Annotated in this window: 202 protein-coding genes, 9 tRNA genes, 1 riboswitch and 1 other annotated feature (2 of these 213 only partly in view); of the genes, 76 read left to right on the top strand and 135 right to left on the bottom strand. The window is 51.0% G+C overall.

Annotation, left to right across the window (positions count from 1 at the left end):
• A protein-coding gene (locus KGA69_RS15185; protein ID WP_045390297.1) for an MFS transporter crosses the window boundary here: on the bottom strand, positions 1-1,225 show its 5' portion. It extends 359 nt beyond the left edge of the window; 1,225 of the gene's 1,584 nt are visible here — the first part of the coding sequence; the start codon lies at positions 1,223-1,225; its stop codon lies beyond the left edge, outside the window.
• A gap of 356 nt (positions 1,226-1,581) precedes the next feature.
• On the opposite strand from KGA69_RS15185, the gene uspC reads away from it, so the two are divergent.
• Positions 1,582-2,004 (top strand): universal stress protein UspC, encoded by a 423-nt coding sequence (gene uspC / locus KGA69_RS15180; protein WP_045376202.1) that lies wholly within the window; start codon positions 1,582-1,584, stop codon positions 2,002-2,004.
• 28 nt (positions 2,005-2,032) lie between these two features.
• On the opposite strand, the gene otsA is transcribed toward uspC, so the two are convergent.
• From otsA to KGA69_RS15155, 5 genes are all read right to left on the bottom strand, one after another.
• Complete coding sequence (gene otsA / locus KGA69_RS15175; protein ID WP_045390293.1) at positions 2,033-3,448, bottom strand: alpha,alpha-trehalose-phosphate synthase; 1,416 nt, start codon at positions 3,446-3,448, stop codon at positions 2,033-2,035.
• Positions 3,423-4,226, bottom strand: a complete 804-nt coding sequence (otsB, locus tag KGA69_RS15170) for a trehalose-phosphatase (protein WP_045390291.1) — start codon at positions 4,224-4,226, stop codon at positions 3,423-3,425. The genes otsA and otsB overlap by 26 nt, the downstream gene beginning before the upstream one ends.
• 161 nt (positions 4,227-4,387) lie before the next feature.
• Entirely contained in the window at positions 4,388-5,368 is a 981-nt protein-coding gene (araH, locus tag KGA69_RS15165) for an L-arabinose ABC transporter permease AraH (RefSeq protein WP_045390289.1), read from the bottom strand.
• Between the two features lie 14 nt (positions 5,369-5,382).
• Positions 5,383-6,897: an L-arabinose ABC transporter ATP-binding protein AraG gene (gene araG / locus KGA69_RS15160; RefSeq protein ID WP_045390287.1), complete on the bottom strand. Its 1,515-nt coding sequence runs from the start codon at positions 6,895-6,897 to the stop codon at positions 5,383-5,385.
• 61 nt (positions 6,898-6,958) lie between these two features.
• Positions 6,959-7,939 carry an arabinose ABC transporter substrate-binding protein gene (locus KGA69_RS15155; protein ID WP_045390492.1) on the bottom strand — a complete coding sequence of 327 codons (981 nt, stop codon included), beginning with the start codon at positions 7,937-7,939 and terminating at the stop codon, positions 6,959-6,961.
• Positions 7,940-8,715: 776 nt separating this feature from the next.
• On the opposite strand from KGA69_RS15155, the gene KGA69_RS15150 reads away from it, so the two are divergent.
• A complete protein-coding gene (locus KGA69_RS15150; protein ID WP_045390285.1) occupies positions 8,716-9,219 on the top strand; it encodes a non-heme ferritin-like protein in 504 nt (167 codons plus the stop codon).
• 57 nt (positions 9,220-9,276) lie between these two features.
• Here the strand turns inward: KGA69_RS15150 and KGA69_RS15145 are convergent, their stop codons facing one another.
• Positions 9,277-9,528, bottom strand: a complete 252-nt coding sequence (locus tag KGA69_RS15145; protein ID WP_045390283.1) for a DUF2766 family protein — start codon at positions 9,526-9,528, stop codon at positions 9,277-9,279.
• 127 nt (positions 9,529-9,655) lie between these two features.
• Here KGA69_RS15145 and KGA69_RS15140 point away from each other — a divergent pair, with 127 nt between their 5' ends.
• Positions 9,656-11,080 carry an MFS transporter gene (locus KGA69_RS15140; RefSeq protein ID WP_045390281.1) on the top strand — a complete coding sequence of 475 codons (1,425 nt, stop codon included), beginning with the start codon at positions 9,656-9,658 and terminating at the stop codon, positions 11,078-11,080.
• A 44-nt stretch (positions 11,081-11,124) separates the two neighbouring features.
• On the opposite strand, the gene KGA69_RS15135 is transcribed toward KGA69_RS15140, so the two are convergent.
• Entirely contained in the window at positions 11,125-11,763 is a 639-nt protein-coding gene (locus KGA69_RS15135; RefSeq protein ID WP_045390278.1) for an RpiB/LacA/LacB family sugar-phosphate isomerase, read from the bottom strand.
• Between the two features lie 383 nt (positions 11,764-12,146).
• Between KGA69_RS15135 and ftnA the strand changes: the two genes are divergently transcribed.
• Positions 12,147-12,644 carry a non-heme ferritin gene (gene ftnA, locus KGA69_RS15130; RefSeq protein ID WP_047045539.1) on the top strand — a complete coding sequence of 166 codons (498 nt, stop codon included), beginning with the start codon at positions 12,147-12,149 and terminating at the stop codon, positions 12,642-12,644.
• Positions 12,645-12,677: 33 nt separating this feature from the next.
• On the opposite strand, the gene KGA69_RS15125 is transcribed toward ftnA, so the two are convergent.
• Entirely contained in the window at positions 12,678-12,917 is a 240-nt protein-coding gene (locus tag KGA69_RS15125; protein ID WP_047045536.1) for a YecH family metal-binding protein, read from the bottom strand.
• A 193-nt stretch (positions 12,918-13,110) separates the two neighbouring features.
• Between KGA69_RS15125 and tyrP the strand changes: the two genes are divergently transcribed.
• Entirely contained in the window at positions 13,111-14,322 is a 1,212-nt protein-coding gene (gene tyrP, locus KGA69_RS15120) for a tyrosine transporter TyrP (protein ID WP_047045532.1), read from the top strand.
• Positions 14,323-14,349: 27 nt separating this feature from the next.
• On the opposite strand, the gene KGA69_RS15115 is transcribed toward tyrP, so the two are convergent.
• The 9 genes from KGA69_RS15115 to uvrY form a co-directional block, all read right to left on the bottom strand.
• A complete protein-coding gene (locus KGA69_RS15115; RefSeq protein ID WP_213292430.1) occupies positions 14,350-15,018 on the bottom strand; it encodes a YecA/YgfB family protein in 669 nt (222 codons plus the stop codon).
• A gap of 121 nt (positions 15,019-15,139) precedes the next feature.
• The gene (locus tag KGA69_RS15110; RefSeq protein ID WP_266098908.1) at positions 15,140-15,625 is read right to left on the bottom strand and encodes a DUF805 domain-containing protein; all 486 of its coding nucleotides are present in this window, start codon (positions 15,623-15,625) and stop codon (positions 15,140-15,142) included.
• Between the two features lie 230 nt (positions 15,626-15,855).
• On the bottom strand, positions 15,856-16,740 hold the full coding sequence (locus KGA69_RS15105) for a dihydrodipicolinate synthase family protein (protein ID WP_047045526.1): 885 nt from the start codon (positions 16,738-16,740) through the stop codon (positions 15,856-15,858).
• 224 nt (positions 16,741-16,964) lie between these two features.
• Positions 16,965-17,051: transfer RNA gene (locus KGA69_RS15100), tRNA-Leu, on the bottom strand.
• 13 nt (positions 17,052-17,064) lie between these two features.
• A tRNA-Cys gene (locus KGA69_RS15095) sits at positions 17,065-17,138 on the bottom strand.
• A 40-nt stretch (positions 17,139-17,178) separates the two neighbouring features.
• Positions 17,179-17,254 (bottom strand) — tRNA-Gly (locus tag KGA69_RS15090).
• A gap of 151 nt (positions 17,255-17,405) precedes the next feature.
• Positions 17,406-17,954: a CDP-diacylglycerol--glycerol-3-phosphate 3-phosphatidyltransferase gene (gene pgsA / locus KGA69_RS15085; protein WP_045390257.1), complete on the bottom strand. Its 549-nt coding sequence runs from the start codon at positions 17,952-17,954 to the stop codon at positions 17,406-17,408.
• A 57-nt stretch (positions 17,955-18,011) separates the two neighbouring features.
• Positions 18,012-19,844 carry an excinuclease ABC subunit UvrC gene (gene uvrC / locus KGA69_RS15080; protein ID WP_047045524.1) on the bottom strand — a complete coding sequence of 611 codons (1,833 nt, stop codon included), beginning with the start codon at positions 19,842-19,844 and terminating at the stop codon, positions 18,012-18,014.
• Positions 19,841-20,497 carry a UvrY/SirA/GacA family response regulator transcription factor gene (uvrY, locus tag KGA69_RS15075; RefSeq protein WP_015705978.1) on the bottom strand — a complete coding sequence of 219 codons (657 nt, stop codon included), beginning with the start codon at positions 20,495-20,497 and terminating at the stop codon, positions 19,841-19,843. Before uvrY ends, uvrC begins: the two co-directional genes overlap by 4 nt.
• A 465-nt stretch (positions 20,498-20,962) precedes the next feature.
• Between uvrY and KGA69_RS15070 the strand changes: the two genes are divergently transcribed.
• Entirely contained in the window at positions 20,963-21,187 is a 225-nt protein-coding gene (locus KGA69_RS15070) for a DUF2594 family protein (protein ID WP_015365908.1), read from the top strand.
• Positions 21,188-21,255: 68 nt separating this feature from the next.
• Here KGA69_RS15070 and sdiA read toward each other — a convergent pair whose 3' ends face one another.
• Complete coding sequence (gene sdiA / locus KGA69_RS15065) at positions 21,256-21,978, bottom strand: transcriptional regulator SdiA (protein WP_045390253.1); 723 nt, start codon at positions 21,976-21,978, stop codon at positions 21,256-21,258.
• A gap of 145 nt (positions 21,979-22,123) precedes the next feature.
• Between sdiA and KGA69_RS15060 the strand changes: the two genes are divergently transcribed.
• The gene (locus KGA69_RS15060; protein WP_049060157.1) at positions 22,124-23,482 is read left to right on the top strand and encodes a CoA transferase; all 1,359 of its coding nucleotides are present in this window, start codon (positions 22,124-22,126) and stop codon (positions 23,480-23,482) included.
• Between the two features lie 3 nt (positions 23,483-23,485).
• Here the strand turns inward: KGA69_RS15060 and tcyN are convergent, their stop codons facing one another.
• From tcyN to tcyJ, 4 genes are all read right to left on the bottom strand, one after another.
• Entirely contained in the window at positions 23,486-24,238 is a 753-nt protein-coding gene (gene tcyN, locus KGA69_RS15055; RefSeq protein WP_213292429.1) for an L-cystine ABC transporter ATP-binding protein TcyN, read from the bottom strand.
• Complete coding sequence (tcyL, locus tag KGA69_RS15050; RefSeq protein WP_020078444.1) at positions 24,235-24,903, bottom strand: cystine ABC transporter permease; 669 nt, start codon at positions 24,901-24,903, stop codon at positions 24,235-24,237. Before tcyL ends, tcyN begins: the two co-directional genes overlap by 4 nt.
• Before the next feature lie 15 nt (positions 24,904-24,918).
• Positions 24,919-25,905, bottom strand: coding sequence for a D-cysteine desulfhydrase (gene dcyD / locus KGA69_RS15045; RefSeq protein WP_213292428.1), 987 nt, complete (start codon positions 25,903-25,905; stop codon positions 24,919-24,921).
• Positions 25,906-25,999: 94 nt separating this feature from the next.
• Entirely contained in the window at positions 26,000-26,800 is an 801-nt protein-coding gene (tcyJ, locus tag KGA69_RS15040) for a cystine ABC transporter substrate-binding protein (protein ID WP_045376245.1), read from the bottom strand.
• A gap of 201 nt (positions 26,801-27,001) precedes the next feature.
• On the opposite strand from tcyJ, the gene amyA reads away from it, so the two are divergent.
• Positions 27,002-28,489, top strand: a complete 1,488-nt coding sequence (gene amyA / locus KGA69_RS15035) for an alpha-amylase (protein ID WP_045390244.1) — start codon at positions 27,002-27,004, stop codon at positions 28,487-28,489.
• Positions 28,490-28,528: 39 nt separating this feature from the next.
• Here the strand turns inward: amyA and yedD are convergent, their stop codons facing one another.
• Positions 28,529-28,948, bottom strand: a complete 420-nt coding sequence (gene yedD, locus KGA69_RS15030; protein ID WP_161801938.1) for a lipoprotein YedD — start codon at positions 28,946-28,948, stop codon at positions 28,529-28,531.
• 455 nt (positions 28,949-29,403) lie between these two features.
• Here yedD and rcsA point away from each other — a divergent pair, with 455 nt between their 5' ends.
• The gene (gene rcsA / locus KGA69_RS15025; RefSeq protein WP_045390238.1) at positions 29,404-30,036 is read left to right on the top strand and encodes a transcriptional regulator RcsA; all 633 of its coding nucleotides are present in this window, start codon (positions 29,404-29,406) and stop codon (positions 30,034-30,036) included.
• A gap of 41 nt (positions 30,037-30,077) precedes the next feature.
• On the opposite strand, the gene dsrB is transcribed toward rcsA, so the two are convergent.
• Positions 30,078-30,266: a protein DsrB gene (gene dsrB, locus KGA69_RS15020; RefSeq protein WP_015365898.1), complete on the bottom strand. Its 189-nt coding sequence runs from the start codon at positions 30,264-30,266 to the stop codon at positions 30,078-30,080.
• Between the two features lie 134 nt (positions 30,267-30,400).
• Here dsrB and yodD point away from each other — a divergent pair, with 134 nt between their 5' ends.
• Positions 30,401-30,628, top strand: a complete 228-nt coding sequence (yodD, locus tag KGA69_RS15015) for a YodD family peroxide/acid resistance protein (protein WP_045390235.1) — start codon at positions 30,401-30,403, stop codon at positions 30,626-30,628.
• A gap of 326 nt (positions 30,629-30,954) precedes the next feature.
• On the opposite strand, the gene dgcQ is transcribed toward yodD, so the two are convergent.
• From dgcQ to KGA69_RS15000, 3 genes are all read right to left on the bottom strand, one after another.
• On the bottom strand, positions 30,955-32,622 hold the full coding sequence (gene dgcQ, locus KGA69_RS15010) for a cellulose biosynthesis regulator diguanylate cyclase DgcQ (RefSeq protein WP_045390232.1): 1,668 nt from the start codon (positions 32,620-32,622) through the stop codon (positions 30,955-30,957).
• Between the two features lie 99 nt (positions 32,623-32,721).
• A complete protein-coding gene (locus KGA69_RS15005) occupies positions 32,722-32,901 on the bottom strand; it encodes a YodC family protein (protein WP_045390229.1) in 180 nt (59 codons plus the stop codon).
• Positions 32,902-32,977: 76 nt separating this feature from the next.
• Entirely contained in the window at positions 32,978-33,889 is a 912-nt protein-coding gene (locus KGA69_RS15000) for a DUF808 family protein (protein WP_045390227.1), read from the bottom strand.
• 182 nt (positions 33,890-34,071) lie between these two features.
• Here KGA69_RS15000 and yedA point away from each other — a divergent pair, with 182 nt between their 5' ends.
• A complete protein-coding gene (gene yedA / locus KGA69_RS14995; protein ID WP_045390224.1) occupies positions 34,072-34,983 on the top strand; it encodes a drug/metabolite exporter YedA in 912 nt (303 codons plus the stop codon).
• Here yedA and KGA69_RS14990 read toward each other — a convergent pair.
• The 4 genes from KGA69_RS14990 to drpB are packed head-to-tail and all read right to left on the bottom strand — an operon-like array spanning position 34,958 to position 37,925.
• Positions 34,958-35,443 carry a very short patch repair endonuclease gene (locus KGA69_RS14990; protein ID WP_045390221.1) on the bottom strand — a complete coding sequence of 162 codons (486 nt, stop codon included), beginning with the start codon at positions 35,441-35,443 and terminating at the stop codon, positions 34,958-34,960. The genes yedA and KGA69_RS14990 overlap by 26 nt on opposite strands.
• The gene (locus tag KGA69_RS14985; RefSeq protein ID WP_213292427.1) at positions 35,424-36,848 is read right to left on the bottom strand and encodes a DNA cytosine methyltransferase; all 1,425 of its coding nucleotides are present in this window, start codon (positions 36,846-36,848) and stop codon (positions 35,424-35,426) included. Before KGA69_RS14985 ends, KGA69_RS14990 begins: the two co-directional genes overlap by 20 nt.
• A gap of 57 nt (positions 36,849-36,905) precedes the next feature.
• The gene (locus tag KGA69_RS14980; RefSeq protein WP_049060586.1) at positions 36,906-37,601 is read right to left on the bottom strand and encodes a phosphohydrolase; all 696 of its coding nucleotides are present in this window, start codon (positions 37,599-37,601) and stop codon (positions 36,906-36,908) included.
• A gap of 42 nt (positions 37,602-37,643) precedes the next feature.
• On the bottom strand, positions 37,644-37,925 hold the full coding sequence (drpB, locus tag KGA69_RS14975; protein WP_213293140.1) for a cell division protein DrpB: 282 nt from the start codon (positions 37,923-37,925) through the stop codon (positions 37,644-37,646).
• Between the two features lie 545 nt (positions 37,926-38,470).
• On the opposite strand from drpB, the gene ompC reads away from it, so the two are divergent.
• Both ompC and KGA69_RS14965 read left to right on the top strand, forming a co-directional pair.
• Positions 38,471-39,613, top strand: coding sequence for a porin OmpC (gene ompC, locus KGA69_RS14970; RefSeq protein WP_213292426.1), 1,143 nt, complete (start codon positions 38,471-38,473; stop codon positions 39,611-39,613).
• Positions 39,614-40,275: 662 nt separating this feature from the next.
• On the top strand, positions 40,276-42,024 hold the full coding sequence (locus KGA69_RS14965; RefSeq protein WP_213292425.1) for a glycosyltransferase family 2 protein: 1,749 nt from the start codon (positions 40,276-40,278) through the stop codon (positions 42,022-42,024).
• Between the two features lie 648 nt (positions 42,025-42,672).
• Here KGA69_RS14965 and KGA69_RS14960 read toward each other — a convergent pair.
• Positions 42,673-42,762 (bottom strand) — tRNA-Ser (locus tag KGA69_RS14960).
• Positions 42,763-42,852: 90 nt separating this feature from the next.
• Between KGA69_RS14960 and mtfA the strand changes: the two genes are divergently transcribed.
• Positions 42,853-43,653, top strand: a complete 801-nt coding sequence (gene mtfA / locus KGA69_RS14955; protein WP_161801904.1) for a DgsA anti-repressor MtfA — start codon at positions 42,853-42,855, stop codon at positions 43,651-43,653.
• Between the two features lie 100 nt (positions 43,654-43,753).
• Positions 43,754-43,829: transfer RNA gene (locus tag KGA69_RS14950), tRNA-Asn, on the top strand.
• Positions 43,830-43,881: 52 nt separating this feature from the next.
• Here KGA69_RS14950 and ldtA read toward each other — a convergent pair.
• The 3 genes from ldtA to nac all read right to left on the bottom strand — a co-directional run bounded on the left by ldtA (position 43,882) and on the right by nac (position 46,874).
• The gene (gene ldtA, locus KGA69_RS14945; RefSeq protein WP_047066788.1) at positions 43,882-44,823 is read right to left on the bottom strand and encodes a L,D-transpeptidase; all 942 of its coding nucleotides are present in this window, start codon (positions 44,821-44,823) and stop codon (positions 43,882-43,884) included.
• Positions 44,824-44,899: 76 nt separating this feature from the next.
• Complete coding sequence (gene cbl, locus KGA69_RS14940; RefSeq protein WP_045390486.1) at positions 44,900-45,850, bottom strand: HTH-type transcriptional regulator Cbl; 951 nt, start codon at positions 45,848-45,850, stop codon at positions 44,900-44,902.
• A 106-nt stretch (positions 45,851-45,956) separates the two neighbouring features.
• A complete protein-coding gene (gene nac, locus KGA69_RS14935) occupies positions 45,957-46,874 on the bottom strand; it encodes a nitrogen assimilation transcriptional regulator NAC (protein WP_045390201.1) in 918 nt (305 codons plus the stop codon).
• Positions 46,875-47,188: 314 nt separating this feature from the next.
• On the opposite strand from nac, the gene KGA69_RS14930 reads away from it, so the two are divergent.
• From KGA69_RS14930 to KGA69_RS14920, 3 genes are all read left to right on the top strand, one after another.
• A tRNA-Asn gene (locus KGA69_RS14930) sits at positions 47,189-47,264 on the top strand.
• A 117-nt stretch (positions 47,265-47,381) separates the two neighbouring features.
• The gene (locus KGA69_RS14925) at positions 47,382-48,095 is read left to right on the top strand and encodes a 4'-phosphopantetheinyl transferase family protein (RefSeq protein WP_213292424.1); all 714 of its coding nucleotides are present in this window, start codon (positions 47,382-47,384) and stop codon (positions 48,093-48,095) included.
• Positions 48,096-48,173: 78 nt separating this feature from the next.
• Positions 48,174-49,106, top strand: coding sequence for a nucleoside recognition domain-containing protein (locus tag KGA69_RS14920; protein ID WP_047050690.1), 933 nt, complete (start codon positions 48,174-48,176; stop codon positions 49,104-49,106).
• Here KGA69_RS14920 and KGA69_RS14915 read toward each other — a convergent pair.
• Positions 49,017-50,594 (bottom strand): alpha/beta hydrolase, encoded by a 1,578-nt coding sequence (locus KGA69_RS14915; protein ID WP_049060177.1) that lies wholly within the window; start codon positions 50,592-50,594, stop codon positions 49,017-49,019. The two genes, KGA69_RS14920 and KGA69_RS14915, sit on opposite strands and share 90 nt — an antisense overlap.
• A 148-nt stretch (positions 50,595-50,742) precedes the next feature.
• Here KGA69_RS14915 and KGA69_RS14910 point away from each other — a divergent pair, with 148 nt between their 5' ends.
• Both KGA69_RS14910 and KGA69_RS14905 read left to right on the top strand, forming a co-directional pair.
• On the top strand, positions 50,743-50,982 hold the full coding sequence (locus KGA69_RS14910) for a histidine kinase (protein WP_045390193.1): 240 nt from the start codon (positions 50,743-50,745) through the stop codon (positions 50,980-50,982).
• Positions 50,983-51,110: 128 nt separating this feature from the next.
• Positions 51,111-52,565, top strand: coding sequence for an AMP nucleosidase (locus KGA69_RS14905; RefSeq protein ID WP_213293139.1), 1,455 nt, complete (start codon positions 51,111-51,113; stop codon positions 52,563-52,565).
• Between the two features lie 92 nt (positions 52,566-52,657).
• On the opposite strand, the gene KGA69_RS14900 is transcribed toward KGA69_RS14905, so the two are convergent.
• The 3 genes from KGA69_RS14900 to KGA69_RS24340 form a co-directional block, all read right to left on the bottom strand.
• Positions 52,658-52,733, bottom strand: a tRNA-Asn gene (locus KGA69_RS14900).
• A 123-nt stretch (positions 52,734-52,856) separates the two neighbouring features.
• Positions 52,857-54,296, bottom strand: coding sequence for an EmmdR/YeeO family multidrug/toxin efflux MATE transporter (locus tag KGA69_RS14895; protein WP_045390189.1), 1,440 nt, complete (start codon positions 54,294-54,296; stop codon positions 52,857-52,859).
• Between the two features lie 95 nt (positions 54,297-54,391).
• Entirely contained in the window at positions 54,392-54,484 is a 93-nt protein-coding gene (locus KGA69_RS24340) for a DUF5951 family protein (RefSeq protein WP_221694692.1), read from the bottom strand.
• Positions 54,485-54,489: 5 nt separating this feature from the next.
• Here KGA69_RS24340 and KGA69_RS14890 point away from each other — a divergent pair.
• The 3 genes from KGA69_RS14890 to KGA69_RS14880 all read left to right on the top strand — a co-directional run bounded on the left by KGA69_RS14890 (position 54,490) and on the right by KGA69_RS14880 (position 55,817).
• A tRNA-Asn gene (locus KGA69_RS14890) sits at positions 54,490-54,565 on the top strand.
• Positions 54,566-54,824: 259 nt separating this feature from the next.
• On the top strand, positions 54,825-55,466 hold the full coding sequence (locus KGA69_RS14885) for a hypothetical protein (protein WP_045390187.1): 642 nt from the start codon (positions 54,825-54,827) through the stop codon (positions 55,464-55,466).
• 275 nt (positions 55,467-55,741) lie between these two features.
• Positions 55,742-55,817 (top strand) — tRNA-Asn (locus KGA69_RS14880).
• Between the two features lie 43 nt (positions 55,818-55,860).
• On the opposite strand, the gene KGA69_RS14875 is transcribed toward KGA69_RS14880, so the two are convergent.
• From KGA69_RS14875 to KGA69_RS14860, 4 genes are all read right to left on the bottom strand, one after another.
• Positions 55,861-57,216 carry a right-handed parallel beta-helix repeat-containing protein gene (locus tag KGA69_RS14875; RefSeq protein WP_045391617.1) on the bottom strand — a complete coding sequence of 452 codons (1,356 nt, stop codon included), beginning with the start codon at positions 57,214-57,216 and terminating at the stop codon, positions 55,861-55,863.
• A 109-nt stretch (positions 57,217-57,325) separates the two neighbouring features.
• Positions 57,326-58,759: a glycoside-pentoside-hexuronide (GPH):cation symporter gene (locus KGA69_RS14870; RefSeq protein WP_047050692.1), complete on the bottom strand. Its 1,434-nt coding sequence runs from the start codon at positions 58,757-58,759 to the stop codon at positions 57,326-57,328.
• A gap of 94 nt (positions 58,760-58,853) precedes the next feature.
• Entirely contained in the window at positions 58,854-59,864 is a 1,011-nt protein-coding gene (locus KGA69_RS14865; protein ID WP_045391623.1) for a LacI family DNA-binding transcriptional regulator, read from the bottom strand.
• Positions 59,865-60,134: 270 nt separating this feature from the next.
• Positions 60,135-60,707: a hypothetical protein gene (locus KGA69_RS14860; protein ID WP_045391626.1), complete on the bottom strand. Its 573-nt coding sequence runs from the start codon at positions 60,705-60,707 to the stop codon at positions 60,135-60,137.
• A gap of 131 nt (positions 60,708-60,838) precedes the next feature.
• On the opposite strand from KGA69_RS14860, the gene KGA69_RS14855 reads away from it, so the two are divergent.
• Positions 60,839-61,729 carry a LysR substrate-binding domain-containing protein gene (locus tag KGA69_RS14855; protein WP_045391629.1) on the top strand — a complete coding sequence of 297 codons (891 nt, stop codon included), beginning with the start codon at positions 60,839-60,841 and terminating at the stop codon, positions 61,727-61,729.
• A gap of 46 nt (positions 61,730-61,775) precedes the next feature.
• Here the strand turns inward: KGA69_RS14855 and KGA69_RS14850 are convergent, their stop codons facing one another.
• From KGA69_RS14850 to KGA69_RS14835, 4 genes are all read right to left on the bottom strand, one after another.
• Positions 61,776-62,114 carry a DUF1869 domain-containing protein gene (locus tag KGA69_RS14850; protein ID WP_045391899.1) on the bottom strand — a complete coding sequence of 113 codons (339 nt, stop codon included), beginning with the start codon at positions 62,112-62,114 and terminating at the stop codon, positions 61,776-61,778.
• Between the two features lie 9 nt (positions 62,115-62,123).
• Complete coding sequence (locus KGA69_RS14845; protein WP_045391632.1) at positions 62,124-62,456, bottom strand: TehB family protein; 333 nt, start codon at positions 62,454-62,456, stop codon at positions 62,124-62,126.
• A gap of 214 nt (positions 62,457-62,670) precedes the next feature.
• The gene (locus KGA69_RS14840; protein ID WP_045391635.1) at positions 62,671-64,587 is read right to left on the bottom strand and encodes a putative bifunctional diguanylate cyclase/phosphodiesterase; all 1,917 of its coding nucleotides are present in this window, start codon (positions 64,585-64,587) and stop codon (positions 62,671-62,673) included.
• A 10-nt stretch (positions 64,588-64,597) separates the two neighbouring features.
• Complete coding sequence (locus KGA69_RS14835; RefSeq protein WP_045391638.1) at positions 64,598-65,095, bottom strand: putative pterin-binding protein; 498 nt, start codon at positions 65,093-65,095, stop codon at positions 64,598-64,600.
• Positions 65,096-65,382: 287 nt separating this feature from the next.
• Between KGA69_RS14835 and shiA the strand changes: the two genes are divergently transcribed.
• Positions 65,383-66,702 carry a shikimate transporter gene (shiA, locus tag KGA69_RS14830; protein ID WP_045391641.1) on the top strand — a complete coding sequence of 440 codons (1,320 nt, stop codon included), beginning with the start codon at positions 65,383-65,385 and terminating at the stop codon, positions 66,700-66,702.
• Positions 66,703-66,714: 12 nt separating this feature from the next.
• A complete protein-coding gene (locus KGA69_RS14825) occupies positions 66,715-67,455 on the top strand; it encodes a lipoyl protein ligase domain-containing protein (RefSeq protein WP_074165846.1) in 741 nt (246 codons plus the stop codon).
• Positions 67,456-67,463: 8 nt separating this feature from the next.
• Here the strand turns inward: KGA69_RS14825 and KGA69_RS14820 are convergent, their stop codons facing one another.
• Complete coding sequence (locus tag KGA69_RS14820; protein ID WP_045391644.1) at positions 67,464-68,198, bottom strand: HPP family protein; 735 nt, start codon at positions 68,196-68,198, stop codon at positions 67,464-67,466.
• A 199-nt stretch (positions 68,199-68,397) separates the two neighbouring features.
• Here KGA69_RS14820 and KGA69_RS14815 point away from each other — a divergent pair, with 199 nt between their 5' ends.
• The gene (locus KGA69_RS14815) at positions 68,398-69,507 is read left to right on the top strand and encodes an adenosylhomocysteinase (protein WP_047050694.1); all 1,110 of its coding nucleotides are present in this window, start codon (positions 68,398-68,400) and stop codon (positions 69,505-69,507) included.
• 38 nt (positions 69,508-69,545) lie between these two features.
• Here KGA69_RS14815 and cobT read toward each other — a convergent pair whose 3' ends face one another.
• The 7 genes from cobT to dacD all read right to left on the bottom strand — a co-directional run bounded on the left by cobT (position 69,546) and on the right by dacD (position 75,524).
• The gene (cobT, locus tag KGA69_RS14810) at positions 69,546-70,604 is read right to left on the bottom strand and encodes a nicotinate-nucleotide--dimethylbenzimidazole phosphoribosyltransferase (protein WP_045391648.1); all 1,059 of its coding nucleotides are present in this window, start codon (positions 70,602-70,604) and stop codon (positions 69,546-69,548) included.
• A 27-nt stretch (positions 70,605-70,631) separates the two neighbouring features.
• Positions 70,632-71,372 carry an adenosylcobinamide-GDP ribazoletransferase gene (gene cobS, locus KGA69_RS14805; RefSeq protein WP_045391650.1) on the bottom strand — a complete coding sequence of 247 codons (741 nt, stop codon included), beginning with the start codon at positions 71,370-71,372 and terminating at the stop codon, positions 70,632-70,634.
• Positions 71,369-71,911 carry a bifunctional adenosylcobinamide kinase/adenosylcobinamide-phosphate guanylyltransferase gene (cobU, locus tag KGA69_RS14800; RefSeq protein WP_045391652.1) on the bottom strand — a complete coding sequence of 181 codons (543 nt, stop codon included), beginning with the start codon at positions 71,909-71,911 and terminating at the stop codon, positions 71,369-71,371. Before cobU ends, cobS begins: the two co-directional genes overlap by 4 nt.
• 172 nt (positions 71,912-72,083) lie before the next feature.
• Positions 72,084-72,407 carry a DUF496 family protein gene (locus KGA69_RS14795; RefSeq protein ID WP_015365834.1) on the bottom strand — a complete coding sequence of 108 codons (324 nt, stop codon included), beginning with the start codon at positions 72,405-72,407 and terminating at the stop codon, positions 72,084-72,086.
• A gap of 168 nt (positions 72,408-72,575) precedes the next feature.
• Positions 72,576-73,634: an FUSC family protein gene (locus tag KGA69_RS14790; RefSeq protein WP_045391654.1), complete on the bottom strand. Its 1,059-nt coding sequence runs from the start codon at positions 73,632-73,634 to the stop codon at positions 72,576-72,578.
• Between the two features lie 101 nt (positions 73,635-73,735).
• Positions 73,736-74,206 carry a DNA gyrase inhibitor SbmC gene (sbmC, locus tag KGA69_RS14785; RefSeq protein ID WP_045391656.1) on the bottom strand — a complete coding sequence of 157 codons (471 nt, stop codon included), beginning with the start codon at positions 74,204-74,206 and terminating at the stop codon, positions 73,736-73,738.
• 151 nt (positions 74,207-74,357) lie between these two features.
• Positions 74,358-75,524, bottom strand: a complete 1,167-nt coding sequence (gene dacD, locus KGA69_RS14780) for a serine-type D-Ala-D-Ala carboxypeptidase DacD (protein WP_015365831.1) — start codon at positions 75,522-75,524, stop codon at positions 74,358-74,360.
• A 386-nt stretch (positions 75,525-75,910) separates the two neighbouring features.
• Between dacD and KGA69_RS14775 the strand changes: the two genes are divergently transcribed.
• Together KGA69_RS14775 and sbcB are read left to right on the top strand one after the other, a co-directional pair.
• On the top strand, positions 75,911-77,059 hold the full coding sequence (locus KGA69_RS14775; RefSeq protein WP_213292423.1) for an acyltransferase family protein: 1,149 nt from the start codon (positions 75,911-75,913) through the stop codon (positions 77,057-77,059).
• Between the two features lie 155 nt (positions 77,060-77,214).
• Positions 77,215-78,636, top strand: a complete 1,422-nt coding sequence (gene sbcB / locus KGA69_RS14770; protein ID WP_213292422.1) for an exodeoxyribonuclease I — start codon at positions 77,215-77,217, stop codon at positions 78,634-78,636.
• Positions 78,637-78,674: 38 nt separating this feature from the next.
• Here the strand turns inward: sbcB and fusA are convergent, their stop codons facing one another.
• Complete coding sequence (fusA, locus tag KGA69_RS14765) at positions 78,675-80,777, bottom strand: elongation factor G (protein WP_045391746.1); 2,103 nt, start codon at positions 80,775-80,777, stop codon at positions 78,675-78,677.
• A gap of 238 nt (positions 80,778-81,015) precedes the next feature.
• On the opposite strand from fusA, the gene KGA69_RS14760 reads away from it, so the two are divergent.
• Entirely contained in the window at positions 81,016-81,327 is a 312-nt protein-coding gene (locus tag KGA69_RS14760; protein WP_015365828.1) for an ArsR/SmtB family transcription factor, read from the top strand.
• A gap of 104 nt (positions 81,328-81,431) precedes the next feature.
• Here the strand turns inward: KGA69_RS14760 and plaP are convergent, their stop codons facing one another.
• The 4 genes from plaP to KGA69_RS14740 all read right to left on the bottom strand — a co-directional run bounded on the left by plaP (position 81,432) and on the right by KGA69_RS14740 (position 84,822).
• Positions 81,432-82,790 (bottom strand): putrescine/proton symporter PlaP, encoded by a 1,359-nt coding sequence (gene plaP / locus KGA69_RS14755; RefSeq protein WP_015365827.1) that lies wholly within the window; start codon positions 82,788-82,790, stop codon positions 81,432-81,434.
• Positions 82,780-82,842 carry a membrane protein YoeI gene (gene yoeI, locus KGA69_RS24335; RefSeq protein ID WP_098949253.1) on the bottom strand — a complete coding sequence of 21 codons (63 nt, stop codon included), beginning with the start codon at positions 82,840-82,842 and terminating at the stop codon, positions 82,780-82,782. The genes plaP and yoeI overlap by 11 nt, the downstream gene beginning before the upstream one ends.
• Positions 82,843-83,078: 236 nt before the next feature.
• The gene (locus tag KGA69_RS14745) at positions 83,079-83,960 is read right to left on the bottom strand and encodes a LysR family transcriptional regulator (RefSeq protein WP_045391749.1); all 882 of its coding nucleotides are present in this window, start codon (positions 83,958-83,960) and stop codon (positions 83,079-83,081) included.
• A 37-nt stretch (positions 83,961-83,997) separates the two neighbouring features.
• Positions 83,998-84,822 (bottom strand): SDR family oxidoreductase, encoded by an 825-nt coding sequence (locus KGA69_RS14740; RefSeq protein ID WP_045391752.1) that lies wholly within the window; start codon positions 84,820-84,822, stop codon positions 83,998-84,000.
• A gap of 176 nt (positions 84,823-84,998) precedes the next feature.
• Here KGA69_RS14740 and hisL point away from each other — a divergent pair, with 176 nt between their 5' ends.
• The 9 genes from hisL (at position 84,999) to hisIE (ending at position 92,238) form a co-directional block, all read left to right on the top strand.
• Complete coding sequence (gene hisL, locus KGA69_RS14735) at positions 84,999-85,049, top strand: his operon leader peptide (RefSeq protein ID WP_009654477.1); 51 nt, start codon at positions 84,999-85,001, stop codon at positions 85,047-85,049.
• Positions 85,025-85,147: a sequence feature (His leader region), on the top strand. It overlaps the preceding gene by 25 nt.
• A gap of 47 nt (positions 85,148-85,194) precedes the next feature.
• A complete protein-coding gene (gene hisG, locus KGA69_RS14730) occupies positions 85,195-86,094 on the top strand; it encodes an ATP phosphoribosyltransferase (protein ID WP_045379285.1) in 900 nt (299 codons plus the stop codon).
• A 39-nt stretch (positions 86,095-86,133) separates the two neighbouring features.
• A complete protein-coding gene (gene hisD, locus KGA69_RS14725; RefSeq protein ID WP_045391758.1) occupies positions 86,134-87,438 on the top strand; it encodes a histidinol dehydrogenase in 1,305 nt (434 codons plus the stop codon).
• Entirely contained in the window at positions 87,435-88,496 is a 1,062-nt protein-coding gene (hisC, locus tag KGA69_RS14720) for a histidinol-phosphate transaminase (protein WP_045391761.1), read from the top strand. Before hisD ends, hisC begins: the two co-directional genes overlap by 4 nt.
• The gene (hisB, locus tag KGA69_RS14715; RefSeq protein WP_045391764.1) at positions 88,493-89,560 is read left to right on the top strand and encodes a bifunctional histidinol-phosphatase/imidazoleglycerol-phosphate dehydratase HisB; all 1,068 of its coding nucleotides are present in this window, start codon (positions 88,493-88,495) and stop codon (positions 89,558-89,560) included. The genes hisC and hisB overlap by 4 nt, the downstream gene beginning before the upstream one ends.
• Complete coding sequence (hisH, locus tag KGA69_RS14710; RefSeq protein ID WP_045391767.1) at positions 89,560-90,150, top strand: imidazole glycerol phosphate synthase subunit HisH; 591 nt, start codon at positions 89,560-89,562, stop codon at positions 90,148-90,150. Before hisB ends, hisH begins: the two co-directional genes overlap by 1 nt.
• The gene (hisA, locus tag KGA69_RS14705) at positions 90,150-90,887 is read left to right on the top strand and encodes a 1-(5-phosphoribosyl)-5-[(5-phosphoribosylamino)methylideneamino]imidazole-4-carboxamide isomerase (protein ID WP_045391770.1); all 738 of its coding nucleotides are present in this window, start codon (positions 90,150-90,152) and stop codon (positions 90,885-90,887) included. Before hisH ends, hisA begins: the two co-directional genes overlap by 1 nt.
• Entirely contained in the window at positions 90,869-91,645 is a 777-nt protein-coding gene (hisF, locus tag KGA69_RS14700) for an imidazole glycerol phosphate synthase subunit HisF (protein WP_045391773.1), read from the top strand. Before hisA ends, hisF begins: the two co-directional genes overlap by 19 nt.
• Positions 91,639-92,238 (top strand): bifunctional phosphoribosyl-AMP cyclohydrolase/phosphoribosyl-ATP diphosphatase HisIE, encoded by a 600-nt coding sequence (hisIE, locus tag KGA69_RS14695; RefSeq protein WP_045391776.1) that lies wholly within the window; start codon positions 91,639-91,641, stop codon positions 92,236-92,238. Before hisF ends, hisIE begins: the two co-directional genes overlap by 7 nt.
• 75 nt (positions 92,239-92,313) lie before the next feature.
• On the opposite strand, the gene KGA69_RS14690 is transcribed toward hisIE, so the two are convergent.
• A complete protein-coding gene (locus KGA69_RS14690; RefSeq protein WP_045391779.1) occupies positions 92,314-93,918 on the bottom strand; it encodes a phosphoethanolamine transferase in 1,605 nt (534 codons plus the stop codon).
• Positions 93,919-94,213: 295 nt separating this feature from the next.
• Here KGA69_RS14690 and KGA69_RS14685 point away from each other — a divergent pair, with 295 nt between their 5' ends.
• A complete protein-coding gene (locus tag KGA69_RS14685) occupies positions 94,214-95,392 on the top strand; it encodes an acyltransferase family protein (RefSeq protein ID WP_072047966.1) in 1,179 nt (392 codons plus the stop codon).
• A gap of 49 nt (positions 95,393-95,441) precedes the next feature.
• Here KGA69_RS14685 and KGA69_RS14680 read toward each other — a convergent pair whose 3' ends face one another.
• The 8 genes from KGA69_RS14680 to KGA69_RS14645 form a co-directional block, all read right to left on the bottom strand.
• A complete protein-coding gene (locus KGA69_RS14680) occupies positions 95,442-96,926 on the bottom strand; it encodes a glycosyltransferase (RefSeq protein ID WP_049061320.1) in 1,485 nt (494 codons plus the stop codon).
• A 4-nt stretch (positions 96,927-96,930) separates the two neighbouring features.
• The gene (locus KGA69_RS14675; RefSeq protein WP_063447762.1) at positions 96,931-98,100 is read right to left on the bottom strand and encodes a glycosyltransferase family 2 protein; all 1,170 of its coding nucleotides are present in this window, start codon (positions 98,098-98,100) and stop codon (positions 96,931-96,933) included.
• 166 nt (positions 98,101-98,266) lie between these two features.
• The gene (locus tag KGA69_RS14670; protein ID WP_213292421.1) at positions 98,267-100,021 is read right to left on the bottom strand and encodes a glycosyltransferase family 2 protein; all 1,755 of its coding nucleotides are present in this window, start codon (positions 100,019-100,021) and stop codon (positions 98,267-98,269) included.
• A 22-nt stretch (positions 100,022-100,043) separates the two neighbouring features.
• The gene (locus KGA69_RS14665) at positions 100,044-101,180 is read right to left on the bottom strand and encodes a glycosyltransferase family 4 protein (protein ID WP_045391794.1); all 1,137 of its coding nucleotides are present in this window, start codon (positions 101,178-101,180) and stop codon (positions 100,044-100,046) included.
• 6 nt (positions 101,181-101,186) lie between these two features.
• Entirely contained in the window at positions 101,187-102,077 is an 891-nt protein-coding gene (locus KGA69_RS14660) for a glycosyltransferase (RefSeq protein ID WP_213292420.1), read from the bottom strand.
• Positions 102,074-103,225, bottom strand: coding sequence for a UDP-galactopyranose mutase (gene glf, locus KGA69_RS14655; protein WP_047045968.1), 1,152 nt, complete (start codon positions 103,223-103,225; stop codon positions 102,074-102,076). The genes KGA69_RS14660 and glf overlap by 4 nt, the downstream gene beginning before the upstream one ends.
• A gap of 11 nt (positions 103,226-103,236) precedes the next feature.
• Positions 103,237-103,977 carry an ABC transporter ATP-binding protein gene (locus KGA69_RS14650; protein ID WP_045391802.1) on the bottom strand — a complete coding sequence of 247 codons (741 nt, stop codon included), beginning with the start codon at positions 103,975-103,977 and terminating at the stop codon, positions 103,237-103,239.
• Positions 103,977-104,744, bottom strand: coding sequence for an ABC transporter permease (locus tag KGA69_RS14645; RefSeq protein ID WP_045391805.1), 768 nt, complete (start codon positions 104,742-104,744; stop codon positions 103,977-103,979). Before KGA69_RS14645 ends, KGA69_RS14650 begins: the two co-directional genes overlap by 1 nt.
• Positions 104,745-105,695: 951 nt before the next feature.
• Between KGA69_RS14645 and KGA69_RS14640 the strand changes: the two genes are divergently transcribed.
• Positions 105,696-106,700: an NAD-dependent epimerase gene (locus KGA69_RS14640; protein ID WP_045391808.1), complete on the top strand. Its 1,005-nt coding sequence runs from the start codon at positions 105,696-105,698 to the stop codon at positions 106,698-106,700.
• Between the two features lie 256 nt (positions 106,701-106,956).
• On the opposite strand, the gene ugd is transcribed toward KGA69_RS14640, so the two are convergent.
• The 23 genes from ugd to galF all read right to left on the bottom strand — a co-directional run bounded on the left by ugd (position 106,957) and on the right by galF (position 140,160).
• Positions 106,957-108,123, bottom strand: a complete 1,167-nt coding sequence (ugd, locus tag KGA69_RS14635; RefSeq protein ID WP_045391811.1) for a UDP-glucose 6-dehydrogenase — start codon at positions 108,121-108,123, stop codon at positions 106,957-106,959.
• 223 nt (positions 108,124-108,346) lie between these two features.
• Entirely contained in the window at positions 108,347-109,711 is a 1,365-nt protein-coding gene (locus KGA69_RS14630; RefSeq protein WP_228339515.1) for a TolC family outer membrane protein, read from the bottom strand.
• Positions 109,712-109,722: 11 nt separating this feature from the next.
• Positions 109,723-111,054, bottom strand: a complete 1,332-nt coding sequence (locus KGA69_RS14625) for an HlyD family type I secretion periplasmic adaptor subunit (RefSeq protein WP_045391817.1) — start codon at positions 111,052-111,054, stop codon at positions 109,723-109,725.
• A 52-nt stretch (positions 111,055-111,106) separates the two neighbouring features.
• Complete coding sequence (locus KGA69_RS14620; RefSeq protein ID WP_045391820.1) at positions 111,107-112,882, bottom strand: type I secretion system permease/ATPase; 1,776 nt, start codon at positions 112,880-112,882, stop codon at positions 111,107-111,109.
• Between the two features lie 249 nt (positions 112,883-113,131).
• Complete coding sequence (locus KGA69_RS14615; protein ID WP_049061323.1) at positions 113,132-115,723, bottom strand: beta strand repeat-containing protein; 2,592 nt, start codon at positions 115,721-115,723, stop codon at positions 113,132-113,134.
• 507 nt (positions 115,724-116,230) lie between these two features.
• Positions 116,231-117,292, bottom strand: a complete 1,062-nt coding sequence (locus tag KGA69_RS14610) for a glycosyltransferase family 4 protein (protein WP_047068973.1) — start codon at positions 117,290-117,292, stop codon at positions 116,231-116,233.
• Positions 117,293-117,447: 155 nt separating this feature from the next.
• Complete coding sequence (gene gndA / locus KGA69_RS14605; protein WP_049061325.1) at positions 117,448-118,854, bottom strand: NADP-dependent phosphogluconate dehydrogenase; 1,407 nt, start codon at positions 118,852-118,854, stop codon at positions 117,448-117,450.
• 219 nt (positions 118,855-119,073) lie between these two features.
• On the bottom strand, positions 119,074-120,225 hold the full coding sequence (locus tag KGA69_RS14600) for a glycosyltransferase family 4 protein (RefSeq protein ID WP_045391832.1): 1,152 nt from the start codon (positions 120,223-120,225) through the stop codon (positions 119,074-119,076).
• Positions 120,226-120,307: 82 nt separating this feature from the next.
• Positions 120,308-121,681 (bottom strand): phosphomannomutase CpsG, encoded by a 1,374-nt coding sequence (gene cpsG, locus KGA69_RS14595; protein ID WP_152691906.1) that lies wholly within the window; start codon positions 121,679-121,681, stop codon positions 120,308-120,310.
• A 16-nt stretch (positions 121,682-121,697) separates the two neighbouring features.
• Positions 121,698-123,119, bottom strand: coding sequence for a mannose-1-phosphate guanylyltransferase/mannose-6-phosphate isomerase (locus KGA69_RS14590; RefSeq protein ID WP_047046485.1), 1,422 nt, complete (start codon positions 123,117-123,119; stop codon positions 121,698-121,700).
• Positions 123,120-123,174: 55 nt separating this feature from the next.
• Positions 123,175-124,164, bottom strand: coding sequence for a polysaccharide pyruvyl transferase family protein (locus KGA69_RS14585; RefSeq protein ID WP_213292419.1), 990 nt, complete (start codon positions 124,162-124,164; stop codon positions 123,175-123,177).
• A 1-nt stretch (position 124,165) separates the two neighbouring features.
• The gene (locus KGA69_RS14580) at positions 124,166-125,707 is read right to left on the bottom strand and encodes an MATE family efflux transporter (protein WP_213292418.1); all 1,542 of its coding nucleotides are present in this window, start codon (positions 125,705-125,707) and stop codon (positions 124,166-124,168) included.
• A 61-nt stretch (positions 125,708-125,768) separates the two neighbouring features.
• Positions 125,769-126,752, bottom strand: coding sequence for a glycosyltransferase family 4 protein (locus KGA69_RS14575; protein ID WP_059342077.1), 984 nt, complete (start codon positions 126,750-126,752; stop codon positions 125,769-125,771).
• Between the two features lie 13 nt (positions 126,753-126,765).
• On the bottom strand, positions 126,766-127,812 hold the full coding sequence (locus KGA69_RS14570) for a glycosyltransferase family 4 protein (RefSeq protein ID WP_213292417.1): 1,047 nt from the start codon (positions 127,810-127,812) through the stop codon (positions 126,766-126,768).
• Positions 127,805-129,031, bottom strand: coding sequence for an O-antigen ligase family protein (locus tag KGA69_RS14565; protein WP_047056462.1), 1,227 nt, complete (start codon positions 129,029-129,031; stop codon positions 127,805-127,807). The genes KGA69_RS14570 and KGA69_RS14565 overlap by 8 nt, the downstream gene beginning before the upstream one ends.
• Positions 129,032-129,068: 37 nt before the next feature.
• Positions 129,069-130,433, bottom strand: coding sequence for a right-handed parallel beta-helix repeat-containing protein (locus KGA69_RS14560; RefSeq protein WP_213292416.1), 1,365 nt, complete (start codon positions 130,431-130,433; stop codon positions 129,069-129,071).
• 20 nt (positions 130,434-130,453) lie between these two features.
• A complete protein-coding gene (gene wbaP / locus KGA69_RS14555; protein ID WP_047056460.1) occupies positions 130,454-131,884 on the bottom strand; it encodes an undecaprenyl-phosphate galactose phosphotransferase WbaP in 1,431 nt (476 codons plus the stop codon).
• A 92-nt stretch (positions 131,885-131,976) separates the two neighbouring features.
• Positions 131,977-134,130, bottom strand: a complete 2,154-nt coding sequence (locus tag KGA69_RS14550) for a polysaccharide biosynthesis tyrosine autokinase (protein ID WP_047046468.1) — start codon at positions 134,128-134,130, stop codon at positions 131,977-131,979.
• A 16-nt stretch (positions 134,131-134,146) separates the two neighbouring features.
• On the bottom strand, positions 134,147-134,581 hold the full coding sequence (locus KGA69_RS14545) for an arsenate reductase/protein-tyrosine-phosphatase family protein (RefSeq protein ID WP_072057560.1): 435 nt from the start codon (positions 134,579-134,581) through the stop codon (positions 134,147-134,149).
• A gap of 2 nt (positions 134,582-134,583) precedes the next feature.
• Complete coding sequence (locus KGA69_RS14540; RefSeq protein ID WP_047046465.1) at positions 134,584-135,720, bottom strand: polysaccharide export protein; 1,137 nt, start codon at positions 135,718-135,720, stop codon at positions 134,584-134,586.
• 110 nt (positions 135,721-135,830) lie between these two features.
• A complete protein-coding gene (locus KGA69_RS14535) occupies positions 135,831-137,270 on the bottom strand; it encodes a capsule assembly Wzi family protein (RefSeq protein ID WP_045391859.1) in 1,440 nt (479 codons plus the stop codon).
• Positions 137,271-138,191: 921 nt separating this feature from the next.
• On the bottom strand, positions 138,192-138,821 hold the full coding sequence (locus tag KGA69_RS14530; RefSeq protein ID WP_049061330.1) for a phosphatase PAP2 family protein: 630 nt from the start codon (positions 138,819-138,821) through the stop codon (positions 138,192-138,194).
• 448 nt (positions 138,822-139,269) lie between these two features.
• Positions 139,270-140,160, bottom strand: a complete 891-nt coding sequence (galF, locus tag KGA69_RS14525) for a UTP--glucose-1-phosphate uridylyltransferase GalF (protein WP_015706060.1) — start codon at positions 140,158-140,160, stop codon at positions 139,270-139,272.
• 855 nt (positions 140,161-141,015) lie between these two features.
• On the opposite strand from galF, the gene KGA69_RS14520 reads away from it, so the two are divergent.
• Positions 141,016-142,602, top strand: coding sequence for a TerC family protein (locus KGA69_RS14520; RefSeq protein ID WP_045391864.1), 1,587 nt, complete (start codon positions 141,016-141,018; stop codon positions 142,600-142,602).
• Positions 142,603-142,649: 47 nt separating this feature from the next.
• On the opposite strand, the gene asmA is transcribed toward KGA69_RS14520, so the two are convergent.
• The 4 genes from asmA to alkA all read right to left on the bottom strand — a co-directional run bounded on the left by asmA (position 142,650) and on the right by alkA (position 146,801).
• Positions 142,650-144,497 carry an outer membrane assembly protein AsmA gene (gene asmA, locus KGA69_RS14515; protein WP_045391866.1) on the bottom strand — a complete coding sequence of 616 codons (1,848 nt, stop codon included), beginning with the start codon at positions 144,495-144,497 and terminating at the stop codon, positions 142,650-142,652.
• A gap of 27 nt (positions 144,498-144,524) precedes the next feature.
• Positions 144,525-145,106, bottom strand: coding sequence for a dCTP deaminase (gene dcd, locus KGA69_RS14510; RefSeq protein ID WP_015365790.1), 582 nt, complete (start codon positions 145,104-145,106; stop codon positions 144,525-144,527).
• A gap of 90 nt (positions 145,107-145,196) precedes the next feature.
• Positions 145,197-145,838, bottom strand: coding sequence for a uridine kinase (udk, locus tag KGA69_RS14505; protein WP_015365789.1), 642 nt, complete (start codon positions 145,836-145,838; stop codon positions 145,197-145,199).
• 114 nt (positions 145,839-145,952) lie between these two features.
• Entirely contained in the window at positions 145,953-146,801 is an 849-nt protein-coding gene (gene alkA / locus KGA69_RS14500; protein ID WP_213292415.1) for a DNA-3-methyladenine glycosylase 2, read from the bottom strand.
• Positions 146,802-146,937: 136 nt separating this feature from the next.
• Between alkA and yegD the strand changes: the two genes are divergently transcribed.
• Positions 146,938-148,290, top strand: a complete 1,353-nt coding sequence (gene yegD, locus KGA69_RS14495; RefSeq protein ID WP_045391919.1) for a molecular chaperone — start codon at positions 146,938-146,940, stop codon at positions 148,288-148,290.
• 99 nt (positions 148,291-148,389) lie between these two features.
• Here the strand turns inward: yegD and KGA69_RS24330 are convergent, their stop codons facing one another.
• Positions 148,390-148,449 (bottom strand): type I toxin-antitoxin system Ibs family toxin, encoded by a 60-nt coding sequence (locus KGA69_RS24330; RefSeq protein ID WP_108418926.1) that lies wholly within the window; start codon positions 148,447-148,449, stop codon positions 148,390-148,392.
• Positions 148,450-148,702: 253 nt separating this feature from the next.
• On the opposite strand from KGA69_RS24330, the gene KGA69_RS14485 reads away from it, so the two are divergent.
• The 8 genes from KGA69_RS14485 to yegS all read left to right on the top strand — a co-directional run bounded on the left by KGA69_RS14485 (position 148,703) and on the right by yegS (position 162,392).
• Positions 148,703-149,947 carry an MdtA/MuxA family multidrug efflux RND transporter periplasmic adaptor subunit gene (locus tag KGA69_RS14485; RefSeq protein ID WP_213292414.1) on the top strand — a complete coding sequence of 415 codons (1,245 nt, stop codon included), beginning with the start codon at positions 148,703-148,705 and terminating at the stop codon, positions 149,945-149,947.
• Positions 149,947-153,069 carry an MdtB/MuxB family multidrug efflux RND transporter permease subunit gene (locus KGA69_RS14480; protein ID WP_045391878.1) on the top strand — a complete coding sequence of 1,041 codons (3,123 nt, stop codon included), beginning with the start codon at positions 149,947-149,949 and terminating at the stop codon, positions 153,067-153,069. The genes KGA69_RS14485 and KGA69_RS14480 overlap by 1 nt, the downstream gene beginning before the upstream one ends.
• Positions 153,070-156,147 (top strand): multidrug efflux RND transporter permease subunit MdtC, encoded by a 3,078-nt coding sequence (gene mdtC / locus KGA69_RS14475; RefSeq protein WP_049059860.1) that lies wholly within the window; start codon positions 153,070-153,072, stop codon positions 156,145-156,147. It begins immediately after the preceding gene.
• A 1-nt stretch (position 156,148) separates the two neighbouring features.
• The gene (locus KGA69_RS14470) at positions 156,149-157,564 is read left to right on the top strand and encodes an MFS transporter (protein ID WP_047078107.1); all 1,416 of its coding nucleotides are present in this window, start codon (positions 156,149-156,151) and stop codon (positions 157,562-157,564) included.
• Positions 157,561-159,015, top strand: a complete 1,455-nt coding sequence (gene baeS / locus KGA69_RS14465; protein ID WP_213292413.1) for an envelope stress sensor histidine kinase BaeS — start codon at positions 157,561-157,563, stop codon at positions 159,013-159,015. Before KGA69_RS14470 ends, baeS begins: the two co-directional genes overlap by 4 nt.
• A complete protein-coding gene (gene baeR, locus KGA69_RS14460; RefSeq protein WP_045391890.1) occupies positions 159,012-159,734 on the top strand; it encodes an envelope stress response regulator BaeR in 723 nt (240 codons plus the stop codon). Before baeS ends, baeR begins: the two co-directional genes overlap by 4 nt.
• Before the next feature lie 145 nt (positions 159,735-159,879).
• Complete coding sequence (gene yegQ / locus KGA69_RS14455) at positions 159,880-161,241, top strand: prephenate-dependent tRNA uridine(34) hydroxylase TrhP (protein ID WP_032714942.1); 1,362 nt, start codon at positions 159,880-159,882, stop codon at positions 161,239-161,241.
• Between the two features lie 257 nt (positions 161,242-161,498).
• Entirely contained in the window at positions 161,499-162,392 is an 894-nt protein-coding gene (gene yegS, locus KGA69_RS14450) for a lipid kinase YegS (protein ID WP_045398058.1), read from the top strand.
• 34 nt (positions 162,393-162,426) lie between these two features.
• Here yegS and KGA69_RS14445 read toward each other — a convergent pair whose 3' ends face one another.
• The 3 genes from KGA69_RS14445 to dalD all read right to left on the bottom strand — a co-directional run bounded on the left by KGA69_RS14445 (position 162,427) and on the right by dalD (position 166,609).
• Positions 162,427-163,704 (bottom strand): RbtT/DalT/CsbX family MFS transporter, encoded by a 1,278-nt coding sequence (locus tag KGA69_RS14445; protein WP_163310952.1) that lies wholly within the window; start codon positions 163,702-163,704, stop codon positions 162,427-162,429.
• Positions 163,705-163,769: 65 nt separating this feature from the next.
• The gene (gene xylB / locus KGA69_RS14440; protein WP_063447953.1) at positions 163,770-165,233 is read right to left on the bottom strand and encodes a xylulokinase; all 1,464 of its coding nucleotides are present in this window, start codon (positions 165,231-165,233) and stop codon (positions 163,770-163,772) included.
• Positions 165,224-166,609 (bottom strand): D-arabinitol 4-dehydrogenase, encoded by a 1,386-nt coding sequence (gene dalD / locus KGA69_RS14435; protein WP_045398221.1) that lies wholly within the window; start codon positions 166,607-166,609, stop codon positions 165,224-165,226. Before dalD ends, xylB begins: the two co-directional genes overlap by 10 nt.
• Positions 166,610-166,805: 196 nt before the next feature.
• Here dalD and KGA69_RS14430 point away from each other — a divergent pair, with 196 nt between their 5' ends.
• A complete protein-coding gene (locus KGA69_RS14430; RefSeq protein WP_049061588.1) occupies positions 166,806-167,747 on the top strand; it encodes a sugar-binding transcriptional regulator in 942 nt (313 codons plus the stop codon).
• A 12-nt stretch (positions 167,748-167,759) separates the two neighbouring features.
• Here KGA69_RS14430 and KGA69_RS14425 read toward each other — a convergent pair whose 3' ends face one another.
• Positions 167,760-168,773, bottom strand: a complete 1,014-nt coding sequence (locus KGA69_RS14425) for a LacI family DNA-binding transcriptional regulator (protein ID WP_045398223.1) — start codon at positions 168,771-168,773, stop codon at positions 167,760-167,762.
• Between the two features lie 288 nt (positions 168,774-169,061).
• Between KGA69_RS14425 and KGA69_RS14420 the strand changes: the two genes are divergently transcribed.
• From KGA69_RS14420 to KGA69_RS14410, 3 genes are all read left to right on the top strand, one after another.
• On the top strand, positions 169,062-169,811 hold the full coding sequence (locus tag KGA69_RS14420; protein WP_045398225.1) for an SDR family oxidoreductase: 750 nt from the start codon (positions 169,062-169,064) through the stop codon (positions 169,809-169,811).
• A gap of 32 nt (positions 169,812-169,843) precedes the next feature.
• Entirely contained in the window at positions 169,844-171,451 is a 1,608-nt protein-coding gene (locus KGA69_RS14415; protein WP_063447952.1) for an FGGY-family carbohydrate kinase, read from the top strand.
• 82 nt (positions 171,452-171,533) lie between these two features.
• Positions 171,534-172,817, top strand: a complete 1,284-nt coding sequence (locus KGA69_RS14410; protein WP_163310953.1) for an RbtT/DalT/CsbX family MFS transporter — start codon at positions 171,534-171,536, stop codon at positions 172,815-172,817.
• 62 nt (positions 172,818-172,879) lie between these two features.
• Here the strand turns inward: KGA69_RS14410 and fbaB are convergent, their stop codons facing one another.
• The 5 genes from fbaB to KGA69_RS14385 all read right to left on the bottom strand — a co-directional run bounded on the left by fbaB (position 172,880) and on the right by KGA69_RS14385 (position 176,664).
• A complete protein-coding gene (gene fbaB, locus KGA69_RS14405; protein ID WP_213292412.1) occupies positions 172,880-173,932 on the bottom strand; it encodes a class I fructose-bisphosphate aldolase in 1,053 nt (350 codons plus the stop codon).
• A 148-nt stretch (positions 173,933-174,080) separates the two neighbouring features.
• Positions 174,081-174,881, bottom strand: a complete 801-nt coding sequence (gene thiD, locus KGA69_RS14400) for a bifunctional hydroxymethylpyrimidine kinase/phosphomethylpyrimidine kinase (protein ID WP_015706078.1) — start codon at positions 174,879-174,881, stop codon at positions 174,081-174,083.
• Entirely contained in the window at positions 174,878-175,651 is a 774-nt protein-coding gene (thiM, locus tag KGA69_RS14395; RefSeq protein ID WP_063447989.1) for a hydroxyethylthiazole kinase, read from the bottom strand. Before thiM ends, thiD begins: the two co-directional genes overlap by 4 nt.
• A gap of 34 nt (positions 175,652-175,685) precedes the next feature.
• A riboswitch (TPP riboswitch) is annotated at positions 175,686-175,782 on the bottom strand.
• A 103-nt stretch (positions 175,783-175,885) separates the two neighbouring features.
• A complete protein-coding gene (locus KGA69_RS14390) occupies positions 175,886-176,203 on the bottom strand; it encodes a DUF1493 family protein (protein WP_045391193.1) in 318 nt (105 codons plus the stop codon).
• Positions 176,203-176,664, bottom strand: a complete 462-nt coding sequence (locus KGA69_RS14385) for an STM2901 family protein (protein ID WP_213292411.1) — start codon at positions 176,662-176,664, stop codon at positions 176,203-176,205. Before KGA69_RS14385 ends, KGA69_RS14390 begins: the two co-directional genes overlap by 1 nt.
• A 307-nt stretch (positions 176,665-176,971) precedes the next feature.
• On the opposite strand from KGA69_RS14385, the gene KGA69_RS14380 reads away from it, so the two are divergent.
• Both KGA69_RS14380 and KGA69_RS14375 read left to right on the top strand, forming a co-directional pair.
• Positions 176,972-177,397, top strand: a complete 426-nt coding sequence (locus KGA69_RS14380; protein WP_045391196.1) for a hypothetical protein — start codon at positions 176,972-176,974, stop codon at positions 177,395-177,397.
• Positions 177,398-177,681: 284 nt separating this feature from the next.
• The gene (locus KGA69_RS14375) at positions 177,682-179,658 is read left to right on the top strand and encodes an alkyl/aryl-sulfatase (RefSeq protein ID WP_045391199.1); all 1,977 of its coding nucleotides are present in this window, start codon (positions 177,682-177,684) and stop codon (positions 179,656-179,658) included.
• 43 nt (positions 179,659-179,701) lie between these two features.
• Here KGA69_RS14375 and KGA69_RS14370 read toward each other — a convergent pair whose 3' ends face one another.
• Entirely contained in the window at positions 179,702-180,337 is a 636-nt protein-coding gene (locus tag KGA69_RS14370) for a helix-turn-helix domain-containing protein (protein ID WP_049059780.1), read from the bottom strand.
• A 214-nt stretch (positions 180,338-180,551) separates the two neighbouring features.
• Here KGA69_RS14370 and KGA69_RS14365 point away from each other — a divergent pair, with 214 nt between their 5' ends.
• The gene (locus KGA69_RS14365) at positions 180,552-182,528 is read left to right on the top strand and encodes an alkyl/aryl-sulfatase (protein WP_213292410.1); all 1,977 of its coding nucleotides are present in this window, start codon (positions 180,552-180,554) and stop codon (positions 182,526-182,528) included.
• 51 nt (positions 182,529-182,579) lie between these two features.
• Here the strand turns inward: KGA69_RS14365 and KGA69_RS14360 are convergent, their stop codons facing one another.
• Positions 182,580-183,503 (bottom strand): LysR family transcriptional regulator, encoded by a 924-nt coding sequence (locus tag KGA69_RS14360; protein ID WP_213292409.1) that lies wholly within the window; start codon positions 183,501-183,503, stop codon positions 182,580-182,582.
• A 124-nt stretch (positions 183,504-183,627) separates the two neighbouring features.
• On the opposite strand from KGA69_RS14360, the gene KGA69_RS14355 reads away from it, so the two are divergent.
• Together KGA69_RS14355 and KGA69_RS14350 are read left to right on the top strand one after the other, a co-directional pair.
• Positions 183,628-185,439 carry an adenine deaminase gene (locus KGA69_RS14355; protein ID WP_045391211.1) on the top strand — a complete coding sequence of 604 codons (1,812 nt, stop codon included), beginning with the start codon at positions 183,628-183,630 and terminating at the stop codon, positions 185,437-185,439.
• Positions 185,440-185,441: 2 nt separating this feature from the next.
• On the top strand, positions 185,442-186,785 hold the full coding sequence (locus tag KGA69_RS14350; protein ID WP_045391214.1) for an NCS2 family permease: 1,344 nt from the start codon (positions 185,442-185,444) through the stop codon (positions 186,783-186,785).
• Here the strand turns inward: KGA69_RS14350 and KGA69_RS14345 are convergent.
• Complete coding sequence (locus KGA69_RS14345) at positions 186,775-187,674, bottom strand: LysR family transcriptional regulator (RefSeq protein ID WP_045391217.1); 900 nt, start codon at positions 187,672-187,674, stop codon at positions 186,775-186,777. The genes KGA69_RS14350 and KGA69_RS14345 overlap by 11 nt on opposite strands.
• 183 nt (positions 187,675-187,857) lie before the next feature.
• On the opposite strand from KGA69_RS14345, the gene KGA69_RS14340 reads away from it, so the two are divergent.
• Entirely contained in the window at positions 187,858-188,175 is a 318-nt protein-coding gene (locus tag KGA69_RS14340; RefSeq protein ID WP_015365753.1) for an RcnB family protein, read from the top strand.
• The gene (locus tag KGA69_RS14335) at positions 188,147-188,620 is read left to right on the top strand and encodes a GNAT family N-acetyltransferase (protein ID WP_047051024.1); all 474 of its coding nucleotides are present in this window, start codon (positions 188,147-188,149) and stop codon (positions 188,618-188,620) included. The genes KGA69_RS14340 and KGA69_RS14335 overlap by 29 nt, the downstream gene beginning before the upstream one ends.
• On the opposite strand, the gene apbC is transcribed toward KGA69_RS14335, so the two are convergent.
• A complete protein-coding gene (gene apbC / locus KGA69_RS14330; RefSeq protein ID WP_015365751.1) occupies positions 188,617-189,726 on the bottom strand; it encodes an iron-sulfur cluster carrier protein ApbC in 1,110 nt (369 codons plus the stop codon). The two genes, KGA69_RS14335 and apbC, sit on opposite strands and share 4 nt — an antisense overlap.
• A 151-nt stretch (positions 189,727-189,877) precedes the next feature.
• On the opposite strand from apbC, the gene metG reads away from it, so the two are divergent.
• Together metG and KGA69_RS14320 are read left to right on the top strand one after the other, a co-directional pair.
• Positions 189,878-191,911, top strand: a complete 2,034-nt coding sequence (metG, locus tag KGA69_RS14325) for a methionine--tRNA ligase (RefSeq protein WP_045377042.1) — start codon at positions 189,878-189,880, stop codon at positions 191,909-191,911.
• A gap of 140 nt (positions 191,912-192,051) precedes the next feature.
• Entirely contained in the window at positions 192,052-192,516 is a 465-nt protein-coding gene (locus tag KGA69_RS14320) for a YehR family lipoprotein (protein ID WP_045391226.1), read from the top strand.
• 43 nt (positions 192,517-192,559) lie between these two features.
• Here the strand turns inward: KGA69_RS14320 and KGA69_RS14315 are convergent, their stop codons facing one another.
• The 3 genes from KGA69_RS14315 to KGA69_RS14305 are packed head-to-tail and all read right to left on the bottom strand — an operon-like array spanning position 192,560 to position 195,482.
• Positions 192,560-193,027, bottom strand: coding sequence for a YehS family protein (locus tag KGA69_RS14315; RefSeq protein ID WP_015706088.1), 468 nt, complete (start codon positions 193,025-193,027; stop codon positions 192,560-192,562).
• A gap of 53 nt (positions 193,028-193,080) precedes the next feature.
• Positions 193,081-193,800 carry a two-component system response regulator BtsR gene (gene btsR / locus KGA69_RS14310; protein WP_045391229.1) on the bottom strand — a complete coding sequence of 240 codons (720 nt, stop codon included), beginning with the start codon at positions 193,798-193,800 and terminating at the stop codon, positions 193,081-193,083.
• Positions 193,794-195,482 carry a sensor histidine kinase gene (locus tag KGA69_RS14305; protein WP_045391232.1) on the bottom strand — a complete coding sequence of 563 codons (1,689 nt, stop codon included), beginning with the start codon at positions 195,480-195,482 and terminating at the stop codon, positions 193,794-193,796. The genes btsR and KGA69_RS14305 overlap by 7 nt, the downstream gene beginning before the upstream one ends.
• A gap of 199 nt (positions 195,483-195,681) precedes the next feature.
• On the opposite strand from KGA69_RS14305, the gene KGA69_RS14300 reads away from it, so the two are divergent.
• Positions 195,682-196,413, top strand: a complete 732-nt coding sequence (locus KGA69_RS14300; protein ID WP_049061006.1) for a MerR family transcriptional regulator — start codon at positions 195,682-195,684, stop codon at positions 196,411-196,413.
• A 59-nt stretch (positions 196,414-196,472) separates the two neighbouring features.
• On the top strand, positions 196,473-196,586 hold the full coding sequence (locus tag KGA69_RS14295) for a protein YohO (RefSeq protein ID WP_015365743.1): 114 nt from the start codon (positions 196,473-196,475) through the stop codon (positions 196,584-196,586).
• Here the strand turns inward: KGA69_RS14295 and KGA69_RS14290 are convergent.
• The 5 genes from KGA69_RS14290 to bglX form a co-directional block, all read right to left on the bottom strand.
• Positions 196,561-197,298: an ABC transporter permease gene (locus KGA69_RS14290; protein ID WP_047044871.1), complete on the bottom strand. Its 738-nt coding sequence runs from the start codon at positions 197,296-197,298 to the stop codon at positions 196,561-196,563. The genes KGA69_RS14295 and KGA69_RS14290 overlap by 26 nt on opposite strands.
• The gene (locus KGA69_RS14285; RefSeq protein WP_163351305.1) at positions 197,295-198,230 is read right to left on the bottom strand and encodes an ABC transporter ATP-binding protein; all 936 of its coding nucleotides are present in this window, start codon (positions 198,228-198,230) and stop codon (positions 197,295-197,297) included. Before KGA69_RS14285 ends, KGA69_RS14290 begins: the two co-directional genes overlap by 4 nt.
• On the bottom strand, positions 198,223-199,380 hold the full coding sequence (locus KGA69_RS14280; protein WP_213292408.1) for an ABC transporter permease: 1,158 nt from the start codon (positions 199,378-199,380) through the stop codon (positions 198,223-198,225). Before KGA69_RS14280 ends, KGA69_RS14285 begins: the two co-directional genes overlap by 8 nt.
• A 6-nt stretch (positions 199,381-199,386) precedes the next feature.
• Entirely contained in the window at positions 199,387-200,304 is a 918-nt protein-coding gene (locus KGA69_RS14275; RefSeq protein ID WP_045391246.1) for a glycine betaine ABC transporter substrate-binding protein OsmF, read from the bottom strand.
• Between the two features lie 146 nt (positions 200,305-200,450).
• Positions 200,451-202,748, bottom strand: coding sequence for a beta-glucosidase BglX (gene bglX / locus KGA69_RS14270; protein WP_015706093.1), 2,298 nt, complete (start codon positions 202,746-202,748; stop codon positions 200,451-200,453).
• 201 nt (positions 202,749-202,949) lie between these two features.
• On the opposite strand from bglX, the gene dld reads away from it, so the two are divergent.
• Positions 202,950-204,683 carry a D-lactate dehydrogenase gene (gene dld / locus KGA69_RS14265; RefSeq protein ID WP_213292407.1) on the top strand — a complete coding sequence of 578 codons (1,734 nt, stop codon included), beginning with the start codon at positions 202,950-202,952 and terminating at the stop codon, positions 204,681-204,683.
• Positions 204,684-204,796: 113 nt separating this feature from the next.
• Here the strand turns inward: dld and KGA69_RS14260 are convergent, their stop codons facing one another.
• From KGA69_RS14260 to KGA69_RS14250, 3 genes are all read right to left on the bottom strand, one after another.
• Positions 204,797-205,573 carry an IclR family transcriptional regulator gene (locus KGA69_RS14260; RefSeq protein WP_213292406.1) on the bottom strand — a complete coding sequence of 259 codons (777 nt, stop codon included), beginning with the start codon at positions 205,571-205,573 and terminating at the stop codon, positions 204,797-204,799.
• A 127-nt stretch (positions 205,574-205,700) separates the two neighbouring features.
• On the bottom strand, positions 205,701-206,903 hold the full coding sequence (locus KGA69_RS14255; RefSeq protein ID WP_213292405.1) for a CaiB/BaiF CoA transferase family protein: 1,203 nt from the start codon (positions 206,901-206,903) through the stop codon (positions 205,701-205,703).
• Positions 206,903-207,838, bottom strand: coding sequence for a hydroxymethylglutaryl-CoA lyase (locus KGA69_RS14250; RefSeq protein WP_213292404.1), 936 nt, complete (start codon positions 207,836-207,838; stop codon positions 206,903-206,905). The genes KGA69_RS14255 and KGA69_RS14250 overlap by 1 nt, the downstream gene beginning before the upstream one ends.
• A 379-nt stretch (positions 207,839-208,217) precedes the next feature.
• Here KGA69_RS14250 and KGA69_RS14245 point away from each other — a divergent pair, with 379 nt between their 5' ends.
• Positions 208,218-209,495 (top strand): CitMHS family transporter, encoded by a 1,278-nt coding sequence (locus tag KGA69_RS14245; protein WP_213292403.1) that lies wholly within the window; start codon positions 208,218-208,220, stop codon positions 209,493-209,495.
• Positions 209,496-209,645: 150 nt separating this feature from the next.
• Entirely contained in the window at positions 209,646-210,200 is a 555-nt protein-coding gene (locus KGA69_RS14240; protein WP_015365736.1) for a GNAT family N-acetyltransferase, read from the top strand.
• A gap of 43 nt (positions 210,201-210,243) precedes the next feature.
• On the opposite strand, the gene pbpG is transcribed toward KGA69_RS14240, so the two are convergent.
• Together pbpG and KGA69_RS14230 are read right to left on the bottom strand one after the other, a co-directional pair.
• Positions 210,244-211,194 (bottom strand): D-alanyl-D-alanine endopeptidase, encoded by a 951-nt coding sequence (pbpG, locus tag KGA69_RS14235; RefSeq protein ID WP_161798740.1) that lies wholly within the window; start codon positions 211,192-211,194, stop codon positions 210,244-210,246.
• Positions 211,195-211,368: 174 nt separating this feature from the next.
• The gene (locus KGA69_RS14230) at positions 211,369-211,956 is read right to left on the bottom strand and encodes a Yip1 family protein (protein WP_213292402.1); all 588 of its coding nucleotides are present in this window, start codon (positions 211,954-211,956) and stop codon (positions 211,369-211,371) included.
• A gap of 154 nt (positions 211,957-212,110) precedes the next feature.
• On the opposite strand from KGA69_RS14230, the gene KGA69_RS14225 reads away from it, so the two are divergent.
• On the top strand, positions 212,111-212,704 hold the full coding sequence (locus tag KGA69_RS14225) for a DedA family protein (protein WP_045391255.1): 594 nt from the start codon (positions 212,111-212,113) through the stop codon (positions 212,702-212,704).
• A gap of 27 nt (positions 212,705-212,731) precedes the next feature.
• On the opposite strand, the gene mdtQ is transcribed toward KGA69_RS14225, so the two are convergent.
• Positions 212,732-214,171 carry a multidrug resistance outer membrane protein MdtQ gene (gene mdtQ / locus KGA69_RS14220; RefSeq protein WP_045391258.1) on the bottom strand — a complete coding sequence of 480 codons (1,440 nt, stop codon included), beginning with the start codon at positions 214,169-214,171 and terminating at the stop codon, positions 212,732-212,734.
• A gap of 124 nt (positions 214,172-214,295) precedes the next feature.
• Here mdtQ and KGA69_RS14215 point away from each other — a divergent pair, with 124 nt between their 5' ends.
• On the top strand, positions 214,296-215,030 hold the full coding sequence (locus tag KGA69_RS14215; protein ID WP_045391261.1) for a class I SAM-dependent methyltransferase: 735 nt from the start codon (positions 214,296-214,298) through the stop codon (positions 215,028-215,030).
• A gap of 39 nt (positions 215,031-215,069) precedes the next feature.
• Here KGA69_RS14215 and KGA69_RS14210 read toward each other — a convergent pair whose 3' ends face one another.
• The 9 genes from KGA69_RS14210 to KGA69_RS14170 form a co-directional block, all read right to left on the bottom strand.
• On the bottom strand, positions 215,070-216,464 hold the full coding sequence (locus KGA69_RS14210; protein ID WP_045391264.1) for a glycoside hydrolase family 1 protein: 1,395 nt from the start codon (positions 216,462-216,464) through the stop codon (positions 215,070-215,072).
• 15 nt (positions 216,465-216,479) lie between these two features.
• Complete coding sequence (bglF, locus tag KGA69_RS14205) at positions 216,480-218,447, bottom strand: PTS beta-glucoside transporter subunit IIABC (RefSeq protein ID WP_162184052.1); 1,968 nt, start codon at positions 218,445-218,447, stop codon at positions 216,480-216,482.
• A 28-nt stretch (positions 218,448-218,475) separates the two neighbouring features.
• Positions 218,476-219,309: a transcriptional antiterminator BglG gene (gene bglG / locus KGA69_RS14200; protein WP_045391270.1), complete on the bottom strand. Its 834-nt coding sequence runs from the start codon at positions 219,307-219,309 to the stop codon at positions 218,476-218,478.
• 210 nt (positions 219,310-219,519) lie between these two features.
• Positions 219,520-220,452, bottom strand: coding sequence for a tRNA dihydrouridine(16) synthase DusC (gene dusC / locus KGA69_RS14195; RefSeq protein WP_045391272.1), 933 nt, complete (start codon positions 220,450-220,452; stop codon positions 219,520-219,522).
• Between the two features lie 74 nt (positions 220,453-220,526).
• Complete coding sequence (locus KGA69_RS14190) at positions 220,527-221,720, bottom strand: 3-hydroxybenzoate 6-monooxygenase (protein WP_045391274.1); 1,194 nt, start codon at positions 221,718-221,720, stop codon at positions 220,527-220,529.
• 12 nt (positions 221,721-221,732) lie between these two features.
• The gene (maiA, locus tag KGA69_RS14185) at positions 221,733-222,377 is read right to left on the bottom strand and encodes a maleylacetoacetate isomerase (RefSeq protein WP_015706104.1); all 645 of its coding nucleotides are present in this window, start codon (positions 222,375-222,377) and stop codon (positions 221,733-221,735) included.
• 8 nt (positions 222,378-222,385) lie between these two features.
• Positions 222,386-223,087, bottom strand: a complete 702-nt coding sequence (locus KGA69_RS14180; protein ID WP_045391276.1) for a fumarylacetoacetate hydrolase family protein — start codon at positions 223,085-223,087, stop codon at positions 222,386-222,388.
• Positions 223,088-223,104: 17 nt separating this feature from the next.
• Positions 223,105-224,142 (bottom strand): gentisate 1,2-dioxygenase, encoded by a 1,038-nt coding sequence (gene gtdA / locus KGA69_RS14175; protein WP_045391279.1) that lies wholly within the window; start codon positions 224,140-224,142, stop codon positions 223,105-223,107.
• A gap of 11 nt (positions 224,143-224,153) precedes the next feature.
• On the bottom strand, positions 224,154-225,512 hold the full coding sequence (locus KGA69_RS14170) for a 3-hydroxybenzoate transporter MhbT (protein WP_045391282.1): 1,359 nt from the start codon (positions 225,510-225,512) through the stop codon (positions 224,154-224,156).
• 127 nt (positions 225,513-225,639) lie between these two features.
• Between KGA69_RS14170 and KGA69_RS14165 the strand changes: the two genes are divergently transcribed.
• From KGA69_RS14165 to sanA, 5 genes are all read left to right on the top strand, one after another.
• Positions 225,640-226,545: a LysR substrate-binding domain-containing protein gene (locus tag KGA69_RS14165; RefSeq protein ID WP_213292401.1), complete on the top strand. Its 906-nt coding sequence runs from the start codon at positions 225,640-225,642 to the stop codon at positions 226,543-226,545.
• A gap of 112 nt (positions 226,546-226,657) precedes the next feature.
• Positions 226,658-227,056, top strand: coding sequence for a CidA/LrgA family protein (locus KGA69_RS14160; protein ID WP_045376759.1), 399 nt, complete (start codon positions 226,658-226,660; stop codon positions 227,054-227,056).
• Entirely contained in the window at positions 227,053-227,748 is a 696-nt protein-coding gene (locus tag KGA69_RS14155; RefSeq protein WP_015365717.1) for a CidB/LrgB family autolysis modulator, read from the top strand. Before KGA69_RS14160 ends, KGA69_RS14155 begins: the two co-directional genes overlap by 4 nt.
• A 127-nt stretch (positions 227,749-227,875) precedes the next feature.
• Positions 227,876-228,760, top strand: coding sequence for a cytidine deaminase (gene cdd, locus KGA69_RS14150; protein ID WP_045391286.1), 885 nt, complete (start codon positions 227,876-227,878; stop codon positions 228,758-228,760).
• Positions 228,761-228,929: 169 nt separating this feature from the next.
• Entirely contained in the window at positions 228,930-229,646 is a 717-nt protein-coding gene (gene sanA, locus KGA69_RS14145; RefSeq protein WP_015365714.1) for an outer membrane permeability protein SanA, read from the top strand.
• Between the two features lie 70 nt (positions 229,647-229,716).
• On the opposite strand, the gene mglC is transcribed toward sanA, so the two are convergent.
• Positions 229,717-230,686, bottom strand: partial view of a galactose/methyl galactoside ABC transporter permease MglC gene (gene mglC / locus KGA69_RS14140; protein WP_015365713.1) — the 3' portion only. Its footprint extends 41 nt past the window's final position; the window shows 970 of its 1,011 coding nt (coding positions 42-1,011); its start codon lies off the right edge, out of view; the stop codon is at positions 229,717-229,719.

The following is a 230,686-nucleotide window of genomic DNA, read 5'->3' as shown; positions in this document are numbered from 1 at the left end:
ATAGTTGCATGATGATGCCAACCAGCATCACCGCCCCCGCCTGCGACGCTTTGCGGGTCAGCGTCATGATACCGGCGAAAATGCCCTCCCGACGCTGGCCGGTAATGACTTCGTCGACGTCGGCAATATAGGTGTAGGTATTCCACGGCACGTAATTAATGCCGCCGCGCCCCAGACCCGCGATAGCAGAAATGAGCAGTAATAATGAATAGACGTCGCTCAGCCCCGCGTAATAGAGCACGGCATATGAGAGTGAGCTCAAACCGAACAGCACCACTACCATGCGGTATGAAGGCGCCGGGCCAAAGCGGATGCAGAGCGGGATCATGGCGATGACCGCGATAAACTGGAAGATAGCCATCGTGCCGAGTAAGTTAGAGGCGACGGAGGCATCCTGCATCAGCACAAAGACCACATAATAGGTAAACACCGCATTGAAAACGTCCTGCGCGATGTAACCGCCCAGATACATACCAAGATGCTGGCGGAAGATTTTAATGCGCAGCGTAGAGCTAAGCTCAATAAACAGCCGGTTAAGACTCTGCGCGAGGGTTAAATTGCGTTTTTCTTCTTCTGCGCGCAGCGCCGCTTCAGACCACGCTTCCCGAGGGCGCTCCCAGGTAAAAAACCAGACGAAGGTCAGCATCAGGGCGCACAGCACCGAAAAGACCAGGCTTGCGTAAAAAAATGAGCTGGCGTTGTCTTTACCCAGTTGGGTGAGCAGAATCCCCGGTAAAAACGAGGCTAATATCGCCGACATTTGCGCCATGGAAATACGCGCGCCTGAAAATTTGGTCTTCTGTTTGAAATCATCGGTCATCTCCGGCACCAGCGTCTCGTAGGGCACCAGAATCATGGTATAGACAATATCAAACAGCAGATAAGTCGCGAGGTAATACCAGAACCCCATATCGCCTACCCACATCATTGAGTAGCTAAAGACACAGGGAATACCGAGCAAAATAAAAAATTTGCGTCTGCCGAATCGCTTACCCAGCCAGGTAGAGCCAAAGTTATCGGTTAAGAAGCCCATCAGGGGGCTAACGACTGCGTCGAGTACGCGCGCGGTGGCGAAAATGAGCGTCGCCTCAATGGGGGATAGCCCGCAGAAAGTGGTGTAAAAATAGAGTAGCCATGCTGCGGTAAGCGCGGTAGTTCCCGCGCCGAGAAAATCGCCGGAACCATAGGCGAGATAATTAGCCAAACCGATTTTTCGTGTTTTCATCGCCGTAAATCCTGTCTCTTTTTTATTAGATAACTTCGGCCTTACCAGGCTATACCGAAGTTTTGCGGATACATGGCTACAGTAAGATCATGAAAACCGGCTTACCTTTGCATTTTTGCCAGTACTAATCATTCAGTGGCAAAAAAACAAAGGGCCGGGCAACATGCGTCACCGATTTATAAAACAGCGTTTCTTTTAAAGCAAAAGAGAGAATCATTTTTGCGAGTCGGCTGCCAGAATCTGATATTACACGGTTGGAGAAAGGCGTTTTTAACCGCGCGAATACCCCTTGTGGAAAGATGGAATTAGGAGTAAAGAAAGTAGAAAGATCCCGTTGCGTATCTCAAGGAGGCTAGATGCCCTACTCTCATCTGTTAGTCGCCGTCGCCCCAACGCCGGAAAGCCGCATGTTGGTCAATAAAGCGGTGTCTATCGCACGTCCGCTTAATGCGCAGGTTAGCCTGATCACGCTGGCGACAGATCCGGAAATGTATAATCAGTTCGCCGCGCCGATGATGGAGAATTTGCGTGAGATTATGCAGGAGGAGACACGTAGCTTTCTTAATGAACTCGCCGCCCAGGCGGACTATCCCATCAGCAAAATGACCATCGCCAGCGGCGAACTTTGTCATCACGTGAAGGATTTTTGCCGTCAGCATCACGTCGACCTGGTGATCTGCGGCAACCATAACCAGAGCCTGTTTTCCCGCGCAACCTGTTCAGCGAAGAATATCGTCGGCAGCAGCGGAGTCGATGTGCTGTTGGTTTCCCTGGAATAAGCTGATGCCGAAGCATCAGCCATTTTGACTACGCGGAGGGAGTAACTACGGTTGGCTGCTGGCAGCTATCCTCATGCGACTTTACGCGCTTTAGATCGGCAACGAACTGCGCCTGCCAGTTATCAATATCATTATTCTCGATCGCCTTGAGCATTTTGCCATGGCGAATAATTCGCTCCGCAAGCGGCATAGTCAGAGCGCGGTCCAGCGCCGCCGCCACTTCATCGCGATCGTAAGGGTTGACGATGAGCGCGGAAGTCAGTTCATTCGCCGCGCCAGCGAACTGCGATAGCACCAACACCCCAGGGTTTTCAGGGTCCTGCGCGGCGACAAACTCCTTGGCCACGAGGTTCATGCCATCGCGTAGCGGCGTGACCAGCCCCACATCCGAATAACGAAATACCTTCATGAGTAGTTTGCGATCGAAGTGCTGATTCAAATAATACAGCGGCGTCCACCCCAGTTGACCATAGTGGCCGTTGATTCGCCCGGCGGCCGTTTCCAGTTGATGGCGGATATCCTGATAAGCCTGAACATCGCCCCGCGAAGTGGGCGCTATCTGGGTATAGCGAATTTTTCCACGATGCTGCGGGTAGTTTTCCAGCAGCGCCTCGTAAGCCTGAAAACGCTCCGGCAGCCCCTTGGAGTAATCCAGGCGCTCAACGGAAAAAATATTCTTAACTCCTTTTAGTTCAGCTTTCAATTGAGCCAACTTCGGCGGCAGCGGCCCGCTGGCGCTGCGCGCGACTTCCTGAGGTTCGATGCTTATCGGATAGACGGCAGTACGGAACGTCTTACCCCAGGCACGGTATTGCTGGTGACCCACTTCGCACAAGGTCGTTTGTTGGGCGACGCAATCAACAAATGCCTGCCGGTCGTTTTCGGTCTGAAAGCCGAGTAAATCATAATCACAAAGCTGTTCAAGAAGCTCCGCATGTGGAGGTAAAGCGTTGAATATTTCAGGCGTCGGAAACGGAATATGCAGGAAGAAACCGATGCGGTTTTTGACGCCGTTTTTGCGTAATTCACTGGCAAATGGCAATAGGTGATAATCATGAACCCAAATCATATCGTCGTCGGCTAGCAGCGGCAGCAGTTTTTGCGCCACGGCGGCGTTAACGCGCAGATACCCCTCCCACGCCGGACGCTGAAAATTGACTAAGTCGAGACGATAGTGAAACGCGGGCCATAGCACCGCATTGGAAAACTGATTGTAGTAGAGCTCGTGATCTTCTTCGCTAAGGTTGAATGAGGCCCAGGAAATATCCCCTTTACTCACCTTCTTCAACGGCTGGCTATCATCGCCGATCTCCCCACTCCAGCCAAACCACGTGCCGCCGCTCGCCTTCAGCGCACCTAAAATACCCACCGCCAGGCCGCCAGCGCTGGCCTTTTTATCATTCGGCGTTGCAATACGGTTAGATACTACGACTAAACGACCCATGGTCATCCCTCCCGTTAGTGAATACATCCAGGCATTGCGTATTGTCGACGACGTGACGTAACCACTGATGTACGGCGGCAACATTTGCCAGCCGCCAGCGCGCCTGTGTGTCGCCTTGTCCAACTTTTATCGATACTCCGCCTAATTGATTAACCATAGTAAAACCCGCCTCATCAGTCAGGTCATCGCCGATAAATACCGGCTTTCGTCCCGCAAAAGGCGCTTCCCGCATAAACGCGGCAATCGCTTCACCTTTGTTAATCCCGCGCGGTTTGATCTCAACGACACACTTCCCTTGCTGAATGGCCAGAATCGGATAACGCTGCACGATATCCTGCGCCAATGCCAGGATGGCGCTCTGGTGTTGTGGCGCCTGGCGATAGTGCAGCGCAAAAGCGATGCCTTTATCTTCCAGTTCACTGCCAGGCAGCGCCTGTAGCGCCGAAGTTAATGCTTCGCCGACCTCACGGCTCAGCGCCGGCGGTAGTGATACATCATGTCTTTTTCCATTGATATCGCGGCGTTCAGCCCCGTGGACGCCGGCAAGCGGCAATCGCCAGTGACGGGTAAGTGCGTCGAGCTCTGCGAGTGAGCGCCCTGAAATCAATGCCACAGCATCATGTTGCTGCTGTGCCAGTAATCGCAACATCTGAAGGACGTCTTCGGGGATAACAACCTGATCGGGATGAGGTTTGATATCGGCAAGCGTGCCGTCAAGATCCAGAAAAAATGCGTGGTTTCCGGTTAGCTCAGGCGGTACAGATATCTGGTCAGCCACCCTGTATTCCTCCTTATCATGGCCAGCATTACGCTGGTTGTTAACTAATTGTTAGCCATGTAAGTATAGACAGTGTGACCAGCCTCGCCATTTTTGATAGTCACCGCCAGCGCAGCGGGCGCTGGCGGGACATTATGAGTAGACTTAAAAGTTGCGCTCAATTAATGCGAACGTTTCGCTTTTTGCTTGTAACGGTCGAAGATAACCGCCGCCAACAATATCACCCCGCGGACCACATATTGCGAGAATGGCGAGATGTTCAGCAGGTTCATCGCATTCTCTACGGTACCCAGAATCAGGATCCCGGCCACCACATAAGAGATCTTACCGATCCCGCCTTTTAGCGATACGCCACCCAGTACACATGCCGAGATCACAATCAGTTCATAACCAATTGAGGTCATAGGCTGACCACTGGTCATGCGCGAAGCCAAAATGATCCCCGCAGCCGCCGATACCAGACCTGAAAGAACGAAGATGATAATCTTGGTACGAACCACCGGTACCCCTGCCAGACGCGCAGCCTCCTCATTGCCTCCTATTGCCAGAGTATTGCGGCCAAAGGTGGTTTTATTCAGCAGCAGTCCAAAGACGATCAGGCAGGCAACCGTCAGCCAGATAGGCGCCGGCAAACCTAACCAGTTGGCATAGCCCAGGGTGAAGAAACGTTCATCCTCAATGCCAACCGCTTTACCATCGGAAATAATATAGGCTAGCCCGCGGACAATTTGCATGGTGGCCAGGGTCGTGATTAGCGCGTTGATCTTCAAACGTGCAATAACAAAACCATTCACCAGCCCGCTGACCGCCCCTAATAGTAATCCTGCGGCAATACCAATCCACAGGCTTTCGGTGAGATTAATCACCACCGCTGTTGTCACACCGGCGCAGGCAATCACAGAAGCAACTGACAAATCAAAATCGCCTGAAGCCAGGCAGAACAGCATTCCGCAGGCGACCATTCCCGACATGGAAATCGCCAGCCCCAACCCTTTCATGTTGACGAAAGAAGCAAAATTGGGAACAAAGATCACGCAGCCGATGAATAACACGGCGAAGACCACCAGCATACCAAACTGATCCCAGATTCGGCCGAAACTGAAAGAGGATCGGGCAGCGCTGGGTGTAGTTACAGATGACATCATTCACTCCTTACTCAGGCTACGGCCTGGCTGACTTTAGGCATTGCAAGGCTCAGCGCCTGCTGTTCATTCGCGTCTTCATGCAGCAATTCACCGGCCACTTCACCTTCGCGCATGACGACGATGCGGTCGGCGACGCCGAGCACTTCTGGCAGGTCGCTGGAGGCAAAAACGACCGCCACGCCAGAAGCCGCCAGCGCATAGATAACGTTGTAGATTTCATGCTTTGCGCCAACATCAATGCCGCGGGTCGGTTCATCAAGCAGGATGACCTTCATCTCTTCCGACAACCAGCGACCAAGAATAGCCTTCTGCTGATTACCACCGGAGAGATTCATAATTAACTGCTCAGCTCCTGGGGTTTTGATATTGAGCGATTTGATATGTTGTTCGGCATTACTCGCTTCCCAGGCATTGTTAATCAGGCAGCCGGCATGAATATGCTTACGCCGGGCGCTGATATTGATGTTGTCGCGCACCGAATGTACCGGAATGATGCCCTCGGCTTTGCGATCCTCCGGACACAGCATCATTCCCGCCTGAATCGCCTGCGCGGGTTTGCGAATATTTATCGCCTGACCATCGATATAGACCTGACCGCCGGTAATTCTGCTGCCGCCAAACAGCCCCTTCATTAATTCGCTGCGTCCGGCGCCGACCAGACCAAACAGGCCGACAATTTCACCGCTGCGTACCGATAAACTGATTGGCATTCTGACGCCCGGCGCTTTAACCTCTTCGAGCCGCAACCGCTCACTGCCATATTCACGCGCTTTCCAGCCGTAGATATCGCCAAGATTACGACCCACCATCGCTTGCACGAGCGCGTCGTGGTCCACCAGCCGCATGTCATCGAAGGTACGCACGTAGCGGCCATCTTTAAACACGGTAATGGCATCGCTGAGAGCGAAAATTTCCTCCATACGGTGTGAGACATAAATAATCACTCGCCCTTCTTCACGTAGCTCGCGAATGACGCGAAAAAGGTTGTCGATTTCCCGTGCGGAGAGTGAACTGGTAGGCTCATCAAACGCGATGATCTTCGCGTTACGCGCCAGCGCCTTGGCAATTTCCACCATCTGCCACTGGCCGATCGACAAATACTTCAGCGGCGTTTCCGGGTCGATATCCAACCCCAGATGTTCTAACTGCAGCCGCGCTTCATAATTCAATAAAGACCGGTTCACAATGCCGCCTTTATGCGGCAACTGACCAAGATAGATATTTTCGGCAACGGTCATTTCCGGGATAAGATGCAGTTCCTGATAAATAATCGCCACGCCGGCATTTAGCGCCGCGGTGGTATTACTAAATGCCATCTGCTGACCATCAATTTGCAGATACCCGGCAGTCGGAATGTAGTTACCGCTGAGAATTTTTAAGAGGGTGGACTTCCCGGCGCCGTTTTCACCCATCAGCGCGTGGATCTGCCCGCGATAGCAGTCAAAGCTGATATCAGACAGCGCTTTAACGCCCGGGAACGTCATGGTGATGCCGCGAAATGAGAGATAAGGGGTAGATTGTTGCATAACGACTCCGCTCTACTACGCATAACCTCCCGCCAGGGCGGGAGGCGGAATGAACCCGGCCTTACAGCCCTTTCTTCGCCAATTCTTGCTTAAAGTTATCGCGGGTAATCAGCACCACGTCGGTCACGGCGGTAAATTTCGGCGGCTCGGTCCCTTTGGTCACCCAGTTGTAGAGCATCTCACTGGTTTTATAGCCATGAATGTCCGGGCTTGGCAGCAAAGAGCCATAGAACCCCGTCGGCTGGGCTTTCGAAAGTTCGTTCACCGCGTCAACGCCGTTAATGCCGATACCGATAACATCCGGCGCTTTAAAGCCCTGGCCTTCAGTCGCACGTACGCCACCCAACACGGTGTTATCGTTCATGCCAACAATTAACCAGTGTTTGACCTGAGGGTGCTGAACCAACATGGAGTTGCCCGCATCGAAAGCCCCTGGGATATCATTAGATTTGGTTGGCACGCGATAGATCTGTTTTTCCGGGAAACCCGCAGCTTTCAGCGCGTCGATCGAACCGGTAGTACGGCGGCGGGCGGTATCCAGTTCATCGGCGGTAATCGCCATCACGCCGGTATCTTTCACGTCCCAGCCGCGTTTTTGCATCTCTTTATACAATTCCTGCCCCTGACGAGCGCCGATTTCGCTGGCGGCCATCATGACCAGCGGCACGCTCTCCATCGGCTTACCTTTGGCATTAACAAACTGATCGTCGACGGTGATAACTTTCATGTCATAGCCGCGCGCCTTGGCAACAATCGCCGACCCCAGTTTTGGGTCCGGCGTGCAGATGACAAATCCCTTCGCGCCGCTGGCGGCGAGGCTGTCGATCGCATTAAGCGTTTTTTCGCCATCCGGTACCGCGATTTTAATGACATCAAAGCCCAGGTCCTTGCCGGCTTTATCAGCAAATTTCCACTCGGTCTGGAACCAGGGTTCCTCTGGTTGCTTCACCAGAAAACCGAGCTTGAGGTTTTCAGCCATAGCTGATTGTGACATAACCGCCGCGAGGCCAATGGCCGCCAGCGCTTTAGTAAATTTGTGCATGGTAAACTCCAGCTTTATTTCGCTTTTCTGTAGGGAAAAATCGGACTTAAATTTTTTATCGGTCTTAAAACAAGGCATTAGAAAAAACGCAATCAACATTGCCGTTGTTAAAATAGTTTTAACTGGAAATTATTTATCCATACGAGAGCGTCATCACACCGCAGAATTACAGTAATTGCGTACATAAATTCAGCAAAAAATGACATAAAAAAAACGCTAATTGTCAGACAATTAGCGTCATGCGTGACATAATAATCCATATCATCAGCAGACTTATCCTTGTGGCTGCGTCGACGCTATCCCAGGCGACTCTGGCCTTCTATTCTCAGCCAGCATAGACGTTATTCTTCTACCCCTTACAAAAACGATCTATCACAAATTCATTCTCATCTCGCTATTTTCGAATAATGAATAAGCTATGATCGATATATGAAATTATCGTTAAATCAACTTTATTAATACAAATTAACTAGCTCTACGAACAATTAAACATAAGCATTTAAATTCAGATGGTTACAATACAATAATTACAAAAAACCAATTTAAACAATCGCTAAGCTGATGTTGTAACAAATCGTAAATTACCTGTATTGAGAGTTTCCTTATTCAATATACAAGGGTATTCTTAATGTGTCGGCAGAAACAAATAAATGGTTAAGTGCAAATGGAAAGCACCGTATTTATTTCCTGCCCATTGCATTGCGCCTGCTGTATTCGCCTGTGCAAGGCGATGGTAGCGCGTCATACTTCCCTTGCGGATAAATAAGGATATTGTTATGGCAGTTCCAGGAATGGTTCAGAAATTAAATACCCAGATTAATCTTGAGTTTCACGCCTCAAATGTTTATCTACATTTAGGCGAATGGTGCGCGCAGCAGCGCCTGAACGGTACCGCAACCTTCTTACGTACCCGTGCGCAATCCAGCGTGACGTTAATGATGCAGGTTTTTGACTATATGAAAAAGGCCGGGGCCTGGCCAATAGTGAAAGCCGATGAAAGCTATCCCCCACAATGCTCAACGCTTGAAGAAGTGTTTGCCAAAACCCTTGAAGAGTATCAGCAACGTAGCAACATGCTGTCCGGTCTGGCGCAGGAAGCAAAAGCGCAGCACGATGACACAACGTGGCGTTTTTTGACGCTGCTGGAGAAAGAACAGCAGCGAGATGGACTTTTATTGCAAACCGTCCTTGATGAAATACGGACTGCAGATAAAGCCGGGCTCGGTATGGAGCAAACGGACCGTCGACTTCTCAATCTCATCTCGCCTCAACACCACTAATTGAATCCGGCCGTTCCTGACTGGAACGGCCGGGCAATCAACTGCGCAGTGATAAATCTAGTGCGCTTCACCCTGCGGGGTAAACTTCAGCTCAATCAATGCAATTGCTTTTTGTACTGCGCGCAGCGTAACCGGATCCGCCGAAGCAGGGTTGCTCGCAAAATCAATCGCCTTTAACTGGGCCGCCATTTTTTCGCGCACTTCGACCGGGGCGATAACGTCAATCACATCGAGGATTTGTTTGATGACCAGCTGGCATGCAACGACATCAGATACCAGCTCATCTTGTTCAGTGAAAGGTTGAGACATTTTTTACTCCTATTTTCAGGAGCGTAATAGTAACCTAAATCGCACCAGATAAAAAAACATGTGCGGGAGCGGCGAAAAGAAAACGTACCGCAAAGATACTTATTCACTTTGCTATGGCAACGACTCAATGGGTACAACAACAATTACGCCGAAAGCAGGCGCTTTTTCCGCCCCGGCATTATTGGTGGCTGGCGCTTTCTTTATGGAGTTTCTCGATGGCACGGTCATCGCTACCGCCCTGCCTGATATGGCGAAGGATTTTGGCGTAGCGGCGGTCGCGCTCAATATCGGCATCAGCGCCTACCTGATCACCCTCGCGGTGCTGATCCCCGCCAGCGGCTGGATTGCCGACCGCTTCGGCGCGCGAAAAGTGTTTACGCTGGCACTAGCCATTTTTACCCTCGCCTCCGTTTTCTGCGGTTTATCGCGCAACATCGAAAGCTTTGTGACAATGCGCATTCTACAGGGTATCGGCGGCGCGCTAATGGTCCCCGTCGGGCGACTGGCGGTGTTGCGCGCCACGCCCAAAGATCAGCTCATCAAGGCAATAGCCACGCTGACCTGGCCGGCATTGGTCGCACCGATAATCGGCCCGCCGCTCGGGGGCTTTATTACCAGTTACGCCAGCTGGCACTGGATCTTTTTTATAAACGTGCCGCTTGGGCTACTGGCGATGGCGCTCTCGCTACGCATCATTCCCAACATCCGTGAAGAAGAACGCCGCCCCTTCGACCTCCCCGGTTTTGTGGCGACGTCATTGGCAATGATAAGTCTGGTGGCAGCGATGGAACGGCTCGGCGACCAGCAGCCACAAAGTTGGCAAACGCCGGCGCTCCTGGCGACGGGTATGGGATGTATGGCTTTTGCGCTACGTCATTTCCGCCGCGCCGCCTGGCCAATGGTACGGTTGGACGCTCTGCAGGTTCCGACTTTCCGGATAACCATGTACGGCGGTTCACTGTTTCGCGCCTCGATAAGCGCAGTCCCGTTTCTGCTTCCGCTATTATTCCAGGTAGGGTTCGGTATGGATGCTTTTCATTCCGGGCTACTGGTGCTGGCCGTTTTCGTCGGCAATCTCACTATCAAGCCCGCAACCACGCCGCTCATCCGCTGGTTGGGTTTTCGCCGCTTATTGCTGATTAACGGTGCGCTGAATGTCGCCTCGCTACTTGCCTACGCGCTGTTAACGCCGCAAACGCCAGTATGGCTGATAATGTTGATCCTCTATCTTGGCGGGGTGTTCCGTTCCATCCAATTTACCGGCGTCAGTACGCTCGCTTTTGCCGACGTTCCTTCCGCTCAGATGAGTTATGCCAATACGCTGTTCAGCACCGCTTCACAGCTGGCGGTTGGGCTAGGTATCACTCTCGGCGCCATCGGCATCCGCATCGGTGAACAGTTGAGCGAGTGGTTTAACCTGACGACTCTACCGGGAATTGATTTCCGTATGGCGTTTGTCTTTATTGCGCTGATTTGTTTGGTAGGGATGGTTGATACGTTGCACCTTACGCGAGATGCTGGCAGCACGGTATCCAGCAAAGAAAAACCATAGCAAACAGACCTGCACATGGATGCAGGCCTGTTTGAAAAGCCCTATCAACCAATAATCTGGCGGACAAAAGCTTCGATTTCTTTATCCTGGCAGTTTTCGAAGAAGCATTGCTGGAACCGCGGCCCGGAAACGGCGGTTTTTACCAGTTCCGGATCGATCGCCCGCAGGGTATCAAGATAATTTTCTTTCACCACCGCCGCTTTCACTGTGTTGAGGATGCCCGCGTTGCGTACCTGCGGTTCTTTGCGCTCAGGCGGATAACCTTCGCCATTGCGGCCCGTAAAGGCCTTCTCGAAGATAAAGCGCACGTTCAACTCCGCCCCCCAGCCAAAGCCTTTAGCAAAAGGCAGCGACAACGCGTTACCGTTGTTGATTTGGGCAAACAGGAAGGCATCCGCAGGGTCAATACAATAACCACAGACCACCCCTGGATGAATATTCAATGACATCAACGCGCCCTGGCCTGTGCCGCAACCGGTCACCACGAAATCGACCGCTTTAGCGTTCAGCAGGATGCTGGCCATGATCCCCAGATGAATGTAGGTCAGATGATGGTCCTGTTCATCACTCATTCCCACGTTGTAAACCGGAAAGCCTTTCTCATCAGCAACGGTTTTCAACTCCTTGAGAATGATGGCGTTTTTGCTGGCCTGGCTGTTTTCCATCATCAGTGCGATTTTCATGCTTCACTCTCCTGAAAGCTGTGCGGGAGCGGCCCGCGAGTTCGTTAGCGTTATCAGGACTCTACTACTTCATAAATGCATTTTCAAACTATATGAAAAGCCGTTTTATAAATTACGTAGCGCTTCACACTTTAAGATCCGAGGCCCACGTACCGCCACCTTTGCCTCTGCGCCTAACGATGAGTATGTTGTCGTTGGGCTATCACTGACGGAATAATTATTAAATTAAAAGCATTCTCATCCTTTAATATATTGCCAATGCGTTTTATTCCCATTTGCATTTTTAATAATTAAATTTTTTAATTTACTTTTTGCAAATAAATAACTAACAAATTATAGTGGCGCCACACTATGTTTTATTCTTTATTTCCGGAGTGGACGCCATGCTGAAAGCAGAAATGATCGAAAAACTTAATGAGCAAATGAATCTTGAGCTTTATTCTTCTTTGCTTTATCAGCAGATGAGCGCATGGTGCAGCTACCATAGCTTTGAAGGCGCCGCCGCGTTTCTCCGCCGCCACGCGCAGGAAGAAATGACGCACATGCAGCGCCTGTTTGACTATTTGACCGATACCGGTAGCCTGCCGCGCATTAATGCCATTAGCTCGCCGTTTGCCGAATATACTTCACTGGATGAACTCTTCCGCCAGACCTATGAACATGAACAGTTAATTACGCAAAAAATTAATGAACTGGCGCATGCGGCGATGACCAATCAGGATTACCCGACCTTTAATTTCCTGCAATGGTATGTTGCTGAGCAGCATGAAGAAGAGAAATTATTCAAATCTGTTATTGATAAACTGACTCTTGTCGGTAAGAGCGGTGAAGGCTTGTACTTTATCGATAAAGAACTGGCAACCCTCGATACACAAAACTAATTCCCGCTGCGGCGGCTGCTGGCCGCCGCGTGTTCAATGACGGCAGATTTTACTTTCGCTGGTATTGAAGCCCTCTTCCACCGCAATAAATTTACCTTTCCGCTGCAAAAAAGCCACCAGTTGCGCCGCATCCAGACCCTGCGCCGAACAGGTGTGAAAGCGCGCATCAATACCAAATTGCGTCTTAATTGCCGCTTCGAGACTGGCAACGCTGTACGATTCGCCCGATGCGATCATCATCTGTAATACTTCATGACCGTGAATAGATGACATAGCTCCTCCTGTAAAAACGTGCAGCATATATGAGTCTGCGGCTGGCGGCTTTGCGCCAGCGCAGTGTTTTCTGCCCGCCAGAAGTGTAAATTTTTAATTACACACAATGTAACCTTCATTTGACGAAATCACTCATTTCACATACTCTGCGCGGCATAATTATTTGTCCATTCATTCACAGATAGAGAAAAGCGTGAAGAACCGCACTCTGGGTAGTATTTTAATCGTTGCAGGCACCACAATTGGTGCCGGTATGTTGGCGATGCCGCTCGCTTCGGCGGGAGTGGGTTTTGGCGTCACCCTGGTATTACTGATCGCGCTGTGGGCGCTGATGTGCTATACCGCCCTGCTGCTGCTGGAAGTCTATCAACATGTCCCTGCGGATATGGGGTTAGGCTCACTGGCGGCGCGCTATCTCGGCCGCTACGGCCAATGGGTCACCGGTTTCTGTATGCTATTTCTGATGTATGCGCTAACAGCGGCCTACATCAGCGGCGCCGGGGAACTACTGGCCTCTAGTCTGAATCAGTGGCTAAACTGGAGCCTGCCGCCTTCTGCTGGCGTATTGCTCTTTACCGGCATTGGCGGCGCGGTGGTGTGCATCGGGACCTCGCTGGTCGATCTGTTTAACCGCTTTTTATTTAGCGCCAAAATTATCTTCCTTGCGGTGATGCTGGTGCTGCTGCTGCCGCATATTCACCAGATAAATCTCCTGACCCTGCCGTTACAGCAAGGCCTGGCGCTGTCCGCTATTCCGGTGATTTTCACCTCGTTTGGTTTTCATGGCAGTATTCCAAGCATCGTTAGCTATCTGAATGGCGATATTCGTAAGCTGCGCCGCGTCTTTATCATCGGTAGCTTTATTCCGCTGGTCGCCTATATTTTCTGGCAACTCGCCACGCTTGGCAGCATCGACTCTCCGGCCTTTACCGCCGTGCTGGCGAAGAATTCCGGCCTGAACGGCCTGCTGGCAGCAATCCGCGATGTTGTCGCCTCGCCGCATGTAGAAGTGGCGGTACATCTGTTTGCCGACTTCGCGTTGGCCACGTCTTTCCTCGGCGTCGCATTGGGTTTGTTTGATTACCTGGCAGATTTGTTCCAGCGTAAAAACACGCCTGCAGGACGTATTCAGAGCGGCATCATCACTTTTCTGCCGCCGCTGGCGTTCGCCCTGTTTTATCCGCAAGGTTTCGTGATGGCGCTGGGATACGCCGGCGTGGCGCTCGCCGTACTGGCGCTGATGCTGCCATCATTGCTGGTGATGAAGAGCCGTAGACTGCACCCGAAGGCGACATGGCGTGTACCCGGCGGCTCGATAGCGCTGTGGCTGGTGTTGAGCTGTGGAGTGGCGATTGTGGTCATTCAATTCTGTATTGTGGCGGGATTATTACCCGCAGTCGGATAAACAACAGGGGCCATTTGGCCCCTGTTGTTATTTAGCTAAGCAACACTGCTTATACTTTTTGCCGCTACCGCAGGGACAAGGATCATTACGCCCCACCTTGGTCTCATTTCTTACCGGTTGCTGCACGGCCGTCGGCTGAGCGTTTTCCATCCAGTAATTATATAAAGCCAGCGCCGCGGGCTTAATACTATCAATGCTTTCGACAAATTCGTCAGCCGTCAGCGTATCGAGCGCTTCGAAGCGTTCTTCCGTTCCGTGTAGCGCAATGGTATCAAGCTGCGGCTGCAGTTCAGCGGGTAACGTCGACCAATCACTGAGAGCAACGCCACGCATGTAGCCGAAGCACCACTCTTCAACAATAGTCAGCTCCTGCCCTACAAACTCACGGGTGCCGAACAGGGGATCAAACTGCTCCGGATAGTCAGCCAGGCGTTCGGCGATGTCGCTCATATGCTGCAGGGTCAGGTTGACGAAACGGTCGCGCTCGCGATCGTTAGCCCAGCGCGGTACGTTATCCGCTCCGCCCCAGATAGCCAGCAGCCACTGCGCTGGTTCAATTTCGCTCGGTCCGGATAAGATAGCCGTCAGCAGACCATCAAGTTCAGAGACATCAAGGATGGCGCCTTCGGTGGCATATTTCGACAGGATCTCATCCAGCCACTCGAGTTCGCTTTCGTTCAGGGGTCCGGTTTTCATTAACAGGCTCATGATGGTAGAAAAATGGCGCTTACAGTAGCGAAAACGGGAGGAGAAAACCACCCGCTCTCACTATCACAGGTGAATTTATTAACGCCGGGCAGGCCCGGCGGAGAATCAGTTACATATCTTTAATGATATTAGCACGCATCACTTCGTATTCACTTGCGCTAATGACGCCGTCATCAAGCATTTTCTTAGCTTGCGCCAGCCGATCTCTAACATCATCCGCGGCAGAACTCTTACCCATCGTGTTACCACCGACATTGTCGTCGTTCTGTTCATCGCCAAAGCGGTTGCTGCCAATGGTGCCACGGGTGAAAATCATCCAAATCGACATCACCAATGCGGCCAGGCCGCCCAGCGCAATCACCCATACCCATACTGCGGCTCTACCCTCTTCGACGGTGGCGGCAATACCAATCAGGCCGATTAGCATAATGCCGTACGGCGCCAGCAACCACCAACCGGACTTATTGAGATCGTGCAGACGGCGCACCGCAACCGCGATCCCCGGAATGATAATGATTAACCCGAAGATACCGCCAACGACAGGAATCAATCCCAGGATCGCGGACAAAATAAAGTTAGCAATGGTAAAAACCACATATTCCTGGCGCGCGGAGCGGCCGCGGAACGTAGCGTATTTTCGAAAACAGTTCCCGTAGCTTTCAAGCAACGTGGCCATAAGATCCCTCATATATAATTATCATTGCCATTAAGGCTTCACATACCCAAAAGATATCAATACAGCGTTAACATTAACGCCAGTGATATATTACCTTAAATAGTTTGTGAATTTCCTGATAAAAATAGGTAAGGGAAACGCGGTTAACTTCAGCGTAGACCCAGCTTATCCATAACCGATTTAACTTCGTTAATGGCCTCCGCGGAGAGTGAGACCAAAGGTCGTGGTAAACACTCTACTTCGGTCAGTTCGAGAATAGAGGCGGCGGCGGCAATCACTTTCAGACTGCCGTGCAGTCTAAACAATGCCCATAATGGCTCCAGACGCTCGCTTAATACCGATGCCAGCTGCCGATCGCCGCTCAGCGCTGCCGCGGTAATATTTTGGGCAATTTCCGGGAACAGGCCACCGCAAACTGAATACCACAAGTTACAGCCGGCGTTTAACCCTGCAGCGGCAAAAGCGTCGCCGCTGACGCCAATACTGACTCGCTGCGGCACGAGCTGACGAAGCGTAGCGACTCTGACACCAACCTGATCATCCGGCAAACCGGGGATCTTTATTGATGCAATATTAGCTAACGAGGCAATACGCTCAACAAGCGCATCAGAAAAGATCCTGTGGGTGGTACGCGGGTTATCATAAATGCAAATGGGTACCGACACATGGCGATCAACCGTCTGGAACAGGGTGAACACCTCGTCATCCGCCAGAGGCTGGTAATTCAACACCGGTAGCAGCAACGCGTCCGCCCCCGCCTGCTGAGCATCCTCTGCAAGACGTAAAATAGTATCCGTCGCCATCGCACCTATCCCGACCATCATCGGGATCCCTTGCGTATGCTGCTTTGCCGCCAACACAACCGTTTTGCGCTGCTCGCGGTTCAAATAGGCATAGCTGCCGGTCGAGCCCAGGATGCCCAGAGAATCAACTCGCGCCGAAACCAGACGATCGATAATTTTTATCAGCGCGCGGCTATCTACTTCATTGTCGCGCAGCGGCGTCAGTGGAAAAGCACACAATCCGGTAAACATATTTCCCCTACTCCTGTTGCCTGGTTCGAAAATCCCATTAAGCGTAGCAAGCACCGCAGGTTTTGTCATAGGACAAATAACGCTATAGCGCTGTGAGTCTATCTCAGCGGGTGGGGGAGGATGTCAGAAATGATGTCAGGAAATGACGCTTCAGAAATGAAAAAACCACCCGGAGGTGGTTTCACGACACTGCTTATTGCTTTGATTATTCTACTTTATCCCAATGGTACCCGGAGTGGGACTTGAACCCACACAGCGCGAACGCCGAGGGATTTTAAATCCCTTGTGTCTACCGATTCCACCATCCGGGCTCGGGATATAAAGTGGAGGCGCGTTCCGGAGTCGAACCGGACTAGACGGATTTGCAATCCGCTACATAACCGCTTTGCTAACGCGCCTTTAATACTTAAACACCCGCTACTGCCGATGCTTTTAATTTGGAGCGGGAAACGAGACTCGAACTCGCGACCCCGACCTTGGCAAGGTCGTGCTCTACCAACTGAGCTATTCCCGCATCATCAAGTAGATTAGCTAATCACTTGATTTTGTTATCGTCTGGAAGACTGTGCCGCCGTTCGATGCGTTGCATTCTACTTATCTCACGCGGTGAGTCAACGGTATTTTTCGCAACTTCGTCTCGTTTGCTGAAATTTGCGTCGAAACGATCACTGTTCAAGCAAATCGCCGCGCGCAGCGTTCAAATATTGTAACATTGACCACAGCGTCAACACCGCAGCAACCATGAACAGAACGATACCAGCCCATTCCACCCACATATTCGGCCGCCACAGCATCCAGACCAGCGCCGCCATCTGGGCTGTCGTTTTCACTTTACCAATCCATGATACGGCTACGCTGCTGCGTTTACCCAGCTCTGCCATCCACTCACGAAGTGCAGAAATAATAATTTCACGTGCGATCATCGTCGCTGCCGGCAATGTCACCCACCAGGTATGATAGTGCTCGGCGACCAGCACCATGGCAATCGCCACCATCACTTTATCCGCGACTGGATCAAGGAAGGCGCCAAAACGCGTGCTTTGGTTCCAGCGACGCGCCAGATAACCATCGAACCAGTCGGTAACGGCAGCAACAAAGAAAATTAACGCGCAGACGAAAGGCGCCCAGCTAAAAGGCAGATAGAACGCCAGCACGAAAAACGGTATCAAAATAACGCGAAACAGAGTGAGCAACGTAGGAATATTAAATTGCATGGTAACAGGTAACTATATGTTGTAAGTGTAAATTAGCCCTATGGTGCTACAGAGCCCCTAATGTTTCAACGAGTAGAAGATCTTTTCTGCCAGTCCGTGAGATATCCCCGGTACTTGCGCAATTTCTTCTACACTGGCTTTCTGCAAACCCTGCAGACCACCCATATATTTCAACAACATCTGTCGGCGTTTCGGACCAACGCCGTCGATCGTTTCAAGAGTACTGGTACTTTTCACTTTTGCCCGTTTTTTGCGGTGCCCAGAGATAGCATGATCGTGCGACTCATCGCGAATGTGCTGGATAACATGTAAAGCAGGAGAATCCGGCGGCAAACTAAACCCCTCGCCTTCAGGTTCAAAGAATAATGTCTCCAGTCCGGCTTTACGATCGCTCCCCTTCGCTACTCCCAGCAGCAGCGGATGATTTTTGTCCCACGGTACATCCAGTTCGGCAAATACGGTTTTGGCCTGGCCAAGCTGGCCTTTACCGCCGTCGATCAGGATGACGTCCGGGATTTTGCTCTCTTCAATGGCTTTACCATAGCGGCGACGCAATACCTGATTCATTGCCGCGTAATCATCGCCAGGCGTAATACCGGTAATATTGTAGCGGCGGTATTCCGCCCGCAGCGGACCATTGCTATCAAACACCACGCAGGAAGCGACGGTTTGCTCCCCCATGGTATGGCTGATATCAAAACACTCCATCCGCTTCACCGCAGGCAGTTTCAGTAACGTCGCCAGGGCCTGCAGACGCTGGCTGACCGTTGATTGCTGCGACAGTCTGGTGGTAAGCGCGACAGCGGCGTTGGTACGCGCCAGCTTCAAATAGCGCGCGCGATCGCCGCGGGGTTTGGTCTGCACATTCACCCGACGACCGGCAAGCTCGGAAAGCGAATCGGCAAGCAGGGTTTTATCGCCAAGGTTGAAATCGAGCAATATTTCCCCCGGCAGTGTTCGCATCTGGCTACCCTGCAGGTAGAACTGGCCTACGAAGGTTTCCACTACCTCCCCCAACTCAGTGCCACCCGGAACTTTCGGGAAATAACTGCGGCTACCGAGTACCTTACCCTGACGAATAAAAAGCACATGCACACAGGCCATTCCGGCATCAAACGCCACGCCAATCACATCCAGGTCGTCGCCAGTATTGGAAACAAACTGTTTCTCCGTCACCCGACGTACCGCCTGAATCTGATCGCGGATACGGGCGGCTTCTTCAAATTCAAGCGCCTGACTGGCCTTTTCCATACGGGCAATTAGCTGGGTCAATACCTGATCGTCCTTGCCAGCAAGGAACAGGCGCACATATTCCACCTGCTGTTCGTACTCTTCTTCACTCACCAACCCGGCGACGCATGGCCCTAAACAACGACCAATTTGATATTGCAGACAGGGACGCGAACGGTTGCGATAGACGCTGTTTTCACACTGGCGAATGGGGAAGATTTTTTGCAGCAGCGCGAGCGTCTCGCGGACGGCATAACCGTTAGGGAACGGGCCAAAATATTCGCCTTTGGCGTGTTTAGCGCCGCGGTGCATCGCCAGTCGTGGATGGGTGTCGCCGCTGAGAAAAATAAAAGGATAGGATTTATCGTCGCGCAACAGCACGTTGTAACGTGGCTGGTACAGCTTAATATAGTTATGCTCAAGCAGTAGCGCTTCCGTTTCGGTATGAGTAACGGTTACGTCAATTTGCGCGATCAACGCCACCAGAGCCTCGGTTTTACGCGAAGCCAGGTTGCTGCGAAAATAGCTGCTAAGCCGCTTTTTCAGATCTTTGGCTTTACCAACATAAATGACGGTACCGCCGGCATCATACATACGATAAACGCCCGGTTGGCTGGTAACCGTCTTGAGGAAAGCTTTTGCGTCAAAAACATCACTCACTGACTTGCTAACGACTCCGCATTGCACAGGCCATGGCGAATTGCCAGGTGAGTAAGCTCCACGTCGCCATGAATGTTTAGTTTACTGAACATTCGGTAACGATAGCTATTCACCGTCTTGGGACTCAGGTTTAACTGTTCTGAGATCTCATTGACCTTTTGGCCCTTGGTGATCATCAGCATAATCTGCAATTCGCGTTCAGACAAACTGGCAAACGGCGATTCCGTTTTTTCCGGTTCAATCTGACTGAGCGCCATCTGTTGGGCAATATCGGAAGCGATATAACGCTGACCCGAAGCAACGCACCGAATCGCATTTACCACTTCCTGCGGAGCTGCGCCTTTGCTTAAGTAACCGGCGGCGCCAGCTTGCATAACCTTCGCAGGCAGCGGATTCTCAGTATGCACGGTCAACATGATCACTTTGGTATCGACAATAGAGCGCGCAATTTTACGCGTCGCTTCAAGCCCCCCGATACCCGGCATGTTCATATCCATCAGGACGACGTCCACAGGATTCGCACGGCACCACTTCACGGCATCCTCGCCGCAGCAGGCCTCACCGACAACTTTAATCCCTTTTATATCTTCCAGAATGCGTCGTATCCCTGCGCGCACTAGTTCGTGGTCATCAACAAGAAGTACGTTGATCAAAGGAATAATCTCCAGAATTAGGGATAACGCTACTGATAGTTTATCTCACATATATTACCGGGTTTTATCGTAACTTTAAAAGCCCAAAAAGTGTCCTGGAGAAGATTTCTATCCCATTTATGGCAATTTGTCTCCACACCAGGTGGAAACCTATACAGAACATATAGTTGGATTATGTTTCTTTTTTAACATTCCCCCTACAGAAGGAGCAAAAAAAGCAACAGAACAGCTCGCGGATAAATACGGTTCGAAGAATGTAACAATAATTAACTTCTCCCAAAAACAGCGGCAAAAATTAACGACGCCCGTTAAGATGAACAGATATTATTCAGTAAATTTAACCGCTCAGCGCCCGAAACCTGGAACACAAATCACGCGCTCCTTTTTTTTCTACTGCTTGTGGTATACTGCGCCGCCTTAACATTTAGTATTGCGCAACAGCGCCGATAGCAAACGAGGATATCGATGAGCACACCAGATTTTTCCACTGCAGAAAATAATCAACAACTGGCGCAGGAAGTCTCCTGCCTGAAAGCGCTACTGACGCTAATGCTTCAGGCTATGGGCCAAGCGGACGCAGGCCGCGTGATTATTAAAATGGAAAAACAAATCGCGCAGATGGAAGATGAGGCTCAGGCTGCCGTATTCTCCAGCACCGTTAAGCAAATTAAACAAGCTTACCGTCAGTAAGAAAGGACCGGCTGAAAGTTATCACTGACAGCCGGTTTCACGTCTGACACGCAGAACGAACGATTCGCTCAAATTAATCCTGTTGCGACGGCATAACAGGCGATTTGCGTTTTGTTGGGCGCGTTAAATTTGCGCTGCATATTCTTCTGATGAAAATTGACCGTATTTTCTGAAATAGACAATATCATCGCCACCTCGGCGGAAGTTTTCCCTTCTGCGGTCCATTTGAGAATCTCCAGTTCGCGTCGGCTAAACTTCATCTCCGGCGGCATTACCATCTCATCCTCCAGCCGCAACAGCGCCAGCAGGCTGAGTTCGGTGAGCGTTCTCAGGCGCAATTCTAATTCGTCCTCCTGATAAGAACCCGGTTGCGCATTTTTCGCGGAAACCGATAAGAAGCCCAACGCATGATTTGGCAAAGTAAGACACTGCGTCACACCTTTATTTAAACCATGATCGCGCGCGCCATTCCATAATTCCGGCGTATCGCAAAAGAGCTGGTCATTCCACGGCAAATGCCCACGGAGAAAATTTTCTCTGCGCAATACCGGGTCAACAGCAAAATAATTCTCTGCCTGATAATGAGACATCCAGGCCTGAGGATAAGTTGATTGCAGCGTGAGTTTCGGACGCGTAAAAGGCACCGGATGGCGCACACAAAGTGCGTAGTAGTCGTATTCCAGCGCCTCTGTTTGCTGCTGGAGCAGGTTATAAACCGAATCCCCATCATGAGTTGACTGGAATTGTTGCAGCATTTCCCGCCGCCAGCTGAAAAAATCAATGTCCCTCATAACCTACCAAATAACCCCTGATTGATAATCATTATTATAAATACATAAAACTAACACATAAATCTTATTTATATGTATAAAATAACGTAGCCATCGCATTATTCGATTTTCGCTGACGATTATTTATCGAACTCTGGAGGAAAATATGCTCTCGCCGTCCTCGTCTATGCAGCTCTTTTCCCGGATGTGGCAAGACTTTAGCGCAAGCCCTGTCCCGCCAATCGAGTTCCGCCACCCAGGGGCTTTATCTTCTTGTTTTGCAGTCAGTGATTTTGCTGCCGCCTCAATGGGGATCGCCGCCGCTTACCTTGCCCGCTTGTGCTCATCATCCGCCACGCCAATAGTGGATCGCCGGCTCGCGTCATATTGGTTTTCAGCCAGCGCCAAGCCGCACAATCGCCCAATACAGCAGCTTTGGGATCCATTAGCGGGAGATTATCAAACGGAAGATGGATGGATCCGACTGCATACGAATGCCGCCCATCACAGAATCGCCGTGGCGCAGATTCTGGGGCAACATGCGACGCGGCAAATGTTGGCTCAACAAGTTCGTCAATGGCGCTCGCATGTGTTGGAACAAGCTGTGGTGGAAAATGGCGGTTGCGCGGCGGCGATGCGCAGCGCGGAAGAGTGGCGAGCCCATCCGCAAGGCATCGCCGTCAGCCGGCAGCCGCTGCTGATAGAAGCAGATTTACCGCCGGGACCGTCGGTTGTTTGGCCTCTCTCCTCCTCCCGTCCTTTGTCAGGAATCAGGATACTGGATTTAACCCGGATTATTGCTGGCCCAGTCGCAACACGTTTTCTCGCGGGATTAGGCGCTGATGTATTACGTATCGATCCGTTCGACTGGCAAGAACCCACGCTCGAAGAAGAGATTACGCTCGGTAAGCGCTGCGCCCGATTGAATATAAAAAAACAAATCGATAAGCAACATTTAATCACGTTACTCTCGCAAGCCGACGTCATTGTTCACGGTTACCGCGCTGACGCGTTGGATGCGCTAGGCCTGGATTGTCATACCAGAGCCGCTTTATCGCCGGGAATTGTTGATGTTTCATTGAATGCCTGGGGATGGGAGGGTCCATGGAGAAACCGACGTGGTTTCGACAGTCTGGTGCAAATGGCCTGTGGTATCGCTCATGCCGGTCAACGCTGGCGCGACGCGGATAAACCAATCCCGCTTCCGGTACAAGCCTTAGACCACGCGACGGGGTATCTGATGGCTGCTGCGGTATTAAAAGGGATAGGACAACGCATAGAGAGCGGCAAAGGTTATCGTGCGCGGCTGTCATTGGCGCGTGTCGCCGCCACCCTGATGGAGTGGCCAGGCGCACGGCATGAGATGCCTTTCGCGCCGCTGCAACGTCGTGATTTTCAACCTGCGATGGAATGGTCGACATTTGGTCTGGCTGAACGGCTCACATTTCCCATCCGCCTGTCGGGTACGCCCATTATCTGGTCACGACCGCCCTGCCGTTTAGGGTCGGCCGCGCCAGAATGGTAACATTTACTGCATTAAAAATTTCTCAAGGAACTGACGCGTCCGCGGCTGCTGAGGATTAGCAAATAGCTCTCTGGCCTTACCTTGTTCGACGATACGTCCCTGATCCATGAAAATGGCGCGGTCGGCGACATCACGAGCGAAGCTCATCTCATGGGTCACAATAACCATGGTACGTTTCTCCTGCGCCAGCTGGCGTATGGTGTTGAGCACCTCGCCCACCAACTCAGGATCCAATGCAGAAGTCGGCTCATCAAAAAGGATAACGTCCGGGCGCATTGCTAACGCGCGGGCAATTGCCACACGCTGCTGCTGCCCGCCGGATAAACGACGCGGATAGCTATTCTCTTTTCCCGACAACCCCACCTTTGCCAGCAGCTCACGCGCCAGAGAAATGGCCTCGTTCTTATCTTCGCCTTTTACGATAACCGGCCCTTCAATAATATTTTCCAGCACCGTACGATGCGGAAACAGATTGAAGTTCTGAAACACAAAGCCAACATGCTGACGCAGGCGGCGGATCACCCCTTTTTGCTGGCTAATACTACGCGACGTATCGATAGTCACATCACCCACGCGAATGGTACCGCTTTCGGGGTGCTCAAGCAGGTTAATGCTGCGCAACAGCGTGGTTTTACCGGAGCCGCTAGGGCCGATAATTGCCACCACTTCCCCTTCCTGAACCTCGAGATCGATACCGTGCAGCACGGTCTGCCCGTGGAATTTCTTCACCAGTTTTTTGACTTCAATCGCACTCATTTTGGATCACGCTCCTGGCGATTCAGCTGATTTTCAAAATAATTCTGCAAGGTTGAGAGTACGGTTGCCATCACCCAATAGATCAGCGAGGCGGCCAGATACATCGTAAAGACCTCCAGCGTACGCGAGGTAATTAACTGCGCCTGACGGAACAGTTCCGGTACCTGAATCGTCGCCGCCAGCGAAGTATCTTTGACGAGGCTGATAAAGCTGTTAGAGAGCGGCGGCAGCGCCACGCGGGCAGCCTGGGGTAAAATAGCCCGTCGTAAGGTCTGCCACGGCGTCATACCGATACTCGCTGCCGCTTCCCACTGCCCTTTATCTATAGAGGCAATTGCCGCTCGCAACGTTTCCGCCGCATAGGCCGCGGTATTCAACGACAGGCCAATCATCGCCGCCGGAATAGGATCCAACTCAATGCCGAACTGCGGCAGGCCGTAATAGATCATAAACAGTTGAGCAATCAACGGAGTTCCGCGGAAAATGGAGATATACATCCGCGCCAGCCATCTGATCGGCCAGATGGACGACATGCGCATCAGTGCGAGGATAAAGCCCAGCAGCAGACCAAAGAACATGCCGCCGATGCTCAGTTGTAACGTAAAAACCGCGCCCTTTAACAGGTATGGTGCGGAATCAATGACCAGTTGGATACTTTCGTGCATTCTATTAATTCTGCATTAGACGTGCGGATGATAAGCAAACAGCGCTGGTGCGCCGCCAGTATGGATAAACAGAATCGGCCCCTCATCCTTAAAGCGATTCTGATTAATGCCGTCAATCAGACCGGCCATGGCCTTTCCGGTGTAGATGGGATCCAGCAGGATACCTTCCAGCTGCGCCAGTAGTTTCACCGCTTCCAGGCCTTCTTCATTGGGCGTACCGTATCCGGGAGCGAAATAATCATCCCACAAGGTAATTTCCGCTTTGGCCTGTAATTCAAGGCTATTCGCAACGGCTTGCTGCAGCGCAACCACTTTCGGCAACTGGTCGGCAACGCTACGTGACACGGTCACCCCAATTAATTCTGCGTTCGGCATTAGCTGTTCCAGGCCAACGGCTAGCCCTGCGTGAGTACCCGCGCTACCGGAGGCGACCACTACCGAGGAGATCTCCACCGCCCCTTCACACTGCTGGGCGATTTCCAGCGCGCTTTCGACATACCCCAACGCGCCAAGGGCGTTAGAACCGCCAACCGGAATGACATAAGGGCGATATCCCTGCGCTTCAATACGAGTCGCCAGCTCCTCAAGCTGCGCGTTAGGATCGGTCAATGCATCGCACATCTCGACCTGAGTATTGAACAGATCCAGCAGCAGGCGGTTACCGTTGGTCAGATAATTTTCAGCACGAGTACCTATCGGATTTTCCAACAGCGCGACGCAGTGCAGTCCCAGTTTCGCGGCGACGGCCGCCGTCTGACGCACATGGTTGGACTGAATGGCTCCAGCGGTAATCAGCGTATCAGCGCCCTCGCGCAGCGCATCAGCGGCAAGAAATTCCAGCTTGCGCAGTTTATTTCCGCCCATCGCCATGGGGGTAACATCATCACGTTTAATAAATATATCCCGCCCGAGATGATCGGACAGGCGCGGTAGATATTCGAGCGGCGTCGGCGCGCCAATAAATTCCAGGCGCGGAAAACGCGTTAAATTTTGTAGTGACATGGCACCTCCAGACTCAGTTATCCTTATTATGCACGCAGTTGCGTGCGAAATAAAAAAAGGCGCCATTATCAGCGCCTTTTTTCATCTGCAGACGTTACTTAGTGACGTCAGCACCAAACCATTTTTCTGAAAGCGCCTTCAGGCTGCCATCTTTCTGCATATCGGCAATGGCGGTGTCCACCGCTTTCAGCAGATCTTCATTACCTTTACGCAGCGCCACGCCGGATTCCTGACGGGAGAATGCTTCACCGGTTACGGCCAGGGTATTGTTGGTTTTCTTCACTAAATCCAACGCTGCCAGGCGATCGACCAGAATAGCGTCAATACGGCCTACGCGCAGGTCCTGATATTTTGTCGGGTCATCATCGTAGGTACGAATATCAACGCCCTGTACATTCTGGCGCAGCCACTCTTCATAATTGGTGCCCAGGCCAACGCCGACTTTTTTGCCTTTCAGGTCCGCTGCGGTTTTAATCACGCCTTCGTTACCCTTTTTCACCAGCGCCTGAATACCAGAAATAGTATACGGGGTGGAGAAGTCGTATTTTTTCTTACGCTGGTCGGAAATAGTGACCTGGTTAATCACCACATCAATTCGTTTGGAATCAAGTGAAGCCAGCATACCGTCCCATTTAGTAGGTTTGAGGTCCGCTTTCACACCGATGTGTTTCGCCAGCTCATTGGCAAACTCAACTTCAAAACCGGTCAGTTTGCCATCATCACCTTGATAACTAAATGGCGGGTATGTGCCCTCCAGGCCAACGCGCAGCGTGCCGCGCTCTTTGACCTGATTAAGCAGATTTTCAGCGGCGAAAGTTTTCACGCTCACACCAGCCATCAATGCTACGGCCATTGCGCCCATCAGCGCCTGACGACCCAGAAGTGCTAGTTTCATAGATACCCCGAATATGATGAGATTTTCGTGTAGTGTAAGGCGTTTAGCAGTAGCCTACCAACATCTATCCGCTACATCTTATGCCAATTTATTATATATGCAGCCATTTAGGGTATAGCGAAAAAGCAACGAAATTATTCATATTTGCCAGTTATCTCCCATACTGCAAAGGTCAGCTTGATGACGCCAGGAGCATGGAAGATGAAAAATCCCACGTTGTTGCAATGTTTTCATTGGTATTACCCGGAAGGTGGCGAGCTATGGCGGGAAGTAGAAGCCCTTGCGCCAAATCTTAACGAAATTGGCATTAATATGATTTGGTTGCCGCCCGCCTATAAGGGTGCCTCCGGCGGTTATTCGGTTGGCTATGATAGCTACGATCTTTTCGACCTCGGGGAATTCGATCAGAAAGGATCGGTTGCCACCAAATATGGCGATAAGGCCCAGTTATTGGCGGCAATTAAGGCGCTAAAAGAGCATCAAATTGCCGTCCTACTTGATGTCGTCGTTAATCATAAGATGGGCGCCGATGAGAAAGAACGCATTCGCGTACAACGCGTTGATGAACAGGACCGCACGCAAATTTCGGAAGAAATCATCGAATGTGAAGCCTGGACTCGCTATACCTTCCCTGCCCGCGGTGGACAATATTCACAATTCATCTGGGACTATAAATGTTTTAGCGGTATCGACCATATCGAAAATCCCGATGAAGATGGCGTATTCAAGGTGGTTAATGACTACACCGGCGACGGCTGGAACGATCAGGTCGACGATGAAATGGGCAACTTCGATTATCTCATGGGCGAAAATATCGATTTCCGCAACCATGCCGTCACCGAGGAGATAAAATACTGGGCCCGCTGGGTCATTGAACAGACTGGCTGCGATGGTTTTCGCCTTGATGCCGTCAAACATATTCCGGCATGGTTTTATAAAGAGTGGATTGAGCACGTACAGAGTTCCAGCGAAAAACCACTCTTTATTGTTGCCGAATACTGGTCGCATGAGGTGGATAAACTACAGCAGTATATCGATCTTGTAGACGGTAATACCATGCTGTTTGATGCACCACTGCAGATGAAATTCCATGAAGCCTCACGTCAGGGGCGCGATTACGACATGAGTCAAATCTTTACCGGCACGCTGGTTGAAGCCGATCCCTTCCATGCGGTTACGTTGGTGACGAATCATGACACTCAACCGCTTCAGGCGTTGGAAGCGCCGGTCGAAGCCTGGTTTAAGCCGCTAGCCTATGCGCTGATTTTACTGCGTGAAAACGGTGTTCCCTCGGTATTTTACGCCGACCTGTTCGGCGCAAGCTATGAAGATACCGGCGGAGATGGCCAGACTTACGCCATCGAGATGCCGGTTATCGAGCAACTTCATGAGCTCATCGACGCCCGTCAGCGTTTCGCCCACGGCGTACAAACGCTGTGGTTCGATCACCCTAACTGTATTGCCTTTAGCCGCAGCGGTACCGATGAGCACCCGGGCTGCGTGGTGGTGCTTTCTAACGGCGATGATGGCGAGAAAACGCTGCCGCTTGGCGAGAATTACGCCAATAAACGCTGGAAGGATTTTCTTAATAATCGCCAGGAGATGATTGAAACCGACGACGAGGGCAATGCCGTATTTACCTGTAACGCTGGTAGCGTCAGCGTCTGGGTCATTGAAGAGGTGCTTTAAAGCGCACGGGCCGGCTTAAGCCGGCCCGCCAAAAATCGATTATGGCGCGGTTTTACTCGCCGCCAGGTTCTTTTTCCAGGCCTCTTCGCACTCCGGCGTTAAGCGCTCGACGCGGGTTAACGTCATTCGGTCATATTCCAGCGTATTTCCATTACGTTCAATAGGATAAATATCAAGGCTGCTGGTCACATTGTAGACCTGGTCATCGCGGTTCATTAATTTACCCGGCTCAGCAATCACCCGCTGCCACTGACGGCAATCGAGGGTATCCCCGTCTTTAGTGACGATAAACGTCGCAATCGCCTCAGGGCTTACCATCGCGCTTTGCGGTCCCTTCGATTGCCAGAACCCTTCCAACCCTGCAGGCGCTGGCGCTTTAACCACTGCCTGATAGGTATCAACCTGTACGCATCCGGCCAAAGCAAGCAGCGCGCCAGCCATAACAATCTTTTTCATCATCCATCCCACAAACCGATAAAAAAGTATTGTGGCATTAAAGCGTTAAGGCCGCCACCCCTGCACGATGTGCCCGTTGCTTAACCTCACCGCCAATCCCGGCATTTACTCTTACCGATTATTATTAGTTGTATGAAACATGAATGAAAAATGCATTTTTTGAATACAACACCGATAACATCCATTTAATTGACTGCCGCCTCATAAGGATAATCCGAAAATAAATTGAAATAGTCGCGACGCCATGCCCCAGCGCCGGGCATTATTACTGTCAGGAACTGATTATTCTTTTTCTATGGCTTTACTTTAAGAATATTCCTGGCAAATTATGAGTATTATTAGCAAATAGTTTAGTCTGGCTAATGCTTTCCGCATAAAGTCAGGCGTTATAAAAATGGACTTCATCACACGGCCAGGCGCCAGATGAATTATCGTTACGTGTTGATTGAGGATGGGTCATGTCAACGATTATCATGGATTTGTGCAGCTATACCCGGCTAGGTTTAACCGGATATCTGGCAAGCCGGGGAATAAAGAAGCGCGATATCATTGAGGTGCGTAGTGCACTAAGTTTGAAGGAGCGCTGCGAATCACTGCGTCCGGCGGTTGTGTTTCTCAACGAGGACTGTTTTATACATCACGAAGAGAGCAACCAACTTATCCGCGACATCATTACCACCAACCCCGATACCTTATTTGTTATTTTTATGTCCCTGGCAAACATCCATTTTGACCACTATTTACTTGTGCGCAAGAATCTACTTATCAGTTCAAAATCGTTAACGCCGAAAGACCTTGATAACATTCTGGGTAATTATCTACAAACCGATACCGCCAATCATCTAAACCAATTACGCACCCGCATTCCTACTTTATCACTCAGTCAGGCAGAATCGAATATGCTGCAGATGTGGATGGCCGGGCACGCGACTTCACATATTTCAAGACAGATGAATATCAAAGCAAAAACCGTCTCGTCACATAAAGGTAATATTAAGAAAAAGATCCAGACGCATAATAAACAGGTGATTTATCATATTGTTCGATTGGCTGAAAACATTACTTCCGGCATTTACGTCAATATGCGCTGATGGCAAACTGGCGGGTATCGCCGCCAGTTTCTGAATCGGGCCTACTCAGCTTTCTCAACAAAAATGCCGTCCGGGTGCCCCACTTCATTGAAAAACCAGATCCCCAGCGGGTAGTCTTCCAGCGCCACAAGATACATGGTTCCTTCACTAAACGACTCAATTGCCAGTACTACCCCCGAACGACGTGGGCCACCGTCGGTCTTTACCGTGACACGATCGTTTACCTGCATAACTCGCCTCCTCTCGTTTTGAGCCAGTGTAGAACAAAACCTGCCTTCACGCAGCGTTCAGCCAGCGCAACTGGCGTTTTTATAGACCGTCTATACTTAAAGAGGCCCTGTCAGAGCCGAGCGAGGTAGTGATGATGAAATCCGCTAAAGACCGCGGTGTGACGAATACAGACGGGATTGACGTTAATGTCGATGCCCTGCTGGCGGCGATCAATGAGATAAGCGAAAGCGAAGTACATCGTAGTGAAGATGATCCGCACCATGTCAGTATCGATGGTCGTAACGAACACACCTGGCGCGAGCTGGCTGAAGCTTTTGAGCTTGATATTCATGACTTTAGCGTGACTGAAGCCAATCGCTAAGCACAGGTGAAAAAAATCCCGACTCGCAGGAGTCGGGATCAAACTTGCTAATGCAAGAAGCACTTGAAAATTCGTTACACCGGGAAATCCGATGCATGGAAGACATTATCCTCAATTATTTTGCATGACAAGAAGTATTGATGATGAGAATTATTGAGAAATGCGGCTTATATGTACATCCAATTTAATAACCCAGGCGTGACAAGGCTTGCCCCTTATCGTTCTGTTACGAACGGTGCGCCGAAGCGGTGAGTTTTTTAGGAATTTTCCTATACCGAAGAATATCAACGCGGCAGAAAAGGTGAGCAATTTCACATTATCGAGTCCTATCCAGCCGAACAAACCCGGTTACGTCCATTCTGCTTTGCCAGATACAGGCGATGATCGGCAATCGACTGCAGCTCCTCAAAGTTAAACTCCTCTGATATCTCGCTACTACTAACCCCCAGCGAGGCGCTGATCCGCAGACTAACGCTGTTGTGCAATAATATCTCCCGGCTATGGATACGCAGACGAATACGCTCAGCAATCGCGCGTGCTTGCGACAGTTGCGTGTTGGGTAGAACGATACAGAACTCTTCGCCGCCAACGCGACCGGCAATATCCTCCTCGCGGATCTGCCCCATAATGGTGCTTCCCACCAGCGTTAAAACGCGGTCTCCGGCCTGGTGTCCGTGTTTATCATTAATACCTTTAAAATAATCCAGATCCAGCTGAATGACGGATATGGGCTGATTATTCCGCTGGCAGTTTCGGGCCGCCGCAATCGCCCTCTCAAACAGGGCGCCGCGATTTAACAGCCGTGTTAAAGCATCATGCCAGGCCTGCCATTCAAGCGACGCCTGTAACACGCTCATATTGATGACCATACGGCGGATAACCAACCAGGACACGATCAGCATGAGGGTAAACATTAACCACATCAGGGTCAGGGCGATGGAAATCGTCCCGAAATCACCACGCACGCCCTCCTTCAGGGTATGAATATGCAATAGTAGGCCGTCAAAGTTACGGATCTTTTCCCAACTGATATAGCGGGTTAACTGGCGTATGCCACCATGGTTATCATTGGCCAACGCATAGCGCAGTTTTTCTTGTTCCTCGGGCGAGAGCGGCGTCAGCACATCATCCGGCGCCGAAGAGGCCAGCAAGTTGAGCTGCTTGTCATACAGCTGATACTCGCCCATCTGGCCTCCTTTTACCGCACTGACGAGAAAATTCTGCAGGTCGCGGATGGAAAAATCCATCGCCAGCACGCCCAGCCAGTAGTGCTCATAATCCAGAGGAATCGAGGCCGTAACCACCTGCGGTTGCGTATACCCATCTTCCTGCTGGGTGGTTTGCCAGAGGATCCCTCGCCCCGGATTATCACGCTGGGTTTGCCGCATAAACCATGCTGACCCCGTATCTCGCGAAAACTGCGCCAGCACCTGGCTTGAACTGCGCGGAGCATCGGTGGTGGTGTAAAAGCCGCTGCGAGAAACGTAGGACATGCGCTCGCTGAAGATTCGGTTATTGTTGGTCAAACGCAGAAGATAGCCAAGCTCAAGGGTAGCCATCAATTCATTGCTGGCCTGAGGATTGTTACGCGACAACAGGTCATCTGCGTCGACAAAAGAATCGGAGACTCCGTATACCGTCAGGGTACGCCGGTTATTTAGCTCGACTGACCAGATAGGATCGTGACGTTTACTGATGTACTCCTGCTCGGCCCGGCGCAGAATGGCGAAATCCAGCGGGTTCTCCAGCGCCGATTGCATGCTGTTGCGGAAAAAGAGCAGCCGATTAAGATTAAATTGCAACAGCCCATCCATTTCATGGGCCACGTTCTCAAGATTATTACGTTGATTGGCGACGTAGGCCTCTTCCAGTACCCGGATTTCTCGCCAGATGAGTAACGTAGAAAAGAACAGCACCACGATGAAACAGATATTAACCACACGCCCTGGATTGAAGAGGCGACGGAACTTTTTTGGCCACAGCGGCTTATCCATTATTTACTCGCAGTACGGTCAAAGAAACCAACGACATCAACGCTCCTTGTCCGAACGTAATCAATATAAAAAGCGCCCGCACCAGCGGGCGCTGCACATCTAATTATGCTGCGAACGTTGCCCTTCGCCGCGGACCAGCTCATCTTCACGGAAGGCTTCACGCTGTACGACGTGACCGTCATACCACCGGCACTCCACCATGTCGCCGGCGATGCCGGTGACGACCATTCGCGGCCCGCCGCTTTTCCGTCTGACTTCATCACTGACCAACAAGACCATTTTTGCCTCCGGTATCAGGGAGAAACAGTTTCACCTTAGACGACGCCGGCCCATCTTGCGTAACCGGCGCTGGGATTTATTTCGCGTTACCGCGCAATGCGGTTATCGCTTTTACGACGCCAAAGACGATAGCGCCAATGATAAATCCTAGCACCAGATTAGCGACCACAGGCATTATGGATGCCAGTATTCCGCTCAGCCCATGGGCAAGATTTTCGATGAAATGATGCAGCGGCGCTACGCCGTGAACCACGATACCGCCGCCAACCAGAAACATCGCCAGGGTACCGACGAAAGTCAGAATTTTCATCAACCGCGGCGCGATGGCCAGGAGAGCTTTTCCTATCCATTGTGCCAGTACGCTTTTTTTCTCTACCAGCCAATAGCCCATGTCATCCAGCTTGACGATGACGCCCACCAGGCCGTAAACCCCAACGGTCACGAGGATGGCGATACCGGATAAAATCAGGATCTGATTAAGCAATGGCGCATCAGCAACAATACCCAGGGTTATCGCGACGATTTCGGCTGATAAGATAAAATCGGTACGGATCGCTCCTTTTACTTTATCGCGTTCAAAGGCCTGCGGATCCTGGGCTGCGAGCGTTTCCAGGCGCTGCTGACGCAGTTTCGGGTCTTCCTTATTCTTACGCGCATGCAGGTTATGCAGCACTTTTTCAAAGCCTTCAAAACAGAGAAAAGCGCCGCCGAGCATCAAAAGCGGCGTAATAGCCCAGGGAATAAATGCGCTGATGAGTAACGCCAGCGGCACCAGAATCACTTTATTCAGAAACGAGCCTTTTGCTACCCCCCATACTACCGGGAGCTCGCGGTTGGCCCTTACGCCAGTGACCTGCTGCGCATTGAGAGAAAGATCATCGCCCAGTACGCCAGCCGTTTTCTTGGCCGCCAGTTTTCCCATGACGGAGATATCGTCCAGCAGCGTGGCAATATCGTCCAATAAGGTTAAAAGACTACTTCCTGCCAAAATGTACTTCCTTCAATTTCTGTTTATGAAACATAGAGTATGAGGCAAAAGCGCCCTCTCGCCCAGAGATGTCACTAGTCAACAAAAAAATAACAAAAAAATCACATTGAAAGCGCTCGCCAGCACGTTAGTTTTCACGTTAACTATATGTCCCCTTTCTATCTTTTTCGTCGTGAGGAAGTATGTCTACCCGTCAACTGTTACCCCTAATCGGCGCGCTGTTTGCGCTGTATATCATTTGGGGTTCAACCTATTTTGCTATCGCGATTGGCGTCGCCAGTTGGCCGCCGTTGATGATGGCCGGGATCCGCTTTCTCTCTGCCGGGGGCGTGTTGCTCATCTATTTGTTGGCCACCGGCCATAAACTCCCGGCCCGCCGGCCGCTACTTAATGCTGCACTGATAGGCATCCTGTTGCTCGCTGTCGGTAATGGCTTCGTCACCCTTGCAGAACATCAGCATGTACCATCAGGTATCGCTGCGGTAATGGTCGCCACCGTACCGCTGTTTACGCTCTGTTTCAGCCGTTTTTTTGGCATTGCCACACGCAAGCTGGAATGGTTCGGTATCGCGATCGGCCTGGCGGGAATTGTGATGCTCAATAGCGGCGGCAACCTCAGCGGCAACCCCTGGGGCGCATTGCTGATTCTGATTGGTTCCCTGAGCTGGGCGTTTGGCTCGGTTTACGGTTCGCGTATTGAATTACCAACCGGGATGATGGCTGGAGCGATTGAAATGCTGGCGGCAGGGATTGTGCTGTCTGCAGCATCGGGGCTCTCGGGGGAGAAACTCACTCAAATGCCGTCCTGGTCCGGTATTTTTGCTGTTGCTTATCTGGCCATTTTTGGCTCGCTTATTGCCATTAACGCCTATATGTATCTGATACGTAACGTAACGCCGGCGGTTGCTACCAGCTATGCCTATGTAAACCCGGTTGTCGCCGTGCTACTGGGAACCGGGTTTGGCGGCGAAAGTCTCTCCTTGATCGAATGGCTGGCGCTGGCGGTGATTATTTTCGCGGTCGTGTTGGTGACGCTGGGTAAATATCTCTTCCCTGCCCGTTCAACCGTTACGCCTTGTCAATCGGATCGATAATACCGATGCCGTGAGTGTCGATCTGCGCGCAATCCCCGCCGCCGCAGATCCACTCCTCCAGACGCTCGTTTAGGGCTTCATCGCTTAATTTCAGCCTCCCGCGGAGCGCGCACTCCCAGACAATAAGCACCCGCCAACCTTGTTCTACCAACAGCGCCAGGTCGCGGCGATCGCGCTGCACGTTAGCACCAATCTTTTTTAGCCAAAAATCGGTGCGCGTCGCCGGTACTTTAAACAGATAGCAGTGGTGATGATGCCAAAAGCAGCCGTGGGTGAAGATAACACAGCGGTAGTCAGGCAGCAGAAAATCAGGCCGCCCAGGAAGCGATGCCGCCTGAACGCTAAAAGTGAACCCGGCCTGCGTCAGTAGCGCCGCCAGCCGCTTCTCAATTGCCGTATCGCGGGTAGCGATAGCGCGCATATTTTTACTACGCGTGGCCTTATCGTGAACGTCCGCCATCGCTCTCTCCGGCAACACGTTGCTTTACCGCGACGGCAATTCGCGGCGCCAGCAGCTTCGCCACCGCGGCAAACACCGGAACAATCACCGAGTTGCCAAACTGGCGATAGGCCTGAGTATCGGAAACCGGAATACGAAAACGGTGCTCTCCCGGCGCTTCGAATCCCATCAACCTTGCGCATTCACGCGGCGTTAAGCGCCGCGGGCGACGCAGTTGATTCTGAGGATCGTCAAAATGCTTTTCGCCTAATGCCTTATCCCAACCGCGATCCACCAGGATCTCAGCGCCATCTTTGTAGTAGCGAGCAGAGAGCGTTCGCGCGACGCTGCCTGGATGAGTCGGGTCGACCAGACCGTAGCCAAAACCGTTGCCACGCGCCTGATGTTTACGCGCGTACCGGTAAAGATACTTCCACAGAACCGGCGTCAGGATGAATTTAGCATCGACGGTCGGATCTAATAACTCACCGAAGGTTGGCCGCTGCGGCGGATACAAACTGGCGATATCGCGCAGCGTAAATCCTTCATGCAACTGTAAGTCACGACGGAAACCCACCAGCACAATACGCTCGCGGTGCTGCGGCAGGAAATGACGCCCATCGATAACTTTGGGATCCTCGGCGCCCGCATGATCGGCATCCGCCACCTCATAGCCAAGCTCATCCAGCGTTTGCATGATAATGCGGAAGGTTCTTCCTTGATCGTGACTCTTCAGATTCTTGACGTTTTCCAGCACGAAGATCGGCGGACGGCGGGCGGCAATAATTCTGACGACATCAAAAAACAGTGTTCCCTGAGTTTCACAGGCAAAACCATGGGCGCGTCCCATGGCATTTTTCTTTGATACCCCGGCGAGGGAAAAGGGCTGGCAAGGGAAGCCCGCCAGCAGCACATCATGTTGCGGGATCGCCTCGCGGATAGACTTCGCCGCCTCTTCATCACTGATATCGCTGCGCTGGCTGAGAGTGATTTCGCGGATATCGGCGTTAAAGCTGTGCTCCTGTGGATCGCAATACCAGTTAGCTTTATAGGTACGTACAGCGTGTTTATTCCACTCGCTGGTAAATACGCACTGCCCGCCAATAGCTTCAAAGCCGTGGCGAATGCCGCCGATGCCGGCGAAGAGATCGATAAAACGAAACGCATAGTCGGGATGATGGCGCGGCGGAATCGGTAAAAGGCTCGCCAGATGCGCGCACTCCGCGTTCGTCAACCTGCTCGCCGCACGGCTCACCGTCGCCACCCGTTTGAGTATCGCCGGGCTCCAGTGCTGATCGCCAACAGCAACCAGCTGTGCAACCAGGGTTTTGACATCATATATCGTCATCAGCTGGCGCAATAACGCCTGCGCGTGTTCCCCTGCCGGCTCAGACAGGAGCTTTTCTTTTGGTAAATTTTGCGGCATAACCTCAACCAGCACGGACAATTTTTGCAGAGAGTACCACAAATAGTCGCAACGGATTTAAACCGCAGGCGCAAAGCGGCGCAAAACCGCCTCATCCAACGACAGAGGGTTGCCGCGCAGTTCGGCGCTCAGCTTCGCCATAAATTGCACCAGAAATTGGGCATTATGCACCGCCAGCGCTCTCCCCTGCTCCGTTTGCATGGTCTCAGGCAGGCGTAGCAATTTACTCTGAAAATGGTCGAGGGCATATTTCTTGTCATCAAGATCGCGCTGGTCAGCAAAGGGGTCGTCAGCATCAAACAAAATAGTGTTCAGCGCGCCGGAAACGGCAAAGACACGAGCCAGGCCAATCGCCCCCAGAGCCTCCAGACGATCTGCATCTTGCACAATTTTCGCCTCTACGCTTTGCGGTAATATAGCCGCACTAAAGCTATGCGCTTCAATGGCATGCATAACCGCAGGATAACGGTCGGCGGGAAAGTCGGGGAAAGCGCTTTGCAGGATAGACCGCGTTTTTTCTGCCGCCATCCGTGAGGACTGATGACGTTGAGGGTGATTTTTAGCCAGGCTGACAATATCGTGAAAGTAGCAGGCCGTCAGCATAACCAACTGGTCAGCGTCGCTATCGCCGACCAATTGCTGCGCGGTACTCCAGACACGGCGAAAGTGAGATATATCATGAGCCGCATCTTCCTGCGCATGATGCGCATTTAACCAGTTTTCAAATCGTTGTTGCCATTCAGCTAATAACATGAGCTTTTCCTGATGCCTGGACCCGCTGTGAGCATAGCAACTTTAATCGCGCTGTTCATGTCCCTGAATTTGGGGACGCGTGTACCAGGCTATCGCCCCAAGGATGGAACCCACACCTCCCAGCACCAAGAAACCCAGTAGCGCGCCAATCCATTTGCCTGCCGTTGAACCCAATTCACCATCAATGCTGGCGCCGGGAATGCTTTGAATACGCCCCACTATCCACCAGTACCGCACCATCGCCCATACAAAGTAACCGCAAAAGGCGTAAAAAGCCCATAACGCCAGCTTTCCACCGGGGCTCCGTTTCGCTTTAGTGCCCATTAAATCCTTCTCCATACTTCAACTACTGCGCATGATCTCCAATCACACAATTGTGATGTGCGTCACATTATACAATTATCGTGCTTATCTGGAAGCATGAGTATGGTGTGAGCGCTTTCGGCCACCCGCGAACGCAGGATTGGGGCGCTCTCTATATACTACGGATGTGGTCATGCTTTTAAATAAGACTATTTGATGAAATGTAGCGCCATTAATTATAAAATAACATTATTCCAAATGGAATTTATCACTTTATAACCTGTCATATTTTATGTTATTTACGGTACAAATATCATTTCAAAGGATAATTTAAAAAACATTAATATTCACAAAAAAAATAAAACACCAATAAACCACATGAATATTAACCACCAAAAGAATAAAAAACACATATATTAAATATAAAATACATACTTTGAAATATTTTAATATACTTTTATTACATTTTTTATTTAATTAAAAATGAACTTAAGCGGCTAGTATCAATTCGTCATTCCACAGGGAATTAGACAATTCATATTAATTATGATTAAAGGGAATACATAATGAAAAGAAAAGTATTGGCTATTATGCTGCCAGCGTTATTAGCAGCAGGCGCGGCGCACTCTGCGGAAATTTATAACAAAAACGGCAACAAACTTGACCTCTACGGAAAAATTGACGGTCTGCACTATTTCTCTGACGATGCTTCTGAAGATGGCGACCAAACCTACGCGCGTTTAGGCGTGAAAGGCGAAACGCAGATCAACGATCAGCTGACCGGCTACGGCCAGTGGGAATACAATATTCAGGCGAACACCACTGAAGGTGAAGGCGCTAACTCCTGGACCCGTCTGGGCTTCGCGGGTCTGAAATTTGCTGACTACGGTTCTCTGGACTACGGCCGTAACTACGGCGTTATCTATGATGTCGAAGCGTGGACCGACGTACTGCCGGAATTCGGCGGCGACAGCTACACCCAAACTGACGTCTTCATGCTTGGCCGTACCAACGGCGTGGCGACCTACCGTAACAGCGATTTCTTCGGCCTGGTTGATGGCCTGAGCTTTGCCCTGCAGTATCAGGGTAATAACGAAAACGCTGGCTCCGGCGAAGGCACCAATAACGGCGGCGGCCGTAAACTGGCCCGTGAAAATGGCGACGGTTTCGGTATCTCCTCTTCCTACGACCTCGGCATGGGCATCAGTTTCGGCGCGGCGTATGCTTCTTCTGACCGTACCAACAATCAGGTGGCCGCAGCGGCCAACAGCGCTTACGCCGGCGGCGATAAAGCTGATGCCTGGACCGTGGGCGCGAAATACGATGCTAACAACATCTACCTGGCCGCAATGTATGCGGAAACCCGCAACATGACTTCCTTCGGTAAATCCACCAGCTATCTTGGCGGCGGTATTGCCAACAAGACGCAGAACGTCGAAGTTGTTGCCCAGTATCAGTTCGACGATTTCGGTTTACCGTTGCGTCCATCTGTCGCTTATCTGCAATCTAAAGGTAAAGACCTGTACAACAGCGGCGACAAAGACCTGGTTAAATACGTTGATGTTGGTATGACTTACTACTTCAACAAAAATATGTCCACCTACGTTGATTACAAAATCAACCTGCTGGACGAAGACGACTACTTCTATCGCGCTAACGGCATCGCGACGGATGACGTAGTCGCACTGGGCCTGGTCTACCAGTTCTAAGAGTCACCGTTTTACCAAAGCCTGCCACGGCAGGCTTTTTTTTGTTAATACGCCTTTAAAATATCCCCTTCACAGGGAAGAACATTTTGTGACACTTAAACAGGTAAGAACTGGGTTGGTTTACAGCATGGGAGTTATGTCGTGCCGCATCACAACACGTTAAACCTGTTATGAAGAGCATAACTACAGCAGACTTAGCTGTCTGATATGCATTGATTGAAAAAACGACAAATTGGTATAATTGCAAAGTGAAATTATTTAAATGTAAACACTGCATGCGCTGCGGTAAAAAGCTAGGGTTCTTCGAAAGATTAATGGCTGAGAAAGATCATCTCTGTGATGAGTGTTGTTCTAAAGTAAGCAAATACATGTATGACAAGAGACAATAAGTTTCCAACCGCAAGGCAGGAAAACGACTCAAATTCGCATGGATAAGTCTTATGATATGTAAAATCTCATGACCCGTGAACAAGGTAATGGGGTTCGTTTTCTCTTACAATTGCGACATCAATAGCGACCAATACGGATGGTCAATAATATTGATCAGGTTTGCCATTTGGTTGCGATAGCCAGGTACTAGTATTGTAAACAATCATCTCGGTTAGTTGTTAACCGTCCATTTCAATTTTTTATCGCGCTTTAAATAATCAAAAAGAGGAATAATGGAAACAGCAAAATGCTTACAGCGGTTGGTTATGCCAAACGCCAGGTTTGGGGCTTCTGAAAGCATGTACATCAGAGGGAGCCTTTTTTCATTTTCGGGAAATATCATTACCATATTTCCCGGAGGGAAAATTTCTTTTGATACCTATTACAATGGTTTTTCCACTATTCTCTGGAAAGAAAAATGCGGAATACACGATCTCGCGTTCAATGCATCAGGCACTGGGTTAGCCAAAATCAGCGCGATGCTCATTACAGAAGAAAATTCAAAATATGAGCTAGCATCGGCGACCGTGGCACTGGATAACCTCACTCGAGAAATATTCACCCTGGATTTGGGCAACACTCTCAATCGAGGCATTATATATATTGAAATAATTCCGATAGATGGAATTGTCTCCCTTAATAGCGGGGAATGGTTTACCAAACAGTCTCCCCGCAGAGAGGTTAAGCTTGGGATATCAATTACACATTTTGATAGAAAAAAATACGTTATCCCATCAATGATGAGAATAAAGCGAGAAATATTAGAAGATGATAACTATCGCGGACTAATTGATTTTACTGTTATTGATAACTCCAATAATATAACAGCTAATGAGGCTAATGGAATTAAGATCATTCCAAATAAAAATACCGGAGGTGCGGGTGGATTTATGAGAGGCCTACTTCATTACATTGATGAAGGTGATTTCACCCATACATTATTCATGGATGATGATGCAAGTTGTGAAGCTGAATGCATTAAAAAGACATACTCGATATTGAGTTATGCGTTAAACGACAATGCTGCAGTTTCTGGTTCGTTATTCGCAGGTGCGCGCCCCGACTCTTTAGTTGAGAAGGGAGCATTTTTTGATAGGGTATGTCATCCTATTTACTCAGGGTGGCGATTAAATGATGTGGAATCCCTGGTAAAAACAGAAACTCTAATACAATTCCCTAATTATGGCGCGTGGTGGTTCTTTGCATTCCCGATAAATCACGTCAAGAGTTTTGCATTTCCTTTTTTTGTTCGCGGTGATGATATCTTATTCGGCATGATGAACGATTTTGATATATTAACAACAAATGGCATTGCTTGTTACGCGGAGGAAGATTTCTCCTCTAAGACCTCACCGTTGACCGCCTACCTTGATACGCGAAATCATCTCGTGAATATGTTATATTTTGGCCGACCAGTTAAAGACATAATTGGTACATATATTTCATTTCATCTAAAAAGCCTGCTTGCTCATCAATATGATAGTGCAGCCGCCATCAACCTGGCTTTCAAACATGTTTATGGCGCTCCCGATTTTTGGGAAAATAATGCAGACATGAAGGATGTACGAGAAGAATTAAACTCTATTACTTTTAATGAAAAAATGAAACCGATATCTCCTCCAGATAACAGTGTAGAGTTTAAGTGTAATTTCGAGACAAAATCACGGCGACTTTTCAGAATTATTACGTTAAATGGATTCCTGGCGCCTTTAAAAAACAAAATTATTTATCAGGAAAAAACATCAGGCGTGTCGCTGAGACAGATTTTTAGGTACAAGAAGATCTTTTATTACGATCGAAGCACTAAAAATGGTTATATTGCTGAAGCATCAAAAAAACAGCAGGCCTTAGGGTTTATCAAGATACTCTTTAATACCTTAAAGATAATTATTACATCAAAAGCACAGCGAAAAAAATACTCAGAAGTGACTTGCAAGCTCACAACAGAAGGATTCTGGAGAAAGATACTTCTTCGCCAATAAATACTCTTTATCTCTTAATCGAGTGAATCATATCCCGTAAGAAAAGAGTTTTTATTCTTACTGGCTATCAACGCATCAGATCTTTTATAGTTGCAGGAGTTGAAGCATCAACAAACTGCAACTTTTTTATGTAATCCATTCACCCCGTCAAGCTGACTATACACGCTAGCATGTTTACGATGATTAATTCATTGAATCGATTTTATGCAGAACAATCATCACTGCACTACACATGAAGAGGCTCCGCTACGTGAACTATCGCTCAAGTCGTGTTGTGGCAACATGAGTTCATGACCACGTTTTTACCGGTGGGTGGCTGACAACTTACCGGCCCTGACTGACTTTTATGAGCCTGCGGGCGAACCAGCTCCCTATTCTGAAGCCTTTTAGGGTTGCCTGGTCGCGATACTTCTTACACCTGCTATTTGTGTGAAATTCACGCGAAATTAAACAACTTTCTGCGGCGATAAAACAGAGCGTCAGGTACGTATTTATGACCGCAAATTGACCGTTTCGCCGACACTGGAGCAACCGATTTTAGAGGATTCAGAAGATGATGATTGATAAAAATATAGCGACGGAATATACCAACAGTATACCAAGTGTGATGGATGTCGTTGAAGGGATTTGGCGTAAGTGATTGAATAGTGGCGGAGAGAGGGGGATTTGAACCCCCGGTAGAGTTGCCCCTACTCCGGTTTTCGAGACCGGTCCGTTCAGCCGCTCCGGCATCTCTCCGCTGTTGAGGTTGCTATAATGCCAGGTTCTTTGGCATTTTAATAGCTCCAGTCCCTTAAATTGAGTTCAAGTGACGACTTTGCGAGCGATATGATGTTTAAATGGCCGTGGAAAGCAGAAGAACAGACAGGCAATGGCGAAATCCCATGGGAACAAGCGGTTGCCATTCCGGTTTTAGCGAACCTCACTCAACAGGAACAGCAGCAGCTGTGCCAAATGGCGGCACGTTTTTTACAGCAAAAACGTCTGGTGCCGTTACAGGGATTTGAGTTAACCCCCCTGCACAGCGCGCGTATCGCACTACTCTTTTGCCTGCCTGTACTGGAACTTGGCCTTGAATGGTTAGATGGCTTCCATGAAGTCTTGATCTACCCTGCCCCCTTTGTCGTCGATGACGAATGGGAAGATGACATCGGCCTGGTACATAATCAACGCGTTGTCCAATCCGGCCAAAGCTGGCAACAGGGCCCCATTATCCTTAACTGGTTAGATATTCAGGACTCTTTCGACGCCTCCGGCTTTAATCTGGTGGTACATGAGGTCGCGCACAAACTGGATTCACGCAACGGCGACCGCGCCAGCGGCGTTCCTTTTATCCCTCTGCGAGAAGTGGCTGGCTGGGAACACGATCTGCATGCGGCGATGAACAACATTCAGGATGAGATCGATTTGGTCGGCGAAAGCGCCGCCAGCATTGATGCTTATGCGGCAACCGATCCGGCTGAGTGCTTTGCAGTGCTATCTGAATATTTCTTTAGCGCCCCAGAGCTTTTCGCCCCCCGTTTCCCGGCGCTATGGCAGCGGTTCTGTCAGTTCTATCGTCAGGATCCGCTACAGCGTTTACGGGAAAACGATCTGCTGGATGAAGACGACGTGCGGATTGTTCATTAAAAGCTCGCTTTGAATTAAACTTAGCCATTCGAATCAGTTGCTTAAATTTAGCGTTGACACAAAAATGCGAGGCCAGTAGTATGCGCCTCGTTCACACGATTCCTCTGTAGTTCAGTCGGTAGAACGGCGGACTGTTAATCCGTATGTCACTGGTTCGAGTCCAGTCAGAGGAGCCAAATTTAAAAAGCCTGCTTTCGAGCAGGCTTTTTGCTTTTTAACGTTCATGGCTTAAAAACTGGCTTCCCCCGCTGAACTGCTAATATTCACCGGCATCCCGGATCGCCGCTGTAGTGCATAATCCGCACGACCGACGTTTACGCCCGCTCCCTGCACAAACTCGCGTATTGCCGGGGTATACGGTAGCGGCACTTTGCGGTCTGACTCAAATTCCGAACGATTACGCGACAATGGTTCATGAACTTCCAGCCAGCGGCTGCCGTCCGGCTCGGTAGTGTACTTCACCGGCTGATCGATTATCTGTACTCGCGTGCCGACCGGCACATTATCGAACAGGTATTTAATGTCATCGTTGCGCAGGCGAATACAGCCCTGGCTCACCCGCAGGCCAATGCCAAAATTGGCGTTGGTACCATGAATGGCATACAGCCTGCCGATATAGATAGCATATAGCCCCATCGGATTATCTGGCCCAGGGGGCACCATCGCCGGCAGGGTTTTACCTTCTTTGGCGTACTCACGACGGGTATTCGCCGTCGGTACCCAGGTAGGTCCTTCCTGTTTACGTTCCACCGCCGTCACCCAGTTGCGCGGCGTTTCACGCCCCGCCTGGCCAATACCGATCGGCAGCACCTCGACGGTAGTGCCCTCAGGCGGATAATAATAAAGCCGCATCTCGGCGACGTTGATTACGATACCGCTCCGTACGGTGGCAGGCAGGATCAATTGCTGCGGGATAATCAACGAACTACCGGATTTAGGCAAATAGACATCGACGCCGGGGTTAGCCTCCAGCATGTTGCTGAGCCCCTGCCCGTACTGCGCGGCAAAGGTTTCCAGCGGCTGGGTATTACGCTCGGGCACGCTAATTTTAATCGGGCTGCCAACCAGACGACTCCCTTCCGGCGGTAACGGATAACTTACCGCCAACGCGCTGTAGCTGGCCAACATCATCACCAGAGAGCAAAGCAACTTCATACGCCGCACCATCATTTTCCCTTCCTCAGTCGCGACTCACGTGAATGAATTATAGCTGCTTTGGCGCCTCCCGCTGACCTGCTGTCCGCACTCAGATTTGATAATCGATAGCCACTTCCTCCGGCTCCATCGCCTGGCGTTTAATCTCATCCAATGACAACCCGGCATTGCACAGTTCAATGAAACGCCAGACATAGTTACGCTGTAACTGACCGCGTTTTAACCCCAACCAAACGGTATTAGCATCAAAGAGATGGCGTGTTTCCAGACGGGTAAAGGTATCCGCTTCGCGAGCATCGCCGGATTGCTCCGCCACCAGCCCCACGCCCAAGCCCAGCTCCACGTATGTTTTAATGACATCGGAATCCTGAGCGCTGAGAACGATATCCGGCATCAGCCCTTTACGGGTGAAGGCTTCATCAATACGCGAACGTCCGGTGATCCCCTGCCGATAGGTAATTAACGGCCAGCGTGCAATAGCCTCAAGCGTCAGCGGCGTAACCTCAATCAGCGGATGATCTTTTGGCACTAACAAACTGTGGTGCCAGCGGAACCAGGGGAATGCCACCAGCGTCGGATCGTTACTTAAGCGCTCGCTGGCGATACCAATATCCGCCCCGCCGTTGTGCAGTAGCGCTTCGATTTCCTGCGGCGTCCCTTGCACTAACTCCAGCCGCACGTCGGGGAACAGTTCGCGAAAAGCTTTAATCACCGGAGGCAGGCTATAGCGTGCCTGAGTATGCGTGGTGGCAATGGTTAATACGCCTGAAGCGTCGTTGGTAAAAAGGTCGGCCAGTCGGCGGACATTGCTGGCTTCGTTGAGGATCCTTTCGGCAATAGAGAGCAGCGCTTTGCCAGGTTCGGTCATCCCCAGCAGACGCTTACCACGGCGGATAAAGATTTCTATCCCCAACTCTTCTTCCAGCTCACGAATATGGCGGCTGACGCCAGATTGCGAGGTGTACAGCATGTTAGCAACCTCCGTCAGGTTGTAATCCCGACGGGCCGCCTCACGAATAATTTTAAGTTGCTGGAAATTCACCTTTTCCCCCAGGTCTTCAGACATAACATGATGTCTATTGTTAAAGTCTGTTTACCCGGCAAACAAATAATAAAAACCAGCAACTTATTCCTTAAAAGAATATAACCTAACTGACCAGCTGTAATTCACGATTCTCCAGGGACGGACGACTAACCAGCGACAGCAGGATATCTTTGACGGCCTGTGCTTGAGGAGATAAGCCGCCACGTGCCGAGGTATTCAGTGATAACGACAGACTCATCGACGGCGTGCTGATGCGCGCCATCCAGCCATTAGCCGTAGCACACAGCGCGCGCGCCGCCGATTCCGGCAATACGGTAACGCCCATTCCACTGGCGATTGCCGCAGTTAATGTGGTGATGGATTCGATCTCGCCAATTACTTTTGCCGACAGGCGGCGTAAAGTGAAAGCTTCGGTGACCCGGGCGCAAACGGCGCTATAGTCGCGCGGTAAAAACAGGCTCATTTCCGCGACGGCTGAAAGGTCAACGCTTTGCCCCGGACAGTTTTGCGTACCGACCAGATACAAATCCTCTTTCAGCAGCGGCTGGCTGACCACTCCCGCCACTGGCGAACGCTCATACAGCACCGCCATGTCCAGCTGACCGCCAAGCAGCTTGTCATTCAATACGCTGCCGCTGCACTCCTGCAGATATACGTTAACCTCAGGAAGTTCATTACGCACCGTTTGCAACAGCGGCATGGTGATCGCCGAAGCCGCAGTTCCCGGCGCAAGGCCAATTGCCACCTGCCCGCTCAGCGTCTGGCCAACGTTATGTACCGCCAGATGCGCCTGTTCACACTGACGTAAAATGGTCCGCGCGTGGGTATAGAGAATCTTCCCCGCTTCCGTTGGCGTGACGCCTCGCTTGGTGCGGATCAACAGTTTCTGCTCCAGTTCACCTTCCAGGGTCGCTACCTGCTGGCTCAGCGCCGGTTGTGCGATGTGCAAGACTTCAGCGGCCTGGGTCAGACTGCCGATATCGACGATTTTCACAAAATACTTCAGTCGTCTTAAGTTCATTTTGCCTCCTGTAAGGGAATGCCACTACTGGCCATTAAGTTACAGGTATTTTGCAAGATGCTTGCCAGGTTTTACGTCGCGACATCATCACCCTGCTGGTGCGGCAAAATAAGGGTTTGTGATAATACTGGTGGCTTCCATGAGCGCATGATATGCCCCATTAGGGGTATAAATGCACCATCACGGTGCATTTCGGTATGATTTATCATAAAAGGCTTTTGATTGTTGAAATTGTCAGCAGTCGCACGCTTTATGGCGATTCAGCCTTTGACAACACCGTCAGTCATCGATAATATGCGCCCCGTTCACACGATTCCTCTGTAGTTCAGTCGGTAGAACGGCGGACTGTTAATCCGTATGTCACTGGTTCGAGTCCAGTCAGAGGAGCCAAATTTAGAAAAGCCTGCCTTCGAGCAGGCTTTTTGTTTTATATTTCACACAACTCTTCTGCTTCGTTCATCACCTGCGCTATGGTAGCGCCATACTGGTTTTTCCTGATGAGTCTGCATGTTTATCGTTACCAACAGCTTTCACGATCTCCCCTTTATTCAGCACGCCGAATGCGGCTATCTTCGTGCTGACCCGGCGTTGACATTTTGTCGGGTACGTTTCGCCAGATCGCAACTACAGGACGCTCTTTTTAGCCAGTACGCCATCCCGCTCCCTCCTTCTCTTACTGGCGCCGTCGCAAAACGGAAAGCCGAATATCTGGCCGGGCGCTACTGCGCGCGCTATTTGCTGCAACAATCAGGTTGTTTCGAACCGGTGTTAACCGCTACGGATCGTGCGCCAATTTGGCCGGCAGGCTGGCGAGGAAGCGTCTCGCACAGCGAAGATATTGCCATCGCGGTGGTTAGCGCCGAGGACGACGGTTTGTATCCCGGGGTCGATATCGAGCATCTGCAACCGGGGATCATGCTGGAAAGCGCCGATATGTTTGTCTCGAGACCGGAACAGACGCTGCTTTCCTGTTGTGGTCTGGATAAGGAGTGGGCGCTGCTGCTGGCTTTCTCGGCCAAAGAAAGCCTGTTCAAAGCGCTTTATCCGCGCGTACAGCAGATGTTTGATTTTGATGCCGCCGCTATGGTCGCACTCGACCCGGTAAATCAGCGTTTCACGTTGCGCCTTAATAAAACCCTCAGCGACGAGTTGCCCGCAGGTAGCCAGTTCAGCGGCGAATACCACTTCCGTGAAGGCACCGTTCTTACCTGTCTACGCTAACACACGAAAGCATGTTCATTTTGCCCCTTCGGGATTATGATGGCGCTAACTATTTGACCTGCATACAGTGATAGATAAATGGATGTCATCGGCATCATTATGTCAGCGGGGAAATCCTCCGTCGACGTAGCGCTTTATACCTTATTACCCATTATGGTCGTCATGCTGATCATAATGAAATATCTCGAAGTCCGCGGAATTCTCGACATCATCGTGCGCTGGCTGGCGCCGCTGCTTAAGCCCTTTGGGTTGACCGGCATGAGCGCCTTCGCGCTGATTCAGATAAATTTTGTGAGTTTTGCCGCCCCGCTCGCCACGCTGGCGATTATGGATAAACGTGGTGTTTCCGACCGACAAATGGCCGCCACCCTGGCGATGGTCTTCGCCATGGGCCAAGGCAATGTATTCTATCCCTTAACGCCGTTCGGCCTGCACTGGCTGGCCGCGATCGCCATTTCTATTATCGGCGGACTCTGCGCCGCAGCGGTTTGCTGGTACGCAACCGGGCGTAAGTTGTCAATTGTCGAGAGCAGCCGGGCAGAAGCGCTCCCGGAAAGCGAACAAAATAATCACGGGCTGATCGCGGTCATCAATAGCGCCGGCGCCGACGCTATCCGCCTGGCGCTTGGCGCCGTGCCGATGCTAATTTTATCATTGACTATCGTCGGACTGATGCAGGCGGCTGGCGTCATCGAGATGCTGCAGCGCGTACTGATGCCGCTGCTGCTATGGCTACATATCCCTGAAAACTTCGTCCTACCCGCGCTGGTGAAATGCGTGGCGGGCGGTACCGCCTATTTTGGGGTTATCTCCGAGCTGGCGCAGCAGGGTAAAGTGACGCTCAGCCAGATTAACGCCTCCGCAGGGCTCCTCATCCAGACCTTCGACCTACCCGGCATCGGCATTTTCCTTGGCGTCAGCTCAAGATTTGTGCGTCTTTTCCGCTTCGTCGCCCCTGCCGCCCTCATCGGTATTGCGCTGCGGACGGTACTGCACATCCTGTGGTTCTGAGAACGATGGCAGACGCTGATTGATCCGCTGCAGCAGATAGGGGAAAAACGGGTTAGAAGTAGCGCGCATTAACGTATCAAGGCCGACGCTCAGCGTCGCGGTCTCGCCGCGTAGCGAAATGGTGCCAAGGCTAATACCGCTAAGGTTTTTCTCCGTCGGCTCGCGGCCATACAGCGAATCGGTGATGGGGAATGGCACCGCAATATGCGAAAGCGAGTACATATCCTGCGGCCAGGCCAGATGCAGCGCCTGCGTTCTCTCTGCGGTTTGCCCCGCCAGCGTCAGTCGCGCGACGGTATCGAGGGTGTGCTCAGTCGCGTTCGTCACGATAGTCGTAGAGTACGGACGCGGCGCCGGAGGTAACAAGGTATTCACCGCTGAGTAGGTCGCCGGGCGAAACAGCGCCCGCAAGTTCGCCGCCTGATTAATATCGAAAATCACCAGTTCGCTGCCGTTGTCCGGCAAATAGCGGTACAACGAATCAACCACCGCCCGGGTGCTGACTGTAGAATCAATCACCGATTGAAAGGTTAACACCGGGGCGAGAGAGGTTAAGCGTTGGCTCTGCGCCGCCGCAAGAATCTGTTTTTGCAAGGCCTGGGTCAGCAACCACGACTGGCGCGCCGCCTTAACCGGAAAGGAATTGTACTTATAGGGGTTAAACTCCGGAACGACATTTAGCCACGCCGCACGCGCAAAGGCGGGAAACACCGAGGGTAGCCCGGCAAGTCCTGCGAAACGGGCAAAAGCGGTTACGCCAATCATCGGCGATAACAGTATTATCTGCTGCGGCCTGACCAGCGATTTATCGGTCAGTTCATCGAGCGCATACTTCAGCGCCAACGCGCCGCCGTTAGAATATCCCACCAGATGCAGCGGCACATCCCCACCGGCAAGTCGCGTCGCTTCCCGAACCGCCAGGCGCGTTGTCGCCAGCCACTGTTGCCAATCAACGTGGGTTAATGCGCCCGGGGCGGTACCGTGGCCGGGTAAGCGCGGCGCCACTGCAATAAACCCCTGCCGTTGATACTCTTCCGCCAGATAGCGCACGCTGTAGGGGGAGTCGGTTAAACCATGCAGTAGCACCACCGCACCACGCGGTTTGCCGGATGGCAATAGTATAAAGGAGCGATTCCAGTCAGGCTTAAAGCGTGGTGGATAGACCAGGCTGTCGCGATAAAAGCGGTTTATCGGCGTTTTGTCAGCGGCAGGCAGTTGGTCACTGACCTCACGCCGCAAATCGGCGAAAATCTCATCTTCCCGTTTGAGATAGCTGGCAAAACTGGCGCGGTCGATTTCATCAGCGGTCATCTCATCGCCAGACCAGGTATGCCAGCGCTGCAATGCAGGTCCACGTTCCGATTCATATATTCGTCCGATGAAAAATACCACCACCACAATAACCGCCGCTGCCAGCGTTTTTTTCGCTAGCGAGACTATTCTTAATCCAGAATGATTCAGAAACTTGTTAAGCCGCATCAAAGCCATAAGCGTTATTTGCCTGTCCCGCTGCATCGCAGAGTTAAGATTTAACAACGTGAGCTAAACGTAAATTAAACCAATGGGTAGTTTCAGTTGTCTTTAAAGCGATAACACGTCAATTATCATGCCGAGTGTATCAAGCCAGGGTGAAAAAATGGAATGGTGGGTAAAAAAAGTACGGAAAAATTCATCTCCAGCAAGAACTTGCGTAGTTCTACAGAGCGGTCAGATCGTGGTGATTGCTGAAATCGAAAGCCGATGCAAACTGCAGGAAGGCGATAAGTTAACGCCTGGTCCTAATGCGCTTTATTACATCAACAATAACAGCGCGGCGACATTAAGAGTGATAAGCGCAAGTAATTTTAGCGCCGAACGCTGGGCACAGACTGCCTGACCCTGAGCGGCTAAGCTTTTATTATCAACGCGTTTGAATATTTCCCCGGGACAGTAATTTTTCTTCGCCATTTTCACGCTGTAGCATACTATCGACAGTATCAGCAGACCTGAAACAAGGAGCGAATGATGAACAAGAAGGCCGTCAGTCTGACCCCGGAGCAGGCGCTTTCCCAGCTGGAAGCGCAGTATGAAAGAGCGGTTAACGCGTTGCGTAAGGCCATTGGCGAGTACATTCATCACAATATCCTTCCTGATGAAATAGCCCGTGCTGAAGGCTTATTCGTCTATCCTCAACTGTCTGTTTCATGGGATGGCGCCGAGCACAAAGCCTTAAAAACCCGTGCCTGGGGGCGATTCACCCATTCGGGCTGCTACACCACCACCATTACTAACCCAAAACTCTTTCGCGCTTACCTGCTGGAACAATTAACTCTGCTGTATCAGGATTACGGCGCGCATATTAGCGTTGGCCATTCGCAGCACGAAATTCCCTTTCCTTACGTGATTGATGGCTCAGCCCTGACGCTGGATCGCTCAATGAGCGCTGGATTAACACGTTATTTTCCAACCACCGAACTGTCGCAGATTGGCGATGAAACCGCCGATGGTCTGTTCCACGCTACCGAGTATTATCCGCTGTCGCATTTTGACGCCCGCCGCGTCGATTTTTCGCTGGCACGTCTGAAGCATTATACCGGCACGCCGGTTGAGCACTTCCAGCCGTATGTATTGTTTACCAACTACACTCGTTACGTCGATGAGTTCGTCAGCTGGGGCTGTAGCCAGATCCTCGATCCGGATAGCCCGTACATTGCCCTCTCCTGTGCAGGCGGGATTTGGATCACCGCCGACACGGAGGCCCCGGAAGAGGCGATTTCCGATCTGGCGTGGAAAAAGCACCAGATGCCGGCCTGGCACCTGATCACTAACGACGGTCAGGGCATTACGTTGATCAACATCGGCGTCGGCCCGGCGAATGCTAAAAATATTTGCGATCACCTCGCGGTGTTGCGTCCTGACGTCTGGCTGATGATTGGCCACTGTGGCGGCCTGCGTGAGAGCCAGTCGATAGGCGACTACGTGCTGGCGCACGCCTATTTACGTGATGACCACGTGCTGGATGCGGTGCTACCGCCGGATATTCCCATCCCGAGCATCGCCGAAGTGCAGCGCGCGCTGTATGACGCCACTAAACAGGTTAGCGGCATGCCGGGCGAAGAGGTCAAACAGCGTCTGCGTACCGGTACGGTGGTGACGACCGATGACCGCAACTGGGAGTTACGTTATTCCGCCTCGGCGCTGCGCTTTAATCTCAGTCGGGCGGTGGCTATTGATATGGAAAGCGCCACTATTGCCGCACAGGGCTACCGTTTCCGCGTTCCTTACGGCACGCTGCTGTGCGTCTCCGATAAACCGCTGCACGGTGAAATCAAACTGCCGGGACAAGCGAACCGCTTTTACGAAGGGGCGATTTCCGAGCATCTGCAGATAGGGATCCGCGCCATCGATCTGCTGCGCGCCGAGGGCGACCACATGCACTCCCGCAAGCTGCGTACCTTCAACGAACCGCCGTTCCGTTAATCCCAGGCGAGCCCTGCGCGCTATGTGCGCAGGGAAAAATTGTATGGATGCAGAAAAGCAAAAAGCCTGCTCGAAAGCAGGCTTTTTAAATTTGGCTCCTCTGACTGGACTCGAACCAGTGACATACGGATTAACAGTCCGCCGTTCTACCGACTGAACTACAGAGGAATCGTGTGAACGGGGCGAATATTAGCGAGCACGCTCAGCCATGTCAAAGATGTTTTTTATAATGGCGATCGTTTGCCTATTTATTCCTCACTTCGTCTAAAAAGTAACGCTTTTTCAGTATATTCATGACTTTTCTTCCAGCCGAGCCTTTAATCGCGGGTACTTCCACAACCAACGCCCGGTGATCATCCGACGATAGAACAACAGGCCGCGCACCGCCCAGTCAAGCACCATACCCAGCCAGACGCCGATAACGCCCATGCCCAGCATGATCCCCAGCGTATAGCCAGCAACCACCCGGCAGCCCCACATACCCAGCATCGACACCCACATGGTGTAACGCACGTCGCGTGCGCCTTTAAAGGCACAGGGCAAGGTCCACGAAAGCGACCAAATTGGCATAAATAGGGCATTGAGCCACAATAGTTCTTTAACCACTACTTTTACATCTTCTTCGCTGGTATAGAACGAAGCGATCAGGCCGGCGAAAGGTGCGGTGCCCCAGGCGATAAGCGTCAGGATAATGGTCGACAGCCAGAACACGAACCAGGCCTGACGTTCCGCCTGGCCGACTTGCCCTTTGCCCAGACGTTTACCGGTAATAATGGTGGAGGCCGATCCCAGCGCGTTACCCGGCAAGTTAATTAACGAAGCCACCGAGAAGGCAATAAAGTTTCCGGCGATGACGTTGGTCCCCATACCGGCAACAAACATTTGCGTCAGCAGCTTGCCGCCGTTAAACAGTACCGATTCGATGCTCGCCGGGATACCAATACCCATCACTTCCCAGATAATGGCAAAGTTAAACGGCTTAAAGTAACTCTTCAGCGAAATGCGCAGCGCCGGGTTAAAACCGGTCATCAGTACCCAGATTGTTGCCAACGCACCAATATAGCGGGCAATAGTCAGCCCCAGCCCAGCGCCGACAAAGCCGAGCCCCGGCCAGGAGAAGAGGCCGTAAATCAGGATACTGCTGATAATAATATTGAGAATATTCATCCCGCCGTTAATTAGCAGCGGTATTTTGGTGGTTCCCGCGCCGCGAAGCGCGCCGCTACCAATTAAAGCAATGGCCGCCGCCGGATAGCTCAGCACGGTCAGTTCGAGATAGGTTAGGGCCAGCGCTTTAACCTGAACCGTAGCGTCTCCAGCAACGATATCGATAATCTGCTGACCAAAAGCGTGAATAACCGCCGCCAGCACAATCGAGAACAAGGTCATGATCGCCAGCGACTGCCGCGCAGCCGCCCTCGCCCGCTTTCTATCGCGCTTGCCGAGGCTGAAGGCCACCACCACGGTAGTGCCAAGGTCAATCGCGGCAAAGAACGACATAATCACCATATTAAAGCTATCGGCTAAGCCCACCCCGGCCATCGCTTCTTTGCCGAGCCAGCTAACAAGGAAAGTACTCAGCACGCCCATCAATAACACGCAGGCATTTTCCAACAGGATCGGTACGGCAAGGGGACTGATTTCACGCCAGTAGAGCACCCGATAGCTCTTGCGTTTTTTAAACCAGGACGTGCGCGCTACGGCCTGGCGTACTGCTGAAGTGACGTTCAAGGGAGACCTTAGTGAGAAGAGTTGAAACAACATTTCAAATGATGATTGAGAACTGCTAATCCTGCAAAGTATTTTTCCTGATAATTTGTTGGCAATTACGACAATTTGTTGAGAGATGCAGCAAGCGAAGCCCCACCACTGAATTGATATTTGACAAATTTTTTTTCGCCGCTAAGATACCACTCCACACGATTCCTCTGTAGTTCAGTCGGTAGAACGGCGGACTGTTAATCCGTATGTCACTGGTTCGAGTCCAGTCAGAGGAGCCAATTTTAAGAAAAGCAGACGTTCAGCGACGTCTGCTTTTTTGCTTTCCACTCTCTTCTGTTCGTTCGCTTCATCCACAGACATCAAACATAACGACTAAACCTGCTGAGCACCGTCGAAATGACTATTCCTTCCAGCGTTTACGCGCCAACAGGAATAGCAAGGTTTACTGTCTTCGTGGTAGCATAGAATCAAGTTAGTCTGAAATATTTAGATACTTTGAGAAAATATTTTTAACACACATATACCAGGATTAAATACATGGATAGATCATTATTATTTTTTTATTGCCTGTGTGGGTTTTTCCTGACTTACTTTTTATTTAAATTTGCAAAAGAAAAATATAAATTACAAAGCTTAACATTTATCTTTTCGTTAATAATAAGTTTAGTTGTCGCATCTTCTTTTTCGGTTTTATCAACAGGAGAATGGTTTTTAGTAGTAATAGCATCAACGGTTACCCTTTTATTTTTATTAGGATTCTTCACGGCTCTACTAAAACAATTTGTAATGTACCGATACATTCTTCGTTGTGTTGATAATTTGAAACGTCTATCCCCTGCCGAAATGGTTGAATCTTTAATTAACAACCATAATAAAAAACAGTGGTACGTTTTATATTTTCCTGTAGAAGGCGTCATTGAGATTGGCGTTAATTTATTCGCTGAAAACCCTATTGTTGGCAGAAGATTATACATTAGAACTATGACAAACCGCCAAATGTACATTATTCCTGAGAACATCTCCAGCACTATAGATTTACAATCTAATATAGCTTGTACGTTACATGAATTTTACACCCTCGCCCCGCAAACTAAGAGTTTAATTGAAGATTATTTAACCAGAATTAAAAATGGTCATTTGCAGCCATGGCGGCTAAATGCAGAACCCGATGAAAAATAATCCATTCACGTCTCAAGTTACACCTGTATTGTAGGCTGGTGTATCCGAATGACGATTGTACTCTCATCGTCTAAATGACTCTTTAATGCAACTGCGGAATAGAGTGTTTTCCGGATCCACTTGTGAGTCTTCCCGCTTTTTTACTGCTTAAATCTTCGCTTAAGTGCTGAAAAAATCGCTGCCATTGATGATTTTACCAGCGAACAATCGCAAATGACGCAATCTCCTTTGACAACCCGTCACTCACTCGTTAACATGCGCCTCGTTCACACGATTCCTCTGTAGTTCAGTCGGTAGAACGGCGGACTGTTAATCCGTATGTCACTGGTTCGAGTCCAGTCAGAGGAGCCAAATTCAGAAAAGCCTGCTTTCGAGCAGGCTTTTTGCTTTTCTATTATGACAAGCCGGGTACCGGCGTTGCTCTAAACGCATTGACCGCTTTATCAAGCACAACCTGATCGTCACTTCCGGAATCAAGTATGGTATTACGTTGAGATGCTGCGTCGACCTGTACGGTCGTCACGTCGAGAACTTCCAACCCCTTTAATGCCAGCAGCGCTCTAACTTGTGTAGAGAAACAAGATTCTGCATGACCTTTTAACGATGATGTATCGGTGGTAGCAACAATATGATTGTCAGAAATATAGTTACTATCTCCTGATGCCAACCGTATTATCACAGGTGTAGCGCCAACGGGAACGATATACTGTTTATCAATCGATTCAGAAATATGGTTAGCAATGATCGAATTATTCTCACCCTCTATATATAGCAACCCATACAAGTCATCTAAACCATTACTATACGCCTGCATAGGTTCCCAAGGTTCATGTTCACGGAAAAAGTGGTTTGCCGTCACCAGGTTTTCTGAACAGCTTTTCTCAAAAACCAGCATCCCTGGATAGAATGAATGAAACCTGTTGCTGCTAACTGCAGAACGGACGACACCAGAAAAATGAATACTGCTTTTACCGCGGGGAAAAATGTTGTTTGCTGTAACCAGAAGGCCACCAAAGTTCTCTGCATAAATAGAATATCCTCTATAACCGGCACCTATCAAATTATCAGTTACTTTTGAAGCCTGTCCCGACCCGCGGAGTTCTATACAATTACCGCACTCGGCAATAAAGTTATTATGTATCGCCAATGCATCGGCATTATATATAGTGATGCCGTGTTCAAGATATACGAACCCCATTCCACTAATACGGAATGAGTCCTGCGCACTGGCAATATAAATACCCGTTTTACCATTGAGGTAGGTGTTTTCAGGGTCGTTATTTCCCGAACCATCATCTACAAAATGTAACCCATCAATGCAAAAATCAGCAAACTCAACTGAGCTTATTCTTGGGTCACCGCCACGCTCAATATAAAAAGCCGCCCCTTCCGCTTCCGGAGTCGTAGCTGATGGCGTTATATCAACAAGTATACGGCTACCGCCTGGCCACAATTCATGCCAGCTTGCCCACTCATTTTCCGGGGTATTAAAACGGATACTTGAAGAGGTAAACCCATGTCCGTCCCCTTTAATTTTCAAATAACTGACGTCTATTACTACCTGAGTGAGCAAATGATAGTCTCCAGGTGGAATAAAGATCACGGCCCCCGGCTTCCCGCCATCATTAACATCTGTGTCAGTCTGCCGTTTTTTAATATCAGCAATAATACTATTAATCACAAAACCGATATCTTCAAAAGGGTTACCTTCACTCCACTCTGTTACATCATAATAATTATTACTCGACATGCGTTATTTCTCCCTACATTATTAGGATAGGTAGATATTATGGTTCTAGTGACCGTCTGGACATTATAATAAGTAACACCTCCCCTGATTTCTTTCAGAAAAATTTTAACTAATGATTAACCACTGTGGTCGTATCTCGCCCGATGTCATGATGCGGTGAAGAACCGTTATTAAGTTCACGCTTAGCGAGTTCCACTTTAATTTGCTCAAGAAAGTGGTTATTCAATTTAAAGTATCTAACTACAAATGCACTAAGAAAATAGGTAATCATTGGCAGTAAAGAAAACATAATAATGATACCTTCGATAGTCTCTGTGTTTTGTTGAGGTTTATTAGCGATGTAACCCGTTAATGATAATATCCACGCAACAATCGCACCAGCAACTGCCAGGCCCATTTTTAACATAAATAAATTACCGGCAAATGAAATACCGGTAAGGCGTTTACCGTATTTCCAGTCACCGTAGTCATCAACGTCGGACATCATAGCCCATAATATTGGGCCTGATTGAATTAAATGCAGGATGTTAATGATGATAAAGAGTGTAAGTAGTGGCAGCAAAGACCTGGGATCGACAAACCATAGAGCTAAAGAAAGGAAGCCAAGAACGATATTAATCGAACGGAACAGCTTAATTTTATCAAAACGATCGGTGAGTGGTTTCGCTATAACACTACCTAGCATGTTACATGCAACACCAAGAGCCAAAAAAAACGTAGTAAATCCGACGGAGGCTTGCATAACATAGGTAGCATAATAAATAGTCACTGCACCACGAATAAATGCCGGAAAAACATTAAGGAAAGTAATACATATCATCAATAACCATTGATCGTTTTTGATGATATCTTTTAGATCATTTATTAAAGAGTCATTAACTTTAATTGCAGTAACACGTTCTTTGATACTGGCAAAACAAAAGAAGAACATTAGTGTCGCAGCGCCTCCCATGATTACCATAGTCAACTGAAAACCAGCCGCTCTGTTACCGTTACCTAACCAGTCTGTTAAGGGTAAAATTGAAGAAGAGACAATTAGCGTCGCCAATCCATTGAGGAAAAATCGCCATGACAAACAGCCTAAACGCTCTTTCTGGTTTAGCGTGATCACACCAGCTACTGAGCAATATGGAATATTGATAGCAGTATAAATCAATGACATCACAAGATATGTCACCCAGGCATAAACAATTTTTCCATTCATACTTAAATCGGGCGTTGTGAACATCAGTACTGCTCCCAAACCAAATGGCAATGCCATCCATAATAACCATGGTCGGAATTTACCCCATCGGCTACGAGTACGATCGCAAATCGCCCCCATAACCGGATCGCTAAAGGCATCAAAAATACGAATGACCAGAAACAAGGTACCGACAACACCGGGAGCTAAGCCATAAACATCTGTGTAGAACCATGTTAGATATAACGCCAGTACACTCCAAATCATACAAGAACCAGCATCTCCCATTCCATAACCAATTTTTTCTTTTAAATGCAGTTTGCCGTAAACACCTTGCCTTTCGATTGAGTTTGCAGACATAGAAAACCTCTAGAGTATACAGTCATAAGTGTTCAACAGAGGTTAGTAAACCAATGTTAGTTTATATTTATAAGTTAATAATGGCGTATATAGATTAAAACAAAGTAATATTAATACTCACACTACTCTCCCGAATAATTAACCGAGAGACAATTTCGTGCATTTCAATACTGCCTTGCTTCGTTTCGTTGTTAATCATTTGAAATGCCAGATGGGCGATTTCACTTATCGGTTGCGCCACACTGGTAATTTTTTTAGTTTGTGCCAGTAAAGTATTATCAAAACTAGCGATGGCAATATCTTTAGGCACAGATATTCCTTTTTCTTTTAACCCATCAATAATATAACTAGCAGCCACATCGTTATAAACCCAGAGAGATGAGCAATGATTTATTCTCGCGGCTAGCCTGACAATAATATCATCGAGTATACTAATATGCCCTGACGTTTTCTCACCCTCACCTTTCGCTATCCAAAACTGATTTTCTTTATCTATAGACAATCCCTGGCCGGTAATTCGTTTTGCCCATGAAAAAACCTTTCGGTTATCTGCGCCTTCCTGCGCTACAAATCCAAACGTGGTATGACCGGTCTGAATAAAATGCTCAGCTATAACTTCCGCCCCTTTACTTTGATCGATAGAAACAGAATTGAAAAATCGCGATACCAGCGTAACCACGGCAACGGGGATATTAGTTGCGATGAGCCATTCTGCAAGTTCGCTTTCGGCTTCTGTTGGTACCCATAGCAAACTGTCAATACCCATACTAATAAGCGTATATATTATTTGCTTATCTAGCTGCGGTTGATTCTGATGAGTTTTGACGATAACCGTTTTACCGATGTATCTTGCCTCTTCTTCAAATGTCGCCAGCAGTTCACAAAAATGTGGGTTGACAAGGTTTGGCAGAACAACAGCAATCAGCCCAGAACATTTCCCACTCAATTGAAACGCACTCTTGCTGGGCACATAGCATAAGAAATCCATTGCCTCACGAACTGCTTTGCGAGTTTCTGGAGCCACGCTGGGATGATTATTCAGCACGCGTGAGACCGTAGCGGTGGATACTCCAGCTTTTATTGCTACGTCTTTAATGGATGCCATAGTAAATAACTGCGTCGACCAAGAATGACGTAACTATAAAGTGTGATGAAAGTCAAAAATGTAAGCCACTTCACATGTTGTCACGTTACATAAAACAGCGATTTTTCTCTCAATTCTGCTGTCACAAAATGACTAAGCGTTCACGACTTATATTTAATGGATTCACTGACAAATAGAGGAGTATGGGCACCACGCCAAAACCAAAGTCGTCGTGGTGTTACGCTTGCGTAGATGATAGGTAGGGTTTGCCATGGTCAATAACAGGCCGATTTACGACATTTCCTGCTGCCTAATTTTCACCAGCACCGCTCCCAGCAATGCCAGATCCACCAGGACCGCCAGTGCGTAGACAAAACCTCCCTTTCCCGAATCCGCATAGTGATTGGTTAGCAGAGTCGCCAGGATAATAATAACGATACCTGCTATCATCGGGATGTTCGCCATCATTCCCGACGAATATCTTGCTGTAGCATTGTTTTGCCAGACGATGCCCAGACCTAATCCACCAAAGGCGATCCCCGGCATTTGAGATAGCCAACCGTGTCCGCTATTCCACAGCACCAGTAACATTAACCAGCCCATAGCGGACAGCACAAAGGCGTAGCACGATACCCTAACGCTAAAACGTGCTGGCCACGGCTGCCAACGCGCGATTGCATAGCCAACGGCAAAAGCTCCCACCAGCGTCAGCAGAGACGACAGAGTACCGATAGCGCCAATCATGGAGGAAACGCTCAATAGCAGCGCCCCCGCCGCGAATACGCCACTTAGCGCGATAGCTTGCGTGAACGGGACTACGCAAATTGTTGCCCCACCGGCGTGCTGATTAGAATAGATACTCATTATTCACTCCTGATAATGGCAAACGCTGATGAATTAAACTCAGCGTCTATTTCACATATCAGTAGGCTACCGCCTGTATAATGAGTACAGCAAACGCATAGATTTCAGCCATAGATGAGAAAAATTCAGCCATGAGAAAAACCCGCCTTCCTCCGCTGGGCGCGCTGCGCGCCTTTCATGCCGTGGCCCGCTGCCGCAGTTTTAAACGCGCCGCCGATATGCTCGGAGTGAGCGCTACTGCGGTAAGTCATCAGATAAAACTTCTGGAATCTGTGCTGGAGTGCCGGGTCTGTGAACGCAACGCCATGGGCGTCAGCCTGACCGACAGCGGCGAAATCCTCTACGCAGGCACGCAACGCGCCTTTAGCGCGCTGGAAGAAGCGACTACGCAAATTGTTCGCTCACACCAGCCGCCGTCGCTCACCGTCACCACCACCTCCAACTTTTTGACCCACTGGCTGGTACCGCGGCTGGCAGCATTTAAAGCGGAATTTCCCGCCATCGACCTGCGGCTCCATACCAGCGTCGAGCGTGTGGATCTCAACTTGCGCAGCGTCGACGTCGCGATTCGCTATCGTGAAACGCCGGAGCGCAAACTGCACTGCACCTTGCTACATGAAGACCGCTTTATCGTCGTCGCCAGCCCAGCGCTGGGTATTACACGGCTGGAGGATTTGCGTCACGCTACCCTGTTCCACGTTGAACATCGTCACGTTCCGGCAGATTCGCCAGACTGGGAGAACTGGCTGCGCCACTACGGGCCATCACAACTGAATACCGGCGCAGGGTTAACCTTCAGCGACGAGACGCATGCGCTCCAGGCGGCTGTGGCGGGACAAGGCGTGGTTATTGCCAGCGAACTGCTGGCGCGCGATCTGCTGCAACGCCGGGTTCTGGTAGCGCCATTTGAGATGTCCTTACCCGGAGCGAACTATTATCTGGTGGCGACACCAGAGATAGCCCAGCGCGGCGATATCAACGCGTTGCGGAACTGGCTACTGCGGCAGATCGCGCTTAGTTGAAGCCTGTGAAAAGGCAGATATCGGGCGATATCTGCCAGACGGCGTATTACCAGCCGCAGACGTTAGTCTCTTCGTCAGACTCATAGCCGCGCACAATATTGATGAGCTCTTTCACCGCGTCAGCGGCGATCTGCGGGTCCTGTAAGGAGTCAAGCGAGTCAAAGTCTTTATCCACCGACACGCCATTATTATTATTCGTTACCGTCAGACTAACCCCTTTACCCTGTAAATTATCGCTCGAAATCCCAGAGAGTAATTCTGCTACGGCCTGAGCCGCGATATCAGGAACATAGAGCGCCATCGGCTTTAAATAAACTTTCTCATATTTTTCGTGATTGTTGCCATTGACTATCGCTAATGAATAACCTTTATTTTCACTGTTCATAGACATAGCTTATCCCTCAATCAGAATTTTAGGGTCAACGTAAAAATCGACATTAAATACGGTATCGTCAGATAATGCCTCAATGCAGTGCCACTTTTCCGCAGGGAAGACACCAAACTGCCCCGCTTCGATAGTCATCGTTTCAACAGGGTCTGGGCTCGTTTCATCGGCATAACCATAATAGCGTATTGCACCCTGCATCACCGACAGACGCGGATAGACGCCCTGTCGCGTGCCGGCATCAAGATGGCGTTTCCAGATAGACGCGGGTGCGGTCTCTTTGGTCCACATAGGGGTGGAACGGGTCTGAACATAATGGGTAGGTATAATGATTCGCTGCATGATTTGCCTCTCTTTCCGCGCCGTGAAATAACGCCGCGAATGGAACGATATATTGCATATCATATACCTCTTTTAATTGCTAAGGGTATTATTTTTTCGAATCTATTGCTTCTACCCCTATTTATACCCATTACGGATTAGCGTTATTTAAAATATAAAAAAGCGCCTGCGATAGTTCACAGGCGCCATTTTAAAGAGCGAGGGAAATCTTCTTTCAGTTGTTATTTAACAGCCCCGGCTTCCCGATCAAATATCCCTGGACGAGATCGCAACCTAATTGTTGCAGCGAAGTTAACTGTTCCTCGGTTTCAACGCCTTCGGCGACGATGCGCATATGCAAGCTTTTCCCCATACTGATGATCAGGCGCACAATATCAAGGTCGTCTTTTTGCATAGGTATATTGACCACAAACGAGCGATCAATTTTGATCTTATCGAAAGGGAAATAACTCAGCCGCGACAATGACGAATAGCCGGTACCAAAATCGTCAATAGAGATCTGAATCCCCTGCTCGCGCAACTGGCTGAGGATCTCCAGCGAGCGTGTATTTTCGTTAAACACATCAGATTCCGTAATCTCAAGATCAAGGCGTCGCGGGTCGAGTCCGGTCTTCTTTAGCACCGCTGCCACCGTCTCGGTAAGCGAAGTATTAATAAGTTGAATCGGTGAGACGTTAACCGAAACCTTCAGCGGCTGTTCCCAGCGGGCAGCCTCCTCACAGGCAGTTTTCAGCACCCACTCGCCAAGTTGGTTTATCAGGCCGGTTTTCTCCGCCACCGGAATAAACTCAACGGGCGGTACCATACCGCGTAGCGGATGGAACCAGCGTACCAGCGCCTCGTAGCCGTAGATTTCACGCGACACCGTGTCGGCGATTGGCTGGTAGTAAACCTTGAACTGGTCATTTTCCAGCGCATGCAGCAGATCGTCCTCAAAGGATTTGTTTTCCTGTAAACGTTGCAACATGCCAGGACGGAAAATCTCCACGTGGCCCGCGCCAGACTTTTTCGCTTCATACAGCGCCAGATCGGCACATTTGTATAAGTAATCGGTACGACTTTCACCATCGGAGATAACGATGCCGATGCAAGCGCCGATGTTAATCAATGAATCGTAGATATAGTAGGGCTGGCTGATTTTCTCGCGGATCACATCCGCCCGCTCCAGCGCCATTTCTTCGCTCAGATCCTGCGATACAAGGGCAAATTCGTCGCCGCCAAGCCGGTACAGCGTCTCTGATGTTTTACGGAAGAACGACAGGCGGCTGGCGAGCTCCTGCAGCAGTTTGTCACCCGCATCATGTCCCAGGGTATCGTTAACATCTTTAAAATTATCCAGGTCGAACAACATAACCACAGCGCAACCATTATAAGGTTTTACGTGATTAACCACTTCCTGCAGCCTCTGCCAGAAAGAGAGGCGGTTAGGCATGCCTGTTAACGAATCGTGATAAGCGTCATATTGCAAACGGCGGTTTTGTACCTGCAGTTTCTCTTTCGACAGCTGCAAATCGTTAGCTAACAACTTCATGCGCACATGCGCTCGACGCAAGTTATTATTTTGCCGAAGCATCAATAAACCCAGAGAAATACACATCGTAATCAGCAAGATTGAAATCACCGAATAGATGTAATAAAGATGCTGAATCTTATCGTGCGTAAGATTAACGACATCAAAGTCCTGCGCCAGGGTCATGGAGGCCAGTGAGGTCATCGGGCCATCCAACTTACTCATGGTATGCAACAGAGTCACCATCTGCTCAGGCGTCATGGTGTCCAGTTGCCGATCGAGTTGATCGAGGATCTGAATCAGACTGGTAACCGTGGCCTGCCGCTGCTCGCTTTTTCTGATGAACTGGCCCAGATCGCCCTGCTGTAGCAGCTCGATCTGGCTCATCATTATTTCCAGGCGCAGGCGTACCTCATCGCGGTCGGTCCCCTTCACGTTCAGCGCCAGGGCGCTTAAACGAGCCTCAAGACGCATATATTCAGAGACCATCTGGGATACGGACCACGAGTCGGTGTAACGTGTTAATTTTTGCAGCTCACTCTGCCGCTCATGCACCAGATAGGTAATGTATCCGGTGACGATAAAAAGCGACAAAATAATGGCAGTGAGTATTCGATTCAAGATCAGAGCCTTACTCAATTATAATCTTTGAAACCTGCCATGCCGAGCGGGAATAATAGATTTGGTTCTGTAACTCCGCGCTACTATCGTAGGGATAAACAATAAAAAGCGGCCCTTTGTCACGAATGCGCATATATTCGCCATTCATCTTCAGCGCGAGGATCACCGGGAATTTATGAAAATCCTCCACCGGCACCTCGGTTGTATAATCATTCAGAGCCATCACTTTCGCCGTCTTACCTTGCGCACCCACTAAGTCCATAAGTTTGCTAAGTGAAATACCGTCAAAGCGCACTTTTCCTGAATACCAGGGTGTGGTTGTGATCACTGTCTCATTGCCCAATTTTTCTAACGCGGCAACGTCAAATACGGCGGTATCGCCTTCGTTTGTATTGGTAATCTTTCCTGAAATGGTTAAAACGGGTTTGCCCGTTGGCGCAGGCAGTTTTTCTGCGAAAGCATTAGGTAAAACTAAAACATAAAATAAAACTGCAAAAATTAGACGCATATCACCCACCATATCCAGCGTTGGAGATAGTAATTGTAAACCATTTACGTGAATTCTTAAAAGCTGTCCCAGTGGGGCGACAAAAATAAAATAGCAGTCATGGTCAACAGTTAACCCGCGCCAGCGGTGGAAATTAAATGTTCGATTTAGACATTTTTTACTTTATTGTCTTTCCTGCAGGTAAAAAACTTTTCAGTTGAACTTGTGCGCGGTAATCTCCCTAACGGCGCGAAGATAAGAAAACGTCTCATTCAAATAATAACAAATTAGCAACAAACAGGACAGACATGGACTCAACGCTTATTTCACCCGACTCCGGCAAGGGGGTTGGTTCTCTTAATCGCGCTCGTCGCGCGGCATGGGGCAGCTTTGCCGGCGCCGTCGTCGACTGGTACGATTTTCTGTTGTACGGCATCACCGCCGCACTGGTGTTCAACCGCGAATTTTTCCCACAAATTGGCCCGGCGATGGGCACGCTGGCAGCCTTCGCGACTTTCGGTGTCGGCTTCCTCTTCCGCCCGCTCGGCGGCATTATCTTCGGCCATTTTGGCGACCGTTTAGGCCGTAAGCGCATGCTAATGATGACCGTGTGGATGATGGGGATCGCCACCGCCTGTATCGGCCTACTGCCTTCCTTTAACCAGATTGGCTGGTGGGCGCCGGTTTTGCTGGTGATTTTGCGCGCGGTGCAGGGCTTCGCCGTCGGGGGCGAATGGGGCGGCGCGGCGTTGCTGTCGGTTGAAAGCGCGCCGAAAAACAAAAAAGCGTTCTATAGCAGCGGCGTGCAGGTGGGTTACGGCGTCGGTCTGCTGCTCTCTACTGGGCTGGTATCGCTTGTCAGCAGTTTCACCACCGATGAGCAGTTCCTGAGCTGGGGCTGGCGCCTGCCGTTCCTGTTTAGCGTAGTGCTGGTACTGGCGGCACTGTGGATCCGCAACGGCATGGCCGAGTCGGCGGAGTTTGAACAGCAGTTGCAGAAAACGCCCGCCGCGAAGAAAAAACGCCTGCCGGTACTGGAAGCGTTGGTACGCCATCCGGGTGCCTTCTTATTAATCATCGCCCTGCGCCTGTGTGAACTGTTAACGATGTATATCGTGACCGCATTCGCCCTCAACTACTCGACGCAAAACCTCGGCCTGCCGCGTGAACTGTTCCTCAATATTGGGTTGCTGGTGGGCGGTATTAGCTGTTTTACCATTCCCTGCTTTGCGTGGCTGGCGGATAGGTTTGGCCGCCGTCGGATCTATATTACCGGGGCGCTGATCGGGACATTAAGCGGCTTCCCCTTCTTTATGGCGCTGGAGCAGCACTCATTGTTCTGGATCCTGTTTTTTGCCCTGATGCTGGCCAACATCGCCCATGATATGGTGGTCTGCGTGCAGCAACCGATGTTTACCGAAATGTTTGGCGCCAGCTATCGCTATAGCGGCGCAGGCGTCGGATACCAGGTGGCCAGCGTGGTCGGCGGCGGTTTCACGCCCTTCATCGCCGCCGCGCTGGTCACTTTCTCTGGCGGCTCGTGGCACAGCGTGGCGATTTATCTGACGGTCGGCTGCCTGATCTCTGCCGTCACGGCGATGTTGATGAAAAATCGCCATCCGGCATAAAAAAGGGGCTTCGTGATAACACCACAGAATACGGACTGCTGGCCTGACGGGTTCAACGCCGACGAATTGCCCATTGTCCGCTGCAATGATCCAACGCTCGCCGAACAGCCTTTGTTCGAGCGCGCACGCCGCGGTGAAGCCGTCGCTCAGCTCTGGCAGGCGCCGCAGGGGTTCGTAGTACCCGGCAGTTACCGGAAATTCGCCAATCTGCCCGCGGTCAGCGAAGCCTTTGCCGCCCGCGGCTGGCCGGTATGGATCCGTCGCTCCGGCGGCGGGCTGGTGCCGCAGGGGCCGGGGATCCTCAACCTGAGTCTTGCCTGGCCGGTAACCCAGCCGTTAGGCGAAGCCGCCGAACCTATTTATCTGTTGTTGTGTGGAATATTGCAACGCACGCTGGCGACCTTTGGCGTCGAAAGCCAATTTCAGGCCGTCAGCGGTTCCTTCTGCGACGGGCGCTATAACCTTGCCTGCGGCGAGGGAGAGAACGCGCGCAAGATTGCCGGTACCGCTCAGTACTGGCGGCCCGTAGCCGAAAGCCAGGGGCACATCGTTCTGGCCCATGCGGTGATATTACTGGATACCGACCTGCAGGCAGCGCATCAGGCGGCCAACAGTATTGAGGCGCAGCTCGGTAGCGGCAAGGTCTATGGCGCGGACAAAACGATTACCCTCGCCGAATTATTGCCGGGTGAAACCGACCTCATCGAGCGATTCAGGCTGTCGCTAGCTAAGACGCTGCAACGAGTGGGTTAACAGCGTCACTAGCGCGCTTTTTGATCGGCGGCAAGACGCAACCGAGCCTGCTGTTCGATATTCTCCAGTAGCTCCTGAACATCGTCCTCATCGATATCGAGGAATTGCCCCTCCAGCAGCGCGGCATGAATATCTGCACGAGTGACTGTAATCCCCATCGGTACCGCATTCGGCTTCACTTCTTCCGCAGCCAGCGGATGCGGGTAGCGGCGACCGACCAGGTTATTGAAGACAATCGCCAGCAGCGCCAGCATCATGGAGTTCAGGAGCACCGGCGTCAGTACAAACTGGTAGCCTTCACTGTGTACGCCGGCGCCGCCAAGAATAGCCGTGAGCGCCACCGCGCCGCCAGGTGGATGCAGGCAACGCAAAAAGCACATCCCGGCGATCGCCAGCGCCGCAGCCAGGCCGCAGGCGATCGCTGTATCCGGCACTAACAGCCCCACCGTGACGCCGATCAGCGCCGAAAGCACGTTGCCGCCGACGATAGACCAGGGCTGAGCAAGCGGGCTGCTGGGCGCGCCAAATAGCAATACCGCCGAGGCGCCCATCGGCGCAATAAACCACAGATTCACCTCGCCAAGCAGCCAGTGGCTGAACATGCTGGTGACGGCAAGACCCGTTCCGGCACCGATTGAGCCCAATAAAATATGCTTTTTCGCAACGGGTAAAGCGTGGGGTTTTAAACGGCCGAGGAAAATACGCGCGCGGGAAAATAGCGGGCGCTGTAAAACGCGTAACATCGAACGAATCGCTCACATCATAGGAAGAAATTATATTTCATTGTCTTAATTTAACTCTTCATTAACAACCATGTATTTATGATGCCTATTATTTGCAACTTTATCGGGCAGTGCGGGTTATGTGATTTTTACATGCTGCGTTAGAATCATCTTCCCCACCGGGGTTAAACCCACTCTACGGATTAAAGGTCACAATACGGTGAATAATAAGACAAATTTAACGAAAGAAGTGGCATGGGCCAGCCAGAATATGCCGCGTACCCTGCGCCAGGTGGCGGCCCTTCCCGACCTCAGCCATGTACGCCTGGCCTGCTGTATGCATCTGGATATGAAAATGATCCCGCTGGTGCAGGGGCTCCTGGAGAAAGGGGCGAAAGTCTTTTTGACCACCTGTAACCCAACCACCGTGCAGGATGAGGTCGTCGCCTGGCTAGTAGAACGCGGCGCGGAAGCTTGCGCCTGGCGCAATATGAGCGATACCGACTGGCAGCAATCATGGGAAAAAGCCATCGCCTGGGGGCCAACTCACCTTTGTGAGATGGGCGCAGATATTACCACCCTGCTCCACCAGCGCGGCGAGTTCGGCAATGTCGTCGCCGGCCTTGAAGCCACCGGCTCCGGCGTCAATCGTCTCGGTGATATCCGCCCCGGCTACCCTATCTTTAACTGGGATGATCTGCCGGTCAAAGAAGGGCTACATAACCGCCATATGGTTGGCCTGACGGCCTGGCACACCTTCTTCCAGACCACTCACCTTACCCTACATGAGAAAAAAGTGCTGGTGATCGGCTACGGCCTGGTCGGGCAAGGCGTCGCGGCGGCGGCAAAAGCCTTCGGCGGCCAGGTCATGGTGGCGGAAATCGATCCGGCGCGCCGTTTACAGGCCGCTTATGACGGCTGGCATGTCGTGGATTTACAGGATGCAATCGCATCAGCCGACGTCGTAGCCACCGCCACCGGCGGCAAGAAAGTGGTCAACAGCCTGGCGCTGGACAGCGCTAAAGATGGCGTGTTTATTCTCAACGTCGGCCACGTGGCGGAAGAGATTGACTGCGAACACCTGCGCCAGTTCCCGCATGAAGAGGTTATGCCCTATATCAACGCTTATCGGCTGCCGGAGAAAACAATCTATCTGATGGCCGATGGCTCAATGCTCAACCTTACCGCCGGTTTTGGCGATAGCCTGAATGCGTTTGATGTCACCCTTGCAGTGATGGCCAGCGGCATTCGTCATATCGTCACCGACGGCATGCAAGCAGAAGCGGATGTTTATCTGCTGCCGCAAAGCGTGTGGCAGCAGGCGCTGTAAGCACTATTTCGGGGGGCCGGTCGGCGCCCCGAAGCCGGTTAACGGGTTTCCGGCAGCACGATATTGCTCTCCGCCAGCGTCCCCATATCGTTGAACATTGCCCCTGCCGCCTCGACCAGATGCATCGCTAACGCCGCGCCGCTGCCTTCGCCTAAGCGCATCCCCATATCCAGATAAGGCTTCAACTGCAGATGCTCCAGCGCAATATGAGCCCCCTTCTCCGCCGACAGATGCGACGGAATCAGATACGGATGCAACTGTGGGGCAATCCGGCAGGCCGCCAGTGCCGACGCGTATGATAAGAAACCATCAAGTATCACCGGCAATCCGCAGGAAGCGGCGCCCAGCATGACCCCGGCCATCCCGAGCAAGTCAAAACCGCCCACTTTTGCCAGCACGTCGAGGCCATCGCCCGCTGAAGGCTGGTTGACCGCTATCGCCCGGCGTACGACTTCCGCCTTGTGCGCCAGCTGCGATACTGGAAGGTTCGCGCCGATGCCTACAACATCGCCGGCATCATGATCGGTCAGCACGCTGACTACTGCCGCAGCGGGGGTCGTGTTAGCCATTCCTAATTCGCCCACGCCGAACAGACGCACGCCCTGCTCCGCAAGCTGACGGGTGTAGCGCATGCTCGCCAGCAGCAGCGTTTCGGCCTGCTCCCGGCTCATCGCCGCGGTGCAGGCAATATTGCCGCTACCGCGCGCCACTTTCATATTCACCAGACCAGGGATGGGTTCGGCGTCAATCCCGACGTCAATCACCTGAACATCAGCCCCCGCCTGCGCTGCCAGCACGCAAACGCCGGTATTCTTACGGGTCATATTGACCGCCTGAATCGCGGTCACCGCCTGTGGCGAGACGGTAACGCCTTCATGCCAGACGCCGTGGTCGGCGCACATGACCACAATAGTTTTACGTGGAAAACGTAACGCGCCCTGTAGACCCGGCATGCCTGCCAACTGAATCGCCAGCGATTCCAGACGCCCCAGGCTGCCAGGCGGTTTCAACAACCCGTCAATATGCTCACCAGCGCGCGACATCGCGCTTTCGTCCAGTCGCGGGATGGCTGCTAACCATTCAGTTAATGTATTCATATGCTTCCTGTCAGCGCGATATATGCTCTATAGCAACGCCAGTAAAAAGATAACTTCGCCCAGTTCAATGGCCGCCCCAAGCGTATCGCCGGTTTGCCCGCCCAGCGTGCGCTTCAGCGCCTGACCAAGCGCCGATATCACCAGCAGCGTTATAACCGCAGCCAGCAGGCCATGCAGGCCCAGCAGCAGCGTTGCCAGCGCCAATGATAGCGCCAGGGTAATGACGGTCTGTCGGAAAGTCACCTTGCCAATAAATACGTTACCAAGCCCCTGCTCCCGGGCATAGCGCTGGCGGTACATCAACAGCACCGACATCCCTCGCGCCACGGCACAAGATGCAGCCAACGCGGCCAGCATCGAGGTGCCGCGCAGCGCCAGTTCGCTAATGACGAGAACCTTCGCCACCAGCACAAAGATCAGCGCCAGTCCGCCGTGCGTCCCCAACCGGCTATCGCGCATGATCTCCAGCATCCGTTCGCGGCGGCGGGCGGAAAAGATCCCATCGCAGGTATCCGCCAGGCCATCAAGATGAAAACCGCCGGTCAGCAGCGCCAGCGCCAGTACGGCAAACAGCGCGGCCAACGGCAGGCCGCACCAGGCATGAAGCGCCAGCATCACCAGCCCGGCAATCGCGCCAAGTAGTAACCCCACCAGTGGGAAAGTGACGATCCCGCGCTCATATTGATCGATTTCCAGCCCCTGTGACCAGCGGGCCGGAACCGGCAAGCGGCTCATAAAAGAAAGCGTGGCGAAGAACGATTTAATCATTTGATTTTGACTCCTATCCCTGAAACAACCAGCCACACCTCATCGGCGGCCGCGGCCAGCATCTGATTCACGCGCCCGGCAATATCGCGAAAATGCCGCGCCAGCCGGTTATCCGGCACTATTCCCAACCCCACTTCATTGGTGACCAACAGCACCGGCGCCGGGCAGGCGCGGCAGGCAGCAATCAGTTGAGTGATTTCTTGCATGACTATCCTTTCCAGCGCTGCATAATCCCATTCATCAGGATCCGTTTCCCCACCTTCAGCGAACAGAATATTGGTGACCAGTGTAGTGACGCACTCAAGCAAAATGGCTTCATCGGGTGCATAATCGGGGGTAATGAGTGGCGCCAGGTCACGGCTGCGCTCTGCAGTACGCCAGTGCGCCGGACGGCTATTACGGTGATGTTGAATGCGTGCGGCCATTTCATCGTCAATAACGGCTGAAGTGGCGATATAGAGCACCGACGCGCAGGATTGGAGTAAAGATTCGGCGTGACGGCTTTTGCCGCTACGCGCGCCGCCGGTAATTAGTATCATCGCGGCGGTACCTGAAGCTGGGACTGCATGTGATAAACCCTTCCGGTATCAATAAGTTCACGGCGGCAGTATAACAAACTGTCGGCTTAAAGGGCGATGCTTATACGGAGGTTTAAGGCGGGAAGATGGAGGAATCCGGCGGCCTGCAATGCCGCCGGAAGAAGTGGGTAGTTTATTCGCCGACTTTGGCTTCACCCATCACTTTGAGTTTTTTGGAGATATCGCGACGCTCTTTCGACAGCTCGGCGTTTTTGATGATGTAATCGTCAACGCGGTCTTCGTAGTCGGTTTTCATGCTGGCGATGATACCCTGAATGGCTTCAACGCTCATACCCGGCTTGATGTAATCGCTGAGGTTGTCCAGCAGCAGGACACGCTTCTGGTTATCACGGATCTTTTTCTCAACGTCCTGAATTTCACGCTGCAGTTTGTTCTTACGACGGAACAGACGAACAAACTCCAGAACGTCCTGGAAAGAAGGCTTAGTTGTTTCCATTTTTACACCCCTAATATTTGAGATTCGGATTCGCTAAAGCGACTGCCCTATAGGGCTAACATAACTGCTAGCAGTCGCTGATGACAATGTTTTTTCCTTTGCGTTTATCATAACCCTAAATGTTGCTGAATCGAAGCAACCTGTTCACTTCGCGCACGTATCTGCCTTTTATTTGCGCAGCGCGCGGCAAATAAGGTGCGACAGCAGCTCAAGCTGGCGCGCCAGCTCAATGGTCAGCCAAACATAGCCGTGAATCGGCGTTTCCGACAGATTATCGTCCTGATGCTCTTTGATAAGCTGTCGCAACTCGACCACGATCTCGTTGAGCTTCTCGGTGTTGGCGCGAACCGGCTGCGGGTTTCCCTCATACAGGGCATGGGCGATAGTCAGCAACGTTTGCTGGGTCATCCGTTGGGTTTCGCGCAAAGTCTGGGCGTTAAGCATCACAAAATGGCCCTGACGAGAGGCCCAATAAGCGTTGATTTGCAGTTCCAGCATGCATACCAGATTACGGCTGACGGTCTGGATGGCTTCGAAGATTGCTTTCTGAATATGCGTTTCTTTGCTGGCCGGGGTTATCAACCCACGCATTTTCACCACGTCATTGAGCGCTTTCTGAAGATGTTTTTCCAGCCGCGGGCGCTCAACCAGATTCGGCGAAAAACCGGCCTGATACAGCCGATTAAACGTTGTGACATAATTCGCCATCTGGATGCGCCAGTGCAAAAACGCCCGCTGCGGCCAGATACCGGTAAACAGCATCGCCAACAGTGAACCGAAGATGACATCGCCGCTTCGCCACAGCGCGGTGTTCATATCGCCCGGCGGCGCGCCCACCACCACCGCCAGCGTAATGCCGATCAGCAACGCCTGGTAGGGCCGTTTGCCGAGCGCCAGCCAGCCGCAGAGGAACATCGCCACCGCGCACCACAGCACCATAATTGGCAGTGAGATAAGTTCGAGTTTGAGCGCTACCAGCCCCAATACCGAACCGAGGATAGTGCCGCCAATACGTTCGAAGGCCCGCGGCACCACATTGCCCCAGAAAGAGATAGGCCCCATCACCACCACCAGGGTGATCAAAGGCCAGGTGCCCTCCGGCACGTTCAGCAGACGCACCAGCAAGAAGGTCAGAACAAAAGCCAGCGCAATGCGGATACCGTGCACAATTCGGTAATGACGATACAGTCGGATCTCAAATGGCTTAAGTGATTTATCAGCGCGCACGGCCTGCTCCGGCAAACAGAAAAAGCCAATTGTAGCCGCTTTTTTCGCAAGCGCACTGAGCTAGTGTAAGAAACCTTGTCAAAATCAGGGATAAAGGTTTATTAGCCGACGCGATTCACCGCCACATACATCTCAATATCCCAGTGACCGTCCTGGTTGCCGTCGTTAAGGTAGATTTCAAAACAGGGTTTATCAGCAATTTGAAGATCGCTGCTCTGCAGCAGGCTGTCAAAGAACTGCAGCCACGGCGTGGAGAAATCATGGTTAATGACCCGCGCGCTGGCGCAGGCGTAGTCGCCGCCGGCAATCGCGGTGAGGATGACTCCTTCGCTATTCGGCGGGATGACGTAATCATCCGCCACGGTAACAACGGTGTCACAACGCAGTTTTTCCGCGGGCACCTGCTGCGGATTATCGTAATAAACCGCCACCCACTCCAGAGCCGGCACCTGGTGGTGACTGACCCACGCCGCCAGTTGTTCAAACCCCTGCTTTACGGTCTGCTCCCACGGGCCAACCATATGAAACCCGGCAATCTTGCGGGCGTCGAGAGATTGAATGCTGTAGTTCATAGCACCTCCAGTGTTGATAGAATACTGTATAAATATACATCAAATTTAGCAGGCGGATGAACAACAGTATGTGCGCGGATTCACAGAGTCGCCACAAGCGCGAAATGAATGAAGCCCGCCGCAGAGCGCGGCGGGCCCATGGGTGCGGAGATTAAATGCCGTGATGCAGATAATCGCTCAGACGGGAAAACATCCCGCCCTTGCCAACGCTTTCAAGCGTCACCAGTGGCCAATGACCGACCACTTTGTCGCCATCGTAAAGCGAGATTTCGCCCACGCGTTGGTTAGCGGCGATAGGCGCTTCCAGATCCTTAGTATCCAGTACATATTTTGCTTTGATACGTGGAACTTCAGATTTCGGGATCGCGAGCCAGAAGTCCTGATCGGTGCCGAGCTTGATCTGCTCTTTGTCGCCATACCAGATATGTTCGACGCCAACCTGCTTACCTTTTTGTAGCACCTGGACGGTGTCAAAATTCTGTTGGCCCCAGTGCAACAGCTTAGCCGCCTGCTCTTCTCGCCCTTTTGGACTATCGGCCCCCATCACCACGGCAATCAAACGACGCTGTCCATCGACCGCAGAGGCAATAAGGTTGAAACCAGCTCCTGAGGTATGGCCGGTTTTCAGACCATCGACATTCATGGTTTTGTCCCACAGCAAACCGTTACGGTTCTGCTGGGTGATACCGTTCCACGTCAGGCTTTTTTCGCTATACATATGATAGACATCCGGCTCGCCGTGAATAATGGCCCGCGACAACACCGCTAAATCATAGGCGGAGCTATGCTGACCTGGCGCGTCGAGTCCATGGACGGTTTCAAAATGGGTGTCTTTCAAATGCAATTTTTCAACGTAGCTATTCATCAGCGCGACGAACTGCGGTTGACCGCCGGCGACATAGTCAGCGAGTGCGACGCAGGCGTCGTTACCGGAATCGACGATCAGTCCGCGGCTAAGATCGCGGACGCTAACGCGATCGCCCGCTTTAAGGAACATCAGCGAAGAACCGTTAAACACCGGATTGCCCTTGGCCCAGGCGTCTTTGCCGACGGTGACCATATCATCAAAGGTAATACGATGGCTGTCGATGGCGCGGTCGACGACGTAGCCGGTCATCAGTTTGGTCAGGCTGGCGGGGTTACGCTGTTGGTGTTCGTTACCGGCGGTCAGGATTTGACCGGTAGTGTAGTCCATCAGCACCCAGGAACCGGCCTGGATCGAAGGCGGCGTCACGGTGACGGGCAAATCAGCAGCGGCAAATGCGCAGGAAACGCTCGAAGCGAGCAAAGTTACAGCAAATAAAAAACGGCCTTTCAACGGCATATCCTCAAGATTTACAGATTCGCCGTCCTTTTTACGGAAGTTCGCCTGAGAGATCAGGGTTAAATTGCAAGAAAATATGACATGGTAGATTTATCGATGCTCATAATGAATAAAAAGCATAACAACTAACCTATCTAATATAACGCCATTTATTTTAACGAGGCTATTAACACCCATAATTAGCATGGGATTTAAAAACACTCAAACACAAAAAGTAATTAAGAAAAAACCTAAAAATGCATGTCATAAAAAATTAATATGAAAAACCTTCATGAGGTTATTCTTAAATACTTTCCATAAACAATTCCTATGTAGACATTTCAACTGATCATATATTATCTATTAACATCTAATTCACAAACATATTCATTGGTGTAACGATGAGCCAGAATAAAAACTGGTCTCCTGAGCTTGATGGCTTACGAGGCTACGCTTCCTTGTGGGTCCTGCTCGGTCACATTTGTATTTTGACACGATGCAACATCCCTATCCTGAGCAACCCGGATTTTGGCGTCGATCTTTTCATTTTGCTGTCCGGTTATCTGATGGCTAAAAATTACATTGAAAGGCAGCACGTCGAACCCTGGATGTCCGTTAAAACGGTAATTTCATTTTGGACAAGGCGCTTTTTCCGAATCGCTCCGCTTTATTATCTCCTTCTAATTGTGGCATTTATTTTCGGTGAAACCTTTGGTCACTACCGGGATGCTATCGCGCTGGCATGGCCTGAAACGCAAACTGAGACCGCGAGATATACCGACTCATCAATGGCGAACGTGTTAACGCACATCTCATTCACCTTTGGTTTCCTTCCTTATTATTCATTCAGGACAGTCCTTCCTGACTGGAGTATTGGGCTTGAAATGCAATACTATGCCCTTTTCCCGTTTATCATGATGCTGGTCATGGGGATTGGTTTCATTAGGACTTGCCTGGCATTGATTGTAATGTGCGTAATGGCTGCATTTATTTTCCCTGGATATTTCGCAGCATTCCCGATGCCCTCGATGATTTTATTCAAGCTACCTTTATTTATATCAGGAATGTTGCTCTATAAAGCCGTAGCAGAGAACCGTAAGATCTACGTTATGGTTGCATTACTTTCTCCACTCGCTGCATTTTTGATGGGTTACTTTACTTCACCTATCCGTATGATCATTGAGGTTATGATAATCCTTGGGATGTCGATTCTTCTGATGCCTCATAGCGATAAATCGCCACTAAAAGGTATTGTCTTCTTTAGCAGAAAGTTACTTTCCGCCCGCTTCAGTCAGTTCCTCGGTGACGTATCATATTCGGTATATCTGTTGCATTTGATGATTGTTATTCCGATGATTGGATGGCTTGTTCAACATCAGTCCTACGTGCAACTTCCTGCATTGCTCCGTTTTGTTATTGCTGCTGTGATAATTTTACCAATAACTTATAGCATTGCCATAAATCTATACAAATACATTGAGAAGAGAGGAATTGCACTGGGTCGTAAAATTATTAAGCCTAACAGCATAAAAGTGAATGAAGCGGCTTAAACAACGGCTATAAACAATGTGAGGTCGTGGCGATATTATTTAAAAATAATATCGCCACGACATTAAAAACCGCGACAAACTTTAGTTGCGCCTTCAATGTTAATAAGGGAAAATCAGGCTATCAAATAGATTATCAGAGCGATTACATTTCAATTATGGCTGACCGCGAACAACAATCCTTCCTCTTCCACGACTACGAAACCTTCGGTACCAGCCCTTCGCTCGACCGACCGGCGCAGTTCGCCGCCATCCGCACCGATAGCGATCTGAATGTCATTGGCGAACCGGAAGTCTTCTACTGCAAGCCTGCGGACGACTATCTGCCGCAGCCGCAGGCGGTAATGATTACCGGTATTACGCCACAGGAAGCGCTGGCCAAAGGTGACAACGAGGCCGCTTTCGCCCGCCGCATCAACGATCTGATCACGGTGCCGAAAACCTGTATCGTCGGCTATAACAATGTCCGCTTTGATGACGAAGTCAGCCGCAATATTTTTTATCGCAACTTTTACGATCCCTATGCCTGGAGCTGGCAGCATGATAATTCGCGCTGGGATCTGCTGGATGTAATGCGCGCCTGCTATGCCCTGCGTCCGGAAGGTATCAACTGGCCGGATAACGAAGAAGGACTGCCAAGCTTCCGCCTTGAGCATCTGACCGTCGCAAACGGTATTGAGCATAGTAATGCCCACGATGCGATGGCCGATGTGTACGCCACCATCGCGATGGCGAAACTGGTGAAAACCCATCAGCCGCGTCTGTTTGAATATCTGTACAGTCATCGTAATAAACGCAAGCTGGCGACGTTGATCGACGTGCCGCAGTTAAAACCACTAGTCCACGTTTCCGGTATGTTCGGCGCCGCCCGCGGCAACACCAGCCTGGTCGCGCCGCTAGCCTGGCATCCGGATAACCGCAATGCGGTGATTATGGTTGATCTGGCGGGGGATATGTCGCCGTTGTTGGAGCTCGATGCCGATACACTGCGCGAACGCCTGTATACTCCACGAGATGAACTCGGTGATTTACCGGCAGCGCCAATTAAGCTGGTGCATTTAAATAAATGCCCGGTGCTGGCGCAGGCCAATACGTTGCGCCCGCAGGATGCCGACCGTTTAGGTATTAATATTCAGCGCTGCCTGGAGAACGCCCAACTGCTGCGCGCAAATCCGCAGGTACGCGAAAAGGTAGTCGCGCTATATGCCGAAGCCGAACCGTTCACGCCATCGGATAATGTTGACGCCCAACTTTACAACGGATTCTTTAGCGATGCCGATCGCGCGGCGATGAAAATTGTGCTGGAAACCGAACCCCGAAATCTGCCGGCGCTGGATATTACCTTTGCTGATAAACGCATTGAACGCCTGCTGTTTAACTACCGCGCGCGTAACTTCCCCGGTACGCTTGATGAAAACGAACAGCAGCGTTGGTTAGAGCACCGCCGTAACGTCTTTACGCCGGAATTTTTGCAGGCCTATGCCGATGAACTGCAGTTGCTGTATCAACAGTACGCTGACGATAGTGAAAAACAGGCCCTGTTGAAAGCGCTGTGGCAATATGCGCAGGAAATCGTTTAACCCGGGCCAGGCCGTAACCGTAGCCCGGGAATACTGACTTAACTTTTCGCGCGGCTGGCGATGATATCGTCGGCCACGTTACGCGGCGCTTCCGCGTAATGATGGAACTCCATGCTATAGGTCGCGCGGCCCTGCGACATCGAGCGCAGCGTAGTAGAATAACCGAACATTTCGGCCAGCGGCACATCGGCACGAATAATCTGGCTACCGAAACGCTCCTCCATCCCCTGCACCATCCCGCGACGGGAAGAGAGATCGCCCATAATATTCCCCGCGTACTCTTCCGGCGTCTCCACCTCGACGTGCATCACCGGCTCCAGGATCACCGGGTCCGCTTTTCGCGCCCCTTCCTTGAAGCCGAAAATTGCCGCCATACGGAAAGCCATCTCGGACGAATCGACGTCATGATACGAACCAAACGTCAGAGTCGCTTTAACGTCGACGACCGGATAGCCCGCCAGCACGCCGGCGCCCATCGCTTCACGCAGCCCTTTCTCCACAGAAGGGATGTATTCACGCGGTACCACCCCACCTTTGGTGGCATCTTCAAATACAAAGCCGCTCCCCGCCGCCAATGGCTCCAGTGTCAGCACGACGTGCCCATACTGCCCCTTACCGCCGGACTGACGCACAAATTTACCTTCCACATCCTTCACCGTTTTACGGATGGTTTCCCGATAGGTAACCTGCGGACGGCCAATATTCGCCTCAACGCCAAACTCGCGTTTCATACGGTCGACGATAATCTCCAGATGCAACTCCCCCATCCCGGAGATAATCGTCTGTCCGGACTCTTCATCGGTGTGCAGGCGGAACGACGGATCCTCGGAAGCCAACCGCTGCAGCGCAATGCCCATTTTCTCCTGGTCGGCCTTAGTCTTCGGTTCAATCGCCAGCGAAATGACCGGTTCCGGGAACTCCATGCGCTCGAGAGTGATGACCGCATCCGGATCGCATAGCGTATCGCCCGTCGTGACATCTTTTAGACCAACACAGGCGGCAATATCGCCGGCGTGCAACTCGTCGACTTCGTGGCGATCGTTGGCATGCATCAGCACGATACGCCCGATACGCTCTTTCTTGCCCTTCACCGGGTTAAAAACCGCATCGCCCTTTTTCAACGTCCCGGAATAGACGCGAATGAAGGTCAACTGGCCGACGTAGGGATCGGTCATGAGTTTAAACGCCAGCGCCGACAGCGGCTCATCGTCGCTCGGGTGACGTTCCGCCGGTTGCCCCTTGTCATCAATACCCTGAATAGCCGGAATATCCAGCGGCGACGGCATGAATTCAACGACCGCGTCGAGCATCCTCTGTACGCCTTTATTTTTAAAAGCGCTACCGCAGAGCACCGGCTGGATCTCGCCGCTGACCGTGCGTTTACGTAGTCCGGCCACAATTTCCGCTTCGCTCAGTTCACCGCTCTCAAGATATTTATCCATCAGCTCATCACTGGCTTCCGCCGCGGCCGAGACCATTTTTTCCCGCCACTGCCGGGCCGTCGCCAGCAGGTCATCAGGTACAGGCGCGTAACTGAACGTCATCCCCTGCGTTGCATCATCCCACTGAATGGCCCGCATCTTTATCAGGTCAACGACGCCGGTGAAATGTTCTTCGGCGCCAATGGGGATCACAATCGGCACCGGATTGGCCTTCAGGCGGTCGATCATCATTTGCACCACGCGGAAGAAATCGGCGCCCGGGCGGTCCATTTTGTTGACGAAAGCCAGTCGCGGTACATGATACTTGTTGGCCTGCCGCCAGACGGTCTCCGACTGCGGCTGCACGCCGCCGACCGAGTCATAGACCATCACCGCGCCGTCCAGCACGCGCATCGAGCGTTCTACTTCGATAGTGAAGTCCACGTGCCCCGGAGTATCAATGATATTAATACGATGGGGCTCAAAGCTGCGGTCCATCCCGGGCCAGAAACAGCTTACCGCTGCGGAAGTAATGGTAATCCCACGTTCCTGCTCCTGCGCCATCCAGTCGGTAGTTGCCGCGCCATCGTGTACTTCACCCAGCTTATGGCTCATTCCGGTGTAAAACAGAATGCGCTCAGTGGTGGTGGTTTTACCGGCATCGATATGCGCGGAGATACCGATGTTGCGATAACGTTCGAGGGGGATGGGTCGGGGCATGATGCGTCCTTAGTCATTTTGACTGTCAATGAGCGGCTAAATCCGCCGCGGTTAGGTTTACGGCATCTATAATAGTACAACTGTACGAGTATATTCGAACTGTTTTCTCTATCACTGTTATCGGTCAGGTTGCGACGGCGCGCGTGGCGCAAGAAAAGGAGTTTGGGTATATTAGCCGCCAGCCGCCGATACGGACTGCTGTTCGCGTAAACAGCACAACCGCCGACACAGGAATATTATGATCGCCAATCACCCCGAACGTGAACAAATTCGCCTGGAAAATGTCCTTTTTGCCCTGGGTAACCCCTTGCGGCTGGAAATCATTCGCACGCTCTCCGACGGCAGCGAGCAGAGTTGTAACGCGCTACGCAAAGAAGATATCGCTAAATCCACCATGACTCACCACTGGCGGGTACTGCGCGACAGCGGCGTGATCTGGCAACGTCCTCAGGGGCGGGAAAACTTAATTTCGCTCCGCCGCGACGATTTGGATGCCCGCTTTCCAGGACTGCTGGATACGCTGCTTAACGTGATGCGACAGGAGAAGTAAGCGCTCCATCCCCTGCCCCCCGGCCGCCACCGGGGATATTCAGCGGACGCCAGAAACAAAAAAGCCGGAGGTTTCCCCCCGGCTTTTGTTAGCATAAAGCGTGATTACGCAACGTCTTCGTATTGCGGTACCGGGTTGCGGAAGCTTTTGGTTACGCACGCCAGGTAAATCAGACCGATACCGGCCCAGATCAGACCCAGGATCATCGAGCTCTCTTCCAGGTTAACCCACAGCGCGCCTACGGTCAGAGCGCCGCACATCGGCAGGAACAGATACTGGAAGTGGTCTTTCAGCGTCTTGTTGCGTTTCTCGCGGATCCAGAACTGCGAGATAACCGACAGGTTAACGAAGGTGAACGCCACCAGCGCGCCGAAGTTAATCAGCGCGGTCGCCATTACCAGGTCAAAGTTAATCGCCAGCAGCGCGATCGCGCCAACCAGGATGATGTTCATCGCCGGAGTGCGCCAGGTCGGATGCACGTAGCCGAAGAAGCTTTTCGGGAATACGCCATCGCGGCCCATTACGTACATCAGGCGCGCAACGCCAGCGTGCGCCGCCATACCGGAAGCCAGCACGGTGATAGTGGAGAAGATCAGCGCGCCCACCTGGAAGGCTTTACCTGCCACATACAGCATGATTTCAGGCTGTGAGGCATCCGGATCCTTAAAGCGCGAGATATCCGGGAAGTACAGCTGCAGGAAGTAGGTAGCAAAAATGAAGATCAGGCCGCCAATCAGCGCAGTCAGGAAGATAGCGCGCGGAATAACGCGTTCTGCATCTTTGGTCTCTTCAGACAGATTGCTGATGCCGTCAAAGCCGGTAAATGAGAAGCAGAGTATCGTCGCCCCGGTAATCATCGGGATAACGTGCGCATCGCCGGACCAGAACGGACGGCTGCTGGCCAGCGTACCGGCGCCCTCGCCTTCAAATACGCCATACACCACCATGCCGAGGATCACGGCAATCAGTACCACCTGCAACACCACGATAACGGTATTGAAGTTGGCGACGGACTTGATGCTGCGCAGGTTAAAGGCGGTCATAAACGCGACCAGCGCGATAACAAACACCCACGACGGAATCGAAGGCACCAGCGCTTCAAAGTAGATTTTCGCCAGCAGGATATTGATCATCGGCGCGAACAGGTAGTCGAGCAGAGAGGACCAACCCACCATGAAGCCAACGGTCGGGCTAATGGATTTCTGGGCGTAGGTATACGCTGAACCCGCGGAAGGATAGCGGCGTACCAGCTTCCCATAGCTCAGCGCAGTAAAAAGAATAGCGATTAACGCAAAGGCGTAGGCCGTCGGCACGTGGCCGTCGGTCATACCAGAGACGATACCGAACGTATCGAACAGCGTCATCGGCTGCATATAGGCCAGGCCCATCATTACAACCGGAACTAACGTAAGGGTTTTACGTAATTCCACGCGAGAGGTATTTGGAGTAGCGTTATGCGACATAGTTATCCCCTTTTACGGCGAAGGCCAGCGCGTAAGCAAAAAATTGCCCCATTTCTTTCTATTCCTCAGCGACAACGACTGTCGGTTTTTAGTAAATATCTATCCGGTACGAAGCCCGGCCTCTTGGTATTGAATGATGTGTCTTTCGACCAAAAAAATAACCGACACTTTAAAAAAAGCGTCGGCTAGTCTCTGGTTTTCAGGCTGCGTATTTTGCAACAACTTCTGGCTTAATGACAAGATGTTGTAAGGTTTATTAATAGGCTAAGAATTCTAACCGCCTAATATTCATACTATTTTAGTATTGTAGATCTGACGAATAGCACTATTTGCTAATATCGCTTGTAACCACCATTGCGCGGCAAGGCCAAAAACGTCTTCATTCCAGCCAATCCATGCCCGATGCAGCCGCGCGGGTGTGGTAATGCGTTTCTCGACCAATTTGCCCTTCTCCAGCCAGGCCTTAGCCAGATAACGCGGCAAGTAGGCCCAGCCCAGCCCGGCGCATACCAGCTCCAACAGGCCGTTCATATCAAAAACCGTCACACTCTCCTGCTTTTCGCTTTGCAGCAAACCGGCATCGCAGATAATCGCCCGATATCGCTGTAACACCCGCAAATTCAGCGGTTCCTTAGCCTGCGCCAGCGGATGATTAATCGCGACCACAAAACACAGATCCAGCTCGCCAAGCAGACTAAAACCATAACCCACCAGCGTTGGCGGCTCGTTAAGCGCGCCCAGCACCATGTCGGCCTCGCCTGCCACCAGAGCATCCCAACCTCCAGCATTGGTGAATTGCAAACGGGTCACGTTGTGCTGTTGATAAAACTGTTCCATGAGTGAAGTTAAAAGAGAGAAAGGAAAAGTCATATCGACGCTGATGGTCAGGGTATTTTCCCAGCCCTGATGTAACCTGATAGCCTGCAGCTCAAGTTCACGAGCGGTATGAAGTAGCTCACGCCCCTTTTCCAACAGCATCTGCCCGGTGCAAGTAAAGCGCGCCCGATGGCCGCTACGATCCAGCAGTTGGATATTTAGATCGCTTTCTAGTTTATGGATGGTGTAGCTCAGCGCCGAGGGGGTTTTATAGAGCTTTGCCGAGGCCGCGGCAAAGCTCCCCTCTTTTTCTAAGGCATCAAGAATAACGAGGACATCCAGCAGTGGTTTCATCGCCCCCCCCTTACGGTACGCGAATGCCTGCTGGTGGTTACTCCATCGGCATCACCAGCGGATCGGGGTACTGGTATTCAAAGCCAAGCTCATAGCAGATCCGGTTGCCATCAATGATTTTACCTTTACCGCCTTCCGGGTTATCGGTAAATACCGGTAACGGCAGCCCAAGTTCACGGGCCATCTGCGGATAAAAGACACCTCGCGCCGGATGCATTGGCGCACATATATTATAGATGTGTCCGCCTTTCGGAGCCTGAAGCAATAACTCAATCGCGGCAATAACATCCTGCAGATGCACCAGATTGACCCCGTGCTGCCCATCCGGAGCCGATTTACCGGCAAAGAAACGCCCCGGGTGGCGAGAAGGCCCCACCAGCCCGGCGAGACGCAGAATATCCACCGAGGTACCCGGCAACGCATGCAGCCAGTCCTCCAGCTCTTTCAGAACCCTGCCGCTGGCGGTTTGCGGATCGCGCGGCGAATTTTCCTTCATCGTCCCTTCAGTATTGCCATAAACCGAGGTCGAACTGGTAAAAATAATGCGTGGAATATGCCGCGAGAGCGCGGTATCGACAATCTCCTGCACCGCCTGTAGATAGAAATCTTCCCCGGGGCCCGTGCGCCGCGCTGGTAACGTGATGACCAGCGCATCGACGTTCATCATCGCGTCCAGATCCTCAGCATCACAGATCAGCTGGGGGTCAAGACGCAGCGGATATCCTTCAATACCGCACATCCGCGCCGCCTCTACGCCATCCTGCGTCGTTTTACTGCCGGTGACATGCCAACCACGCGCGCGCAATGACAACGCAAGCGGCATGCCCAGCCACCCTAATCCGACAATCGCGACCTTTTTCATACCCTGGCTCCTGACTCATTCGCTGTGCTGATACTAGGCTACGCCAGCCTGCGAGACCTGACAATTTGTTCGACGAATATGAAATGAATTAATGATGGAAAAAAGGGCTTGCTTTATGCGCCGGAACTGGTTTAGGTTAAAAGACATCAAATGCATAGTCATTCAAAGAGAATTTTATGAACAGCGTTCAATTTAAAAACCACCATCATCACCATCATCCTGACTAGTCTTTCAGGCGATGTGTGCTGGAAGACGTTTGGATCTTCCAGTGGTGCATGAACGCAAAGAGAGCCCCCGGAAGATTCACTTCCGGGGGCTTTTTTTTGGACCGAATTCGGACAGATTCAGACAGGTATTCAGAGGAAAACAACAATGTTAGACAACACCCGTTTACGCATAGCTATTCAGAAATCAGGCCGCTTGAGTGAAGATTCACGCGAACTGCTCGGCCGTTGCGGCATTAAAGTCAACCTGCACACCCAGCGTCTGATCGCCCTTGCGGAAAACATGCCGATCGACATTCTGCGCGTTCGCGATGACGATATTCCGGGGCTGGTGATGGACGGCGTTGTCGACCTTGGCATTATCGGCGAGAACGTGCTGGAAGAAGAGCTGCTGAGCCGCCGCGCGCAGGGCGAAGACCCGCGCTATTTCACCCTGCGCCGTCTCGATTTTGGCGGATGCCGCCTGTCGCTGGCGACACCGGTGGATGAAAACTGGAATGGCCCGGCGGCGCTGGACGGTAAACGCATCGCCACCTCTTACCCACACCTGTTAAAGCGCTATCTCGATCAGAAAGGTATCTCCTTTAAATCCTGTCTGCTGAACGGCTCCGTCGAAGTCGCCCCACGCGCTGGCCTTGCCGATGCCATCTGCGATCTCGTTTCTACCGGCGCAACCCTCGAAGCCAACGGCCTGCGCGAAGTTGAAGTGATTTATCGTTCCAAAGCCTGCCTGATCCAGCGCGACGGTGAGATGGACGATGCGAAACAGCAACTGATCGACCGTCTGCTGACCCGTATTCAGGGAGTTATCCAGGCCCGCGAATCGAAATACATCATGATGCACGCACCGACCGAACGGCTGGAAGAAGTGGTGGCGCTGCTGCCGGGCGCAGAGCGGCCAACTATTCTGCCGCTGGCAGGAGACAAACAGCGGGTAGCGATGCACATGGTCAGCAGCGAAACCCTGTTCTGGGAAACCATGGAAAAACTGAAAGCGCTGGGCGCCAGTTCTATTCTGGTGCTACCGATAGAGAAAATGATGGAGTAATCCAGCAATTCGTTTACGGGACAAACAGGGGAAATGACCATGAGCTTCAATACCATTATCGACTGGAATAGCTGCAGCGCCGCACAACAGCAACAACTATTAATGCGCCCGGCGATTTCAGCTTCTGAGAGCATCAGCAAAACGGTAGCCGGGATCCTCGCTAACGTAAAAGAGAATGGCGATGCCGCCTTACGCGAATATAGCGCCAAATTCGATAACACCACCGTCACAGCGCTCAAAGTGTCTGACGAAGAGATTGCTGCCGCCGGCGCGCGCCTCAGCGACGAGCTCAAACAAGCGATGGCGGTGGCGGTCAACAATATCGAGACCTTTCACAACGCGCAGCAGTTGCAGGTTGTCGATGTTGAAACCCAACCCGGCGTTCGCTGCCAGCAGCTTACCCGCCCTATCGCTTCCGTCGGCTTATATATTCCGGGCGGTTCGGCGCCGCTGTTTTCAACGGTGCTGATGCTCGCCACACCGGCGCGCATTGCCGGCTGTCAGGAAGTGGTACTGTGCTCGCCGCCGCCGATTGCCGATGAAATCCTTTATGCGGCGCAGCTTTGCGGCGTGCGTAATATCTTTAACGTCGGCGGCGCGCAGGCTATCGCGGCAATGGCCTTCGGCACGGAATCGGTGGCGAAAGTCGCTAAAATCTTTGGCCCTGGCAACGCCTTCGTCACCGAGGCCAAACGCCAGGTCAGCCAGCGCCTTGACGGCGCGGCTATCGATATGCCCGCTGGCCCGTCGGAAGTTCTGGTGATTGCCGACAGCGGCGCGACGCCGGATTTCGTCGCCTCCGATTTACTCTCCCAGGCGGAACATGGCCCGGATTCCCAGGTTATCTTGCTGACCCCGGACGCCGACATGGGGTCCCGGGTCGCCGCAGCGGTTGAACGTCAGCTAGCGGCCCTGCCGCGTGCCGAAACCGCGCGTGAAGCGCTTTCCGCCAGCCGTATTATTGTCGCCCGCGATCTCGCCCAATGTGTAGAGATCTCAAATCAGTACGGACCGGAGCACCTGATTATCCAGACCCGTAACGCCCGTGAACTAGTTGACGGTATCACCAGCGCCGGTTCGGTATTCCTCGGTGACTGGTCGCCAGAATCGGCAGGTGATTACGCCTCCGGCACCAACCACGTGCTGCCGACCTACGGCTACACCGCGACCTGTTCCAGCCTCGGTCTGGCGGATTTTCAAAAGCGCATGACCGTACAGGAACTGACGCGTGAAGGCTTCGCCGCCCTCGCCCCGACTATCGAGATCCTGGCCGCAGCCGAACTGCTGACCGCCCACAAAAACGCCGTAACGCTGCGCGTAGCCGCCCTTAAGGAGCAAGCATGAGCATTGAAGACTTAGCCCGCGCCAATATCCGCGCGCTGACGCCGTATCAATCCGCCCGCCGTCTTGGGGGGAAAGGCGACGTGTGGCTGAACGCCAACGAATTCCCCACCGCCGTGGAATTCCAGTTGACCGAACAGACATTAAACCGCTATCCAGAACCACAGCCGAAGGCGGTTATCGAAAACTACGCGCAATATGCCGGCGTAAAACCAGAACAGGTACTGGTGAGCCGCGGTGCTGACGAAGGCATCGAGTTGCTGATCCGCGCCTTTTGCGAACCGGGCGAGGACGCTGTCCTTTATTGCCCGCCAACCTACGGCATGTACAGCGTCAGCGCCGAAACCATCGGCGTTGAGTGCCGTACGGTGCCGACGCTCGCCGACTGGCAGCTCGATTTGCCGGGTATCGAAGCGAATCTCACCGGCGTGAAAGTGGTGTTTGTCTGCAGCCCCAATAATCCGACCGGGCAGATAATCAATCCGCAAGATTTCCGCGCCCTGCTGGAAATGACGCGCGGTAAAGCAATCGTGGTAGCGGATGAAGCCTATATTGAGTTCTGCCCCCAGGCATCTCTGACGAACTGGCTGAACGAGTACCCGCACCTGGTTATCCTGCGCACCTTATCGAAAGCCTTTGCGCTGGCCGGGCTGCGCTGCGGTTTTACGCTGGCTAACGCAGAGGTGATTAATGTACTGCTGAAAGTCATCGCGCCTTATCCGCTCTCAACGCCGGTCGCCGATATCGCCGCCCAGGCATTAAGCCCGGCAGGCATTGCCGCTATGCGCGCGCGCGTGGCGCAGATCATTGATGAACGCGCTTACCTGGTCGATGCGCTGCGCGAGATCGCCTGTGTCGAACAAGTGTTCGATTCCGAGACCAACTACCTGCTGGCGCGGATAACCGCCTCCAGCGCGGTGTTTAAATCTTTGTGGGATCAGGGCATTATCTTACGTGACCAAAATAAACAACCCTCATTAAGCGGCTGTTTGCGTATCACTATCGGTACCCGTGCAGAGAGCCAGCGCGTGATTGACGCTTTGACTGCGGAGAATGTATGACCCAGAAGTTTCTCTTTATTGACCGTGACGGTACGCTTATCTCTGAACCGCCGGTTGATTTTCAGGTAGACCGGTTTGAAAAACTGGCCTTCGAACCGCAGGTGATCCCGGCGCTGCTTAAGCTACAGCAGGAAGGCTATAAGCTGGTGATGATCACCAACCAGGATGGCCTTGGTACCGATAGCCTGCCGCAGGAGGAATTCGACGGCCCGCACAACCTGATGATGCAGGTCTTCTCCTCGCAGGGCGTTATCTTTGAATCCGTGCTGATTTGCCCGCACATGCCTGGTGATAACTGCGACTGCCGCAAGCCGAAGACCCAACTGGTATTGCCGTGGCTGGAAGAGGGCGTAATGGATAAAGCCCACAGTTACGTCATCGGCGACCGCGCCACCGATATAGAGTTAGCGGATAACATGGGCATCATCGGCCTGCGCTATAACAGTGAAACGCTGAACTGGCCGACCATCTGCGAACAGCTGACCCGTCGCGACCGCTACGCTCACGTTGAGCGCATCACCAAAGAGACCCAGGTTGACGTTAAAGTCTGGCTGGATCGTGAAGGCGGCAGCAAGATCCACACCGGCGTGGGTTTCTTCGACCACATGCTCGATCAGATTGCCACCCACGGCGGCTTTCGCCTGGAGATTAACGTCGGCGGCGATCTTTACATCGACGATCACCACACCGTAGAAGATACCGGCCTGGCGTTAGGCGAAGCGCTGAAGCTGGCGCTGGGCGATAAGCGCGGCATTAACCGCTTTGGCTTCGTGTTGCCGATGGATGAATGCCTGGCGCGCTGTGCGCTGGATATCTCAGGTCGCCCACACCTCGAATATAAAGCTGACTTCACCTATCAGCGCGTCGGCGACCTGAGCACCGAGATGGTCGAACACTTCTTCCGCTCGCTCTCCTATACCATGGCGGTGACGCTGCACCTGAAAACCAAAGGTAAGAACGATCACCACCGCGTCGAGAGCCTGTTCAAGGCCTTTGGCCGTACGCTGCGCCAGGCCATTCGGGTCCAGGGCGACACGTTGCCATCTTCAAAAGGGGTATTGTGATGAACGTGGTGATCCTCGATACCGGGTGCGCCAACCTCAACTCGGTGAAATCTGCAGTGAGCCGCCATGGCTATGAGCCAGTGGTCAGCCGCGAGCCGGATGTTGTTCTGCGTGCCGATAAACTTTTTCTGCCCGGCGTCGGCACCGCGCAGGCTGCGATGGATCAGCTGCGCGAACGCGAGCTCATTGACTTGATTAAAGCCTGTACCCAGCCGGTGCTGGGGATTTGTCTCGGCATGCAGTTACTCGGTGCGCGCAGCGAAGAGAATAACGGTGTTGAGCTACTGGGCATTATTGATGAAGAAGTGCCGAAAATGACCGACCACGGACTGCCGCTGCCGCATATGGGATGGAACCGGGTCTATGCCAAAGCCGGCGATCGCCTGTTCCGCGGCATTGAAGAAGGCGCTTATTTCTATTTCGTCCATAGCTACGCCATGCAGGTCAATCCGTACACTATCGCCCAATGCAACTACGGCGAGGCCTTCACCGCGGCGGTACAGAAAGATAACTTCTTTGGCGTACAGTTCCACCCTGAGCGCTCAGGTAGCGCCGGTGCGCAGCTGCTGAAAAATTTCCTGGAGATGTAATGATCATTCCAGCTTTAGATTTAATTGACGGTACCGTGGTGCGCCTGCATCAGGGCGACTATGGCCAGCAGCGCGACTATGGCAACGATCCGTTACCGCGCCTGCAATCCTATGCGGATCAGGGCGCGGAAGTATTGCATCTGGTTGATCTGACCGGGGCGAAAGATCCGGCAAAACGCCAGATTCCGCTGCTTAAGACCCTGGTTGCCGGCATTACGGTACCTGTGCAGGTCGGCGGCGGCGTACGTACGCAAGAAGACGTTGCCGCACTGCTTGATGCCGGCGTGGCGCGCGTGGTGGTCGGTTCAACGGCAGTGAAATCGCCGGAGGAGGTCAAAGGCTGGTTTAAACGCTTTGGCCCCGAGCATCTGGTGCTGGCGCTGGATGTACGCATTGATGCCGAGGGTCATAAACAGGTGGCGGTGAGCGGCTGGCAGGAAAACTCTGGCGTCACTCTGGAAGAGCTGGTGGAAAGCTATCTGCCGGTCGGCTTGCAACATGTGCTGTGTACCGATATCTCCCGTGACGGTACTCTGGCGGGTTCCAACGTCTCTCTATATGAAGAGGTCTGCGCGCGTTATCCGCAGGTGGCGTTCCAGTCTTCCGGCGGGATCGGCGGTCTCAGCGATATCGCCGCGCTGCGCGGAACCGGCGTTCGCGGGGTGATCGTCGGCCGCGCGCTACTGGAAGGTAAATTCAACGTAACGGAGGCCATTCAATGCTGGCAAAACGGATAATCCCCTGCCTGGACGTCCGCGACGGTCAGGTAGTAAAAGGCGTGCAGTTTCGCAACCACGAAATTATCGGTGATATCGTTCCGCTGGCAAAACGCTATGCCGATGAAGGCGCGGATGAACTGGTGTTCTACGATATTACCGCCTCCAGCGATGGCCGGGTAGTCGATAAAAGTTGGGTATCGCGCGTAGCGGAAGTGATTGATATTCCGTTCTGCGTAGCCGGTGGAATTAAGTCGCTGGAAGACGCGGCGCAGATCCTCTCCTTCGGCGCCGACAAAATTTCAATTAACTCGCCTGCGCTTGCGGATCCAACGTTAATCACCCGTCTCGCCGATCGCTTTGGCGTGCAGTGCATCGTGGTAGGGATTGATACCTGGTTTGATGAACAGACCGGAAAATATCACGTTAATCAGTACACCGGCGATGAGAGCCGAACTCGCGTCACTCAATGGGAGACGCTGGATTGGGTACAGGAAGTACAAAAGCGCGGAGCGGGAGAAATTGTCCTCAACATGATGAACCAGGACGGCGTGCGCAACGGTTACGATCTGGATCAGCTCAGAAAGGTCCGTGAAGTGTGTAACGTTCCGCTGATTGCCTCCGGCGGCGCCGGTACCATGGAGCACTTCCTTGAGGCATTCCGCGACGCCAACGTCGATGGCGCCCTCGCCGCTTCCGTGTTCCATAAACAAATTATTAATATTGGCGAATTAAAAACGTTCCTGTCAGCCCAGGGCGTGGAGATCAGGGTATGTTGAGTGAACAGCTGGATTGGCAAAAAACCGACGGCATGATGCCGGCCATCATACAGCACGCTGAATCTGGCGAAGTGTTAATGCTAGGATATATGAATGAGGACGCGCTGGCGAAAACGCAAGAAAGCGGCAAAGTAACCTTCTACTCGCGCACCAAACAGCGCCTGTGGACAAAGGGTGAAACCTCCGGCAACTTTCTTAATGTGGTCAGCATTACCCCGGATTGCGATAACGATACCTTGTTAGTGTTGGTCAACCCGATAGGCCCGACCTGCCACAAAGGAACTTCAAGCTGCTTTGGGGAAACCGGACACCAATGGCTGTTCCTCTATCAACTGGAACAACTGCTGGCCGAGCGCAAACATGCAGACCCGGAGAGCTCATACACTGCGAAACTGTATGCCAGCGGCACCAAACGTATTGCGCAAAAAGTTGGGGAAGAAGGCGTAGAGACCGCCCTGGCCGCGACGGTAAATGACAAGTTTGAACTGAAGAATGAAGCGTCAGACCTGATGTATCACCTGCTGGTGCTACTTCAGGACCAGGGGCTGGATTTAGGGGATATTATCGATAATCTTAAGTCCAGACATAAGTAAATCGAAACATGCATTGAAGGGACTCTGGTTTAATATGATCATCCTTTAAACCAGAGTCTATGTATTAACCGCCGATTAAGGATGTTGCGGTAAGGGCACATCCCTTAATTCAGAGAAACGAATAGCGTCTTCTTTTTCATTCAGCACGAAATCAGAATTTTTTACCGCGTCTTTCATATGCTCATCAGAAACAGCATAACCCATCATTTCTAACACCAGGAATTTGGTTAAATCAGATGAGAAGTAGTGGTTGTTGTTGCGAAATTGTTCAGCCTTCGCACACCAGGACGCATCATTCATCAGCAATGGAATTTTATACATTTCATTATCACTGGATGGAAAACCATGTCCCTGCCCCACAACTTCCCCATGGTCTGATACATAAACCAACTTGTAATCTTTAAGATAGGTATCAGCAAGGGTAAAAATACTCTTTAAGGTATCATCGACGTTATAAATAGACGCATCATAATCATCAACCATCGGGTTGTCCGCTTCCCCTCTACGGTCAGAATAAGGCAAATGGTTACCCATCAGATGAATGACGTAAAAATTTCTCTCTTGCGATTGCTTAAAATAATGCTTGATTGCCGGTAATAACTTTTCGTCCTGCCCCTCGTTAACTGGGAAACGGGTATTATTATCTTCCGGAGTTTGCAGTACTTCAGCATATTTTGCCAGATAACCGAAAGGCTTGTTCCACATGTTGTTTTGCATCTGAGAGTCGAACCAGTACGTATGGTAGCCCTGCAATTGTGCCATCTCGATAAGATTCTTAAATTTAAACAAGTTGCCACGCTGCAAGGGCGTTTCAAAAGAAACCAGCATCGGTACAGCAAGTCGTGTTTGCGCAGCCGGAGAGTGAACGTTATTAACGACACATATTTGTCCATCTCTATCCATCTGCGATAAGTTTGGCGTAGTATCTTTTCCATAGCCGTAAATACCATAGCGGCCAGGGTTAGATGATTCGCCAATCACATATATAATGTTCTGGCTACCTTCAGTCTCTTTTTTAATATAATCAGGATATTCTTTATGCTCTATCTTTTTGTATTTAACATCATCAACTATATTTTCAGCGATAATCGACACTGAGGAAACAAGAGGTCCAAAAAAAATCTTGTACTGATCGATGTATGGCTGCGAAATAAAAGTTGGTGAATATTCGATATTATTGATAAAGAATTTAGTCCCCCAAAAACTAACACCATCTATCACAGGCTTTGAAAGAATAAGGATAAGACTAATAGTCAAAATAACACGTTCTTTAACAGAATAGCGTGCTTTTGGTATTTTAATCGATAACAACGAAAGTGCAAAAAGTATGAAAAGAAAACCTACCAGAAATTTTAGACCAAAGGTTTGTACGGTACCTAATGAAACGGAAAGGCCAACCCCGAAGGTTGACATGACCATACTGGTTGAGAGTCCACCATATTTCTGATAGATAAAGTAAGTCAAAAACGTGATCAATGAAACAAAAACCACCAGACTGTTTCTGATTATTTTATTACGAATACAAAAAATCAAACGCAAGAAAATAAAAACAGAGAAGAAAGTGGTAAAAAATATATTTGTAGGTTCAAACCAACACAACACAAGGGACAGAAAAAACAGTATAAAATATAAAAAACGTCTGGTTTTTAAATACTCTAAACATCTAAAAAAAACGCTCATGCAAACTCCGAAATAAAGCAACTTATTATTGTGCATTGTAATGTTGCTATTTTAACACACTGAACCTCACTGACAAATATCACTCCATTGATCCTGGATAATGAAAGCGTTTAAAAATAATTTATTCGGCATGATGGGTGCTGCACTCCGGGCTTAATTTCACATACTTAAGCAAATTTAATGTTAAATCAACTATCGTGAGACCGATCACAACAACAAAAAAATAACTACCAGTTAACATCAGTGTGGTAATATAAACAAATACCGTCAGGTTCTGCTTCTTGACGCGTTGGTTATGGAACACAACAAAAATAAAGCCAAACAGGCTACGGGGTCTCACTTGCAACATTATAAACATCTCGACGGACTCCGCGGAGTCGCGTCGCTTGTCGTCGTGCTTTACCATATGGATGTATTTATGGGGGTGCTGGTATCGCCAAATGGATTATATTCGCAAAACTCAGTATGGTGGCAGATATATCGAAGGATTTTGGATGGGAACTTCTCAGTTTGTCTATTTTTCGTAATGAGTGGTTATGTGTTGCTCATTGGCTTTTATAAGCGGCAAAACGACCTTTCTTATCTTAAAGAAAGCTTTATAAAAAGATACTTTAGACTTACCCCACTGGTACTCGCTTCAGTCATTCTGGCTGTTGTTTTACAAAATACGATAGGCTTCCATAATGCCGAAATGGCGGCGATCGTAGGTGGGCACGAGTGGTTAAAATCTAACTATCAATCAGAACTCACACTAACTGGAGCCATATACAATGGTCTGTATTCTGCTTATATAGGCGATACCTCCTATAATGGCCCACTCTGGACGATTAAAATAGAGTTAATGGGGTCACTTTTTCTGTATCTCTATGCCGCATTATTTTTTGTCAAAAAAAACGGTGCCCACATCATAATATCAGCAATACTTATCTATCTGATTGAACCGACACTTGGCTGCTATTTGATACTATTTATTATTGGCGGTACTATTTTGGTATATAACATAAAACTTGAACCTAAGTTTATTCTTCCAGCCAGTATATTAACAGTTGTTCTTGCAACAGAAAATCCGTGGACAATTGAAATTAACTTCTTAAATGAACTCACAAGTTTTAGTAAAGAAGGTTTGGCCACGTTGTGTCACTCAATCGCAGCAGTAGTTTTATTATTAATAGCTAATACATCATCAAAACTTTCAAATTGTCTGTCCAGACCTGTATTTACTTTTCTGGGTAAGATCTCATTTTCCTTATATGTATTTCATATCCCTATTATCATGAGTATTGGAACGGCATTATTTGTTTATTTACATGATGCAGGTATTACTAACCAATTTGCTAGTATAATAAGCACATTAGTCAGTTTATTATTTTGTGTGCTTATCTCATGGTTTGGCTATACATTCATTGATAAACCATCTACAAAAATTGCATCTTTAGTAGGCGACAAGCTGAATATGAGAGCCAGCCAATTATAAAAAAAAACCGCGAAAGAAATCTTTCGCGGCTTTTAATAAGGTAGAAGAGTTAGAATGTTTTGGCTTTTAGTAGCTTTAAATAAAACATAAATCTTTCTCTTCCTTTATTTTTGGCTATTACCAGCATATCAAATTTAGACAAAATCTTCTTAGATGCAAAAATTTGCGCCAGGACCTGCTTAAAATATTCATCCTTGAATTTCGCTTCAATGACACTCCAGGCCCAGAAGTGGACATCGAGTTCTAACTCAAATAATTTACGCTCTTCATCATAGTTGAACGTATCCGAGTTACGACTGTAGATCCAATCAAAAATAGGGAAATGAACATAAAGTCGGTCATCTCGCACAGAAATATCCTGACCTAAGCGCCCTTGACGATAATAGTAATAATCAAAAGGTATATTAGCAATAATCTTGGCGTTTAAAAAAGTCTCGAACTGGAAAGGTAAATCATCAAACCGACGAATATGCTCAGGGAAAGAAATTCCTTTGTTTTTCAGCATGTCAGCAGAGTAAATACGACGCCACATTGTTGGGCGCTCGCGTAGTAAATCCAGACGGCTGAGATTAATGTCCAGGGGGAATTTAACTATTTCACCAGTCTCATAAGCTTCTTTATAGCCACACTGGGAAATGTCAGCATTTTTCATCACCGCGGCACGGAACAAATCTTCATACATCTGAAGATCGCACCAATCATCGCCGTCAACAAAACCAATATATTGCCCTTTGGCCTGGCTAACGCCGGCATTTCGTGCCGTCGCGCACCCACCATTGGCTTTATGGATAACTTTCACTCTACCTGGGTATCTCGCAGCCCAGGCGTCAGCTTTCTCACCGGAATCATCCGGTGTACCATCATCGACGACTAAAATCTCTATACTTTCAATAGACTGATTCGCCAGGGACTCAATGCACTGGTCGATATAGGCGCTGATATTGTATGCGGGTACGACCACTGAAACTTCATACTCATACTTCTGGCGACTACCCGTGAGAGGTTGGTGTTGATCCTGAATGCGCCAGTAAAAAGTATCCGCAGCGCGCGCGCATTGACGATAAACAATTAACGGATCAACATCGTACTGATTGAATTCACCACAAATATGGTCAAGTTTCCACTGTGCAGTAACATACTCCAGAGCTGCCCGGGTAAATGCAGGAAGAGAAATACGAACGCTAACGTGACGCTCACCAATCAACTCATTAATTTCAGGATTGGAGAAATTATCAAACAGATAGACACGTTCTTTCAATTCAGGGTTTTTATTTAATAGTTCCTGAATACGTTTAAACTTGCTTGCATTAGATTCAACAACAATTATCGCGCGCGGCTTGCTGTTATAAAATGCAACCAGAAGCTCCAGACCAGTATAAGTACCGACAAAAGCTAAAACATCACTTTCGCAAGAAAACAAATCTACGCCAAAAAAGCTTCGCTCGATGATATGCTTGTGTTGTGCTAACTCATCATGGCTAATTGCCGAAGGTAGTTTATTTAGATATGCATTCAATTGTGTTCTATTGATCATTTTATTAACCTACTACCCGTTTTCCGAACTTATTTTTTGCAAAACGCAAAGCTTTTTTGAAGATCAATTTATTGACATCAATGTTTGCAGTAGAAATAGCCTTCAACAGTTTAAATTTTGTTGATAGCGTTTGCTTACCAGTACTGTACTCTGTGAGAAAATCCGTTGCGCCATTGAAAAATGCCAACATGAGAATAAACTCTCTGTTACGCTCCGCAAAACCTAAGGAAGTTTTCAAGCGCGAACGCACGCCCGGATTAGATACAGAAAACAGATCCACACCTTGCTGGAAGTAACGACGTCGATCACTCAAAGTTGTATATCTACCACACCAGAAAATCATTTTAAATAGTAGCGACATTACACAATATTGCTGATATGCATTGAGACCTTTAACTTCAGGCTTCTGCAATAACTCTTTCGCGGTCTTAATTATATCAAATCGCTTTTCGCTTTTTTGATCCGTAATCTTCCCTTCACGATTAACTCGATAAAAATAGCCGACAGTATCTATCATGCCAATTTTTGTTGCGTTAACCAGACTTACAATATGAGGAGTAACGTCTTCAAAATGAATCCCTACCGGGAAGATAGTTATATACTTGTCAAAAAACTCTTTCTTAAGGATACGGTTATTGGTATTAGGTTCAAGACTGAGGATTTGCGGATATGCTGCAACATTTACTGTCTTCTTCAGCTCGCCACCTAAAATATGATCCCAAGTCGCTGCATCATAGAACGGATACGAATCTTTTGTTTGGTTGTCGTAAACGTATGAACGATATAATACAATATCAAGATCGTCAGACTCGGCAAATTCCAGGGAATCAAGAACAGCTTTTTCGTTCAACCAGTCATCACTATCACAGAAAGAAATATATTGGCCATTCGCGTAGCGTAAGGCCGTGTTTCTGGCCTCTGATAGCCCTTTATTTTCCTGTGATACGAAAATTGCGTTACCTTTATAGGTATCAAGCCATTGCTGAACAACTTCGACACTATTATCAGTACTGCCATCATTTACAATGATAAGTTCTATTTGATCATTACCATTTTTATCAAATGAAGATAAAGTCTTCTCCACAAAACCAGAAGTATTATAGACTGGTACTATAATAGACAATTTTGGTATAACCTTTGATTGTCGAGTATCACAAACTATCATGTCGCTCATTACTGTCTCTTGTATAAATATATTTAACTTCAGACTAGATTGTAGAAACTAGCCAAATCAAAATGAGTATCTTCCGTATAAATAAATATCCCAAACCCTATCAGCAAGAAGAAATATTTAACTATGACAATATTATCATTACGAATAAAGAACAAGCCATCAATATTTAAATAAAATATTTCTTCCAAAAATTCTCAGACGTTAAGTACGAGATCTTCTTTCCATACACTTCTGCAACAGCATTATAGGTAAAGAACCCTTTGCTAATGGCCCACAATGTTTTGATGATCAACTTAGCACAGCGTAATTTATCCTGCTTCAGTACGATAAAACTACCCTCAGTAGTTTCATAGTAAACTTCAGCATTCAAAAAAACCTGTTTTGTCGGATGAATTTCTGTGTTAGGGATTCGTACCCTATTTCCAGCCGTAATAAACCCAGGAACCAGATGACCATTGAGAAGAAACAGCCTGATTATCTTCGCCCATTTGGACTCAGGACTATCACGGTCAGTTTTTTTCACGTCGTTACCCTGCTCGACTTCACATGGCAATTCATCTTTCGACAGCTCACTAATCCGTCTACGCGCTTTTTGCGCATCCGCATCGTCAATCCAGAAATCAGGGCCTTGCATAACATCTGAATAAGCTTCAATGATAGCCTCAGCCGAAGAATAACGGTATGAAAAGCATAGCAAAAGTACTTTTGCTAATATCCAAAAAGCTATCTGTCTTCTTTTCTGTGATGACGGGTATACAAATGCAGGAACCAACAGACCTCTAACGCTCAAATATTCAACTAATGCGCTATATTTTTGATTAAAATTCATCTGCCACGACGCAATGCCATTGAGAGTAACGATCGGGTAAGCATGCATTATCCCGAATAAAATGTCATCGCCGCGGACGAAGAAAGGAAAAGCATAGTATTTTATCGCTGATACTTTAAAAGCGCAGAACCACCATGCTGCGTAATTGGCTTGTCCGTCCTCTTTATTAAACACATCCAGGCCACTTGGTGTTGAGACATCAACACCATTTTTTAAAGGCCGCATTCGTATCTGTTTATAAGGATAAATAGCACCTGCCTCGTAAACCGTTTGAGGTTTATCCTCATATAGCATACTGCCTGCTATCATTTGTTCATCGTTTTTTGAAAAACACATGAACCAATATGCTCTTTTAATACTTTCGATTTCACAGGATGCGTCATCATCCATAAAGATACAATAAGTTTCTTTATTGTTCTTTTTCACCTCAAATAAACCACGAGTGAAACCACCAGCCCCCCCCATGTTTTTATTTTTTATATAGGTAACATTAGGTCTTGGCTCTAAATCTAAATTGCATCCATTATCAATAACATACACATGAAATTTTGACTGACCGACACTATCGGCAAATAAGTTTTCCTCAAATCTCGACAACGTCGATAATAATGCTGCCTGTCGATTATAAGTCGTGATGACAATCGCTAACTTATCAAAATCCTCTACTGCCCCATATGTAGTAAAAGAAAAACTCCTGATCTCACTATCATCAATTGACGACCAGTAAAAATAAAGTCTACCGTCACGACATTCATTTAATTCTAAATTATCTAGCGTGAATGCCCCTTCAATTTCGCGTTGAAATACTTTCTTTAATATATCATTCGTTTTTAAGAAAATTGTGGCGATACCTCTGCCAACAACATCAACTTTGAACCCAATCTGTTTAACTGTTGTGTATTTCGACCACTTATGGAGATCAAATGAATTATAAAAAGTATCAAAGCAAATGTCATGATTCCTCGATACTCTGACGTACCCTGCATCACTATAGCATGTAGATACATTATCAGATAAAAAATACAGAGAGCTAATTTCACGGTGGTGTATATCAGGGAATACTGATGACTGTAATGCAATATTATTATTCATAACCTAACCGCATGAGTATTTTTCAGCGCTGAAACAGCTCTTCATATACTTGTAATGTTTTATCAATAACAATTTCTGATGTATAATGATTGACAATATTTTCCCTGGCATTGATACCCATTTTTTGTCTGTCATCATCTTCATTTATCAATGCTTTAATTCTCGCGGCCAGTTCTTTGACATTTTTGCGTTCAACTATATAACCATTATAGCCGTCTTTAATTAGTGAATTGCACCCACCATTATCATAGACAACACAAGCTCTACCCACAGCACCAGCCTCAAGCAGAATTCGCGGTACACCTTCGGGATATACAGAAGGAAGAGCAACAATATTTGCCCCAGCAATCAATTCTCTAATATCATCTCGAGTACCTAACCAGACGATATCGCCTGCTGCGTGCCATTTCTCTATTTGTCCCAAGGTAATCCCATCGTCATCATTCTCAACAATGATACCTGCAACCTGAATAGTACAATCTATCCCTTCTAACTTCAGGATCCTTTTTGCCTTAATGAGATCAAGTAATCCTTTACTATGTAGCATACGACTGGCAAAAAGTATTATTCCATGAGTCAATTTCGGTTCTTGCTGGTATGAAAAATAACTGATATTAACCCCGGCGCCATCAATGACCTTTGCTTTCTCTTCTTTGACTCCCAGCAGAGAAAGTATTTTTCTTTTATCTTCTCGATGTTCAAATATTATTTTACAATCAACATTTGAGAACAAATATCGATACAACCTGAGGACAAGCCAACGTAATATTTTAAAAATGAGTTGCTCACTCTCAAACACTCGCCCTAGCCCTACAAAACTATAAACAAGTTTAGTTTTGTGATATTTGGCCCACAGACAACTTATGATCCCAGGTTTAATCGTAATGCAATGAAGGATATCAGGATTAATGCCTTTCAATATCCTCGATGCATTAATAAAGCCTTTGATAAAAGCAAAAGGATTGATGCTTTTCTCATTAATTTGGCTATTAACGCAGTGAAATCCTAATGCGGTGAGTCTGTTTGAAATTGCATCATCTACAAAATTTGCAATAACATAGACATCATATCCATTATTTAATGCAGCAATTCCCCTTTCGAGCCAATGAAGTTCAAAATACCAGGCAGAGTTAACAAAATAGCATAATTTCTTTTTCATAGCGGATTATGCACCTCTACCTTTTGGCTTCCAGAAACCATCCTTGATTCCATTATAGACATTAATCATACATTCTTTCCGCTTTTCATGCTTCAGTGCTGTAAATATATACTTCAACAACCTTAATGAAACATCAAATAAGGTGAAAGGCGAATTGTCCTGGAATATTTTACGGGACAAGATAAGGTTTCTACTTAAATAATATAGTTTCCATGGGGCTATTAATTGATTAGTAGTATCAATATCATGGACAATACATAATTCAGGAAGGTAAATAATAGGCGTACGCTGCAGGACCAGATGATGACCAAAATAAACATCGTCAAAATAGATAAAAAGCTCATCATATATAAACGATATAGATTTCTTTAGTGTCTCCTGACTTATCAACATTCCTACAAATGAAACGCTCACTACGGTCTCTTGCTGGCTTCCGTCAGGAATAAAACGTGCAGGATTAACTCTGTAAGCGATATTTCCCCAAAAACCATTAGGAATTTTCTTCCAGGGTATATTCATCTTGCAGCATTTGTCTGATGTATCCACCACCGTGCAGACATAGACATTTTCACTCGATAAATCAAGTGACTGAAAAGCTACGCCAAAATTTTTCATCGGATACGCATCATCATCGTAAAATAGAACCCAATTAGTGTTCAAATTTTGCGTTATCCATTGCGCTCCATATTTGAAACCGCCAGCCCCGCCATCATTCATCTCCCGATGTAAAACTATAACTCGTTCATCGCAAACAGAATTAAGATAGGCTTGAGTGTCGTCGGTTGACGCATTGTTAACCACAACTATATATTGAAAAGGCAACGCCAGCGTTGCCTCTATTGTTGTTTTTAACTTTTCTAACCGATTATAAGTGACGATTAGAGCAGCGACATTCATCTGACTTTGACCGTGAACACAGGCATCACAGAATTCTGTTCTAATGACTTAAGATAAGTTCGCCCAGTTTCCAGAGCTTCAGCAATAGTTACATCCATATCAAGATAGCGGTATGTACCCAGACGACCAACAAAGGTAATATTTGCTTCTTTTTCGGCGCGATCGAGATAGTTTTGCAGCATAGCCATCTCCCCTACCTGACGAATTGGGTAATACGGAATATCCTCAGGCTCACATGAGCGACTAAACTCGCGATAGCAGATTGATTTTTCATGACTTTCCCATGGCGCAAAGTACTTATGCTCAGTAATACGAGTATAAGGCACTTTTTGCTCACCATAATTCATTACCGCACATCCCTGATAATCACCGTCGGTTCGGAATGCATCGAAATCCAGGGTACGATAGCCCAGACGTCCCATATCATATTTATAAAAACCATCCAGCGCGCCACTATAAAATACATGGTCATATTCGCCACGAGTGGTTTCATCAAACAGGGTGTTTAAAGCCACTGAAATATTTTTATGATCTAATATCTTATCTACGATTACCGTGTAGCCGTCTTTTGGCATCCCCTGATATTTATGATTAAAGTAGTTATCATCATAATTAAATCGTACAGGCAGACGCTTAAGAATGGAAGCCGGGAGCTCCGACGGAGACATTCCCCACTGTTTGATTGTGTAACCTTTAAAAAAGGCTTCATAAAGTTCTTTGCCGACAAAACGCAGTGCCTGCTCTTCAAATGTTGCAGGTTCTTCTATCGTTTTATCACTCTTTTCATCAATTAATTTACGTGCTTCGGTTGGGGAGCACGTGGTATGGAAGAACTGATTAATTGTGTGTAAGTTGATTGGTAAGGAAAATACTTGCCCATTGACCGTCGTCTTCACCCGGTTCACATAAGGCATCATTTCCGTGTATTGGTTGATGTACTCCCAAACCTCAGCATTGTCAGTATGGAAAATATGAGGGCCATAGGTATGAACCATAACGTTGGTTTCACTATCCCGCTCACTATAGCAGTTACCAGCAACATGCGGCCGGCTGTCAATAATCGTCACCTGATGACCTGCTTCAGCCAATAAGCGACCAATAACCGCGCCTGAAAATCCTGCGCCGACAATAAGTACATTCTTCTGCATTAGTTTTTCCATCAAGCCATTGAGGCTACATATTCATCAACAATAGAGCTTGCCTCACCGATAGCTTTCAACCGGTGATTTTCAACCCACACAACTTTATCGCAAATCTGCATAACATCTTTCATGCTGTGGCTAACAAACAGGATTGTTACCCCACGTTTTCTGAACTCATTGATTGTTTCAATACATTTCCGTTGAAATGCGATATCCCCAACCGCGAGAACTTCGTCGATAATCAATACATCTGGATCAACCTGGCTAATAACGGAAAAGCCCAGCTTCGCCAGCATGCCACTGGAGTATACGCGAATAGGCTCATCAATGAACTCACCTAGCTCTGAGAACTCGATAATTTTATCAAGCCGTTTATTAACTTCTGCTCTGCGTAACCCCAGTAAGGTGGCATTAAGTTTGATGTTTTCACGCCCGGTAAGTTCCGGATGAAAACCGCCTCCCAGCTCCAACATCGAAGCCACGCGGCCGACAACTTTTACCTCGCCCTTACTTGGCTTTAGCACACCCGCAACGAGACCAAGGGTCGTACTTTTGCCTGCGCCATTGCGGCCAATCAATGCAACTGATTCACCCTTATTGACGGTGAATGACACATTCTCGATAGCCAGATACTTACGGCCTTTTAGCAAATTAAAGGCCCGACGCGGATGAAAAAACAAGTCTTTAATGCCAGAGCCAATATGATGATATAGAGGATACTCTTTTGTTACATTGCAAAATTCAATAACAGCGGTCATCACAAAATCTCTGCAAATCGATATTTTAATTTATTAAAGACCCACACTCCTAGCAGCAACACAACCATGCCTGATGAGTATAGATAAGTGATATGCACATAATCCAGGTTGCCATTCATAAGCAGATCTCGCCAGGCCATAATCATGCTAGCCAGTGGGTTATAATCAATGATCCAGGTAAATTGTTGCGGGATCATATCTGAATTATAGAGTATCGGGGTACAGTAGAACATCAACATAATGCCCAAGGCGACAAATCGCTCCAGGTCACGGAAAAACAAATTCAGCGTTGAGAAAATTAGAGCAAATCCAAATGTAAAAATAATCTGTCCGATCGCCAGTAGAGGAATGCCCCAGAACCAACTCAGCGACGGTGACATACCATAAACATATAGAAACACAGCGATTACAGGAATTGTACACAAGAAGTGCAGCCCTTCCATCATCACATTACTCAAAGGAATAACCGAGCGCGGAAATACTGTTTTTTTAATGATCTGCGCATTAGAAATAAATGAGTACAATGAATTGGTTGCCGAACTTGCGAACCATTGCCACGGGAACAACCCAGTAATCAGGAAAACGGTATAATTTGGAATTTGTACTCTCATTACCATTTTAAAAATAAAATAGTAAATCATCGCAAATAATAAAGGGTTTGCGATAGACCATAAATATCCAAAGATGCTACTTTTATAGCGAACTTTTAAATCTTTATTAGTTATCACAACAAGTAGATCAAATAAATATCCTAATTTAAACTTCATTATTTGCACTCATTTTTTTGAAATCGACCACGCAATCATTCTTTCCTCTGGCACCTTGAGGAAATTGTGCACAGCTATAATATCAACATAATTATAATAAATTAGCCAAAAGCAGTCGTTGCCTCTATATCCACGGTATAGAGAAACCCTTCTTAGCAACCATAAGCAGTTCCATATAATAGCGTACTCTATACCATCATTTGGAGTATGTTACGGGGGTGACTATACGACTACAAACGATTAGCTTTGTCTAGCTGACTCGCAACAGCCAACGATCACATCAATCAGAGACACGCTACCGCCATTGGCTATCGCAACCAAAGCGCGCAAAACAAGCTTAGCATTTGATAAATCGTCATAAACCTCAAAGCATTACTACCGCAAGAGTCCATGATTTTGCTCTGTCTCAAGCCTCAAGTTGAGCTCAATCTGAGAGCGGTCACTCTCGCCGCTTTAGAGGCAACTTGCCATCAGGTTAGTCTCATTTCAGGCAACAGACCTGGCAACTGAGTTACTTAACTTTATACAAGTTGCCCTATTCAGCAGCGTCATTAATGTCAGTGGCATACCTGCCTATTATGGTAATAAAATCAGAAAGTTGCAATGTGGGCATCTTAAGTTAATACCATATGAATGAAACAGCAGCATAGTATACTCCCGGACTATAAGATTAAAAGCGAAAAAGCAGTATTGGCTGGCAAAGAAGAGATATATACCAGGTAAGTACAATGCCGTTTAAACATTTGTCTACAACTAAAAACACTTGCTAACCAATGAGAGTGATTTTCACTCTCATATTGGAGATGGCGTCCTTGCTACGGTAGGTTTAGCTTTAAATGTTATTCTCTCCAACCTTTCCGAACCAATCTGTAAACAAGATGATCGATACCTCCCCCCTGTGTAAAATAGGCCCTTATAGGCAGTGGGACATAATGATCCTGGAGGATATAAATGAAATTTTTAGTCACTGGTGCTGCTGGCTTCATCGGCTTTCATGTATGCAAACGCCTGCTTGAAGCTGGTCATGAGGTTGTCGGAATCGACAATATGAATGACTACTACGATGTGAGCCTCAAACAAGCCCGCCTGGATCTTCTGAAAGCACCTTTGTTCAGTTTTCACAAAATTGATCTCGCCGATCGGGTCAGCATGGAGCAGCTTTTTGCTACGGAGAAATTTAACCGCGTAATCAACCTTGCCGCTCAGGCCGGCGTGCGTTACTCGCTGGAAAACCCACACGCTTACGCTGACGCTAACCTGATGGGCTTCCTGAATATCCTTGAGGGTTGTCGCCATACTAAAGTTGAGCACCTGGTCTACGCGTCATCCAGTTCCGTCTATGGCTTAAACCGTAAGATGCCGTTTTCAACCGATGATTCGGTAGATCATCCTGTATCGCTATACGCGGCAACCAAAAAAGCCAACGAATTGATGGCACATACTTATGCGCATCTGTATGGAATTCCAACAACCGGGCTGCGGTTTTTTACCGTCTACGGACCCTGGGGACGCCCGGATATGGCACTATTCAAATTCACGAAAGCCATGCTCGAAGGGCAATGTATAGACGTCTACAACTACGGAAAAATGAAGCGGGACTTCACCTATATTGACGATATAGTTGAAGCAGTTGTTCGTGTTCAGGATGTTGTTCCGCAACCGAATCCAGACTGGACGGTTGAAGGCGGGTCTCCGGCGACCAGTTCCGCCCCCTATCGGGTATATAACATTGGTAATAGTTCGCCTGTAGAACTGATGGACTACATCACTGCGCTTGAAGAGGCGCTGGGAATGGAAGCTAAGAAAAACATGATGCCGATGCAACCAGGCGATGTTCTGGAGACAAGCGCTGAAACCCAACCGCTATATGATCTTGTTGGTTTCCGGCCACAAACCACAGTTAAGCAAGGCGTGAAGAACTTTGTGGATTGGTATAAAGACTACTACGCAATTTGATAGTTTCTTATCTTCTATTTTACCGCAATCAAAAGATTGCGGTATATTAACCGCCAATAGTGTAATCAGCCTAGTATTATCCCGACGCTATATATTTCTAATTCGACAGACGTTTCTTTCGATGTAGAAGACAGAAACAGTCTCGCAAATGCCACGGTAGCATTAGTATTTTATTTAAGCACATAATGATGCTGCGTTTTTTCTTTATAAAAAATTAAGACAGGTAATTTTGCAAACTACCTGTCATTATGGAAAGTTAATCGTTACCAAAGAGGTCACGCGTATATACTTTATCTTTCACATCCGCCAATTCTTCTGCCATGCGGTTAGAGATAATAACATCTGATTCCTGCTTGAAAGCATCAAGGTCGCGAATAACGCGTGAGTTAAAAAACTCATCTTCCTTCATCACTGGCTCGTAAATAATTACAGGTATACCTTTCGCTTTTATCCTTTTCATTATACCTTGAATAGAGGAAGCACGGAAATTATCAGAGCCGCTCTTCATAATTAACCGATACACACCAACAACTTTCGGGTTTTTCGCCAGAATGGAGTCTGCAATAAAATCTTTTCGGGTGCGATTAGCATCAACAATTGCCGAAATAATATTATTGGGCACCGACTCATAATTCGCCAGCAACTGTTTGGTATCTTTCGGTAAGCAGTACCCACCATAGCCAAAAGAGGGATTGTTGTAATGATTACCAATTCGCGGATCCAGACATACACCCTCAATAATTTGTTTACTGTTTAGTCCCTGGCTTTCGGCGTAGCTGTCTAACTCATTAAAATAGGCAACACGTAGTGCTAAATAAGTATTAGCAAAGAGCTTAATAGCTTCAGCTTCAGTTGAATCAGTAAAAAGGGTCGGAATGTCTTTTTTTATCGCACCTTCTTTCAATAGATCTGCGAATCGCTCAGCACGAGCAGAACGCTCACCAATGACAATCCGTGATGGATATAAATTATCGTACAAAGCACGCCCCTCGCGGAGAAACTCCGGCGAGAAAATGATATTTTCAATGCCAAGGCGTTCTTTTATGCCACGAGTGAAACCAACTGGGACCGTTGATTTTATAACCATAACAGCTTTCGGATTGATAGCAGTCACATCACGGATGACAGCCTCAACAGAAGACGTATTGAAGTAATTTGTCTTGGGATCATAATCTGTCGGCGTAGCTATAATAACGTAATCAGCGTCATGATACGCATCGAGTTTGTCTGTTGTTGCACGAAAATTAAGCTTTTTTTCCGTTAAATATTGTTGGATCTCATTATCTGCTATAGGTGAAATTTTCTGGTTAAGCAAATCTACTTTGGCCTGAATGATATCCAAAGCAACCACTTCATGGTTCTGGGCAATCAGAACACCATTCGATAAACCAACATAGCCTGTACCGGAAATAGTAATTTTCATAGAGCAACACTTCTACAGTTAACGGGTGATGGCAAATCGCCACAGTAATCATGGATACTGCTGGCGTTTTACTCTTTGCGAATAGTGAAGTCAAGACGGGGACGGGTCTTAAGGGTCCCCTTCATGTGAGCATACAGATTGAAGCGTAGTATCGATACGGGTTTCAGAGATGCAAAAAACAAACTATTTTACACTCTTTCTGTTTCCGACTTCATAGCTTAACTCAAGAACGATGGAAATACCCCGCGACTTGCATAATATCTTTTTCGCTCAGCGTACCTGAATCTCCAAGCAACGTAATCCAGGCCTTAATATACGTGTATTTGGCCTCTGCTAAATCTCGCTGTGCAGCGTAAAGCTGCTGCTCCGCATTAAGCACATCAACGTTAACCCTTTGCCCTGCAAGCACACTTTGCCGCGTGGCCTCAACCTGCGTCGTTGCAGACTTTACAGCCAGTTCGTAAGCCCTAAGCTTCGCCTGGCTACTAATACATTGATTAAACTGTTTACGCAGATCGTTCATTATCGAACCGACCTGGGCGTCCAGTTCATACTTGGCCTGACCATAACGTGCCGCGGCCTGCCTTGTCGAGGCAGCAACCCCTCCGCCAGAATAAATTGGCATTGATACCTGAACCCCAACGCTATCTGTTCGATATTTTTGATTTACGGTGTTGTCGCTGCTGGAATCATTTTCCGAATGTGATGCGTATAGCTGTACCTGAGGCATAAATCCAGCCCGATTGCGTTCTACATCATAACGCGCTGCATCCACGCCATGACGTGATGAAGCTAGTTGGGGATTTCGTTCCATGGCTAATTTTTGCCAATCATCGAATGCTGTATAACGTAGCGGCGAGACCTGAAATTTGCCTTGCCGTAACGTCTGCAATGCATCTAACTGATCAAGTGGAATTCCGATGATGACTTCAAGTTCCCGCTGAGCTGAGTCTAAGACATCCCGAGCCTCGATAACCTGAGCTTCGGCCAAACTGTACCTTGCTTGAGTCTCAGCAACGTCCGTTACAGTACCCTCGCCAGCGGACATCAGGCGATCATTTAGAGCAAGTTGTTCTTTATAAGCAGCTTTCTGCGCCTCAGCGAGTGCAATTTGATCTTTTGCATATGCAACACTGACATAAGCCGAAATGACCCGGACTGCAAGATCGAGATATTTACTGCGATATTTTTCGTCGGCCATCAAACTTTGTGCGACTCCCGTTTTATATTTCGCATAAGCCTCATAATCAAATAGAGGTTGCGTTAAGGTCACGGAACCAGCATAACTGCGGTACTGCTGTCGTTTAGTCACATCGCTGACATTGCCAAAAATATCACTCGTCTGATATTTTTGAGTTTGCCAATTTCGTGGTGCATTCTGATAATTGAGAGAGACTTTTGGTAGCAACCCTGCTCGTCCGATATTCCTTGCCTCATCACCGGCTTCTTTTTCTTTAATCGCCGCCTGAAATGTTGGGTCTTTTTCCAATGCAAGCGAATAAGCATCCAGAATACCCAATGCATGCACCGGTGAGGATATCACCCACACTATCGAACTAAGGGCTAGATTAATCATCTTCCTTTTCATGAAAATCACGATTATTCCTCGGTCAATGAAGTACGCGCACGATCCATAATAGGTTTAAAGAGATAACTTAACAACGAACGTGACCCCGTCCTTACGAACACCTCGACAGGCATCCCAGGTTTTATTTCCTCGCCCTGGAGCATTTTAATGCCTTCCGGAGTGACGGTTACCTGCATCTGATAATAAGCTTCCCCATTTGCTTTATCGATTAAACGGTCTGCAGAAACGAGCGTTACAGTACCAGGTATTTTAGGGGTCCTGTTCTGGTTAAAAGCAGTAAACATAAGCTCAACGGGAAGTCCGGTATATACTTTATCGATTAATTGTACTTTTAATTGAGCATCCACAACCAGCGCAGCTTCACTGGGAACCACATCCATAAGATGGTCGCCTGCACCCACTACTCCCCCTTGGGTAAATATATTCAGCCCAACAACTGTTCCATCAACTGGCGAAATAATTTCCGTATTCCCTAGTTCAAAATTAGCCATATCAAGTTTGTTTTTATAATCATTTACATCCATTTGCGTTTGCGCTAACTGTGTTCTTACTTCACGCTGATAATCCGCATAACGCTGGTCTATTCGCTGTTGCGACTCTAGCAGTTGTTTTTGAAGCTGTCCGATCCTGCCAATCGTCTCATCAATGCTGCTACTGATCTCTGCAAACTGACGTTGAGCCTCCAGATAACGATTCCTCGGCAAATACCCTTCAGCAGAGAGCTGTTTCATACTGGTCATCTGCTCACGGATACTGTTTAGCTGGATCTGTTTATTCGCCCGGGAATCCTGTAATCCCTTAAGCTGGAAACGGATGCCATCAATAGATTGTTTAAAACCATCAACTTCACTACGTAATGCCTGTCGGCGCGAAATGAAAAGTTGTTGCTGCAAGGCAATGATTTCCGCTGCACGAGGCTTGTCTTTGATAGCATTGAAAACGTCAGAGAATTTTATGGTATCCAGGTTATCTCTTTCGGCCAACAAACGCCCTTCCGTTGCCAGAGTGGTATAATATTGAATCTTCAGAGAATCCACCTGCGCCTGCGCCTGAACCTGGCTCATTTGAACCAGTACCTGCCCGGCTTTGACCTTATCCCCTTCTTTAACCGCAATATTGCTAATAATACCGCTAGTTGGAGACTGGATTGTTTTACGGTTTCCTGAAACTGTTACCGACCCTTGAGAAGCAACGCCTTTATCCAATGGGGCAAAAGCTGCCCATAAAAGGAAACCGCATAAACCAATGGCGATCACCAACCAACCGAAACGCGTATACTTCCGCTCATCAGTAGAATCTGATGAGGTATCGCCACGAAGAGACTGATTAATGTGAGAAGACATATTCCCCCCTTTAACAACAGATAGTTGCAGCTATTATTTGAGAAGCCGTTTTTTAGTTTATTTGTGTTTTAGGGGGTGCCCCGTTGCCGTCATGCGATTCATTATTAACTGCATGCATTGCCTGTTGCTGTGCTGACTGAGTTCTCTGAGCATTATTCAAAGCCTGAAGTACCTGCTGGGTGGTACCAAATGCGTTAACCTTACCAGTGACTAACAATAACAACTTACTGGTCATTGAAAGCAAGTTAGTTCGATGCGTAATCAGTACCACCGTTTTTTTCCGCTCTCTAAGAAAGGCAATAGCCTTATTAAGGGCTAATTCGCCAGCGTCATCCAGATTAGAATTAGGTTCATCAAGAACAATCAACGAGGGATCGCCATATAAGGCCCTTGCAAGACCAATTCGTTGTTTTTGACCTCCGGAAAGTCCGTTTCCTCCGTTGCCAATAACTGAGTCATAGCCATGTGGAAAACGTAAAATCAGTTCGTGTACCCCTGCCAGTTTCGCGGCAGCAATCACTTTCTCAGCATCGACATCATTAAATCTCGCAATATTCTCCGCTATGGTTCCGGCGAACAATTCAATGTCTTGTGGTAAATAGCCAATATGGGGGCCCAGTTCATCTTTATTCCACTGATAAATATCTGCGCCATCCAAACGAACAATTCCTTCACTTACCGGCCAAATCCCAACTAATAATCGTGCCAGGGTCGATTTTCCGGATGCACTAGGGCCAATAATGCCAAGCACATCACCCGCCTGTAAATTAAATGACACAGCGTGTAGTACCGGTTCACCCTGCGCGCCCGGCGGTTTCGCAGATACATTTTCTACGCTCAGTACTCCTTCAGGCTTCGGTAGAGACATCCCGGTGCCACGGGGTGGATTACTATCGAGTAACTTCACCAACCGGCCATAAGATAGTTTTGCCGAACTCCAGCTTTTCCAGACGTTAATCACTTGTTCTATCGGAGCAAGCGTTCTTCCCATCAAAATAGAACCTGCGATCATCATCCCCGGAGTAATATGGCCATCAATGGCCAACCAGCCCCCCAGCCCGAGCACCAAAGATTGCAAGGAAAGACGCACAAACTTTGTAATAGAATTGATACGTGAAGCTCGTTCGCTCGCGACTCGCTGACTGTTCAGAAATCGTTGATGTAAACTAAACCATCGTCCCTTGATATTTGGCAACATTCCTAATGCTTCTATAACTTCCGCATTACGCAAGTTGGTGCTGGCAAGACTTCCTGATTGCAACGCAAGCTTACTCGCTTCAGCCAATGGTTCTTTTGAAACTATTTCATTCACCACGGCCAACGCTATCAGTATTAGTGAGCCAATTAATGCAAACAACCCCAACCAGGGATTAAACAGAAAAATGACCAACAAATAAATCGGGAACCAGGGCGCATCAAAAAAAGCAAAAAGCGCGCTGCCGGTCAAAAACTGACGCATGTTAGTAAGATCGTTAAGCATTTGCCCGGCATCAGCAGATTTGTTTTTGAGATTATCTTCGTATGCTGCGGTATAAATACGTGTATTTAAACGCATATCTAGCTGTGCGCCAATCCGTATTACCACCATGCTACGGACGTACTCCAGCAATGCCATCATACCAAACATGGCAAGCATGATAAGGGTTAGCATCAGCAGAGTAATTTCATTACCAGAGGGTAGCACCCGGTCATAAACCTGGAGCATATAAATCGAAGGTACTAACATTAAGATATTAATGAATGCGGTGAAAACACCAACTGTCCAGAATATTTTACTGCGAGTGCGTATTACGTCCGCAATTTCATTGCGCGGTAAATAGTGCTCCACTGCTTTTTCCCTTAATTTTGTGTACCTTCAGCCACACCTCTACCGACAGTAGAGCAATCAGATCCCAACAACTCAGGCTGGAGATATTTATAATATATAGATAGGAAAGTACTAAAATATCAAGCTACCAAAAAATATTTTTTAATCCATACGAAAATTAATGTTAATAAAAATACGACAGAGATCACAATAAAAAGGGGAAGAGCGACCTCCCCCTTTCTTTATAAAACATCCATCACATCACGCTACTTAAGCGTAGTGCAAAGTATCAACCAACTGCTGATGGGTTTGCCCGTTGAGATACACTACTGTATCGTTCGCATCCAGAGTATGGTTGTTGTTGTTATCAACAATCAGGTAGTTACTAGCCTCGTGGGAGTTATCAGTCCAGATAACCGACGCTACACCCACCTTAGCAGTAAGATCCCCATTCCCACCAATACCAAGGATTTGCCCTAACAAGCCGACAACGCCGCCAACCACACCACCAACCAACGTACCCAGCAACGCATCAACAACATCCGACGTACGTGTACCATAATCTGCTACTTGGGTATGTGTGACATCATTGTTAATAGTCAGACCTGAGGCCGTGTCAAAGATACTATCTTTACCGCTATTAAAATCCGAAATGGTCACACCAGAATTGACAGTGCTCGCTTTCAGTTGGTAGAGATTCGCCCCATTACCTCCTGAAACAACGGTGTTACCCAGGACCTTGAAAGTATCCGCAGCGCCAGTTCCTTGCACCGTTAAGTTGTGACCACCATCCAATCCCAAAAGTGTAATAAGGGTTGTTGTCACACCTGAGCCAGGAAGAAGAGTCAGGAGCTGATAAAGAATACCTTTACCGGTCCCCCCCACATTGGCATCCAGATTCAACCCTGCAGTATTTGCAGAAGCATTAATAGTCTCCAGGTTACCATAACCGGTGCCTACCGTCAGATTAAGCAAATGATCGCCGGTGACATTGATGGTTTGTAGCTGACTACCGGTTCCCGCCAAGGTGATGGCGTTAGCGAAGCTACCGGTACCACCCGAGCCGACATTCAGGGTTGTCAAAGCAGTGGCGCCACTGCTGTTTAGGGCCAGCGAGCCTGCATTGATATCGCTATTACTGGTTGCGGTGAAGTTAACATTGAAATGATCGGTGATACCTGGACGGAAAGTAATATCGACACTACTTGCCGCAGTCGCATTACCTGTGACTTCAAGTTGCGCAGCACTACCACCTGCCGCATTTATCACATGGACGTTATTAGCCAGACCTGACAGAACAAATCCCTGTGAACCGACGGTTGAGGTTGCTGCCTGAGTAACGTTAGAAGGAAGAGTAGTCAAGCTTGATTCGGTGGATGCATTACCAGTTAATACACCAAAATCGAATGTATGGGCTTGAGCGGTAGAACTAGCGCTAACAGTTGCTTGCCCTATATAGCCAGCAAGGTCCAGCTTTTCGAAGTTACTAAATTGCGCGGAGTTAGAAGTGATGACCGCAGTTCTGTTTAGAATAGTCCCACCCATAACGACATTTTTCGTAATAAAGTTAGCCGAAATGGTATCAATCCCAGCTCCACCATCAGCGGTGACAGATGTGCTCACCGTATTTGCCCCGCCAGTAGAGTTACCGGCCCATTTCAGCGTATCGTTACCCGTTCCGAGGTTAAACTTAGCCGTGGCGGTGGTCATATTAACAAGGTTACTCACAAGAACATCATCAGCGCCGGAACTGGCATTGAGGATCACGCTGCCGTTGTTAACAACGATGTCCACTCCAGGGTTTACCCCATTATCGGACAGGTTAACAGTGGCTGCGCTTGAACCATTAATGGTGAGATTAGCCAAATGATCCGCGAATTTGAGGTTAACGGTGCTCGCCACGTTAGCATTGAGTTGCGCGTTAGTCAGAACCGCAGTTTCAGCATTGGTGAGCTGATGGCTGGCATTAGTGTTAACAGTACCGGTCGCGTTGCCGCCTGCGGCGCTGGCGCTGAGGACTGCGCTGGTTTTATAAAGTAGCCCGGTACCAATCTGGTATTCAAAAGCATGCTGATTGGTTACAGTTGCCGCATCTGTAGCCGTAGAACCGCGTAAATCGTTAATGATTGCCTGAGTAATGGTTGCCTTATTGGTACCAAGAGCGCTGTATTGCGCTAAAACCGCTGCGCTAGGCGCGACGCCGTAAATTCCTTGATAAACATGTGTGATAAAGGCATCACCAGTTAAGTTAGATCCCTTGCTTTGAAACTCGGAAGATGCGATTAATTTTGTCAGTAATGAACTATATGTATTCCCACCGGTGGCGAGATAATTAGTCCAGTCGCCAAGCCCACCCATATCAACTGAACGGCCAACTAAAGAAATGTACGCAGCTTCGACTTGCTCCTTGCTACTTAAAGCGACGCTCCATGTATTCCAGTTCGCTGAGCCATAGTCTTTGTACATGACTTTATTCAGTGCATTATCAAAGCTATTTTGTGCAGTTAGCGTCGCAGAATCGAATCCTGTATAATTAAGAACGCCATTAATTACATTATTAAGTGCAGCATTTAAATTTGAGCCTGTTAAAAAGGTTTGGGCGACACTATCTGCTGGGGTACTTCCCCAAATGGACGCATAGACAAGTTTAACTATCTCAAGGTCAGTTTTGCCAGAATACAAAGTCTGACCCGCTGTGGATGCTAACAGGTTAGAAATATATTGTTCTTGGCTAATCGCCCCCGTACGAAACTGGCCTGCTACGGCATCATAGGTGGAAGCCGTCGTATAGGTGTTTTTCCCAAGAATTGCAAATTGTATAGCTGCAACTGCTTTTTGTGTGAGTAGCACTTGAGTAACCATTTAAGAATCCTCAAAATTTCGTATCAGGAGCAATCCAGGCCCAGAGTTATTGGGAGTACATTGGAAGCGTTTGCATCAGCATAGATGCACCTTCCCCTTAATAAGAAAAGTCTAAAAAAATCACACCGTCAACACGCCCGAATAAAAAAATAAATCACGAATAGTTTCCATAAGTTATACAGCTATAAATTAAAACCAGAGCTTCCCTCCCCCCACTAAATTCAGTAGGGGAAAACGCAAGAAGGATAAATTCAAATTAGAAACGACAAATACCACCACTTATAACAAGGGTATTTTATATGTTAACAGAATTGCGGAATTTTTTGAGGATAGGGCCAGAGAATGGTGTAGTAAATGCAGGCTTAGCAGATGTAGCCTAATTGAGGTCAGAGCAAGTCAAGGCGGGTAAAATGTTAATTAACTGAAATAATTAACACCATTATTAATAAAGCAACTTTGTTAACAATGAATAACTTGTAACACACTCGAGAGTGTATAGTGAATAAGCTATTCAACTTTAGTAATAAGCATATTCAGTGTTTCAGCGGAACGCTCCCAGGAGTATCTCAGCACATTTGCTCTACCTTTACTAATCAACAACTTACGGTCTTCAGCGCTATTGTTTAATTTTATGATAGCTTTGATAAGCTCATATTTTGAGTCTGGATCAAAGTACAATACACTATCACCTAAGGTTTCTTTGAGGGAAGCTCTATTTGAAGAAATAACTGGGCAAGAGCATGATTGAGCTTCCAGTGGGGGTATACCAAATCCTTCATAAAAGGATGGAAATATAAAAGCTTTCGCACCTTTATATAATGAAATAAGTTCATCATCAGATACACGTCCTAAAAAATCTATTCTTGGATCATTGGTTTTTATATTTACACAATTAAACACTGTGTTCCTGTCACCTATTATCTTCAAGTTTATATTTAAATCTGCAGATAGTATAGTTTCAATAAGACCATGAATATTTTTATGATGATTAACCGAGGATACAGTCAGGAAGTAGTCGCATCCACGAATCTCATTAGTCTTAACCATACTGTCATGTGGTTTAAAAAAATTATTACTCACAGCATTCGGAATAATATGAATCTTACTGGCATCACAATTATAATAATTTACTAGCTCACTTTTAGAAAAATCACTAACCGTCACTATTAATTTAGAGTTCTTTAGTAAAATAGGGGTTATTAATGAATATAACCATCTGAAGCCAAATGAAAAGCTTTCTGGGTAACGAATATAAGTAATATCATGTTGCGTAATAATCTGCCTTTTGAAAAGCAAAGGACCAGTGTTGCATAAGTTGATTAGCATGCAATCTTTTTGTTTTTTTAAAAAAAGAGGTAATGTGAATTGTTCCCAGAAATGGCCTCTACCCCCTGAGATTTCTTTAATATTAAAACCTGAAATGTTATAGCTTTTATCAATGGCGGACATATTGGGTACCAAGACCACAACATTATGTCTCAATTTCGATAACCGAAGAGTCATTTCATAAGCAAATCGCTGCACACCGGTAAGTTTTTGAGTAAGAAAACGACCATTAACATAAATCATTAGCGACCTACTTGAGGTTTATTATTATAAGACACTCATTATGACAGGATTATAAATTGAAAAAAACCATTTTCGAACAAAATATAATATCTAAACAGATATAGATAAAAAAAAGCCCTGTAAAAACAGGGCTTAGATAGCAAATCATTACTAACTTAGTTAATCCATTCAGTATGGAACACACCGTCTTTGTCAGTGCGCTTATAAGTATGTGCGCCGAAGTAATCGCGCTGAGCTTGAATTAGGTTCGCTGGCAATACAGCAGAGCGATAGCTGTCATAATAAGCAATAGCAGCTGAGAATGTCGGAACAGGGATCCCATTTTGCACCGCATAAGCTACGACATCACGTAATGCCTGCTGGTAATCATCAGCGATCTGTTTAAAGTACGGGGCTAGTAACAGATTGGCTATTTTATCATCCTGATTATAAGCATCGGTGATCTTCTGAAGGAACTGAGCACGAATGATGCACCCTGCACGGAAAATTTTAGCAATTTCACCGTAGTTGAGATCCCAATGATACTCATTCGAGGCAGCTCGCAACTGAGAAAAACCTTGGGCGTAAGAAACAATCTTACCTAAATATAATGCTCTACGGACTTTCTCGATAAATGCAGTTTTATCACCGGCAAGTTTAGCCTGTGGGCCCGTCAAGACTTTAGACGCTGCAACACGCTGCTCTTTTAGGGATGAGATATAACGAGCGAAAACTGATTCAGTAATAAGGGACAAAGGTTCACCTAAATCGAGAGAACTTTGGCTTGTCCACTTACCGGTGCCTTTATTCGCGGCTTCATCAAGAATAACATCTACCAGATAGTTACCTTCTTCATCTTTCCTGGTGAAGATATCTTTTGTAATATCAATGAGATAACTGCTAAGCTCACCTTCATTCCATTTGGTGAAAGTATCCGCCAATTCGTCGTTAGAAAGATTTAAACCACCTTTCAACAATGCATAGGCTTCAGCGATAAGTTGCATATCACCGTATTCGATACCATTGTGAACCATCTTAACATAATGGCCAGCCCCATCAGCTCCGATGTAAGTTACGCAAGGTTCACCGTCTTCCGCAACAGCAGCAATTTGTTTAAGAATTGGCGCAACAAGTTCATAAGCTTCTTTTTGACCACCCGGCATAATTGAAGGGCCTTTCAACGCACCTTCTTCTCCGCCGGATACACCTGTCCCGATAAAATTGAACCCTTCAGCAGAGAGTTCACGATTACGACGGATAGTATCCTGGAAGAAAGTATTACCCCCATCAATAATGATGTCGCCTTTTTCCAGGTATGGCTTAAGAGATTCAATAGCACTATCAGTGCCGGCACCGGCTTTAACCATCAACAGGATGCGTCGAGGGGTTTCCAGAGATTCAACAAACTCTTTCACTGTGAAATAAGGGACTAATTTTTTGCCTGGATTCTCAGCAATAACTTCTTCAGTCTTTTCACGGGAGCGATTGAAAACAGAGACGGTATAGCCACGACTTTCGATGTTGAGCGCAAGGTTTCGGCCCATCACCGCCATACCAACAACCCCAATCTGTTGCTTGGACATTACTTACTCCTGTCTGGTGTGGTCACTGCGACACGTTCGCAGTTTAAATGTGATGTTTATATTAGCTCAAAGCCTGTATGACGTATAGTGTAAAAATGTTCACAAATGAAGAATGGCAGTCATAACCTATTGAAAATTATTGGTTTTAATTCTGCCTTTTAATACCATTACCGCAACAAAAGCCAAGTGGCACAAAATTGCTTAGTTTTTATTCATTTATTAATAGATGATTTTTTTATTTTCCACAAATTCGCAATATTTAGAATTGACGTATTCAGAAATTTCCTGATTAAACCGCTCGGTTGAAAATTTTAACGCATGAGCACGACAATCATTAGGAAGAATTTGATCCTGCATAGTTTCAAACTTTTGTACAGCATCAATGACAGAATCTATATCCTGTTTGTCAAAAAGGATACCTGTTGGATTATCTACACCAAATGGTCTTACTGTTTCAAGTGAACCACCTTTACCAAACGCAATTACAGGCGTCCCACAAGACTGCGCTTCAACAGGAGTAATACCAAAATCTTCTTCTGCCGCAAAAACAAATGCTTTAGCATTTCTCATATGCTCTTGCATGACTTCATTTGATTGATAGCCCAGGATTTCAATGTTAGCCGTGGCTTTAGACTTTATCTTTTGCATTTCCGGCCCATCACCAACAACAACAAGTTTACGGTTTGGCATGTGACTGAAAGCCTCAACTATCAAATCAATACGCTTATATGGAACAAGGCGTGATGCGGTAAAGTAATAATCTTCTTTAGCTTCATTCAGAAGAAAGCGATTGACATCAACAGGCGGATAAATGACATCAGCCTCTCGCCCATAAACTTTTTTAATCCGCCGTGCGATAAATTGTGAGTTAGCAATAAAATGATCAACGCCATTTGCAGTACGGTAGTCCCACATGCGCATTTTATGCAAAATCAATTTTGCAATCATTCCTTTGACTCCATGATCTAAACCTGCTTCCCGCAGATATTGATGCTGGAGATCCCATGCATATCTTATAGGGGAATGAACATAACTAATATGCAGTTGATCGGGTCCCGTCAAAACCCCTTTAGCAACAGCATGGCTGCTAGAAAGAATGACATCATGGCTGGATACATCAAGTTGCTCAATCGCTAATGGCATTAAAGGAAGATATGTTTGATATTTTTTCTTCGCTTTTGGGAGGCGTTGAATGAATGTTGTGGTTATTTCTTTATTCTGAAAGTGTTTTTTATTTTCAGAGGAAAGAAAATCCACAACAGAATACAAGTGTGATTCTGGATATGATTTAATAAGTTCCGCTACTACTTTTTCAGAACCAGCATAAGTAATAAACCAATCAGCAACAATACCAACATTTAAATCGCGCATAAAAATCCATCGTACATTTATAATTTAACATGCAAAATATAAAGGTGCTCCAGATTTGAAAAGCACCTTTAGTAATTTAAATTTAAGCCCTTAACAAGGCTAAAATCTCTGCAGTTTTTTCTTTCATTAAAGTAACATCACTTCTGGATTCCACATTTAAGCGAACGACAGGCTCAGTGTTAGAACTACGTAGATTGAAGCGCCAGTCCGCAAATTCAAGGCTTATACCATCCGTGTAATTAATATCAAGAGCTTCATTCTGATATCGCTCAAGAACCCGTTTGATCGAGGATTGCGGATCGCTAAGGGAGCTGTTGATTTCTCCAGAGGCAGGATAAGCTTGCATCCGTGCACTAACTAATTGGTTTAGCGTTTTATCCTTGATACAGAGCAATTCAGCGACAAGGAGCCATGGGATCATTCCGCTATCGCAATAGGCAAAATCGCGGAAATAATGGTGGGCGCTCATTTCGCCGCCGTATATTGCATCTTCTGCACGCATACGTTCTTTAATGAAAGCATGACCTGTTTTAGACATCACAGGAATGCCGCCAGCATTCTTTACAATATCAATTGTATTCCAGCTTAAACGCGGGTCATGAATAATACGAGAACCAGGATTCTTTTCAAGAAATGCGTCAGCCAAAAGACCAACAATATAGTAGCCTTCGATAAAGTTACCCATATTATCGAACAGGAAGCATCGATCGAAATCACCATCGAATGCAATTCCCATATCAGCATTATTTTTTATGACAGCGTCAGTAGTATCTTTTCTACACTCTGGTAATAATGGATTTGGTATACCATTTGGGAAGGTCCCATCGGGTTCATGGTGCACCTTTATAAATTCAACAGGAACATTATGCTTTATAAAGCGCTTCTCAAGGGCATCAATAACATGACCTGCGGCGCCATTACCAGAGTTAACAACTAATTTTAGCGTTCTATTGATATTATGAAGATTGATATAGCTCAATAACTTATCAATATATGCATCTAATACAGAAATGGATTGATAACTACCTTTAGGCTGCGATGAATTTATAGCAAAATTATTCTCTTCGGCAAGACGCTGGATCTCCCTTAGCCCAGTATCACCACTGATTGGCTTTGAGTTCTCGCGGACGAGTTTCATTCCATTATAATCAATTGGGTTATGACTGGCTGTTACTTCCACTCCGCCATCAACGCCGAGGTAAGATGTAGCAAAATAAATCTCCTCAGTACCCGATAAACCAATGTCTAAAACATCAGTACCAGCATCCTGCAATCCTTTGGCAAGGGCAAGTTTAAGGGATTCACTAGTTAGTCTGACATCGCCTCCGACAACCATTTTTTTAGGCTTAAGATACTCACCATATGCACGACCAATACGGTATGCGATGTCCTCTGTAAGTTCCGAGCCTAACTTGCCGCGAATGTCATACGCTTTAAAGCAGGTTAATAATTCCATCATTTTCCCCGTTTAATCAAATTCCATAATGATCTTTTAGACGAACAATATCATCTTCACCTAAATATGAACCAGATTGAATCTCAAGGATTTCAAGATCTATTTTCCCTGGATTTTCCAGCATATGAGTCGAACCAGCAGGAATAAATGTTGATTGGTTTTCAGTAAGCAAAAACTCACGTTCGTTTAAGGTAATCTTCGCTGTTCCTGATAATATAATCCAGTGCTCGGCCCGGTGGTGGTGCATTTGCAAAGAAAACTTACCGCCCGGTTTAACTGTAACTTTGTTAATGTGATATTTAGTTGTATTAACCACTTTATCACTATGCCCCCAAGGGCTATAGGATTCACGGTGGATCCTATACTCTCTACGCGAAGTCATTTTAAGATGTTCAACTACACGTTTAACGTCTTGCACCTGTGATTTATCTATAACGAGCACAGCATCTTTGGTGCTGACTACTACCAGATTGTTAACCCCAACGGCAGCTACTAGTTGTTCTTCGCTATTTATATAACAGTTAGAAGAATCATGAACAAAAACATCCCCGGATAGTGAATTACCTTGACCATCCTTATCGTTGACTTCCCACAGTGCTGACCATGAACCAACATCATTCCAACCTGCATCCAGTGGTACTACAGATGCAGATTGCGTTTTTTCCATTACAGCATAATCAACTGACTCATCAGGGCAAGCAATAAAAGCATCTTTATCAACACGAATAAAATCACGTAAAGAATCGGTATGCACAGTCTGCATTGCCTTTTTACATGAGCTAAGAATATCTGGACGGAACTCATCCAACTCTTGCAGAAAGCGTCTTGCTCGAAACATGAACATACCGCTATTCCAGTAATATTCACCGCTGTCCAAATATTCTTGTGCTGTATGCAAGTTAGGTTTTTCAACGAAACGTTTTACATCATAAGCTATATGATTATCGAAATGTTCTTCGTTACCACGCTGGATATAACCATATCCCGTTTCAGGGCCAGTAGGCACAATACCAAACGTTACAAGCTTCCCTTGATTTGCATAAACTACAGCGCTGTTGATTGCAGCTTGAAAAGCATCGTTATTCTCAATAACGTGGTCCGCGGCCAAAACAAGTAGCAATGGATCATCATCATCATGTGCTACTGCGTGTAATGCAGCAAGTGCAATTGCTGGAGCCGTATTACGTCCAATTGGTTCAAGGATAATGTTATTAGATAGCTTTTCGATTTGACGTAGTTGTTCTGCGACTAAAAAACGATGTTGTTCGTTACATATCACAATAGGTTCTTTAGTCTCTAAACCATTAAGGCGAGTAATTGTCTCCTGAAGCATTGATTGCTCGCCGTGTAAACGTAAAAACTGTTTTGGATATAGCTCTCGCGACATCGGCCACAAACGACTACCAGTACCTCCAGCCATTATCACTGGGAGAATCATGACTTAACCTCATTTAATATATTTACAGTTCGATAAAGAGACATTTAGAATAAAATTACACAACAAAACTTCTGCATTTATTCGCTAATTCATTAGCATATTGTTCATGCAATGTTTTATTTTTAATAATAGTATTCATACCTATTTTCTTACCATCAAATTCGAAGTTAGCAGTCGCATTGGCATTCATATCGACGTCAATTCTATTAAAGAAGTCAAATAACCCATCGAAACGGCAGTTATCAACTTTATTTTTAAAACCACCATTTACAAAAATAACTGGAGTGCCCATAGCCAGGCATGGAAGAGCAGTATGAATCCTGGAGGTTACTACCAGTTTTGCATTAGCCAATTTCCTCAGAAAATCATCGGCTAATTTAAAACCTTCGTCAGCGGAAAGGTACGGAATGATCTGTTTTTCATGTTTAGCATGCTTGAGTAATTCACTATCAAAAAACTGGTTTAGTACTTTGCTTCTATGATTAAATTCAAATGCCCGACCATTTAGCAAGCGTTTTCCGAAACGTAATGGTTGGCTCATTAACTCTGGTAATGACATTGAGTCATACATCACATCGATAAAATAAATATCATCAGTAACATTATCCCGTTTATATTTATTCCCCAACGTAAGTGTCATACAGCCTGAGTAATACGCATCAATCCCTTTTGAGATCAGCAAATCACGAGTGTAAAAATCACGGCAACCTATCGGCGCATGTTTTTTAAAGTGCGCAATACTCGCAGGTGTGAAAATTTTATCTACAATAGTAGAGTTAATATGGATTGACACATATAAAGGAGTTATATCTTCAGATGGCGGAAAGTTTTCTGGTATATCCATATACCACGCATTCATGATCATTTTTACTTTATTACCACTATAAGTATTCATATGATCTCGTGGTATATACTCATTCACGCAAGGTAAAAACTGGCGTGCTGCTGTACTTTGTACATAATCACCCAGATTGATCCAGTTTCTTTTGACATAGATGTCACTTTCGTACGTCAGGACGCCATATTGAGTATTGTTTACTTGCATGTTATTTCCTACCTAATTTTTTCTTTATTAAAGATGTTAAATATTTTCTTTCTGAACTAATTAGCACCAAATAGAAAAAGAGTATAGCCACTGAGATTGTGTTTAAGGCGATTAGAAGCAGTAATCCTAAAAAACCTACAGGAAGTACGGTGTTAATGTAAAATGAAATTGCAAATGATATTACAGAAACAGAAAATAAGCGCGGGAAAATATTAAGGAAAAATATTTTACTATTTAATCCAGTTACTTTTTCCACATACAAAACTCTGAACATAAGCATTGCAACTGCACAAAGTATACGACTAGACACCGCCACAACCAATGCAAAACCCAAAGAGTAAAGAGCATATGTTAATACCAAAGTTAAAAGCATTATTAATGATGCTATTAACTGATAGTTCCGCAACTTTCCCACTGCATATGCTACGGTAACAAAAGGTCCTGATAGAGAATCAATGATGACATACAGTATGACAATTCTTACCAACACCACCAAATGTTCTGGAACTTGTTTCAACCATAAGTTAATAACAAAAGGCGCATCTACAAAGGCGGGTACTGCTGCAATCAGTACGATAAAGCCAGTCAACTTGCAGGATAAAGATAGAAGAGACGAAACCTCTTCGTGATTTCCAGTTGAATGCTGCTTTATCAGTTGAGGATTGAATGCGGTTTGCAAAGTACCTATGACACGGTTAAATGCAATCAGCACCTGCTCCGCTAACCAAACAGAACCATTTGCCACAACTCCGACAAAGAAATATGTCAGGAGAGCAATACCTTGAGAAAGTCCGACTAAACTCAATGAGCCCATCATTGACCAACTCGAGAAGGATAGTATTTCCTTGAGCAGTTCTTTATTTTCTTTGAAACTTACCTTTACAGTACATATATCTATTTTCTTAATGCAACTAACAAAATAGACAAAAAACACTGATATATATCCAAAAAGCAAGAATGCAGCATACCATATTAATTTCGAGTCGAATTCGAACAAGGTAAATAAATACACCATGCCCCAGCGCTGAATAGCATCAAATATCCCTATCTTAGCAAACAAATCCATCTTTTCAGTTGCAATTAACGCTGCAATAAATGGTGTTTGCATGATCTGAATAAGCAGAGATATGACAGACAACTGGTACACCCAAAATATTTCTGTCATACGCTCAACGGGAACTCTTAATTTATAGATTAAGAACCATAACCCAATTGTTTCAGCGAGGAATAAAACGGCACCACATATTATGAAATGGACCAATATACTTGTCGAAAAGACTCTTTTAGTCCAGGAAAAGTCCCTTCTACCTAAACCAACTGACAGGAACCTTTGAGTTGCCAAAGCTGATACGTTTTGAATGAACGAAAATAAAACGATAATACTGCCAATGACACTGTAAAGCCCAAAGTCATAAACCCCAAGCGCATTTAAAACTAAGCGTGAGGTATAAAAAGTTGCAAACATTATTAGTAACATCCTGCCATAAAGCATGAATGTGTTCTTTGCAACTATTTTTTTATTTGTAGCGTATTTTTCACTCATTTTTACCAACATTATCGTCAACACAGAAAAATTTCATTCTTGTTTTACGATTTCTATACTCTCAACTACTTGTTAGATACTTATTAACAAGTTCTGCGGTAGCACTCCAGGAATATTTACCGACCTGTTTTGAGCCTTTACTAATGAGTTGGGTTTTAAGTTCAATATCAGAATGTAATTTAGATATTGCAGTTGCTATTTGCTGTATATTCTCAGGGTCAACTACAAGTGCTGCGTCGCCAGCAACCTCACCGAGGGAGGTTGTTTTGGAGGTAATTACAGGTATACCACTTGCCATTGCCTCAATAACAGGGAGACCAAATCCTTCATAGAAGGAGACGAAAATCAATCCTTCTGCACCACGATAAAGCTCAGGTAATTCTTCGTTTTTGACAAAACCAGTAAATACAACCCTATCAGTAAGCTCATTGATTTCGATGAGAGTCGCTAACTCATCTGTTTTCTTGCCAGTAAAAACAAGTTTTACGTTTTTAGGGATATCTGCTCTGGCAAAAGCCTGAATTGTTCCAACCTCATTCTTATGACTTTTCCTGTTACTGACACATAAATAATAAGGATATCCAAAATCTTTCTTTTGTCCATTTGGTCGAAAATTGTTGGATACTCCATTCCCTACATTTACAACTTTTTCAGCAGGAACTCCGGACCATTGGATGATTTTTTGTCGAGAAAATTCGGAAACAGTAAAAATATACTTAGCTTTTCGACATCCTCTTTTTATAACAACCTTATAGAATATTTTTTTTAATAGACTCGAATTTTCAGGACGCTCCAAATGATTCAAATCATGGATTGTAAACACAAATGGTATTCTGGAAAATAATGGAGGAATATAGCCTGGAAAAAAAACTATACCATCACGCATCTTCAGCATCTTTAACGATGTTTTTATGCAATCAACAGGGCTGAATGGTTTGCCGGTGAAACCCGCACTCTTATAATTTGTTATTTTATTAATTTCTTCAGCAAATGTTCCGATTCCGCCTGAACCTGACCATCGGTCATCAATTAGAATGTTTTTCATAAATATCCATTGGTTAGTTGCCACTTATAATATCTTGCAGCTTTATCGATAAAGCGTCTATTTCTTCTTCTTCACTACCAGTTTTATATAAATAAATCTGAGGTATATAATCAAGCATGCCATCACGGGCAGGAGCTATAATCGAGACATTTGCCTTAATTGCTTCAAGCATGACGAGCGGTACTCCTTCATACAATGAAGGTAAAACTAATGCATCCACATCCTTGGTATAGTCCCATATATTATTCTTCCAGCCCATGTATTCAAACGTCACATTAGAACTCAGTGTGTCTGACATCTCCTTCATTTTTTTAAGGTCTGGGCCATCACCAATAACCTTAACTCTTATGTTTTTATTGACATTAATTTTTTTCAAAGCACCAATCAGTAGATGTTGCCCTTTTTGCCGAAAATAGATTCTTCCGGCCATTAGCAAAACAAATTCATTTTCACTTTGATGGTATGTGTAACCACTTCCTCTTACATTCTCAGGGTTAAAATTAACAATAACATTACGTAATACTTTTACACGAGCATTTGAATTTCTTTTCTTCAGCTCATTAGCAAATACATTGCTTATTGTGATGTATTTGTTGCATTTTTTATAAACGATGTTGGACAAAATATCCTTAACTAAGGCAAACTTGCTTCCCATTAAAGAAAAGCGATGTGTATAAGGGATATAACTAATTATTTTGTCTTTACAAATAACCGCCCCTTCATTTATTAATACAGAACCTAACTCAATATCACCTTGAATAATGACAATATAATCATAATCAGCACTTATTTTTTTTAAAAAATGTCTTGCCCGCATTCTATATTTTAGATTTAAAAAAGAGTGCAGAATTTCCAATCTTTTATGACATACTGCATGCGTATCATATACTACGCTTTGATTTGTAAGGATTTCTTTTAGTTGAGAATTATCCTCTGGTACAAAACATGATAAACTAAACCCTTTATTAATAAATCGCTTTATATGAGCTATAGCCATTAATTCATGACCACCCACGATTGATGCAGTAAAAACAACCGCTGTTTTAATTTTATTAATCATTAGCACCTTCAGTTTTATTTTTACACTCTTGATTAAACCAAACTGTACATAACCCCATAATAATAAAAAGATTCGTAGCAGTCGGTGGCAACCAAAAAGCACCATCTGACAATGCGGCGCAAAAATATGCGACAAACGGCAAAATGTAAGGCGATCTCAACAACGGTTTTAACTTAATAAAAATAAAACTCAAGAAATATAAAACCATAGGCACACCAAAAATTTGTGCTATTGATGCCGGAAGAACTTCATAAATCTCATAAAATGTTCTATTGTAAGATAACATACCATTTAGCAAAATTAATGGATGTTCGGTAATAATATCAATATAGGATATAATCTTTTCAATTCTCCCGCTCCCTTGACTTAAGTCACGGTTAACCAATCTTTCATATATTATTTTTGAAAAAATATTATCGGTATTTAATAAAATCAAAAACATTACTGCCGAGACTACGATTACAAGTAGCATTACTATCAATGCCATTGGGGATTTTTTTTCTGCAGTAAAAAACATCCATAAAAGTGCCCCAATCATACCAAGGTATATTGATGCTGAGGCTGTCAATAACACGACGACCCCAAGCAAAGATAATGGGACAATTGTTCCTTTTAACTCATTTCTTAAATTTGCAATAACAGCGAAACCAATTAGTAATAGATTCGCGCCAAATACATTACCATTTTGGTATGTGGATGTAGCTTTAAGATAATGTATCCCCCAAATCATATTATTTTTGTCTGCAAGAAAGTTTGGCGTTACTGCATCCTGAAAATTTGCTGTAATACCGGGGATAACCACAGTATAGTCACCAATAATTTTTTGCATTAAAGCATAAATAACAAGGATGTAAAAAATTAATTTTAAATAACGTTTCCAATTGTCAGCATTGTTGATACCAAGAGCACCATAATAACAAAAAAAAGCAAACATCGAACTAATATATGCTATTTGAGATGACAATGGTAAAAATGGTGAGCCCGAAAAAAACAATGCATTGTATGAAGATTGATTTATTAAAAATGAAAGCAATAACAATATTAATGGTATTAATGCGAGTAAGAGTTCTTTCGGTCTTGTCAGTGCATGCAAGGCTCCCATGAACATAAAATACATACTACTCAACAGCGAAATATATAGTGGGAACCCTCCGATTTTAGCACCTGCTTTGGGGATCGCAAATGTTATGAAAAGCAGTGCATCTTTTAACCTACTCATATTTCTTATCCATTTTTATATTCTTAATTTCAAAACATCAATTCTGATATGATATTTGGTCTTTGTTAATCAAAACATTATTTAATACATTGTTATTGGTTTTTACGCTCAATCTCTTATTTGGTTCAATCCTAAAAAACTGTATAGCTTTAAAATTTTCAGATGGTATGTTTATGAATGTATTATTAGCAATTTTTATACTTGCACTTGCTTTCTTAACGTTTCCAACCCTAATTGTACTAGCCATTTTATCAATTATAGTATCGTATTTAAACTTATTATCAGAAATGTCAATATCACCATTATTATTGCTAGTAAAATCAACAATTACATTGCCAAAATAATTATTTCTAACATTCAGGTAATCAGTCGCACCATTTTGTTTAAAATATGAAATCAAACCTTCACTAACAAACACATTACCGATAAAGTTAATATTTTTATTAAGTGGTTTTTGACTTGCATTAAATATAGCCGCGATAGATTTTCCATAAAGACCAGAGTTAAGTGCAAGATTATTTTTAAATATAATATTATTACATATAAAAAAAGTTGCTAGACATCCATGTTTAAAATTTTTGACGATGTTGTTTTTAGCAATACTATTATTACAGCCCTCAAAATCAATACCCACATCACCACCGTTTTCTACATAATTCGCAGTAATGCTTACACGCTCCCCCATTGACCCCCAAATCCCGCCTAATCTGACATCACGGATTATATTATTATTAATTACTAATGCTGTGCATTTTCTTTCATTATGCGGCTCCCCATCTTTAACGGGATTCGAATCACCGCCCCAGAACATAATTCCATGATAGAAAGCTGATATTATATTATTACCACACCGCCCTCCATTGATATAACTAAGTTCAATACAGGCATGATTAGTTTTTATTTGTTTTGCATTAGCACTACAAGATGACACATTGATATCCTGACTTATTCTTTCAATAAGAATATCAGAGTATCTTTGTGTCATTTTGGAAGATAAAATCCTACACCCTATACACTTAATTTTTTTTACAGTAATATTTTCAACATAATCCACACACTGCACAACTACTATCAAATCATCTTCAGCAATGAAGTTCCCTCCTGAAATTTGTATATTTTTAGCACCTGCAATATTAAATATCGCAGCACTACGATTACTCTTATGTGCATCAATATAAATATTAGCCCCATCCGAAAAAATTATTTCTGACATCGAGTCAATGTTTATAGATGTACCGTCAAAGTAATAGTCACCAGGAGGGATTAAAATCTTCTTACTATTTTGGTTTTTAAAAAATTCTGATAAATTTTTTTTAGTATTATTTACTGTTACTGCGCGCGCAAACTGACTGCTTAATGCTACACTAGAAATCGTTGATAACAAGAAAGCTCTTCTATTCATGTTCACACCCACAGCAATAGTTAATAAGCACCATCTTTTTTCAAAACTACTGTAATTGTTTTGAATAATATGGCTATATCATTCCACATTGACCAATTTTTAACATACCAGGCATCAAGATATACACGGGTGTCATAGTCAACATCACTTCTACCACTTACCTGCCATAATCCAGTCATTCCTGGTTTGCTCAGAAGATAGTACTCCACTTCATCGTTATACCTTTCTAACTCAGCTGTGATAATTGGCCTCGGTCCAACCAGACTCATTTCGCCTTTTAACACATTAAACAACTGAGGTAACTCATCCAAACTTGTTTTCCTCAGGAATTGGCCAATTTTGGTAATCCTTGGATCATTTTTTAATTTAAATGTCGCATCCCATTCCGCTTTGGCATCAGCATTTGAAAGAAGTAACTCTTCCAAAACCTGCTTTGAATTAACAACCATTGAACGAAATTTCAAACACTTAAACGATTTCCCGTCTTTCCCTACTCGTTCGTGACCATAAATTGCCGGGCCACCATCCTTTTTAACTTTATGGCTGATATATATAAGAAGCGGTGATAATATCACTATAATACTTATTGACCCTATAATATCAAAGGTTCGTTTAAGTATTCTTGACGACAGTTTCGCTAAATTTTGTTGAACACGGAATATCATTACCTCATGACTAAAAATAAATGACATATCCGTACTATCGAGTGGCACACCCCTCAATGTTGGTATAACCGATACGTATCGGTATCCTTTGATCATAAAATCTCGTAACCATGCATTTCGCACATCGCCTTGATTTGATTCTACTGCAACGATGAACTGTGTTCTTTTATCAATGCTATTCAGCCAGTTTTCTTCGGGCTTCAAAACATTTGCATTTTTTAATTTTTCTTTTATTAACCCCTGCTGCTCACTATCTGAAATAAACCCAACAATATTTAAACCGAGATTTTTTTCACTTTGTATCGCATTATATGCATCTAATGCATTTTTACCGCTGCCAATAATCCAGGTATCTCTGAGCCATAACCCGATCTTTTTGAGCACCCATTTTGCAGCGATTCTTGACAACGGGACTAATGCAAGGGCAAATAACCATGTCAGCAACCAGACATATCTTGAAAAATACCATTTTGCAAATGCAATGACAGCGATTTCTATAACAGCAAAAATTATTAATGTACGCAATATTTCTTTTAATTCAAACCAAAATGTTTTCCGATAAAAATAATGTCTGAGTCGTACTCCATACCAGCATATGCAACATACTCCTAGCAACCAATGTAAAGCAATCCAACCGGATATTTGTTCTTCTGGTACACGTTCTTCAAAGTGAGTTAGCGTAACTGAAAGTATTCCTAAGGAAAGATATAAAGAGAGAACAAAGCCAAAAAAATCGGCAAGCGCTAGGATTACGCTGCAAGTTATATTTTTAGAAAAGTGCGTCATAGCTCCCTCTGTGTACACATAGAGATTTAAATTGTATATGACAATATTTAAGGTGAGCTATAGTAGCTCACCTTTAATATCATAATAATTTATTATTCTTTGTTTGAGTATGAATAACCATAATGATTATATCCATAACCATAATAGCTACTTGCTTTCTTTAACACACCATTCAATATACAACCTTTAACATTTACACCACTTTGTTCAAAGCGCTTAACACTTACTGAGATTTCTTTCGTAGTATTAGCCTCGAAACGAGCAACAAGCAATGTTGTTCCTGCATAGCGCCCAATGATAGCAGCATCGGTAACCGCAAGGATTGGTGGTGTATCGACAATTACAAGGTCATAATTACTTGATGCCCATTCGATCATGTCAGAGAAGCGAGTATGCATTAGCAATTCAGCAGGGTTCGGAGGAATTTGTCCACGGCCAATATAATCAAATTCACCACCGGGAACTCGTTCGATGACTTTTTCAATTGATTCTTGACCAGATAATATCTCAGATAGTCCCTTGGCATGCTGTTTGCCCAACATTTTGTGTACATACCCCTTACGTAAATCGGCATCCACAAAAAGAACTTTTTTTCCTGTCAAAGCAATTATTGCAGCTAAGTTAGTACTAATGAAAGTTTTACCTGCATTAGGGCTAGCACCTGAAATCATAAGAACATTATTCTTTGCTTCCATCATTGCAAAGTGAAGGCTGGTGCGTAAACTTCGGATAGCTTCCACAGCCAAATCAGCTGGATTCTCTACAGCAAGTAAAGTACTAGATTGATTTTTATTGCGTTTGATTTTTCCGGTATTTTGTTTTGTTAACCATTCAGACACCGGTACACTTGCATAAACATTTACACCGAGTTCTTCTAATTGTTCAGGAGATTCGATTCCTCTACGCAGAACGACACGAACCAATACGAGTCCTACCGAAATAAATAATCCCAATATAATTCCGATTACGATAACAAGGATTTTTTTAGGTTTCACCGGACTTGGTTCTGTTATTGCCTGATCAATTATACGGACATTACCAATAGCACTCGACTTAGCAATGCTTAACTCTTGTTGCCGGTTGAGCAACTGCATATACACAGCTCGACCTGACTCAACATCACGGCTTAATCGAAGTACTTCTTGCTGCGTTGATGGCATCGCGCTTACGCGCTTACTTAGTTTTCCTTTTTCTTGTTGCAGAGTTTTACGTTTTTCCATTAACGCTTTATATGTAGGATGTTCTTTCGTATATAACTGCGAAATTTCAGCCTCTTTGAATGTCAACGTATTCAATTGGTTATCGACATTTACAATTTGATCAAGTACTGATTTTGCCTCCATAGACAAATCAACTGAGTCTTTTTGTTTCCTATAAGCATTCAATTTATCTTCTGCAGCATCTAAGTCAGAGCGAACAGTCGGTAACTGATTACTCAAAAACTCTAAACTCTTTGCATCTTGTGCTGCTTGCCGATCGACATTCTGGGATAGATAATTTTGACTAATATTATCTAACATATGAGCAATAAGCTCAGGATCATCTCCGGTTAATGTCAAATTAAGCATCCCGGTATCTTTGCCTTGATCGACAACACTAAATGAGTCTTGAAGGTTACTTATTGCTAATAGCCTTGGCAAATATCTTATTTTAAATTGTGTTCCCGGTTCTGCATCGATTGATTGAACTAATAATGATATTCCTTTATCTTCAATCAATTTACCCACGACTCCATTAATGACCAAATCACCACTTTCAATTTGGTAATTATTTTTATCCTTAACTGTCAGTATGATTTCAGGTGTATCGCCCTTCAGGCTTTTTGGCAAATACAGCCTGGATACATTTATTTTGCCTCGTTTTTCACCTAGTATTCTGGATAAACCTTTCCCAAACACGGGAAAGTAAATCTGTTCTGTCTGAGCCTGAAGATTTAAATCATCAACTGATTTGCCAAGAATCATTCGTGATTGTAGTAATGCTATTTCAGGTGCAGACTGAGGTTGACTATCAGGCAACATCTGACTGAGACTATCTAAAAGTGCATTTCCTTGTTTTTGTTCAACTTGGATTAAAGCATTTGCTTGATATATTGGGGTAGCTAACAGTGAGTACAATACCGCCAGTACTGTAAAACCAGCAGTAACAGCAATGATGAGTTTTTTATGGTCAATCAACTCACCAATCAGCCGCCCGAAATCAATGTCGTTACTATCTTGCGAAGTATTGTTATTTAATGATGCCATGCAGAAAATTCCTGAATTATCTACCTAGTTTCTCTGCCCAGTGCTGGCAGCTTTGGTCTATTAATCGATACACCGACTCAAACGCCTCATCGCTTTTGCGATAAGGATCGGGGATTTCTTTTCCTTGCAACCAATGTCCAAGTAGCATTGTCTTGCCTCTAACCTCCGGCGCGATTCGACTAACTTGTTCTAAATGCTCAGTTTCCATTACAAGTAGCAGATCGTATTGTCGACCCAAAGCACTAGTAAATTGTATTGCTTTATGCCCTTCCAGGGATATACCATGGTTACTAGCTACCCTTATCGCTGAATTATCTGCTGCATGACCTACCAATGCGCCAACACCAGCGGAATCAATTTTTTTATCTGGAAAAATACTACGTAGTATTCGCTCTCCTATTGGAGAGCGACAAATGTTACCTGTACAGATCACTAATATAGAATCAAACATTATTATGGCCACGTTTTGATATATCTAACAGTTTCAGTCATATCATGAACCCCACTAATTGTTGGTACCAATTGTGAAATAACGCGGTTCCATCTAACCAGCGGAGCTGTTGTAACATAAACAATGTCATATGGCTGTAATTGGAATTCAGTCCCTAATACCATTGCGGATGCATCTTGAGCATTAAGTTGGTAAATATTAGCAATTTTACCCTGCTTATCACCTTTAAGCTGGCGAACTACAAATACCCCTGTTGCATCGCTCATTGCTTGGGAAATTCCTTCTGCATTCCCTAGAGCTTCTGCGAGCGTCATTCCACTTCGATCCATTTTCATGGTGCTTTGTTTGCCCACTTCTCCCATCACAAATACCTTGAGATCATCGTTTCTTGGTACAAACAAAATGTCACCCGGATACAGTAAGTGGTTTTGAGTTAAATCTCCTTTTTGCATCAGAGCATATAATGAAATCTTAGTATCTTTGCCATTATGTGTCAGGACTACATTTCGCCAATCAGCATCAGGTGCTAAGCCGCCCGCGTTATTTATTGCGTCCATAACTGTCAGCGGTATATTGGTTATCGGTTGTTGGCCTGATTTAACCACTTCACCTGTAACATATGCTTTTTGAGAGCGGAAAGCTGCCACGCTGATGTCGACTTGTGGACTCTCGATGTATGTTGTCAATCTGCTCGCTATTTCTTGTCTAACTTGACTCAACGGTTTTCCTGCTACCTGAACTTTACCTATATAAGGATAAAAAATTGAGCCGTCAGAATTCACCCAGTTGCCGGTGTCACTTGCACTACGATACTGGCCAGCTGGAGTAGTTAACTCTGGATGATCCCAAACAGTGACCATCAGCACATCCCCCACCCCAATACGATACTCATAGTTTTTCAATAAGTTATCTAACTGAGGGTTTGGGCGAGCCAGCACAGTCTCAGGTCTAAGCTGCTCCACTAACCTCGGCGTCATTGGATAAACGTTCACCAACTTATCCAGGTCATAATCGCTATCCGGAAGTTCAACTACATTTTTGCGTAAGCTGTTCAGCCCCTGACCCGGAACAATAGTACACCCTGTCAAAAAGCTAATTGCCAATGCCACTGCTGAAACCCTAACAATTTTTTTCTTCATAATGTCACATCATCAATAAACCAAATTTTTCAATTACTGATTTGCCGTCTGAGTTTTTACCGATTAACAATTCACAATCAGTAATCCCTACCCTCTTCTCAGCATCCAGCCTATAAACTAAATGGAATCTCTATCCCTGCACTGGCACCAACATCGTCGCTATCGCTGTTATCGGCATTGGTGTACCAAAGATTAGTATTCAATCGAACAGATTTATAGACATCGCCACTCCAGCCCAACTGTATCCCTTTTAAGGTGTCTGAATTAGGAAACGCTTTATTGATAGTCTGATTTTCCGGGTTCACTTTCGCGTACACCAGACGGGTACTCCAGCGCTGATTATCTTCAGTCACCAACTCAACTTTGCCTGCAAACAACTGGCCATCGCCCCCCATCGCGTCACCTAGTGGATAGCCTTGCTGATAATAACCATCTTTATAGATGTGATGGGTATAACTGTAATTAGTGCGACTCATATTGGTACGGGTATCATGCGCCTCCACATACCAGTTAATCGCATCTTTACCCCAGCCGTGGTGACCTTCAATACCACCAAGATACATATTCGCGGAAGGTAGGAATCCTGACTCATCTTCGCCAATCATTTGGCCATAGAAACTCACCGGCCAGCCCAGGGTAGGTTCGAGCTTAAACTTAAAATCAAAGCCGGCAAGTTGGTTACCCGGTTCATTTGGGTCGTTGGCTGACGAGTTGTCTTTGCCAGTAAAGCCATCCCAAAAACTGCTAAAGGATTCAGGACGCCCTTCTCCCCCCCACTGCATTATGCGTGAAGCGCCAAGCTCAAGTGACTGAAAAGGTGTGAAAGTAAGACGCCCACCAAGGATCTTAGCATGAGGTACGGCCGTATATTGGTTCATCTGGCTTGCGGAAATCTGATACTGCCACGGACCAATCCAGCGCAACCACCATGTCTCAGGAGCAGCTTGTTCAGCGCGTTGCATTAAAAAACCGGTCATCGGTCTTGCCGCATCGCCACGAATCAGGCTTCCTTCATAACCAGGGCCCCACCACTGAGGCACCTGACCGAATGATAACCATTGATTCCAGAACTTGACTGCGCCATACGCGCCGTTGGCATTAAAGCGCGATCCATTGCTAATACGCTCGCCGCCTTCGACATTCCCCTGCAGATGCACATCCCACCATTCACCGCTGTTATTGAAGGCAAGAGAGAGAGAATTATCTGCTGGTTGGCTTTGGCCGAATCCCTGAGGTGTTCCAGGCTGGTCAGTTGACGTATAGCCGCTTACGCGAAAATCCGCCTTCAAATTAGAAAGGCGTTGATTGATGCGCGCCAGGACAACTTGTTCAGAGGAATATGAAGGTTTTGCTTTTTTCAGTGCTCGGGTAATTTCTTCCTGGCTGAGCGGCCAGGTGGAGAGACTTAGATGAATGACTCCGCGATCGGATAACCACGCCAGGTCGTTGCGAAGTTCATTATCATTTTGCACCAACCCTGCTGCATATACCTGCGAGCTAACTGATGCAACCAGACCCAAAGCAAGTGCGATACGAGCAATTTTTATCATTGTTCAAGTTCCATTTACGAGTCCCTTCCCACCAGGTGGGTACGGCAATGGGGATTTTTAAGAATCAGGAGCTTATGAGTTCGACAAGCCTATTTTTTACAACAGCGATCCATTGCCTCGATGGACAACATCCTCAGGTACGAGCGGTTTGCTGCAAACGGATGTGAACTTAATGCATTCATAATGTAAGCGATATTGGTTGCCAAGGCTACTTTCATGGGCTCAATAATGTGCACATGATCAGAAGTCTGACAACGTCGCTATGCGTATGGTGAGTATTCAAAACATTGGGTACCGCGAGTGTCTGGATACGCTACCGCCCTTGGCTTAACAGCTACCAACGCACTGTACCTCTTACCCAGGAATTTTCTTTACATCGGCTGTTGGTGAATTAACCACAGCAATTATTTTTACCGCCTCGAGTTTACGAGATTCTTCTGTTAATTGGGAGCATAAATTCCCCCCCACGAAGCGGATAAAACGATATTTTTCATTTTTACCGGCAAGGGTTCATCTGTTAATAAGATTATTTAATGGCATCTCTCACCAGTTGACCACTTTATTACCACCCTAAGAATGATCCATGGTAACTATATGATTTTAAATCGATTAAAATAAATACCATGTTTAAGTAAAAAAATACCCATGCAGTAGTCAACTACAAAATATGATAGATATCATTACCCACTTCTTTTTTGGGTTCCAGAACGATAACTCTGATTTCCGTTATTCTCTTTTCATTTAAGAATCATCTTATCCGTAATAACATACCGGACCGTGCTTTCAAGGATCCTGTTAACATTATTATGTTTCACCATTATGAAGGTCACGATTCTAAAATCCCTTAGCTAGCTATGGATACGCTATTTATCATACTAATCACGCCAGCAGTTAACCCTTAAACATATCGAACTAGTATGATTAATATATATGCTTATGTAGATCGGCTCTGGTAAACGGCTTGTCAAATGGCCCGATCATGGTTGCAACCTCGCCTAACAAGGACTGCGTCGGTGCTTTAACCCCAGTGTTTAATAATATGAGTGGGATAATTACCACGCTCAATGCCCCCATCCATGAAATCTGCGCAGAACGAAAAGCCGACGTACGCCATTGCAACAGCAGAAAAGTCAAACTTCCACAAGCACCCAGAATAAATCCACTCACCACTTCAGATACCGAATGTGCATGAATCATCAATCGGGAATAGCCCACAATACCCGCCAGAATAAAGCCCAGAAGCACGGCCCCCCAGCGCAGGGATGATGAAGCACGAGAAGTTAACAGCCATAAGAGTATTGGCCAAAAGGCGGTTGAGAGTGCGGTATGTCCGCTGAAACCGGTAAAATCGATTTCCCGTATGCCAATTCCCCAGCCCATAAAGGCCAGTTTTGAAATGCACACGACAGTCCCCGTAATCCCAAAGAGCAGCGCCCATTGCCAGGCCAGAGTCCGGGATGTTTTACGCAGCACCAGCACCGCGAACAGCACCACTGCACTAGGAAGCAACACGGTACTATCGCCAAAAAACGAGACAAATTGCCAGTTCATTTACGCTTCATCCTCTGACGATACATCCCTTTTCCCTGTATCTTATCCATGAATTCCTTATGGGCATATTCATCCATTAACGTTACGTTTATATGCATACATCACCGTTGTTTAATGGCTAAACATGATCTCAGTCAAGTTTTATTTCGCATCTCTAACTGTGCTACAGTGCGCTTACTTAAGAAAGAGCGCACTAAGCAACTATCAGTTAAGCAATTTTCTGACTCATCTGACCAAATGACTGCTTCACGCACGACAATCATCAATCAGCCATCGCATCTATGTACTCAATAAGATTCAACTGAGATGAAAACTCTTCATTGCAATTAATGAACCGAATAAATAAGAATCTCGGCTTCATTTCAGTTGGATCTTCTAACGCTGGCGTGCCACCCAACAATATGATGTTATCTGCACGCCAGCTTTCGTTCGTATTAAGCGCCTGGTTTCACGCCAGCAGCTTTTTGATGCTCTCGCGGAACTTAGTTCCTTCTTTATGGTTACGTAAGCCGTAGCTTACAAACGCCTGCATGTAGCCCATTTTTTTACCGCAGTCGTAGCTCTCACCGGTCATCAACATGGCATCAACAGACTGTTTCTTCGCCAGTGCGGCTATAGCGTCAGTCAGCTGGATACGACCCCATGCGCCAGGTTCGGTACGCTCAAGTTCTTCCCAGATATCAGCAGACAGCACATAACGGCCAACGGCCATCAAATCGGAATCGAGCGTTTGCGGTTCGTCTGGTTTTTCAATAAATTCAACAATACGGCCAATCTCCCCTTCCACTTTCAACCCATCTTTGGTTTGAATGACGGAATACTCGGAAAGGTCCCCTGGCATGCGTTTGGCCAGAACCTGACTGCGCCCGGTTTCATTAAACCGCGCTACCATTGCCGCAAGGTTATAACGCAGCGGATCCGCGCTCGCACCATCAAGAATGATATCCGGCAACACTACTACAAACGGATTATTGCCAACGGCCGGACGCGCACAAAGGATAGAGTGACCCAGGCCCAGTTGCTGACCTTGTCGAACGTTCATTATCGTGACGCCTGGCGGACAAATCGCCTGCACTTCTGCTAACAGTTGGCGTTTAACTCGTTGCTCCAGCAGCGCTTCCAGCTCATAAGAGGTATCGAAATGGTTTTCTACAGCATTCTTAGATGAATGGGTGACCAGCACAATTTCTTTGATTCCGGCGGCGACAATTTCATCGACGATATACTGAACCATCGGCTTATCAACGATCGGCAGCATCTCTTTCGGTATCGCTTTGGTTGCAGGCAACATATGCATCCCTAACCCTGCTACCGGAATAATTGCTTTCAAACTCACCATTATTTCATCCACCTATATGGTTATAAACTTTCGAATTTTTGTCAGAACGTTGATGTCACTGGCATTTGTTTGTGATGGTACAGCATCGTACCGTGCACGACTTTAACCAAAATCCTAAATTACTCTCTTAGTCCAAGAATACACGCAAAAAATGCTAGCTGACAGGTAGCTTTAAGAAAATTCTCACACATTTGTCCTGGTCAATTGGCATTCATGGGAACAGAGCAAAAGCAGCGCTTAATGCATTGTTATTTAACAATAATAATTGGAAAACGATCCTGGCGATAAGCAACTTCCTTTGCAGATTAAACACCTTCTTTCTTAAAAATCGCCATGGCAAGACACTTCAGTAAAAGTCAAATACCATGTGAAATAGCAATTTGGTGATAGTAATTAGTAAAATCGTCTAAACTTTGGACAAAAAGCTAACTTGACTAACCTTCTTACCCGCAGATTAACCCATTATCCATCGCTGATACTGCTGCTTTTATGCAACAATGAGCCATCTTAAGGGTCTTATTAAACGAGAGGCCTGACAAGCTACGGAATTCAGTAGGAATTTTCCCCTAAATAACAACTTGGTGAAAAATACGCCAATATTTTGGTGTTGGCTACGGTTAATAATCTTTTCTTATCCTTGCTATTACCGCACAGTAATTGTGTGGATTTCTAATTAATTCCAAATCAGCCCAAATAGATCTTAAAGGCCCGATATTTAACCATCGCTTATTACGTTATAACTTTCGTTTGTACGCTAACCCGCTACGCATCGCCACCATAAGTCGTTGCATTTTACCTGGCGCTTATCCATGATCGATAGATGATACGATTATGTTGTAAAGGTTCTTATTGATTATGGAATGGATTGCCGATCCCTCTATCTGGGCTGGTCTCATTACGCTCGTGGTTATCGAACTGGTTCTGGGGATAGATAACCTGGTATTCATTGCTATCCTTGCCGAAAAGCTTCCCCCTGCCCAGCGCGATCGCGCGCGTGTTACCGGTCTGTTGTTGGCAATGGTGATGCGTTTGGTTCTGCTGGCGTCAATTTCCTGGTTAGTCACCCTCACCACGCCGCTCTTCAACTGGCATGACTTAAGCTTCAGCGCCCGCGATTTGATCATGTTATTCGGCGGGCTGTTCCTGTTGTTTAAAGCCACCGTTGAGCTTAATGAGCGGCTGGAAGGGAAAGACAGTAATAATCCCACCCAGCGTAAAGGGGCGAAGTTCTGGGGCGTGGTGGCGCAAATAGTCGTGCTAGATGCTATCTTCTCGCTGGATTCAGTCATTACCGCGGTTGGTATGGTTGATCATCTGGCGGTAATGATGGCCGCAGTTATTATCGCCATTACGCTGATGTTAATGGCCAGCAAAGCCCTGACCCGCTTTGTCAACAGCCACCCCACGATTGTCATCCTATGCCTTAGTTTCCTGCTGATGATCGGTTTTAGCCTGATCGCCGAAGGGTTTGGCTTCCCAATCCCGAAAGGTTATCTGTATGCCGCTATTGGTTTCTCGGTGATGATCGAATCATTCAATCAGTTAGCTATCTTTAATCGCCGGCGCTTCCTCTCGGCAAATCTCACTATGCGGCAGAGGACGACTGAGGCGGTGATGAATCTACTAAGCGGACGTAAGGAGAATGCTGAGCTTGATGCCGAGACGGCAACCATGGTCGCCGATCAGGGGGAAAACCCGCTGTTTAATCCGCAGGAACGCTTAATGATTGAGCGCGTACTGAATCTGAATCAACGCACCGTCAGCAGCATCATGACTTCACGTCACGATATTGAACACATCGACTTAAGCGCGCCCGAAGAGGAAGTCCGCGCGCTGCTGGAGAAAAACCAGCATACCCGTATAGTCGTCACCGGCGGCAACGATAACGAGGATCTGTTAGGGGTTGTTCATGTTATCGACCTGCTACAGCAGTCGTTGCGCAATGAGCCGCTTGATTTACACGTTCTGCTACGCCAACCGCTTATTTTTCCGGAAACCTTGCAGCTACTCCCGGCGCTGGAGCAGTTTCGTCAGGCGCGGACGCACTTTGCTTTTGTGGTCGACGAATTTGGCTCCGTTGAAGGGCTGGTGACTATCAGCGATGTTATGGAAACCATTGCGGGTAATCTGCCTAATGAAGTGGAAGAGATCGATGCTCGTCATGATATTCACAAAAACGCCGATGGCAGTTGGACCGCTAACGGCCATATGCCGCTGGAGGATCTGGTTCAGTACGTTCCGCTGCCGCTGGATGATAAACGCGAATATCACACGATAGCCGGATTATTGATGGAATATTTGCAGCATATTCCAGCCGCAGGTGAAGAAGTGAAGATTGGCAGTTATACCCTGCGAACTCTGGAAGTTGAAAGCCACCGAGTGCAGAAAGTACAGATTATCCCGCCGATTGAAGTAGAAGATGAATTAGATTATGAAGTGTGAATAAAGCGGTTCAGCCGCCGCGGGTCACCTGCGGCGGCTGATGATGATTACAGCTTATCGAGCAGTTTCTTCACATCTTTGCCGTTCTGACTATTACTATTGCGTTCAGCCCACTCGTTCAAACGCTGTCTGGCTTCGTCCTGCAACTGCTTACGCAGGATCTGATCTACCTGTAGGCTATAGCTTAACGACTGCCACTTACCATAGATACGCAGCGGGATTGCCGTCTGCTTGAGGCGGTCAATCAGCTTGCTTTCACCTTTCCAGCCGCCTAACACCCGCACGTTGAAATGCATGTCGCAATCCTCTGCTTGCAGATTCAAATTACCTTGCCCGTTCAACGCCATCATTGCCGACTGTCCCTGCAAGCCGTTAAGCGTTATCTGGCCATTATTCAGGGTTAAATCACTGCTTAACGCGTCAAGCTGAGTCGCATTATCGAAGTTTTCTTGCGCCTGTACGTTGGTGCTCCTCGCTACAGCCTGCTGTACGAGCTGCTGGAAGTTGAGCCCTTCAGTACGCGTATCCTTCATTCGCAGCTGTGCCTGTCCCTGCCAGTTACGACGGAAGTCATCTGCATCAATGCGCGGGCCGGAGAAATCGCCATTCAGGGATAATTTTCCCGTCAGGCTAATCGGGTAGTGGAACGCCTGCAAAATGGTACCGATTTCCACATTATCTAACTGCGGTTGGAAAGCGGCATGGGACGTATTGCCCCGAACATCCAGCACTCCAGGTAAAGATATACGCCCCTCGCCCAGACTGCCCTGCAGTTGTTTCACCGTCAGCAGGCCCTGCTGGTTCGTGATATCACTCTTCACCTGGCTGAATCGCATACCACGCCACTGCACCTGATCCGCCGACAGCGCGAGCTGGCCGTTAAAGCCAAGCAAACTATGATAATCCTGCTGGATATCGCTATCGGCAATCACGGGGCGCAGCTGTCTCGGCTGGCTTTGCCCACGCTGATCGGCATTGCCTTCATTGGCCGCCGCGTTTTGCGCAAGCAAACTGTCCAGATTCAGGGTGGTCGCCTGCAGGTTTAGCACCCAGTCAGGTTTATCCCCCAACACAACGCTACCACTACCGGTAATTGCGCTGCCATTAGCCGTGAGATTGAGATTGTCGAAATTGAGTTTTTTCGCCTCTTCAATCCAGCTGGCTTGCAGACTTCCTTGCCCGTTGAGGCCATCCGGCGGCAGCTCCGCTCCGCGTACCTGCCAGTTGAGCTGCGAAAAATCAGCTTTCAGAGAATGAGGGTAATCACCGCCCTGAACCTGTGCAGTAAAGGACAACGCCAGGTCACGCTGATCGCGATTGACCCTGCCGGAGAAATCAACCGTCGCCAGATGGTTGTCATCCTGCTCCATTTGTAAGCGTATGTCGCGCACGGTGATCTGTTCGCCATTTTCATGCTGGAAGAACAGGACACTATCGGCTACCTGCAGCTTACGGACATCGTAGGACCAACCGCGATCTTGCGGCGCCTGAGGCAACGTATTGTCATGCGGCACCACCGGCGCGTTCTGGTCACGCACCGCTTCCGTTTTCGCGGTAAGCTGAATGACCGCGCCTTTCAGCATCACCTGCTTGACCTGCAGTTGATGAGAAAGTAGCGGCATCAGCGCAACATCCAAACGCATATTATCAGCACGCACGACCGGTTCGGAAGCACCTGGCGCCGTTAGCGCCATACGGCCGGAGAGAATACTCAACTGCGGCCAAACATGCCAACGCAGCGGACCATCAAGCTTCAGTTGATAGCCGCTACGCTCCGCCACTTCCTGCACCATATAGTTGCGGAAGTCATTAGGGTTGACCAGCAACACCAGCGCAGTGAGTCCCGCGACAATGACGGTCAACAAGATCATCAGCGTGGTCAGAATTCGTCTCATGACATCCTCTATAAGCCGCTTACTTTATCAATCCTTGTCGATTCGACTAGCCACCGCGCCCTGCTGGTCGCGATATTTGGCGTCTTCACGGCGGTTGTATGGCCGCGCCGCCGGGCCAGAAAGCGGCTCGAAGCTCAACGCGCCAATGGGCATTCCCGGGCGCAGCGCCAACGGCAGCTTGCCGGAATTATAGAATTCCAGCACGATGCAGCCAGACCAGCCCGGGTCAATACGGTGCGCAGTGACGTGAACCATAAGTCCGAGACGCGCCAGTGACGAGCGGCCATCAAGCCAGCCGACGAGGTCTGCCGGAAGCGTTACAGACTCATAAGTCACCGCCAGCGCCAACTCTCCAGGATGAAGATAGAAAGCCTCACCTTCCGGCAATACGATCTCTTCGCTCATGACCCGGTCCAGCGCCGCGCTCACTTCCGCCTTAGGGCCGCTCAGGTCAATAAATGGCGCCGTATGACCGCGGAAGGTACGGAATTTATTGCCTAAGCGAACGTCAACGGTGGCGCCGTTAATTCGATCCACCGGCGGGCGCGGGCTGATTGCCAGGCGCCCTTCATCCAACCAGGCTTCTATATCTCGGTCACACAGACGCATGAGCTTTCTCCTTTAAGGCATCTAGCCCTTACGCTTTCCGGGAATAAGGGCAATTGGGATTCTCTTTGCACGTTACACAATTAGTACGTGTTATTCAAAGAACTGACTGATTTTGGCCTTCAGAATATCGATGGCAATACGGTTTTTACCGCCGCGCGGGACAATAATGTCGGCATATTGCTTGGAAGGTTCAATAAATTGCAGGAACATTGGCCGCACCGTCTTCTGATACTGCGCCATCACCGAGTCCATGGAACGACCACGTTCGTTAACATCACGCTTGATGCGGCGCATCAGGCAGATATCCAGCGGCGTATCGACGAAAATAGAGAAGTTTAATTCATTGCGGAGTCTGGCATCCGTCAACAGCAGGATCCCTTCCAGAATGATCACTTTCTTCGGTTGAATATGAATCGTTTCCGGCATACGCGTATGTTCAACGTAGCTATACACGGGTAATTCAATTGGCTGGCCGCTTTTCAGCGTCTGTAAATGCTGGAACAACAAGCTATGGTCCATCGAGCTCGGATGGTCATAGTTGGTTTTTACACGCTCTTCCATCGACAGATGGCTTTGATCTTTGTAATAGCTGTCTTCTGGAATAACGCCAATATGCTCATCGCCAACTTGTTCACGTAATTCACGATAAAGTGTGCTGGCGATAAGGCTTTTGCCCGAAGCCGATGCGCCGGCGATGCCTACAATGACGCACTGATGAGACGTATCAGTCATAAATTTTTGCGACCTGATTAACCTGGATGTAGATGGAGGGTGACGTTTGACCGTCAAACGCGGCAATTATAGGGATTTCAGGGCGGCGATACCAGTGATATGCGCCCTGTACGCCTATTCCTCGTCCGGCGTCCAGCCTTCGGTATACCAGATATGCAACAACGCATAGGAGCGCCAGGGTTGCCAGCGGCTGGCATAGCGCGCGATACGCGCGGGCGTCATTCCAGGAAAACGCTGTTTAATCAGATAGTCATCGGGCAGAAAAATATCTTTTGCCTGCCAACCACGCAGCGCATAGTAATTCGCCGTCCAGCGACCAATGCCCGGCAGACTCTGTAATCGCTTCATACCGGTTGCAATATCAGCAGGCGCCGTCAACGGCAATTCACCGCTCAATGCCGCTTTGCCAAGGTGAATCAAGGCTTCCGCGCGGCGAAGGGGCATACCTAGTGCTTTGAGCGCCAATGGATCGGCTTGCGCCAGTTTCTGTGGGTCAGGGAAGAGAACATAGCCTGGCGCTTCGCTTAACGGCTGCCCGTAGGCCGCAGCCACTTTGGCCGTCAGCTTCGCCGCCATCGCTACGCTCACCAGTTGCCCCAATACCGCGCGCACCGCCTGTTCAAACGCATCCAGCGCGCCCGGCAAGCGTAACCCAGGCCGCGGCTGCGCCAGTTTGCCTAAGGTTTGCGTGACCTCAAACGGATCGCATGCTAAATCAAACAGTTGTGCTACGCGCGCCAGGCACTGGTCTGCTACCGGTAATAGTCCGGGAGAGAGCATCACCCGGAAACCCTGCTCGCATTCATCCGCTTTAACGGTAATCAATCCGCTGTGCCCATCGATACTAAAGCTGCGGGTATATTCATCTTCATGGAAGCTTTCAATTCCCGCTACCGCACGCGCGCTGAGAAACGCGAACATCCATCGCCAGTCATAGGGTGGTTGCCAGGGTAATAATGTCATGCACTCTCCTTATTGATCGCAACAAGCATAGATGCTCTGCGCCAGATACGCCTTGCTTTTAAATTCCAGTTGTCGGCATGGCGGCAATCCGCTAAAGTCGCCCCCCTTCTTCACTGGCATGGGGATTTTTCCGGTTATGTTTATTGGTTTTGACTATGGTACCGCCAACTGTTCGGTCGCCGTTATGCAGGGTGACAGCCCACGGCTTTTAACGCTGGAAAATGGTAGCCCGCTGTTGCCATCGATGCTTTGCGCTCCAACGCGCGAAGCGGTCAGCGAATGGCTATACCGCCACCACAATGTCCCGGCCGACGGTGCGGAAAACCAGGCGCTGCTGCGTCGCGCCATTAATTATAACCGTGATGAAGATATCGAAGTCCTGGGCAACAGCGTTCAGTTCGGACTCGCCTCTCTGCATCAATACGTTGACGATCCGGAAGAGGTCTACTTCGTTAAGTCGCCAAAATCGTTTCTTGGCGCCAATGGCCTTAAACCCCAGCAGGTCGCGTTATTTGAAGATCTGGTCTGCGCGATGATGCTGCATATTAAGCAGCAGGCGCAGTCTCAGCTTAGCGAACAAATTACCCAGGCGGTCATTGGTCGACCGATTAACTTCCAGGGGCTTGGCGGCGATGACGCCAACGCTCAGGCACAAGGAATTCTGGAGCGGGCGGCGAAACGCGCTGGATTTTACGATGTCGTATTTCAGTTTGAACCCGTCGCGGCGGGATTAGATTTTGAAGCCACCCTCGATGACGAAAAACGCGTGCTGGTCGTCGATATCGGCGGCGGCACCACCGACTGCTCGCTGCTGTTGATGGGGCCGCAGTGGCGGCAGAAAGCTGACCGTCAGGCTAGCCTGCTCGGCCACAGCGGCTGCCGTATCGGCGGTAACGATCTGGATATCGCCCTGGCCTTCAAATGCCTGATGCCGTTACTCGGTATGGGCGGTGAAACGGAAAAAGGCATTGCGTTGCCGGTACTGCCCTGGTGGAATGCAGTGGCGATTAATGACGTCCCGGCGCAAAGCGATTTTTATAGCGCCGCCAACGGCCGTATGCTCAATGACCTACTGCGCGACGCCCGCGATGCCGACAAGGTCGCACTGCTGCTTAAAGTATGGCGTCAGCGTCTGAGCTATCGCCTGGTGCGCAGCGCGGAAGAGAGCAAAATAGCCCTTTCCGCCCAGCAGGATTTCAACGCCGAACTGCCGTTTATTAGCGATGAGCTGGCGACCGCTATCAGCCAGCAGGGGCTGGAAGAGGCGCTCAATCAACCGCTGGCCCGCATTATGGAGCAGGTAAAGTTAGCGCTGGAAAGCAGCCATGAAACCCCGGACGTTATCTATCTCACCGGCGGTAGCGCGCGATCGCCATTAATTAAGAAGGCGCTTGCCGCACAGCTGCCGGGGATACCGATCGCCGGCGGCGATGATTTTGGTTCCGTGACCGCCGGGCTTGCCCGCTGGGCGCAGGTGGTTTTCGCCTGAAACGCGAGCGCCATTCGGTAACCTGAGTTGACTTTGCCGCTTTTTCGTCCTAATTTTCAGGATGAAGGGTAAGGGAGGATTTCTCCTCCCCCTGGCGTCTTAGTAAGCCGGTAAGCTAATCACTAAGAGTATCACCAGTATGATGACCAGGTTCATCATAACCCTTTCCTTATTTAAGGCCCCTTCCTCAGGAGGGGCTTTCCTGTATTTAGCCTCCGCTAAATCAAGCTGACGTTACCATGCCGCGTCCGACACATTTCTTTTCAGCGTTCGGCTTTGCGAGCCTCCTCGTGAAAGCCCGCCAATTCAGACCTTTCCATACGCGCTTTTCATAATTCCTCCATTTTTGCGGGGCGTTCCGTTACTAAACTAGTATCATTCAGCGAAAGCTTCAGGATGAGATAGCAAAATAATGAAAAGCAGTAACACACTTCGTTGGGGAATGGTCCTGACGGTAATTTTGGCGGCGGGTGCCGCCTATTGGTTCTGGCACGATCGCTCTGAAGAAACAACCGCAGGCGCTGCTGGCGCAAGTCAACAAGGAGCAAAACCGCCTGCCGGGGGGCGCCATGGCCGCTTCGGCGCGGCGCTGGCCCCGGTGCAGGCGGCAACCGCCACCAGCGAATCCGTCCCCCGCTATCTTACTGGCCTGGGGACTATTACCGCGGCGAACACCGTGACCGTGCGCAGTCGGGTTGACGGTCAGTTGCTGAGTATTCATTTCCAGGAAGGTCAGCAGGTGAAAGCCGGCGATCTGCTGGCGCAAATCGATCCCAGCCAGTTCAAGGTCGCGCTGGCCCAGGCGCAGGGCCAGCTTGCCAAAGATAACGCTACCCTCGCAAACGCGCGCCGCGATCTCGCCCGCTATCAACAACTGGTCAAAACCAACCTTATCTCCCGTCAGGAGCTGGATACGCAGCAGTCGCTGGTGGTTGAATCCGCCGGTACGGTTAAAGCCGATCAGGCCGCCGTCGCCAGTGCGCAACTGCAGCTGGACTGGACCCGCATCACCGCGCCGATTGACGGACGTGTGGGCCTGAAACAGGTCGACATCGGCAACCAAATCTCCAGTGGCGACACCACCGGCATTGTCGTACTCACGCAAACCCACCCTATCGATTTGGTCTTTACCCTGCCGGAAAGCGATATCGCCACCGTGGTACAGGCGCAAAAGGCCGGGAAAACGCTGACCGTTGAGGCCTGGGATCGTACCAATAAACAGAAGATCAGCACTGGCAACCTGCTGAGCCTCGATAACCAAATCGATGCCACTACTGGCACCATTAAGCTTAAGGCGCGATTTAATAACCTCGATGACGCATTGTTCCCGAATCAGTTCGTCAACGCCAGAATGCTGGTGGATACCGAGCAGGATGCGGTCGTGATCCCCACCGCCGCGCTACAAATGGGCAACGAGGGGCACTTCGTGTGGGTGCTGAACAGTGAGAATAAAGTCAGTAAACATACGGTCACACCGGGTATTCAGGATAGCCAGAAAGTGGTGATTAACGCCGGGCTGTCAGCAGGCGACCGGGTGGTGACCGATGGTATCGACCGCCTGACCGAAGGGGCCAAGGTCGAAGTCGTCGAAGCTCACAGCGCCGCGGAGGAACAACCCGCCGCCCGCCAGAGTGGTAAAAACGGAGCGGGCGCCTGATGCAAGTCTTACCCCCAAGCAGTACGGGCGGTCCGTCCCGGCTGTTTATTATGCGTCCGGTGGCGACAACGCTCTTGATGGTCGCCATTCTGCTGGCCGGCATCATCGGCTATCGCTTCCTGCCGGTCTCCGCGCTGCCGGAAGTGGACTACCCCACTATTCAGGTGGTGACGCTTTACCCCGGCGCCAGCCCGGATGTGGTGACGTCGTCGATTACCGCGCCGCTGGAGCGCCAGTTTGGCCAGATGTCCGGCCTTAAACAGATGTCCTCACAAAGCTCGGGCGGCGCGTCGGTCATCACCCTCCAGTTCCAGCTGACCCTGGCGCTGGATGTTGCCGAACAGGAAGTGCAGGCGGCTATTAACGCCGCCACCAACCTGCTGCCGTCTGATTTACCCAACCCGCCGGTTTATAGCAAAGTGAACCCGGCGGATCCGCCGATCATGACCCTGGCCGTCACCTCCAGCGCAATGCCGATGACGCAGGTCGAAGATATGGTGGAAACTCGGGTGGCGCAGAAGATTTCTCAGGTTTCCGGCGTCGGTCTGGTGACGCTGGCCGGCGGCCAGCGCCCTGCGGTGCGCGTTAAGCTCAATGCCCAGGCGATCGCCGCGTTAGGTTTGACCAGCGAAACCGTGCGCACCGCCATTACCAGCGCCAACGTGAATTCAGCGAAAGGTAGCCTTGACGGTCCGGCCCGCGCGGTCACTCTTTCCGCCAACGATCAGATGCAGTCGGCGGAAGATTACCGTCGACTGATTATCGCCTATCAGAACGGCGCGCCGATCCGCCTTGGCGATGTTGCGACCATCGAACAGGGCGCCGAGAACGCCTGGCTCGGTGCGTGGGCCAATAAGCAGCGGGCGATCGTAATGAACGTCCAGCGCCAGCCGGGAGCGAATATCATCGCCACCGCCGACAGCATCCGCCAGATGTTGCCGCAGCTCACAGAGAGCCTGCCTAAATCCGTTAAGGTACAGGTGCTTTCTGACCGCACCACCAATATTCGCGCGTCGGTCAGCGATACGCAGTTCGAATTGCTGCTCGCCATCGCTCTGGTGGTGATGATCATTTATCTCTTCCTGCGCAATGTCCCGGCAACCATCATTCCCGGTGTCGCCGTGCCGCTGTCGCTGGTCGGCACCTTCGCGGTTATGGTGTTCCTCGATTTTTCAATTAATAACCTGACGCTAATGGCGCTGACCATCGCCACCGGCTTCGTGGTCGATGACGCCATCGTAGTCATCGAAAACATCTCCCGCTACATTGAAAAAGGTGAGAAACCGCTTGCCGCCGCGCTGAAAGGCGCGGGGGAAATCGGCTTCACGATTATTTCATTAACCTTCTCGCTGATTGCCGTACTGATCCCGCTGCTGTTTATGGGTGATATCGTTGGGCGATTGTTCCGCGAATTCGCCATTACCCTCGCGGTGGCGATTCTGATTTCGGCGGTGGTCTCGCTGACCCTGACGCCAATGATGTGCGCGCGGATGTTAAGTCACGAATCGCTGCGCAAACAAAACCGCTTTTCGCGGGCCAGCGAGCGATTCTTCGAGCGGGTGATTGCCGTGTATGGTCGCTGGCTGAGCCGCGTGCTGAACCACCCGTGGTTAACATTGAGCGTGGCGTTAAGCACCCTTGCGTTATCGATTCTGCTATGGGTCTTTATCCCGAAAGGCTTCTTCCCGATCCAGGATAACGGCATTATTCAGGGCACCTTACAGGCGCCGCAGTCGGTATCGTTCGCCAGTATGGCGCAACGCCAGCAGCAGGTATCCGAGCTGATTCTGAAAGATCCGGCGGTTGAAAGCCTCACGTCGTTTGTCGGCGTTGATGGCACCAACCCGGCGTTGAACAGCGCGCGTCTACAGATTAACCTCAAGCCGCTGGATGAGCGTGACGATCGGGTACAAACGGTCATTAGTCGCCTGCAACACGCGGTGGCAAGCGTACCGGGCATTGAGCTCTACCTGCAGCCAACGCAGGATCTGACCATCGATACCACCGTCAGCCGAACGCAGTATCAATTTACCCTGCAGGCTAACTCGCTCGATGCGCTGAGCAACTGGGTGCCGCAATTGCTGTCGCGCCTGCAATCCTTACCCCAGCTTGCCGATGTCAGCAGCGACTGGCAGGATAAAGGGCTCGCGGCTTATATCAATGTCGATCGCGATAGCGCCAGCCGGCTGGGTATTTCCATGGCGGATGTCGATAACGCGCTGTATAACGCTTTTGGCCAACGGCTGATCTCGACAATTTATACCCAGGCCAACCAATATCGCGTGGTGCTGGAGCACGACACCCAGGCGACGCCGGGGCTGGCGGCGCTGGATAATATTCGCCTCACCAGCAGCGATGGCGGCATTGTGCCGCTGAAGTCTATCGCCAGCGTCGAGCAGCGTTTTACGCCGCTGTCGGTCAACCATCTCGATCAGTTTCCGGTTACCACTATTTCATTCAACGTGCCGGATAACTACTCTCTTGGCGAAGCGGTAGAGGCTATTTTGTCCACCGAGCAGTCGCTGGATTTCCCAAGCGACATCCGCACTCAGTTCCAGGGCAGTTCGCTCGCGTTCCAGTCGGCGCTCGGTAGCACCGTCTGGCTGGTGGTCGCGGCGGTCGTCGCCATGTATATCGTGCTCGGTGTGCTGTACGAAAGCTTCATTCATCCCATCACCATTCTTTCTACGCTGCCGACCGCTGGCGTCGGGGCGCTACTGGCGCTATGGCTGGCCGGTAGCGAGCTGGATGTGATTGCCATCATCGGCATCATTCTGCTGATTGGTATCGTGAAGAAAAACGCCATCATGATGATTGACTTTGCCCTCGCCGCCGAGCGCGAACAGGGAATGCCGCCGCGGGAAGCCATTTATCAGGCCTGCCTGCTGCGCTTCCGTCCGATTCTGATGACCACCCTCGCCGCCCTGCTTGGCGCGCTGCCGTTGATGCTCAGTACCGGCGTCGGCGCCGAGCTGCGTCGTCCGCTGGGGATTGGCATGGTTGGCGGCCTGATGCTCAGCCAGGTACTGACGTTATTCACCACGCCGGTGATTTATCTGCTGTTCGATCGGCTATCGCTGTATATGAAGAGCCGCTTCCCGCGCCGTGAAGAGGAGGCGTAAGTGAAGTTTTTCGCTCTCTTCATTTATCGCCCGGTGGCGACGATTCTTATCTCGCTGGCGATTACCCTGTGCGGGATCCTCGGATTCCGCCTGCTGCCGGTCGCGCCGCTGCCGCAGGTCGATTTCCCGGTGATCATGATTAGCGCCTCGCTGCCCGGCGCCTCGCCGGAAACCATGGCCTCGTCGGTAGCCACACCGCTGGAACGCTCGCTGGGGCGCATTGCCGGGGTCAATGAAATGACCTCGTCGAGCTCGCTTGGCAGTACCCGCATCATCATGGAGTTTAATTTCGATCGCGATATTAACGGCGCAGCCCGCGACGTGCAGGCGGCGATTAATGCCGCGCAAAGCCTGCTGCCGAGCGGGATGCCCAGCCGCCCCACATATCGCAAAGCTAACCCGTCCGATGCGCCGATCATGATCCTGACGCTCACCTCGGATACCTATTCGCAGGGCGAGCTGTACGATTTCGCTTCAACCCAGCTGGCGCAAACCATCGCGCAGATCGACGGCGTCGGCGATGTCGACGTCGGCGGCAGCTCCCTGCCGGCGGTGCGTGTCGATCTCAACCCGCAGGCGCTGTTTAACCAGGGCGTCTCACTGGATGCCGTGCGCAGCGCCATCGATAACGCCAACGTGCGTCGCCCGCAGGGCGCGCTGGAAGATGGAACCCATCGCTGGCAGGTGCAGACCAACGATGAACTGAAAACCGCGGCGGAATATTTGCCGGTAATCGTCCATTACAACAACGGCGCAGCGGTACGTCTTGGCGACGTGGCAAAAGTGACGGATTCAGTCCAGGATGTGCGTAACGCCGGGATGACCAACGCCAAACCGGCGATCCTGCTGATGATACGCAAGCTGCCGGAAGCCAACATCATTCAAACGGTCGACAGCATCCGCGCCCGCCTGCCGGAACTACAGCGTACTATCCCGGCAGCCATCGATTTACAGATTGCCCAGGATCGTTCGCCCACCATCCGCGCATCGCTGGAAGAGGTCGAACAAACGCTGGTGATCTCGGTCGCGCTGGTGATTCTGGTGGTCTTTCTGTTTTTGCGCTCCGGGCGCGCAACACTTATCCCGGCTGTCGCCGTACCGGTATCGTTAATCGGTACCTTCGCAGCGATGTATTTATGCGGCTTCAGCCTCAATAATCTGTCGCTAATGGCGCTGACCATCGCCACCGGTTTTGTCGTTGATGACGCCATCGTAGTGCTGGAAAACATTTCCCGCCATCTTGAGGCCGGAATGAAACCGCTGCAGGCCGCGTTACAGGGCAGCCGTGAAGTCGGCTTTACCGTGCTGTCGATGAGTCTGTCGCTGGTGGCGGTGTTCTTACCGCTGCTGCTGATGGGCGGCCTTCCGGGCCGTCTGCTGCGCGAGTTCGCCGTCACGCTATCGGTAGCGATCGGCATTTCGCTCGCCGTATCGCTCACGCTAACGCCGATGATGTGCGGCTGGCTGCTGAAAAGCGGCAAACCTCATGAACCAACGCGCAATCGCGGCTTTGGCCGCCTGCTGGTCGCTATTCAGGGCGGCTATGGCAAATCGTTAAAATGGGTGCTGAAGCATAGTCGGCTGACTGGCCTGGTCCTGCTCGGTACGATAGCGCTCAGCGTGTGGCTGTATATCGCCATTCCGAAAACCTTCTTCCCGGAGCAGGACACCGGGGTGCTGATGGGCGGCATTCAGGCGGATCAGAGCATTTCTTTCCAGGCGATGCGCGGCAAACTGCAGGACTTTATGAAGATCATCCGCGAGGATCCGGCGGTCGATAACGTGACCGGCTTTACCGGCGGCTCGCGGGTGAATAGCGGTATGATGTTTATCACCCTGAAACCGCGCGAGCAGCGCCATGAAACCGCGCAGCAAATCATCGACCGGCTGCGGAAAAAGCTGGCGAAAGAGCCCGGCGCTAATCTGTTCCTGATGGCGGTACAGGATATCCGCGTCGGCGGGCGTCAGTCGAATGCCAGCTATCAATACACTCTGTTATCGGACGATTTGTCGGCGCTGCGTGAATGGGAGCCAAAAATCCGCAAGGCACTGGCGGCGCTGCCGGAACTGGCCGACGTGAACTCAGACCAACAGGATAACGGCGCGGAGATGGATCTGGTCTACGACCGCGACACCATGTCACGACTGGGTGTCAGCGTACAGGATGCCAACAGTCTGTTAAACAACGCTTTCGGCCAGCGGCAAATCTCGACCATCTACCAGCCGCTGAACCAGTACAAAGTGGTGATGGAAGTCGATCCGCTTTATACCCAGGACGTTAGCGCGCTGGAACAAATGTTTGTCATCAGTAAAGACGGCAAACCCATTCCGCTGTCGTATTTCGCCAAATGGCAACCGGCGAACGCGCCGCTTTCGGTCAATCATCAGGGGCTATCGGCCGCCTCGACCATCTCCTTCAACCTGCCGACCGGCAAATCGCTATCGGAAGCCAGCGACGCCATTGACCGGGCGATGACCCAGCTCGGCGTGCCGTCGAGCGTCCGTGGATCGTTTGCCGGCACCGCGCAGGTATTCCAGCAGACGATGAACTCACAGGTGATCCTGATTATCGCCGCCATCGCCACGGTGTATATCGTGCTGGGGATCCTCTACGAAAGCTACGTGCATCCGTTAACTATCCTCTCTACCCTGCCATCGGCGGGGGTTGGCGCGCTGTTGGCGCTGGAGTTGTTCGGCGCCCCATTCAGCCTAATCGCCCTGATAGGGATCATGCTATTAATTGGCATCGTAAAGAAAAACGCCATCATGATGGTCGATTTCGCCCTTGAAGCGCAGCGCAGCGGTAATCTGCCGCCGGAAGAGGCCATCTTCGAGGCCTGCCTGCTACGTTTTCGCCCGATCATGATGACCACCCTGGCGGCGCTGTTCGGCGCACTGCCGCTGGTGCTGTCGGGCGGCGACGGGTCAGAACTGCGGCAGCCGTTGGGGATCACCATCGTCGGCGGGCTGGTCATGAGCCAGCTGCTGACGCTGTACACCACCCCGGTGGTCTATTTGTTCTTTGATCGTCTGCGGCTGCGTTTTACGCGCAAGTCTGCTCAACCGGTAAGCGAATAAAATGACAGATCTGCCCTCCAGCGTACGCTGGCAGTTATGGATTGTGGCCTTCGGCTTCTTTATGCAGTCGCTGGATACCACCATCGTTAACACCGCCCTCCCCTCGATGGCCAAAAGCCTTGGGGAGAGCCCGCTGCACATGCATATGGTGGTGGTCTCATATGTGCTTACGGTGGCGGTCATGCTGCCGGCCAGCGGCTGGCTGGCGGACCGGGTTGGCGTGCGCAATATCTTCTTCAGCGCCATTGTATTGTTTACCGTCGGCTCGCTATTCTGCGCCCAGGCCAGCACTCTCGATCAGTTAGTGATGTCCCGCGTGCTGCAAGGCGTCGGCGGAGCGATGATGGTACCGGTCGGGCGTCTGACGGTGATGAAAATCGTTCCACGCGATCAGTATATGGCGGCGATGACCTTCGTCACCCTGCCCGGCCAGGTTGGACCGCTGCTCGGCCCGGCGCTTGGCGGCGTGCTGGTCGAATATGCGTCCTGGCACTGGATTTTCTTAATTAACATCCCGGTAGGTATCATCGGCGCTATCGCCACGTTATGCCTGATGCCAAACTACACCCTGCAGACCCGGCGTTTTGATATTCTTGGTTTTATTCTGCTGGCGGTGGGAATGGCCGCCCTGACGCTGGCGCTTGACGGCAAAAAAGGGCTGGGTATCTCGCCGCTGCTGCTCGCCGTACTGGTCGTCGGCGGCCTGATGGCGATGGGATTCTATTGGTGGCACGCCCGCGGTAACGTTAATGCATTGTTTAGCCTGAAACTGTTTCGCAATAAAACCTTCTCGCTCGGTCTTGGCGGCAGCTTCGCCGGGCGTATCGGCAGCGGGATGTTGCCGTTTATGACCCCGGTATTCCTGCAAATTGGCCTCGGCTTCTCGCCGTTCCACGCCGGGCTGATGATGATCCCGATGGTGCTGGGCAGCATGGGGATGAAACGCATCGTGGTGCAGGTAGTGAATCGCTTTGGCTATCGCCGCGTGCTGGTTTTCGCAACCCTCGGCCTGGCGCTGGTGAGTTTGCTGTTCATGGCCGTCGCACTGGCCGGCTGGTACTGGCTGCTGCCGCTGGTGCTGTTCCTGCAGGGCATGATTAACTCCAGCCGTTTCTCGTCGATGAATACTCTGACGCTAAAAGACCTGCCTGATGAGTTGGCCAGTAGCGGTAACAGCCTGCTCTCGATGGTTATGCAGCTCTCGATGAGTATCGGCGTGACCATCGCCGGGCTACTGCTCGGCATGTACGGCCAGCAGCATATCAGCGCCGATGCCCCAGCCGTTCATCAAGTTTTCCTCTACACCTATCTGAGCATGGCGGTGATTATCGCCCTCCCGGCGCTCATCTTTTCCCGCGTACCGAACGATGTCGGCAGCAACACCGTCATCCGCCGACGCAAAAGGAGTGAATCGTGAAACTTTGGCGCCCGGGTATCACCGGTAAGCTGTTCCTGGCAATTTTCGCTACCTGTATCGTGCTGCTGATTAGCATGCACTGGGCGGTGCGTATCAGCTTTGAGCGCGGCTTTATCGACTATATAAAACGCGGTAATGAACAGCGATTAACGATGCTCGGCGACGCGCTGAGCGAACAGTACGAGCAGCACGGCGACTGGAAGTTTTTGCGCAATAACGATCGTTTTATCTTCCAGTTACTGCGCACCTTCGAGCGGGATAACGACGAACGCCCGCCGGGTGGTCCGGGCCCACACGGCGAGCCAGGGCCAATGCCCGGGCCTGGCCCGCGTCCCGATATGCCGCCGCACGGTTGGCGCACGCAATTTTGGGTTGTCGATCAACAAGGGCACGTGCTGGTAGGCCCGCGAGCGCCGGTACCGCAAGATGGCACCCGGCGCAACATTGTCGTCAACGGCGTGACCGTCGGGGCGGTGATCGCCTCGCCGGTCGAGCGACTCACGCGCAACACGGATATCAATTTCGACCGCCAGCAAAAACGCACCAGCTGGCTTATCGTCGCCCTCGCCACCCTCCTCGCCGCTCTGGCCACCTTCCCGCTGGCCCGCGGGCTGCTGGCGCCGGTCAAACGGCTGGTGGAAGGTACCCATAAGCTGGCAGCGGGCGATTTCTCTACCCGCGTCACGGTCACCGGCGGGGATGAACTGGGTCGTCTGGCGCAGGATTTCAACCAGCTTGCCAGTACGCTTGAGCGCAACCAACAAATGCGCCGCGATTTGATGGCCGATATTTCGCATGAACTCCGCACGCCGCTAGCGGTGCTGCGCGGCGAGCTGGAAGCTATTCAGGACGGCGTGCGTAAATTCACCCCGGATTCAATTTCTTCGCTGCAGGCGGAAGTCGGCACGCTCACTAAGCTGGTAGACGATCTGCATCAGCTATCGATGTCCGATGAAGGCGCGTTAGCCTACCAGAAAGAATCGGTAGATTTAATTGCGCTACTGGAGGTCGCCGCAGGAGCGTTCCGCGAACGTTTCGCCAGCCGCGGGTTGACCATCGGCGTCTCGCTGCCGGATAACGCTATCGTGTTCGGCGATCGCGATCGGCTAATGCAGCTGTTCAATAATCTGCTGGAAAACAGCCTGCGCTATACCGACCGCGGCGGACGCCTGCTGATTAGCGCCAAACAAAACGGCCGCATGTTGACGCTCGATTTTGCCGATAGCGGCCCCGGCGTTAGCGACGAGCAGCTGGCGCGGCTGTGTGAACGTTTTTACCGCACCGAAGGTTCGCGTAACCGCGCCAGCGGCGGATCCGGCCTTGGGCTGGCAATCTGTATGAACATCGTAGCGGCCCACGGCGGCAGCCTGAACGCCAGCCATTCGCCTTTTGGCGGGGTTAGCATTAAAGTAGAATTACCTCTGGAACAGGATTTATCGAGGGACGTATGAGCGAATTACCCATTGATGAAAACACGCCGCGTATTTTAATCGTGGAAGACGAGCCCAAGCTCGGTCAGTTGTTGATCGACTATTTGCAGGCCGCGAGCTACGCGCCAACGCTAATTGCTCATGGCGATCGGGTACTGCCCTACGTTCGCCAGACGCCCCCGCATTTGATTCTGCTGGATTTAATGCTGCCCGGCACCGACGGCCTGACATTGTGCCGTGAAATCCGCCGTTTTTCCGATGTACCGATCGTGATGGTCACCGCCAAAATCGAGGAGATCGATCGCCTGCTGGGGCTGGAGATCGGCGCCGACGACTACATCTGCAAACCATATAGTCCGCGTGAAGTTGTGGCTCGCGTGAAGACGATCCTGCGTCGCTGCAAGCCACAGCGCGCTCTGCAGGCGCTGGATGCGCAAAGCCCGCTCATCGTTGATGAGAGCCGTTTCCAGGCCTCGTGGCGCGAAAAATTACTGGACCTGACTCCCGCCGAGTTTCGGCTATTAAAAACGCTGTCTCAGGAGCCGGGTAAAGTCTTCTCCCGCGAACAACTGCTCAATCATCTGTACGACGATTATCGCGTGGTCACCGACCGCACTATCGACAGCCATATTAAAAACCTGCGCCGTAAGCTTGAATCGCTGGATGCCGAGCAGTCGTTTATTCGCGCCGTCTACGGCGTCGGCTATCGCTGGGAGGCGGACGCCTGTCGAATAGCCTAACCTCTGCGCCTCTCAGAGCAGAGAGGCGCAAAGGTTTACTCCCTCTTTCCACGGCGCTACAATGCCCGCCCTTAATGTGGGGACACTCCCCCGAATCGCCGCACCTGGTGCGGCGAGTCTGACCTGTCATCAGAACGAGAAAATCATGTTTAAACCGGAACTCCTTTCCCCGGCGGGAACGCTGAAAAATATGCGTTACGCTTTCGCTTATGGCGCCGATGCGGTCTACGCCGGCCAGCCGCGTTACTCACTGCGCGTGCGCAACAATGAATTTAACCACGAAAACCTGCAGCTCGGCATCAATGAGGCCCACGAGCTAGGGAAAAAATTCTACGTGGTGGTTAACATCGCGCCGCATAACGCCAAGCTGAAAACGTTCATTCGCGATCTCAAACCGGTAGTGGAAATGGGACCGGACGCGCTGATTATGTCCGATCCTGGTTTAATCATGCTGGTGCGGGAAAACTTCCCTGATATGCCAATTCACCTGTCGGTACAGGCCAACGCCGTCAACTGGGCGACGGTGAAATTCTGGCAGCAAATGGGGCTAACCCGCGTGATCCTGTCCCGCGAGCTGTCGCTGGACGAGATCGCCGAAATTCGCAGCCAGGTGCCGGAGATGGAAATCGAGATTTTCGTCCATGGCGCGCTGTGCATGGCCTACTCCGGCCGCTGCCTGCTCTCCGGCTATATCAACAAACGTGACCCTAACCAGGGTACCTGCACCAACGCCTGCCGCTGGGAGTACAACGTCCAGGAAGGCAAAGAAGATGACGTAGGTAATATCGTCCACAAGCATGAGCCTATCCCGGTGCAGAACGTTGAACCCACTCTCGGTATCGGCGCACCAACCGACCAGGTATTTATGATTGAGGAAGCCAAACGTCCGGGCGAGTATATGACCGCCTTCGAAGACGAGCACGGCACCTACATCATGAACTCCAAAGATCTGCGCGCAATCGCCCACGTGGAGCGCCTGACCCAGATGGGCGTGCACTCGCTGAAGATTGAAGGCCGCACCAAATCCTTCTACTACTGCGCCCGCACCGCCCAGGTGTACCGTAAAGCGATTGACGACGCCGCCGCCGGTAAACCGTTCGATACCAGTCTGCTGGAGACGCTGGAAGGTCTGGCTCACCGCGGCTATACCGAAGGCTTCCTGCGCCGCCACACCCACGACGACTATCAGAATTACGAGTACGGCTACTCGGTTTCCGAACGCCAGCAGTTTGTCGGCGAATTCACCGGCAAGCGTAATGGTAATCTGGCCGAAGTGGCGGTAAAAAATAAGTTCTCGGTCGGCGACAGCCTCGAGGTCATGACTCCGCAAGGCAACGTCAACTTTACGCTCGAACATATGGAGAACGCTAAAGGCGAAGCAATGCCGGTCGCGCCGGGAGACGGTTATATCGTCTGGCTGCCGCTGCCGGAGGATATGGCGCTGGAGTATGGTTTGCTGATGCGTAATTTCAACGGCGAGTCGACGCGCAATCCGCATAAAAATTAGTTTATTGGCGTTATTTTTTCACTATGTATGGATATTAGAATCGGATCACATACCGTTACGTTCGAAGCAGGTATCATCCATTTCGCTGAAAAACATAACCCATAAATGCTAGCTGTACCAGGAACCACCTCCTTAGCCTGCGTAATCTCCCTTACGCGGGCTTATTTTTTATGCATCCTATTTTCCCGACTTTCTTATTCCATGACGCCATTCATGCGATACACTGAGGATGACGACTAAGAATGAGGCGATAAAGGATGACCCAATTTCCAGCCAGCTTATTAATTCTCAACGGTAAAGGCGCGAATGAGCCCCAACTGCGCGAAGCCGTTAATCTCCTGCGCGAAGAAGGTATCGAGATACACGTCCGCGTGACCTGGGAGAAAGGCGATGCGATTCGTTTTGTCGAGGAAGCCGAAACGCTCAGGGTGGCGACGGTGATTGCCGGCGGCGGCGATGGCACGATTAATGAAGTCGCCACTGCGCTGGTCCAGCGCGGCAACAATATGGCGCTGGGAATACTCCCCCTCGGCACAGCCAATGATTTCGCCACCAGCGTCGGCATCCCGCAGGACTTAGCCAGCGCGCTGAAGCTGGCGATAGCCGGGCGCGACGTCCCTATTGATGTGGTTCGCGTGAATAACGAGGCCGGATTTATCAATATGGCCACCGGCGGCTTTGGTACCCGTATCACCACCGAAACGCCGGAAAAACTAAAAGCCGCGCTCGGCGGCGTCTCCTATCTGATTCACGGCCTGACGCGCATGGATACCCTGAAGCCTGACCGCTGCGAAATTCGCGGCGAGAACTTTCACTGGCAGGGCGACGCGCTGGTTATCGGCATCGGCAATGGCCGCCAGGCCGGTGGTGGTCAACAACTGTGTCCTGAAGCATTAATTAACGACGGGCTACTGCATCTGCGTATTTTTACCGGCGAAGAGTTGCTGCCTGCGCTGTTTAGCACCCTCGCTAATCCCGATAATTCGCCAAATCTGATCGACGGCGTATCGCCGTGGTTTGAAGTCACCGCCGCCCATGAAATGACCTTCAACCTGGATGGCGAACCTCTGAGCGGCAAATCCTTCCGGATGGAAATCCTCGGCGAGGCGCTACGCTGCCGTCTGCCGCCGGACTGTATGTTACTGCGTTAAAACATCAGGGCGGGATATACCCGCCCTCATAACGTTATGAATATTCTACCCCTTCCCTGACGCCGCTTGCCTTACGGGCAAAGCCCGGCTGATCGACGCGAATAAACGGGCACAGACAAAACGCCAGCAGATAGAGCGCGGTATAGGCCACCACCACGCCGATGGTGCTGAAGTGCGGCAGCAGCACCACCGCAATTGCCGGCGCGAGGAAGTTCGACAGCCCGGCAGACAGGTTGTAGACCGAAATCGCCGCCCCTTTATGCTTTGGCTCCAGCGCCGGGAACACCGCCGCCATCGGCACGAACGCCGCGACGAAAATCCCCAGCGCAATCGCCGGCACCAGCGCCATAGCGAAGTTATGCCCGAAGTGCTGCGGCAGGTAGTAAAACGCCAGGCTCGACAGCGCCATGCCGATGCAGCCGAACCAGCGCACCACTTTCATCCAGCCCAGTTTCTCCGCCACAATCCCCCAGAAGACGTTGGAGAAAATGGTGGTGAAGAAGAACGCCGCCCACACCTGCAGCCATTCGGAAGTGGTGAAACCGAGCTCATCGACGAACATCATCGGCATGACCACCGCGAAGCCGAACAGCGACAGGGTGTTGATAATGCGCACGATGCTGGAGAGCATAATGCTGCGGTTGGTGTAGATAAGGGTCACCGCGCGCCCCAGCTCGGAGAACTTCTCGCGGGTGGTGAGGTTCTGCATATGGCGCGGGGTTTCGGTGTTGCGCAGCGCCGCCAGGGCAATCAGTCCGCCGGTGACGCAGAACGCCAGCGCCAGCCACAGAGTGCCCATCTCGCCAATGTGCGGGATGGTGAAGCTCGGGATATAGCTGCCGAACACGCCGATGCCGACGGAGTAGACCGCCCAGAACCAGCCCAGCGCCGAGCTGGAGCTGTCGCTGCGGACGTTATGGATAATGGCGACGATGAACGAGTAGAGGAACAGCGGATAGGCCAGACCGCGGATACCGTAAAACAGCAGGATTAAGGCGTAGTTGGCGCGGCCGAGACCGAAGACGAGGAACAGGACGTGGAACACGCACCACAGCACAAAACCGATAAACATGGTTTTACGCGGGGTGATGATTTCCGCGACCACGCCGGAGACCCAGGCCGAGAGGGCGGCGGCGAGGCCGTAGAGGGTGAAGGCGAAAGAGGCCTGCGCCGGGCTGAAGCCCAGCTCCTTGATGTAGTGTGAGAGGAAGGCGAGTTCAAAACCGTCGCCGGTCATAAACACGGCGATGGCGACGTATCCCCAGATAAGGTTCAGCGGCAGACCGAGCCACTGTTTGTGATTAACGGACATGGTGACCTCGTTGTTGTAGGGTGCAGGAGAATCACTCCGGCAGTTTCGCCGGAGCGTCAGATGTCTTATTGCTGTCGACAATGTCGGTCGTTGAGGTACAGAGACTGAAAATGGGCGTAACGCGGCATCAGCGTCTGATGACGCTGCGGATCCGCCTGCCAGGTTTGCCAGATTTCCGGCTTATGACAAACGCTTGCCAACGGCTTGCCCGCCGCCAGACAGGCCAGCCGCGCCGCTCCCAGCGCGCCGCCGGTTTCCCCGCCTTTATGCGTTACCACCGGCATCGCCAGGATATCCGCCAGCAGTTGCGCCCAGAATGGACTGCGGGCGCCACCGCCAACCAGTGAGCACTGGTCGATACGGGTTCCGCTCTCCTGCAACGCGCGCAGGCCGTCAGCAATGCCGAAGCTCACCCCCTCCAACACCGCATATCCTAGTTGAGCGCGCTGGCTGGCATGGGTCATTCCCCAGAACATACCGCGCGCCAGCGGATCGTTATGCGGGGTACGCTCGCCGGAAAGATAAGGCAGGAAGTATGGCGCATTGGCTTTTTCGTCTTCGCTTAACTGGGCTATCTCCTCCAGTAGCGCCACTTCGGTGGTGCCGGTCAGACGACAGAACCACTGCAGACAGCTGGCGGCGCTGAGCATCACGCTCATCTGGTGCCACAGGTTCGGCAGTACGTGACAGAAAGCATGCACCGCCGACTGCGGCGCCGGACGATAGCGGTCGGTGACGACAAACAGCACGCCGGAGGTCCCCAGCGAGATAAAAGCGTCTCCCGACGACACCGCGCCAACGCCAATCGCACTGACCGCATTATCGCCGCCGCCCCCCGCCACCAGCACCGAAGGATTAAGCCCCCAGCGTTCGGCAATGTCTGCCGCCAGCGTGGCGGAAACGTCGCATCCTTCAACCAGTTCCGGCATTTGTTGCCGCGTCAGGCCGCACTTTTGCAGCAGCGCGTCGGACCAGTCCCGTCGCGCAACATCCAGCCACAGGGTGCCGGCGGCATCCGACATATCGGAGACTTTTTTGCCGGTCATCTTGTAGCGCAGAAAATCCTTCGGCAGCAGTACGCAAGCGGTACGGGCAAAATGCTGCGGCTCGTGACGCCGCACCCACAGCAGTTTCGGCGCGGTAAATCCCGGCATCGCCAGATTACCGGCCACCTGATGCAGCTCCGGCGCCATCTCCTCAAGCTCGGCGCACTCCTGCGCGCAGCGGGTATCATTCCATAAAATCGCCGGGCGAATCACCTCGCCGCTGGCATCCAGTAGCACGGCGCCATGCATCTGTCCGGAAAGGCCGATGGCTTTAATCGCCGACCAATGGCTCGCGCACTTCTCGCGCAGAGTGGCAATCAGGTATTCCGTCGCTTCCCACCACGCCTGCGGCGATTGTTCAGACCACTGCGGATGCGGCCGTTGGATGGTCAGCGGCGCGCTATGGCTGGCGACGACCGCATTGTTTTCATCCAGCACCAGCGCTTTAACTTCCGAAGTGCCGAGATCGATACCTAAATACATAGCGCCTCCTGCTGGGTCAGCGCGTAAACGGCGGCGATTTGCTCACGCAGCAGCGCGTGGAAATCCGCCGATTCCGCCAGCTCGCCAAACAGGGCTTTATCACCGGCGTACCGGGCGATCGGGTCAGGCGAATTAAACATGGCGTGTACCGCCGACTCATCAAGAATTCCGTCCTGGTACTGATACGGTAAAGCCCCTTTATGCCACTGCTGCATAAAGACAAAGAACAGCGCCGGCAACATAGCGGTAGCCTGCGGGCGCACGCCGCGCTGGTAGCACTCCTGCAGGGTTGGGGCGATCATCGCCGGGATTTTTGAGAATCCGTCTGCCGCCACCCGCTGGTTGGTGTCCTGGATATAGGGGTTGGTAAAACGCTTAAGTACCACGTCGCGATAGGTTGCCAGGTCGATACCGTTATCGCCCAGACACGGGATCACATCTTCACTGACGTAACGGTCAGCGATGGCGTAGATGGCATCGGTAAGCGTACTCTCGTGAATATATTGCTGGCCCAACAGGGTTCCCGCCCAGGCGATACAGCTATGTGACGCGTTAAGAATGCGAATCTTCGCCTCTTCATAGGGGATAACCGACGCCACCATCTCCACGCCTACCGTCTCAAGCGCCGGGCGCTCAGCGCGGAAATTATCTTCCACAACCCATTGAATAAAGGTTTCGCCCATCACCGGCGCTTTATCGTCGATGCCGGTTTGCGCTTTGATACGTGGCGCCAGATCGGCGGCCGGGCGCGGCGTGATACGATCGACCATGGTGTTTGGACAGGTCGCGTTCACCGCCAGCCAGTCAATAACCTGCTGTTTACCGGTCAGCTGCAGAAATTCCACCAGTCCATCATGGAAACGTTCGCCGTTGTGGCGCACGTTGTCGCAGTTAAGCAGCGTCAGCGGACCAGCATCGTCGGCGATGCGTTTTTCAAGGATCCGGGTGATGGTGCCATAAATGGTTTTGCAATCCCCCTGCAAATCGGCCTGCAGATCGGCGTTGCTGGTTTCCAGGCGATGTTGCGTATTGAGGTAATAGCCCCCTTCCGTCACCGTGAAAGCAATGACTTTGGTCTGCGGGTTCGCGCCTTCATCAATCAGCGGCTGCAGCCCCGCCTGCCACGGCAGTAATTTTTGAATTGAGGCGATCTCTTCGTATTCTCGCTCCCCTTCCGGGCTCACCGTCTCGAGGACATAGCGCCCTTCCTGCTCCGCCAGCGCATGCACCACATGCTCGGCGTCATTACGAATATTCCCCGCCGCGATATGCCAGCGCGAATCGCCGGAAACCCGCAGTCGATGCAGATACCACGCCTGATGGGCGCGATGAAAAGACCCGAGACCAATGTGAAGCCATGTGAATTGCGTATTCATGTTCTGCTCTCCTTGAGGTGATGCGGCTCACTGTAGATGATCATTTGAATCAAATAAGAGCTACAGATCACAAAAGAACAATTACCCAATAAAATTACAAATGACCAATTCAGAGCAAAAGCTTGCCTGTTTGGAAAACCGCAGCCAAAATGCGGGTATCTGCGCTACTGCGCCCGCGTATTTAAGGCAGGATAACGTGAGTAAAGAAGACGACATCAGGCTGGATCAGAAGGTCCGCGCCGCATGGATGTACTACATTGCCGGTCAGAATCAGAGCGAAATCGCCAGCCACCTCGGCACCTCAAGGCCGGTGGTCCAGCGCCTGATCGCCGCGGCGAAGGAAGAAGGCATTGTGTCGATTGGTTTACATCATCCGGTGGCGAACTGCCTCGATTATGCGCAGTTGTTGCAGGAAAAGTATCAACTCATCGAGTGCAATATCGTGCCGACCTACAACGAAGAGAGCACGCTGGATAGCGTTTCCTTCGGTTGTTATCAGCTGATGGCCCGCTACCTGCAGAGCGATAACGCCAAAATAATCGGCATTGGTTCTGGATTAACGCTGAAAAAAACCATCCAGCGCATTGATTTCGATAGCCCCAACAGCCGCTGCGTGGCGCTGATTAGCGCAATGAACGATGAAGGGAAATGCAACTACTACGACGACGTGCCGTTGCTGCTGGCGCGGAAAATTCAGGCCAACTACTACCAGTGGCCCGCGCCGCGCTATGCGCAAACCCGTCAGGAACATGAGATGTGGTGCGGCAGCCGCCTGTTCAGCAACGTATCTGCCGCCGCACAGCAGGCGGACGTTATTTTCGTCGGTATCGGCCCATTGGGGACCCAAAGCCCGATCTTCAAAGACGGATTTATTAATAAGGCCCAACTGGATGAACTGACGGCGCACGGCGGCATCGGCGAGATCCTCGGCCGCTTTATCGATGCCGACGGCGGCGTCGTCGACAGCGAAATTAATCGCCTGATCACCAGCTACGATATCCGCCAAAATCAGTGCCCGCGGATAGCCGTCGCCTGTGGCGAGAACAAGCGCCCGGCGATCCTCGCGGCGTTAAAAGGCGGCTGGATTAACGGCCTGGTGACCGATGAACATACCGCCCGCTGGCTGCTGACGCGCTAGCGCCAGCGGTTTTCACGCCAGATGCTCGCGGCTGCTAATCAACAGCGGCGGGATCTCTACCCGCTGCTGGCTGGCCTCGCCAGCGTCGATGATATTGAATACCGCTTCCAGCATCGCCGGTACGTTCTGCTGCACCATGTCAATGTCGTGACCCAATAGATAAACAAACGGATCCCAGTCAAAACAGCCCATTGGTGGCTGTTCGGCGCCGGTCAGCCCTAGCTGGGCCAGCCATCGCACCACCCCTTCCAGCGAGATGGTCGAGTTAACGAAGAACCCCTGAAGATGTTCATCAGCGCTTTTGAAACGCGCCTGCATGCAGGCTTCTACTTTGCCTTTTGAGTAGCCTGGAGAAAGAATATTTTCATCCGGCACGCTCATGCCGCGCGCCGCATGGGCATCGCGAAATCCGCGCAAACGCTCCAGGGTGTTGTGGTCGCTGCTGCGCCCGCCGACAAAAAACAGCGGCGCCAGTTTGCCGTGGCGATTGAGGCTGTTATCAAGAATTTTATCGGTCAACGCGCGGGCGCCCGCGTAGTTATCGGAGATCACCGACGGTGCGGTGGAGCCCGGCAGGTCAAGGTTGACCGTCGGCACCCCCGCCTGCTGACAAAGCTCGGTAATTTTATCCGGATTAGTCGCCCCGGTCGCCACCACCCAGTCCACCTGCCAGGAAAGCATCGCTTTCACCGCTTCGATTTCCAGCTCCGGTCGACGGCGAGTACAGGTAATAATCGGCAGCAGGCCGCGCTCACGCGCCATCTCTTCAAAGCCTTCCGCCACGGAACCAAAATAGCGGTTGTCGTATTTGGGGACAATCATCCCGATGACATGCGATTTTTTACTGCGCAACATGCTGGCCTGGCGATTAATCGCGTAGCCCTGTTCTTGCGCAATCCGCGTCACTTTTTCCGCAAGTTTGGCGCTGATACGGCGTTTTTTCCAGTTGCCATTGAGGATCGCGCTCACCGCGCTTGCCGAAACGCCGGATAATTCCGCCAGATCGTAGATAGTGATTTTTTTCATTTTCCCAACTTGCGTCACAAATTCATTTCGCTGTTAATTTCCCCACTTGCTCAATCGATGAAGCTGGCGCAACATTAGCTTCATCGATTGAGCAACCATGACGCTCGCTAGCGTATACACTCAATAATCGTTCAGACATCAGCAAATTGAAATAAATGGTGCTGATATTCAATAGCTTAACTTAGTTACTCCTGCTCTGACAGGCCAGATTGTTGTAGCAGGTAACCGCTCCTCAAGCTCGTCGAGACCCGCTTGATGAGCAAAACAGACAACATGAAGGATTATAAAATGAACCACTCTGTATCCTCTATGAATACTTCTCTTAGCGGCAAAGTCGCCGCGGTCACCGGCGCCGCTTCCGGCATTGGTCTTGAATGCGCAAAAACCCTGCTTGGCGCGGGCGCGAAGGTGGTTCTGATCGACCGCGAAGGCGAAAAGCTCAACAAGATTGTGGCAGAGCTTGGCGAAAACGCTTTTGCTTTACAGGTCGATCTGATGCAGGGCGATCAGGTGGATAAGATCATTGACGGCATCCTGCAACTTGCCGGCCGTCTCGATATCTTCCACGCCAACGCCGGCGCTTACATCGGCGGCCCGGTCGCTGAGGGCGACCCGGACGTCTGGGATCGCGTGCTGCACCTCAATACTAACGCCGCCTTCCGCTGCGTGCGTAGCGTGCTGCCGCATATGATTGCGCAAAAATCCGGCGATATTATTTTCACCAGCTCCATCGCCGGCGTGGTGCCGGTTATCTGGGAACCTATCTATACCGCCTCAAAATTCGCCGTACAGGCATTTGTTCATACTACCCGCCGCCAGGTTTCCCAGCACGGCGTCCGCGTCGGCGCGGTACTGCCGGGCCCGGTGGTCACCGCCCTGCTCGATGACTGGCCGAAAGAGAAAATGGAAGAAGCGCTGGCCAACGGCAGCCTGATGCAGCCTATCGAAGTTGCCGAATCGGTGCTGTTTATGGTCACCCGTTCGAAAAACGTCACCGTGCGCGACCTGGTTATTCTGCCTAACAGCGTTGATTTATAACCCCCGGTATCGGTGACTAAAAGGACGATTTTATGAATGGCGAGACTCAAACCCTCATCGGCGTCGATGTCGGCTCCGGCAGCGTGCGCGCCGGGGTATTTAACCTCAGCGGCGAACTGCTGGCCCACGCCACCCGGGAGATAACCCTCTTCCGTAGCGCCGGCAGCGTGGTGGAACAATCCAGCCGCGAAATCTGGCAGGCGGTTTGCGACTGCATTAAACGCGCGGTCGTAAAGGCCGCCGTCTCTCCGCACTCGGTAGCCGGTATCGGCTTCGACGCCACCTGCTCGCTGGTGGTAATCGGGGAGAATGACGCGCCGCTGGCCGTCGGCCCCAGCGAAGAGGCGGACCGCAATATCATCGTCTGGATGGATCACCGCGCCACCGAACAGGCGGAACGCATCAATGCCACCCACCATCCGGTGCTGCAATACGTCGGCGGGACTATCTCTCCGGAGATGGAAACGCCGAAGCTGCTGTGGCTGAAAGAAAATCGCCCGCAGACTTATGCCCGTGCGCGTCACTTCTTCGACCTGGCCGACTACCTCACCTGGCGCGCGACCGGCGATCTGGCCCGCTCCGTCTGTACCGTCACCTGTAAATGGACCTATCTGGCCCATGAAAAGCGCTGGGATGCCGACTACTTCCGCCAGATTGGCCTCGCAGAGCTGGCGGAAGAAGACTTCGCCCGTATCGGCCAGCGTATTGTCGATCCGGGAACGCCCTGTGGTGATGGGTTAACCGCGGCGGCGGCCGAAGAGATGGGTCTGCCTGTCGGTACGCCGGTGGCGGTCGGGATGATCGACGCCCATGCCGGCGGCATTGGCACCGTTGGCGTACTCAACGGCGCGGTGAATAATATGGCCTACGTCTTCGGCACCTCCTCCTGCACCATGACCACCACCGAGAAAGCGGTGTTCGTCCCTGGGGTCTGGGGGCCTTACTATTCGGCGATGGTGCCGGGTTACTGGCTGAACGAAGGTGGACAAAGCGCCGCCGGCGCGGCTATCGACCAGTTACTGAGCTTCCATCCGGCGGCGGCCGAAGCGCGCGAACAGGCCAAAGCCGCCGCCGTTCCACTGCCGGTCTGGCTGGCGGATCGCGTGCTGGCGCAGGTTGCCTCGCCGTCGGAGGCGGTGAAGCTGGCAGATGGACTGCACGTCGTGCCGGAGTTTCTCGGCAACCGCGCGCCGCTTGCCGACCCCCACGCGAAAGCGCTGATTGCCGGGCTGGGGATGGAGCGGGATCTTGATAACCTGACCGCGCTGTATGTCGCCGGATTATGCGGGATTGGCTACGGCCTGCGGCAGATCCTTGATGCCCAACGCGCCTGTGGTATTGAGAGCGAAAATATCGTTATCAGCGGCGGCGCGGGGCAGCACCCGCTGGTACGCCAGCTATTGGCCGATGCCTGTGGCGTAACCGTGGTCAGCACCGCCAGCAGCGAACCAGTATTGCTGGGTTCCGCCATCCTCGGCGCCGTCGCGGGCAACGTCGCCGCCTCGCTACCGGACGCCATGAAGCGGTTCACCAGAGTGGATAAAACCTATCGTAGCGAAACGGCGTTTAGCTCGCTTCATCAACGCAGGTATGAGGCCTACAAAGCGCTACAACAGGCCGGTCGGCTAATCCGCGAATAACATACCTCTTTAATTTAATAACAATAATGCTCCGCTGTTGTGCAGCGGAGCCGCTCCTCTGCATCCTGAAATCGAGGTTAACATGTCCGTTAATAACAAACAGTGGTTCGGTCTGCCGCTGAACCTTATCTGGGGATACGTCGCCATCGCCGTGTTTATGACCGGCGACGGTTTTGAACTCGCCTTCCTCTCGCACTACATCAAGGAGCTGGGCTTCAGCCCGGCGCAGGCCTCTTTCGCCTTCACCCTCTACGGCCTCGCCGCCGCCCTCTCGGCCTGGGTCTCCGGCGTGGTCGCGGAAATCATCACCCCGCGTAAAACCATGTTTATCGGTTTTGTGCTGTGGTGCGTGTTCCACGTCCTGTTCCTCGTCTTCGGTCTCGGCCGCGCCAACTATGCCTTAATCCTGCTGTTTTACGGTATCCGCGGTCTGGCCTATCCGCTGTTCCTCTACTCGTTCATCGTCGCCATTATCCATAACGTCCGCAGCGACAGCTCCAGCTCGGCCCTGGGCTGGTTCTGGGCGGTCTACTCCGTCGGCATCGGCGTGTTCGGCAGCTATATCCCGAGCTTCACCATCCCGCACATTGGCGAGATGGGCACCCTGTGGCTGGCGCTGGCGTTCTGCGTCACCGGCGGGCTGATTGCCCTGGCGGCGCTGCGCAACACCGAAACCCCGCGCCATATGCAGAACCTCACCACCTGCGAGAAGTTCTCCGAGCTGGGGCGCGCGGTGACCCTTATCTACACCAACCGCAGCATTATGCTCTCCAGCATTGTGCGCATTATCAACACCCTGTCGCTGTTCGGCTTCGCGGTGGTCATGCCGATGATGTTCGTCGATGAGCTCGGTTTCACCACTTCCGAATGGCTGCAGGTGTGGGCGGCGTTCTTCTTCACCACCATTTTCTCCAACGTCTTCTGGGGGATTGTGGCGGAGAAACTGGGCTGGATGAAAGTGGTGCGCTGGTTCGGCTGCATCGGCATGGCGCTGTCGAGCCTGGCGTTTTACTACCTGCCGCAGCACTTCGGGCATAACTTCGCTATGGCGCTGGTGCCGGCGATTGCGCTGGGGATTTTTGTCGCGGCGTTCGTGCCGATGGCGGCGGTGTTCCCGGCGCTGGAGCCAAAGCATAAAGGGGCGGCGATTTCGGTCTACAACCTGTCTGCCGGGCTGTCGAATTTCCTCGCGCCGGCGATTGCGGTGGTGCTGCTGCCGCACTTCAGCACCATCGGCGTGGTGGTGGCCTATACCGCGCTCTATATTCTCGCCTTCTTCCTGTGCCCGTTTATTCGCGTTGAACAGCCAGGGTTTGCTACCAGCGAAGCGGCTAAACCGCTGACCGTCAGCGCAGCAAAATCATAAAAAACCCCGGAGACCGGGGTAAGTAAAAGAGTCAATCCGGGCCTCACGCCCGGATTTTTGCCTTATGCGATAGTGACTTTGCCGTCCAGATAGACGTCCTGCACCGCATTGATCAGCTTCACGCCTTCGCTCATCGATTTCTTAAACGCTTTACGACCGAGGATCAGCCCCATGCCGCCGGCGCGTTTATTGATCACCGCCGTGCGCACCGCATCGGCGAGATCGGTTTCGCCGCCCGCCGCGCCGCCGGAGTTAATCAACCCGGCACGGCCCATATAGCAGTTTGCCAGCTGATAGCGCACCAGATCGATCGGGTTATCACTGGTCAGCTTGCTGTAGACGCGATCGTCGGTATAACCGAAGTTCACCGCCTTATAGCCGCCGTTATTCTCGGCCATTTTCTGCTTCACGATATCAGCGCCGATGGTGGCGGCCAGATGGTTGGCCTGGCCGGTCAGGTCAGCGGAAACGTGGTAATCGACGCCATCTTTTTTGAATGCCGGGTTGCGCAGATAGGCCCACAGCACGGTGACCAGGCCGAGCTCGTGCGCGCGCTCGAAGGCGGCGGAGATCTCTTCAATCTGCCGACGCGACTGCTCGGAGCCAAAATAGATCGTCGCGCCAACCGCAACCGCGCCCATGTTGAACGCCTGCTCAACGCTGGCGTACAGGGTCTGGTCATACTCGGTCGGGTAGCTCAGGGTTTCGTTATGGTTGAGCTTAACGAGGAATGGAATGCGGTGCGCGTAGCGGCGCGATACCGAGGCCAGTACGCCATAGGTAGAAGCCACGCAGTTACAGCCGGCTTCGATGGCGAGTTGCACAATATTCTTCGGATCGAAGTAGAGCGGGTTGGCGGCGAATGACGCGCCCGCCGAATGCTCTACGCCCTGGTCGACCGGCAGAATGGAAAGGTACCCCGTTCCGGCCAGACGCCCGGTATTGTAGAGGGTCTGCATATTACGCAGCACCGCAGGCGGGCGGTTGTTATCCACCATCACCCGGTCGACGTAATCCGCGCCCGGTAAATAGAGTTGATCGGCTGGAATAGTCATACAACGGTGCTGTAAAAGGCTGTCGGCATCTTTGCCAAGCAACTGCGTAATATCAGTCATAGCTATCTCCCGTAAGTGCTGGCCGCAGCCAGCATGTTTTATCCCAACCCAAAAATTTTGGGCAGGTTAAGCCTGGTACCGAGTTAGCATATTTTCCAGCCGGGAGCGCATTTTTTCAGTAGATTCTGCTGTCTCGTTTCACTGCCATTTACCACCAGGCGTGGAAATGATGTACCGGGCCGATACCGTGCCCCACTTCCAGCGAATCGGCCTGCGCCAGCGCCGCCGATAGCCAACCCTTCGCTTCGGCGACGGTTTGTCCCCAATCGGCATAGCGAGGACGCAGCGCCGCCAGCGCGGCAGATAACGTACAGCCGGTACCGTGGGTATTTTTGGTCTGCACACGCGGCGCGGTAAAGCGCTGTTCGCCTTCGCGGGTGAACAGCCAGTCCGGGCTTTCGGCGTCGTCCAGATGTCCGCCCTTCATTAATACCGCCCCGCAGCCTAATGCCAACAGCGCCCTGCCCTGTTCCAGCATCTCGCGCTCGCTTTGCGCATGCGGCGCATCGAGCAGCGCCGCGGCCTCCGGCAAATTCGGGGTGATCAGTGAAACGTGCGGCAGCAGGCGCTGGCGCAGCGTCGCAATTGCCGAGTGGGATAACAGCGGATCGCCGCTTTTCGCCAGCATCACGGTATCCAGCACCACGTTGGCAATTTGATAGCGGGCAAGACGTTCCGCCACCGCTTCAACGATATCGGTTTCCGCCAGCATGCCGATTTTCGTCGTATCGATTCGCACGTCGCTAAACACCGAATCCAACTGCGCCGCCACGAAGTCCGGCTCAATGCGGTATACCGACTGCACGCCGCGGGTATTCTGCGCCACCAGCGCGGTGATCACCGAGCAGCCGTAAGCGCCGAGCGCGGAGAAGGTTTTGAGGTCGGCCTGGATCCCGGCGCCGCCGCTGGGATCGGTGCCGGCGATGGTTAAGGCGTTAATCCGCTTCATGCCGCCACCTCCGCGTATAACGCGTCGAGGAATGCCGGGATAAAACTGCCGGGACCGCCGTGTCGCGCCGCTTCACCTCCCGCCATTTTCATCAGGCCGCAGGCGGCTGCTACGTTTTGCAGCCGATCGCCGGGCATCGCGGCGCTTGCCGCCACCACCGCGGATAACGCGCAGCCGGTCCCGACCACCCGCGTCATCAGGACATCACCGCCGCTCACGGCAAGCGTGCGCTCGCCGTCGCTGATGTAATCCACCTCGCCCGTCACCGCGACCACGGTATTGAGCTTGCGCGCCAGCACCTGGGCTGCGGGTAACGCCGCGGCGGCGCTGTCGGTGGTATCGACGCCGCGCCCACCGCCGCTATTCCCCGCCAGCGCCATGATTTCCGAGGCGTTGCCGCGAATCGCCGCAGGCCGCAGTTCCAGTAGCTCGCGACAAAAATCGGTACGCAGCGTCAGCGCGCCGACGGCAACCGGATCCAGCGTCCAGGGTTTTCCCGCCTGGCGGGCGCTCTGCGCCGCCGCTCGCATCGCGTTGGCGCGCTCAGTGGTTAAGGTCCCGACATTAATCAATAGCGCATCGGCAATGGCGGCAAACTGCGCGGCTTCCGTAGGATCAATCACCATCGCCGGCGAGGCGCCAATAGCCAGCAGGACGTTAGCGGTGAAAGTCTGGACCACATCGTTGGTCATACAGTGAACAAGCGGCGAAGAGGTGCGGAAAAGCTGCTGCAGGTGCGCGATATGCGCCGGATTTAGCGGTTCATGCATGGTTTGCTCCCGCCAGATGAGGAAGCAGCGCAGACCATGCGGTCTCTGACTTCCCTACGCTGGCATTATCCAGATCAGGTGGTACGGGTATTTCTCAGCCTTCACAAAGAAGGGCACCCCGAGTCATTTGGTACAAAATGGCGACTAACGTTCCGTTAATCTCTCTTCAGGATAGTAATGCCAGCGGTAAGTCTTGTAAACGGTAAAAGCGGTATGTCTCCCGCGATATGTCCCTTAATCGTACAGCCATTCACCCGCTTTTGCGGACTCTACCAACATTTGTACTGTTAGCGGTTTAAGCGGCTTCTCTGGAGGCATGGAACCTAAAAACTCAGGTTCAAAGTAATAGATAATTTCGAAGCCATTCATTTTTACATTCCATTGTTTGAAATAGTAATCTAAAGTATCTTCTGCATCTTCCCAGATGATATTCAGCCCCCCCTTTGTTAATTCAGTATCTAACGTGACTTCTGGACGATCGCCAAAAAAACAGTATTTCTTATGGCTATGATGAGTATATATATAATCAATAATTTCTTGTTCAATGCTCATTAGAAGTATGTCCATGCAACTTTATGTTCTGGTTTAACAATCTTATTAAAATTTTCACCAGTATCAATTAGTATTGCTCTCGCATAATAAAATGCCATTGCCCACCCTATCCATGGTATGTAGCGGCCTATAACCGCGCCTAACTTATTAGTTTTCGACCAATGAAAGTCTTTCAGACCTTTACCCATAGGAGTGATCAACGAAATACCAACCGGCAAACGTACATTACTGAGTAGCTTACGAGACATTATTGAAGCAATACTCGTTCCTTTAATTGCTGTACCTGGTTTAGTTCGCGTTGGTATCCAGGGTTGTCCGGTTAAGATAGCAGTTGCGGCTGTTGCCTCAATTTCAAGATGCTGACTCATCGCATCGATGAGAATCAACAGGAATAACTCCTCTGGTTTCAGATTCCAGTATCCTTTATAGAAGTACCCACTAATTTGTTCAACAGTATCCACTTCATAATCCCTTATGATCCTTGCATAAAGCGCCATCATAATGGCTGATTGGCACACCGTCATTACTCGTCATTGTATCATCCCCGTACGCTTGCCACAGAGACGCTCTTTTCGCCGCATTGTAAACGATTACACTATTTTTTAGTTATCCGTACGGCGGTTGATGTAGATCACAATTTGCTTAATCACCCTACGACATAGTTACCACGCGTTACGAATTAAGCACGCTAACGATCCCCGGACGATCGCCGCTGTCATGAATGTTCGTCGCATGTATAAAATAATATCTACGATAAGGTCGTTAATGATGAAAGTGAAACACGTCTCGATAATACTGCTGGCACTCAGCGCAGCCATCGCGGCCGGTTGCAGTTCGCCGGCGCAGCGTATGGCCGAGTGTGAAGCCCAGGGGGTCAGTAAAGACGCCTGTTATATTGCGGAACAAAACAAACAGGCTGCGGTGAACGCCGCAGCGGAGAAGCAGGCGCTGGAAAATGCACAGGCTTTATATCCCGTGCAGAAAGCGCAATCCAGCAAAAAAGTGAAGATCTTCAATGGCATGAAGCTGGTCACAAACTCAACCGGGCTGACAGTTGATGGCAAACCCGCGGCCTTAGACGAAAGCAATGCTGACGCGAAAACCTATTCTCAGGGTTTATACGTTTTTATTGTCTACCAATCAGGAAAAATTGCCGTCATGCAGGACGGTAAATTTTTAGGCTACGCCAAATAGCGCCGCTTCCTTGTTAATTTAAAAGCGGCCTAAGAGCCGCTTTTTTCTCCCCTTCCCCGCAGTAACCGACACGTCTGACACCGCGCTAAACAAGCGACATTAATCCCATTGGATAAATCTCATTTTACCTACGAGTGAGTAGTTTTTTAACTAATGTAGTTTTTTTGTAACCATAACTTGCTCAATGTAAACAACTGGTTATAGTTCAAATAAGCGTTACAAGTTGTAACACCACGTCAGATCGGAATTAACGAGTGAATTGCCATCATGGTAAGAGGATTCCAATGAAATTGACCCCCGTAGTGAAAGGTTTAGCCATCGCCGGCTTGCTGTCATCGATCAGCTTGTCAGCATGGGCGGAAGTCGCCGCAAAAGAAGCGACCGCCGCCACCAAACAAGCCAACGACGCTCTCTATAATCAACTCCCCTTCTCAGATAACACCGATTTCACCAACGCCCATAAAGGGTTTATTGCCGCCCTGCCCACCGAGATCATTAAAGGCGAACAAGGTAACGTAGTATGGGATCCGCAGCAGTACTCCTTCATCAAAGAAGGTGAAAAAGCCCCGGACACCGTCAACCCGAGCCTGTGGCGTCAGTCTCAATTGATCAATATTAGCGGCCTGTTTGAGGTCACCGATGGCGTCTACCAGATCCGCAATCTTGATCTCTCCAATATGACCATCATCGAAGGTAAAGAAGGCATTACCGTCGTGGATCCGCTGGTGTCGGCAGAAACCGCCAAAGTGGGCATGGATCTGTATTACCAAAACCGCGGTAAGAAACCGGTCGTCGCCGTTATCTATACCCACAGCCACGTTGACCACTACGGCGGGGTGCGCGGCGTAGTTGATGAGGCGGATGTGAAATCCGGCAAAGTGAAAATTTACGCGCCGTCCGGCTTTATGGAAGCGGCCGTGGCAGAAAACATCATGGCCGGTAACGTCATGAGCCGCCGCGCCAGCTACATGTACGGCAACCTGCTGAAACCATCGGCCACCGGTCAGGTCGGCGCCGGCCTTGGCACCACCACCTCGGCGGGCACGGTTACCCTGATTGCGCCGACCAATATCATCGAAAAAGACGGGCAGAAAGAAGTCATTGACGGTTTGACCTATGACTTTATGCTGGCGCCGGGTTCGGAAGCGCCGTCGGAAATGCTGTGGTTCATCGAAGAGAAAAAACTGATTGAATCCGCGGAAGACGTGACACACACCCTGCACAACACCTATTCGCTGCGCGGCGCGAAAATCCGCGAACCGCTGCCGTGGTCGAAGTACATCAACGAAGCAATTGTACGCTGGGGCGACAAGGCCGAAATTATTATGGCTCAGCACCACTGGCCGACCTGGGGCAACGAAAACGTGGTTAACCTGCTGAAGAGCCAGCGCGACCTGTATCGTTACATTAACGACCAGACCCTGCGTATGGCCAACGAAGGGCTGACCCGCGATGAAATCGCCGCTAAATTCAAACTGCCGGAGAGCCTTGCCAACACCTGGGCTAACCGCGGTTATTACGGTTCCGTTAGCCACGACGTGAAGGCCACCTACGTGCTGTATCTCGGCTGGTTCGACGGCAACCCGGCGACCCTCGACGAACTGCCGCCGGAAGAAGCGGCGAAGAAATTCGTCGATTACATGGGCGGCGCCGATGCCATCATGAAGAAAGCGAAAGAGGATTATGACCAGGGTAACTACCGCTGGGTAGCCCAGGTCGTCAGCAAAATCGTCTTCGCCGATCCGAAAAACCAGGATGCGCGTAATCTGGAAGCCGATGCCCTTGAACAGTTAGGCTACCAGGCGGAATCAGGCCCGTGGCGTAACTTCTACCTCACCGGCGCGCAGGAGCTGCGTAACGGCGTGGTGAAAGGTCCTACCCCGAACACCGCCAGCCCGGATACCGTGCGCGCGATGACCCCGGAAATGTTCTTCGACTATCTGGCGGTACATATCAATGGCGAGAAAGCGGGTAACGCGAAATCGGTGTTTAATATCGATCTCGGCAGCGACGGCGGCAAGTATAAGCTGGAGCTGGAAAACGGCGTACTGAACCATACCGCCAACGCGGAAGCGAAAGATGCCGATACCACTATCGCCCTCAACCGCGCCACCCTGAATAAGATCATCCTCAAAGAGGAGACGCTGAAACAGGCCGTCGATAACGGCGACGCGAAAATCACCGGTAACGCCGATAAGCTCAATGAAATGCTGGGCTATATGGACAAGTTCGAATTCTGGTTCGACATCGTCACGCCATAATGCCCTGCTCCCGCGGCGCCCGGTCGCGGGAGTTTCCTTTCTACTAGTAAGCTTCCGGCAGCGGTCGGTCGATCGAAACCAGTTTGCCGCGCTTCATCGTGATATAGCCCCCGGCTTTTAGATCCGCCAGTACGCGAAATACATGCGTGCGCGACAGATTAGTGCGCTTAATAATAAACAGCGCCAGGCCTTCATTTTCCCCCTGATGCGTACTCTGGCGATAAAGATAACGAAACAGCATCGGCCTGATGGTCTGGTAGCTGGTCATTTGCCGGCGTTCGTTGTGAAGATCGATAGTAAAAATCGACATATAGGTCAGAATGGTCGCCAACTCCTGCACGCGTTCAGGACCGCCGCGTAAAAAGATTTGGTCAAAAACATCATAAGTGACTTTGACCAGCTTCACCGCCGCGCTGCCGATGTATTCAAACTTCGCTAGCGGGCAGTATCTTTCCATAAGACCAATCGGCATATACTCAATGGAATTTCCAATATAAAGGCCATTCTCCGGCATTAATATTGAAAGCGAACCTTCAGTGCAAAAATAAATATATTCTGGCTGGATTGCTAATTTTTTATTTGCCGCAACCGTCAGGGGCTCCCCTTGTGCCATTATTTGCGGAAAAAAGGCATCAATGTTGAGTTGCTGATAATAGCTATGGATATCCTGAAAATTCACGCTATGCCCCTTGCTGCGCCGTCTGCCGTGGTATCGAGTATAGCAGCGAAGTGATAGCGGATTCGAGATGATTATTTTTTCACGAATGACCAGTCCCATATGGGACTATCAACGCAAAGTATTCGCTTTAAAATGGCCAGTAATTAGTCCGCATTTGAATTATCCGCTGATATTAAACATTGATAGCGGAACAAATAATCTAAGAGGCCATGCAATGAAATTAAATCAGATCGCTAAACATCTGGCTCTGGCCGGTGTTTTAACTTCACTGTCGCTTTCCGCCTTCGCTGCCGCCCAGCAACAGGACGCCACTCCGGCAACTCAGCAGGCAAATAACGCGCTGTACAACAAACTGCCGTTTGCCGATAAAACCGATTTCGATAACGCGCATAAAGGCTTTATCGCCGCGCTGCCGCAAACCATGATTAAAGGCGAGCAAGGCAACGTTATCTGGAACCCGGCAAAGTATGACTTCGTCAAAGAAGGTGAAAAAGCCCCGGATACCGTTAACCCAAGCCTGTGGCGCCAGTCGCAGCTGATTAATATCGGCGGCCTGTTTAAAGTCACCGACGGGGTTTATCAGATCCGTAATCTCGATCTCTCCAACATGACTATCATTGAAGGTGAGAAAGGGATAACCGTTATCGACCCGCTGCTGAGCGCCGAGCCGGCGAAAGAAGCGATGGATCTCTATTACGCCAACCGTGGTAAAAAGCCGGTTGTCGCCGTGCTGTTCACCCACAGCCACGTTGATCACTACGGCGGTATCCGCGGCGTGGTTGATGAAGCCGACGTGAAAGCGGGTAAGGTGAAAATCTACGCCCCTGCCGGATTTATGGAAGAAGCGGTTTCCGAGAACATCATGGCCGGTACCGCAATGAGCCGCCGCGCCAGCTACATGTACGGCAACCTGCTGAAGCCTGACGCCAAAGGGCAGGTCGGCGCCGGTCTTGGCACCACCACCTCCGCAGGTACCGTGACGCTTATCCAGCCGACCAACTACATCACCAAAACCGGCCAGCAGGAAGTGATAGATGGTCTGACCTACGACTTCATGATGGCGCCGGGTTCCGAAGCGCCGTCGGAAATGCTGTGGTATGTCAAAGAGAAGAAAATGATTGAAGCGGCAGAGGATGTTACCCATACCCTGCACAATACCTACTCGCTGCGCGGCGCGAAGATCCGCGACCCGCTGGCGTGGTCAAAATACATCAACGCCGCGATCGACCGCTGGGGCAACGATGCTGAAGTCATTATCGCTCAGCACCACTGGCCAACCTGGGGTAACGACAACATTATCAAGCTGATGAAAGGTCAGCGCGACATGTATCGCTACATCAACGACCAGACCCTACGCATGGCCAACGAAGGCCTGACCCGCGATGAAATCGCCGCTAACTTCAAGCTGCCGGAATCGCTGGAGAAACAATGGTCGAGCCGCGGTTATTACGGCTCCGTCAGCCACGATGTAAAAGCAACTTACGTTTACTACCTCGGCTGGTTCGATGGCAACCCGGCGACCCTCGACGAGCTGCCGCCGCAACAGGCTGCGAAGAAGTTCGTTGAATACATGGGCGGCGCCGATGCCATCATGCAGAAAGCCAAAGCCGACTATCAGCAGGGGAACTACCGCTGGGTGGCGCAGGTGACCAGTAAAATCGTCTTCGCCGACCCGCAGAATACCGATGCGCGTAATCTCGAAGCGGATGCCCTGGAGCAGTTAGGTTACCAGGCGGAAGCCGGTACCTGGCGCAACTTCTACCTGACCGGCGCGCAGGAACTGCGTAACGGCGTACAGAAACTCCCGACGCCAAATACCGCCAGCCCGGATACCGTGCGCGCGATGACCCCGGAGATGTTCTTCGACTACCTGGCTGTGCATATCAACGGTCAGAAAGCCGGTGCGGCGAAAGCGGTCTTCAATATCGATCTGGGCGCCGACGGCGGCAAGTACAAACTGGAACTGGAAAATGGCGTACTGAACCACACTGCTAATTCGGTAGCAGACAAGGCTGACGCCAGCATCACTCTGAATCGCGATACCCTGAACAAGATCATTTTGAAACAGGAAACGTTGAAGGAAGCTGAAGACAAGGGCGACGTCAAGATTAGCGGCAATAGCGCTAAGCTCGATGAAATGCTGAGCTACATGGACAAGTTTGAATTCTGGTTCAACATTGTCACCCCGTAAGCGATAATCGCTGAATCTCCCTCGCGCCCTTTCTGGCCGCGGGGGATTTATTTATCCTGCAGCGCTACGCAGCTCGGCCTGTAGTAAGGAGAAACAATCTTCAATGAGCGGTGGTAGCGCCTGCGGCCCGCGCATCAGGGCCACAGTCCGCGTGAGCGCCGGCTGCTGCAGTTGCGCCACCTTTAACGCCGGATCGTGCAAATAGGTCGTATACAGCGCCGGGAGAATGGCCACCGCCAGCCGCGAACGTACCAGCCCATAAAGGGTTTCGATATAGTCTACCTGGTAACGCGTCGTTAAGGTCAAACGTTGGCTTTCCACCAGCGCCGCCACCAGCCGCTGAATATTCCCCTTTGAGAAAACGGCAATATCACGGCCTACCAACTGCTTCCACGGTAAATTTGGCTGCGCAGCGAGCGGATCGTCGCGGTGCAGTACCGCCACGAACGGATCCTCGCGTAGCGGATAAACCAGTAGCTCAGCCGGCAGCGAACTGTCGATCGCGCCGATACCAAAATCAATCTCACCGCTTTGCAGCGCCCGCATTAACGCATCGTTGGTCTGGTCATGAAATTCGATGCGCAGACGCGGAAAGGCCTGCGCCAGAGTCTGCGGCAGTAGCGGAAACAGCAGCGAGCTCACCGACGGAACCAGGCCTATCCGTACTGTGCCATCGCCGCCCGCTTCCACGATCTGTTGCATATCAAAAAAAGACGCCTGGGCCACGCTCAGTATCCGCTGGGCATGAGGTAAAATCGCCGCCCCCAGTTCCGTCAGGGTGACCGCCGAGGCGGTACGATTGACCAGCTTACCGCCGATCACACTTTCAATCTGCCGTAGCGCACTGCTGAGCGCCGGTTGGCTAATCGCCAGCCGATTGGCGGTATCGGTAAAATGGCGCAACTGAGCCAGGGTCACAAAATACTGCAGTTGTTTCAGTGAGAGCGCGGGCAGACGTTGCCAGGGTTCGTTCATTGTCAGGTTCGCTACCAATGGTCATACAGAATAACCCGAGCTTATCGGGCGATAAATTTATTCATCTGGGCAAACGTTTGCTGTGCCCATAGAGTATCCGCATTATCCTTGTGGTGGAGTTGTTATGTCCAGCAATGCTGAAGTCCGTCGTCGCGCCGTACAGGCCGCGCGCGGCGAATCCCCGTTTGATCTGTTGCTCGTCGATGCGCAGATCGTCGATATGGCCACTGGCGAAATCCGCGACGCTGACGTCGGCATCGTTGGGGAAATGATTGCCAGCGTGCATCCGCGCGGCAACCGCACCGACGCCCATGAAGTGCGCTCGCTGCAGGGCGGCTATCTGTCGCCTGGCTTGATGGACACCCACGTACACCTTGAAAGTTCGCATCTACCGCCCGAGCGCTACGCCGAAATCGTCCTGACGCAGGGTACCACCGCGGTGTTCTGGGACCCACATGAACTGGCCAACGTGCTCGGCGTCGATGGCGTGCGCTACGCGGTTGATGCCAGCCGCCACCTGCCGCTACAGGTGATGGTGGCCGCGCCATCCAGCGTCCCCTCTACGCCAGGTCTCGAAATGTCCGGCGCTGATTTCGCCGGCGCTGAAATGGAAACTATGCTTGGCTGGCCGGAAGTACGCGGCGTAGCGGAAGTGATGGACATGCATGGCGTGCTGAACGGCAGCGAACGGATGCAGGAGATTGTCCAGGCCGGGCTTAACAGCGGCAAACTGATTGAGGGCCATGCCCGTGGGCTCAGCGGCGCCGATTTACAGGCGTATCTCGCCGCCGGCGTCACCTCCGATCACGAACTGACTTCAGCGGCCGATGCGCTGGAAAAACTGCGCGCCGGGCTGACTATCGAAATTCGCGGCTCACACCCCTATCTGCTGCCCGATATCGTTACGGCGTTAAAAACGCTGCCGCATCTCTCTTCGCAAATCACCGTCTGCACCGATGACGTCCCGCCGGATATGCTGCTGGAGAAAGGTGGCATTATCGCCCTGCTCAACCTGCTGATTGAACACGGTTTGCCAACGGTCGATGTGCTGCGTTTCGCCACCCTCAATGCGGCTATTCGCCTGCAGCGTAACGATCTTGGGCTGATTGCCGCAGGACGGCGCGCGGATCTGGTGGTGTTTGATTCGCTGGAGAAACTCGAGGCTCAGGAGGTCTATGTCGGCGGCAAACTTATCGCTCGCAGCGGTCACCTGCTAACCCCCCTTGCCGCCGCGCCCGACGTGACGCCGCCGCGTGATACTCTGCAGTTAGCGCCCCTCGCCGCGGAAGACTTTATCCTGCGAATTAAGGGCATTCGTCATGGCGTCGCCCGCCTGCGCCACATCAGCGGCGCGCGCTTCACGAAATGGGGTGAAGTAGAAGTACAGATCCGCGACGGCGAAGTACAACTGCCCGCGGGCTTTAGCCTGATTTGGGTTAAGCACCGCCACGGCCGCCATCAGGCAACGCCGCAAATCGCCCTGCTCGAAGGCTGGGGCGAGCTGCGCGGCGCCATCGCCACCAGCTACTCGCATGATTCACATAACCTGGTGGTGCTCGGGCGCGATGCTCAGGATATGGCCTTAGCGGCAAATCAGCTGATCGCTTCCGGCGGCGGGATGGCGCTGGCGCAACAGAGCGAGATCCTGGCCCATGTGGCGATGCCAATTGCCGGCATGCTCTCCGATCTTCCCACCGCCGAGCTGGCGCGGCAGTTCCGCGAGCTGCGAGATTTAAGCAGTAAAGTCGCCGACTGGGAGCCGCCATACCGGGTATTTAAGGCGATTGAAGGCACCTGCCTTGCCTGCAACGCCGGACCGCATTTAACCGATTTGGGTTTAACCGACGGCGGCAGCCGCCAGATAGTTGACCCGTTGATAGCCTGCCGGGAGACACCGGCGCCAACTCATCACAACAATAATCCTCAGGGAGCCTGAGCATGGCCGATAACACACTTCATACTTCTGCCCGTAGCCACTGGCTGGAGCGCCGCTTTGCGCTGCGTTCACGGGGCGGTTCGCTACGCACCGAATGCCTGGCCGGGATCACCGGCTTTCTCGCCGCCGCCTATTTACTGGTGGTCATTCCAGGGCTGCTGGCGATTGGCGGAATGGATAAAGGCGCCGCCACCACCGGCACTATCCTGGTTTTTGTCGCCGGTTCGCTATTAATGGCGTTTTACGCCAACCTGCCGTTTATCGTCGGCCCGGGCATTGGCGGCTCGGTACTGGTGGGGGTGACGCTGGCGGGCAGCGAAGGTATTGGCTGGCAGATTGGCCTCGGAATTGCCTGCTGGTCGGGGATCCTCTTCTTCCTGCTGACCCAATTTGGCCTGCGCGAAGTGGTCACCCGCTCGGTACCGCAATCAATTAAGCTGGGGCTGACGGCCTCGATCGGGTTGTTCGTCGCGGTTCTCGGCTTTCGCAATGCCGGGCTGGTGTTGGCGAATGCCAAAACCAACGCCCTGATGCTCGGCGATTTTCTTGCCCCCGGCGCGCTGGTGGCGCTGTGTGGCCTGTTTCTGGCGATAGCGTTACAGGCGCGTAAAGTGCCCGGCGCGATACTGTGGGCCATTCTGTTCGCCACCCTGGTGGGTATTCCGTTCGGGGTAACAAAACTGCCGGGCAGCTTTATTGATGTTCCGCACTCGCTGGCTCCGGTGTTCGGGCAAATCGATCTGTTGGGGGCATTAAATATCGCCTTTCTGCCGTTCCTGTTCGTCTTTTTTGCGTCCGAGTTTTTCTCGACCATGGGCACGACCCTGGCGGTCGGTGGCGAAGCGGGATTACTGGATGAAGAAGGTAACATGCCGCAGATTAATCGCCCGTTTATGGTCGATTCGATTGCCGCCGCGCTGGGCCCGTGGGTCGGTATTCCGGCGGCTACGGCGCTGATTGAATCATCCGCGGCGGCGGAAGCCGGCGGCAAGACCGGCCTCACCGCGCTCTCGGCGGCGGTGATGTTCCTGTTGATGCTGCTGTTTACGCCGGTGGCGCTCATGATCCCTAAAGAGGCCACCGCGCCGGCGTTAATTCTGATTGGCCTGAATATGTTCAGCGGCCTGCGCAAAGTCGATCTGGGTAACTTTACCGATGGACTGCCGGTCCTCATGATGGTGATGATTACGCTCATCGCCAACAGCTTCGGCACCGGTATTGCCGGCGGACTGCTGTTTTACATTGTCATCAAAGCGATCGCCGGCAAGTGGCGTGAAATTCCGATTGGCCTGTGGGTGCTGGCGATCCCGCTAATCTATTACTTCGCGACCTTAGTTAAGCACTAAGCGCTTCACAATGTGATTTCACCTCTTGATATAATAAACGCACCGCGGCAGAGAGCTGTTTGCGGTGCGGACAAATCATGTTCAGCGGCGTTAAATCGCCCTGAAAGTCCGGCAGCAACCGCACCAGACGCCCTTCCCGCAGGTCGTCGCTGACATCAAGAAACGATTTATAAGCGATCCCCTCTCCGGCTACCGCCAGCCGACGGATCACCTCCGCATCATCGCTCATAATCGCGCCGTTCATCTCCACGGTATGCACTTCATTACCTGAAATCAGCGGCCAGCGGTCAAAAGGCCGGCCGCGTAATACATACAGTAGCGCACTGTGCCGGGATAACTCCTCCAGACTACTGATTTGACCGTGGCGGGCAACCCACTGCGGTGAAGCCACCAACACCCGACGGTTTTCCGGCGCGACCGGCAGCGAAATAAACGAAGCGTCTTCGTGGTAGCCGTAGCGAAAAGCGACATCCACCGGATCTTTAAACACGTCGGTCAGATGATCGGAAAAGTGCAGCCGCAGACTCAGCGCCGGATGACGTTCGCGAAAAGCGCAAAATACCTTGAGCAGCAGGTTGCGCCCAAGGTCGGATGGCACAGAGATTTGCAGCGTGCCGCGCACTTCATCTCCCGGCGCCTGAATTTTCTGTAACCCGGCCTGTAGGGTATCAAGCATCTGGGTGGCGTAGGGCAGCCAGGTTTCGCCCTCCGGGGTCAGGCGCAGGCTACGGGTCGAACGGGCAAAAAGGCGAATGTTGAGCGTCGTTTCCAGGCGTTTGATCGCCGCGCTTACCTGCGCTGGCTGCTGCCCCGCTTCTCGTGCCGCCTCGCTAAAACTGCCTAACGCCGCCGCGCGGACAAATAAGGTCAGATCTTCCAGCCTGAACATGCCAATTCTCCAAAGCTTCAGAATGCTCCCAAAATAGCGATTTACCGCGTAACAACGCAAGCGGCACAAGACTTCAGCCGTGTTTTGCTTACACTTTTTAAAAAACCAGTGCTTGCCATTTCAGCAGCGCTTCAGGAATGATACGAGGCTGCTATTTTGAGTCCAGGTAATATTGAGGAAAATATGCGTAAAACAAAAATGATGCTTCTGGGCGTACTTCTTGCCAGCGCCAGCGCAAGCTGGGCGGCGCCGGCCTCCGGGATTGAACAGTATGCGATGAAAGAATTCACCGCTGATTTTACCCAATTTCATATTGGCGATACCGTGCCGGCGATGTACCTCACTCCTGAGTACAACATCAAGCAGTGGCAATTGCGTAACCTGCCCGCGCCGGATGCCGGCAGCCACTGGACCTACATGGGCGGCAACTATGTTCTGATCACCGACACCGAAGGCAAGATCCTGAAAGTGTATGACGGCGAGATCTTCTATCATCGCTAAGCTCTCACTATCGCCGCAGTTGCGTATTCGTCCTGGCCGCGACAGCGACTACCCTCGCCTGCGTCAGCTGTTTCTTGACGCGCGTCTTGCCTCATGGACATGGCTTAACGGCGATCAATGGCGGCTGGAAGATTTTGATGCCGTGGTGCAAGACGAACAGCTATGGGTCGCCGAATGCGGCGATGTGCTGGCAGGATTCGCCTCGGTGTGGGTTATCGACAACTTCCTGCATAACCTGTTTGTGGATCCGCAGTGGCAGGGAAAAGGCGTCGGTAGCCTGCTGCTGGAACAGGTTCAGCGCTCATTTAAGCGCAGCGGCACGCTGAAGTGCCTGTCGCGAAATGAAAACGCCCTGCGCTTCTACCAGCATCACGGCTGGAAAGTCGAAGCGCAGGGCGCGTCTCCTGACGGAGATTATTGGCTGATGCGTTACACCCAGCCTTAAACGGCGCGGAAGGCGATCTCGCTCGGGATAACTTCGCCCTGCCAGTACATCTGCGCCGCCACGCGTCCCGCCAGCTGGCGGTAGATATCGGTAAACTCGCTTTCCGGACGCGCAATGACCGTCGGCGTGCCTTTATCCAGGTCTTCACGCAGCGTGATATGCAATGGCAACTGGCCTAGCAACTGGGTGTGATACTTCGCCGCCAGCTTCTCGGCGCCGCCAGTGCCAAAGATAGGTTCGTGGTGGCCACAGTTGCTGCAGATATGCATGCTCATGTTTTCCACGATCCCCACGACCGGCACTTCCACCTTCTCAAACATCACGATGCCTTTTTTGGCGTCGATCAGCGCGATGTCCTGCGGCGTCGTCACCACTACCGCGCCGGTCACCGGAATGTTTTGCGCCAGGGTCAGCTGGATGTCGCCCGTTCCCGGCGGCATATCCAGTACCAGGTAATCCAGATCCGGCCACAGCGTCTCTTGAAGCATCTGCATCAGCGCCTTGCTGGCCATCGGGCCGCGCCACACCATGGCGTTGTCGTCGGTTACCAGATAACCAATGGAGTTAGTCGCCAGGCCATACTTCATGATCGGCGCCATATGGGTGCCGTCCGGCGACGTCGGGCGGCTGTCTTCGGCGCCGAGCATGGTCGGAATCGACGGACCATAGATATCGGCATCGAGAATACCCACTTTGGCCCCTTCCGCCGCCAGCGCCAGGGCGAGGTTCACGGCGGTAGAGGATTTGCCCACCCCGCCTTTACCGGAACTCACGGCGATGATGTTTTTCACGCCATTAATGCCCGGCTGGTTTTTCACTCGCTTCAGGGTGGCGATACTGTGAGAGAGTTTCCAGTCGATGGCCTTCGCGCCGGTAATGCGCAGCAGCTCGGCGCTGCATTGCTCCTTCAACGCCTCAAACGCGCGGGTCCAGACGAACGGCATTTGGATCTCGATATGCACGGTATCGTCAAGCCAGGCAACATGGTGCAGCGCCTTTAGCGTGGTGAGGTTATGCTTCAGGGTTGGGTGCTGGAAATTAGCCAGAGTCCCGGCGACCATCGCACGTAGACGTTCGGGGGATTTGGCCTGGGATTGCGAACTCATCCCGACTCCTTTGTTATTGTGAGTTGATTCTTGTCCGTTAAGTTTACCTGAAAGGGAATAATTCCCCCACAATAAGCTTTGGGCTTACCAAATTATTGCCTTTCAGGTAACATCAAAAGCCCTTTTTACAACAGAAGATGTAATGCCCACTATGACTCAAGTCGCGAAAAAAATTCTGGTAACGTGCGCGCTGCCGTACGCCAACGGCTCTATCCACCTCGGCCACATGCTGGAGCACATCCAGGCTGATGTCTGGGTCCGTTACCAGCGAATGCGCGGCCACGAAGTCAACTTCATCTGCGCCGACGACGCCCACGGCACCCCGATTATGCTGAAAGCGCAGCAGCTTGGCATCACCCCGGAGCAGATGATTGGCGAGATGAGTCAGGAGCATCAGACCGATTTTGCCGGTTTCGATATCAGTTACGACAACTACCACTCGACGCACAGCGACGAGAACCGCGAGCTGTCGGAGCTTATCTATACCCGTCTGAAAGAAAACGGTTTTATTAAAAACCGCACTATCTCTCAGCTCTACGACCCGGAAAAGGGCATGTTCCTGCCGGACCGTTTCGTCAAAGGTACCTGTCCGAAGTGTAAATCTCCGGACCAGTACGGCGATAACTGCGAAGTCTGCGGCGCGACCTACAGCCCAACTGAACTCATCGACCCGAAATCCGTGGTGTCCGGCGCGACGCCGGTGATGCGTGAATCTGAGCACTTCTTCTTCGACCTGCCGTCCTTTAGCGAAATGCTGCAGGCGTGGACCCGCAGCGGCGCGCTGCAGGAGCAGGTGGCGAACAAAATGCAGGAGTGGTTCGAATCCGGCCTGCAGCAGTGGGATATTTCCCGTGACGCGCCGTACTTTGGCTTTGAAATTCCGAATGCGCCGGGCAAATACTTCTACGTCTGGCTGGATGCGCCGATCGGTTACATGGGTTCCTTTAAGAATCTATGCGATAAACGCGGCGACACAACCAGCTTCGATGAATACTGGAAGAAAGATTCCAGCGCCGAGCTATATCACTTCATCGGTAAAGACATCGTTTACTTCCACAGCCTGTTCTGGCCGGCCATGCTTGAAGGCAGCAATTTCCGTAAGCCGACCAACCTGTTCGTTCACGGCTATGTCACGGTAAACGGCGCCAAGATGTCCAAATCTCGCGGCACCTTTATCAAAGCCAGCACCTGGCTGAACCATTTTGATGCCGATAGCCTGCGCTACTACTACACCGCTAAGCTCTCTTCGCGCATTGATGATATCGACCTGAACCTGGAAGACTTTATCCAGCGCGTCAACGCCGACATCGTTAACAAAGTGGTGAACCTGGCTTCGCGTAACGCCGGCTTTATCAATAAGCGCTTCGACGGCATGCTCTCTGCCGAGCTGGCTGACCCGGCGCTGTATAAAACCTTCACCGATGCGGCTGCCGCTATCGGCGAAGCGTGGGAAAGCCGCGAGTTCGGTAAAGCCATCCGCGAAATTATGGCGCTGGCCGACGTCGCTAACCGCTATGTCGACGAGCAGGCGCCGTGGGTGGTGGCCAAACAGGAAGGCCGCGACGCCGACCTGCAGGCAATCTGCACCATGGGGCTGAACATGTTCCGCGTGCTGATGACCTGGCTGAAGCCGGTTCTGCCGGGGCTGAGCGCGCGCGCTGAAGCGTTCCTCAACACCGAGCTGAGCTGGGACGCCATCCAGCAGCCGCTGCTGGCGCACAAGGTTAACGCCTTTAAGGCACTGTACAACCGCATTGAAATGAAACAGGTCGAAGCGCTGGTGGAAGCCTCTAAAGAAGAAGTTAAAGCCGCCGCCGCGCCGGTGACTGGCCCGCTGGCCGATGATCCGATCCAGGAAACTATCTCCTTTGACGATTTCGCCAAGGTGGATATGCGCATCGCGCTGATTGAAAACGCCGAGTTCGTCGACGGTTCCGATAAGCTGCTGCGCCTGACCCTCGATCTCGGCGGCGAGAAGCGCAACGTCTTCTCCGGCATCCGATCCGCCTACCCGGATCCGCAGGCGCTGATTGGCCGTCTGACGGTGATGGTCGCCAACCTGGCGCCGCGTAAAATGCGCTTCGGTATCTCCGAAGGGATGGTGATGGCCGCCGGCCCTGGCGGGAAAGATATCTTCCTGTTAAGCCCTGACAGCGGCGCACAGCCGGGTCAGCAGGTTAAATAACCCTCCGCAAAAGCGCTGCTCCGGCAGCGCTTTTTTTATTCCCTTCACGCCTTCTGTTGCGACAACGTGTAATCGCCATAATAATCATTACTGTCTGCTCCTCTCTGGACGCGCAATACCACTCAACATAGGGAATCGTGATGAAATTTAACCGCAAGATGGCTAGCGTGCTGGCCGTATCCGTTCTGCTGGCGGCCCTCGCCGGCTGCGATAATAAAAAAGAAGAGACTAAAACCTTTGCGCTGAATACTAACGGCGTCGAACTTAGCTTTACCTACCACTATGACGGCGACAAAGTGCTGCGTCAGGATGCCGACAATACCATTCCCTATAAATCGATCGGCGCGGAAAATAAAGAACAGGCGCGGGCGATTATCGAGCCGATCAGCAGCGTCTATCGTAATCTGCAGGGCGTTGAGCAGACCATCGACTATAAAGACTCCTACGCGCTTGAACATCTGACCGTGGATTTCAGCAAAGCGAAAATCAGCGAGCTGTGCAAGCTGCCAGGCTCGATGTTCACCGACTGCTCACAGCAGTTTGTTTCGCTATCAGTATCGACTAAGCTGCTGGAATCGCAGGGTTTTAAAGAAGTGAAGAAGTAAAGAGATACAGGGCCCGGGCGCAGGCCCGGGTCAAGTCAGGCGCTTAGCCTTTGGCGTGCTCGCGCTCGGTAAGACCGCGCAGGAAATAGCGCAAAAACTGATCGCCGCATTCACGGTAGTTTTTGTGGTCCGGCGCGCGCATCATGGCGGTAATTTCAGGCATCGACACGCGGAATTTTTGCTGAGTCAGGATAGCCAGAATGTCGTCGGTCTTCAGCGAGAAGGCGATACGCAATTTTTTCAGTACGATATTGTTATTCACCCGGCGCTCGACCGCCAGCGGCGGCGCCGACTCATCTTTACCACGCTTGTCGTAAATCAGACCGTTGAGGAAATTCGACAGTACGACATCCGGGCAGCGCGCAAACCCTTCTTCGTCTTCTTTTTTCAGCCAGGGTACCAGTTGTTCCGCACTCACCGGCGCATCCGCCAGCGCAAAGATACGTACCAGACCGTTATTATTCGTTTTCAGGGTGTAGCGCAGGCTACGTAAAATGTCGTTACTGATCATAATGCCTTCATGATGAAAAATGCTGGCGCTAAGTCTACCATGATTCCGCGTTTTTACAGACCAATCGCCTCTTTCAGGCTTTTCAGATAACGACGGCTGACCGGCACCGTTTGCCCGGCGCGCATCAGTAGCTCCGCCTGGCCGTTCTCCTCAAGGCGGATCTCTTTCAAATGCGCCATGTTAACCAAATACTGACGGTGGCAGCGCAGCAGCGGCGTTCGGCTTTCCAGAGTACGCAAAGTCAGCTCGGTAAAACCTTCTTTGCCTTCGCTATCGGTGACGTAAATACCGCTCATTCGGCTGCTCACAAAAGCCACATCCTCCATTTGCAGTAGCCAGATGCGGCTGTGACCGGTGCAGGGAATGTACTTCAGCGCCTGCTGGGCATCCTCCAACAGTGATACATCCTGCAGACTGCGCTCCTGGCGCAGGCGGCCCAGCGTTTTCTCCAGCCGGACGTTCTCAATAGGCTTGAGGAGATAATCGAAAGCGTGCTCTTCAAACGCCTTCACCGCATATTCATCGAAGGCGGTTAAAAAGACGATATAGGGGCGATGTTCAGGATCGAGCATGCCAACCATCTCCAGCCCACTGATACGCGGCATTTGAATGTCCAGAAACAGCACGTCGGGACGCAGCTTATGCACCGCGCCAATCGCTTCGACGGCATTGCCGCATTCGCCAACGATTTCTATATCGCTTTGCTCCTCCAGCAGGATGCGCAGGTTTTCCCGCGCCAGCGGCTCATCATCGACGATTAAAACTTTTAGCATGCATTTTCCTCCACAGGCAGTCGCAGCGTGATGCGGGTAAAATGTTCCGCTTCGCAAGCGACGCTAATTCCGCAGTCGGCGCCGAAGCGCGTGCGCAGTCGTCTGTCCACCAGACTCATCCCAAGCCCGCTGGCATTAGGGTTATCACGGTAAAGCCCGGCATTGTCTTCCACATCCAGCTGTAACCAACGCTCATGCTGACTGGCGCGAATGGTAATTTCGCCCACGCCAAGATGCTGAGAGGTGCCGTGCTTGATCGCGTTTTCGACTATCGGCTGTAACGTAAATGCCGGTAGCTGGAGATGCTCAAGCGACGCTGGCACCTGCATGCGTATCTGCAAATTATCCTGGAATCGCGCCTTCTCAATTTGCAGATAGGCATTCACATGTTCAATTTCGTCCGCCAGGGTGACAATCTCCGTTGGTCGCTTCAGATTTTTGCGAAAGAAGGTCGATAAATACTGCACCAGTTGCCCAGCCTGATCGCTATCACGGCGGATCACTGCCTTCAGCGTGTTCAGGGCGTTGAACAGAAAGTGCGGGTTAACCTGCGCGTGCAGCAGTTTAATTTCCGACTGGGTCAGCAACGCTTTCTGTCGTTCATACTGGCCGGCAAGGATCTGCGCCGACAGCAGTTGCGCTATCCCCTCCCCCAACGTGCGGTTAATCGAGCTGAACAAGCGGTTTTTCGCTTCATATAGCTTAATAGTGCCAATAACCCGTTGATTCTCACCGCGCAGCGGAATGACCAGCGTCGAGCCCAGTTTACAGCCAGGATGAATTGAACAACGGTATGGCACCTCGTTGCCGTCGGCATAAACCACTTCGCCGGTATCAATCGCCTTTTGTGTATAGGATGAGGAGATAGGTTTACCTGGCAGATGATGATCGTCGCCGATACCGGTAAACGCCAGCAGCCGATCGCGGTCGGTAATCGCCACGGCGCCGATATCGAGTTCCTGAATCAGCACCTGAGCGACCTTCATACTGTTCTCTTCGTTGAACCCCTGGCGCAGGATCCCCTCGGTGGAGGCCGCCACCTTTAACGCGGTGGCTGAAAAAGCCGAGGTGTATTTCTCAAACATCGCCCGCTTATCCAGCAGAATGCGCATAAACAGCGCGGCGCCGACGGTATTAGTGACCATCATCGGCGCGGCGATACTCTGCACCAGGTGCAACGCATCCTGGAATGGCCGCGCAATGAGCAGAATTATCAGCATCTGTACCAGTTCAGCGAAAAAGGTAATCGCCCCGGCGGTAAGCGGGCTGAACACTTTATCCGGACGTCCGCGTTTGATCAGAATGCTATGCACCAGGCCGCCGAGCAGCCCTTCGACAATGGTCGACACCATACAGCTTAACGCCGTCATGCCGCCCAGCGAATAGCGATGCAAGCCGCCGGTCAACCCCACCAGACCGCCGACCACCGGGCCGCCGAGCAGGCCACCCATCACTGCGCCAATAGCGCGAGTATTAGCAATAGAGTCTTCGATATGCAGACCGAAATAGGTCCCCATAATGCAAAAAATCGAGAAGGTGACATAGCACAGCAGCTTATGCGGTAAACGCACGGTGACCTGCATCAGGGGAATGAACAGCCGCGTTTTACTCATCAGCCAGGCGATAACCAGAAACACGCACATCTGCTGGAGCAGCAGCAAGACCAGATCGAACTCGTACATACCCGCCAACCACACAACCTTTGAAAGCGCGTAACATACACTGCCCGTCCATAACTTTCTTTGAAGCGATACAAGAAAATGATAAATCATGGTGACGATCACACTTCCCACCGTCTCGCCGGCGCCGTAAAGCGCAAAAAATGAACAATTGATAAACCCCTTCTACAGTTAAATGAGGAGCACACGGCGGGAGGGGAAAATGGCGCTGTATACGATAGGCGAAGTGGCTCAGCTTTGTGATATCAATCCCGTGACGCTGCGAGCCTGGCAGCGACGTTATGAACTCATCAAGCCGCAACGCACCGATGGCGGCCATCGTTTATTCAATGACAGTGAAATCGATCGCATCCGCGAAATTAAGCGCTGGATTGATGCCGGCGTTCAGGTCAGCAAAGTAAAAAACCTGCTGCCCGATCGCGAAGTGGATGTCGAAGACGGCTGGCGCGAACAGCAGGAAATCTTGCTCGGTTTTCTGCAGGAAGGTCATTACCAACGCGTGCGGCTATGGCTCAAAGAGCGTAGCCACAGCTATAGCGCACAGATGCTGGTGCATCATCTGCTCAATCCGCTTCGCCACCGCCTGCTAAGCCCTCAGCCGACTTTACTGGCGCTGCGTAGCCTGCTCGATGGTATCTTAATCAACCACATCGCCCAATGTCTCGCCCATGCCTGGAAGCGCCCCGGCCATCACGCGGTGGTGGTGGGCTGGAACACCGATGACACCACTCAATTATGGCTGGAAGGTTGGATCGCCTGCGAGCAGGGCTGGCGGGTGGATATCGTCGCGCACTCGCTTAATCAGATCCGCCCGCAGCTATTTCCTGACAGCACCCTGCTGGTGTGGTGCCCCGCGCCGCCGGGTAGCCCGCAGGCAGCGCAGCTCCGCGAATGGGAACAGCGGGAAAATCTGATCTGGCTAAATAGCAATTAATGTTTCATTAACACCTGCGCTTCACCGTATAATCCCTCCGTTAACAAAAGGAGCCTATCATGAAGCCTGCGAAAATCGCGGTCATTACCCTCTTCTTATGCATGGCCATCGGCGGGATCGGCGGCGTCATGCTGGCAGGTTACTCGTTTATTGTTCGCGGCGGTGTCGGCTGATCCACTGGTTCAGCCGTTCAAAAAAGCGGTCGATTATGATCGCGGCGAGCGCCACCAGCAGCGCCCCCTGTAGCACATAAGCGGTATTAAAGCCGCTGAGACCGATTATTATCGGCGTGCCGAGGGTGTTGGCGCCCACCGTTGAGGCAATGGTTGCCGTACCGATATTGACGATGGTCGAGGTGCGGATCCCGGCCAGCATCACCGGCGCCGCCAGCGGCAGCTCCACCTTGCACAACCGCTGCCAGCCGCTCATCCCCATCCCCTCGGCAATATTCAATACCCCAGGCGATATCGAACTTAATCCAGCCAGCGTCCCCTGCAGCACGGGCAATATTCCGTAAAGCGCCAATGCGATAAGCGCCGGCTGCCAGCCGAAGCCCATCACCGGTACCGCGATCGCCAGTACCGCTACCGGCGGAAATGTCTGTCCCATAGCGGCAATGGTTTCCACCAGTGGACGAAACTCTCGCCCGGCGGGTCGAGTGACGATAATCCCTGCCCCCACGCCGATAACCGTCGCGGCAATGCTTGAGAGCGCCACCAGCCAAAAGTGGGCCAGCGTCAGCGCCAGAAAACTCTCCTGCTGATAAACCGGGCGCGGCAGCTCCGGAAACAGCCAGCTAAACAGCGGCGCGCTGTGGGGCAATACCAGCAGCAGCGCGATAAACAGCGCTACCAGCCACAGTAGCGGATCGCGAAGCGCCTTCACTTCGTGCCCCTATCGTGTAGCAGGTCTGCAAAGTGCAACGTACCGCACGCTTCGCCCTGTTCATCGACCACCGGCAAAACGTCGCGGCGGTGAGCGACAAACTGCGACAGCGCCTCGCGCAACGTCATCGAGACGTTCAGCGCATCGCCTGCCAGCCGTTCATCCCGGCGCAGGTAATCCCCAACGCCGCGTAGCGAGAGCAGCCGAACGCCCAGTTCGCTACGGCCAAAGAAGGTTTCAACAAAGGCGTTTTTCGGCTGCAGTAGCATCTGCATAGGTTCCCCCTGCTGCACCACTTCGCCGCTGTCCATCAGCACCAGGTGATCCGCCAGGCGTAGCGCTTCGTCGATATCATGGGTGACGAGCACGATCGTGCGCCCAAACAGACGATGAATGCGCAGCATCTCCTGCTGCAGCGCTTGGCGGGTGACCGGATCCAGCGCGCCAAATGGCTCATCCATTAACAGCACCTCCGGGTTGGCTGCCAGCGCCCGCGCCACACCAACGCGCTGCTGCTGGCCGCCGGAAAGCTGATGCGGGTAGCGATCGCGTAGGAGAGGTTCCAGGCCAAGTAACGCCATGAGTTCATCAACCCGCTCGGTAATTTTTCCGCGCGGCCACTTTTGCAGCTGCGGCACGGTGGCGATATTCTGCGCCACCGTCCAGTGTGGAAACAGGCCGATAGACTGAATGGCGTACCCCATACGGCGGCGCAGCGCCAGCAGCGGCTGTCGACGGATATCCTCGCCGGCGAAGCGTATCACTCCACTATCCTGTTCCACGAGTTGATTAATCATCTTCAGAGTGGTCGATTTTCCGGAGCCGGAAGTACCAATCAGCACGGAAAACGCGCCTTCGCGCAGATGCAGATTAAGATCCTTCACCGCCGGCTGTCCGGCGAAGGCCTTGTTCACCCCGGCGAATTCAATCATGCGCCTCTCCTTTTAATAACGCGCCCCACAGTGCAAACACGGCATCCACGGCTACCGCCAACGCAATCGTCGGGATGACCCCCAGCAGCACCAAATCCAGCGCGCTGCTGAGGAGCCCCTGAAACACCAAAGCGCCGAAGCCGCCCGCGCCTATCAGCGCCGCCACCACCGCCATACCGACGGTCTGCACGCTGACGACCCGCAGGCTACGCAGCAGAATCGGTAGCGCCAACGGCATTTGGACCTGGCGAAAACGCTGTCCGCCGCTCATTCCCATCGCCATCGCGCTTTCCAGCGCCTCCCGCGGCACCTGCTGTAGTCCGGTCACCACCCCGCGCACCAGCGGCAATAACGCGTACAGCACCAGCGCGATCAGCGCCGGCGCCATCCCGGTTCCAGAAATACCTATATTCCCCAACCACGGAAAATGGCGGGTCAAACCGGCGAGCGGCGCGATCAACAAACCGAATAGCGCCACCGAGGGAATAGTTTGAATCACATTAAGGAAGGTAAATACTGGCGCCTGCCAGTGCGGTCGCCGCCAGAGGGCGAAGCCTATCGATAAACCCAATAATAATCCGGGCAGCAACGTCCCGAACAACAACCATAGATGCTGACGCAGCGCGTCATTAAAGACATCCTCGCGGTTAGCATATTCTTTCAGCAAAGAGAGTTGATCGAGGGCCCCATGCCACAGCAGCAGGCACGGTAGCAACCAAAGCTGCGCATTCAGCAGCCAACGCCATACAGCGTGCGGAGTCAGTCGGCGGATAGTATCGCTGGCAAGCAGCAGGCATAGCGCGAGAGCAAGCCATAATCCGCTGCCGGGAGAGGTACGCGCCAGCGGGGAGCCCTGTTGAACCAGATGTCGCGCGATGTCTCCGGCGCCCCACATTAGTAGTGGCAGGAGCAAATCGGCAATCAGCAGGCTTCCTAACAGCGCCAGACGGCCAGGGATCCAGCACAATAACAACAGCAGCAGCCCGCCCGCCAGCTGCGCCGCCGCCAGCCACGGCATTTGCGTCCAGAGCCAGCGCGCTTCACCGGAGAGCAGACGATTAGGGGCATAAGTAACAAACGGCAGCGCCGCCACGGCCAACAGCAGTAGCGTAAGCAGCAGCGCCACGCGGTTATAACAACGAATAGTCACCAGTCCTTACTTCAGCAGCCCTTTTTGTTGCAGGTAATCGGCGGCCACGCTCTTCGCGTCACGCCCTTCAACGGCAATACTGGCGTTTAATTTCTGCAATGTTTTTTCATCGAGGCTGGCGAACACCGGCTCCAGCCACTGCGCCATCTGCGGATACGCCTTCAGCACCGCGTCGCGCACCACCGGCGCCGGCGCGTAAATGGGCTGTACGCCTTTTGGATCGCTCAGGGTTTGTAATCCCAGCGCCGCCACCGGCCCATCGGTACCATAGGCCATCGCCGCGTTAACGCCGGAGGTTTGCTGTGCCGCCGCCTTAATGGTCACTGCGGTATCGCCGCCCGCCAGCGACAGCAGCTGATTCTGATTAAGCTTAAATCCGTAAGCTTTTTCAAATGCCGGCAGGGCATCGGCGCGCTCGATAAACTCCGCGGAAGCCGCCAGTTTAAAGTCGCCGCCCTTCTGTAGATAGGCGCTAAGATCGGCCAATGAAGTAAGATGATTTTGCTCTGCCACTTCCTGTCGCACTGCGATAGTCCAGGTATTATTTGCGGGGGCCGGGGTCAGCCAGATCAGCTTGTTTTTTTCCGCGTCCAGCTTCTTAACTTTTTCATAGCCCTGTTTGGCGTTTTTCCACGCCGGGTCATTTTCATCTTTAAAGAAGAAAGCGCCGTTGCCGGTATATTCCGGATAGATATCCAGCTCGCCGGCGGTAATCGCGCCGCGAACCACCGGCGTGGTGCCGAGCTGGACTTTATTGACCGTTTTCACCCCATGGCTTTCCAGCACCTGCAAAATGATGTTGCCGAGCAGCGCCCCTTCTGTATCGATTTTCGAGCCCACCTTCACCGGTTCCGCCGCCTGCAGCGGCAGGCTAAGCAGGGCTGCAAGCGCCATTACACCTGACCATTTCATTGCCATCATCATCCCGCTTCCCTCATTTTTATACGCTTCGCTTACAGAAGCTTAAGAGAAAAGCGTAGTCCATTTGGCCATTTAACGAAAAAGAAAAGGCCGATTAATCGGCCTTTCAGGTGTAACACCCGGTTTATCCCTTTTTACTGGGCTCGCGACTACAGCAGCTCAAATTCGCTCTGCTTAACGCGGGCGGAATCGACGCCGATAAAGACGTTAAATTTGCCCGGTTCGGCAACGTATTTCATCTGCTGGTTCCAGAACTTCAGCGCTTCAACATCAATCGGGAAGCTGACAGTTTGCGTCTCGCCCGGCTTGAGATTCACCTTCTTAAAGCCGCGTAGCATTTTCACCGGCCGGCTCATCGACGCGGTCACGTCCTGCAGATAAAGCTGGATCACCGTCGCCCCTTCACGTTTGCCGGTGTTGGTCACCTGCACGCTGGCGGTCACGCTGCCGTCGCGCGGCATCGTCGGCGCCGACATTTTGACATCGGAAACGCTAAAGGTGGTGTAGCTCAGGCCATAGCCAAATGGATACAGCGGGCCGTTCGCTTGATCGAAATAACGCGAAGTGTATTTATTCGGTTTTTCCGGATTATACGGACGGCCGGTATTCAGATGGCTGTAGTAGGTCGGGATCTGCCCCACCGAACGCGGGAAGGACATCGGCAGCTTACCGGACGGGTTGTAATCGCCAAACAACACATCGGCGATCGCATGGCCGCCTTCAGTACCGGCAAACCAGGTCTCCAGCAGCGCATCCGCCTGCTGATCCTCTTTCACCAGCGCCAGCGGACGCCCGTTCATCAGCACCAGCACCAGCGGTTTACCGGTCGCTTTCAGCGCGCTAATCAGATCGCGCTGACTTTGCGGCAGGGTGATATCGGTACGGCTGGAAGCCTCATGCGCCATACCCTGCGCTTCGCCCACCACCGCAACGACCACGTCGGACTGTTTCGCCGCCGCCACGGCCTCATCGATCATCTCCTGCGGCGAGCGCGGGTCGACCTGCACCGCTTTCTCATACAGGTTAAGGAAATCGACAATGCCTTTATCGTCAGTAACGTTAGCGCCTTTGGCATAAATCACTTTGCCTTTATCGCCCAGCGCCTCTTTGATGCCGGTCAGCACGGTGACCGACTGATCGGCCACGCCCGCCGCCGACCAGCTGCCCATCATGTCGCGCTTGCTATCCGCCAGCGCGCCCACCACCGCGATGGTGCCGGATTTTTTCAGCGGCAACGTATCGAGACGATTTTTCAGCAGCACCAGGCTTTCTCGCGCCACTTCGCGCGCCTCTTTACGATGCAGACGGCTTTCGGCGTTGGTGTCCTGCGGGTCGGACGCTTTCGGCCCCAGATGGCTGTACGGATCGTTGAACAGCCCCATGTCATACTTGACGTTGAGCACGTGGCGGGTAGCGTCATCCAGTTCAGCCATCGTCACCTTGCCGGATTTCACCAGCCCCGGCAGATATTTGCTGTAGTACTCATCGCTCATGCTCATGTTGATACCGGACTTCAGCGCGACGCGCACCGCGTCTTCCGGGTCGGAGGCGACACCGTGTTTAATCAACTCTTTGATGGCGCCATGGTCGGAAACGGTGATGCCTTTGAAGCCCCACTGGTCGCGCAGGACGTCTTTCAGCAGCCAGGAATCGGAAGTGGCCGGGGTACCGTTGAGCGAGTTTAGCGCCACCATCACCGCGCCGCTGCCGGCATCGAGACCGGCTTTATACGGCGGCATGTAGTCATTGAACAGGCGCTGCGGGCTCATATCGACGGTGTTGTACTCTTTACCGCCTTCAACCGCGCCGTAGGCGGCGAAGTGTTTAACGCTGGTCATCACCGAATAGCGGTCTGCCGGGCTCTTGCCCTGCATCGATTCCACCATCGCTTTACCCATCACGGTGGTCAGGTAGGTGTCTTCGCCAAACCCTTCAGAGGCGCGGCCCCAGCGCGGGTCGCGAGAAACGTCGACCATCGGCGCCCAGGTCATATTAAGGCCATCGTCAGCCGCTTCGTAGGCCGAGATACGCCCGACGGTATTCACCGCGTCGAGATTAAAAGAGGAGGCCAGGCCGAGGCTTATCGGGAAGACGGTACGCTGGCCGTGCAGCACATCGTAGGCGAAAAACAGCGGGATCTTCAGGCGGCTTAGCTGCATCACCTGATCCTGCATCACGCGGATATCAGGCCGGGTCACGGTATTAAAAATCGCCCCTACCTGACCGTCTTTGATCATTTCCCGGATCGCTTCTTTCGGGTTATCCGGGCCAACGCTGATTAAGCGCAGCTGACCGATTTTTTCATCGACCGTCATTTTTTTCAGCAGTTCGCTAACAAACGCATCTCGCGCCTCAGGCGTCAGCGGATGGTTACCAAACAGTTCATCGGCCAGCGCGGGTTGCAGCGCCAGGCTCACGGCGACGCCAACAGTACACAACCATTTCATTATTATGTATCCCTCTTTGATTCGGTGCTAATAGCCCAGCGAAAACGCAGCAAAAACCGCAGTTTGCCATATATATAAACAACGCGCCCGTAGAATGCTAAGGTTCTTATCTGATTTATAGAAACATTCATACACCAAATTGTCATACAAAGCGGTATGCTAACAGCGATATAGCTTTCCTGTGCCCACAAGGAGTGAATCATGTCATCTGCAACAACAATAAATAACCCTCCCTTTTTGGCGGAACTGGCGCGGCTGGTTGGCTCCTCGCATCTGTTAACCGATCCGGCGAAAACCCAGCGTTACCGAAAAGGTTTCCGCTCCGGCCACGGCGATGCGCTGGCGGTGGTGTTCCCCGGTACCCTGCTTGAACTATGGCGGGTGCTCAGCGCCTGCGTACAAGCTGACAAAATTATCCTGATGCAGGCGGCGAATACCGGCTTGACCGAAGGCTCCACCCCGAGCGGCAATGATTACGATCGCGAAATCGTCATTATCAGCACGCTGCGTCTGGACAAGCTGCACCTGCTGGATAAGGGCGAGCAGGTGCTGGCCTACCCTGGTACCACCCTCTATTCACTGGAAAAAGCGCTCAAGCCGCTGGGCCGCGAACCGCACTCGGTGATCGGCTCTTCCTGCATCGGCGCATCGGTTATCGGCGGTATCTGTAACAACTCCGGCGGTTCCCTGGTACAACGCGGACCGGCCTATACCGAAATGTCGCTGTTTGCGCAGATTGATGCCGACGGCAAACTGAAATTAGTCAACCATCTGGGAATCGATTTAGGCGCGACGCCAGAGCAAATTCTGAGCCGCCTCGACGACGATCGTATCACCGATGCCGACGTGCAACACGATGGCCGCCACGCCCACGATCACGATTACGTCACCCGCGTGCGCGATGTTAACGCCGATACTCCGGCTCGCTATAACGCCGACCCGGACCGCCTGTTCGAATCCTCCGGCTGCGCCGGCAAGCTGGCGGTCTTCGCCGTCCGTCTCGATACTTTTCCAGCGGAAAAACGCCAGCAGGTGTTCTATATCGGCACTAACCAGCCGGAAGTGCTCACCGAGATCCGCCGCCACATCCTCGCTGAATTCAATAATCTGCCGGTGGCCGGCGAATATATGCACCGCGATATTTACGATATCGCCGAAAAATATGGCAAAGATACCTTCCTGATGATCGATAAGCTCGGCACCGACAAAATGCCGTTCTTCTTCACCATGAAGGGGCGCACCGACGCGATGCTGGAAAAGGTTTCCCTGTTCAAGCCGCACTTCACCGACCGCTTTATGCAGAAGCTCGGTCATGCCTTCCCGGCGCACCTGCCGGAGCGTATGAAAACCTGGCGCGATAAGTACGAACATCATCTGCTGCTGAAGATGGCCGGCGACGGCATCGAAGAAGCGCAGAAGTGGCTTACGGACTATTTCCAGCAGGCTGAAGGCGATTTCTTTGTCTGTACCGCGGAAGAAGGCAGCAAGGCATTCCTGCACCGCTTCGCCGCCGCCGGCGCGGCGATCCGCTATCAGGCGGTACATGCCGACGAAGTGGAAGATATTCTGGCGCTGGACATCGCCCTGCGCCGCAATGACACCGAATGGTTCGAACATCTGCCGGCGGAAATCGACAGCCAACTGGTCTACAAGCTCTACTATGGCCACTTTATGTGTCACGTCTTCCACCAGGATTACATCGTGAAGAAAGGGGTCGACGCGCACGAACTGAAGGAAAAAATGCTGGATCTGTTGAAAGCGCGCGGTGCGCAGTATCCGGCGGAGCACAACGTCGGCCATCTGTATGAAGCGGCGGAGAGTTTAAAGCGCTTCTATCGCCAGAACGATCCCACCAACAGCATGAATCCGGGTATCGGCAAAACCAGCAAACAAAAATACTGGGGCGAGGCGCAGAAGCCAACGGAAGCAGAATAATCGCGATAACGTTATGGGACTCTCAAATTAGAGAGTCCCTTGTCCCGGAATGAATATTCTTTAAAAACGTTTTAAGACGTGACGCGTTATTTACGCTTGCGATGCCGGCTGTTTCATTCAATGTGCTTCTGCCTGGCCTCTACCAACAGTGAATAATCGCCGCCGAGTTCTTTGGTTGAGTGGATTGCGCTCTGAAAAAGAGTGCTTAAAATATTCCTGATGTCCTGTGGCCTGAACCTTTCTTTTGGCCCGGAGAGCGTTAATGCGCCCTGTAAAGCTCCCCCCACGCCGAAAACCGGCACAGAAACTGAAGCGGTTTCAGGATCGCGCTCGCCATAAGATTCCGCCCATAATTTTTGCCGTATTTCAGCAAAAATGGGGTCATCAGTATATGTAAACGCACTCAGTATTTTCCCGGACGCGCCATATTTAACGGAGAAACGATCGCCTTCTCGTATTGCAACACGGACCGCCCGCCGTGGTTCTACGCGATAAAGAATGACCCGCCAGTCATTATCCAGGATGTAGAAAGAGGATGTTTCTCCGCTGAGAGCAGAAAGGTGCTCAAGATGTGGCAACAGCACATCTCTTAAGCGGAATGAAGCCTGATACAGCGATGAGAGCCTGAGCGGTTCCGGCCCGATGCAGTAGCGGCCATCTACGGACTTACGCACAAAACCTGCTTTTTCAAGGGAGTTAAGCAAACGGAGAATCGTACTTTTATATAAACCGGTTCGCCGCGCTAATTCTGCCAGCGTCAGTTGAGAGGCATCCTTGTCGAATGCGGCAAGAATGGCAAACGCACGATCCACTGCTGCAGCGCCGCCGCTTTCGGTTGCCGGTTTTTTTCCGGCCGGAGATTTTTCCGGCGCGCCATCATCGTTTGTCATGCAGACCTCATTAGATAAAAAAGCCCTGTAAAGCGAGGCGAATTGTCCATAACTTAATGAACAAAATAAGGAATTACAAGGACAGATCAAGAAGCCTGGATAGCCCGCCCAGGCGGGCTGATGATGATTAAGGCGCGAAGGAAATGATGCCGCTTCGTTCCAGACGCGCAATCACATCTGATGAGTAACCCAGCTCGGCAAGGATGGTAGCAGAGTCGCAGCCAACATCAGGTACGTTAATGCGGGTTCCGAAACGCTGCCCGTCCATTTCAAACGGTAGCATGGGGATACGAACCTCTGTGCCGTCTGGCAGTATAACCCCGGTCATTCCGCCGGACTCGTTAAGATGTATATCATCAAAAAGATCGTCCGGGCGGCGAATTGGAGAAAACGGCAGGCCAAATCGCTCGCATAGCGCCATCACCTCATGTTTAGGCATCGTCAGCAGGTGCGCTCTGATAACCGGCATAATTCGCTCGCGAGCCTGAACGCGCTGATTATTCGTGGCAAGGCTTTCATCCACGGCAAAATCATGCATGCCAAAGGCTTCACAGAACACTTTCCACTGCGTATCACTCACCACGCCAATGAATACCTGCTCATTTTCACGGGTGGTAAATACGTCATAGACTGCCCAGGCAGATAGCCGGCTGGGCATCGGAGCCGCTGATTTTCCCGTCACCGCTTTCTGCATCATGTGCTGGGCCACCAGGAAGGCTGAGTTCTCATAGAGCCCCGTCTGCACGAATTGCCCCTGCCCGTTCTGGCCGCGCTGTAGCAGAGCAGCCAGCACCGTTATTGCGCTGAACATTCCGCCCATGACATCATTTACTGAGGCGCCCGCCCGTAGCGGACGCCCCTCCGGCCCCGTCATATAAGCAAGGCCGGTCATCATCTGCACTACTTCATCAAGCGCCGTTCGGTTCTCATACGGACCCGGTAAAAAGCCTTTCATCGAGCTGTAGATAATGTCGGGCTTAATGGCTTTTACGGCCTCATAGCCGAAACCCATTTTTTCCATAGCGCCTGGGCGGAAATTTTCGGTAAACACATCGGCCGTGGCTATCAGTTTTTTAACCGCTTCCAGGCCTTCTGACGATTTAATATCGACGGCCAGACTTTTCTTGTTCCGGTTATAGGTCATCCAGTAACCCGCGCCCGAACCCGTCAGGCGTCGGGTATTGTCTCCATTGGGGACCGGCTCAATTTTAATCACGTCTGCGCCAAGGTCGGCCAGCAGCAGACCGCAGGTCGGCCCCATCACCATGTGGACAAATTCAATGACGCGGACGCCTTCCAGCGGCAGTTTTTTCTGGTTCTGAGTGGTCATTATTTCCTTCCTGCATAGTGAAAATTTTTGCCAACCCCGGCATCGGGAATAAAGCCGTAGAGCGGCTCTGCCGGTAATCCGCGTTTGAGCGTTTCGCGCGCGGAGAGCAGCCTGTCTATGTTGACACCGGTACGTAATCCCATTGATTCGAGCAGATAGACAAGATCTTCCGTAACAATATTGCCCGATGCGCCGGGCGCGTACGGGCAGCCGCCAATACCGCCGAGTGAAGCGTCAAATGTTGTAACACCGGCTTCCAGCGCCGCAAGAACGTTCGCCAGTCCCTGTCCACGGGTATTGTGAAAATGGGCGCTGCCGGCCAACTCACCGACTTCAGCTTTCAGCCTGCGGAACAGGCGCTGTACCTGAAGCGGCGTACCGTAACCTACCGTATCAGCCAATCCAACCTCATCAACGCCCAGCTCAGCCATAATGCTGGCAATGCGAATAACGTTGTCTTCGTGAACGACGCCCTGAATAGTGCAGCCAAATACTGTTGATAGACCTGCTTCGATCTCAACCCCGGGGTGGTTCTCATTGCGAAATGAGACAATTTTGGCCACCTCGGCAAAAACCTGGTCATGGGTTTTATTCACGTTTGCCAGCGAATGGGGTTCGCTGACTGAAACCGGAATGGTGATCTTCTGTACTCCCGATTCGAACGCGGACACTGCCCCGCGTAGATTGGGCACCAGCGCGGTAACAAACAGGTTCGGTAGCGTCCGCGCATACTTTACGATCTCCCCCGTATCGGCCATCTGGGGCAGCAGTTTCTGTGAAACAAAAGAACCCACCTCAATTTCTCTTAAACCTGCTGAGGCTAAATCACTAATCCACTGCTTTTTCAGAGCGGTCGGCATAACTGCAGAAACGCTCTGTAGCCCGTCTCGCGGACCTACTTCACTGATAAGAATATCGATAATGTTCTCGCTCATTAGCTTGGCTCCGGTACAGTCAGATAGAACACCCTTCAAAATGTTCTACCTGACAAAACATCGTTCTATTTTAATTTTGTTGTAATTTGTACAAGAGTCAATCAGCGTTTAACACCTCGACTTATTACTGCGAGCTAAATCACATTCATAAACCTACGTGCGGAGTTCATCAACAGATGATTTATTTACTAAAGAAGACAAACAGGCTGATATCAAAATGATTACTATTTAGGCAAAAGGTAGATCCAGCTCAATAATTTTACATCTCATTTACATCCTTTCTTGACGTCGCCCTCTGTTCATCGCAAGAGTAATAACCAGAAAAACAAAACAACATTCTACCTGACAGAACAATACTAATTTACAGGAAGGTACAACGATGACAATACTAAGCTACCTCATGATAGGCGTGTTCATGTTCCTGATCATGACTCGCAAGCTGTCAGCCCTGCTCGCGTTAATCCTCGTGCCGCTGTTTTTTGCTTTAGTGGCTGGTTTCCACGCTGAGCTTGGAAAAATGATGATGGACGGCGTGAAGTTGCTTGCTCCGACAGGTGTCATGTTGACCTTTGCCATTTTGTATTTCTGCGTCATGACTGATGCCGGAATGTTCGATCCTTTTATCCGTCTCATTGTTCGTATCGTAAAAGGCGATCCGCTTAAGGTTATGGTGGGCACTGCGATTTTGGGGATTAGCGTTGCGTTGGACGGCGACGGCGCCACAACTTACCTGATCTGTACAGCCGCTCTCCTTCCGCTGTATCGTCGGCTCGGAATAAAACTTCAGTACATGGCCACCGTGTTATTGCTTTCTATCGGCGTGATGAACATGTTGCCCTGGGGAGGCCCGACGGCGCGGGCCGCCAGCGCCATGAAAGTAGACGTCAGCGAACTCTTTATGCATCTGCTACCGGTTATGTTATGCGGCCTTGCCTGGGTGGTACTGGTTGCCGTTTATTTTGGACTGCGCGAACGGCGCCGGCTCGGCGTCATCGAAATTAACCTGAGTGAAGATAGCGGGAAGCGTACTTCAGTAACCAGCTATCGTTATCTGTTCAACTCCGCTCTGACAGTGGCTTTGTTAGTGATGTTAATTCTGGGCATGCTGCCTATGGCGACGCTTTTCATGATTGCCTTCGCATTAGCGATGCTCGTGAACTTCCCTGACATGAAACGCCAGAAGGAGCTTCTTGCCAAACACGCGGAGAACGTGCTTGCCATTGTGGCTCTTATTTTTGCAGCAGGTATTTTTACCGGCATTCTGTCAGGTACAGGCATGGTGGATGCCATGTCCAACAGTCTTGTTGAGTCACTACCGGCCTCTGCAGGCCCCTGGCTTGGCGTTATCACGGCGCTAATCAGCATGCCATTTACCTTCTTCATGACAAATGATGCTTTCTATTTTGGCGTGTTGCCTATTCTTGCCCAGACAGCGGCAAATTATGGGATCTCCCCCATGCAGATGGCCGTTGCTTCATTGATTGGGCAACCCGTTCATCTGCTTAGTCCGCTCGTTGCATCAACTTATCTTCTTGTCGGTATTCTCGACCTTGATTACGGGCTGAATCAGCGCGCCAGCCTGAAGTGGGCAACAGGAACCGTTATTTGCATGCTGGCAGGCGCGATCTTGCTGGGTACCTTGCCATTACATAGCTAACTCGCTTTCGTTGGTCAATGCGCAGCCCTGGTTAAACTGCACAACTTTTTGCGCTCGTAACAAAACCAGGACTGTTCAGCCGCGGGGCTTCTGTATTACGCTGCATGCCGGAGAAAAAGACTCTCCGGCCAATTAGCTTGAGGAGCCCCCATGTCCGCCAAGGATAAGTTACAAGACGCCGACTTAGAGATCCGCGAAGCGCTGCCCGATGACGCGCATGCGATTGCCGCGCTGTACGTCTGGCACGTGCTTAACGGCCGCGCCTCGTTTGAAGAGATCCCGCCTACCGTCGACGAAATGCGCAAGCGAATTAAAACCGTGCGCGATAACGGGCTTCCGTGGCTGGTCGCGCTGTGGCGCGGCACCATTGTCGGCTACTGCTATGCCACCTTTTACCGCCCTCGCCCGGCCTATCGCTATACGCTGGAAGAGTCGATTTACGTCGAGTCCGGCATGGGCGGGCGCGGCATCGGCAGCGCGCTGCTGACGCGCCTCATCGCGCAGTGTGAACAGGGGCCGTGGCGGCAAATGCTGGCGATTATCGGCGACGGCCACAACAACGCCGGCTCGATTGCCATTCATAAGAAATTTGGCTTTACCGTTGCCGGACAGTTGCGCAGCGTCGGCTATAAGATGGGCGACTGGCGCGATACCCTCATTATGCAGCGCCAGCTTGGCGACGGCGACTGGACGTTACCGGAGTGATATTAGAATTCCCGGATTGCGGCGCAATCCGGGGAAGGACAAATTAATCGTTCTGCGCGGTCTGCGTGCCGCCTTTCAGCATCGCTTCCGCCATCTGCGCTTCGCGCTGCTTTTTATAGCTCAATGCGGAGGCCGGAACCGGCATCACCTTGCCGGTTTCAATCCAGGTCCGTAAACGGCTGGCGTCGGCAAAATGGGTGTATTTGCCAAATGCGTCCATTACCACCAGCGCCACCGGGCGTTGATTAATCACCGTACGCATAATCAGGCAGTGGCCGGCGGCGTTAGTAAAGCCGGTTTTGGTCAGCTGAATATTCCAGTTATCGCGATACACCAGGTGGTTGGTATTGCGGAACGGCAAGGTATAAGCCGGATGCGCAAAGGTGGCGGTATCTTCTTTGGTGGTGCTTAGCTGGCCGATCAGCGGATATTGTTCGCTGGCGATCAGCAGCTTAGTCAGATCGCGCGCCGTGGAGACGTTATGCACCGACAGGCCGGTCGGCTCAACATAGCGTGTATGGGTCATCCCCAGCGCCTGCGCTTTGGCGTTCATCGCGCGGATAAAAGCGTTATAACCGCCAGGATAGTGGTGCGCCAGGCTGGCGGCGGCGCGGTTTTCCGAGGACATCAGCGCCAGCAGCAGCATATTGCGGCGGCTGATTTGGCTGTTAAGACGCACGCGGGAATAGATACCTTTCATCTCCGGCGTCTGGCTGATATCAACGGTCAGCATCTCGTCCAGCGGTAAATGCGCATCCAGCACTACCATAGCGGTCATCACTTTGGTAATAGACGCCATCGGGCGCACCAAATCGGGCTGGCTGGCGTAAATGATTTTCTTGGTCGCCAGATCGACGATCATCGCGCTACCGGAAGCGATATCCGGCTGTGAAGCGGCGGTTACCGCAGTGGTTTTTGCTATCGCCTGGGGCGCAAAAGGCACAGCCAGCAGCAAAGTCAGGCTGAGCAAAGAAATTCGAAAATTCGGCATCATGGGCATTCTGAAAAGTATTTTTGCACGTTATAGAACGTACGCCGCGGCGTAAAGTGGGCTACGCCGCTGGCAAACGCCATCATACCGCGTCATAACACCCTGAGGCCAATAAGAATCGTGAGTAAATGCTGCATTGCCGACATAATTATTCATTTCTGCCGGCAATGCATCTGATTAGAAGAGTCGGTACCCGTAGCCCCACAGCACGACGGTGATCGCCAGCAGCACTTCCAGCACCAGCACCCCGATAGCCAGGGTTGAGCTGGCGAAGCTGAGCCCCTCTTCCTTATTAATACTCAGGAAGGTCGGAATACCCAGATACAGCAGATAACCGGTGTAAAACAGCGCGATGGTGCCTATTAACACGCACAGCCATACCAGCGGATAGAGCGCCACGATCCCGCTTAAAAACAGCGGCGTCGCGACGTAACCGGCAAAAACCATACAGCGTTTCAGCGACGGCTGTTGCGGATAGCTCCTGGCCATCCACCAGATCACCCGCCCCATCACCGCCACCCCGGCCAGCATCACGGCATAAAACAGTACCGCTAATACCAACCCGGTCATCAGTGAAAGCTTAATCACCGTGCCGTCGCCGAAGTTCCAGCCGAGCTGCGTCGTACCGATAAAGGCGCAGATAACCGGAACCGCCGCCATCACCAGCACATGGTGGGTATAATGGTGCGAAATGGTTTCATTTTCACTCTTGATCACGCTCATCTCTTGATTAGGATGAGAGAAGAGTCCCCAGACATGGTTCATAGCGTCCCCCTTGTCACGGCTTCGTACAGCACTGATCCAAGTATAATTCACTCTGTAGATTATTTTGTGTACAGCGATAAAAATGCGCTTCAGACCGTTTTAATCATCAGGGTGTATGATTAAGGGACTGGTAATAGTAGGAGTTTATGTTTATATGGATATCAATCACCTGATTTCCCAATACGGCTACGCGGCGCTGGTTATCGGCAGCATCGCAGAAGGTGAAACCATCACCATCCTTGGCGGCGTGGCGGCGCATCAGGGTCTATTGAAGTTTCCTTTGGTGGTCGTTGCCGTAGCCTTAGGCGGCATGATCGGCGATCAGCTACTCTATTTTCTGGGGCGCCAGTTCGGCGGCAAGCTACTGCGTCGCTTCTCGCGGCAGAAGGCGCGGATCCGAAAAGCGCAGCGCCTGATTCAGCGGCATCCCTATCTGTTCGTTATCGGCACCCGCTTTATGTACGGCTTTCGGGTTATCGGCCCGGTCTTGATCGGCGCCAGCCGCTTGCCACCGAAAATTTTTCTGCCGCTGAATATTTTCGGCGCCATCGTTTGGGCGCTGATTTTTACCACCCTCGGCTACCTTGGCGGCGAGGCGATAGGCCCGTGGCTACATCATCTCGATCAGCACATCAAACACTGGGTCTGGCTGATCCTGGTGGTGGCGCTGGTAGTCGGAGCTCATCTGTGGCTGAAACGCCGGGAAGCGAAAAGAAAAGCGCAAGATACAGAGGATGATAATGAATAGCGGCGCCGCGCGCCGCTATTGACGCCGTTATTTCGTCGTCTGGTGATAACCGCCGCCCAGTGCGGAAGTCAGCTGAATGCTGGCGTCCAGCCACTGGCCGTGCAGGCGCAGCGCGGTAATTCGCTCCTGTAGCGCAGGTAGCTTCGCCATGCTCACGCGGGAGCCGGGTAAGATACCGGCGTTCATTCGCGCCTGGGCGAGATTGACCACCCGCTGCGCGTCTTTCTCCACCTGCTGCTGCTGCTGGTTTTTCTCCATCAGCGTCTCTACCTGGCTTGCGGTTTTCGCCACCTGGTTCACCGCATCGACTACGGCTTTGTTGTATTTAGCGATCGACAGGCCGTTCTGCGCGCTGGCGATATCGAGATTGGCGTTCAACCTGCCGCTATCAAAGATAGGCAGCGTCAGCCCGGCGGTCACGCCCATCTGCTGCGCCGAGTGGCGGAACAGATCGCTTAAATGCAGCGCATCCTGCTGCAGGAACGCCATCAGGTTGATATCCGGATAAAACGCCGCTTTCGCCGCATCAATTTCGCTCAGCGAGGATTCGATATACCAGTGGGCTTCCTGCAGATCCGGACGGCGGGCCAGCAGTTCATAGCCCAGTTCGCTCGGCATCTGCGCGCTGACCGCGGGCAGCGGCGCCGCTCGCAGATTGAGCGACTGGCTTTGGCTGTTGGTTAACGCCATCAGCCGCGCTTCAATCTCTTTCATATTACCCGCCACGTCGGCCAACTGCTGATCGGTTTTGCTGACGTTAATGTCGTTCTCCGCCCCTTCGGCGGAGTTGGTGATGCCACGCTGATAGAGCGCGGTATCGACGCTAACAATATTATTCTGTTCGCTTTTAACCTGCTGCAGCACCGTTTTTACCGCCGCTTCGGTCTGCCACTGCCAGTACAGGCGCGCCACGCTGCTGGCCAGCAGCTCGCGGGTCTGCGCCTGCTCGGCGAGCTGGGCTTTCACTTCGCCGATGCGCGCTTTCACCAGCGCGCGGTTTTTCCCCCACAGGTCCAGATCCCAACCGGCGGTCAGGCCAAAGGTACCGTTGGTATACCAGGGTCCGGTATTGCCGTCGGTGTCGGTGGCGAATGGCCCCATCAGGCCTTCCGCGGACATTTTCTGTCGTTCGATATCGGCGGAGAAATCCATCTCCGGACCGAGATTCGCCTGAGACATTCGCGCCTGCGCTTCGGCCAGCTTGATGCGCTGCGCGGCAATTTGCATATCCGGAGCATTGGCTAACGCGCGCTGAATCAGATTATCCAGTTGGGCATCGTGGTAATCTTTCCACCAGTCGGTCTGCGGCCAGCCATTTTTTACGGCGGCGGGCAGATCCATCGAAACGTGAGATGCCGGGGTTTGCTGCTTTAAAGGGCCGCCAATGTCATGCGATGGCGCGCAGCCAGCCAGCGCGATGGCCAGTGGCAGTGCCGCCAGCACGCTTTTGCTCAGTGTAAGATTCATTCTTCGGGTCGGGTTACTTATAAAGGTTGGTCATCATAAATTAATTGAATGACGGTCGTTAAGTAAAGCGTGTGCATTGACAATGAGTCAGCTAAAAATAAACAAAGTTATTATTGGAGTTGTAATGAGTCAGAACATTTATGACGATCCCGGTTTCTTTGCCGGTTACGCCACCCTTGACCGCTCGGTGAAGGGGCTTGACGGCGCGCCGGAGTGGCCGGCAATTCAGCACCTGCTGCCGGCGTTAGATGGCCTGCGGGTGGTCGATCTCGGCTGCGGATACGGCTGGTTTTGCCGCTGGGCGCAGCAACAGGGAGCAAAACAGATAATCGGTTTCGATCTCTCCAGCCGGATGCTGGAGCGGGCGCGGGAGATGACCACCGGCGAGACTATCGAATATCGCTGCGCCGACCTGCAAACCCTTACGCTGCCCGCGAATAGCTGCGATCTGGTCTACAGTTCGCTGGCGCTGCATTATCTGCCGGACGTCGCGCCGCTGTTCGCCATGCTCTATCAGGCGCTGGTTCCCGGCGGTACGCTGGTCTTTTCCGCCGAACACCCCATCTATACCGCGCCGCTGCAGCAGGGTTGGCAGGTAGATGAACAGGGGCAAAAACGCTGGCCGGTGAGCCACTATCAGCAGGAAGGCGAACGTATCAGCAACTGGTTTGCCGAGGGGGTGATTAAACAGCATCGCAAACTCTCAAGCTGGATTAACGCGCTTATCGCCGCCGGTTTTGTGCTGGAGCAGCTTGATGAGTGGGGCCCGAGCGCCGAGCAAATCGCCGCCCAACCGGCGCTCGAGGAAGAGAAAGAGCGTCCGATGATCTTTTTACTGCGCGCCGGTAAACCGGCTTAAACGGCATGCGGCCCGGAAAAAACCGGGCCGCCGAACAGCTTATTCCTGCAGACTACCGCCGTTGCTGGCAATCACCGCCTGATACCAGGCGAAGCTTTTCTTCTTACGCCGTTCGAGCGTCCCCTGCCCGCGATCGTCACGATCGACATAGATAAAACCGTAGCGCTTTGACATCTCTGCCTTTGACGCGCTAACCAGATCGATTGGCCCCCAGCTGGTAAAGCCCATCAGTTCGACGCCGTCAGCAATGGCTTCGCGCGCCTGCACCAGATGATCGTTGAGATAGCTGATGCGATAGTCATCGTTGATGCTGCCGTCGGCTTCGATTTTATCCTTCGCCCCCAGACCATTTTCAACGATAAACAACGGCTTCTGATAGCGGTCCCACAGTACGTTCAACAGCGTACGCAGCCCCAGCGGGTCTATCTGCCAGCCCCACTCCGAGCTTGCCAGATGCGGGTTCGGCACCATGCTGAGAATGTTGCCGCGCGCCTGCTGGTTCAGCGCTTCATCGGCGGTGACGCAGCCGGTCATATAGTAGCTAAAGGAGATAAAATCGACGGTCTCTTTCAGCGCTTCCCGGTCGTCGTCGGTGATGGTTAGCGTAATATCGTTTTCGCGGAAATAGCGCTGCATGTAGCCCGGATAGGCGCCACGGCACTGCACATCGCCGAAGAACTGCCAGCTGCGGTTTTGCTGCAGCGTTTCAAAGACATCTTCCGGCTTGCAGCTCAGCGGATACATCAACCCGCCGAGCAGCATATTGCCAATTTTCCCTTGCGGTACCAGTTCATGACAGGCTTTGACCGCCAGCGCGCTGGCCACCAGTTGGTGGTGGATAGCCTGATAGACTTCGCCTTTACTGCTACCGGCCGGCAGGCCGACGCCGGTCATTGGCGCATGCAGCGACATATTAATTTCGTTAAAAGTAAGCCACAGCTTGACCTGATTTTTATAGCGGCTGAATACCGTCCGGGCGTAGCGCTCGAAAAAGCCAATCACCTCGCGGCTGCCCCAGCCGCCATAGTTTTTCACCAGCGCCCACGGCATTTCGTAATGAGATAGCGTCACCAGCGGAGTGATGTTGTGCGCGGCCATCTCGGCAAACAGCTTGTCGTAGAAGGCCAGCCCGGCTTCGTTCGGCTCGGCGTCATCGCCGTTCGGGAAGATACGCGTCCAGGCGATCGAGACCCGCAGACAGTTGAAGCCCATCTCAGCAAACAGCGCGATATCCTGCGGGTAACGATGGTAAAAATCGATCGCCACATCTTTAATACCGCTGTCGCCGGCGACGCGCTCCACGACGTCGCCGAATACCCCCTGCGGCTGCACGTCGGAGGTGGATAAACCTTTGCCATCTTCCAGATATGCGCCTTCGACCTGATTTGCCGCGGTGGCGCCGCCCCATAAAAAGCCCTGCGGGAATGTTTTCATCGCTCTCTCCTGTGATTAATGGCTAACGGACAACAGCGGCTGGCCGGCATCCACGACGCTCGCGGACACAATCTCAACGCTACGGTAATCATCGCTGTTGCTGATAATAATCGGGGTCGCCAGGTCGTAACCGGCGTCCAGAATGGCCTGACGATCGAACTCCAGCAGCAGATCGCCGGCCTGAACTTTGTCCCCCTCTTTGACATGGGCGGTAAACGGTACGCCGTCGAGTTTGACGGTATCAATGCCGACGTGGATCAGTAGCTCAATGCCACTGTCGCTCAGCAGGCCGATAGCGTGTTTAGTCTGAAACAGTGAGGCGACCTCGCCAGAAAACGGGGCAATGACCTTGCCCACCGCCGGAATAATGGCTACGCCTTTGCCCAGCAGGCCGCTGGCGAAGGTGCGATCCGGCACCTGATCGAGGGCCAGTACGCTGCCGGACATCGGCGCCAAAATATCGTTTTCCGCCGCAGGCGCGATGACGACCGCCTGTTCTGCCTGGCTGCGCGGCAAGCCGGCGAAGAAGGTCAATACGCAGGCGAGAATGAAAGCCACGCCGGTGCCAATGAGACCGCCCCACACGCTAAAATCAATGCCGCCGGGCGGGATCATCTGTGCCGGAAAGAAAATGTTCGGCACCCCAAAGGAGTAGGCGTAGCTATTACTGAAGGCGGTAATCGCGCCGCCAATCGCGCCGGCGATACATCCGAAGATAAACGGGCGACGTAACGGAAGGGTCAGGCCATAAATGGCAGGCTCAGTGATGCCAAATAGCCCGGCGGAAAACGCGGAACCGGCCAGCATCCGCTGACGCGAATCGCGCGTGGCCAGCAGTATCCCCAGCACGGCGCCCACCTGGGCTATCACCGCCGGCAGAATGATCGGCAGCATAGAATCATGCCCCAACACGGTCATGTTATTGATCATCAGCGGTATCAACCCCCAGTGCAGGCCGAAGATAACGCATACTTGCCATAGCGCGCCCAGCACTGCGCCTGCCAGCCATGGGGCAAAAACGTAGATAACCTGATAGCCATTGGCAATCATGTGGCTCAGCCAGGTCGCCAGCGGGCCTATTACCAGAAAGGTCAGCGGCACAACCACCGCCAGACAGATTGCCGGGGTAAAAAAGTTCTTCATCGCCGACGGCAGCACCGCGTTACTCTTCCGTTCCAGCCAGCAGCAGACCCAGGAGGCGAGAATAATCGGGATCACCGAGGAGCTATAATTGATATAGGTCACCGGTATACCGAGAAAATGCTCCACGGGCGCTCCCGTCTGACTGGCTTCAAAGGCCTGCATCATTAGCGGGTGGGTTAACGCGCCGCCGATCACCATTGAGATAAACGGGTTGCCGCCAAACTTTTTGCCGGCGGTGTAGCCAAGAAACAGCGGGAAGAAAAAGAACAGCGCGTCGCTGGCGGCAAACCAGATTTTATAGGTCCCCTGCTGCGGCGTGAGCCATCCGCAGGTTAGCGCCAGCGCCAGCAGTCCTTTCAGCAGACCCGTCGCCGCCATCACGCCAATAAAAGGGGTAAAGATGCCGGAGATGATGTCGATCAGCTGACTTAATACCGAGCTTTTCGCCGCTTTCTCCTGCGGCACCGGTTCGCTGTCGTCACTTAACCCCGCCTGCTGGCGCACTGCCAGCCAGACATCGTGCACATGGTTACCGATGACCACCTGAAACTGGCCGCCGCTTTCGACTACCATGATCACACCAGGATTCGCCTTCAGCCCTTCGGCATCGGCCTTCGCGTTATCTTTCAATTTAAAACGCAGACGTGTCGCGCAGTGAACCAGACTCACAATATTCTCTTTGCCGCCGACGCGGTGAAGAATATCCTGCGCGAGTGCTTTATATTCCATGCTCTTTTCCTTACTGCCGCTGCCCACAGACAACCGGCGACTGAGTAGTAAAAATAAAAAAACCCGAGAACCACGCCGGTTGGCGTCGCGCTCAGGTTTTGCCTGCATCATGCAGTAACAATCCAGTTTTGTTGGGGGATTAACGCCCCTCTTTTCTTACCCGCTCGATATGAATGGCAAGAAACATAATCTCTTCGGTGGTCAGCGCCCGTTGATAATTCTTTTGCAGGTGCTTCGCCACCGTTTCCGCGCACTTCCACGCTTTGGCGTAGTTATCTTTCACCGCACTGTGCAGCGTAACGTCGTCATCCTGCACTACCGTTCGCGTTAACATGCGCTGGGCGAAAAACTTCAGATGGGTCACAAAACGCTGGTAGCTGAGCGACTCTTCATCGTAGCTAAGCTGCAGCTGATACTTCACCAGTTGCAGGATCTCCTGCATCACCCGCGTCACGTGCATCACTTCCGGCATTTCGCTGTTGAGCTGCGCCGTCACCAGATGCAAAGCGATAAACCCGGCTTCATCCTCGGCAAGCTCGACGCCCAGCCGGCGGGCGATGATGGCCCTCGCCTCCTGACCCAGTTCAAACTCCTTCGGATACAGCCGTTTAATCTCCCACAACAGCACGTTGCGAATCGCGACGCCGTTTTTCTGCCGCTCAATGGCAAAGTGACAGTGGTCAGTTAAGGTGATGTACAAACTTTCCTGTAACTTTCCCAACCGCCCGCGGGCCAGCTCGATGATACGATCGCAGGTGGTCATTACTTCTAACGGTATCTGACTGAGTAATTCGCCTAAGCGGCCAACCAGTTCATCGCTTTGTAAGGCGAAGACTTTTTCAATTTTACTTTCGTCCAACGAGTCGCCCACGCGCTTTTGAAAGGCCAGCCCTCGCCCCATCACCACCTGTTCGCGCTGCTGCTCGTTGACCACTACCACCACGTTATTATTAAGTACTTTGGCGATTAGCATATGAACCCCAGAAACAAAAAAACCTGACCCCCGACAAATGCCAGGTAATCAGGTTTCGCCTGCCGAAGCAGTAGCAATCCAGCTATTGCACTGTATCAACTTCTTGTGACGACTCAAGCGCGAGGGAATAAAAACGTGATACAGCTCGCGTCGTATCGTGCAGGAATAAGTGCTAATTACTAAAGTGCGTACGGAATAACACCGCCTTATCTAATAACGTGCAATCGCTTTCGCTATCTCTGCTGAGGTTTGCAAGGTGCGAATTTCATTAAAGAGGCCAAGCGCTTCCGTGTATTCTTTGCGTAAATAGCCCAGCCACTGCTTAATGCGCGCTACGTGATATAAACCGGTATCCCCCTGCTTTTCCAGCTGGGTATATTTTTTGAGTAACTCAACCACCTGTGGCCACGGCATACGCGGTTCATTGTATTTGATTACCCGGCTGAGATTCGGCACGTTGAGCGCGCCGCGGCCAATCATCACCGAATCACAGCCGGTAGCGGCCATGCACTCCTGCGCGCTTTGCCAGTCCCAGATTTCGCCGTTAGCAACCACCGGAATAGTCAGGCGCTGGCGGATTTCGCCGATGGCCTGCCAGTTGATGCGTTCAGCTTTGTAACCATCCTCTTTGGTGCGGCCATGCACCACCAGCTCGCTGGCGCCCGCCTGCTGGACCGCGTCGGCGATTTCGAAGCGCCGTTCGCCGCTGTCCCAGCCGAGGCGAACTTTCACCGTCACCGGCAGGTGATCGGGAACCGCTTCGCGCATGGCTTTCGCCCCGCGATAGATAAGCTCGGGATCTTTCAGTAACGTTGCGCCGCCGCCGCTGCCGTTCACCAGCTTCGATGGACAACCGCAGTTTAAATCCACGCCCCAAGAGCCAAGCTCCACCGCGCGGGCGGCGTTTTCCGCCAGCCATTGCGGGTATTGCCCCAACAATTGCACGCGCACCCGGGTACCGGACGGAGTGCGACTTTGATGGTGCAGTTCCGGGCACAGTCTATAGAACGATTTTACCGGCAGCAGTTGATCCACCACGCGCAGAAATTCGGTGATGCACAGATCGTAATCATTAACCTCGGTCAGCAGCTCGCGCACCAGCGAATCGAGCACGCCTTCCATTGGCGCCAGTAATACACGCATATCGTTACCCGGAAAAAAAAGAGGCGCTATGGTAGCGCCTCTGTGCGTCGGTTTAAAGATCTCAATATCAGACCTTAGCGTGGTGCGAGGCAGTTATCCTCTTTCCAGCCGTAAAGCCACTCGATACCGCGGTAAAATTCATCCTGCGTTTTGCCCTTCCATAGAAGATTACGTACCTGCCGTTCGACCCCCGCCGCGTGATAAATCCGCCCCATTTCACGAGTTGACCAGACAATTCGCGCGGTACGCGGAATACGCACCGACTCGTACAGCGCGAAGGCGCGAGCGGCGTCGCCGTCGCACTGCTGCAGCGCTTTACCTATCGTTACCGCATCCTCCAGCGCCATGCAGGCGCCCTGCGCCATATACTGCGCTACCGGATGGGCGGCATCGCCGACCAGGGTAATGCGATCGTTACCCCACTTTGCAACCGGCTCGCGGTCGGCGGTAGACCAGCGGCGCCAGGACGTTGGTTTGTCGAGCATTTGCCGCGGGCGGGGATGAATCCCTTTAAAGTAAGAAAGCACCTCTTCTTTGCTTCCGTCGCGCACGCCCCACTCTTCGCTTTCGCGGCTATGGAAAGTGACCACCAGGTTGTACTGTTTGCCGCCGCGCAGCGGATAATGCACCAGATGACAATGCGGCCCGGCCCACAGCACCGGCGCGTTAATCCGCAGGTCTTCCGGCATGTCGGCCGCCTCGATCACCGCGCGGTACACCACGTGGCCGGTGACCCGCGGCGCATCGCCGAGCAGACTCTGGCGCACCACTGACTTCACGCCGTCGCAGCCCAGCAGAATATCGGCGGTCCAGCTATTGCCTTTGTCATCAAAGACCGTCACGTCATCGGCGGTCTGGCGGATATCCACCACCTGAGTTGAAGTCCGGTATTCCACGCCGGGATGGGTCAGCGCGGCTTCCCAGACGGTGGCGTGAATGTCCACCCGATGGATCACCGCATACGGGCCGCCGAAATGGTCACGGAAGGCCTGGTCGGTCTCGATACGCACCACCTCTTCCCCATTCACCGCATCCATCATCGTGATATGGTCGGTAAACACCGCGCGCTGGCGCGCCACTTCGCCGACGCCGAGGCTATCCAGCGCTGAAAACGCATTCGGCCCCAGTTGAATACCGGCGCCGATTTCACCGATTTCATGCGCCTTTTCCAGCAGCATTACTTTGATTCCCTGGCGCGCCAGAGAGAGCGCCGTCGCCGCGCCGCCAATGCCGCCGCCGACGATAATTGCTCGCGTCACTTTCGCCATTTTCCTTCCTCCCTAGGCCGGAATTTTGTCTTGTTGATTTTCCGGCGCGGCGGCAATAAACGCCGGTAGCCGGGTACAGGCGTCGTAAACCGCCTGGCAGCGCGGATAATGGCTCAGATCGCACCCCATTCGCTGCGCGTTGGCCCACTGCGGCACCAGGCAACAGTCGGCGAGCGTTGGTCTATCGCCGACGCAGAAAGCGCCGGATTTCGATTGTCGCAGCAGTTGCTCCAGCGCACTCAGCCCTTGCTGGATCCAGTGAGCATACCAGCGTTTTTTGTCCGCTTCGCTGACCTTCAGCTCGTCGCTAAGGTAGCGTAAAACCCGCATGTTATTAATCGGATGAATATCGCAGGCGATGGCGTAAACCATCTCCAGCACCCGCATCCGCGCCGGATCCTCCTGCGGCAGCAGCGGCATCTGTGGGTAGTGGCGGTCAAGCCAGTCAACTATCGCCAGCGACTGGCCCAGCGATTCACCGTCATCGGTGATAAGCGTCGGCACCAGCCCCACCGGATTGAGCCGCCTGTACTCCAGCGCATTCTGCGCCCCGATGCGGATATTCACCCCCACGCTCTGATAATCGATACCCTTGAGGGCCAGCGCGATGCGCACCCGGTATGAGGCAGAGCTATTAAAAAAACTGTACAGCTTCATTGTTCACCTCACACCACGCGAACGGCGATAGGCGTCAGTCCGTCTACGTTGCCGGTAATCACATCGCCCTTCACCACCGCGCCGACGCCTTCCGGCGTGCCGGTGAAAATCAGATCGCCGGGCTGCAGTTCAAAAAAGCCCGACAGATAGCTGATGGTTTCATTTACTGACCAGATGAGGTGGCGTATATCGCTACGCTGATGATCTTCACCATTCACCTGCAGCCAGATCCCGGCTTGATTCACCTCGCGCGCCTCGGCGGCTTTATGCAGCGGCGCGACAGGAGCGGAAAGATCGAATGCTTTACCTATTTCCCACGGGCGCCCCATCTGGCGCATCTCCATCTGGCGGTCGCGGCGGGTCATATCGAGTCCGGTGGCATAGCCCCAGATATATTCCTGCGCCTGATCCAGCGGGATGTCGCGTCCCGCCTTGCCGATAGCGACCACCAGCTCAATCTCGTAGTGATAGTTGTCGGTCTGCGCCGGATACGGCAGATCCAGCGTTTCGCCAGCTGCGACCGGCACAACCGCATCCGCCGGTTTGCAAAAGAAGAACGGCGGTTCGCGATCCGGATCGAAGCCCATTTCACGGGCGTGGGCGGCATAGTTACGGCCTACGCAGTACACGCGGCGCACCGGGAACTGCTCATCGCTGCCAACAACGGGGAGACTAATCGGCGCCTGGGGAGCAAAAACGTATTGAGTCATGATGGTTTTCCTTCTTATTAATAACGCGCTTCGCGGAACAGACCTAAGGCCTCCTGTACCGGACGGTCCGAGAAGCTAAATAACACGCACTCTTCGCAGGCGTTGAACGATACGCCGTGCCAGGTTGGCGCCACGAAGATGTCTTTCGGCTGGAATGCGAAGGTTTGTTCGCCAATCGTCACCTGGCCGCTACCTTCCACTACGTGGTAGATGGTGCTGTCGGTGGTTTTCGCCACCCGCGACCGGAACCCTTTCGGCAACAGTTGCAGGAAAGCGCCCATCGAGGGCATCGGATAGCCGCCGGTGACCGGGTTGACGTAGCGCATCTTGTAGCCGTCCCATTCGTCGGCCTCGCCAAGATGGGTCAGGTCATGCAGCGCCTCGCGGCTACGGTCGTAGCGGTAGTTAAAAATCGGCGAGGAATTTCCCACCTGATGGCGCAGCGGCAACATGTTGGCAGCGTAGCGCGGCAGGTAGTCGCCCTCTTTACGCGTCACCGGCTGCTGCTCCTGCGGATAATCTTCAGCAAAACCGCAGCCGAGATAGTTGACCAGCGGTAAATCGAGACCATCGAGCCAGACCACCGGTTCATCGCCAGGATTGCCGTGATCGTGCCAGCGCCACTGCGGAGTCAGAATAAAATCGCCGGGGCGCATTGGCGTGCGCTCGCCGTCGACGGCGGTAAACGCGCCGTGGCCTTCCACGATAAAGCGCAGCGCCGACTGATTGTGACGGTGGCTCGGCGCCACCTCGCCCGGCATGATGAGCTGCAGGCCGGCATACAGCGACGCGGTAATGGACGACTGGCCGCGCAGCTGCGGGTTCTCCAGCACCAGTACCCGACGCACCGCCTCTTTAGCGCCGATTAACTGCCCGCTTTCCAGCAGCAGCGGGCGAATTTCCTGATAGTTCCAGTACGCCGGGGCGCAGTTGGCATTCGGCGTTTGCGGCACCAGATGGTGCAACGATTCCCACAGCGGCGTCAGATTCTGTCCAGCGATATGCTGATAGAATTGCTGACGATTGCGGTTCGATTGCGGAGTAGATGGCGTCATTATTATTCTCCTCATTTATTCGCGATACCGGCAGAGGGCAGCGCGTCGGGTACAGTTCCAGGGCGGCGAACCGCCAGCATCAGCAGGATGAGCATCACCGCGCCGATCGCCGCCGGTACCGCTATAACGTAAAACAGCGTGTCGAAAGAGAGATTCATCGCCATCATCATGCCGCCGGAGAGCGAACCAACGATGGCGCCGCAGCGGCCGACGGCGTTGGACCAACTGACACCGGTCGCGCGGCTCTGAGTAGGGTAAAGCGTGGCGGTCAGCGCATTCAGGCCTACCTGCGAACCACTCACGCCGATTCCGGTGCCGAAAATCGCCAGCGCCATCAGCCACAAACCGTTTTCGCTTAAACCGATCATCACGATGCACAACGCGCCCAGGCAGTAACTCAGCGCCAGCACAAGGAAGGGATTGAAACGGTCCATCAGGATGCCGAGCAACAGTGCGCCGAGCGTGCCGCCCACCTGAAACGCGGCGGTCACCCACGAAGCGTGCTGCAAATCGATACCACGATGGTTAAGCAGCGTCGGCATCCAGCTGGAGAGCAAATAGATAATCAGCAGGCTCATAAAGAACACCACCCAGAGCATCAAGGTGATCGTCAACTGGCGGCCGACAAACAGCTGGCTAATGCTGCCTTTCGGCCCGGCCGCCGATTCATCCAGCCAGAAATGGGTTTCGGAATAGCGCTCGCCGGTGATGGCGCTGACGGTTTTGGCGATGGTCTCCTGCGGCAGTCCGCGGCGAACCTGCCAGCGCGGCGATTCCGGCAGCGCCCACAGCAGCGCGACGGCCAGCAGCAGCGGCAGGATGCCGCCTAAGGCCAGAATGCCGTGCCAGCCGATATGCGCCACCAGTTGGGCGCTCACCACGCCGCCCAGCGCCGACCCCAGCGTGAAGCCGCAGAACATCAAGGTTACTAACGCCCCGCGGCGGCGAGCCGGCAGATATTCCGAAGTCATGGTAATGGTGTTGGGCATCGCCCCGCCCAATCCCAGACCGGTGAGAAAACGCAGGATCACTAGCATTTCAAGATTCGTCGAGAACGCGGAGAGCAGGCTAAATAAGCCAAACAACGCAACACAGAACTCAATCACCCGTTTTCGGCCAAAGCGGTCAGAAAGCGGGCCGCAGAGCAGCGCCCCGGCGGTCAATCCCAATAGTCCGGCGCCAAACAGCGGCGCGAGTTCGCTGGCGCTCAGTTGCCAGTGAACGCGGATATCGGGGGCGATAAAACCAATGGCGGCGGTGTCGAAACCATCAAGCATCACCACCAGAAAACAGCAAATAATCACACGCCACTGCAGGGCGCCAACCGGCGCTGCGTTGAGTAACGTCTGTAGTTCACGTCGTTGAGCCATAATGATGCCTCAGTGCAGGTCAGGGTAGATGTTGTATTTATTTCTTTTATGTTGCGATTTTGTAACTATGGCGATGAAATGTACAATGGCTTTTCGGGCATAGACATAACCTGGAGGTTATCTGCTGATGGCGAACTGGACGCAAAAGTTGAAGCTGCAGCATTTGAAAATGCTGGTGGCGCTGGGTGAGCAAGGCAATCTCACGCAGGTCGCGAAAATGATGAATATTACCCAGCCCGCACTCTCTAAGTGGCTGACGCAATTTGAAGAAGAAGTCGGCATGCCGCTCTTTGAGCGCCACAGTAAGGGCCTGCGCCCTTCGGAAGGCGGCAAACTGCTGCTTCAGCACGCCCAGCGGCTAATCAACGACATGTCGCGCTCGCAGTACGAGATCGAGCGCTTTAAACAAGGCGGGCTGGTCGGCAGCCTGATGATCGGCTGCTCGCCGGTGGCGACAGACTGCGTGGCGCAGGCGATCCTCGCCCTGCTTAAAGAGATGCCGACCCTGCATCTGAATATCGAAGAAAAAGTGATGACTCCACTGCTACACGACCTGCTCTCCGGCGTGGTCGATGTGGTCGTCGGACGTGTTGGGGGGCGCGCGCTGGAACTGCCGCTCAACTACCGTGTGCTCTATACCGAACCGGTATGCTTCGTCGCCCGTCCCGATCATCCGCTGGCCAGCAGGTCCCATCTGAGCTGGGCGGATCTTGCCGCCTGGCGCTGGATCGTCTGGCCTACCGGCACGCCCATTCGTCAGAGTATTGATAACGCGCTGGTCGATAACGGCGTCATGCTGCCGGAGAATACTATCGAGTCGGCCTCGATGAATGTCACCAGCAATTTGCTGCAAAGCAGCGATATGATCTCTATTCTTTCTTTGCGGCTGGCGCAGCATTACGCCGAACATGGGCAACTGGCGATTCTGAATTTGCCGCGTATTGAACAAAAAGGTAGCGTTGGGATGTTCTGGCGCAAAAGCGAAGTACCGTCGCTGGCGCTCACTCGTTTTCTGCACTACCTCGCAGAATAAGGCCGCTGTTCCCATTTTCTATGCTGACGATGCGTAGAATTCATGATGTGATCGGTAGCACATTTCAGGGTTTAATTGTATGATGAATGGCAGTTCATCAAGGGTTATTACCATGAGTAAGTCGCTGAATATTATCTGGCAGTACGCGCGAGCTTTCGTCCTGATTTACGCCTGCTTGTATGCGGGCATTTTTATCGCCGGGCTACTGCCCATCACAATTCCCGGCAGCATTATCGGCATGCTGATTTTGTTCGTGCTGCTGGCGCTGCAAATTATGCCGCCGCAGTGGGTCAACCCCGGCTGCAACATCCTGATTCGCTACATGGCGCTGCTGTTCGTGCCTATCGGCGTCGGCGTAATGCAGTACTGGGATTTGCTGCGCGCGCAGCTGGGGCCGGTGGCGGTCTCCTGCGCCGTCAGTACCTTATTAGTCTTTTTGGTAGTGAGCTGGAGCTCGCATCTGGTCCACGGTGAACGCAAAATCATCGGGCAAAAAGGAAGTAAAAAATGATCCATGAAATGTGGTGGTCGCTCCCGTTAACGCTGATTGTCTTTTTCCTTGCCCGCAAGCTGGCGGCGCGGTTTAAATTTCCGCTGCTCAACCCACTGCTGGTCGCCATGGTGGTCATTATTCCTTTCCTGCTGGTCACCGGCATTTCTTATGAACGCTATTTTGCCGGCAGCAAAATCCTTAACGATCTGCTGCAGCCGGCGGTGGTCGCGCTGGCCTTTCCGCTGTATGAACAACTGCACCAGATCCGCGCGCGTTGGAAATCCATCATCACCATCTGCTTTATCGGTAGCTGCGTGGCGATGATCACCGGTACCACCGTCGCGCTGCTGATGGGCGCCACCCCGCAAATCGCCGCTTCCATCATGCCAAAATCCGTCACTACGCCGATTGCCATGGCGGTCAGCGGCAGTATTGGCGGTATTCCAGCGATTAGCGCCGTGTGCGTCATTTTCGTTGGCATCCTCGGCGCGGTGTTCGGCCATACGCTGCTTAACGCCATGCGTATTCATACTAAAGCATCCCGCGGCCTGTCGATGGGTACTGCCTCGCACGCCCTCGGCACCGCCCGTTGCGCCGAACTGGACTACCAGGAAGGGGCATTTAGCTCGCTGGCGCTGGTACTGTGCGGAATTATTACCTCGCTGGTCGCGCCTTTTCTGTTCCCGGTGATCGTCGCTGTTGTTGGATAAATGTGATATGCATCACACTTATAAATGCAACAAATTAGCGTTGCACAAACAATGAGACTTATGTCACATATAGGGCCCGTACGGGCCCGTACACTAGCTTCCCATTACATTGTTATGAGGCAACGCTATGCACTCTCGTTTTCAAGCTGCTTTGACTAATCTGGCGGCAGACCTGCAGGCGGCCATCGCCCCGATGCTCGCAGACCCGCACTTCCCGGCGCTGCTCGAAGCCGATCAGGTGGCGACGCTACAACAAGCAACAGGTTTGGATGAAGACGCGCTGGCCTTTGCGCTACTGCCGCTTGCCGCCGCCTGCGCCCGTGCCGATCTTTCTCACTTTAACGTTGGCGCTATCGCCCGCGGCGTGAGCGGTCGCTGGTATTTCGGCGGCAACATGGAATTCCTCGGCGCCACCATGCAGCAGACCGTCCACGCGGAACAGAGCGCCATCAGCCACGCCTGGCTGCGCGGCGAAAAATCCCTGCGCGCCATTACCGTCAACTACACGCCTTGCGGCCACTGTCGCCAGTTTATGAACGAACTGAACAGCGGTCTGGCGCTGCGCATTCATCTGCCGGGTCGCGAAGCGCACTCCTTGCAGCACTATCTGCCAGACGCCTTTGGTCCGAAAGATCTGGAGATTAAAACGCTGCTGATGGATGAGCAGGATCACGGCTTCCCCCTCAGCGGCGATGCGCTCACGCAGGCGGCTATTCAGGCGGCGAACCGCTGCCATGCGCCGTACAGCAACTCCCCTTCCGGCGTGGCGCTTGAGCTGAAAGACGGCACCATTTTCTGCGGCAGCTACGCGGAAAACGCGGCGTTCAATCCGACGCTACCGCCGCTGCAGGGCGCGCTGAACCTGCTGAGCCTTAACGGTTACGACTATCCGGATATCCAGCGCGCGCTGTTAGCCGAGAAAGCCGACGCCGCGCTTATCCAGTGGGATGCGACCGTTGCAACCCTGAAAGCGTTGGGCTGTCAGAATATCGACCGCGTGCTGTTAGGTTAACTAGCCAGATAGCCTGAGCAGATTGCCGGATGCGCCTTTGGCTTATCCGGCCTGGATTCGGTAATCTGCCATATTGCTGAAAATCCCCGCAATTAAACGATGGTTTCTTGCGCTTACCCGGCGGGTAAAGTAGCCTGAAGCTTCCCTCGTTCACCATTGAGTCAAGTTCATGTTAAAGCGTGTGTTATACAGCCTGTTAGTCCTGCTCGGCCTGCTGCTGTTGACCGTGCTGGGTCTTGACCGCTGGATGAGCTGGAAAACCGCGCCCTATATTTACGATGAGCTGCAGGATCTCCCCTACCGCCAGGTTGGCGTGGTGTTGGGTACTGCCAAATATTATCGCACCGGCGTGATCAATCAGTATTATCGTTACCGGATCCAGGGCGCGCTCAACGCTTACAATAGCGGTAAGGTCAATTATCTGCTGTTAAGCGGTGACAACGCCCTGCAAAGCTATAACGAACCGATGACCATGCGCCGGGATCTGATCAAAGCCGGCGTCGATCCGGCGGATATCGTGCTGGACTACGCTGGTTTCCGCACCCTCGATTCGATCGTGCGCACCCGCAAAGTGTTCGATACCAACGATTTTATTATTATCACCCAGCGCTTCCACTGCGAGCGCGCGCTGTTTATCGCCCTGCATATGGGGATTCAGGCGCAGTGCTATGCGGTGCCTTCGCCGAAGGATATGTGGACCGTGCGTCTTCGCGAGTTTGGCGCCCGGTTTGGCGCGCTGGCGGATCTCTATATCTTCAAACGCGAACCGCGTTTCCTCGGGCCGCTGATCCCCATCCCGGCGCAGCAGCATGAAGTTCCGGAGGATGCGCAATCCTACCCGGCGGTCACGCCTGAGCAGTTGCTGGAGCTACAGAAAGAAAAATAACCTGCGTCGTTTCGTCGATTTGAGATATAAAAAAACCCGCGCCAGGCGCGGGTTTTGTATGGGTTCAATCTTATTTCTTACGCGCGTATTTCAGTGAATCCAGCGCCACGGCGAAGATGATAATCGCCCCTTTAATAATGTACTGCCAGTATGGATTGACGCCGATGTAGGTCAGACCGTAGTTGATGACGGTAAAGATAATAACCCCGGTCACCACGCCGAAAACCGTACCCACGCCGCCGCTGAAGGAAACGCCCCCCACCACGCAGGCGGCAATCGCATCCAGTTCGTACATAAAGCCGAGGTTGTTGGTCGCCGAACCGATACGTCCGGCTTCCAGCAGCCCGCCGAAGGCGTAAAACACCCCGGACAAGGCATAAATCATCAGCAGGTTCAGCGCCACGTTAACGCCGGAGACACGCGCGGCTTCCGGGTTACCGCCGATAGCGAAGATATTTTTACCGAAACGGGTTTTATTCCACAGGATCCACACGAAGAAGATAGCGATCAGCGCGTAGAAAGTAATGTACGACAGGCGGAATGAACCTAAAGCGACAAAGCCCTGGGCAAACTGCGAGAAGTGGCTGTCGAAACCGGAAATCGGCGACGCGCCGACGAAGTCGTAGTACAGGGAGTTGATACCGTAAACGATAATCATCGTCCCCAGGGTAGTGATAAACGGCGTCACGTTGAGATAGGCAATGACGATACCGTTAATCAAGCCAATCACCGCGCCAATTGCGCAAACCAGCAGAATAACCAACGGGATCGGCATGGTCGCCATCTCCGGGAACACCTTGTTGGCGTTATCCACCGCCTGCAGCATGGTAGCCGCCACCACCGCCGCCAGACCCACCTGACGTCCGGCGGAAAGGTCGGTCCCTTGAGTAACAATCAGCCCGGCGACGCCGAGAGCGATGATAATACGTACCGAGGATTGCGTCAGGATGTTACTTAAGTTCAGCAGACTTAAGAAGGTCGGGTCCTGGAAAATAATAATGGCCAGCAAGACCAAAAGTACAACGTAAATCCCACCCTCT

The organism is Klebsiella sp. A52, assembly GCF_018388785.1.
GTDB classification, from domain to species: Bacteria; Pseudomonadota; Gammaproteobacteria; order Enterobacterales; family Enterobacteriaceae; genus Klebsiella; species Klebsiella aerogenes.
Note: the sequence above shows the minus strand (reverse complement) of the source record. Positions and strands in the feature narration are given on the sequence as shown.

Coding starts and splice junctions, on each gene's coding strand:
- uspC (WP_045376202.1), top strand. CDS start 1,582: ATGCCCTACTCTCATCTGTTAGTCGCCGTCGCCCCAACGCCGGAAAGC.
- otsA (WP_045390293.1), bottom strand. CDS start 3,448: ATGGGTCGTTTAGTCGTAGTATCTAACCGTATTGCAACGCCGAATGAT.
- araH (WP_045390289.1), bottom strand. CDS start 5,368: ATGTCATCTGTAACTACACCCAGCGCTGCCCGATCCTCTTTCAGTTTC.
- araG (WP_045390287.1), bottom strand. CDS start 6,897: ATGCAACAATCTACCCCTTATCTCTCATTTCGCGGCATCACCATGACG.
- KGA69_RS15155 (WP_045390492.1), bottom strand. CDS start 7,939: ATGCACAAATTTACTAAAGCGCTGGCGGCCATTGGCCTCGCGGCGGTT.
- KGA69_RS15150 (WP_045390285.1), top strand. CDS start 8,716: ATGGCAGTTCCAGGAATGGTTCAGAAATTAAATACCCAGATTAATCTT.
- KGA69_RS15145 (WP_045390283.1), bottom strand. CDS start 9,528: ATGTCTCAACCTTTCACTGAACAAGATGAGCTGGTATCTGATGTCGTT.
- KGA69_RS15140 (WP_045390281.1), top strand. CDS start 9,656: ATGGGTACAACAACAATTACGCCGAAAGCAGGCGCTTTTTCCGCCCCG.
- KGA69_RS15135 (WP_045390278.1), bottom strand. CDS start 11,763: ATGAAAATCGCACTGATGATGGAAAACAGCCAGGCCAGCAAAAACGCC.
- ftnA (WP_047045539.1), top strand. CDS start 12,147: ATGCTGAAAGCAGAAATGATCGAAAAACTTAATGAGCAAATGAATCTT.
- KGA69_RS15125 (WP_047045536.1), bottom strand. CDS start 12,917: ATGTCATCTATTCACGGTCATGAAGTATTACAGATGATGATCGCATCG.
- KGA69_RS15115 (WP_213292430.1), bottom strand. CDS start 15,018: ATGAAAACCGGACCCCTGAACGAAAGCGAACTCGAGTGGCTGGATGAG.
- KGA69_RS15105 (WP_047045526.1), bottom strand. CDS start 16,740: ATGTTTACCGGATTGTGTGCTTTTCCACTGACGCCGCTGCGCGACAAT.
- pgsA (WP_045390257.1), bottom strand. CDS start 17,954: ATGCAATTTAATATTCCTACGTTGCTCACTCTGTTTCGCGTTATTTTG.
- KGA69_RS15070 (WP_015365908.1), top strand. CDS start 20,963: ATGAGCACACCAGATTTTTCCACTGCAGAAAATAATCAACAACTGGCG.
- sdiA (WP_045390253.1), bottom strand. CDS start 21,978: ATGAGGGACATTGATTTTTTCAGCTGGCGGCGGGAAATGCTGCAACAA.
- KGA69_RS15060 (WP_049060157.1), top strand. CDS start 22,124: ATGCTCTCGCCGTCCTCGTCTATGCAGCTCTTTTCCCGGATGTGGCAA.
- tcyN (WP_213292429.1), bottom strand. CDS start 24,238: ATGAGTGCGATTGAAGTCAAAAAACTGGTGAAGAAATTCCACGGGCAG.
- tcyL (WP_020078444.1), bottom strand. CDS start 24,903: ATGCACGAAAGTATCCAACTGGTCATTGATTCCGCACCATACCTGTTA.
- dcyD (WP_213292428.1), bottom strand. CDS start 25,905: ATGTCACTACAAAATTTAACGCGTTTTCCGCGCCTGGAATTTATTGGC.
- tcyJ (WP_045376245.1), bottom strand. CDS start 26,800: ATGAAACTAGCACTTCTGGGTCGTCAGGCGCTGATGGGCGCAATGGCC.
- amyA (WP_045390244.1), top strand. CDS start 27,002: ATGAAAAATCCCACGTTGTTGCAATGTTTTCATTGGTATTACCCGGAA.
- yedD (WP_161801938.1), bottom strand. CDS start 28,948: ATGATGAAAAAGATTGTTATGGCTGGCGCGCTGCTTGCTTTGGCCGGA.
- rcsA (WP_045390238.1), top strand. CDS start 29,404: ATGTCAACGATTATCATGGATTTGTGCAGCTATACCCGGCTAGGTTTA.
- dsrB (WP_015365898.1), bottom strand. CDS start 30,266: ATGCAGGTAAACGATCGTGTCACGGTAAAGACCGACGGTGGCCCACGT.
- yodD (WP_045390235.1), top strand. CDS start 30,401: ATGAAATCCGCTAAAGACCGCGGTGTGACGAATACAGACGGGATTGAC.
- dgcQ (WP_045390232.1), bottom strand. CDS start 32,622: ATGGATAAGCCGCTGTGGCCAAAAAAGTTCCGTCGCCTCTTCAATCCA.
- KGA69_RS15005 (WP_045390229.1), bottom strand. CDS start 32,901: ATGGTCTTGTTGGTCAGTGATGAAGTCAGACGGAAAAGCGGCGGGCCG.
- yedA (WP_045390224.1), top strand. CDS start 34,072: ATGTCTACCCGTCAACTGTTACCCCTAATCGGCGCGCTGTTTGCGCTG.
- KGA69_RS14990 (WP_045390221.1), bottom strand. CDS start 35,443: ATGGCGGACGTTCACGATAAGGCCACGCGTAGTAAAAATATGCGCGCT.
- KGA69_RS14985 (WP_213292427.1), bottom strand. CDS start 36,848: ATGCCGCAAAATTTACCAAAAGAAAAGCTCCTGTCTGAGCCGGCAGGG.
- KGA69_RS14980 (WP_049060586.1), bottom strand. CDS start 37,601: ATGTTATTAGCTGAATGGCAACAACGATTTGAAAACTGGTTAAATGCG.
- drpB (WP_213293140.1), bottom strand. CDS start 37,925: ATGGGCACTAAAGCGAAACGGAGCCCCGGTGGAAAGCTGGCGTTATGG.
- ompC (WP_213292426.1), top strand. CDS start 38,471: ATGAAAAGAAAAGTATTGGCTATTATGCTGCCAGCGTTATTAGCAGCA.
- KGA69_RS14965 (WP_213292425.1), top strand. CDS start 40,276: ATGGAAACAGCAAAATGCTTACAGCGGTTGGTTATGCCAAACGCCAGG.
- mtfA (WP_161801904.1), top strand. CDS start 42,853: ATGATGTTTAAATGGCCGTGGAAAGCAGAAGAACAGACAGGCAATGGC.
- ldtA (WP_047066788.1), bottom strand. CDS start 44,823: ATGATGGTGCGGCGTATGAAGTTGCTTTGCTCTCTGGTGATGATGTTG.
- nac (WP_045390201.1), bottom strand. CDS start 46,874: ATGAACTTAAGACGACTGAAGTATTTTGTGAAAATCGTCGATATCGGC.
- KGA69_RS14925 (WP_213292424.1), top strand. CDS start 47,382: ATGTTTATCGTTACCAACAGCTTTCACGATCTCCCCTTTATTCAGCAC.
- KGA69_RS14920 (WP_047050690.1), top strand. CDS start 48,174: ATGGATGTCATCGGCATCATTATGTCAGCGGGGAAATCCTCCGTCGAC.
- KGA69_RS14915 (WP_049060177.1), bottom strand. CDS start 50,594: ATGGCTTTGATGCGGCTTAACAAGTTTCTGAATCATTCTGGATTAAGA.
- KGA69_RS14910 (WP_045390193.1), top strand. CDS start 50,743: ATGGAATGGTGGGTAAAAAAAGTACGGAAAAATTCATCTCCAGCAAGA.
- KGA69_RS14905 (WP_213293139.1), top strand. CDS start 51,111: ATGAACAAGAAGGCCGTCAGTCTGACCCCGGAGCAGGCGCTTTCCCAG.
- KGA69_RS14885 (WP_045390187.1), top strand. CDS start 54,825: ATGGATAGATCATTATTATTTTTTTATTGCCTGTGTGGGTTTTTCCTG.
- KGA69_RS14875 (WP_045391617.1), bottom strand. CDS start 57,216: ATGTCGAGTAATAATTATTATGATGTAACAGAGTGGAGTGAAGGTAAC.
- KGA69_RS14870 (WP_047050692.1), bottom strand. CDS start 58,759: ATGTCTGCAAACTCAATCGAAAGGCAAGGTGTTTACGGCAAACTGCAT.
- KGA69_RS14865 (WP_045391623.1), bottom strand. CDS start 59,864: ATGGCATCCATTAAAGACGTAGCAATAAAAGCTGGAGTATCCACCGCT.
- KGA69_RS14860 (WP_045391626.1), bottom strand. CDS start 60,707: ATGAGTATCTATTCTAATCAGCACGCCGGTGGGGCAACAATTTGCGTA.
- KGA69_RS14855 (WP_045391629.1), top strand. CDS start 60,839: ATGAGAAAAACCCGCCTTCCTCCGCTGGGCGCGCTGCGCGCCTTTCAT.
- KGA69_RS14850 (WP_045391899.1), bottom strand. CDS start 62,114: ATGAACAGTGAAAATAAAGGTTATTCATTAGCGATAGTCAATGGCAAC.
- KGA69_RS14845 (WP_045391632.1), bottom strand. CDS start 62,456: ATGCAGCGAATCATTATACCTACCCATTATGTTCAGACCCGTTCCACC.
- KGA69_RS14835 (WP_045391638.1), bottom strand. CDS start 65,095: ATGCGTCTAATTTTTGCAGTTTTATTTTATGTTTTAGTTTTACCTAAT.
- shiA (WP_045391641.1), top strand. CDS start 65,383: ATGGACTCAACGCTTATTTCACCCGACTCCGGCAAGGGGGTTGGTTCT.
- KGA69_RS14820 (WP_045391644.1), bottom strand. CDS start 68,198: ATGTTACGCGTTTTACAGCGCCCGCTATTTTCCCGCGCGCGTATTTTC.
- cobT (WP_045391648.1), bottom strand. CDS start 70,604: ATGAATACATTAACTGAATGGTTAGCAGCCATCCCGCGACTGGACGAA.
- cobS (WP_045391650.1), bottom strand. CDS start 71,372: ATGATTAAATCGTTCTTCGCCACGCTTTCTTTTATGAGCCGCTTGCCG.
- cobU (WP_045391652.1), bottom strand. CDS start 71,911: ATGATACTAATTACCGGCGGCGCGCGTAGCGGCAAAAGCCGTCACGCC.
- KGA69_RS14795 (WP_015365834.1), bottom strand. CDS start 72,407: ATGGAAACAACTAAGCCTTCTTTCCAGGACGTTCTGGAGTTTGTTCGT.
- sbmC (WP_045391656.1), bottom strand. CDS start 74,206: ATGAACTACAGCATTCAATCTCTCGACGCCCGCAAGATTGCCGGGTTT.
- KGA69_RS14775 (WP_213292423.1), top strand. CDS start 75,911: ATGAGCCAGAATAAAAACTGGTCTCCTGAGCTTGATGGCTTACGAGGC.
- sbcB (WP_213292422.1), top strand. CDS start 77,215: ATGGCTGACCGCGAACAACAATCCTTCCTCTTCCACGACTACGAAACC.
- fusA (WP_045391746.1), bottom strand. CDS start 80,777: ATGCCCCGACCCATCCCCCTCGAACGTTATCGCAACATCGGTATCTCC.
- KGA69_RS14760 (WP_015365828.1), top strand. CDS start 81,016: ATGATCGCCAATCACCCCGAACGTGAACAAATTCGCCTGGAAAATGTC.
- plaP (WP_015365827.1), bottom strand. CDS start 82,790: ATGTCGCATAACGCTACTCCAAATACCTCTCGCGTGGAATTACGTAAA.
- KGA69_RS14745 (WP_045391749.1), bottom strand. CDS start 83,960: ATGAAACCACTGCTGGATGTCCTCGTTATTCTTGATGCCTTAGAAAAA.
- KGA69_RS14740 (WP_045391752.1), bottom strand. CDS start 84,822: ATGAAAAAGGTCGCGATTGTCGGATTAGGGTGGCTGGGCATGCCGCTT.
- hisG (WP_045379285.1), top strand. CDS start 85,195: ATGTTAGACAACACCCGTTTACGCATAGCTATTCAGAAATCAGGCCGC.
- hisD (WP_045391758.1), top strand. CDS start 86,134: ATGAGCTTCAATACCATTATCGACTGGAATAGCTGCAGCGCCGCACAA.
- hisC (WP_045391761.1), top strand. CDS start 87,435: ATGAGCATTGAAGACTTAGCCCGCGCCAATATCCGCGCGCTGACGCCG.
- hisB (WP_045391764.1), top strand. CDS start 88,493: ATGACCCAGAAGTTTCTCTTTATTGACCGTGACGGTACGCTTATCTCT.
- hisH (WP_045391767.1), top strand. CDS start 89,560: ATGAACGTGGTGATCCTCGATACCGGGTGCGCCAACCTCAACTCGGTG.
- hisA (WP_045391770.1), top strand. CDS start 90,150: ATGATCATTCCAGCTTTAGATTTAATTGACGGTACCGTGGTGCGCCTG.
- hisF (WP_045391773.1), top strand. CDS start 90,869: ATGCTGGCAAAACGGATAATCCCCTGCCTGGACGTCCGCGACGGTCAG.
- hisIE (WP_045391776.1), top strand. CDS start 91,639: ATGTTGAGTGAACAGCTGGATTGGCAAAAAACCGACGGCATGATGCCG.
- KGA69_RS14690 (WP_045391779.1), bottom strand. CDS start 93,918: ATGAGCGTTTTTTTTAGATGTTTAGAGTATTTAAAAACCAGACGTTTT.
- KGA69_RS14685 (WP_072047966.1), top strand. CDS start 94,214: ATGGAACACAACAAAAATAAAGCCAAACAGGCTACGGGGTCTCACTTG.
- KGA69_RS14680 (WP_049061320.1), bottom strand. CDS start 96,926: ATGATCAATAGAACACAATTGAATGCATATCTAAATAAACTACCTTCG.
- KGA69_RS14675 (WP_063447762.1), bottom strand. CDS start 98,100: ATGAGCGACATGATAGTTTGTGATACTCGACAATCAAAGGTTATACCA.
- KGA69_RS14670 (WP_213292421.1), bottom strand. CDS start 100,021: ATGAATAATAATATTGCATTACAGTCATCAGTATTCCCTGATATACAC.
- KGA69_RS14665 (WP_045391794.1), bottom strand. CDS start 101,180: ATGAAAAAGAAATTATGCTATTTTGTTAACTCTGCCTGGTATTTTGAA.
- KGA69_RS14660 (WP_213292420.1), bottom strand. CDS start 102,077: ATGAATGTCGCTGCTCTAATCGTCACTTATAATCGGTTAGAAAAGTTA.
- glf (WP_047045968.1), bottom strand. CDS start 103,225: ATGCAGAAGAATGTACTTATTGTCGGCGCAGGATTTTCAGGCGCGGTT.
- KGA69_RS14650 (WP_045391802.1), bottom strand. CDS start 103,977: ATGACCGCTGTTATTGAATTTTGCAATGTAACAAAAGAGTATCCTCTA.
- KGA69_RS14645 (WP_045391805.1), bottom strand. CDS start 104,744: ATGAAGTTTAAATTAGGATATTTATTTGATCTACTTGTTGTGATAACT.
- KGA69_RS14640 (WP_045391808.1), top strand. CDS start 105,696: ATGAAATTTTTAGTCACTGGTGCTGCTGGCTTCATCGGCTTTCATGTA.
- ugd (WP_045391811.1), bottom strand. CDS start 108,123: ATGAAAATTACTATTTCCGGTACAGGCTATGTTGGTTTATCGAATGGT.
- KGA69_RS14630 (WP_228339515.1), bottom strand. CDS start 109,711: ATGAAAAGGAAGATGATTAATCTAGCCCTTAGTTCGATAGTGTGGGTG.
- KGA69_RS14625 (WP_045391817.1), bottom strand. CDS start 111,054: ATGTCTTCTCACATTAATCAGTCTCTTCGTGGCGATACCTCATCAGAT.
- KGA69_RS14615 (WP_049061323.1), bottom strand. CDS start 115,723: ATGGTTACTCAAGTGCTACTCACACAAAAAGCAGTTGCAGCTATACAA.
- KGA69_RS14610 (WP_047068973.1), bottom strand. CDS start 117,292: ATGATTTATGTTAATGGTCGTTTTCTTACTCAAAAACTTACCGGTGTG.
- gndA (WP_049061325.1), bottom strand. CDS start 118,854: ATGTCCAAGCAACAGATTGGGGTTGTTGGTATGGCGGTGATGGGCCGA.
- KGA69_RS14600 (WP_045391832.1), bottom strand. CDS start 120,225: ATGCGCGATTTAAATGTTGGTATTGTTGCTGATTGGTTTATTACTTAT.
- cpsG (WP_152691906.1), bottom strand. CDS start 121,681: ATGGAATTATTAACCTGCTTTAAAGCGTATGACATTCGCGGCAAGTTA.
- KGA69_RS14590 (WP_047046485.1), bottom strand. CDS start 123,119: ATGATTCTCCCAGTGATAATGGCTGGAGGTACTGGTAGTCGTTTGTGG.
- KGA69_RS14585 (WP_213292419.1), bottom strand. CDS start 124,164: ATGCAAGTAAACAATACTCAATATGGCGTCCTGACGTACGAAAGTGAC.
- KGA69_RS14580 (WP_213292418.1), bottom strand. CDS start 125,707: ATGAGTGAAAAATACGCTACAAATAAAAAAATAGTTGCAAAGAACACA.
- KGA69_RS14575 (WP_059342077.1), bottom strand. CDS start 126,752: ATGAAAAACATTCTAATTGATGACCGATGGTCAGGTTCAGGCGGAATC.
- KGA69_RS14570 (WP_213292417.1), bottom strand. CDS start 127,812: ATGATTAATAAAATTAAAACAGCGGTTGTTTTTACTGCATCAATCGTG.
- KGA69_RS14565 (WP_047056462.1), bottom strand. CDS start 129,031: ATGAGTAGGTTAAAAGATGCACTGCTTTTCATAACATTTGCGATCCCC.
- KGA69_RS14560 (WP_213292416.1), bottom strand. CDS start 130,433: ATGAATAGAAGAGCTTTCTTGTTATCAACGATTTCTAGTGTAGCATTA.
- wbaP (WP_047056460.1), bottom strand. CDS start 131,884: ATGACGCACTTTTCTAAAAATATAACTTGCAGCGTAATCCTAGCGCTT.
- KGA69_RS14550 (WP_047046468.1), bottom strand. CDS start 134,130: ATGGCATCATTAAATAACAATACTTCGCAAGATAGTAACGACATTGAT.
- KGA69_RS14545 (WP_072057560.1), bottom strand. CDS start 134,581: ATGTTTGATTCTATATTAGTGATCTGTACAGGTAACATTTGTCGCTCT.
- KGA69_RS14540 (WP_047046465.1), bottom strand. CDS start 135,720: ATGAAGAAAAAAATTGTTAGGGTTTCAGCAGTGGCATTGGCAATTAGC.
- KGA69_RS14535 (WP_045391859.1), bottom strand. CDS start 137,270: ATGATAAAAATTGCTCGTATCGCACTTGCTTTGGGTCTGGTTGCATCA.
- KGA69_RS14530 (WP_049061330.1), bottom strand. CDS start 138,821: ATGAACTGGCAATTTGTCTCGTTTTTTGGCGATAGTACCGTGTTGCTT.
- galF (WP_015706060.1), bottom strand. CDS start 140,160: ATGGTGAGTTTGAAAGCAATTATTCCGGTAGCAGGGTTAGGGATGCAT.
- KGA69_RS14520 (WP_045391864.1), top strand. CDS start 141,016: ATGGAATGGATTGCCGATCCCTCTATCTGGGCTGGTCTCATTACGCTC.
- asmA (WP_045391866.1), bottom strand. CDS start 144,497: ATGAGACGAATTCTGACCACGCTGATGATCTTGTTGACCGTCATTGTC.
- dcd (WP_015365790.1), bottom strand. CDS start 145,106: ATGCGTCTGTGTGACCGAGATATAGAAGCCTGGTTGGATGAAGGGCGC.
- udk (WP_015365789.1), bottom strand. CDS start 145,838: ATGACTGATACGTCTCATCAGTGCGTCATTGTAGGCATCGCCGGCGCA.
- alkA (WP_213292415.1), bottom strand. CDS start 146,801: ATGACATTATTACCCTGGCAACCACCCTATGACTGGCGATGGATGTTC.
- yegD (WP_045391919.1), top strand. CDS start 146,938: ATGTTTATTGGTTTTGACTATGGTACCGCCAACTGTTCGGTCGCCGTT.
- KGA69_RS14485 (WP_213292414.1), top strand. CDS start 148,703: ATGAAAAGCAGTAACACACTTCGTTGGGGAATGGTCCTGACGGTAATT.
- KGA69_RS14480 (WP_045391878.1), top strand. CDS start 149,947: ATGCAAGTCTTACCCCCAAGCAGTACGGGCGGTCCGTCCCGGCTGTTT.
- KGA69_RS14470 (WP_047078107.1), top strand. CDS start 156,149: ATGACAGATCTGCCCTCCAGCGTACGCTGGCAGTTATGGATTGTGGCC.
- baeR (WP_045391890.1), top strand. CDS start 159,012: ATGAGCGAATTACCCATTGATGAAAACACGCCGCGTATTTTAATCGTG.
- yegQ (WP_032714942.1), top strand. CDS start 159,880: ATGTTTAAACCGGAACTCCTTTCCCCGGCGGGAACGCTGAAAAATATG.
- yegS (WP_045398058.1), top strand. CDS start 161,499: ATGACCCAATTTCCAGCCAGCTTATTAATTCTCAACGGTAAAGGCGCG.
- KGA69_RS14445 (WP_163310952.1), bottom strand. CDS start 163,704: ATGTCCGTTAATCACAAACAGTGGCTCGGTCTGCCGCTGAACCTTATC.
- xylB (WP_063447953.1), bottom strand. CDS start 165,233: ATGTATTTAGGTATCGATCTCGGCACTTCGGAAGTTAAAGCGCTGGTG.
- dalD (WP_045398221.1), bottom strand. CDS start 166,609: ATGAATACGCAATTCACATGGCTTCACATTGGTCTCGGGTCTTTTCAT.
- KGA69_RS14425 (WP_045398223.1), bottom strand. CDS start 168,773: ATGAAAAAAATCACTATCTACGATCTGGCGGAATTATCCGGCGTTTCG.
- KGA69_RS14420 (WP_045398225.1), top strand. CDS start 169,062: ATGAACCACTCTGTATCCTCTATGAATACTTCTCTTAGCGGCAAAGTC.
- KGA69_RS14415 (WP_063447952.1), top strand. CDS start 169,844: ATGAATGGCGAGACTCAAACCCTCATCGGCGTCGATGTCGGCTCCGGC.
- KGA69_RS14410 (WP_163310953.1), top strand. CDS start 171,534: ATGTCCGTTAATAACAAACAGTGGTTCGGTCTGCCGCTGAACCTTATC.
- fbaB (WP_213292412.1), bottom strand. CDS start 173,932: ATGACTGATATTACGCAGTTGCTTGGCAAAGATGCCGACAGCCTTTTA.
- thiD (WP_015706078.1), bottom strand. CDS start 174,881: ATGAAGCGGATTAACGCCTTAACCATCGCCGGCACCGATCCCAGCGGC.
- thiM (WP_063447989.1), bottom strand. CDS start 175,651: ATGCATGAACCGCTAAATCCGGCGCATATCGCGCACCTGCAGCAGCTT.
- KGA69_RS14390 (WP_045391193.1), bottom strand. CDS start 176,203: ATGAGCATTGAACAAGAAATTATTGATTATATATATACTCATCATAGC.
- KGA69_RS14380 (WP_045391196.1), top strand. CDS start 176,972: ATGAAAGTGAAACACGTCTCGATAATACTGCTGGCACTCAGCGCAGCC.
- KGA69_RS14375 (WP_045391199.1), top strand. CDS start 177,682: ATGAAATTGACCCCCGTAGTGAAAGGTTTAGCCATCGCCGGCTTGCTG.
- KGA69_RS14365 (WP_213292410.1), top strand. CDS start 180,552: ATGAAATTAAATCAGATCGCTAAACATCTGGCTCTGGCCGGTGTTTTA.
- KGA69_RS14360 (WP_213292409.1), bottom strand. CDS start 183,503: ATGAACGAACCCTGGCAACGTCTGCCCGCGCTCTCACTGAAACAACTG.
- KGA69_RS14355 (WP_045391211.1), top strand. CDS start 183,628: ATGTCCAGCAATGCTGAAGTCCGTCGTCGCGCCGTACAGGCCGCGCGC.
- KGA69_RS14350 (WP_045391214.1), top strand. CDS start 185,442: ATGGCCGATAACACACTTCATACTTCTGCCCGTAGCCACTGGCTGGAG.
- KGA69_RS14345 (WP_045391217.1), bottom strand. CDS start 187,674: ATGTTCAGGCTGGAAGATCTGACCTTATTTGTCCGCGCGGCGGCGTTA.
- KGA69_RS14340 (WP_015365753.1), top strand. CDS start 187,858: ATGCGTAAAACAAAAATGATGCTTCTGGGCGTACTTCTTGCCAGCGCC.
- KGA69_RS14335 (WP_047051024.1), top strand. CDS start 188,147: ATGACGGCGAGATCTTCTATCATCGCTAAGCTCTCACTATCGCCGCAG.
- apbC (WP_015365751.1), bottom strand. CDS start 189,726: ATGAGTTCGCAATCCCAGGCCAAATCCCCCGAACGTCTACGTGCGATG.
- metG (WP_045377042.1), top strand. CDS start 189,878: ATGACTCAAGTCGCGAAAAAAATTCTGGTAACGTGCGCGCTGCCGTAC.
- KGA69_RS14320 (WP_045391226.1), top strand. CDS start 192,052: ATGAAATTTAACCGCAAGATGGCTAGCGTGCTGGCCGTATCCGTTCTG.
- KGA69_RS14315 (WP_015706088.1), bottom strand. CDS start 193,027: ATGATCAGTAACGACATTTTACGTAGCCTGCGCTACACCCTGAAAACG.
- btsR (WP_045391229.1), bottom strand. CDS start 193,800: ATGCTAAAAGTTTTAATCGTCGATGATGAGCCGCTGGCGCGGGAAAAC.
- KGA69_RS14305 (WP_045391232.1), bottom strand. CDS start 195,482: ATGTACGAGTTCGATCTGGTCTTGCTGCTGCTCCAGCAGATGTGCGTG.
- KGA69_RS14300 (WP_049061006.1), top strand. CDS start 195,682: ATGGCGCTGTATACGATAGGCGAAGTGGCTCAGCTTTGTGATATCAAT.
- KGA69_RS14295 (WP_015365743.1), top strand. CDS start 196,473: ATGAAGCCTGCGAAAATCGCGGTCATTACCCTCTTCTTATGCATGGCC.
- KGA69_RS14285 (WP_163351305.1), bottom strand. CDS start 198,230: ATGATTGAATTCGCCGGGGTGAACAAGGCCTTCGCCGGACAGCCGGCG.
- KGA69_RS14275 (WP_045391246.1), bottom strand. CDS start 200,304: ATGATGATGGCAATGAAATGGTCAGGTGTAATGGCGCTTGCAGCCCTG.
- bglX (WP_015706093.1), bottom strand. CDS start 202,748: ATGAAATGGTTGTGTACTGTTGGCGTCGCCGTGAGCCTGGCGCTGCAA.
- dld (WP_213292407.1), top strand. CDS start 202,950: ATGTCATCTGCAACAACAATAAATAACCCTCCCTTTTTGGCGGAACTG.
- KGA69_RS14260 (WP_213292406.1), bottom strand. CDS start 205,573: ATGACAAACGATGATGGCGCGCCGGAAAAATCTCCGGCCGGAAAAAAA.
- KGA69_RS14255 (WP_213292405.1), bottom strand. CDS start 206,903: ATGACCACTCAGAACCAGAAAAAACTGCCGCTGGAAGGCGTCCGCGTC.
- KGA69_RS14250 (WP_213292404.1), bottom strand. CDS start 207,838: ATGAGCGAGAACATTATCGATATTCTTATCAGTGAAGTAGGTCCGCGA.
- KGA69_RS14245 (WP_213292403.1), top strand. CDS start 208,218: ATGACAATACTAAGCTACCTCATGATAGGCGTGTTCATGTTCCTGATC.
- KGA69_RS14240 (WP_015365736.1), top strand. CDS start 209,646: ATGTCCGCCAAGGATAAGTTACAAGACGCCGACTTAGAGATCCGCGAA.
- pbpG (WP_161798740.1), bottom strand. CDS start 211,194: ATGATGCCGAATTTTCGAATTTCTTTGCTCAGCCTGACTTTGCTGCTG.
- KGA69_RS14230 (WP_213292402.1), bottom strand. CDS start 211,956: ATGAACCATGTCTGGGGACTCTTCTCTCATCCTAATCAAGAGATGAGC.
- KGA69_RS14225 (WP_045391255.1), top strand. CDS start 212,111: ATGGATATCAATCACCTGATTTCCCAATACGGCTACGCGGCGCTGGTT.
- mdtQ (WP_045391258.1), bottom strand. CDS start 214,171: ATGAATCTTACACTGAGCAAAAGCGTGCTGGCGGCACTGCCACTGGCC.
- KGA69_RS14215 (WP_045391261.1), top strand. CDS start 214,296: ATGAGTCAGAACATTTATGACGATCCCGGTTTCTTTGCCGGTTACGCC.
- KGA69_RS14210 (WP_045391264.1), bottom strand. CDS start 216,464: ATGAAAACATTCCCGCAGGGCTTTTTATGGGGCGGCGCCACCGCGGCA.
- bglF (WP_162184052.1), bottom strand. CDS start 218,447: ATGATGCAGGCAAAACCTGAGCGCGACGCCAACCGGCGTGGTTCTCGG.
- bglG (WP_045391270.1), bottom strand. CDS start 219,309: ATGCTAATCGCCAAAGTACTTAATAATAACGTGGTGGTAGTGGTCAAC.
- dusC (WP_045391272.1), bottom strand. CDS start 220,452: ATGCGTGTATTACTGGCGCCAATGGAAGGCGTGCTCGATTCGCTGGTG.
- KGA69_RS14190 (WP_045391274.1), bottom strand. CDS start 221,720: ATGGCGAAAGTGACGCGAGCAATTATCGTCGGCGGCGGCATTGGCGGC.
- maiA (WP_015706104.1), bottom strand. CDS start 222,377: ATGAAGCTGTACAGTTTTTTTAATAGCTCTGCCTCATACCGGGTGCGC.
- KGA69_RS14180 (WP_045391276.1), bottom strand. CDS start 223,087: ATGACTCAATACGTTTTTGCTCCCCAGGCGCCGATTAGTCTCCCCGTT.
- gtdA (WP_045391279.1), bottom strand. CDS start 224,142: ATGACGCCATCTACTCCGCAATCGAACCGCAATCGTCAGCAATTCTAT.
- KGA69_RS14170 (WP_045391282.1), bottom strand. CDS start 225,512: ATGGCTCAACGACGTGAACTACAGACGTTACTCAACGCAGCGCCGGTT.
- KGA69_RS14165 (WP_213292401.1), top strand. CDS start 225,640: ATGGCGAACTGGACGCAAAAGTTGAAGCTGCAGCATTTGAAAATGCTG.
- KGA69_RS14160 (WP_045376759.1), top strand. CDS start 226,658: ATGAGTAAGTCGCTGAATATTATCTGGCAGTACGCGCGAGCTTTCGTC.
- KGA69_RS14155 (WP_015365717.1), top strand. CDS start 227,053: ATGATCCATGAAATGTGGTGGTCGCTCCCGTTAACGCTGATTGTCTTT.
- cdd (WP_045391286.1), top strand. CDS start 227,876: ATGCACTCTCGTTTTCAAGCTGCTTTGACTAATCTGGCGGCAGACCTG.
- sanA (WP_015365714.1), top strand. CDS start 228,930: ATGTTAAAGCGTGTGTTATACAGCCTGTTAGTCCTGCTCGGCCTGCTG.